At 69.5% G+C, this 230,041-nt stretch carries 212 protein-coding genes, 1 tRNA gene and 4 pseudogenes (2 of these 217 only partly in view); 161 read left to right on the top strand and 56 right to left on the bottom strand.

The window, feature by feature from the left end; translation table 11 throughout:
* Nucleotides 1–40, bottom strand: partial view of an ABC transporter substrate-binding protein gene (locus GV015_RS15635; protein WP_159879239.1) — the start only. 1,469 nt of this gene lie to the left of the window's left edge; the window shows 40 of its 1,509 coding nt (coding positions 1–40); the start codon lies at nt 38–40; its stop codon lies beyond the left edge, outside the window.
* A 272-nt stretch (nt 41–312) separates the two neighbouring features.
* On the opposite strand from GV015_RS15635, the gene GV015_RS15630 reads away from it, so the two are divergent.
* A complete protein-coding gene (locus tag GV015_RS15630) occupies nt 313–768 on the top strand; it encodes an SIP domain-containing protein (RefSeq protein ID WP_159453431.1) in 456 nt (151 codons plus the stop codon).
* Nucleotides 769–814: 46 nt separating this feature from the next.
* Here GV015_RS15630 and GV015_RS15625 read toward each other — a convergent pair whose 3' ends face one another.
* From GV015_RS15625 to GV015_RS15605, 5 genes are all read right to left on the bottom strand, one after another.
* Entirely contained in the window at nt 815–1,225 is a 411-nt protein-coding gene (locus tag GV015_RS15625; RefSeq protein ID WP_159879237.1) for a Fe-S oxidoreductase, read from the bottom strand.
* A complete protein-coding gene (locus tag GV015_RS15620) occupies nt 1,222–2,637 on the bottom strand; it encodes an NAD(P)/FAD-dependent oxidoreductase (protein WP_159879235.1) in 1,416 nt (471 codons plus the stop codon). The genes GV015_RS15625 and GV015_RS15620 overlap by 4 nt, the downstream gene beginning before the upstream one ends.
* Nucleotides 2,634–3,494: an arginase family protein gene (locus GV015_RS15615; RefSeq protein ID WP_159879233.1), complete on the bottom strand. Its 861-nt coding sequence runs from the start codon at nt 3,492–3,494 to the stop codon at nt 2,634–2,636. Before GV015_RS15615 ends, GV015_RS15620 begins: the two co-directional genes overlap by 4 nt.
* Nucleotides 3,495–3,573: 79 nt before the next feature.
* Nucleotides 3,574–4,347, bottom strand: coding sequence for a PspA/IM30 family protein (locus GV015_RS15610; RefSeq protein WP_159879231.1), 774 nt, complete (start codon nt 4,345–4,347; stop codon nt 3,574–3,576).
* A 74-nt stretch (nt 4,348–4,421) separates the two neighbouring features.
* Nucleotides 4,422–6,494 (bottom strand): YgcG family protein, encoded by a 2,073-nt coding sequence (locus tag GV015_RS15605; protein WP_159879229.1) that lies wholly within the window; start codon nt 6,492–6,494, stop codon nt 4,422–4,424.
* A gap of 277 nt (nt 6,495–6,771) precedes the next feature.
* On the opposite strand from GV015_RS15605, the gene GV015_RS15600 reads away from it, so the two are divergent.
* The gene (locus tag GV015_RS15600) at nt 6,772–7,518 is read left to right on the top strand and encodes a gamma-glutamyl-gamma-aminobutyrate hydrolase family protein (RefSeq protein ID WP_064295286.1); all 747 of its coding nucleotides are present in this window, start codon (nt 6,772–6,774) and stop codon (nt 7,516–7,518) included.
* Between the two features lie 185 nt (nt 7,519–7,703).
* On the top strand, nt 7,704–8,534 hold the full coding sequence (locus tag GV015_RS15595; protein ID WP_159879227.1) for a DUF3097 domain-containing protein: 831 nt from the start codon (nt 7,704–7,706) through the stop codon (nt 8,532–8,534).
* 230 nt (nt 8,535–8,764) lie between these two features.
* Here the strand turns inward: GV015_RS15595 and GV015_RS15590 are convergent, their stop codons facing one another.
* Nucleotides 8,765–10,099 (bottom strand): aminotransferase class III-fold pyridoxal phosphate-dependent enzyme, encoded by a 1,335-nt coding sequence (locus tag GV015_RS15590; RefSeq protein WP_371416574.1) that lies wholly within the window; start codon nt 10,097–10,099, stop codon nt 8,765–8,767.
* 159 nt (nt 10,100–10,258) lie between these two features.
* On the opposite strand from GV015_RS15590, the gene GV015_RS15585 reads away from it, so the two are divergent.
* Together GV015_RS15585 and GV015_RS15580 are read left to right on the top strand one after the other, a co-directional pair.
* Complete coding sequence (locus GV015_RS15585; protein WP_159879225.1) at nt 10,259–14,263, top strand: Pls/PosA family non-ribosomal peptide synthetase; 4,005 nt, start codon at nt 10,259–10,261, stop codon at nt 14,261–14,263.
* Nucleotides 14,263–15,597, top strand: a complete 1,335-nt coding sequence (locus GV015_RS15580; protein WP_159879223.1) for a M1 family metallopeptidase — start codon at nt 14,263–14,265, stop codon at nt 15,595–15,597. The genes GV015_RS15585 and GV015_RS15580 overlap by 1 nt, the downstream gene beginning before the upstream one ends.
* Before the next feature lie 6 nt (nt 15,598–15,603).
* On the opposite strand, the gene GV015_RS15575 is transcribed toward GV015_RS15580, so the two are convergent.
* Nucleotides 15,604–16,272 (bottom strand): 4'-phosphopantetheinyl transferase superfamily protein, encoded by a 669-nt coding sequence (locus GV015_RS15575; protein WP_159879221.1) that lies wholly within the window; start codon nt 16,270–16,272, stop codon nt 15,604–15,606.
* A 55-nt stretch (nt 16,273–16,327) separates the two neighbouring features.
* A tRNA-Arg gene (locus tag GV015_RS15570) sits at nt 16,328–16,402 on the bottom strand.
* 90 nt (nt 16,403–16,492) lie between these two features.
* Here GV015_RS15570 and GV015_RS15565 point away from each other — a divergent pair.
* The 11 genes and pseudogenes from GV015_RS15565 to GV015_RS19310 all read left to right on the top strand — a co-directional run.
* A complete protein-coding gene (locus tag GV015_RS15565; protein ID WP_086473968.1) occupies nt 16,493–17,326 on the top strand; it encodes a transglutaminase family protein in 834 nt (277 codons plus the stop codon).
* Nucleotides 17,327–17,386: 60 nt separating this feature from the next.
* Complete coding sequence (locus GV015_RS15560) at nt 17,387–19,057, top strand: arginine--tRNA ligase (RefSeq protein WP_159879219.1); 1,671 nt, start codon at nt 17,387–17,389, stop codon at nt 19,055–19,057.
* Between the two features lie 118 nt (nt 19,058–19,175).
* The gene (locus GV015_RS15555; RefSeq protein WP_159879217.1) at nt 19,176–19,757 is read left to right on the top strand and encodes a hypothetical protein; all 582 of its coding nucleotides are present in this window, start codon (nt 19,176–19,178) and stop codon (nt 19,755–19,757) included.
* A gap of 37 nt (nt 19,758–19,794) precedes the next feature.
* Nucleotides 19,795–20,562 (top strand): DUF2993 domain-containing protein, encoded by a 768-nt coding sequence (locus GV015_RS15550; RefSeq protein WP_159879215.1) that lies wholly within the window; start codon nt 19,795–19,797, stop codon nt 20,560–20,562.
* Between the two features lie 323 nt (nt 20,563–20,885).
* Nucleotides 20,886–22,292, top strand: coding sequence for a diaminopimelate decarboxylase (gene lysA / locus GV015_RS15545; RefSeq protein WP_159879213.1), 1,407 nt, complete (start codon nt 20,886–20,888; stop codon nt 22,290–22,292).
* Nucleotides 22,289–23,608: a homoserine dehydrogenase gene (locus GV015_RS15540; protein ID WP_159879211.1), complete on the top strand. Its 1,320-nt coding sequence runs from the start codon at nt 22,289–22,291 to the stop codon at nt 23,606–23,608. The genes lysA and GV015_RS15540 overlap by 4 nt, the downstream gene beginning before the upstream one ends.
* Nucleotides 23,609–23,673: 65 nt before the next feature.
* The gene (gene thrB, locus GV015_RS15535) at nt 23,674–24,630 is read left to right on the top strand and encodes a homoserine kinase (RefSeq protein WP_071262436.1); all 957 of its coding nucleotides are present in this window, start codon (nt 23,674–23,676) and stop codon (nt 24,628–24,630) included.
* Between the two features lie 232 nt (nt 24,631–24,862).
* On the top strand, nt 24,863–27,082 hold the full coding sequence (rho, locus tag GV015_RS15530) for a transcription termination factor Rho (protein ID WP_159879209.1): 2,220 nt from the start codon (nt 24,863–24,865) through the stop codon (nt 27,080–27,082).
* A 177-nt stretch (nt 27,083–27,259) separates the two neighbouring features.
* Nucleotides 27,260–27,376, top strand: a pseudogene (locus tag GV015_RS19200) (peptide chain release factor 1); the annotation flags it as partial.
* Between the two features lie 187 nt (nt 27,377–27,563).
* Complete coding sequence (gene prfA, locus GV015_RS15520; protein ID WP_071262434.1) at nt 27,564–28,643, top strand: peptide chain release factor 1; 1,080 nt, start codon at nt 27,564–27,566, stop codon at nt 28,641–28,643.
* 19 nt (nt 28,644–28,662) lie between these two features.
* Nucleotides 28,663–28,871 (top strand): annotated as a pseudogene (locus GV015_RS19310) (peptide chain release factor 1); the annotation flags it as partial.
* Nucleotides 28,872–28,936: 65 nt separating this feature from the next.
* On the opposite strand, the gene GV015_RS15510 reads toward GV015_RS19310, so the two are convergent.
* The 4 genes from GV015_RS15510 to GV015_RS19250 all read right to left on the bottom strand — a co-directional run bounded on the left by GV015_RS15510 (nt 28,937) and on the right by GV015_RS19250 (nt 32,265).
* Nucleotides 28,937–30,493 (bottom strand): ABC-F family ATP-binding cassette domain-containing protein, encoded by a 1,557-nt coding sequence (locus GV015_RS15510; RefSeq protein ID WP_159879205.1) that lies wholly within the window; start codon nt 30,491–30,493, stop codon nt 28,937–28,939.
* A 92-nt stretch (nt 30,494–30,585) separates the two neighbouring features.
* Entirely contained in the window at nt 30,586–31,152 is a 567-nt protein-coding gene (gene epsC, locus GV015_RS15505) for a serine O-acetyltransferase EpsC (protein WP_137243300.1), read from the bottom strand.
* A gap of 9 nt (nt 31,153–31,161) precedes the next feature.
* Nucleotides 31,162–32,100 carry a cysteine synthase A gene (gene cysK, locus GV015_RS15500; RefSeq protein WP_064295302.1) on the bottom strand — a complete coding sequence of 313 codons (939 nt, stop codon included), beginning with the start codon at nt 32,098–32,100 and terminating at the stop codon, nt 31,162–31,164.
* 30 nt (nt 32,101–32,130) lie between these two features.
* A complete protein-coding gene (locus tag GV015_RS19250) occupies nt 32,131–32,265 on the bottom strand; it encodes a hypothetical protein (RefSeq protein ID WP_256377217.1) in 135 nt (44 codons plus the stop codon).
* Between GV015_RS19250 and prmC the strand changes: the two genes are divergently transcribed.
* Nucleotides 32,264–33,172 carry a peptide chain release factor N(5)-glutamine methyltransferase gene (gene prmC, locus GV015_RS15495; protein ID WP_236555498.1) on the top strand — a complete coding sequence of 303 codons (909 nt, stop codon included), beginning with the start codon at nt 32,264–32,266 and terminating at the stop codon, nt 33,170–33,172. The genes GV015_RS19250 and prmC overlap by 2 nt on opposite strands.
* A 181-nt stretch (nt 33,173–33,353) precedes the next feature.
* On the opposite strand, the gene GV015_RS15490 is transcribed toward prmC, so the two are convergent.
* Entirely contained in the window at nt 33,354–33,992 is a 639-nt protein-coding gene (locus GV015_RS15490) for an HAD-IA family hydrolase (protein ID WP_236555496.1), read from the bottom strand.
* 125 nt (nt 33,993–34,117) lie between these two features.
* On the opposite strand from GV015_RS15490, the gene GV015_RS15485 reads away from it, so the two are divergent.
* From GV015_RS15485 to GV015_RS15410, 16 genes are all read left to right on the top strand, one after another.
* A complete protein-coding gene (locus tag GV015_RS15485; RefSeq protein ID WP_159879201.1) occupies nt 34,118–34,915 on the top strand; it encodes a glycosyltransferase family 2 protein in 798 nt (265 codons plus the stop codon).
* A complete protein-coding gene (locus GV015_RS15480; protein ID WP_159879199.1) occupies nt 34,912–35,883 on the top strand; it encodes an NAD-dependent epimerase/dehydratase family protein in 972 nt (323 codons plus the stop codon). The genes GV015_RS15485 and GV015_RS15480 overlap by 4 nt, the downstream gene beginning before the upstream one ends.
* Before the next feature lie 12 nt (nt 35,884–35,895).
* Nucleotides 35,896–37,716 (top strand): nucleoside-diphosphate sugar epimerase/dehydratase, encoded by a 1,821-nt coding sequence (locus tag GV015_RS15475; RefSeq protein WP_124769589.1) that lies wholly within the window; start codon nt 35,896–35,898, stop codon nt 37,714–37,716.
* On the top strand, nt 37,713–38,699 hold the full coding sequence (locus GV015_RS15470; RefSeq protein ID WP_159879197.1) for a glycosyltransferase family 4 protein: 987 nt from the start codon (nt 37,713–37,715) through the stop codon (nt 38,697–38,699). Before GV015_RS15475 ends, GV015_RS15470 begins: the two co-directional genes overlap by 4 nt.
* 73 nt (nt 38,700–38,772) lie before the next feature.
* Complete coding sequence (locus tag GV015_RS15465) at nt 38,773–39,441, top strand: L-threonylcarbamoyladenylate synthase (RefSeq protein WP_079707193.1); 669 nt, start codon at nt 38,773–38,775, stop codon at nt 39,439–39,441.
* Nucleotides 39,438–40,703, top strand: coding sequence for an MraY family glycosyltransferase (locus GV015_RS15460; protein WP_079707192.1), 1,266 nt, complete (start codon nt 39,438–39,440; stop codon nt 40,701–40,703). Before GV015_RS15465 ends, GV015_RS15460 begins: the two co-directional genes overlap by 4 nt.
* Nucleotides 40,700–41,185: a hypothetical protein gene (locus tag GV015_RS15455; RefSeq protein WP_085513235.1), complete on the top strand. Its 486-nt coding sequence runs from the start codon at nt 40,700–40,702 to the stop codon at nt 41,183–41,185. The genes GV015_RS15460 and GV015_RS15455 overlap by 4 nt, the downstream gene beginning before the upstream one ends.
* 275 nt (nt 41,186–41,460) lie before the next feature.
* Complete coding sequence (gene atpB, locus GV015_RS15450) at nt 41,461–42,240, top strand: F0F1 ATP synthase subunit A (protein WP_175117868.1); 780 nt, start codon at nt 41,461–41,463, stop codon at nt 42,238–42,240.
* Between the two features lie 46 nt (nt 42,241–42,286).
* Nucleotides 42,287–42,520, top strand: a complete 234-nt coding sequence (gene atpE / locus GV015_RS15445) for an ATP synthase F0 subunit C (protein WP_064295310.1) — start codon at nt 42,287–42,289, stop codon at nt 42,518–42,520.
* Nucleotides 42,521–42,550: 30 nt separating this feature from the next.
* Nucleotides 42,551–43,102 carry a F0F1 ATP synthase subunit B gene (locus GV015_RS15440; RefSeq protein ID WP_064295311.1) on the top strand — a complete coding sequence of 184 codons (552 nt, stop codon included), beginning with the start codon at nt 42,551–42,553 and terminating at the stop codon, nt 43,100–43,102.
* Nucleotides 43,102–43,899, top strand: a complete 798-nt coding sequence (locus GV015_RS15435; protein WP_159879195.1) for a F0F1 ATP synthase subunit delta — start codon at nt 43,102–43,104, stop codon at nt 43,897–43,899. The genes GV015_RS15440 and GV015_RS15435 overlap by 1 nt, the downstream gene beginning before the upstream one ends.
* A 109-nt stretch (nt 43,900–44,008) precedes the next feature.
* Nucleotides 44,009–45,637: a F0F1 ATP synthase subunit alpha gene (atpA, locus tag GV015_RS15430; protein WP_079707189.1), complete on the top strand. Its 1,629-nt coding sequence runs from the start codon at nt 44,009–44,011 to the stop codon at nt 45,635–45,637.
* Nucleotides 45,638–45,640: 3 nt separating this feature from the next.
* Entirely contained in the window at nt 45,641–46,534 is an 894-nt protein-coding gene (locus GV015_RS15425; protein WP_064295314.1) for a F0F1 ATP synthase subunit gamma, read from the top strand.
* Between the two features lie 47 nt (nt 46,535–46,581).
* Entirely contained in the window at nt 46,582–48,048 is a 1,467-nt protein-coding gene (gene atpD, locus GV015_RS15420; protein WP_079707188.1) for a F0F1 ATP synthase subunit beta, read from the top strand.
* A 2-nt stretch (nt 48,049–48,050) separates the two neighbouring features.
* Complete coding sequence (locus tag GV015_RS15415; RefSeq protein ID WP_064295316.1) at nt 48,051–48,326, top strand: F0F1 ATP synthase subunit epsilon; 276 nt, start codon at nt 48,051–48,053, stop codon at nt 48,324–48,326.
* A gap of 4 nt (nt 48,327–48,330) precedes the next feature.
* Nucleotides 48,331–49,092, top strand: coding sequence for a YaaA family protein (locus GV015_RS15410; RefSeq protein WP_159879193.1), 762 nt, complete (start codon nt 48,331–48,333; stop codon nt 49,090–49,092).
* A 10-nt stretch (nt 49,093–49,102) separates the two neighbouring features.
* Here GV015_RS15410 and GV015_RS15405 read toward each other — a convergent pair whose 3' ends face one another.
* Both GV015_RS15405 and GV015_RS15400 read right to left on the bottom strand, forming a co-directional pair.
* Nucleotides 49,103–49,690 (bottom strand): DNA-3-methyladenine glycosylase I, encoded by a 588-nt coding sequence (locus GV015_RS15405; protein ID WP_079707186.1) that lies wholly within the window; start codon nt 49,688–49,690, stop codon nt 49,103–49,105.
* Nucleotides 49,687–50,235, bottom strand: a complete 549-nt coding sequence (locus tag GV015_RS15400) for a methylated-DNA--[protein]-cysteine S-methyltransferase (RefSeq protein WP_236555494.1) — start codon at nt 50,233–50,235, stop codon at nt 49,687–49,689. Before GV015_RS15400 ends, GV015_RS15405 begins: the two co-directional genes overlap by 4 nt.
* 108 nt (nt 50,236–50,343) lie before the next feature.
* Here GV015_RS15400 and GV015_RS15395 point away from each other — a divergent pair, with 108 nt between their 5' ends.
* Nucleotides 50,344–51,312: an aldo/keto reductase gene (locus tag GV015_RS15395; protein WP_159879191.1), complete on the top strand. Its 969-nt coding sequence runs from the start codon at nt 50,344–50,346 to the stop codon at nt 51,310–51,312.
* 9 nt (nt 51,313–51,321) lie between these two features.
* Here GV015_RS15395 and GV015_RS15390 read toward each other — a convergent pair whose 3' ends face one another.
* Nucleotides 51,322–53,088 carry a BCCT family transporter gene (locus tag GV015_RS15390; RefSeq protein WP_371416573.1) on the bottom strand — a complete coding sequence of 589 codons (1,767 nt, stop codon included), beginning with the start codon at nt 53,086–53,088 and terminating at the stop codon, nt 51,322–51,324.
* 264 nt (nt 53,089–53,352) lie between these two features.
* Between GV015_RS15390 and GV015_RS15385 the strand changes: the two genes are divergently transcribed.
* Nucleotides 53,353–54,414: a glycoside hydrolase family 6 protein gene (locus tag GV015_RS15385; protein WP_159879187.1), complete on the top strand. Its 1,062-nt coding sequence runs from the start codon at nt 53,353–53,355 to the stop codon at nt 54,412–54,414.
* A gap of 55 nt (nt 54,415–54,469) precedes the next feature.
* A complete protein-coding gene (locus tag GV015_RS15380; RefSeq protein ID WP_371413649.1) occupies nt 54,470–55,402 on the top strand; it encodes a response regulator transcription factor in 933 nt (310 codons plus the stop codon).
* Nucleotides 55,403–55,466: 64 nt separating this feature from the next.
* On the opposite strand, the gene GV015_RS15375 is transcribed toward GV015_RS15380, so the two are convergent.
* Both GV015_RS15375 and GV015_RS15370 read right to left on the bottom strand, forming a co-directional pair.
* Nucleotides 55,467–55,844 (bottom strand): Hpt domain-containing protein, encoded by a 378-nt coding sequence (locus GV015_RS15375; protein WP_079707183.1) that lies wholly within the window; start codon nt 55,842–55,844, stop codon nt 55,467–55,469.
* On the bottom strand, nt 55,841–57,337 hold the full coding sequence (locus GV015_RS15370; protein WP_079707182.1) for a glycosyltransferase family 2 protein: 1,497 nt from the start codon (nt 57,335–57,337) through the stop codon (nt 55,841–55,843). Before GV015_RS15370 ends, GV015_RS15375 begins: the two co-directional genes overlap by 4 nt.
* A 199-nt stretch (nt 57,338–57,536) precedes the next feature.
* Between GV015_RS15370 and GV015_RS15365 the strand changes: the two genes are divergently transcribed.
* The gene (locus GV015_RS15365; protein ID WP_236555493.1) at nt 57,537–58,175 is read left to right on the top strand and encodes a hypothetical protein; all 639 of its coding nucleotides are present in this window, start codon (nt 57,537–57,539) and stop codon (nt 58,173–58,175) included.
* Between the two features lie 19 nt (nt 58,176–58,194).
* On the opposite strand, the gene GV015_RS15360 is transcribed toward GV015_RS15365, so the two are convergent.
* From GV015_RS15360 to GV015_RS15350, 3 genes are all read right to left on the bottom strand, one after another.
* Nucleotides 58,195–59,367, bottom strand: a complete 1,173-nt coding sequence (locus tag GV015_RS15360; protein ID WP_159879185.1) for a diguanylate cyclase domain-containing protein — start codon at nt 59,365–59,367, stop codon at nt 58,195–58,197.
* Nucleotides 59,364–61,100, bottom strand: coding sequence for a cell wall metabolism sensor histidine kinase WalK (locus GV015_RS15355; RefSeq protein ID WP_159879183.1), 1,737 nt, complete (start codon nt 61,098–61,100; stop codon nt 59,364–59,366). The genes GV015_RS15360 and GV015_RS15355 overlap by 4 nt, the downstream gene beginning before the upstream one ends.
* Before the next feature lie 74 nt (nt 61,101–61,174).
* Nucleotides 61,175–61,657, bottom strand: a complete 483-nt coding sequence (locus GV015_RS15350; RefSeq protein ID WP_064295326.1) for an Lrp/AsnC family transcriptional regulator — start codon at nt 61,655–61,657, stop codon at nt 61,175–61,177.
* Nucleotides 61,658–61,850: 193 nt separating this feature from the next.
* Here GV015_RS15350 and GV015_RS15345 point away from each other — a divergent pair, with 193 nt between their 5' ends.
* Complete coding sequence (locus tag GV015_RS15345) at nt 61,851–62,645, top strand: PP2C family serine/threonine-protein phosphatase (RefSeq protein ID WP_229939081.1); 795 nt, start codon at nt 61,851–61,853, stop codon at nt 62,643–62,645.
* A 91-nt stretch (nt 62,646–62,736) separates the two neighbouring features.
* Complete coding sequence (locus GV015_RS15340; protein WP_159879181.1) at nt 62,737–65,787, top strand: FtsK/SpoIIIE domain-containing protein; 3,051 nt, start codon at nt 62,737–62,739, stop codon at nt 65,785–65,787.
* A gap of 31 nt (nt 65,788–65,818) precedes the next feature.
* Here the strand turns inward: GV015_RS15340 and GV015_RS15335 are convergent, their stop codons facing one another.
* On the bottom strand, nt 65,819–66,823 hold the full coding sequence (locus tag GV015_RS15335) for an asparaginase (protein WP_159879179.1): 1,005 nt from the start codon (nt 66,821–66,823) through the stop codon (nt 65,819–65,821).
* Nucleotides 66,820–68,193 (bottom strand): 4-aminobutyrate--2-oxoglutarate transaminase, encoded by a 1,374-nt coding sequence (gabT, locus tag GV015_RS15330; RefSeq protein WP_121291798.1) that lies wholly within the window; start codon nt 68,191–68,193, stop codon nt 66,820–66,822. Before gabT ends, GV015_RS15335 begins: the two co-directional genes overlap by 4 nt.
* An 82-nt stretch (nt 68,194–68,275) precedes the next feature.
* Between gabT and GV015_RS15325 the strand changes: the two genes are divergently transcribed.
* Nucleotides 68,276–68,758 (top strand): OsmC family protein, encoded by a 483-nt coding sequence (locus GV015_RS15325; protein ID WP_086473942.1) that lies wholly within the window; start codon nt 68,276–68,278, stop codon nt 68,756–68,758.
* 21 nt (nt 68,759–68,779) lie between these two features.
* Here GV015_RS15325 and GV015_RS15320 read toward each other — a convergent pair whose 3' ends face one another.
* Complete coding sequence (locus GV015_RS15320; RefSeq protein WP_159879177.1) at nt 68,780–69,592, bottom strand: 1-acyl-sn-glycerol-3-phosphate acyltransferase; 813 nt, start codon at nt 69,590–69,592, stop codon at nt 68,780–68,782.
* Nucleotides 69,593–69,738: 146 nt separating this feature from the next.
* Here GV015_RS15320 and GV015_RS15315 point away from each other — a divergent pair, with 146 nt between their 5' ends.
* From GV015_RS15315 to ispG, 7 genes are all read left to right on the top strand, one after another.
* Entirely contained in the window at nt 69,739–70,737 is a 999-nt protein-coding gene (locus GV015_RS15315; RefSeq protein ID WP_079707174.1) for an FKBP-type peptidyl-prolyl cis-trans isomerase, read from the top strand.
* Nucleotides 70,738–70,772: 35 nt separating this feature from the next.
* A complete protein-coding gene (locus GV015_RS15310) occupies nt 70,773–71,852 on the top strand; it encodes a 1-deoxy-D-xylulose-5-phosphate reductoisomerase (RefSeq protein WP_159879175.1) in 1,080 nt (359 codons plus the stop codon).
* A gap of 85 nt (nt 71,853–71,937) precedes the next feature.
* Nucleotides 71,938–73,272: an RIP metalloprotease gene (locus GV015_RS15305; protein ID WP_079707172.1), complete on the top strand. Its 1,335-nt coding sequence runs from the start codon at nt 71,938–71,940 to the stop codon at nt 73,270–73,272.
* A 120-nt stretch (nt 73,273–73,392) separates the two neighbouring features.
* Nucleotides 73,393–74,601: a sensor histidine kinase gene (locus tag GV015_RS15300; protein WP_159879173.1), complete on the top strand. Its 1,209-nt coding sequence runs from the start codon at nt 73,393–73,395 to the stop codon at nt 74,599–74,601.
* Nucleotides 74,598–75,257 (top strand): response regulator transcription factor, encoded by a 660-nt coding sequence (locus GV015_RS15295; RefSeq protein WP_159879171.1) that lies wholly within the window; start codon nt 74,598–74,600, stop codon nt 75,255–75,257. Before GV015_RS15300 ends, GV015_RS15295 begins: the two co-directional genes overlap by 4 nt.
* 134 nt (nt 75,258–75,391) lie before the next feature.
* The gene (locus GV015_RS15290; RefSeq protein WP_201299396.1) at nt 75,392–75,730 is read left to right on the top strand and encodes an SHOCT domain-containing protein; all 339 of its coding nucleotides are present in this window, start codon (nt 75,392–75,394) and stop codon (nt 75,728–75,730) included.
* 76 nt (nt 75,731–75,806) lie between these two features.
* Nucleotides 75,807–76,967, top strand: coding sequence for a flavodoxin-dependent (E)-4-hydroxy-3-methylbut-2-enyl-diphosphate synthase (gene ispG, locus GV015_RS15285; RefSeq protein WP_064295337.1), 1,161 nt, complete (start codon nt 75,807–75,809; stop codon nt 76,965–76,967).
* Between the two features lie 45 nt (nt 76,968–77,012).
* On the opposite strand, the gene GV015_RS15280 is transcribed toward ispG, so the two are convergent.
* From GV015_RS15280 to GV015_RS15270, 3 genes are read right to left on the bottom strand one after another with little or no spacing between them, the layout of a single operon-like run.
* Nucleotides 77,013–78,359, bottom strand: coding sequence for a DUF6716 putative glycosyltransferase (locus tag GV015_RS15280; RefSeq protein ID WP_159879169.1), 1,347 nt, complete (start codon nt 78,357–78,359; stop codon nt 77,013–77,015).
* Nucleotides 78,352–79,281, bottom strand: a complete 930-nt coding sequence (locus tag GV015_RS15275) for an N-acetylneuraminate synthase family protein (protein WP_159879167.1) — start codon at nt 79,279–79,281, stop codon at nt 78,352–78,354. Before GV015_RS15275 ends, GV015_RS15280 begins: the two co-directional genes overlap by 8 nt.
* Nucleotides 79,278–80,546, bottom strand: coding sequence for an acylneuraminate cytidylyltransferase (locus GV015_RS15270; RefSeq protein ID WP_159879165.1), 1,269 nt, complete (start codon nt 80,544–80,546; stop codon nt 79,278–79,280). The genes GV015_RS15275 and GV015_RS15270 overlap by 4 nt, the downstream gene beginning before the upstream one ends.
* Nucleotides 80,547–80,744: 198 nt before the next feature.
* Between GV015_RS15270 and GV015_RS15265 the strand changes: the two genes are divergently transcribed.
* Genes GV015_RS15265 through GV015_RS15235 form a run of 7 tightly spaced genes read left to right on the top strand, consistent with a single transcriptional unit; the run spans nt 80,745 to nt 88,047 of the window.
* On the top strand, nt 80,745–81,746 hold the full coding sequence (locus tag GV015_RS15265) for a MoxR family ATPase (protein WP_064295340.1): 1,002 nt from the start codon (nt 80,745–80,747) through the stop codon (nt 81,744–81,746).
* A 4-nt stretch (nt 81,747–81,750) separates the two neighbouring features.
* Nucleotides 81,751–82,641: a DUF58 domain-containing protein gene (locus GV015_RS15260; protein WP_236555491.1), complete on the top strand. Its 891-nt coding sequence runs from the start codon at nt 81,751–81,753 to the stop codon at nt 82,639–82,641.
* Complete coding sequence (locus GV015_RS15255) at nt 82,628–83,095, top strand: hypothetical protein (protein ID WP_079002737.1); 468 nt, start codon at nt 82,628–82,630, stop codon at nt 83,093–83,095. Before GV015_RS15260 ends, GV015_RS15255 begins: the two co-directional genes overlap by 14 nt.
* On the top strand, nt 83,086–84,084 hold the full coding sequence (locus tag GV015_RS15250; protein WP_159879163.1) for a VWA domain-containing protein: 999 nt from the start codon (nt 83,086–83,088) through the stop codon (nt 84,082–84,084). The genes GV015_RS15255 and GV015_RS15250 overlap by 10 nt, the downstream gene beginning before the upstream one ends.
* On the top strand, nt 84,081–85,121 hold the full coding sequence (locus GV015_RS15245) for a VWA domain-containing protein (RefSeq protein WP_159879161.1): 1,041 nt from the start codon (nt 84,081–84,083) through the stop codon (nt 85,119–85,121). The genes GV015_RS15250 and GV015_RS15245 overlap by 4 nt, the downstream gene beginning before the upstream one ends.
* Nucleotides 85,118–86,248: a hypothetical protein gene (locus tag GV015_RS15240; protein WP_159879159.1), complete on the top strand. Its 1,131-nt coding sequence runs from the start codon at nt 85,118–85,120 to the stop codon at nt 86,246–86,248. The genes GV015_RS15245 and GV015_RS15240 overlap by 4 nt, the downstream gene beginning before the upstream one ends.
* A 41-nt stretch (nt 86,249–86,289) precedes the next feature.
* Nucleotides 86,290–88,047 carry a proline--tRNA ligase gene (locus tag GV015_RS15235; RefSeq protein ID WP_079707162.1) on the top strand — a complete coding sequence of 586 codons (1,758 nt, stop codon included), beginning with the start codon at nt 86,290–86,292 and terminating at the stop codon, nt 88,045–88,047.
* A gap of 48 nt (nt 88,048–88,095) precedes the next feature.
* Here the strand turns inward: GV015_RS15235 and GV015_RS15230 are convergent, their stop codons facing one another.
* Nucleotides 88,096–88,776: a response regulator transcription factor gene (locus tag GV015_RS15230; RefSeq protein ID WP_064295346.1), complete on the bottom strand. Its 681-nt coding sequence runs from the start codon at nt 88,774–88,776 to the stop codon at nt 88,096–88,098.
* A complete protein-coding gene (locus tag GV015_RS15225; RefSeq protein WP_236555490.1) occupies nt 88,773–90,440 on the bottom strand; it encodes a HAMP domain-containing sensor histidine kinase in 1,668 nt (555 codons plus the stop codon). Before GV015_RS15225 ends, GV015_RS15230 begins: the two co-directional genes overlap by 4 nt.
* Before the next feature lie 249 nt (nt 90,441–90,689).
* Here GV015_RS15225 and nusA point away from each other — a divergent pair, with 249 nt between their 5' ends.
* The 4 genes from nusA (at nt 90,690) to rbfA (ending at nt 95,578) form a co-directional block, all read left to right on the top strand.
* Nucleotides 90,690–91,691: a transcription termination factor NusA gene (gene nusA / locus GV015_RS15220; RefSeq protein ID WP_079707160.1), complete on the top strand. Its 1,002-nt coding sequence runs from the start codon at nt 90,690–90,692 to the stop codon at nt 91,689–91,691.
* A gap of 5 nt (nt 91,692–91,696) precedes the next feature.
* Nucleotides 91,697–91,966, top strand: a complete 270-nt coding sequence (locus tag GV015_RS15215) for a YlxR family protein (RefSeq protein WP_159879155.1) — start codon at nt 91,697–91,699, stop codon at nt 91,964–91,966.
* Nucleotides 91,967–92,253: 287 nt separating this feature from the next.
* Nucleotides 92,254–95,022: a translation initiation factor IF-2 gene (gene infB, locus GV015_RS15210; protein WP_159879153.1), complete on the top strand. Its 2,769-nt coding sequence runs from the start codon at nt 92,254–92,256 to the stop codon at nt 95,020–95,022.
* Between the two features lie 118 nt (nt 95,023–95,140).
* Entirely contained in the window at nt 95,141–95,578 is a 438-nt protein-coding gene (gene rbfA, locus GV015_RS15205; RefSeq protein WP_079707157.1) for a 30S ribosome-binding factor RbfA, read from the top strand.
* A 153-nt stretch (nt 95,579–95,731) separates the two neighbouring features.
* On the opposite strand, the gene GV015_RS15200 is transcribed toward rbfA, so the two are convergent.
* On the bottom strand, nt 95,732–96,616 hold the full coding sequence (locus GV015_RS15200; protein ID WP_236555487.1) for an A/G-specific adenine glycosylase: 885 nt from the start codon (nt 96,614–96,616) through the stop codon (nt 95,732–95,734).
* Nucleotides 96,617–96,654: 38 nt separating this feature from the next.
* Here GV015_RS15200 and GV015_RS15195 point away from each other — a divergent pair, with 38 nt between their 5' ends.
* From GV015_RS15195 to GV015_RS15145, 11 genes are all read left to right on the top strand, one after another.
* A complete protein-coding gene (locus GV015_RS15195; RefSeq protein WP_159879151.1) occupies nt 96,655–97,329 on the top strand; it encodes a uridine kinase in 675 nt (224 codons plus the stop codon).
* A 64-nt stretch (nt 97,330–97,393) separates the two neighbouring features.
* Nucleotides 97,394–98,329 (top strand): tRNA pseudouridine(55) synthase TruB, encoded by a 936-nt coding sequence (gene truB, locus GV015_RS15190; protein WP_159879149.1) that lies wholly within the window; start codon nt 97,394–97,396, stop codon nt 98,327–98,329.
* Complete coding sequence (locus GV015_RS15185) at nt 98,326–98,694, top strand: hypothetical protein (protein WP_064294504.1); 369 nt, start codon at nt 98,326–98,328, stop codon at nt 98,692–98,694. The genes truB and GV015_RS15185 overlap by 4 nt, the downstream gene beginning before the upstream one ends.
* 102 nt (nt 98,695–98,796) lie before the next feature.
* Nucleotides 98,797–99,216, top strand: a complete 420-nt coding sequence (locus GV015_RS15180; protein WP_124769560.1) for a hypothetical protein — start codon at nt 98,797–98,799, stop codon at nt 99,214–99,216.
* Nucleotides 99,213–100,145: a bifunctional riboflavin kinase/FAD synthetase gene (locus GV015_RS15175; protein ID WP_079707151.1), complete on the top strand. Its 933-nt coding sequence runs from the start codon at nt 99,213–99,215 to the stop codon at nt 100,143–100,145. Before GV015_RS15180 ends, GV015_RS15175 begins: the two co-directional genes overlap by 4 nt.
* The gene (locus tag GV015_RS15170; RefSeq protein ID WP_159879147.1) at nt 100,145–101,374 is read left to right on the top strand and encodes an MFS transporter; all 1,230 of its coding nucleotides are present in this window, start codon (nt 100,145–100,147) and stop codon (nt 101,372–101,374) included. Before GV015_RS15175 ends, GV015_RS15170 begins: the two co-directional genes overlap by 1 nt.
* Nucleotides 101,375–101,519: 145 nt before the next feature.
* On the top strand, nt 101,520–102,521 hold the full coding sequence (locus GV015_RS15165) for a sugar-binding transcriptional regulator (RefSeq protein ID WP_124769558.1): 1,002 nt from the start codon (nt 101,520–101,522) through the stop codon (nt 102,519–102,521).
* Nucleotides 102,518–103,540, top strand: coding sequence for a deoxyribose-phosphate aldolase (gene deoC / locus GV015_RS15160; protein ID WP_071262338.1), 1,023 nt, complete (start codon nt 102,518–102,520; stop codon nt 103,538–103,540). Before GV015_RS15165 ends, deoC begins: the two co-directional genes overlap by 4 nt.
* A gap of 6 nt (nt 103,541–103,546) precedes the next feature.
* Nucleotides 103,547–105,043: an aldehyde dehydrogenase family protein gene (locus tag GV015_RS15155; protein ID WP_159879145.1), complete on the top strand. Its 1,497-nt coding sequence runs from the start codon at nt 103,547–103,549 to the stop codon at nt 105,041–105,043.
* Nucleotides 105,040–105,900 carry an aldehyde dehydrogenase gene (locus GV015_RS15150; protein ID WP_159879143.1) on the top strand — a complete coding sequence of 287 codons (861 nt, stop codon included), beginning with the start codon at nt 105,040–105,042 and terminating at the stop codon, nt 105,898–105,900. Before GV015_RS15155 ends, GV015_RS15150 begins: the two co-directional genes overlap by 4 nt.
* A 90-nt stretch (nt 105,901–105,990) precedes the next feature.
* A complete protein-coding gene (locus GV015_RS15145; RefSeq protein ID WP_159879141.1) occupies nt 105,991–107,589 on the top strand; it encodes an SDR family oxidoreductase in 1,599 nt (532 codons plus the stop codon).
* Nucleotides 107,590–107,894: 305 nt separating this feature from the next.
* Here GV015_RS15145 and GV015_RS15140 read toward each other — a convergent pair whose 3' ends face one another.
* The gene (locus tag GV015_RS15140) at nt 107,895–109,289 is read right to left on the bottom strand and encodes an ATP-dependent endonuclease (RefSeq protein ID WP_236555589.1); all 1,395 of its coding nucleotides are present in this window, start codon (nt 109,287–109,289) and stop codon (nt 107,895–107,897) included.
* Nucleotides 109,286–110,449 (bottom strand): DUF262 domain-containing protein, encoded by a 1,164-nt coding sequence (locus tag GV015_RS15135; RefSeq protein ID WP_159879137.1) that lies wholly within the window; start codon nt 110,447–110,449, stop codon nt 109,286–109,288. The genes GV015_RS15140 and GV015_RS15135 overlap by 4 nt, the downstream gene beginning before the upstream one ends.
* A 260-nt stretch (nt 110,450–110,709) precedes the next feature.
* Between GV015_RS15135 and GV015_RS15130 the strand changes: the two are divergent.
* The 8 genes and pseudogenes from GV015_RS15130 to GV015_RS15095 all read left to right on the top strand — a co-directional run.
* Nucleotides 110,710–110,991 (top strand): annotated as a pseudogene (locus GV015_RS15130) (DUF2867 domain-containing protein); the annotation flags it as partial.
* A 9-nt stretch (nt 110,992–111,000) separates the two neighbouring features.
* Nucleotides 111,001–111,999, top strand: a complete 999-nt coding sequence (locus GV015_RS15125; protein WP_159879133.1) for a malate dehydrogenase — start codon at nt 111,001–111,003, stop codon at nt 111,997–111,999.
* Nucleotides 112,000–112,081: 82 nt separating this feature from the next.
* Nucleotides 112,082–112,306 (top strand): heavy-metal-associated domain-containing protein, encoded by a 225-nt coding sequence (locus tag GV015_RS15120; protein ID WP_159879131.1) that lies wholly within the window; start codon nt 112,082–112,084, stop codon nt 112,304–112,306.
* On the top strand, nt 112,306–114,600 hold the full coding sequence (locus GV015_RS15115) for a cation-translocating P-type ATPase (RefSeq protein WP_159879129.1): 2,295 nt from the start codon (nt 112,306–112,308) through the stop codon (nt 114,598–114,600). The genes GV015_RS15120 and GV015_RS15115 overlap by 1 nt, the downstream gene beginning before the upstream one ends.
* A 75-nt stretch (nt 114,601–114,675) precedes the next feature.
* Entirely contained in the window at nt 114,676–115,956 is a 1,281-nt protein-coding gene (locus GV015_RS15110; protein ID WP_159879127.1) for a GAF domain-containing protein, read from the top strand.
* Between the two features lie 114 nt (nt 115,957–116,070).
* Nucleotides 116,071–117,594, top strand: coding sequence for an aldehyde dehydrogenase family protein (locus GV015_RS15105; RefSeq protein WP_159879125.1), 1,524 nt, complete (start codon nt 116,071–116,073; stop codon nt 117,592–117,594).
* Nucleotides 117,595–117,714: 120 nt separating this feature from the next.
* On the top strand, nt 117,715–118,107 hold the full coding sequence (locus GV015_RS15100) for a DUF779 domain-containing protein (RefSeq protein WP_079707135.1): 393 nt from the start codon (nt 117,715–117,717) through the stop codon (nt 118,105–118,107).
* Nucleotides 118,108–118,272: 165 nt separating this feature from the next.
* Nucleotides 118,273–120,456, top strand: coding sequence for a DEAD/DEAH box helicase (locus GV015_RS15095; protein ID WP_159879123.1), 2,184 nt, complete (start codon nt 118,273–118,275; stop codon nt 120,454–120,456).
* A 57-nt stretch (nt 120,457–120,513) separates the two neighbouring features.
* On the opposite strand, the gene GV015_RS15090 is transcribed toward GV015_RS15095, so the two are convergent.
* The gene (locus GV015_RS15090; protein WP_064294490.1) at nt 120,514–120,780 is read right to left on the bottom strand and encodes a mycoredoxin; all 267 of its coding nucleotides are present in this window, start codon (nt 120,778–120,780) and stop codon (nt 120,514–120,516) included.
* Between the two features lie 146 nt (nt 120,781–120,926).
* Here GV015_RS15090 and GV015_RS15085 point away from each other — a divergent pair, with 146 nt between their 5' ends.
* A complete protein-coding gene (locus GV015_RS15085; protein ID WP_064294489.1) occupies nt 120,927–121,955 on the top strand; it encodes a 6-phosphofructokinase in 1,029 nt (342 codons plus the stop codon).
* Nucleotides 121,956–122,015: 60 nt separating this feature from the next.
* Here the strand turns inward: GV015_RS15085 and GV015_RS15080 are convergent, their stop codons facing one another.
* Nucleotides 122,016–124,118 (bottom strand): S9 family peptidase, encoded by a 2,103-nt coding sequence (locus GV015_RS15080; protein ID WP_159879121.1) that lies wholly within the window; start codon nt 124,116–124,118, stop codon nt 122,016–122,018.
* 76 nt (nt 124,119–124,194) lie between these two features.
* On the opposite strand from GV015_RS15080, the gene GV015_RS15075 reads away from it, so the two are divergent.
* From GV015_RS15075 to GV015_RS15060, 4 genes are all read left to right on the top strand, one after another.
* Entirely contained in the window at nt 124,195–125,034 is an 840-nt protein-coding gene (locus tag GV015_RS15075) for an aldo/keto reductase (protein WP_159879119.1), read from the top strand.
* 51 nt (nt 125,035–125,085) lie between these two features.
* Nucleotides 125,086–126,930 carry a DUF2207 domain-containing protein gene (locus tag GV015_RS15070; protein WP_159879117.1) on the top strand — a complete coding sequence of 615 codons (1,845 nt, stop codon included), beginning with the start codon at nt 125,086–125,088 and terminating at the stop codon, nt 126,928–126,930.
* A 144-nt stretch (nt 126,931–127,074) separates the two neighbouring features.
* Entirely contained in the window at nt 127,075–128,253 is a 1,179-nt protein-coding gene (locus tag GV015_RS15065; RefSeq protein WP_079707130.1) for an inorganic phosphate transporter, read from the top strand.
* On the top strand, nt 128,250–128,585 hold the full coding sequence (locus GV015_RS15060) for a peptidase (RefSeq protein WP_079707129.1): 336 nt from the start codon (nt 128,250–128,252) through the stop codon (nt 128,583–128,585). The genes GV015_RS15065 and GV015_RS15060 overlap by 4 nt, the downstream gene beginning before the upstream one ends.
* Before the next feature lie 219 nt (nt 128,586–128,804).
* Here GV015_RS15060 and GV015_RS15055 read toward each other — a convergent pair whose 3' ends face one another.
* A complete protein-coding gene (locus GV015_RS15055) occupies nt 128,805–130,082 on the bottom strand; it encodes a uracil-xanthine permease family protein (RefSeq protein WP_079707128.1) in 1,278 nt (425 codons plus the stop codon).
* Nucleotides 130,083–130,217: 135 nt separating this feature from the next.
* Here GV015_RS15055 and GV015_RS15050 point away from each other — a divergent pair, with 135 nt between their 5' ends.
* The 3 genes from GV015_RS15050 (at nt 130,218) to GV015_RS15040 (ending at nt 134,295) form a co-directional block, all read left to right on the top strand.
* The gene (locus GV015_RS15050) at nt 130,218–131,669 is read left to right on the top strand and encodes an NCS2 family permease (RefSeq protein ID WP_159879115.1); all 1,452 of its coding nucleotides are present in this window, start codon (nt 130,218–130,220) and stop codon (nt 131,667–131,669) included.
* A gap of 73 nt (nt 131,670–131,742) precedes the next feature.
* Nucleotides 131,743–132,645: a phosphodiesterase gene (locus GV015_RS15045; RefSeq protein ID WP_159879113.1), complete on the top strand. Its 903-nt coding sequence runs from the start codon at nt 131,743–131,745 to the stop codon at nt 132,643–132,645.
* Between the two features lie 171 nt (nt 132,646–132,816).
* On the top strand, nt 132,817–134,295 hold the full coding sequence (locus tag GV015_RS15040; protein ID WP_159880323.1) for an aspartate ammonia-lyase: 1,479 nt from the start codon (nt 132,817–132,819) through the stop codon (nt 134,293–134,295).
* 74 nt (nt 134,296–134,369) lie between these two features.
* Here GV015_RS15040 and GV015_RS15035 read toward each other — a convergent pair whose 3' ends face one another.
* Nucleotides 134,370–135,272: a fumarylacetoacetate hydrolase family protein gene (locus tag GV015_RS15035; protein ID WP_370281973.1), complete on the bottom strand. Its 903-nt coding sequence runs from the start codon at nt 135,270–135,272 to the stop codon at nt 134,370–134,372.
* A gap of 329 nt (nt 135,273–135,601) precedes the next feature.
* On the opposite strand from GV015_RS15035, the gene GV015_RS15030 reads away from it, so the two are divergent.
* Both GV015_RS15030 and GV015_RS15025 read left to right on the top strand, forming a co-directional pair.
* Nucleotides 135,602–135,976 (top strand): FKBP-type peptidyl-prolyl cis-trans isomerase, encoded by a 375-nt coding sequence (locus GV015_RS15030; protein ID WP_064294480.1) that lies wholly within the window; start codon nt 135,602–135,604, stop codon nt 135,974–135,976.
* An 88-nt stretch (nt 135,977–136,064) separates the two neighbouring features.
* A complete protein-coding gene (locus GV015_RS15025; RefSeq protein ID WP_124769542.1) occupies nt 136,065–136,595 on the top strand; it encodes an adenine phosphoribosyltransferase in 531 nt (176 codons plus the stop codon).
* A 3-nt stretch (nt 136,596–136,598) separates the two neighbouring features.
* Here GV015_RS15025 and GV015_RS15020 read toward each other — a convergent pair whose 3' ends face one another.
* A complete protein-coding gene (locus GV015_RS15020) occupies nt 136,599–137,915 on the bottom strand; it encodes an MFS transporter (protein ID WP_201299395.1) in 1,317 nt (438 codons plus the stop codon).
* A 131-nt stretch (nt 137,916–138,046) separates the two neighbouring features.
* On the opposite strand from GV015_RS15020, the gene GV015_RS15015 reads away from it, so the two are divergent.
* Nucleotides 138,047–138,478, top strand: coding sequence for a pyrimidine dimer DNA glycosylase/endonuclease V (locus GV015_RS15015; protein WP_079707123.1), 432 nt, complete (start codon nt 138,047–138,049; stop codon nt 138,476–138,478).
* Nucleotides 138,479–138,562: 84 nt separating this feature from the next.
* The gene (locus tag GV015_RS15010) at nt 138,563–138,844 is read left to right on the top strand and encodes a YdeI/OmpD-associated family protein (protein ID WP_079707121.1); all 282 of its coding nucleotides are present in this window, start codon (nt 138,563–138,565) and stop codon (nt 138,842–138,844) included.
* Between the two features lie 37 nt (nt 138,845–138,881).
* Here the strand turns inward: GV015_RS15010 and GV015_RS15005 are convergent, their stop codons facing one another.
* A complete protein-coding gene (locus GV015_RS15005) occupies nt 138,882–139,532 on the bottom strand; it encodes a hypothetical protein (protein WP_159879109.1) in 651 nt (216 codons plus the stop codon).
* 168 nt (nt 139,533–139,700) lie between these two features.
* Here GV015_RS15005 and GV015_RS15000 point away from each other — a divergent pair, with 168 nt between their 5' ends.
* On the top strand, nt 139,701–140,741 hold the full coding sequence (locus GV015_RS15000; RefSeq protein ID WP_064294475.1) for an LLM class flavin-dependent oxidoreductase: 1,041 nt from the start codon (nt 139,701–139,703) through the stop codon (nt 140,739–140,741).
* A 33-nt stretch (nt 140,742–140,774) separates the two neighbouring features.
* On the opposite strand, the gene GV015_RS14995 is transcribed toward GV015_RS15000, so the two are convergent.
* Entirely contained in the window at nt 140,775–141,047 is a 273-nt protein-coding gene (locus GV015_RS14995) for a protealysin inhibitor emfourin (RefSeq protein WP_064294474.1), read from the bottom strand.
* Nucleotides 141,048–141,088: 41 nt separating this feature from the next.
* Complete coding sequence (locus GV015_RS14990; RefSeq protein WP_236555486.1) at nt 141,089–142,198, bottom strand: M4 family metallopeptidase; 1,110 nt, start codon at nt 142,196–142,198, stop codon at nt 141,089–141,091.
* A 151-nt stretch (nt 142,199–142,349) separates the two neighbouring features.
* Between GV015_RS14990 and GV015_RS14985 the strand changes: the two genes are divergently transcribed.
* From GV015_RS14985 to GV015_RS14965, 5 genes are all read left to right on the top strand, one after another.
* Nucleotides 142,350–143,513 (top strand): LLM class flavin-dependent oxidoreductase, encoded by a 1,164-nt coding sequence (locus tag GV015_RS14985; RefSeq protein ID WP_159879107.1) that lies wholly within the window; start codon nt 142,350–142,352, stop codon nt 143,511–143,513.
* On the top strand, nt 143,510–144,139 hold the full coding sequence (locus tag GV015_RS14980; RefSeq protein ID WP_159879105.1) for an FMN reductase: 630 nt from the start codon (nt 143,510–143,512) through the stop codon (nt 144,137–144,139). Before GV015_RS14985 ends, GV015_RS14980 begins: the two co-directional genes overlap by 4 nt.
* A gap of 148 nt (nt 144,140–144,287) precedes the next feature.
* Nucleotides 144,288–145,076: a hypothetical protein gene (locus GV015_RS14975; RefSeq protein WP_159879103.1), complete on the top strand. Its 789-nt coding sequence runs from the start codon at nt 144,288–144,290 to the stop codon at nt 145,074–145,076.
* Nucleotides 145,077–145,178: 102 nt separating this feature from the next.
* Entirely contained in the window at nt 145,179–145,448 is a 270-nt protein-coding gene (gene rpsO / locus GV015_RS14970) for a 30S ribosomal protein S15 (RefSeq protein ID WP_056012204.1), read from the top strand.
* A gap of 248 nt (nt 145,449–145,696) precedes the next feature.
* Nucleotides 145,697–147,184: an amino acid permease gene (locus GV015_RS14965; RefSeq protein ID WP_071262327.1), complete on the top strand. Its 1,488-nt coding sequence runs from the start codon at nt 145,697–145,699 to the stop codon at nt 147,182–147,184.
* 144 nt (nt 147,185–147,328) lie between these two features.
* Here GV015_RS14965 and GV015_RS14960 read toward each other — a convergent pair.
* Nucleotides 147,329–147,814: pseudogene (locus GV015_RS14960) on the bottom strand (DedA family protein); the annotation flags it as partial.
* A gap of 117 nt (nt 147,815–147,931) precedes the next feature.
* Here GV015_RS14960 and GV015_RS14955 point away from each other — a divergent pair.
* Nucleotides 147,932–148,852, top strand: a complete 921-nt coding sequence (locus GV015_RS14955; RefSeq protein WP_159879101.1) for an NADP-dependent oxidoreductase — start codon at nt 147,932–147,934, stop codon at nt 148,850–148,852.
* Here GV015_RS14955 and GV015_RS14950 read toward each other — a convergent pair.
* Nucleotides 148,842–149,954 (bottom strand): acyltransferase family protein, encoded by a 1,113-nt coding sequence (locus GV015_RS14950; protein WP_236555484.1) that lies wholly within the window; start codon nt 149,952–149,954, stop codon nt 148,842–148,844. The two genes, GV015_RS14955 and GV015_RS14950, sit on opposite strands and share 11 nt — an antisense overlap.
* Before the next feature lie 117 nt (nt 149,955–150,071).
* On the opposite strand from GV015_RS14950, the gene GV015_RS14945 reads away from it, so the two are divergent.
* From GV015_RS14945 to GV015_RS14920, 6 genes are all read left to right on the top strand, one after another.
* The gene (locus GV015_RS14945; RefSeq protein ID WP_159879099.1) at nt 150,072–151,154 is read left to right on the top strand and encodes an FUSC family protein; all 1,083 of its coding nucleotides are present in this window, start codon (nt 150,072–150,074) and stop codon (nt 151,152–151,154) included.
* Nucleotides 151,155–151,455: 301 nt separating this feature from the next.
* Nucleotides 151,456–153,747, top strand: coding sequence for a polyribonucleotide nucleotidyltransferase (locus tag GV015_RS14940; protein WP_079707114.1), 2,292 nt, complete (start codon nt 151,456–151,458; stop codon nt 153,745–153,747).
* 194 nt (nt 153,748–153,941) lie between these two features.
* Nucleotides 153,942–155,090 carry a pyruvate dehydrogenase (acetyl-transferring) E1 component subunit alpha gene (gene pdhA, locus GV015_RS14935; protein WP_159879097.1) on the top strand — a complete coding sequence of 383 codons (1,149 nt, stop codon included), beginning with the start codon at nt 153,942–153,944 and terminating at the stop codon, nt 155,088–155,090.
* Nucleotides 155,087–156,133, top strand: a complete 1,047-nt coding sequence (locus GV015_RS14930; RefSeq protein WP_159879095.1) for an alpha-ketoacid dehydrogenase subunit beta — start codon at nt 155,087–155,089, stop codon at nt 156,131–156,133. The genes pdhA and GV015_RS14930 overlap by 4 nt, the downstream gene beginning before the upstream one ends.
* Nucleotides 156,130–157,473, top strand: a complete 1,344-nt coding sequence (locus GV015_RS14925) for a dihydrolipoamide acetyltransferase family protein (protein WP_159879093.1) — start codon at nt 156,130–156,132, stop codon at nt 157,471–157,473. Before GV015_RS14930 ends, GV015_RS14925 begins: the two co-directional genes overlap by 4 nt.
* Nucleotides 157,474–157,591: 118 nt before the next feature.
* Nucleotides 157,592–157,969: a VOC family protein gene (locus GV015_RS14920; protein ID WP_086473891.1), complete on the top strand. Its 378-nt coding sequence runs from the start codon at nt 157,592–157,594 to the stop codon at nt 157,967–157,969.
* Between the two features lie 15 nt (nt 157,970–157,984).
* Here the strand turns inward: GV015_RS14920 and GV015_RS14915 are convergent, their stop codons facing one another.
* Nucleotides 157,985–158,617, bottom strand: a complete 633-nt coding sequence (locus tag GV015_RS14915; protein WP_124769531.1) for a TetR/AcrR family transcriptional regulator — start codon at nt 158,615–158,617, stop codon at nt 157,985–157,987.
* A 105-nt stretch (nt 158,618–158,722) separates the two neighbouring features.
* On the opposite strand from GV015_RS14915, the gene GV015_RS14910 reads away from it, so the two are divergent.
* The 14 genes from GV015_RS14910 (at nt 158,723) to GV015_RS14840 (ending at nt 173,285) form a co-directional block, all read left to right on the top strand.
* A complete protein-coding gene (locus GV015_RS14910; protein ID WP_236555482.1) occupies nt 158,723–160,330 on the top strand; it encodes a carboxyl transferase domain-containing protein in 1,608 nt (535 codons plus the stop codon).
* 4 nt (nt 160,331–160,334) lie between these two features.
* A complete protein-coding gene (locus GV015_RS14905) occupies nt 160,335–162,446 on the top strand; it encodes a biotin carboxylase N-terminal domain-containing protein (RefSeq protein WP_159879089.1) in 2,112 nt (703 codons plus the stop codon).
* The gene (locus tag GV015_RS14900; RefSeq protein WP_159879087.1) at nt 162,443–163,609 is read left to right on the top strand and encodes an acyl-CoA dehydrogenase family protein; all 1,167 of its coding nucleotides are present in this window, start codon (nt 162,443–162,445) and stop codon (nt 163,607–163,609) included. Before GV015_RS14905 ends, GV015_RS14900 begins: the two co-directional genes overlap by 4 nt.
* 7 nt (nt 163,610–163,616) lie before the next feature.
* A complete protein-coding gene (locus tag GV015_RS14895) occupies nt 163,617–164,114 on the top strand; it encodes a MaoC family dehydratase (protein ID WP_159879085.1) in 498 nt (165 codons plus the stop codon).
* On the top strand, nt 164,111–164,953 hold the full coding sequence (locus GV015_RS14890; RefSeq protein WP_124769528.1) for a CoA ester lyase: 843 nt from the start codon (nt 164,111–164,113) through the stop codon (nt 164,951–164,953). Before GV015_RS14895 ends, GV015_RS14890 begins: the two co-directional genes overlap by 4 nt.
* A 380-nt stretch (nt 164,954–165,333) precedes the next feature.
* A complete protein-coding gene (locus tag GV015_RS14880) occupies nt 165,334–165,924 on the top strand; it encodes a hypothetical protein (RefSeq protein WP_159879083.1) in 591 nt (196 codons plus the stop codon).
* A 40-nt stretch (nt 165,925–165,964) separates the two neighbouring features.
* On the top strand, nt 165,965–166,975 hold the full coding sequence (locus tag GV015_RS14875; protein ID WP_159879081.1) for a peptidoglycan-binding protein: 1,011 nt from the start codon (nt 165,965–165,967) through the stop codon (nt 166,973–166,975).
* A complete protein-coding gene (locus GV015_RS14870) occupies nt 166,966–167,568 on the top strand; it encodes an ATP-binding cassette domain-containing protein (protein WP_159879079.1) in 603 nt (200 codons plus the stop codon). The genes GV015_RS14875 and GV015_RS14870 overlap by 10 nt, the downstream gene beginning before the upstream one ends.
* A 77-nt stretch (nt 167,569–167,645) precedes the next feature.
* Nucleotides 167,646–168,644, top strand: a complete 999-nt coding sequence (locus GV015_RS14865) for a hypothetical protein (protein ID WP_159879077.1) — start codon at nt 167,646–167,648, stop codon at nt 168,642–168,644.
* 194 nt (nt 168,645–168,838) lie between these two features.
* Nucleotides 168,839–169,918 (top strand): aldo/keto reductase, encoded by a 1,080-nt coding sequence (locus tag GV015_RS14860; RefSeq protein ID WP_079002693.1) that lies wholly within the window; start codon nt 168,839–168,841, stop codon nt 169,916–169,918.
* Nucleotides 169,919–169,988: 70 nt separating this feature from the next.
* A complete protein-coding gene (locus tag GV015_RS14855; RefSeq protein WP_159879075.1) occupies nt 169,989–171,356 on the top strand; it encodes a pitrilysin family protein in 1,368 nt (455 codons plus the stop codon).
* The gene (locus tag GV015_RS14850) at nt 171,357–171,959 is read left to right on the top strand and encodes a histidine phosphatase family protein (protein WP_071262315.1); all 603 of its coding nucleotides are present in this window, start codon (nt 171,357–171,359) and stop codon (nt 171,957–171,959) included.
* 73 nt (nt 171,960–172,032) lie between these two features.
* Complete coding sequence (dapB, locus tag GV015_RS14845) at nt 172,033–172,851, top strand: 4-hydroxy-tetrahydrodipicolinate reductase (protein ID WP_159879073.1); 819 nt, start codon at nt 172,033–172,035, stop codon at nt 172,849–172,851.
* Nucleotides 172,852–172,862: 11 nt separating this feature from the next.
* Nucleotides 172,863–173,285 carry a hypothetical protein gene (locus GV015_RS14840; RefSeq protein WP_197977658.1) on the top strand — a complete coding sequence of 141 codons (423 nt, stop codon included), beginning with the start codon at nt 172,863–172,865 and terminating at the stop codon, nt 173,283–173,285.
* A gap of 23 nt (nt 173,286–173,308) precedes the next feature.
* On the opposite strand, the gene GV015_RS14835 is transcribed toward GV015_RS14840, so the two are convergent.
* From GV015_RS14835 to GV015_RS14820, 4 genes are all read right to left on the bottom strand, one after another.
* Nucleotides 173,309–174,199 carry a TIGR01777 family oxidoreductase gene (locus GV015_RS14835; protein ID WP_159879071.1) on the bottom strand — a complete coding sequence of 297 codons (891 nt, stop codon included), beginning with the start codon at nt 174,197–174,199 and terminating at the stop codon, nt 173,309–173,311.
* A 39-nt stretch (nt 174,200–174,238) separates the two neighbouring features.
* Entirely contained in the window at nt 174,239–174,664 is a 426-nt protein-coding gene (locus GV015_RS14830; RefSeq protein WP_079707096.1) for an OsmC family peroxiredoxin, read from the bottom strand.
* Nucleotides 174,665–174,792: 128 nt separating this feature from the next.
* A complete protein-coding gene (locus GV015_RS14825) occupies nt 174,793–175,293 on the bottom strand; it encodes a DUF4395 domain-containing protein (protein WP_124769518.1) in 501 nt (166 codons plus the stop codon).
* Complete coding sequence (locus GV015_RS14820; RefSeq protein ID WP_159879069.1) at nt 175,290–175,724, bottom strand: thioredoxin family protein; 435 nt, start codon at nt 175,722–175,724, stop codon at nt 175,290–175,292. The genes GV015_RS14825 and GV015_RS14820 overlap by 4 nt, the downstream gene beginning before the upstream one ends.
* A gap of 108 nt (nt 175,725–175,832) precedes the next feature.
* Here GV015_RS14820 and dapA point away from each other — a divergent pair, with 108 nt between their 5' ends.
* The 16 genes from dapA (at nt 175,833) to dapF (ending at nt 192,825) form a co-directional block, all read left to right on the top strand.
* Nucleotides 175,833–176,810, top strand: a complete 978-nt coding sequence (gene dapA / locus GV015_RS14815; protein WP_124769516.1) for a 4-hydroxy-tetrahydrodipicolinate synthase — start codon at nt 175,833–175,835, stop codon at nt 176,808–176,810.
* Nucleotides 176,811–176,830: 20 nt separating this feature from the next.
* Nucleotides 176,831–178,507 (top strand): ribonuclease J, encoded by a 1,677-nt coding sequence (locus GV015_RS14810; RefSeq protein ID WP_064294449.1) that lies wholly within the window; start codon nt 176,831–176,833, stop codon nt 178,505–178,507.
* A gap of 147 nt (nt 178,508–178,654) precedes the next feature.
* Nucleotides 178,655–179,647 (top strand): efflux RND transporter periplasmic adaptor subunit, encoded by a 993-nt coding sequence (locus tag GV015_RS14805; RefSeq protein ID WP_124769515.1) that lies wholly within the window; start codon nt 178,655–178,657, stop codon nt 179,645–179,647.
* Nucleotides 179,644–180,348 carry an ABC transporter ATP-binding protein gene (locus tag GV015_RS14800; protein ID WP_079707092.1) on the top strand — a complete coding sequence of 235 codons (705 nt, stop codon included), beginning with the start codon at nt 179,644–179,646 and terminating at the stop codon, nt 180,346–180,348. Before GV015_RS14805 ends, GV015_RS14800 begins: the two co-directional genes overlap by 4 nt.
* Nucleotides 180,341–181,579 (top strand): ABC transporter permease, encoded by a 1,239-nt coding sequence (locus GV015_RS14795; RefSeq protein ID WP_159879067.1) that lies wholly within the window; start codon nt 180,341–180,343, stop codon nt 181,577–181,579. Before GV015_RS14800 ends, GV015_RS14795 begins: the two co-directional genes overlap by 8 nt.
* Nucleotides 181,580–181,637: 58 nt before the next feature.
* Nucleotides 181,638–182,129, top strand: coding sequence for a GNAT family N-acetyltransferase (locus tag GV015_RS14790; RefSeq protein ID WP_159879065.1), 492 nt, complete (start codon nt 181,638–181,640; stop codon nt 182,127–182,129).
* A 77-nt stretch (nt 182,130–182,206) separates the two neighbouring features.
* Nucleotides 182,207–185,101: a DNA translocase FtsK gene (locus GV015_RS14785; RefSeq protein WP_159879063.1), complete on the top strand. Its 2,895-nt coding sequence runs from the start codon at nt 182,207–182,209 to the stop codon at nt 185,099–185,101.
* A gap of 2 nt (nt 185,102–185,103) precedes the next feature.
* Nucleotides 185,104–185,712 carry a CDP-diacylglycerol--glycerol-3-phosphate 3-phosphatidyltransferase gene (pgsA, locus tag GV015_RS14780; RefSeq protein WP_159879061.1) on the top strand — a complete coding sequence of 203 codons (609 nt, stop codon included), beginning with the start codon at nt 185,104–185,106 and terminating at the stop codon, nt 185,710–185,712.
* Nucleotides 185,709–186,224 (top strand): CinA family protein, encoded by a 516-nt coding sequence (locus tag GV015_RS14775; RefSeq protein ID WP_159879059.1) that lies wholly within the window; start codon nt 185,709–185,711, stop codon nt 186,222–186,224. Before pgsA ends, GV015_RS14775 begins: the two co-directional genes overlap by 4 nt.
* Before the next feature lie 219 nt (nt 186,225–186,443).
* Nucleotides 186,444–186,752, top strand: a complete 309-nt coding sequence (locus GV015_RS14770) for a helix-turn-helix domain-containing protein (protein WP_056012120.1) — start codon at nt 186,444–186,446, stop codon at nt 186,750–186,752.
* A 92-nt stretch (nt 186,753–186,844) separates the two neighbouring features.
* Entirely contained in the window at nt 186,845–187,069 is a 225-nt protein-coding gene (locus GV015_RS14765) for a DUF3046 domain-containing protein (RefSeq protein WP_079707086.1), read from the top strand.
* A 281-nt stretch (nt 187,070–187,350) separates the two neighbouring features.
* Nucleotides 187,351–188,493 carry a recombinase RecA gene (gene recA / locus GV015_RS14760; RefSeq protein ID WP_079707085.1) on the top strand — a complete coding sequence of 381 codons (1,143 nt, stop codon included), beginning with the start codon at nt 187,351–187,353 and terminating at the stop codon, nt 188,491–188,493.
* Nucleotides 188,494–188,519: 26 nt separating this feature from the next.
* A complete protein-coding gene (locus GV015_RS14755) occupies nt 188,520–189,386 on the top strand; it encodes a regulatory protein RecX (RefSeq protein WP_159879057.1) in 867 nt (288 codons plus the stop codon).
* Nucleotides 189,387–189,421: 35 nt separating this feature from the next.
* Nucleotides 189,422–191,023: a tRNA (N6-isopentenyl adenosine(37)-C2)-methylthiotransferase MiaB gene (gene miaB / locus GV015_RS14750; RefSeq protein WP_159879055.1), complete on the top strand. Its 1,602-nt coding sequence runs from the start codon at nt 189,422–189,424 to the stop codon at nt 191,021–191,023.
* Nucleotides 191,020–191,934: a tRNA (adenosine(37)-N6)-dimethylallyltransferase MiaA gene (gene miaA / locus GV015_RS14745; RefSeq protein WP_159879053.1), complete on the top strand. Its 915-nt coding sequence runs from the start codon at nt 191,020–191,022 to the stop codon at nt 191,932–191,934. Before miaB ends, miaA begins: the two co-directional genes overlap by 4 nt.
* 9 nt (nt 191,935–191,943) lie before the next feature.
* Nucleotides 191,944–192,825: a diaminopimelate epimerase gene (gene dapF / locus GV015_RS14740; RefSeq protein ID WP_159879051.1), complete on the top strand. Its 882-nt coding sequence runs from the start codon at nt 191,944–191,946 to the stop codon at nt 192,823–192,825.
* Between the two features lie 5 nt (nt 192,826–192,830).
* Here dapF and GV015_RS14735 read toward each other — a convergent pair whose 3' ends face one another.
* Nucleotides 192,831–193,454 carry a class I SAM-dependent methyltransferase gene (locus tag GV015_RS14735; protein ID WP_137243227.1) on the bottom strand — a complete coding sequence of 208 codons (624 nt, stop codon included), beginning with the start codon at nt 193,452–193,454 and terminating at the stop codon, nt 192,831–192,833.
* Between the two features lie 41 nt (nt 193,455–193,495).
* Here GV015_RS14735 and hflX point away from each other — a divergent pair, with 41 nt between their 5' ends.
* The gene (gene hflX, locus GV015_RS14730; RefSeq protein ID WP_228498742.1) at nt 193,496–195,100 is read left to right on the top strand and encodes a GTPase HflX; all 1,605 of its coding nucleotides are present in this window, start codon (nt 193,496–193,498) and stop codon (nt 195,098–195,100) included.
* A 9-nt stretch (nt 195,101–195,109) separates the two neighbouring features.
* On the opposite strand, the gene GV015_RS14725 is transcribed toward hflX, so the two are convergent.
* Nucleotides 195,110–196,024, bottom strand: coding sequence for a hypothetical protein (locus GV015_RS14725; protein ID WP_124769506.1), 915 nt, complete (start codon nt 196,022–196,024; stop codon nt 195,110–195,112).
* Nucleotides 196,025–196,260: 236 nt separating this feature from the next.
* Here GV015_RS14725 and GV015_RS14720 point away from each other — a divergent pair, with 236 nt between their 5' ends.
* A complete protein-coding gene (locus tag GV015_RS14720) occupies nt 196,261–197,259 on the top strand; it encodes a methylenetetrahydrofolate reductase (protein ID WP_159879049.1) in 999 nt (332 codons plus the stop codon).
* Complete coding sequence (gene metE, locus GV015_RS14715) at nt 197,256–199,583, top strand: 5-methyltetrahydropteroyltriglutamate--homocysteine S-methyltransferase (protein ID WP_159879047.1); 2,328 nt, start codon at nt 197,256–197,258, stop codon at nt 199,581–199,583. The genes GV015_RS14720 and metE overlap by 4 nt, the downstream gene beginning before the upstream one ends.
* 84 nt (nt 199,584–199,667) lie before the next feature.
* Here the strand turns inward: metE and lexA are convergent, their stop codons facing one another.
* Entirely contained in the window at nt 199,668–200,366 is a 699-nt protein-coding gene (gene lexA / locus GV015_RS14710; RefSeq protein WP_071262299.1) for a transcriptional repressor LexA, read from the bottom strand.
* A 271-nt stretch (nt 200,367–200,637) separates the two neighbouring features.
* On the opposite strand from lexA, the gene GV015_RS14705 reads away from it, so the two are divergent.
* From GV015_RS14705 to GV015_RS14695, 3 genes are all read left to right on the top strand, one after another.
* Complete coding sequence (locus tag GV015_RS14705; RefSeq protein ID WP_159879045.1) at nt 200,638–201,030, top strand: LysM peptidoglycan-binding domain-containing protein; 393 nt, start codon at nt 200,638–200,640, stop codon at nt 201,028–201,030.
* Between the two features lie 89 nt (nt 201,031–201,119).
* Nucleotides 201,120–202,580 (top strand): amino acid permease, encoded by a 1,461-nt coding sequence (locus GV015_RS14700; protein WP_124769503.1) that lies wholly within the window; start codon nt 201,120–201,122, stop codon nt 202,578–202,580.
* Nucleotides 202,581–202,611: 31 nt separating this feature from the next.
* The gene (locus tag GV015_RS14695; protein ID WP_159879043.1) at nt 202,612–203,691 is read left to right on the top strand and encodes a histidinol-phosphate transaminase; all 1,080 of its coding nucleotides are present in this window, start codon (nt 202,612–202,614) and stop codon (nt 203,689–203,691) included.
* Nucleotides 203,692–203,725: 34 nt separating this feature from the next.
* On the opposite strand, the gene sufU is transcribed toward GV015_RS14695, so the two are convergent.
* Together sufU and GV015_RS14685 are read right to left on the bottom strand one after the other, a co-directional pair.
* Nucleotides 203,726–204,163 (bottom strand): Fe-S cluster assembly sulfur transfer protein SufU, encoded by a 438-nt coding sequence (sufU, locus tag GV015_RS14690; protein ID WP_159879041.1) that lies wholly within the window; start codon nt 204,161–204,163, stop codon nt 203,726–203,728.
* On the bottom strand, nt 204,160–205,467 hold the full coding sequence (locus GV015_RS14685) for a SufS family cysteine desulfurase (protein ID WP_159879039.1): 1,308 nt from the start codon (nt 205,465–205,467) through the stop codon (nt 204,160–204,162). Before GV015_RS14685 ends, sufU begins: the two co-directional genes overlap by 4 nt.
* Nucleotides 205,468–205,577: 110 nt before the next feature.
* On the opposite strand from GV015_RS14685, the gene hisB reads away from it, so the two are divergent.
* From hisB to GV015_RS14665, 4 genes are all read left to right on the top strand, one after another.
* Entirely contained in the window at nt 205,578–206,186 is a 609-nt protein-coding gene (gene hisB, locus GV015_RS14680; protein WP_079707070.1) for an imidazoleglycerol-phosphate dehydratase HisB, read from the top strand.
* On the top strand, nt 206,183–206,818 hold the full coding sequence (gene hisH / locus GV015_RS14675) for an imidazole glycerol phosphate synthase subunit HisH (RefSeq protein WP_159879037.1): 636 nt from the start codon (nt 206,183–206,185) through the stop codon (nt 206,816–206,818). Before hisB ends, hisH begins: the two co-directional genes overlap by 4 nt.
* Nucleotides 206,819–206,903: 85 nt before the next feature.
* Complete coding sequence (priA, locus tag GV015_RS14670; protein ID WP_159879035.1) at nt 206,904–207,650, top strand: bifunctional 1-(5-phosphoribosyl)-5-((5-phosphoribosylamino)methylideneamino)imidazole-4-carboxamide isomerase/phosphoribosylanthranilate isomerase PriA; 747 nt, start codon at nt 206,904–206,906, stop codon at nt 207,648–207,650.
* Complete coding sequence (locus tag GV015_RS14665; RefSeq protein WP_159879033.1) at nt 207,634–208,461, top strand: SseB family protein; 828 nt, start codon at nt 207,634–207,636, stop codon at nt 208,459–208,461. The genes priA and GV015_RS14665 overlap by 17 nt, the downstream gene beginning before the upstream one ends.
* Before the next feature lie 27 nt (nt 208,462–208,488).
* Here the strand turns inward: GV015_RS14665 and GV015_RS14660 are convergent, their stop codons facing one another.
* Nucleotides 208,489–208,860, bottom strand: a complete 372-nt coding sequence (locus tag GV015_RS14660; protein WP_056012072.1) for a DUF1844 domain-containing protein — start codon at nt 208,858–208,860, stop codon at nt 208,489–208,491.
* Nucleotides 208,861–209,090: 230 nt separating this feature from the next.
* Here GV015_RS14660 and infC point away from each other — a divergent pair, with 230 nt between their 5' ends.
* The 10 genes from infC to pheT all read left to right on the top strand — a co-directional run bounded on the left by infC (nt 209,091) and on the right by pheT (nt 218,511).
* Nucleotides 209,091–209,756 carry a translation initiation factor IF-3 gene (gene infC / locus GV015_RS14655; RefSeq protein ID WP_194719021.1) on the top strand — a complete coding sequence of 222 codons (666 nt, stop codon included), beginning with the start codon at nt 209,091–209,093 and terminating at the stop codon, nt 209,754–209,756.
* 15 nt (nt 209,757–209,771) lie between these two features.
* Nucleotides 209,772–209,966 (top strand): 50S ribosomal protein L35, encoded by a 195-nt coding sequence (gene rpmI, locus GV015_RS14650; RefSeq protein WP_056012069.1) that lies wholly within the window; start codon nt 209,772–209,774, stop codon nt 209,964–209,966.
* Nucleotides 209,967–209,993: 27 nt separating this feature from the next.
* Complete coding sequence (rplT, locus tag GV015_RS14645) at nt 209,994–210,380, top strand: 50S ribosomal protein L20 (RefSeq protein ID WP_064294422.1); 387 nt, start codon at nt 209,994–209,996, stop codon at nt 210,378–210,380.
* Nucleotides 210,381–210,482: 102 nt separating this feature from the next.
* Nucleotides 210,483–211,283, top strand: a complete 801-nt coding sequence (locus GV015_RS14640) for an RNA methyltransferase (RefSeq protein ID WP_159879031.1) — start codon at nt 210,483–210,485, stop codon at nt 211,281–211,283.
* Nucleotides 211,284–211,504: 221 nt separating this feature from the next.
* Nucleotides 211,505–212,224, top strand: a complete 720-nt coding sequence (locus tag GV015_RS14635) for an amino acid ABC transporter ATP-binding protein (RefSeq protein ID WP_079707380.1) — start codon at nt 211,505–211,507, stop codon at nt 212,222–212,224.
* A gap of 91 nt (nt 212,225–212,315) precedes the next feature.
* Complete coding sequence (locus tag GV015_RS14630) at nt 212,316–213,212, top strand: glutamate ABC transporter substrate-binding protein (protein WP_079707066.1); 897 nt, start codon at nt 212,316–212,318, stop codon at nt 213,210–213,212.
* A 107-nt stretch (nt 213,213–213,319) separates the two neighbouring features.
* A complete protein-coding gene (locus tag GV015_RS14625; protein WP_079707378.1) occupies nt 213,320–213,967 on the top strand; it encodes an amino acid ABC transporter permease in 648 nt (215 codons plus the stop codon).
* Nucleotides 213,964–214,863, top strand: a complete 900-nt coding sequence (locus GV015_RS14620; RefSeq protein WP_138944586.1) for an amino acid ABC transporter permease — start codon at nt 213,964–213,966, stop codon at nt 214,861–214,863. The genes GV015_RS14625 and GV015_RS14620 overlap by 4 nt, the downstream gene beginning before the upstream one ends.
* A gap of 91 nt (nt 214,864–214,954) precedes the next feature.
* A complete protein-coding gene (gene pheS / locus GV015_RS14615) occupies nt 214,955–215,995 on the top strand; it encodes a phenylalanine--tRNA ligase subunit alpha (protein WP_159879029.1) in 1,041 nt (346 codons plus the stop codon).
* A gap of 2 nt (nt 215,996–215,997) precedes the next feature.
* Nucleotides 215,998–218,511, top strand: a complete 2,514-nt coding sequence (pheT, locus tag GV015_RS14610; protein ID WP_159879027.1) for a phenylalanine--tRNA ligase subunit beta — start codon at nt 215,998–216,000, stop codon at nt 218,509–218,511.
* 73 nt (nt 218,512–218,584) lie between these two features.
* On the opposite strand, the gene GV015_RS14605 is transcribed toward pheT, so the two are convergent.
* Together GV015_RS14605 and GV015_RS14600 are read right to left on the bottom strand one after the other, a co-directional pair.
* Nucleotides 218,585–220,144, bottom strand: a complete 1,560-nt coding sequence (locus GV015_RS14605; RefSeq protein ID WP_124769494.1) for a UDP-N-acetylglucosamine 1-carboxyvinyltransferase — start codon at nt 220,142–220,144, stop codon at nt 218,585–218,587.
* A 36-nt stretch (nt 220,145–220,180) separates the two neighbouring features.
* Nucleotides 220,181–220,828 (bottom strand): hypothetical protein, encoded by a 648-nt coding sequence (locus GV015_RS14600; protein WP_159879025.1) that lies wholly within the window; start codon nt 220,826–220,828, stop codon nt 220,181–220,183.
* A 140-nt stretch (nt 220,829–220,968) separates the two neighbouring features.
* Between GV015_RS14600 and GV015_RS14595 the strand changes: the two genes are divergently transcribed.
* The 9 genes from GV015_RS14595 to GV015_RS14555 all read left to right on the top strand — a co-directional run.
* Nucleotides 220,969–222,252, top strand: coding sequence for a sensor histidine kinase (locus GV015_RS14595; protein ID WP_159879024.1), 1,284 nt, complete (start codon nt 220,969–220,971; stop codon nt 222,250–222,252).
* Nucleotides 222,249–222,938, top strand: coding sequence for a response regulator transcription factor (locus GV015_RS14590; RefSeq protein ID WP_159879023.1), 690 nt, complete (start codon nt 222,249–222,251; stop codon nt 222,936–222,938). The genes GV015_RS14595 and GV015_RS14590 overlap by 4 nt, the downstream gene beginning before the upstream one ends.
* Nucleotides 222,939–223,139: 201 nt before the next feature.
* Nucleotides 223,140–224,183 (top strand): N-acetyl-gamma-glutamyl-phosphate reductase, encoded by a 1,044-nt coding sequence (gene argC, locus GV015_RS14585; RefSeq protein ID WP_064294415.1) that lies wholly within the window; start codon nt 223,140–223,142, stop codon nt 224,181–224,183.
* Entirely contained in the window at nt 224,180–225,349 is a 1,170-nt protein-coding gene (argJ, locus tag GV015_RS14580; protein WP_159879022.1) for a bifunctional glutamate N-acetyltransferase/amino-acid acetyltransferase ArgJ, read from the top strand. Before argC ends, argJ begins: the two co-directional genes overlap by 4 nt.
* A gap of 2 nt (nt 225,350–225,351) precedes the next feature.
* A complete protein-coding gene (gene argB, locus GV015_RS14575; protein ID WP_079707058.1) occupies nt 225,352–226,257 on the top strand; it encodes an acetylglutamate kinase in 906 nt (301 codons plus the stop codon).
* Nucleotides 226,254–227,438 carry an acetylornithine transaminase gene (locus GV015_RS14570; RefSeq protein ID WP_159879021.1) on the top strand — a complete coding sequence of 395 codons (1,185 nt, stop codon included), beginning with the start codon at nt 226,254–226,256 and terminating at the stop codon, nt 227,436–227,438. The genes argB and GV015_RS14570 overlap by 4 nt, the downstream gene beginning before the upstream one ends.
* 35 nt (nt 227,439–227,473) lie before the next feature.
* Nucleotides 227,474–228,415 (top strand): ornithine carbamoyltransferase, encoded by a 942-nt coding sequence (gene argF / locus GV015_RS14565; RefSeq protein WP_079707056.1) that lies wholly within the window; start codon nt 227,474–227,476, stop codon nt 228,413–228,415.
* Between the two features lie 69 nt (nt 228,416–228,484).
* Nucleotides 228,485–229,915 carry an argininosuccinate lyase gene (argH, locus tag GV015_RS14560; RefSeq protein ID WP_137243205.1) on the top strand — a complete coding sequence of 477 codons (1,431 nt, stop codon included), beginning with the start codon at nt 228,485–228,487 and terminating at the stop codon, nt 229,913–229,915.
* Between the two features lie 10 nt (nt 229,916–229,925).
* On the top strand, nt 229,926–230,041 hold the start of the coding sequence (locus GV015_RS14555; protein WP_159879020.1) for a DNA-3-methyladenine glycosylase. The gene runs 502 nt beyond the window's last position; 116 of the gene's 618 nt are visible here — the first part of the coding sequence; it begins with the start codon at nt 229,926–229,928; the stop codon falls past the right edge of the window.

The following is a 230,041-nucleotide window of genomic DNA, read 5'->3' as shown; positions in this document are numbered from 1 at the left end:
CGGCGGTGAGGAGCTGACGACGCAGCTGACGATGACGCATGGAGGTCCTTTCGGGGATGCTGGAGTGGCAGGCATCTGGAGACGCACAACCGGTTCCGGGCAGCGGGCATTCCCGCCTGGGCCGCGTGAATACTGGACCGCGTCCGGAAAGCCGCATCGCTGGGGCTCCAGCGAGCGTACCCAGTCGACGTGTGTGGTGCCAGCCACGGTGTCAGGGGGCGTCACAGAGTGATCGGATCGTGATGTGCTCCGCCGCCTTGGAAGACCCTGCGCGGGGGCCGAGGTGAGCTTAGGCTCGCCTATACTGATCGTGTGAGCTATTTCGAGGATCCGGCGGAGTTCGCCGTCGCGGACGCACGCCACGTGCTGCTCGCGGGCGACGAGTCGTCGGTCGGCGAGCTGGCCGAGGTCCTCGCGCTGCTCCCCATCTGCGCCCGCGGTCAGGTGTTCGTCGAGGTCGACGACGCCGCGTCGATCACCACCCTCGACTCGCCGGGACGCGTCGTCGTGACGTGGCTCGTCCGCGCGGCGCGTTCGGGGGAACCCGGAACGGGCAGCCGGTGCGCACGCGGTCAGGCCGTCGCGCGAGCGACCCGGGCCTGGGCGAGCGAGATGCTCGACGTCGACGGACACGACGCGGCCGACTACCACGTGTGGATCGGCGGCGAGACGGAGCACCTCACCGGTCTCCGGAACGACCTCAGGATGACCCTGGCGAGCATCGGCGCACGTCAGCGCTCGAGCTCGGTCGAGCGCGCATCGCACTGACACGACCTCGCACTGACACGACCTCGCACGGACGCCGCGACGCTCGTCAGCGTCGCTTCGGCAGGTAGCCTCCCGCTTCGAGGCCGGCTTCGATCTCGAACCGGTTCCGGAGCGGATCACGACCGGCGATCGCGTACATCAGTGGGAAGAGCATGCCGTACCGCTGCCACTGCCGCTTGTGCACCGCCTCGTGTTCGAGCACCCGGGTCGACACGTTCCGGTCGGTGAGGTACACCCCGCCGACGCATGAGCCACCTCGGCCGAACGTCCACGACGGCATCCCGCGGAAGACGATCATCCCGCCCCGCCGTTCGACCGGACCGGTGCTCCACAGTCCGCCCCAGACGAGCCCGGTGAGCGTGGCGTACCAGTACCCGATCCGGCTCAGGGGTGAGTCGAGCCACGGGCCGCCGGAACGACGGCTCCGCGGCTCGTCGACGTGGCCGCGACGGGTCACGCACCGCTCCGGTAGGTCTCGAGGAGTCGCAGCCAGATCTCGCTCATCGTCGGGTAGGACGGCACCGCGTGCCAGAGGCGGTGCAGCGGCACCTCACCCACGATGGCGATCGTCGCCGCGTGGACGAGTTCGGCGACGTCCTGACCCACGAAGGTCATCCCGATGATCACGCCGCGCTCCTCGTCGACGACCATCCTCGCCTGCCCGGTGTAGCCGTCGGCGTGGAGGCTCGAGCCCGCGATGCCACCGAGGTCGTAGTCGACCACCCGGTGGTCGATCCCCGCCGCCTCGGCCTGCGCGGCCGTGAGTCCGACGGCGGCGACCTCCGGTTCGGAGAAGACGACCTGCGGCACGGCACGGTGGTCGGCGGTCGCCGCGTGGTCGCTCCACGGGCTGGTGTCGACATCCTCGCCGTTCGCCCGTGCCGCGATGACCGCGCCCGCGGCGCGTGCCTGGTACTTGCCCTGGTGCGTCAGGAGTGCCCGGTGGTTGACGTCGCCGACGGCGTACAGCCAGTCGCTGCCGTGGGCGAGGAGCTGATCGTCGACCTCGATCCAGGCACCCGGTTCCAGGCCGACGGCCTCGAGCCCGAGGTCGTCCGTCCGTGGCGTCCGGCCGGTGGCCACGACGAGTTCCGCCGTCGTCACCGCTTCCCGATCGTCGAACTCGAGCGTGACGGCACCGTCGGCGGCCCGGGAGACGGCGGTGGGCGAGGCGTGCACGATCGTCACGCCGAGCTCACGCAGGGAGGACTCGACGAGTTCGCCGGCGAACGGTTCGGTGTTGCCGAGCAGGCCACTGCGGGCGACGAGCGTGACGTCGACCCCGAGTGAGCGGTAGGCCGTCGCGAGCTCGACGGCGACGACGCCGCCACCGAGGAAGGCGACGGACGCTGGCAGGGTCTGGACGCTCGTGGCCTCGCGGCTCGTCCATGGCTCCACCGCCGCCAGCCCCGCGATGTCGGGCAGGAGCGCGGCGGATCCGGTGCAGACCGCGACGGCGTGCGTCGCCGTGAGCACGGTCGTCGAACCGTCGGCGGCCGTCACGGTGACCTCGCGCTCGCCGGTCAGTCGACCGTGCCCACGCACCAGCTCGATGCCGGCGCCCTGGAGCCATTCGACCTGGCCGTCGTCCGACCAGTCGCTCGTGAACGAGTCCCGTCGCGCGAGGACCTTGAGCGGGTCGAGCGCGGTGTCCTCGGGGATGGCTCCACCCGTGCGCTTGGCGGCACGCAGGGCGGCGCCCGATCGGATGAGGGCCTTGGACGGCATGCAGGCCCAGTAGGAGCACTCACCGCCGACCAGTTCGCTCTCGACGATGACGACGCTCAGACCGCTCTTGTGGGCGTAGTCGGCGACGTTCTCGCCGACGGGTCCGGCTCCGATGACGACGAGATCGACGGTACGGCTCATGGGGTGACTCCTGTCGGGTTGGTGCTGTCGGGCTTCGGTTCGCGACTGATCGCGCCGATGATGCGGAGGATGGTGCCGAGGTCGTCGGCTGCGGCGTCGGGGGAACCGGGGGAGAAGCCCGTGACGCCGGCCCCGGCGAAGCCGAACCGCGCGCGGAGCGCGGTGATGCAGTCCAGCAGGGTGCCGAGTTCGAGACCGAAGGGGACGGCCGAGCTGACGCCGGCGATGACGGCGGGGTCGAGGACGTCGACGTCCACGTGCAGGTAGACGCGGTCGGCGCCCGTCGCCTCGACGGCCGCGACCACCTCGGCGGCGCTCGTCATCACCGAGGAGACCATGGGGATGCCACGCTCCTCGATGTGGGCGAGTTCACCGTCGTCGAGGTCGCGCACCCCCACGAGGACGAGCCGGGCGGGATCGAGTGGGGCCTCGGGCAGGAGCATCGCGGCGCCTTCGCCGGTCAGTGCGCGGGCGACCATTCCGCTGAACGACCCGGACGGCGAGCTGAGCGGGGTGTTGAGGTCGCCGTGGGCGTCGAACCAGACGACGGCGATGCCGGGGTCGCGTCTGAGGGCCTCACCGACCGACGCGAGTTCGACGCCGCAGTCCCCACCGATGGTGATGACGGGCTCGTCGATCCCGACGATCGCCTGACGTTGGAGTTCCGCGGTCGTCACGAGGGAACTGGCGCGCCGGATGTCGGTGTCGAGGGCCTCGCCGGCCTCCGTCGGCACGTGGACGAGTGTCGTGGCCGCCGTGGGCAGGTCGCCACGGATCGCCTCGGCTCCATCGATCAACTGCATGGCCCTGGACGAACCGGAGCCCTGCCACTGGGGGACGACGACGAACTTCGTCATGCGGTGCCTTCCTGGAGGTGGTGCGAGGGGGCGAGGGCGACGGGCCCTCGGGAGGTCCCGAGGGCCCGTCGGATCGGCACTACTGGCTGGCGTTCGGCGTGTACTCGGGGCCGGAGGACTCGATCGCGGGAGACGCGGAACCGCCGCCCTTCAGCGCGGCGAGGCGGGCCTCGACCTCGGTCAGCTCGCCGAGGTCCTCGAGGTCGTTGAACTGCGCGTCGAGACTCGAGGCGGCGAGCTCCTGCTGGCCGAGCACCTTCGCCTCCTCGCGGCGGATCTTGTCCTCGTAGCGGCTCAGGTCGCTCGTCGGGTCCATGATGTCGATGCTGCCGACCGCATCCGCGACCTTGCGCTGGGCCTCCGCGGTCTTGGCCCGGGCGACGAGCTCGCTGCGCTTCGTCTTCAGCTGCTCGAGCTTCGTCTTCATGCCGTTGAGGCCGTTCTTCAGCTGCTCGACGACCTTCGTCTGCGAGGCCAGCTGCGGCTCGGCCTGCTTGGCCTCGTTCTCGGCGCCGATCTGGCGCTGGAGCGCGATCTTCGCGAGGTTGTCGAACTTGTCGGCGTCCGCGGCGTTGCCCGCCTGACGGTATTCGTCGGCCTTGCGACTCGCGGCCAGCGCCTTGGTGCCCCACTCGGAGGCCGCCTCGACGTCCTGCTGGTGGTCCTGCTCGAGGAGCCGGAGGTTGCCGATCGTCTCGGCGATCGCGCTCTCGGCGTCGGCGATCGAGTTCGTGTAGTCCCGGACCATCTGGTCGAGCATCTTCTGCGGGTCCTCGGCGGAGTCGAGCAGCGCGTTGATGTTGGCCTTGGTCAGCTGGGCGATGCGTCCGAAGATGGACTGCTTCTCTGCCATGGTGTGGTTCCTCTCTCGTGTCCTGCTGGGTCGTGTCGGTCGGTGTCCGGTGATGAGGTGGGTGGTGCCGCGGATCAGAAGCGACCGCCGCCGCGTCGGGAACGGGTGCCGCCGCCACCGAAGCTGCCGGCGCTGCGTGAGCGACCGGAGCCACCGCCGAACATGCCGCCGCTCGATCCTCCGCCGCCGAACATGCCGCCGCCGGAACGGGACCCGCCGCCGCCGAGGACGGAGTTGATCAGGATGCCGCCGAGGACGGCACCGAGCATCCCGTTGCCGCCCTGCTGCCCCTGGCCGCCGCCGAACATGCCGTCGAGTCCGCCCGCCGACTGGCTCTGGAACTGCCCGAGGTCGGCCTGGGCGAGCTGCACCGCTTGACTCGCGAGCGAGTTGGAGCGCTGGGCGAGGGAGAGCGCCTGCGTCGGGTCGTTGGCGGCGAGGCCCTGGGCCTGCACGAGGGTGCGGCCGGCTTCGGCGAGGCGCGTCCGGGCCTCCGGGCCGACGGCTCCGCGCCGCGAGACGATGAAGTCCTCAGCAGCCGACACCTGCGCGCCCGCCGTCTGCAGGGTCTGTCCGAGGGCGGCTGCAGCGCGTTGTCGCTGCTCCGCCGCGGTGCGCACCCCTTGGAGAGCACCGTCGATCTGCGTGTTCGCCGCATCCAGGCGGGCGAGGAGGGCGATCGGGTTGTTCGGTGCGCCGAGCGCGCCGCGAACCTGGGAGACCGTCGCGGTGGTGCTCGCGACCGCCGCGGCGAGGGTGCCGGTCGGGTCCGGTTGGCCGCCAGCCGCGGCGACGTCTCCGTCCAATTCGGCCAGTCGGGCGGCGAGGTGCTGCTCGGCGGTCGTCAGGTCGGCCTGCAGCCGCTTCACGGCCCCGGTGAGCTGGGTGGCCTGGTCGAGCGCTTCCTCGGCGGCTCGGATGCCGACGGCGGCCTCGCCCGAGTCTCCGGCGGCGAGCCGTGCAGCTGCGTCCGAGATCGCCGCGGTGGCGAAGGCGAGACGCTCCGTCGCCTGCGCCGGGTTGTCGATCACGGTGATGAGGGCGTCGGGGCTGTAGCGCGTCTGCAGGGCGCGCACCGCGTCTTGCGCGGCCGTCACCGTCGGTCCGGCCGCGGCCGCCCTGGCTCGCAGCTCCTCGACCGCGGCGGGTGCGTTCTTCTCGAGCGCGCGGAGCTCGTCGAAGGAGGCTGCTTGTTCATCGAGCACGTGGTTCGCGTGCTCGCAGAGCCGGATGATCTGGAGGTTCCAGTCGCGCTGTTGCTCCTCGGTGTCCGGCTCGGCGTCGTCGAGCCGCTGCTTGAGCGCGAAGGCATGTGCGAGGTCGTCCTTCGCTCCGGCGAGGGCGGCGGTGAACGCGGCCGTGGCCGGTTCGCCGTAGGAGGCGGTCGCGAAGCCGAGCTCCTCCTCGCTCGTCCGGACGGCGTCGTCGGTCTGGACGAGCGCACTGCCGGCGAGTCGTTCGAGCTCGGGGATCGGGGCGGTGGTCAGCGGGTCGACCGGTGCCCCCTGCCGGCCCGCGATCACGGCGCCGTCGCCGTTCGCAGCGCGGCGTCGGCGGAGGAAGACGACCAGGAGGACGACGGCCACGACGGCGACGACCACCATCAGCAGGATGGTCAGCCACCCGGCCGAGCCGCCTGAACCACCACCGCTGCCTCCGATCGACCCGCCGCCGACGGCGGCACCCAGGCCTTCGGCGGCAGCGACGCCGGCGCCGGCCCAGTCGTCGTCACGCAGCTGCGGCAGGATTCGCTGCTGCTCGATCTCGGTCAGCTGATCGCCGCTCACCGGTCCACTGGAGTCGCCGGAGAGGTAGTAGGCGCGGTCCTCCGTCGCCACGGCCAGCAGGTACTGGTTCGGTCCGAGGTTGTTGTCCTTCGCGGTCTGGTTCGCCCAGGACTCGGCGTCACTCGGGTCGGTGAAGGTCGGCACGTAGACCACCCAGAGGTCGACGCCGTGATCCGCGGCCAGGTCGTCGACGGCCGTCGTGATCTCGGAGACCTCGCCGCTGCTGAGGACGCCCGCACTGTCGGACACGCGCCCGGCTCCGAGCTGCACCGGGCTCTCCGCCCAGGCGGCGGTGGCCCCCGCTCCGAGGAGCACGGCCACGCAGAACGCCCAGATCGATACCGCCCAGCGAACCCGCATCGGTCACCTCGTCACTCGTTCGGACCCTGGAGCCCCACCCCGCGGCTCGGTTCCGAGTCTAGGTCCGGGCCCTCGACATCTCTACAGCGGGCTCCCAGCGAGCGCGCCGAACCAGAGCTGTGCTATGCGGCGGTGACGGGGCTTCGCCGACACCGACCGTGACGCCGACACCGACCGTGACGGACTCTGTTACCGACCGTGACGCGGCCGCTCGCGCGAGGGCGTCTGCCCGGCGAGACTGGTCGAGTCACCTCACGGAACCCCTGGAAGGAGCATCATGCAAGGACACGTCTCACCCATGCTGGCGCTCGTCGAGGTCACCAGGTTCCGTGAGGACGACCAGGCGTACCACGAGTACGTGCAGATCCTCGTCGGACGGACCATCGCCGCCGCCGAACGGGCCGGCTGGCGCGTGACCCGGTTGGCCGCGCACGACCTCGGCACCGATGCGCTCCTCGCCTCGACCGACGGGGCTTCCGCCGTCGTCATCATGGGCGGCGCCGACATCGATCCCGCCCAGTACGGCGGCACCACCGGCTACCGCGCCGAGGGCCAGCACTTCCCCGAGGCCGACCGCGCCCAGCTGGCGGTCGCCCGTCGCGCCGCCGAGCGAGGCACGCCGCTGCTCGGGATCTGCCGCGGTCACCAGATCATCAACGTCGCCCTCGGCGGGACGCTCGTGCAGGACCTCGGTGAGCACAGCGCCCACCGCAACGAGGGCGTCCCGGTCGATGAGAGCATGACCCCGCACGAGGTCGAGCTCGACCCCTCGAGTGCCCTCGCGTTCCGACTCGGTGCCCGTCACCTCCAGGTGCAGAGCGCCCACCACCAGTCGGTCGGCGAACTGGGCGAAGGTCTCCGCGCCGTCGCCTGGGCCTCCGACGGCACCGTCGAGGCGATCGAGCACCGCACCCTGCCGATCACCGGCGTGCAGTGGCACCCGGAGGACCCGGGCACCGTGGACGACCAGCTCGGGCTCCTGCTCGGCGGTCTCGCCCGCGAGGCTGAGCGCGCCGCAGCCTAGTCGGGGTGTGTCTCCGCACCGGGCGGCTTCCCATGCCAGGAGGCCCTCCCACTGCAGGCGACCCACCGCTCGACCTGTCCCCGACTCAGGACGGCGTCGGCGTGTCGAGCCTGGATTGCGGCGTGTCGGCCGCGCCACGCCGAGGCCGTCCTGAGAAAGGTCGGAGGGTTGGTTAGCGTTGACGGGTGTTCGAAGACAGGTACGGTCAGGACGTCCTCGCGGGGGACTGGCGGAAGAAGAACCGCGTGGTGGCCCGTGAGGTCGAGGCGGTGACCGACCTCGTGGTCGAGGAACTCGGCGGCTTCTGCGGCGCGATCACGCGCGTCGAGGCGAAGACGGTCGAGCTCGAGGACTACCGCGGTAAGCGACGCGTGTTCCCCATGGGGGCGGGGTTCCTCCTCGAGGGTGAGCCCGTCGTCCTCGTCGTCCCGAAGCGCGCACCGACCGGGCGGGCGCGCACCGCCTCCGGCTCCTTCGCGGTGGAGACGACCGCTCGGGTGGCTCGCGCCAGTCGGATCTTCGTCGAGGGTCGCCACGATGCGGAACTCGTCGAGCGGGTCTGGGGCGACGACCTCCGTGTGGAGGGCGTCGTCGTCGAGTACCTCGCGGGCGTCGACCACCTCGACGCCGCGCTCGCCGAGTTCCGCCCGGGCCCGGACCGCCGTGTCGGCGTCCTCGTCGACCATCTGGTCCCAGGCTCCAAGGAGCAGCGGATCGCCGACGCCGTCATGGCCGGACCGAACGGCCGGAACGTCCTCATCGTCGGGCACCCGTACGTCGACGTCTGGCAGGCCGTGAAGCCCGCCAGGGTCGGCCTGCGCCAGTGGCCGACCATCCCTCGCTCCATCGAGTGGAAGAAGGGCATCTGCCAGGCGTTCGGCTGGCCGCACGACTCGCAGGCCGACATCGCCCGGGCCTGGAAGCGCATCCTCGGTCAGGTCCGGACCTTCAACGACATCGAGCCGGAACTCCTCGGTCGCGTCGAACAGCTCATCGACTTCGTCACCGTCGACTGACCCGCTTTCGTCGGTTGCGCCAGCGCGGTGCGCTGACGTCACCGCGGGTCACAACCGCGAGCGCACCCCTCCGGAGGCCCGCGCTCACGCGCCCGGACCGCGCCCGAGCCGATTCGGGCGGGTTCGCGTCAGCGCACCGCGCTGGCGGACGGGTTCGGCGGCCACAGACCCGCGCTCGCGTCAGCGCACCGCGCTGGCGACCCCACCGGCCAGCGACGGTGGCGCGTCGGTCAGGAGGAGACCTGCCCCAGGGCGTCCTCGAGGACGGACACCGCGTCGCGGAGGAGCTCGTCGGACATGACCGCGCTCGGGAGGAGTCGCAGCACCGAGTCCCAGGAACCGGCGTCGAGCACGAGCACGCCCTGGGCGATCGCCGCGTCGATGACGGTCTGCAGTGCCGTGGGGTGCGGCTGCTTCGTGCCGGGGACGACCAACTCGACGCCGGCCATCGCACCGATGATCCGGACTTCGCCGACGATGTCGAACCGCTCGGCCCAGTCGCCCATGAGCGATCGCAGGGTCGCCTCCACCCGACGGGCCTCGCCCAGCAGGTCCTCGCGCTCGATGACCTCGAACGTCGCGAGCGCGGCCGCCGTGGACACCGGGTTGCCCCCGAAGGTGCCGCCGATGCCACCGGGCTGGACGGCGTCCATGATCTCGGCGCGCCCGGTCACGGCCGACAGCGGGAAGCCGCCGGCGATGCCCTTGGCGCTCGTGATGAGATCGGGCACGACGCCGTGGTGCTCGATCGAGTACCAGGCGCCGGTGCGGCCGATGCCGGCCTGGATCTCGTCGGCGACGAACACGATCCCGTTCTCGGTGCACCACTCGCTGATGCGCGCGAAGTAGCCGGGCGCGGGGATGACGATGCCGCCGTCGCCGAGGACCGGTTCGGCGAAGAACGCGGCGACCTCGCTCGCACCGATGTGCCGCTCGATGTAGTCGATCGTCACCTCGGCAGCCGCCGGTCCGTCGAGTCCGTCGCGGAAGGGGTAGGAGAGCGGGACGCTGTAGATCTCGCCGGGGAACGGGCCGAACCCGAGGCGCTCGGGCGCCGGCCGGTAGGTCATCGCCATCGTCAGGTTCGTGCGTCCGTGGAAGGCGTGGTCGAGGGCGACGATCGCGCGACGTCCGGTGTACTTCTTCGCGATCTTCACCGCGTTCTCGACGGCTTCGGCACCGGAGTTCAGGAGGATCGAGCGCTTCTCGAAGTCGCCCGGCGTGATCTCGGACAGCTTCTCCGCGACGCGCAGGTAGTTCTCGTACGGCGTCACGGTGAAGAGCGTGTGCGTGAGCTTCGTCGCCTGCTCGGCTGCTGCCGCGGCGACGTCGGGGTTGGCGTGCCCGATGGTCGTCACGCCGATGCCCGTTCCGAGGTCGATGATGTGGTTGCCGTCGACATCCACGAGGATGCCGCCGGAGCCGTGGTCCATCCACACCGGCGCGAGGTTGCCGGCACCGCGCGACACAGCGCGGCGGCGGCGTTCCGTGAGGGCGAGCGATCGGGGGCCGGGGATGGCGGTCACGAGCTGGCGTTCCTGGGGCACGGAGTAGTCGATGGTCATGCAGGCCATGGTAGGCGCGCGTCCTCCGAGGATGCCGGGGGCCGACGGAGCGTCGCCGACGATTCCACGACATCTGGCGGTTGACTGGTGTTCACCAACCGTCCATGCGCGCTGCCTACCGTTGGCGGCGCTGAACAGCCGGACGACAGGGGATCGCGTATGGACGCCGACACCAGCACCGCCCTCCTCATCGAGCGGCAGCCCGCGCTGCTCGGTGGCGTGCGTGCACCGGCCGAACGCACCCTCCTCGACGTCCTCCGTGACGTCGCCGCGTCGCACCCCGAGGCCTCGGCGATCGAGGACGCGGAGGGGGCGCTCAGCTACCGCGAGCTCGTCCTCAGTGCCGAGCGGGTCGCGGCCGGGCTGTTCGCCGCCGGGGTCCGCCGCGGTGACCGGGTCGGTGTCCGGATCGCCTCGGGCACCCGCGACCTCTACCTCGGGATCCTCGGGATCCTGTTCACCGGAGCGGCCTACGTGCCCGTCGACGCCGACGATCCGGAGGAGCGGGCACGACTCGTGTTCGGTGAGGCGGCCGTCGTCGGCGTCCTGGTCGACGGCGGTGTCTTCGAGCGTTCGCGCCGAGGCACGGAGGACCCGGCCGATGACGGCGCCGATCCCGACCGGGTGCAACTCGCGACGGGCGCGGCACCCCACCCGGGCACCCGGGCGATCCCGGTCCTCGAACCACCGCGACCGGGCGACGACTCCTGGATCATCTTCACCTCCGGCTCGACGGGCACGCCGAAGGGCGTCGCCGTCTCGCACCGCTCTGCCGCCGCGTTCGTCGACGCCGAGGCGCGGATCTTCCTCCAGGCGGAACCCCTCGGCCCCGGTGATCGTGTGCTGGCCGGCCTGTCCGTCGCCTTCGACGCGTCCTGCGAGGAGATGTGGCTCGCCTGGGGACACGGCGCGTGCCTGGTCCCGGCGCCGCGCTCGCTCGTCCGCAGCGGCATGGACCTCGGACCCTGGCTCACCGCGAAGGGCATCACCGTGGTGTCGACGGTGCCCACGTTGGCGGCGATGTGGCCCGCCGAATCCCTCGAGAACATCCGCATGCTCATCTTCGGCGGCGAGGCCTGCCCGCCGGAGCTCGCCGCCCGGCTGGCCGTGGACGGTCGCGAAGTCTGGAACACCTACGGACCCACCGAGGCCACCGTCGTCGCCTGCGCCGCGTTGTTGACCGGCGAGCAGCCCGTGCGCATCGGACTGCCACTCGACGGCTGGGACCTCGCCGTGGTCGACGCCGAGGGCATCCCGGTCGAGGAGGGCGGCGTCGGTGAGCTCATCATCGGCGGCGTCGGACTCGCCCGGTACCTCGACCCCGCCAAGGACGCCGAACGGTATGCGCCCATGCCGAGCATCGGGTGGTCGCGGGCGTACCGGAGCGGCGACCTCGTCCGCTACGAGGCCGCAGGACTCGTGTTCCAGGGGCGCGCGGACGACCAGGTGAAGATCGGCGGTCGGCGCGTGGAACTCGGAGAGATCGAGGCCGCCCTGCAGGCGCTGCCGGGCGTCTCGGGTGCGGCAGCAGCCGTCCAGCGCACCGCCGCCGGGAACGCCGTCCTCGTGGGGTACCTCGCGGTGCCCGACCGCGACGGGTTCTCCGTCGAGCGGGCGCTCGACACCCTCCGTGAGCAGCTCCCGGCACCGCTCGTCCCGCTCCTCGCGGTCGTCGGCGAGCTGCCCACCCGCACCTCCGGCAAGGTCGACCGGGCCGCGCTGCCGTGGCCGCTCGACGCCGCCGACGGGGAGGACGCCTCGACCCTGTCGGGCACCGCCGCGTGGCTCGCCGAGCAGTGGACGGCCGTCCTCGGGGTCCGGGTCACGGCCGAGAGCGACAACTTCTTCAGCCTGGGCGGCGGGAGCCTTGCGGCCGCGCAGCTCGTCTCGCTCATCCGCACCCGCGATGCCGAGTTCACGGTCGCCGACATCTACGGCCACCCCCGACTCGGCGCGATGGCAGCCGAACTCGACGGCCGACGCCCCGAGCGTCGCAGTCGGGCGGCCGTCGCGGACCCCGTGCTCCCGACGCCGCTCGCGACCCAGTGGGCGCAGACCCTCCTGGGTGTCCCGCTCCTCATCCTCGTCGGACTCCGGTGGCTCGTGTACCTCCTCGCCGGCAGTCGGGTCCTCGGCCTCGTCGCGGACGTCCCGTACCTCCCCATGGTCTCCTGGTGGTGGATCGCCCTCGGGTTCCTCGTGGTCATCACCCCGATCGGACGCATGGCGATCTCCGTGATCGCGGCGAAGCTCCTCCTCGTCGGCGTCCGCCCGGGCGACTACCCGCGCGGCGGCTCGGTCCATGTGCGACTCTGGCTCGCCGAACGCGTCGCCGACACGGTCGGCGCGGTGAGTCTCGCCGGAGCCCCCTGGATCTCGAGCTACGCCAGGGCGCTCGGCGCGAAGATCGGTGCCGACGCGGACCTCCACAGCGTGCCGCCGGTCACCGGGTTCCTCACCGTCGGGGCGCGCGCGTCGATCGAGCCCGAGGTCGACCTCCGCGGCTACTGGGTCGACGGCGACACGCTCCGACTGGGCCACGTCCACATCGGCGCCGAGAGCACGGTCGGCGCTCGCAGTACCCTGCTCGCCGGCACCCGGATCGGCAAGCGTGCGGAGATCGCTCCAGGATCGTCCGTTTTCGGCCGCGTCCCCTCCGGACACCTGTGGTCAGGGTCGCCCGCCGTCCGCGTCGGCAAGGCGAAGCCGGTGTGGCCGACCGAACGACCCCCGCGTCGCCGACGCTGGCTGTTCGCGTACGGCGCGGGATCGGCGCTGCTGTCGGTGCTGCCGTTCCTCGCCTTCGTGCTGGCGGCGGCGGTCGTGGCGGCCGGGGCGTCGGGCGCGACCAGTCTGCTCGAGTTCTCCTGGCGCGCGCTCCTCTGGGTGCCCGTCGCCACCCTCGTGTGGTTCGTCGTCCTGGCGATCAGCACGATCGGCCTGGTCCGGCTGCTCGGCCTCGGTCTCAGCGAGGGCTACTTCCCGGTGCGCAGTCGGGTCGGTTGGCAGGTGTGGGCCACGGAGCGGCTCCTGGACGCCGCGCGCACCCTCCTCTTCCCCCTGTACGCGAGCCTCTTCACGCCCGTCTGGCTCCGCCTGCTCGGGGCGAAGGTCGGGCGCAACGTGGAGGCGTCGACGGTGCTCCTCCTCCCGCGGATGACGACCGTCGGCGACGGTGCGTTCCTCGCGGACGACACGATGGTGGCCTCCTACGAGCTCGGTGGCGGGTGGATGCGGATCGCCGGTGCGTCCGTCGGCAAGCGCGCCTTCCTCGGCAACTCCGGCATGGCGGGCCCCGGCATGCACGTCCCCAAGAACGGCCTCGTCGCCGTGCTGTCGGCCGCACCGCGGAAGGCCAAGTCCGGCTCGTCCTGGCTCGGGAGCCCACCGATGCGGCTCCGGCGGCAGGTGTCCGACGCCGATCTCGACCGCACCTACGACCCGCCGCACCGGCTCCGGATCGCCCGCGCGCTGTGGGAGCTCTGCCGCATCGTCCCCGTCATGGTGACGACCGGCATCGCGCTCCTGGTGCTCCTCGCGCTCGCCTGGTTCGCCGACACCTGGGGTCTCGGTGTCGCGATCGCCGTCAGCGGTGCCGTGCTCCTGGCCGCCGGCGCGGTCGCGGCCGGGATCACGACCGTCGCCAAGTGGGTCATCGTCGGCCCGATCCGCACGGGGGAGCACCCGCTCTGGTCCTCGTTCATCTGGCGCAACGAGGTGTCCGACACCTTCGTCGAGATGGTCGCGGCACCCTGGTTCGCGGCACCCGCCACCGGCACCCCAGCCCTCACCTGGTGGTTGCGCTCGCTCGGTGCCCGCATCGGTCGTGGGGTCTGGTGCGAGAGCTACTGGCTGCCGGAGGCGGACCTCGTCCGACTCGGCGACGGCGCGACGGTCAACCGGGGCTGCGTTGTGCAAACGCACCTGTTCCATGATCGAATCATGAGTATGGATCAGGTCGAACTCGCATCGGGCGCCACGCTCGGGCCGCACAGCGTCATCCTCCCCGGAGCGCGGATCGACGACGACGCGACGGTCGGACCGGCCTCGCTCGTCATGCGCGGAGAACGCGTCCCGGCGGGCACCCGGTGGAGCGGCAACCCGATCGGCCCGTGGCGCGAGGTGACGACGGCGGAGTACCGGGAGCCCCAGGTCGCGTCCTGATGGGGGAGGCTCTCGCCCGTCTGCGGAGCGCAGGCGACCCCTACACGCCCTCCAGCGGGAATCGTGGCTACCGCGTCGTCCGGTACGAGCTCGAGCTCGACTACGACGTCGACCGCAACGCCCTGTCCGGGACGGCTCGGCTCACCGCCGTCGCGACGGAGGAGCTCACGCGGTTCTCGCTCGACCTCGCCGCGCTGCGCGTCACCCGTGTCCAGGTCGACGGGGTCGAGGCGAAGCGGACGCACAGCTCGGGCAAGCTCACGCTGACGCCCCGGAACACCATCGCGGACGGCGCCGAGTTCTCCGTGGTCGTCCGGTACTCGGGTGCGCCCCGTCCCGTGCGCAGCCCCTGGGGCGAGATCGGCTGGGAGGAACTCGAGGACGGCGTCATCGTGGCGTCCCAGCCGTGCGGCGCATCGAGTTGGTTCCCCTGCAACGACCACCCCTCGGACAAGTCGTCCTATCGGATCAGTGTCACGGCGTCGTCGGCGTACACGGTCGTCGCCCCCGGAGAGCTGGTGTCGCGCGTTGCCCGCGCGAGCCGGACCACGTGGGTCTACGAGCAGCCTGAACCGATGGCCGCCTACCTCGCGACGGTGCAGATCGGCCGGTACCAGCGGCTCGCCGTCAGCGCTCGGGTCGCGACGAGCACGGTGCCGGTCGTCGCGCACCTGCCGCGCGACCTCACCGCGCGGTTCCGACATGACTTCGCCGACCAGGTCGACATGCTGGCGTGCTTCGAGCGCGCCTTCGGGCCCTATCCCTTCGGCAGCTACGGCGTCGTCGTCACGGACGACGTGCTGGAGATCCCCCTCGAGGCGCAGGGGATGAGCGTGTTCGGCCGCAACCACGTCGACGGCGTCAGCGGTTCGGAGCGGTTGATCGCGCACGAGCTCGCCCACCAGTGGTTCGGGAACAGCCTGACGATCGCCACCTGGCGGGACATCTGGTTGCACGAGGGCTTCGCCTGCTACGCCGAGTGGCTGTGGTCGGAGGAGTCGGGCGCTGAGACGGCCGACGCCTGTGCTCGGGCGCACTACGCGGCGCTCCGACGGGCACCGCAGGACCTCGTCGTCGGCGACCCGGGACCCGCGGACATGTTCGACGACCGGGTCTACAAGCGGGGCGCGATCGCCCTGCACGCCGTGCGTCGACTGCTCGGCGACGAGGCGTTCTTCGACCTCCTGCGTGACTGGGTGGCGTCCTTCCGACACTCGAGCGTGTCGACGGACGACTTCGTCCGGACGGCCGATCGACATGCGCCGGCACCGGTCGAGCCGCTCCTCGACGCGTGGCTCTTCCAGGAGACGCTCCCGCCGTTCCCCGTCGGCTGAACCGGGTCAGCGGAGCAGGAGGGCCGTCGCGACGACGAATCCCGGCACGGGCTCCGGGTGGTCGACGACGAAGCGGTGGCCCGCGGTCTCGGTGACGTGTGGTGCGGCATCCGGCCCGAGGTCGATCGTCGCGGGATCGGTCGTGAGGCCCGTACCGAGGGCCTTCGTCACGGCCTCCTTCGCCGTCCAACGCTCGGCGAGCGCCCGGAGCCGTCGTCGGTCCGGCAGTCGCTGCCACTGCTCCCGTTCCGCGGGGGTGAGGGCGACGTCCTCGACCCCGGTGAACCGGGCCGCATCGAGCCGTTCGACGTCGACACCCACGGGGTGCTCGATCGACACCGCAACTGCGGAGGCGTCGGCGGTGTGGGAGACGCTCACGTGGACGGTCCGGTCTCCGAAGCGCACCCGTGGTCGTCCGTGCGCGAGACCGCAGTCCGGGCAGACCGCCGTGACCTCGATCCGCTCGGGGTCGGTGCCGATCGTCTCCGCGACGGTGCGCACGAGCAGTGCGCGACCGAACAGGAACCGACGGGCCGCGGTCGCGGACGAGGTGTCGAGGCGGTCACGGGCGGACGCGTCCAGCCGGGCGGCCGTGCCGGCGAGGTCGAGCTCAGCGGCGCTGGCCCAGCGCAGGAAGCGGGTCGTCGGCTGCGGGAGGGGATCGGCTCGGTGCATGGCCCCCGCGTCCCGGAGTCGGAGCGACGCGAAGCAGGACCTCGCGAGATGGTGGTGGTGCCCTCGACTGGATTCGAACCAGCGACTTCTTCCTCCGGAGGGAAGCGCTCTTCCGCTGAGCTACGAAGGCGGAACGTGTCCAAGCTACCAGAGTCGGGACCCACGCCGGTACCGGAGGCGTGCGGGATCCGCGTCGCCCTTCGCGTGGAACAATGAGGTCATGCAGCGCACCCTGACCGCGTCGCTCGATCTGCGGGTGCACGATCGAGCCGACCTCATCTTCTCCATCGCTGCAGCCGGCGGCACCCCGCTGGCGAGCGAGCGACTGCAGGTGCACTCCTCGGACGGCCCGTGCGCCGTCACCGAGATCGTGGGTCCGGACGACACACGACTCCACCGGGTCATCGCCGAGCCCGGCCGCTTGCAGGTCGACTACGAGGCGGTGGTCGTCGGGCAGGCCGTGCCGCGTCCCGTGGACGCCTTGGAGACCGTGACCTACCTCCGTCCCAGCCGGTACTGCGAGTCGGATGCGCTGTTCTCGCTCGCGCGTTCCGAGCTCGGCTACCTGCTCGAGCACCGTCGCCTGCACGAGGACGGCACGGTTTCCGGCGGTCTGCAGGTGCTGCCGTGGGTGGCGGCCTGGGTCGGACGACACCTCTCCTACGTCTCCGGCTCCACGACCGTGTCGGACAGTGCGGTGTCGACCCTGGCCGCGGGCCGTGGCGTGTGCCGGGACTTCGCGCACCTGACCATCGCGATGCTGCGGGCGCTCGACATCCCGGCCCGGTACGCCGCGGTCTACGCCCCGGGTCTCGTCCCCATGGACTTCCACGCGGTGGCCGAGGGCTTCGTCGACGGCGCCTGGCACGTGGTCGACGCGACGGGCCTGGCACCGCGTCAGTCGCTCGTCCGCATCGCCACCGGACGCGACGCCGCGGACGTGGCCTGGTTGAGCAACCATCACGGCAACGTGACCGTCGAGGACATGCGGATCGACGCCCTGATCGACGTCCTGCCCGCCGACGACCCGGCGCAGGCGGTCGTGCTCGCCTGACGGTCGCCCCCGAGGCCCACCGTGTCGCCGGTGCGACGCGCCCGGGTAGAATCGCTCCTCGTGACTCCTGAAGACCTCGCCTCCGCCCTGCACGCCATCGTCGTTCCGATCGTCGAACGACGACGCGAGGCGGCGGGCATCACCGACGAGGTCGCGGTGTCGGTCGACGACGTGGTGCTGGAGCGCCCGAAGAACCGCGATCACGGCGACTGGGCCTGCAACATCGCGATGAAGCTCGCGAAGCGGGTGGGGGCCAACCCGCGCGAGCTCGCGCAGGAGTTCGCCGACGCGCTCGTGCAGGTCGACGGTGTCGCCTCGGTCGAGGTCGCCGGCCCCGGGTTCATCAACGTACGCCTCGACGCCGCTGCCGCGGGTGCGCTCGCGAAGGTGATCGTCGACGCCGGTGACGCGTTCGGCCGCAACGACAGCCTCGCCGGTCAGACCATCAACATCGAGTTCGTCTCGGCCAACCCGACCGGCCCGCTGCACATCGGCCACACGCGCTGGGCCGCGCTCGGCGACTCCCTGGCTCGCGTGCTGAGCGCGTCCGGTGCGACGCTCGTCAGCGAGTACTACATCAACGACGCCGGCAACCAGATGGACACCTTCGCGGACTCGATCCTCGCCGCGGCCAAGGGTGAGCCGACGCCTGAGGGCGGCTATCCCGGGGCGTACATCGGCGACCTCGCGACGACCGTGCTGGCCGAGATCCCCGACCTCCTCGAGCGTCCGGACGCCCGCGAGGTCGCGCGGGAACGCGCCTACGAACTGCAGCTCGGTGAGATCCGCGCGTCCCTCGAGCGCTTCAACGTCCACTTCGACGTCTGGTTCAGCGAGCGCACCCTGCACGCGACGGGCGAGGACGGCACGAGCCTCATCGACCAGGCCGTGGACCGGTTGCGCGAGCAGGGACACGTGTTCGACGAGGAGGGCGCCGTCTGGGTGCGCACGACGGACTTCGGCGACGACAAGAACCGCGTCATCCGTCGCTCCAACGGTGTCTACACCTACTTCGCCGCCGACGCCGCGTACTACCTGAACAAGGGCGACCGCGGCTTCCAGCACAAGATCTACCTGCTCGGCGCCGACCACCACGGCTACGTCCACCGGTTGAAGGCCCTCGCGGGCGCAGCCGGAGACGACCCGGACCGCGACATCGAGGTGCTCATCGGGCAGCTCGTGAGCGTGAACGGCGCCCGACTCTCCAAGCGAGCCGGCAACATCATCGAGCTGGACGACCTGCAGGCCTGGATCGGGACGGACGCCCTGCGGTACTCGCTCGGTCGCTACCCGGCCGATTCGCCGTTGGCCCTCGACCCGGAGCAGCTCCGCAGCCGGACGAACGACAACCCCGTGTTCTACGTCCAGTACGCGCACGCCCGCACGAACTCGGTGGCGCGCAACGCCGCCTCGGCCGGGGTCGATCGCAGTGCCTTCGCACCGGAGCTGCTCGTCCACGAGACGGAGTCGGCGCTCCTCGGCGTCCTCCAGGAGTTCCCGCGGATCGTCGCGCAGGCCGCACAGCTGCGCGAGCCGCACCGCGTCGCCCGGCACCTGGAGGAGACCGCGAGCCTGTACCACAAGTGGTACGACAGCTGCCGGGTCGTCCCGATGGGGGAGGAGCCGGTCACCGACCTGCACCGCACGCGCCTCTGGCTGAACGACGCGACCGGCACCGTCATCCGCAACGGGCTGGCGCTCCTCGGCGTCTCCGCGCCGGAGCGCATGTAGCTTCCCTACAGCAGGAGATCCGCGCGAGCACAGGACGGTCCCTCGGGAACGGTCCTGCGCTCGCGCCGATCTCCGGTGTGCGCTGTCCGAGCGGTGAGTCCTTCGGTAGCGTGACAGGATGCGCAGCCTCACGTCCCGCCAGTCCCTCGTCGTCGTCGTGATCGCGGCGGCCCTGTCGCTCTCCGGCTGTGTCGGCCAGGGCTCGGGCGTCCCCGGCACCGCGCCGCCGAGCGCGACCTCCGCGTCGGCCGTGGACCTCCGTGCGTTCGCGCCGTTCGGGACGGAAGGGTCCGGTGTCTCGATCCGCCTGCGGTTCCCCGACGGCCTGCACGCCGGCAGCGTCGGCACCATGGACTACCTCCAGAACATCGTCTCGCCTCCGGTGCAGTGCGCGCCGTTCGAGGTCGAGCTCGAGGAGGTGGGTACGAGCACGCTGCAGATCGACGGGGCACTCTCCGTCGTCGTCCGGGGCGAGGGCGGGAAGACGGTCGCGCCGGCGTTCGTCATCCCCGGAGATCCGGTTCGTGCGGCATTCACCTCCCCGGACGTCCTGACGAAGAGTTCCCTGGAGGACTCGAACCTCACCGAGCTGGAGGGGTTCACGCTGGCTGCCTTGTACCCCACCTCGGCCGCCGACTGGGAGCGATTCAGCGGCAGGGTGCTCGACATGCCGGAGGTCGAGCTCGACCAGGCCTGCTGACACGTCCACGGAGACGACGGTTCGCTACCCTCGGAACATGAGTGAGCAGCAACCGTCGGGCAAGCGCAGGCGTCCCTGGCTTCCGATCGTCATCGTCGTCGGGGTGCTCGTCGTCCTCGTCGGCGCGTTCCTGATCGCCGACACGATCGTGCGCGGCGTCGCCGAGGAACGCGTCGCGACGCAGATCGAGCAGAGCCTGCCGGACAACGTCGACGCGGACGTCGCCGTGTCGATCGGCGGTGCCTCGGTCATCGCCCAATACCTCTCCGGAACGTTCGAGCACGTCGACCTGCGTGCACCGGACGCGAGCGTCGACGGCGTCCCGCTGGACCTCCGGGTCAGTGCGGACCGGGTCCCCCTCGACCCGGAGCAGACCATCGGTCGAGTGGTCGCGACCATCAGGATCGATGCTGCCGGAGCGGCGGACCTCGCCAAGACGGCCGGGCTCCCGGGCACGCTCACCCTCGGCGACGACGAGATCGGGTACGCGGGCGAGGCGACCGTCCTCGGGTTCACGATCCCGTACGACTTCTCCGTGGCGCCGACCACCACGGCCGACCGCGTGAACCTCATGCCGACGTCCGTCAACGTCGACACCGGCCTCCTCGGCGTCATCGACCTGCGGGCGCTCGTGACCGGGTTCCTGCAGGGCGACCCGCCGAGCATCTGCCTCGCCCAGTACCTGCCAAAGGGGGTCGACCTCGACGGGCTCGCGGTGACGCCGGAGGCGGCGACCGCCACCCTGACGTCGACGACGCTCCGACTCGACGAGGCATCGCTGCAGACGCTCGGCAGCTGCGACTGAACCTCGCCCCGCCACCCGGCGGCGGAGGGGAGCAGGCCACCCGACGTCACGATGCTGCACGGGCACGCGCGTCTCGCTAGACTTTCCACACACCCACTGCTCCGACCGGGCGGTGAGGTGTGCCGTCGGGCCCTCGGGCCCGTGTTCCACCACAGTCGTTCCAACCGAGCGGCGATGGGTGCGGACGACTGTGATCACCAACCACCGGGTCGTGCGCATCCACCTTCATCGGTGCTCTGCAAATCGGTGCTTCAGGGGCCAAACCGGGTCCGCTCGCCCAACGAGAACCTCCTTTTCCGCTCAACAGGACTCAGGACACCCCCGTGGCCAGAAACCCCCTCGCCCCCGACTGGCTCGCCGAGCCCGTCGATCCGAACGCGCTCGATCCGGCCGTGTGGCCGGCGTCGGCCACCCGCGACACCGACGGCCTCCTGCAGCTCGGTGGCGTCGACGTCCGCACGCTCAAGGAACGCTTCGGAACGCCGCTCTACGTCGTCGACGAGGACGACGCCCGAGCCCGCGCACGCACGCTGCGAGAGGCGTTCGAGCGCGAGGCGGCCGCGCATGGCACGAGCGTCGCCGTCTACTACGCGGGGAAGGCGTTCCTCTCGGCCGAGGTCGCGCGGTGGATGACGGCGGAGGGCCTCCGCATCGACATCTGCAGCGGCGGAGAACTCGCCGTCGCACTCGCCGCCGGAACCGATCCGGCCCAGCTGGGCTTCCACGGCAACAACAAGTCGGTCGCGGAGATCGAGCGAGCCGTGGGCGTCGGGATCGGCGCCATCGTGCTCGACAGCCTCACCGAGATCGACCGCGTCGCCGCAGCGGCCGAGCGCGCCGGCCGGGTCCAGTCGGTGCGTCTGCGCGTGAACAGCGGCGTCCACGCCCACACGCACGAGTACCTCGCGACCGCCCACGAGGACCAGAAGTTCGGTCTGCCGCTCGAGGACGCCGTCGACGCCGTCGCGCGCATCCGGGCCCACGCCTCGCTCGACTTCCTCGGACTCCACTGCCACATCGGCTCGCAGATCTTCGGGTCCGACGGGTTCGCCGAATCCGCCGCACGCCTGCTCGCCGTGCACGCACGCCTGCTCGAGGGCGGCCCCGTGCCCGAGCTCAACCTCGGTGGTGGCTTCGGCATCGCCTACACCAGCGCCGACGACCCGACGCCGATCGAGCAGCTCGCGGCGGACATCCTCGCCGGTGTCCAGGCTGCGGCCGACCTCCACGGCGTCCGGATCCCGAAGCTCGCCTTCGAACCGGGACGCGCGATCATCGGCGGCGCCGGCATCACGCTCTACGAGGTCGGCACGATCAAGGACGTCGTGGTCGCCTGGAACGACGAGGGCGAGACGGCCGTCCGCCGCTACGTCAGCGTCGACGGTGGGATGAGCGACAACGCCCGGCCGTCGTTGTACGGCGCGGACTACACGGTCCGGATCGCCGATCGCGTGAGCGACGCGTCCCCCGCGCTCGTCCGGATCGCCGGCAAGCACTGCGAGTCGGGCGACATCGTCGTGAACGCCGACTACCTGCCGGCGGACGTCCGCGACGGCGACCTCCTGGCCGTCCCCGCGACCGGGGCCTACTGCTGGTCCCTCGCGAGCAACTACAACTACCTCGGTCGCCCGGCCGTCGTCGCCGTGTCGGGTGGCGCGGCCCGCGTCATCGTGCGGGGCGAGACCGAGCACGACCTCCTCAGCCGCGATGCGGGATTGGACACGGAATGATCGAATACCGCGGACTGAAGGTCGCCCTGCTGGGCGCCGGATCGGTGGGCTCGCAGGTGGCGCGTCTGCTGCTCGAGCACGCCGACGAACTGGCGTCCCGCGCCGGAGCGAGCCTCGAGCTCATCGGCATCGCCGTGCGCGACGTCGACGCACCTCGCGACGTCGACCTGCCGAAGGAGTTGTACACGACCGATGCCGAGCAGCTCATCCTGAGCGCCGACATCGTGATCGAGCTCATCGGCGGCATCGAGCCGGCGCGCAGCCACATCCTGCAGGCCATCAACGCCGGTGCCGACATCGTCACCGCCAACAAGGCGCTGCTCGCGACGCACGGCCCTGAACTGTTCGACGCCGCTGAGCAGGTCGGCGCCCAGCTGTACTACGAGGCGGCCGTCGCCGCGGCGATCCCGATCATCCGACCCCTGCGGGAGAGCCTCGCGGGCGACCGCATCAACCGGGTGCTCGGCATCGTCAACGGCAGCACGAACTACATGCTCGACCGGATGGACCGCTTCGGCGACACGATGGAGGACGCGGCAGCCGTCGCGAGCGAGCTCGGGTACCTCGAGGCCGACCCGACCCTCGACGTCGAGGGCTACGACGCGGCGCAGAAGGCGACCATCCTGGCGAGTCTCGCCTTCCACACCACCGTCCCCGTCGAGGCCGTCCACCGTGAGGGCATCACCGGCATCACGAAGGCGCAGGTCGACCTCGCCCGCAGCGAGGGCTACGTCATCAAGCTGCTGGCGATCGCCGAGCGGATCGTCGACGAGACCACCGGCGAGGAGGGCCTGTCCGCCCGCGTCTACCCGGCACTCATCGGTCGGGAGCACCCACTGGCCGCCGTACACGGCGGCAACAACGCGGTCTTCGTGGAGGCCGAGAACGCCGGGAGCCTGATGTTCTACGGCGCCGGCGCCGGTGGCAAGGAGACCGCCTCCGCGGTGCTCGGCGACCTCGTCTCGGCGGCCCGTCGTCACGTCGCCGGCGGCCCCGGTGTCGGCGAGTCCACGCACGCCGACCTGCCGGTCCTCGAGATCGGCCGCGTCACGACGCGATACCAGGTCACCCTCGAGGTGGCGGACGAACCCGGCGTGCTCGCCGCGGTCGCGGGGATCCTCAGCGACGGCGGCGTCTCGGTCGAGACCTTCCAGCAGTCCGTGGCCTCCTCGGACGGGACGCTGTCGACCGCTACCCTGGTCATCGGCACCCACCGGGCGCTCGAATCGGCCCTCGCAGCCACGGTCGAACAGCTCGCCTCGAACCCCCATGTCGAGCGGGTCGTGTCCGTGCTCCGGGTCGAAGGAGCCGAGTAGGTGCCGAATCGCACGACCACCGACCGCGTCGCTCGCCGACCTCTCACCAGATTGCAGGCATCCCTATGAGTCACACCGAACCGCTTGCGATCGGACGCACCGTCACCGTGAAGGTGCCGGCGACCACCGCCAACCTCGGACCCGGCTTCGACACGCTCGGTCTGGCGCTCGCCCTGTACGACGAGCTGACCGTCACGGTCCGCGAGGAGCCGGGCGTGTTCGTGGAGGTCATCGGCGTCGGTGCCGGCGAGGTGCCGACCGACGCGTCGAACCTCGTGATCACCGCGATCGCCCACGCCCTGCGTGCCTACGGCCACGACCTCCCCGGTCTCGACGTCGTCGCGCGGAACGTCATCCCGCACGGCCGCGGCCTCGGTTCCTCGGGCGCCGCGATCGTCTCCGGCATCATGGCGGCGAAGGGGCTCCTCGAGGGTCGGGTCGAGCTCGGACCGGACGACCTCCTCCGGCTCGCGACGGAGATGGAGGGTCACCCCGACAACGTCGCTCCGGCGCTGTTCGGCGGCCTGACGATCGCGTGGACGACGGACGACGGTCCGCAGCACAAGAAGCTCATCGTGCACCGCGGGGTCTCGCCGCTCGTGCTCGTCCCCGAGCACACGATGTCCACGGAACTCGCCCGCAGCCTGCAGCCTGCCAACGTGCCACACGCCGACGCGGCGTTCAACGTCTCGCGTTCGGCGCTCCTCGTCGCCGCGCTCACGCAGAGCCCCGAGCTCCTGCTCGCAGCCACCGAGGACCGGCTCCACCAGAGCTACCGCGCCGCCGCGATGCCCGAGACGAACACCCTCATCACGCTGCTGCGTGAGCACGGCTTCGCCGCCGTCGTGTCCGGCGCCGGCCCGTCGATCCTCGTCCTCGCGGACGATCCCGGACGACGCCTCGAAGCCACCGCGCTGGTCGCCGAGCACGCCACCACCCCGTGGCAGTCGCTCATGCTCGCGGTCGACTTCAAGGGTGCTACAGTGGGAGGGCACCCGGCCCACCCCGCCTCTTCGGCGTAACCGGCTTCCGGGGCAATTCCGCACAATCATCGCTTTCGCACCAATTGATCGCGTCTGTTCGGGTCCCACCGTGTTTCCATCCTGCTGAGCAGCGCTCCGCCGGGTCGTCGCACCGGGCTATCCGCACAGGCTCTGCGTCGTGTGAACATCACCCACCCGCCGCACAGGATTCCGGTGCGATCGCCGCCTGCGCGAGACAGCTCTGTCTCGACGCAAGGGAAGGAAGACACACGTGACAGACGTCAACGAAGGCGCCTCAGGCGTCTCGCTGGATGCCGACCCGAAGACGCTCAAGGTCGCCGACCTGCAGCGTCTCGCCGCCGCTCTCGGAGTGGCCGGAGCCTCGAAGCTCCGCAAGGGCGAGCTGGTCGAAGCCATCCAGACCATCCAGAACAGCACCGACACCGACACCGACGCCGCGGTCACCGAGACCGCCGACGTCATCGAGTCGGTCTCCGCGCTCGAAGTCGCGCCGGAGGCACCGGTGCAGTCCAAGCTGCCCGAGCTCGACCTCGCGCTCGACCAGGCCTTCGGTGCCGAGAAGGCGGCCCCGCCGGCGCGACGCAAGTCCCGCCGGGCCACGACGGCCACCGTCGCCCCGAACGCGACCCCGATCGTCGGCGCCCCCGTCGTCGAGGCACCGGCTGCGCCGGCTGCCGCACCCGCCCCGGTCGAGGCCGAGGCACCGTCCGCTCCGGCCGACGCGGCTCCCGCCGAGCAGTCCGATGACGCCGCCGCGACCGCCGAGTCGCCGAGCGCCGACGAGACGACCCCCGAGCAGACGCCGAGGCGTTCGCGCGGCAACCGCCGTGGTCGCGGACGCGATCGCGACCGCAACGCCGACGACGCCGAGCAGAACACGGCTGAGCAGGGCACCGGCGAGCAGGCCGGCGGCGAGCAGAACCGCGCCGCACAGAACGCCTCCGAGCAGGACTCGAACGACGACGCCGCGAACACGGACGCCGACGACACCCAGGACGGCGAGCAGCAGGACGGCCAGTCGTCCGGCGGGCGCCGCGGTCGTGGCCGAGGCCGCAACCAGAACAACGGCGGCCAGAACAACGGCAACCAGAACACCGGTGGCCAGAACGCCGACGCCGGCCAGAAGGCCGACGCCAAGCAGGAGCAGCAGGGGCAGAACCGCGGCAACCAGGGCGGTCAGGGCAACCAGGGCGCACCGGGCGACGAGTCCGAGGGTCGTGGCGGCCGCAGCCGCTACCGCGACCGCAAGCGTCGCGGATCCGTGCAGAACGACGACGTCGAGCCCGAGATCGCCGAGGACGACGTCCTCATCCCGGTCGCCGGCATCCTCGACGTCCTCGACAACTACGCCTTCGTGCGCACCTCCGGCTACCTCCCGGGCACCAACGACGTCTACGTCTCCCTCGGCCAGGTGAAGAAGTACCACCTGCGCAAGGGCGACGCCGTCGTCGGGGCCATCCGTCAGCCGCGCGACAACGACAGCAGCAGCCGCCAGAAGTACAACGCGATCGTCAAGGTCGACTCCGTCAACGGCCTGTCCGTCGACGAGGCCGGCGCACGCGTCGAGTTCGGCAAACTGACCCCTCTGTACCCGCAGGAGCGCCTCCGTCTCGAGACGGAGCAGACGAAGCTCACGCAGCGCATCATCGACCTCGTCGCACCGATCGGCAAGGGCCAGCGCGGCCTGATCGTCGCCCCGCCGAAGGCCGGGAAGACCATCGTCCTGCAGCAGATCGCCAACGCGATCTCGATCAACAACCCTGAGGTCCACCTCATGGTCGTGCTCGTCGACGAGCGTCCCGAAGAGGTCACCGACATGCAGCGCACGGTGAAGGGTGAGGTCATCGCCTCCACCTTCGACCGGCCGGCCGAGGACCACACGACGGTCGCCGAACTCGCGATCGAGCGCGCCAAGCGTCTCGTCGAGCTCGGCCACGACGTCGTCGTGCTGCTCGACTCGATCACGCGTCTCGGTCGTGCCTACAACCTGGCCGCACCCGCCTCGGGTCGGATCCTCTCCGGTGGTGTCGACGCCGCGGCGCTGTACCCGCCGAAGCGCTTCTTCGGTGCCGCTCGCAACATCGAGAACGGCGGATCCCTCACGATCCTCGCGACCGCGCTCGTCGAGACCGGTTCCAAGATGGACGAGGTCATCTTCGAGGAGTTCAAGGGCACCGGCAACTCGGAGCTCCGGCTCTCGCGCCAGCTCGCCGACAAGCGGATCTTCCCGGCCGTGGACGTCAACGCGTCCTCGACCCGCCGCGAGGAGATGCTGCTCGCCCCCGACGAGGTCAAGGTCACCTGGAAGCTGCGTCGTGCCCTCGCCGGCCTCGACCAGCAGCAGGCCCTCGAGGTCGTCCTCGGCAAGCTGAAGGAGACCACGTCCAACGTGGAGTTCCTCGTCCAGATGCAGAAGTCGATGCCCGCACCGACCTCGCACAGCCACGGACACGAGAACAACCACCGCTAGCGGTCCCGACCGACCCCATCCGTACCCGCGCCGCACTGGCATCGGGAACGGGTGGGGTCGGTCCCGTTTCGCCCCCGGTGCCGCATGATGGTGATGAAGGAAGAGAACGATGTTCGAATCAGTTGAGACGCTCGTCGCCGAGCACAAGGATCTCCAGGATCAGCTCGCCGACCCGGCGGTCCACGGGCGTACAACCTCGACGGTGTCATGAACGGCGCGCTCGGGCCGATCATCGAATCGGCGATCACCGCCGATGAGGAAGCGCGCCTGGCCGACATCGGCGACCAGGACTAGGACTCGAGAGCGCAGTCGCTTCGTCGCGACCTTGTCGGCGAAGAACCGGTCGTGGCTGACCACGACGATGGCGCCGGGGAAGTGCACGAGTGCGCGCTCCATCACCTGCGTGCTCGCGAGGTCCAGGTGGTTCGTCCGGTCCCGTTTCGCCCCCGGTGCCGCATGATGGTGATGAAGGAAGAGAACGATGTTCGAATCAGTTGAGACGCTCGTCGCCGAGCACAAGGATCTCCAGGATCAGCTCGCCGACCCGGCGGTCCACGCCGACCCCGCACGGTCGAAGAAGATCAACCGCCGCTACGCCGAGCTGTCGAAGATCATCGCGGCCTACCACACCTGGCAGGCGACGCAGGAGGACCTCGACGCCGCCCGGGAACTCGCCAAGGAGGACGAGGCGTTCGCCGAGGAGGTGCCGGTGCTCGAAGAGCTGCTGGTGACCAACCAGGAGAAGCTCCGCCGTCTGCTCATCCCGCGCGACCCCGACGACGGCCGCGACGTCATCATGGAGATCAAGGGTGGCGAGGGCGGCGCCGAGAGCGCGCTCTTCGCCGCCGACCTGCTCCGGATGTACCTGCACTACGCGGAGTCCAAGGGGTGGAAGACCGAGCTCCTCGAACGCACCGAGAGCGACCTCGGTGGATACAAGGACGTCCAGGTGGCGATCAAGTCGAACGCGACCGACCCGTCGCAGGGGGTCTGGGCGCACCTCAAGTACGAGGGCGGCGTGCACCGCGTGCAGCGCGTCCCGGCCACCGAGTCCCAAGGCCGCATCCACACCTCCACCACGGGTGTCCTCGTCTTCCCCGAGGTCGATGAGCCGGAGGAGGTCGAGATCAGCCAGAACGACCTGAAGATCGACGTCTACCGGTCGAGCGGCCCCGGCGGTCAGTCGGTCAACACCACGGACTCCGCGGTGCGCATCACCCACCTGCCGACCGGCATCGTGGTGTCGATGCAGAACGAGAAGAGCCAGCTGCAGAACCGTGAGGCCGGTATGCGCGTGCTCCGCGCCCGCATCCTCGCGCGTCAGCAGGAGGAGCAGGCGGCACTCGACAGCGCGGCCCGCAAGACGCAGATCCGCACGATGGACCGCTCCGAGCGCATCCGCACCTACAACTTCCCCGAGAACCGCATCGCCGACCACCGGACCGGGTACAAGGCGTACAACCTCGACGGTGTCATGAACGGCGCGCTCGGGCCGATCATCGAATCGGCGATCACCGCCGATGAGGAAGCGCGCCTGGCCGACATCGGCGACCAGGACTAGGACTCGAGAGCGCAGTCGNCGGCCCGCAAGACGCAGATCCGCACGATGGACCGCTCCGAGCGCATCCGCACCTACAACTTCCCCGAGAACCGCATCGCCGACCACCGGACCGGGTACAAGGCGTACAACCTCGACGGTGTCATGAACGGCGCGCTCGGGCCGATCATCGAATCGGCGATCACCGCCGATGAGGAAGCGCGCCTGGCCGACATCGGCGACCAGGACTAGGACTCGAGAGCGCAGTCGTGGTCGTCATCCCGCTCGGATGACGACCACGACTGCGCTTTCGTCGTTCAGCCGATGCGCAGTCGCTTCGTCGCGACCTTGTCGGCGAAGAACCGGTCGTGGCTGACCACGACGATGGCGCCGGGGAAGTGCACGAGTGCGCGCTCCATCACCTGCGTGCTCGCGAGGTCCAGGTGGTTCGTCGGCTCGTCGAGGAGGAGCACCGAAGCTCCGGAGAGCAGGCACTGGGCCATGGCGACGCGGGCGCGCTGCCCACCCGAGAGCATGCCGATCTTCTGTTTGAGGTCGGCGTCGGAGAACTGGAACATGCCGAGGAAGCGGTTCACCGACTTCTTCGTCGCTGCGAAGGCGAGGCTGTCGGGCATGGCGCCGACGGCGTGCGCGACCGTGTCGGTGAGGTCCAGCTCGTCGACCATCTGGTTGTAGGACGCGTATCTGACCCCGCCGGTCCACGTGACGTGACCGGCGTCGGCGCGTTCGTCGCCCTCGAGGATCCGGAGGAACGTGGACTTGCCCGCACCGTTCGGACCGTGGACGACGATGCGCTCCCGGCGGCCGATCTCGAGGTCGAGTCCGTCGAACAGCGTGTGCTCGCCGTAGGCCTTCGTGAGCCCCTGGATCCGGCAGAGCGTGTCCTTGATGTGAAGGCCGCCGTAGATGTCGGTGATGATGTCGTCGACCGGACGCGGCGGCCTGGCCTTCTTGATCTTCGCCAGCTGCGAGGAGAGGTCTTTCTTCCCGGCGGCCTTGGCCGCCTCGCGACGGTCCGAGATGCCCTCGGCCTCGAAGGCGAGCAGTTCGGACTCGTGGACGAACTGCGCCTCGAGGCTCTTGAGCCGGAACTGCTTCTGAACGACGTACTCGTCGAAGCTGCCGGGGTACTCGTGGAGGTGGAAGTTCTCGACCTCGACGATGCGCGTGACCACGGCGTCGAGGAAGGTCCGGTCGTGCGAGACGACGATCGCCGCACCGCGGAACGAGCCGAACCAGGATTCGAGCCACTCGACCCCCGCGACGTCGAGGAAGTTCGTCGGCTCGTCGAGGAGCAGGACGTCCGGGCGCTCGAGGAGGATCTTCGCGAGCGCCGCGCGGTTGCGCCAACCACCTGAGAGCGAGTCGATGGGGAGCACGCGGCGAGCGGTGTCGAAGCCGAGCGTGGTGAGGGCGGTGTCGATGTGGCGCTGGTAGTCCCAACCGTCCTGGCGCTCCATCTCCTCGAAGAGCTGGGCCTGCCGTTCGATGAGCTTCGTCATCCCGTCGAGGTCGTTCGGGTCGGCGGCGATCGCGGCGTCGATGGATGCGAGTTCCGCCTCGATGGCGTGGATGTGACTGAAGAGTCCCTCGAGGACTTCGGTGATGGTGGCGCTGCCGTCGAGCTCCGAGAACTGCGAGAAGTACCCGATCCGCGTCCCGTCCTCGATGGTGACCGTGCCCGAGTCCGGCTGGAGCTGGTCGAGGGCGAGCTTCAGGAGGGTGGACTTGCCGGAGCCGTTCCGGCCGATGAGCCCGACCCGGTCGCCTGGCTCGAGCCGGAAGAAGACGTCGCGGAGCACCGGGCGCTCCTCGAACCGGACGGTGACGTCGTGCAGGCGGATGAGACTCATGGGGACCTCTCGAGGAACGGGGATGCGGGTGGGATGCGGGAGATCGTCGTCAGGGGGAGGCGTGGACGACGGACCGCCCCACCTCGCGCGGATCAGATGTGGTACTCGGGATCGAGCAACGCGAGACCGTGCGTGCCGCTCCCGCGCGGGCGCTCGACCGCCGGGACGCCGAGCAGCAGGCTGCGGGGTGGGCAGGCCTTGGTGACGACGGCGTTCGCGCCGACGATGGTCCCCGCACCGATCAGGATGGGCCCGAGGATCTTCGCCCCGGCGCCGACGGCGACGCCGTCACCGATCGTCGGGTGGCGCTTGCCGACGCCGCGGCTCTTCCCGCCGAGGGTCACGCCGTGGAAGATCATGACGTCGTCGCCCACCTCGGCCGTCTCGCCGATGACGACGCCCATGCCATGGTCGATGAAGAACCGCCTGCCGATCCGGGCGCCCGGGTGGATCTCGATCCCGGTGAGGAACCGGGTGAACTGGGAGCCGAACCGGGCGAGGGTGCGGAAGCCACGCCGCCACAGGCGATGGTGCAGCCGGTATGCCCAGACGGCATGCAGGCCGGAGTAGCTGAGCGCGATCTCGATGGTGCCGCGGGCCGCCGGATCGTGTGCGCGTGCGGCACCGATGTCCTCGCGGACCCGCGACAGCATTCCCATGCGTCGAGCCTAGTCGCGCAGGTCGTCGTACATCGTCGTCGACAGGTAGCGCTCGCCCGCGTCGGGGATGATGACGACGATGGTCTTGCCGGCCATCTCCGGACGGCGTCCGACCTCGAGGGCCGCCCACACCGCGGCGCCGGAGGACATGCCGCCGATGATGCCGTCGTCGGTCGCGAGGCGTCGTGCGGTCGCGTAGGCCGTGTCGGTCTCGACCGGGATGATCTCGCTGAACAACGAGGTGTCGAGGATGTCGGGCACGAAGTTCGGGCCGATGCCCTGGATCTTGTGTCCACCGGCGCGACCCTCGCTGAGCAGCGGGGAGTCCGCGGGTTCCACGGCGATGATCTGCACGTCGGGGTTGTGCTCGCGGAGCCAGCCGCCGACGCCGGTGATCGTCCCGCCCGTCCCGATGCCCGCGACGAACGCGTCGACCGTGCCGGCGGTGTCCTCCCAGATCTCGGGTGCGGTCGTCCGCCGGTGGATGGCGGGGTTCGCCTCGTTCTCGAACTGCCTGACCCAGACGGCACCGGGGTTCTCGGCGACGATGCGCTGCGCCTCCTGCACGGCGTTCGCCATCCCCTTCGTCGGATCGGTGAGGACGAGCTCGGCACCGTAGGCGCGGAGGAGGGTCCGGCGTTCCTTGCTCATCGAGGCGGGCATCGTGAGGATGACCCGGTAGCCCCGCGCGGCTCCCACGAGGGCGAGCGCGATGCCGGTGTTCCCGCTCGTCGACTCGACGATGGTCCCTCCGGGCTGCAGCTGGCCCGAGGCCTCCGCCGCATCGACGAGCGCGATGCCCAGGCGGTCCTTGACACTCGATCCGGGGTTGTAGAACTCCAGCTTCGCCAGGACGGTCGCACCGACACCCTCGGCGATGCGGTTCAGGCGGACGAGCGGGGTGCGGCCGTAGGCCTGGGTGATGTCGGTGTAGACGGTGCCGGTCACGGTGTTCCTCTTCCTCGAACGGGGCTCGGTTCAGCCTACGACCTGGTCGATCGGCGGTGTCCCGTGCGACGACGAGGGTTGCCGGCCCGCGGCCGCACCGAGGCGGTGGGGTAGGCTCGGTGCGGCCCACCCGACCAGGCCGCCCCAGATGATGACCTCGCTCATGCCCAGCACCCCTTCCGCCGCCGCCGCAGACACCCCGTCCGCCGGCCACCCTGCGACCGTCGAACTCGCGCGCCAACACGCCGTCGAGATCCTCACCCGCGCAGCCGTGCCGTCGCCCGACGTCGACGCCGAGCTGCTCCTCGGACACGTGCTCGGCCTCGGTCGCGGGGCCGTGCAGGCCGCAGCGATCACCGGCCGCGTGCTCGACGCCGAAGAGCGCACCGTGTTCGCCGAGCTGGTCGAGCGTCGGGCCGCGCGCGAACCGCTGCAGCACATCACGGGCCGTGCCGCGTTCCGTTCGATGGAACTCGCGGTCGGACCGGGCGTCTTCGTCCCGCGCCCCGAGACCGAGTCGGTCGTGCAGTTCGCGATCGACGCGCTCCGGGCCGTGCCGATCCCTCGGCCCATCGGCGTCGACCTCGGCACCGGCAGTGGAGCGATCGCGCTGGCGATGGCGACCGAAGTCCCGAACGCGGCGATCTACGCGACCGAGAACTCGGTCGAGGCGTTCATCTGGGCGAGACGGAACTTCGCCGAATCCAGTGCCGACAACGCCACCGTCGTCTTCGAGCACCTCGCCGACGCCTTCCACGAGCTCGACGGCTCGGTGGACGTCGTGATCTCGAACCCCCCGTACGTCCCGGACGACGCGATCCCGCGCGATCCCGAGGTGCGTCTCCACGACCCCTCGGCCGCGCTGTACGGCGGGCCGGACGGTCTCGACGTGGTGCGTCAGGTGTCCACCACCGCGCAGCGCCTGCTCCACCGGGGCGGCACGCTCATCATCGAGCACGGTGAACTCCAGGGGCAGGCCATCCGCGAGCTGCTCACGGCCGACGGCTGGCACGCTGCGGCGACGCACCGCGACCTCACCACCCGCGACCGCACCACCATCGCGATCCGCTGACCCGTCGTTGAGCCCGCGCTTCTCCGCTCCGTAGGCCCCTCTTCCGGTCCCTGAGCCTGTCGAAGGGCGAGTCCGAGCCGTGGATCCGCCGCCCTTCGACAAGCTCAGGGACCGATGGTTCGGTCCAGGGAGTCGTGGTTCGGTTCAGGGACCGGTGGGACGCATCGCCCGGTGGGCCGAGTCAGGGTGTGGCCGCCACGAAGGCGTCGACCGCGGCGTCGAGTCCCGCGACGTCGAAGGCACCTGAGGCGTCCTTCGTCAGTTGGAACGCGTGCATCCCGACGGCCTCGGCGCCCGCGCAGTTCGCCGCGGAGTCGTCGATGAGCATGGTGCGGTCGGGCGCGACGCCGTACCGGCTGAGCGCGCGGGTGTAGACACGGGGCTCGGGTTTCTCCGCTCCGAGGACGGCGGACACGAGGTCGTTCTCGCCGAGGAGGGCTGCGGCCTCGGGAGCCAGCTGCGCGAAGGAGTCCCGGAACGGGATCGGATTGTTCGACAGCAGGGAGACCGTGCCGAGGGTTGATGCACGGGCGAGGGTGGCCAGGACGCCGGGAACCGGGGTCATCGCCGCCGCACGGGCTTCGCGCCACTCCTCGAGGGACAGTGGGTATCCGGTGACCTCGGCGAACACCGCCAGATAGTCTTCGCTCGTCGGGTACTCGCCGATGTTGGCCGCGGCCTCGTGGCCGCCGACCCACCACTGCTTCGCGAGCCGGTACTGGCTCACGCCCGTCAACCGGGAGAGCGCCGGGAGGCGTTTCCGGAAGTCGTAGTCGTACAGGGTCTTGTCGCAGTCGAAGAAGAACACACGCTCTGGCACCACTCCAGTATGCGGCCCCGGGCTCCCAGGACCGGACGCGGGCAGCACGTAGACTGACCAGGCGCGTCGGGCCCACGTCCGTCGTGCCTCGGCGGTGCCGTCCCCGCCGCCGGAGAGGGTGAACCGTGGACCGTCCTGTGACCGCCTGCATCGTCATGTACCGGAACGATCGCGACAAGCTGCGTGCGGCCATCGACTCGACCCTCGGGAGCCCGCTCGTCGAGACGCTGTACCTCGTCGACAACTCGCCGACGGACGAGCTCCGCGACCTCGTGGCCGACCCGCGGGTCGAGTACCTGCACAACCCCTCGAACCCCGGCTTCGGCGCCGCCCACAACCTCGCGATCGCGAAGGTCCTCGGGCGTTCGAAGTTCCACATGGTGGTCAACCCGGACGTGTACTTCGAGCCGGAGGCGATCGAGCAGCTCCACGAGTTCATGCTCGAGCACCCCGAGGTCGGGCACGTCATGCCGAAGGTGCTGTACCCCGACGGATCCCTCCAGTACCTGGTGAAGCGGAACCCCTCCGTCTTCGACCTGTTCGCCCGCCGGTTCCTGCCCGGTCCGCTGAAGCCGCTCGTCGCGAAGCGCATGGCCCGCTACGAGTACCGCGACATCGACGAGGACCCGGCGCACGACTACAGCAAGACGATGTTCGACGTGCCCTACCTCTCGGGGTGCTTCATGTTCCTCCGGACCTCGACCCTGCACCGCGTCGGCTTCTTCGACGAGCGGATCTTCATGTACATCGAGGACGCCGACCTCACCCGACGCTTCCTCCAGGTGTCCCGGACCGCGTACTACCCCGGCGCGACGATCCACCACCACTTCGCGAAGGGCTCGCATCACAACCGGAAGCTGATGTGGTACTCGATCCAGGGGGCCTTCGTGTACTTCCGCACGTGGGGATGGTTCGGACGATGAGCCGGGTGCTCGTGACCGGTGCGACCGGCTTCATCGGGACGAACCTCGTCCCCGTCCTCGAGGCGGCCGGCCACGAGGTCGTGCCGTTCTCGTTGCGCGGGTGGACGGGGGAGCCCTTCCCCGCGGATGTCGATGTCGTGGTGAACCTCGCCGGGAAGGCGCACGACCTCGACGGCACCGCCGCTCCCGAGGTGTACCGCCGGATCAACACCGACCTCGCCGAACGCGCGTACGTCGCCTTCCTGGCGTCGGACGCCACCACCTTCATCCAGCTGAGCAGCGTCGCCGCGGTGAACGAGGCGACGGTCGACGGCGTGCTCGACGAGTCCGCCGAGCCCCACCCGGTGACCCCGTACGGGAAGTCGAAGCTCGCGGCCGAGCGGCTCCTGCTCGCCGTCGAACCGCCCGCCGGTCGCCGGACGGTCGTCCTCCGTCCGACGATGGTGCACGGGCCGGGGGACAAGGGCAACCTGCGCCTCCTGTTCGGTCTGCTGTCCCGCGGCATCCCGTACCCGCTCGACGCCTTCCGCAACGAGCGCAGCTTCGTGTCGATCCAGAACCTCACGTGGGCGATCACGAGCATCATCGACACGCCCGCCGTCACGACGGGTGTCTACCTCGTCGCCGACGACGAGCCCGTGTCGACGGGGCACCTCGTCACGCTCATCGCCGAGGTCACCGGTCGCCGGGTCCGTCGCCTGGCGCTCCCACCGGCCCTCGTGCGGTTGGCGGCCGTCGTCGGCGATCGCGTCCCCGCCGTGCCGCTCAACTCCGGGCGTCTCGCGAAGCTCACCGAGGACTACCGCGTCTCCGGTGCCCGACTGCTCGGCGCACTCGGGCACGAGCGCATGCCGACGGCGACGGACGACGGTCTCCGGTCCTCGATCGCAGCCCTCGCCGCGGAGCGCGGTGCGCCCGGCCCCGACGCGCAGTCCGTGCGCAGCCAACGCGAAGCCGGCGATCGGTAGGATCGACACGTTATGACCTCCACGCTCCCCGACGCCCCCCGTAGATGGACGCAGGCGCCCGGTCCTCGTTTCGCCGCGAAGACCGCCCTCGACGCACTGTGCTGGGTGCTCGCCATCGTGGTCGCCCAGCTCGTCCGGTTCGAGCTCGAGTACGAGCGCGTGGCCCTCGTGGGGACGGTCCTCCTGTGCGTCATCGCCGTGGTCGCCCAGCTCATCGTGGCCTACCTGTGGAGCTACTACCACGGCCTGCACAGCTTCGGCAGCTTCTACGAGGCGAAACAGCTCATCGTCGTCGCGCTGATCGTCACCGCGATCCTCATCGCGGTCAACGCGGTGTTCGGCGTCGCGTGGGGGGTTCCACGGTCCACGACGGTGATCGCGTTCCCGTTCGCGATCGTCTTCATGGGCATCACGCGGTACATCAAGCGCCTCTTCGTCGACAGTCGCAGTCGGCCGATCGAGGCGCAGCGCGTCCTCGTCTACGGAGCCGGTGCGCTGGGGATGTCGATCATCCCTCGGCTCATGCGCGACCCGCAGTCGCCCTACCTCCCGGTGGGCGTCATCGACGACGACCCGTCGAAGCGCAACTTCCGCATCGCCTCGGTCGCCGTGGTCGGCACGGGAGCCGACCTGGTGGCGGCCGTCAAGCGCACCGGGGCGCAGGCGCTCATCATCAGCATCGCGGACGTCGACAACGACTTCATCCGCCAGGTCAGTGAGCGAGCCGACGAGGCGAAGCTCCGGGTGCTCGTCGTGCCGCCCATCGACACGATGCTGGCTCCCGGGACGGGCGAGAGCGCGCCGAGCCTGCGCGACCTCAACGTCGAGGACTTCATCGGCCGCAACACCGTCGACCTGCAGGTCGAGAGCATCGCGGGGTACCTCACCGGTAAGCGCGTGCTCGTCACCGGTGCCGGCGGATCCATCGGCTCCGAGATCGCCCGGCAGGTCAACCAGTTCGGTCCGGCGGAGCTCGTCCTGCTCGACCGCGACGAGACGGGGCTCCACACCACGCAGCTCTCGATCTCCGGACACGGTCTGCTCGACACCAAGGAGGTCGTGCTCGCCGACATCCGCGACCTCCCGTCGCTCATGGAGATCTTCGAGGACCGCCGTCCCGACGTCGTCTTCCACGCGGCAGCACTGAAGCACGCTCCGATGCTCGAGCAGTACCCCGACGAGGCCTGGAAGAACAACGTCCTCGGCACCCTGAACGTCCTCAACGCGGCGCGGGCGGTCGGCGTCGGCACCTTCGTCAACATCTCGACCGACAAGGCGGCGAACCCGACGACCGTCCTCGGGTACAGCAAGCGCATCGCCGAGAAGCTCACCGCATGGATGAGCGCCCAGGAGACCGACGCGCGGTACCTCTCGGTCCGGTTCGGCAACGTCATCGGCAGCCGCGGTTCCGCCATTCCGGCGTTCACCGCCCAGATCGAGGCCGGTGGCCCGGTCACGGTCACGCACCCCGACGTCACCCGCTTCTTCATGACGATCCCCGAAGCGTCGAAGCTCGTCATCCAGGCCGGCGCGATCGGCGACCCGGGCGAGGTCCTCATCCTCGACATGGGCCGTCCGGTCCGCATCCTCGACGTCGCCAAGCGCATGATCGCCGCGTCCGGCAAGGACGTCGAGATCGTGTACACCGGTCTCCGGCACGGCGAGAAGCTGCACGAGGTCCTCATCGACACCGACGAGATCGCCGACCGCTCGAAGCACCCGAAGGTCTCGCACACGCGGATCCAGCCGCTCGACCCGGCACTCCTCGACATCGCCGTCTGGCGGGAGACCATCGCCGACGAGGGCGCCGGCACCCACCACCTGGTGCAATGACGGTTGCCATCCTGGCGGGGGTGCTCGCGCTCGTCGTGAGCCTGCTGTCCCAGCTCGCCATCCGCCCGATCCTCATCCGTCGGGCGGTCGTCGACACCCCGAACCACCGATCCATGCACGTCACGCCGACGATCCGCGGGGGAGGGATCGGCGTCGCGATCGCGGTCGCCGTCGGTCTCGGCACGGCCGCGGTCCTGCTCCACAGTCTGCCGCTCTGGATCGTCGCCGCCGTGTCGATCGTGAACGCGGCCATCGGAGCCGTGGAGGACGTCCGCGGACTCCCCGTCCGGGTGCGCTTCGGCTTGCAGGTCGTACTCGGACTCGTGGCGACCTGGGTGCTCGTCGTCTCGATGGCCGCGAGTTCCTGGTGGATCCCGCTCGGGATCGTGGCGCTCGTCGCCTACACGAACATCGCGAACTTCATGGACGGCGTCAACGGCATCTCCTCGATGCACGGCACGGTCGTCGGCGGGTTCTACGCCGGTCTCGGCGCCGTGGCCGGTCTCCCGGGCGTCACGGCAGCCGGCCTCGTCGTGGCGGCCGCGTTCCTCGGGTTCCTGCCGTGGAACCTCGCTCGGCGCCGGATGTTCCTGGGCGACGTCGGCAGCTACCTGCTCGGCGGCTCCCTCGTCGCGGTCGCCATCTACGCTGCTTTCAGCGGCATCTCCTTCGTTGCGCTGATCGGCCCGGTCCTCGTGTACGTCGCCGACACCGGCACGACGATCATCGCGCGCTGGCGGCGGGGGGAGCCGCTGCACGAGGCGCATCGCAGCCACGTGTACCAGCGTCTCGCCGCCGGCGGACTCGGTCACCTCGGGTCCACCGCCGTCGTCAGCGTCGCGACCCTCGCCACCGGGCTCCTCGGGGTGGTCGTCGCGACGGGCGCCTGGCCCTTCCAGGTCCTCGCCGTCCTCGGCATCCTGCTCGTCCTCGTCGTCTACCTGTGCCTGCCCAGACTGCTCGGAAGACGCCCGAGGCTATGATTGAGCGTCGTCACCCCGATCATCCGGCCGACTGATCACCGATCGGCGGCCCCGTTCAGCCAGGACCCATCACATGCCGCAGACCTTCGATTGCCAGGATCACGCGCAGCTGCTCGCCGGGATGCGCTTGGCACGGACGGCCCTGGCGAGGGGTGAGCTGGTCGTGCTCCCGACCGACACGGTCTACGGGGTGGCCGCCGACGCGTTCTCGCCGGCCGCGGTGCAGCGCCTGCTCGACGCGAAGGGTCGGACCCGGCAGTCACCGCCGCCCGTCCTCGTGTCAGGTGTGAACACGCTCGAGGCCTTGGCGGCGTCCGTCCCGGATGCCGTGCACCGGCTCGTCGAGGCGTTCTGGCCCGGCGGCCTGACCATCGTGCTCGAGGCCCAGCCGTCGCTCGCCTGGGACCTCGGCGAGACCGCGGGCACGGTCGCGCTCCGGATGCCGTCGAACCCGGTGACCCTCGAACTCCTGCAGGACACCGGCCCGCTGGCGGTCTCTTCCGCGAACCTCACCGGCCGACCGGCCGCCACCTCAGCCGCTGCCGCGCTCGAGATGCTGGGCGACTCGGTCTCGGTCTACCTCGACGGCGGCGAAAGCGGCGAGCAGTCGTCGACGATCATCGACGCGACCCGACTCGGCACAGCCGACGAACGGATCGTCGTCCTGCGCGACGGAGCCGTCTCCCGCGAGGCGATCCGCGGCGTGGTGGGCGATCTGCTCCCCGAGCCGCGCGAACCATGAGCCAGTTCTCCGGGTACCTCATCGTGCTCGTCGTGAGCGCGGGCATCACCTTCGGCTTCGCCCACCTCGCGCGGCGGGTCGGCGTGAAGTACGGTCTCCACCCGCCGATCCGCGAACGCGACGTCCACCAGACGCCGACGCCGCGGCTCGGCGGGGTCGCGATGTTCATCGGCATCCTGGTCGCGTTCGGCGTGGCCTGGCAGCTGCCGTTCTTCGACCTCGTGTTCGCCGATCCGGAACCGGTGCTGGCGATCCTCGGTGCCGCCCTGTTCATCGTCGGGATCGGCGTCGCCGACGACCTGTGGGACCTCGACTGGATGATCAAGCTCGCCGCGCAGTTCATGGCGGCAGGGCTCGTCGCCTGGCTCGGTGTGCAGATCTACTCCTTGCCCATCGGTGGCCTGACGGTCGGCTCGTCATGGGTGTCGTTCTCGATGACGGTCTTCGCCATCGTGCTCGTGATGAACGCGATCAACTTCGTCGACGGACTCGACGGGCTCGTCGCCGGTGTCGCCGTCATCGCGAACACCGTGTTCTTCGTCTACACACAGCTGCTCGTGACCTCCACCGGGGCGAGCGACTACTTCAACCTCGCTTCGCTGATCGCCGCGATCCTCGTCGGTGCGTGCCTCGGCTTCCTCCCGCTCAACTGGCACCCCGCCCGACTGTTCATGGGCGATGCCGGTGCGCTGCTCGTGGGGCTGCTCATGGCGACCTCCGCAGCCGCCGTGACCGGCCAGGTCGACCCGGCTGCCCTGGGCCGCACGCAACTCTTGCCCGCGTTCATCCCGATCCTGCTGCCGTTCGCCATCCTGGTCGTGCCGCTCGCCGACTTCGTGCTGGCCGTCCTCCGTCGTCTCCGCGCCGGAAAGTCACCGTTCAGCGCCGACCGGATGCACCTCCACCACCGGCTGCTCGACCTCGGTCACAGCCAGGTGCACGCCGTCCTCATCTTCTACGGCTGGACGGTCGTCATCTCCGTCGGATGCCTGGCGTTCTTCGCTGCCCCGACGTGGCTGGCCGTCCTCTTCGTCTCCGTGGGGGTCGTCACCTGCACGGCGTTCACCCTCCTGCCGATCGGTCGCCGCAGGCGGGCCGACCGGCTCGCGCAGCGCGTTGCCACCGGCACGGAGGGCGCTCCCGGGTCCGCGCTGTACGATCGGCTCGACGAGGCCTCCGGGCAGCGCGACCCCGAGGCGCCCGTGAGCGGCGACACCCTCGACACCCTCGACTCTCTCGCCAAGAAGGACCAGCACCCATGACTCCTCCCGCCCAGGCCGGCTCCCACGCGAGCGCCAACCGGGTCTTCCGCACGGCACTCCGGTACAGCGCGCTCCTCGCGCTCGTGATCGCCGTCGTCGGGGGAGTGGTCGGCTGGAGCGTCGACGGTTCCCGCGGGCTGACGAGTGCGCTCATCGGCACCGCGATGGCGCTCGTGTTCCTCGGCATCACCTCGGTGAGCATCCTCTTCGCCAACCGCTGGTCCGGCCAGGAGTTCTTCGTCGGCATCCTGTTCGGGGTGGTGATGGGCAGCTGGCTCGTGAAGTTCGTCATCTTCCTCGTGCTCGGCTTCATCCTGAAGGACCAGCCGTGGGTCAACGCACCGATCCTGTTCGGGAGCGTCATCGTCGGTGTCGTCGGATCGCTCGTGATCGACGCCGTCGTGGCGGCGAAGGTGCGGGTGCCCTACGTCTCGGACGACATCCTCCCGAAGGCGTCGCCGCAGGACTCCGACCAGGGCTGACGCTGCGGACGCATCCAGGTCGCGCGGGAGCATGCCGGAACCGGTATCCGAGGCACAGCCGAGGTCCCAGCTCGGAATATAGCCGTGGAATACCACCCCTGGGTTCGTCGGGGCCGGGTTTCCTTGCTAGACTCGTCAACGAATCCTCCCACTAGCACCGCTTCGGCGTGCGGCGAGGAGACATCCCCCCTGTTCGTCGCCGCGAGAGCTCTGCTCCACGCCCCCGAAACTGGAGATACGTGCTGTTCGCTAACGCCGTGCACCTGATCGCACCGATGGCCGCCGAAGATGGCGAGTTCCACGGTCCGTCGATCGACGAGTTCTTCCCCGACATCATCCTCTTCGAGGGCACGCCCTTCGCGATCAACCGGGTCATCCTGATCCGGTTCATCGCGGTGATCGCCCTCCTCCTGTTCTTCTGGCTGTCGACGCGCAAGATGCGCCTCGTCCCCGGCCGCGCGCAGAGCCTCGCCGAGATGGGGCTCGGCTTCGTCCGCGTCAACATCGCGGAAGACCTGCTCGGCAAGAAGGACGGCCTCCGGTTCCTGCCGATCCTGACGACCATCTTCTTCATGGTCCTCGCGATGAACCTGACGGGCATCATCCCCGGGCTGAACCTGGCCGGTACCTCGGTCATCGGTGTCCCGTTGGTGCTCGCACTGGTGTCCTACGTCACCTTCATCTACGCCGGTATCAAGAAGAGCCCGGGCAAGTTCTTCAAGAACTCCCTCTTCCCCTCCGGGGTGCCGTGGCCGGTGTACATCATCGTCACGCCGATCGAGCTCATCTCGACCTTCGTCATCCGCCCGCTCACGCTGACGCTCCGACTCCTCATGAACATGATCGTCGGGCACCTGCTCCTCGTCCTGTTCTTCGCGGCGACGCAGTTCTTCATCGTGAACCTCGGCGGATGGTTCGCCCTGATGGGTGTCGGGACGCTGGCCTTCGGCCTCGTCTTCACCCTCTTCGAACTCCTGGTCGCAGTCCTCCAGGCCTACGTCTTCACCCTCCTCACCGCGGTCTACATCCAGCTCGCGGTCGCAGAAGAGCACTAATCGAGCCCGGCACCCGCCAGGTCTCACCCAACGGAAGGAAACAAACGTGGACGCAACTACCGTTCTCGCCGCCCTTGAAGGAAACATCGCGACGGTCGGTTACGGTCTCGCAGCCATCGGCCCCGCCATCGGTGTGGGTATCGTCGTCGGCAAGACGATCGAAGGCACCGCGCGTCAGCCCGAGCTGGGTGGTCGTCTCCAGGTCCTCATGTGGATCGGTATCGCCTTCACCGAGGCGCTCGCCTTCATCGGCATCGCGACCTACTTCATCTTCGTCTAAGCCCCCTTTCACATCTCCGAAGGAGGCAAGATGTTTGATGCAGTGATCATCGCTGCTGAAGAGGGCGCTCCGACGAACCCTCTCATCCCAGCGGTCTACGACATCGTCTGGTCTGCCGTCGTCTTCATCATCATCCTCGGCTTCTTCTGGAAGCTGGTCCTGCCCAAGGTGCAGAAGCTCCTCGACGACCGCGCAGCGGCCATCGAGGGCAACATCGCCAAGGCCGATGAAGCGCAGAAGCAGGCCGAAGCGGCGCTCGAGCAGTACAACGCTCAGCTCGCCGAGGCCCGTCAGGAAGCCGGCCGCATCCGCGAGCAGGCTCGTGTCGAGGGTCAGACGATCCTCGCCGAGCTCAAAGAGCAGGCCACGGTCGAAGCCGCTCGCGTCACCGCGAGCGCTCAGGCACAGATCGAAGCCGAGCGTCAGGCGGCCGTCGTGTCGCTGCGTGCCGAGGTCGGCACGCTCGCGCTCGACCTCGCCAGTGGCGTCATCGGCGAGACGCTGAACGACGACGCGAAGGCCACGGCGGTCGTCGACCGGTTCCTCGCGGACCTCGAAGCGTCGGAGAAGGCAGCCAAGTAATGGGAAGCGCGACCAGAGAAGCACTCGCCTCGTCGAAGGAGGCCCTCGCCGCCCTCGGCGCCGGGGCCGATCTGGCCACCGCGGACGGACTGTTCGCAGCGGGCCGGGCCATCGGCGGCTCGAGCCACCTGAGCGCGGCGCTCAGCGACCCCGCAGCCGAGGCCGGTGCCAAGCGCACCGTCGTCGAGCGGATCTTCGGCACCCAGCTGAGCGCGCAGGCGCTCGGCCTGCTGCAGACCGTCGTCTCCGGCCGCTGGTCCAGCGAGGCCGACCTGCTCGCAGGCATCGAGGAGCTCGGCCTCCGGGCCGCCTCGATCTCCGCCGGTGCGCAGGGCGACATCGAGGCCGAGTTGTTCGAGTTCGGGAAGCTCGTGTCGAGCAACCACGAGCTCGAACTCGCGCTCAGCAGCAAGCTCGGTTCGTCCGCTGCGAAGGGCGCCCTCGCGGCGTCCCTCCTCGCGGGCAAGGCGAGCCCGCAGACCGTCAGCATCGTCGGTCAGCTCGTGCAGCAGCCGCGAGACCGTCGGATCGGAGAACTGCTCCGGTACGCATCAGGCATCGTCGCCGACCAGCAGGGCCTCGCGGTCGCCACGGTCACGGCAGCCGCACCGATCGAGGCGTCGCAGCTCCAGCGCCTCGAGCGCCACCTCGCCACGGCCTACGGCCGTCAGGTGAAGATCAACCAGGTGATCGACCCCGCCGTCGTCGGTGGACTGCGCGTGCAGCTCGGGGACGACGTCATCGACGGCAGCCTCGCTGCCCGACTGAACGACCTCCGTCTGCAACTGGCCGGATAACGGCCCGTGCAGCGCGGGGACCGGCCCGACGGTCTCCACAACTCAAGACGTTGATCCTGACGGATCGCACCTCTCGGAACCCCCGGGTTCCACAACCAAAAGGAACATGATGGCAGAACTCACGATCAGCCCAGACGAGATCCGGGATGCTCTCAAGGACTTCGTCAAGGCCTACGAGCCCGGCACCGCCGCGGCCACCGAGGTCGGACGCGTGATCGATGCCGCTGACGGCATCGCCCACGTCGAGGGCCTCCCGGGCGCCATGGCGAACGAGCTCCTCCGCTTCGCGAACGGCACCCTCGGCCTCGCGCTCAACCTCGACGAGCACGAGATTGGCGTCGTCGTCCTCGGTGAGTTCGACGAGATCGTCGAAGGCATGGACGTCACCCGCACGGGCGAGGTCCTCTCGGTCCCCGTCGGCGACGGCTACCTCGGCCGTGTCGTCGACACGCTCGGCAACCCGATCGACGGCCTCGGCGAGATCGCCAGCACCGGCCGCCGCGCCCTCGAGCTCCAGGCTCCGGGCGTCATGCAGCGCAAGTCGGTGCACGAGCCGCTCCAGACCGGTATCAAGGCGATCGACGCCATGATCCCCGTCGGCCGCGGCCAGCGTCAGCTGATCATCGGTGACCGCCAGACCGGCAAGACCGCGATCGCGATCGACACCATCATCAACCAGAAGGCCAACTGGGACTCGGGCGACGTCAACAAGCAGGTCCGTTGCATCTACGTCGCCATCGGCCAGAAGGGCTCGACCATCGCCTCCGTCAAGGGTGCGCTGGAAGAGGCCGGCGCGCTCGAGTACACGACGATCGTCGCCTCGCCTGCGTCCGACCCGGCCGGCTTCAAGTACCTCGCTCCGTACACCGGTTCGGCCATCGGCCAGCACTGGATGTACGAGGGCAAGCACGTCCTGATCATCTTCGACGACCTGTCGAAGCAGGCCGAGGCCTACCGTGCCGTCTCCCTCCTCCTCCGTCGTCCGCCGGGACGCGAGGCCTACCCGGGTGACGTCTTCTACCTGCACTCCCGTCTGCTGGAGCGTTGCGCGAAGCTGTCCGACGAGCTCGGCGCCGGTTCGATGACGGGTCTGCCCATCATCGAGACCAAGGCGAACGACGTCTCCGCGTACATCCCGACCAACGTGATCTCGATCACCGACGGCCAGATCTTCCTGCAGTCAGACCTCTTCAACTCCAACCAGCGCCCCGCGGTCGACGTCGGTATCTCCGTCTCGCGCGTCGGTGGCGACGCTCAGGTGAAGAGCATCAAGAAGGTCTCCGGAACGCTGAAACTCGAGCTCGCGCAGTACCGCTCGCTCGAGGCGTTCGCGATGTTCGCATCCGACCTCGACGCGGCCAGCCGCCGTCAGCTCGCCCGTGGCGCCCGCCTCACCGAGCTGCTCAAGCAGCCGCAGTACTCGCCGTACCCCGTCGAGGAGCAGGTCGTCTCGATCTGGGCCGGAACCAAGGGCAAGCTGGACGACGTCCCGGTCGAGGACGTCCTCCGCTTCGAGCGCGAACTGCTCGATTACCTGGGTCGGAACACCGAGGTCCTCACCACGCTGCGCGACACGAACGTGCTCGACGACGACACCGTCTCGAAGCTCGATGCCGCTGTCGACCAGTTCAAGCTCGAGTTCCAGACGGGCGAGGGCGCTGCCCTCGGTTCGGAGCAGGTCGAGGAGCTCCCGGTTGAAGACGTCAACCAGGAGAAGATCGTGAAGGGTCGCCGCTAGTCCATGGGCGCTCAACTCCGGGTCTACACGCAGAAGATCAAGTCTGCGCAGACGACCAAGAAGATCACGAAGGCGATGGAGCTCATCGCCGCGTCGCGCATCCAGAAGGCGCAGGCGCGGGTGGCGGCATCCGGACCCTATTCTCGTGCGATCACTCGTGCCGTGTCCGCCGTCGCGACGTACTCCAACGTCGATCACGTGCTCACGACCGAGCCGGAGAAGGTTGAGCGGGCTGCGGTCGTCGTGTTCGCATCCGACCGAGGCCTCGCCGGCGCCTTCAACTCGCAGGTCCTCCGTGAGGCCGCCGAGCTGACCGAGCTCCTGCGCAGCCAGGGCAAGGACGTCACGCACTACCTCGTGGGCCGCAAGGCGGTCGCCTACTTCACGTTCCGACGGATGCAGGCTGCAGGGGAGTGGGTCGGCAACACGGAGAACCCCGACTTCGCCACGGCGCAGGAGATCAGCGAGTCCATCCTCAAGGCGTTCCTCACGGACGCCTCCGAGGGTGGCGTCGACGAGATCCACATCGTCTACAACCGCCTCGTGAGCATGATGACGCAGACCCCCGAGGTCGTCCGTCTCTTGCCGCTCGAGGTCGTCGAAGGCGTCGAGGAGCCCACCGACACCGCTGTGCTGCCGCTGTACGAGTTCGAGCCGGATGCGGAGAGCGTGCTCGATGCACTGCTCCCGAACTACATCGAGAGCCGGATCTTCAACGCGCTGTTGCAGTCCTCCGCCGCGAAGCACGCCGCGACGCAGAAGGCGATGAAGTCGGCCAGCGACAACGCCGACAAGCTCATCACCGACTACACCCGCCTCCGCAACAACGCGAGGCAGGCCGAGATCACCCAGCAGATTTCCGAAATCGTTGGCGGCGCAGACGCGCTCTCGTCCTAGTCATCGCAACACGCACACGTATCTGTAGAGACAGAGAAGAGAAGAACATGACTCCCACCGCAACTGCCGAGCAGGGCGCTGCAGAGGTGAAGGCCGGCGCCGTCGGCCGCATCTCGCGCGTCACCGGCCCGGTCGTCGACATCGAGTTCCCGCACGACGCGATTCCGGGCATCTACAACGCCCTGAAGACCAGCGTCGTGATCGGCGAGCAGACGATGGTCCTCACGCTCGAGGTCGCACAGCACCTCGGTGACGACCTCGTCCGCGCCATCGCCCTGAACCCCACGGACGGCCTCGTCCGCGGCCAGGAGGTCACCGACACGGGTTCGCCCATCTCGGTGCCCGTCGGCGACGTCACCAAGGGCAAGGTCTTCAACGTCATCGGCGAGGTGCTCAACGCCGAGCCCGGCGAGCAGATCGAGATCACCGAGCGCTGGCCGATCCACCGTCAGCCGCCGCCCTTCGACCAGCTCGAATCGAAGACGCAGCTGTTCGAGACCGGCATCAAGGTCATCGACCTCCTGACGCCGTACGTCCTCGGCGGCAAGATCGGTCTCTTCGGTGGTGCCGGTGTCGGCAAGACCGTCCTCATCCAGGAGATGATCCAGCGCGTCGCGCAGGACCACGGTGGTGTGTCGGTGTTCGCCGGTGTCGGTGAGCGCACCCGTGAGGGCAACGACCTCATCCACGAGATGGAAGAGGCGGGTGTCTTCGAGAAGACGGCCCTCGTGTTCGGCCAGATGGACGAGCCGCCGGGAACGCGTCTGCGCGTCGCTCTCTCCGCACTGACGATGGCGGAGTACTTCCGCGACGTCCAGAAGCAGGACGTGCTGCTCTTCATCGACAACATCTTCCGCTTCACCCAGGCCGGTTCCGAGGTGTCGACCCTGCTCGGTCGCATGCCGTCCGCCGTGGGCTACCAGCCGAACCTCGCCGACGAGATGGGTCTCCTCCAGGAGCGCATCACCTCGACGCGTGGTCACTCGATCACCTCGCTGCAGGCGATCTACGTCCCCGCCGACGACTACACCGACCCGGCTCCGGCGACGACCTTCGCGCACCTCGACGCGACGACCGAGCTCTCCCGTGAGATCGCGTCGAAGGGTCTGTACCCGGCCGTCGACCCGCTGACCTCGACGAGCCGTATCCTCGACCCCCGCTACCTGGGTGCCGACCACTACCGCGTCGCCACCACGGTCAAGCAGATCCTCCAGAAGAACAAGGAACTGCAGGAGATCATCGCCATCCTCGGTGTCGACGAGCTCTCCGAGGAAGACAAGATCACGGTGTCGCGTGCGCGCCGGATCCAGCAGTTCCTCTCGCAGAACACCTACATGGCGAAGAAGTTCACCGGTGTCGAGGGCTCGACCGTCCCGCTGAAGGACACCATCGAGTCGTTCGACGCCATCGCCAAGGGTGAGTTCGACCACGTCGCCGAGCAGGCCTTCTTCAACGTCGGTTCCATCACCGACGTCGAAGAGAAGTGGGCTCAGATCCAGAAGGACAACGGCTAAGCATGGCTTCCGCTCCTCTGACCGTGAGCGTCGTCGCGGCCGACCACGAAGTGTGGTCCGGCCCGGCACGCCAGCTGATCGCGAAGACCGTCGACGGCGAGATCGGTATCCTGCCCGGCCACGAGCCGATGCTGGCCATCCTCGCCGCCGGTGAGGTCCGTGTCACGCTCGAAGACGGCTCGAAGATCGTCGCGAACGCTGAAGACGGCTTCCTGTCGGTCGAGAACAACACCGTCACCGTCGTGGCCGGCAACGCCACGCTCGTGACCAGCTCCTGATTCAGTGCTGATCCTCCTTCCCCCTTCGGAGACGAAGCGGGACGGCGGCGACGGACGAGCCCTGGACACCGCCCTGCTGCGGTTTCCAGGGCTCTCCTCGTCCCGGAACGATTGCCTCGGCGCCCTGGTGTCGCTCGCTGCCGATGAGACCGCGACGGTGAAGGCCCTGAAGCTCGGCCCCAAGCAGCTCGGCGAGGTCCAGCGCAACCGCGTGGCGGCGACGTCCGCGACGATGCCGGCGATCGACCGGTACACGGGGGTGCTGTACGACGCGCTCGATGCAGCCACGCTCCCAGCGGACGCGCGACGCTTCGCCGCTGAGCACCTGGTCGTGCACTCGGCGTTGCTCGGCCCGGTCGGCGCGCTCGATCCCATCCCGGCGTATCGGCTCTCCCACGACTCCAGGCTGCCCGGGTTCGTCCTGAAACGTCACTGGGCGGTGCCGGTCGCGCGCGAGCTGGACGCCGTCCAGGGTGTCTTGTTGGACCTGCGCTCGGAGGGCTACGCGGCGCTCGGGCCGTTGCCGGACCGCGCCGGTGCCGTCTACCTGCGTGTGCTCACGGTCGGCGACGACGGCAGACGCCGGGCGCTCAACCACTTCAACAAGCAGGGCAAGGGCCGGTTCACCCGCGCGCTGTTGGAGGCCGGTGTCGACCACCCTGATCTCGACTCGTTGCTCGACTGGGCGCGATCGACCGGATGGGTACTCGACGTCCATGCCCGTGCCGACGACGGTCGGGTGACCGAGCTCGCCCTCGTCGTCTGACCGTTGCGGATCAGCGAGCGCTCTCGGAGCGCCAGCAGCCGACGAGGTGGTCGTCGACGAGGCCTCCGGACTGCATGAGGGCGTACATCGTCGTCGGGCCGACGAACCGGTAGCCGCGCTTCCGCAGGTGGGCGCTGAGCGCGGTGGACTCGGGGGTCACCGCGGGGACCTCGGTCCACTGGGCGAACCGTGCGGGCCGTGGCGGGGGAGCGAAGCTCCAGAGGATCTCGTCCAGGTCGTCCCCCAGCTCGAGGGCGGTGCGGGCATTGCCGATGACCGCGTTGATCTTCCCGCGGTGCCGGATGATCCGGGCGTCGTCGAGCAGGCTCCCGACATCAGCCTCTGTCATGGCTGCGACGGCGTCGAGGTCGAAGCCGTGGAACCGTTCCCGGAAAGCCGGTCGCTTCCGAAGGATCGTGATCCAGGAGAGCCCGGCCTGGAACCCTTCGAGACTGATCTTCTCGAAGACCTGCCGCTGTCCGTGGAGCGGTACGCCCCACTCCTCGTCGTGATAGCGCTGGTACTCCGCGTCCGTCCCCGCCCAGGCGCAGCGGGTCAGGCCGTCGGTGCCGACGATGGTCGGGGAGGCTGGGCTCATCGGCGGAACGGGATCCCTTCGTGGTCGAGGAGCCAGCGTTTGGTGGCCGGTCCGTCTCCGCCAGAATAGCCCGTCACGATCCGCCCGGTTCCAAGGACGCGATGACAGGGGATGAGGAGCGCGATGGTGTTCGCCCGAACCGCCTGGCCGGCCGCCCGGCCGCCCTGCGGGGCGCCGGCCGCGGCCGCAAGGGCGCCGTACCCGATGGAGTCGCCGAACGGCACCTCGCCGAGCGCCGACCACACCGCCTGCTGGAACGGCGTGCCGGTCGTGACGAGCGGGAGCTCGAACACCGTGCGTCGTCCGCGGAAGTACTCGTCGATCTGCTCCGCGGCGTCGAGGAGGACCGCGGTGGGGCGTTCGTCCACCCCGTCGAGGGGGAGTCGCCCGTGGTGCTCGAAGCGCACGGCTGAGACCGCGTCGTCGACGGAGCGGAGCTCGATCCGCCCCACCGGTGTCGGCATCCTGAGGAAGCCCTCGGCGGTCGGGTCGGCGATGGCGGAGTAGGGGAGTACGGGATCGGTGACGGTGAGGTGTGTGGTCATGCACCGAGCGTAGGAAGCCCGTGATCGACGCGATGCGTCACGTGGGCCTGGCCGCGACGTCAGGGGCCGACGGGTGCCTGTGGAGGACGGTCGGGCTAGCCTGGATGCATGTCTGATCTCAGCTATCGCCCACTCGGCCGAAGCGGCCTCCTCGTCTCAGCGGTCGGCATCGGCTGCAACAACTTCGGACGCGAGGGCACGGTCACCGAGAGCCTGGACGGCACGCGAGCCGTCGTCGACGCGGCGATCGACGCCGGGGTCACCCTCTTCGACACCGCCGACATCTACGGCCGGGAGTACGGGCTGAGCGAACAACTCCTCGGGCAGGCGATCGCCGGACGGCGGGATGAGATCGTGCTCGCGACCAAGTTCGGCCATGTGGACTACGAGAGCCCGATTCCGAACTGGGGGGCCAAGGGCTCCCGTCGCTACATCCGGCTCGCGGTCGAGGGCTCGCTCCGCCGCCTGGGCACCGACTGGATCGACCTGTACCAGCTGCACACCCCCGACCCGTTCACGCCGATCGAGGAGACGATCGCGGCCCTGGACGAGCTCGTCCACGAGGGGAAGATCCGCTACGCCGGCCACTCGAACTTCGCCGGTTGGCAGCTGACCGAGGCGGACTGGGCGGCTCGTACCGCCGGGCACCCCGCATTCATCTCGGCCCAGAACGAGTACAGCCTGCTCGTCCGGGGCGCGGAGCGCGAGCTGTTCCCGGCCATGCGCGCCGCCGGTGTCGGCTTCCTCCCGTACTTCCCGCTCTACAACGGACTGTTCACGGGGAAGTTCTCCCGTGACGGCGGGCCGGCGGACAGCCGCATCATGCGCCAGCGCAAGCACCTGCTCGACACGGCGCCCTGGGACGCGATCGAGGCCTACCAGGCCTTCTGCGACGAGCGCGGCATCTCCATGCTCGAGGCGACCTTCGGCTGGTTGCTCGCCCAGGACGGGCTCACGAGTGTCATCGCCGGCGCGACCACTCCGGAACAGATCCGCGCGAACGCCGCGGCCGGTTCGGCGTGGTCGCCGACCGCCGAGGAAGCGGCCTGGATCTCGGACCGCTTCCCCGTCGGTTGAGCCGCCCGGTCAGTCCTTCGAGCGGGGCTGCTTCGGGTCCTGCTTCCGCGGGTCCGAGGACACGGCCGATGATCCCGGGGCGTCCGGAGACGCGAGCTGCCGGAGGTCGAGCTGGGCGGTCATCGTGCCGAAGTGCTCCGTGACCTGCTCCGAGACCTGATCCGACAGCTGTTCGCTCACGTCGGCTGAGACGCTTTCGGTGAGCTCTGCGGCGAACAGACGGCGCTTCGCCCGCTGCTCCCGCCGCACCTCGATGCCGAAGGCCTTGAACGAGGAGACGCACATGAGGATGATCACGACGCTGAAGGGCAGCGCGGTGATGATGGCCGCCGTCTGCATCGACGCGAGACCGCCCGCGATGAGCAGCGAGATGGCCAGGAGGCTCGTCACGAGTGCCCAGGCGATCCGGACCCGGTTCCTCGGCTCCGTCCCGCCGGTCGTGAGCATGCCCATCACGAGCGATCCCGAGTCGGCCGAGGTCACGAAGAACAGGAGGATGAGCAGGAGGGCGCCGACGGTCGCGATCGATCCACCGGGCAGGCCGGCGAGCATGTTGAACAGGGCGGTGTTGAGGTCCACGGGACCGTCCGCACCGCTGAAGTCACGCCCCTCCAGCGACTGCATGATGGCAGTGCCGCCGAGCACGGCGAACCAGAGGAAGGTCACGAGGGTCGGGACGAGGAGGACGCCGAGCACGAACTGCCGCACGGTGCGCCCCTTCGAGATGCGGGCGATGAAGACGCCGACGAAGGGTGCCCACGACATCCACCAGCCCCAGTAGAAGGTCGTCCACGAGGACTGCCAGGCCTCGCCGGCAGCACCCTGGTACGCGGAGACGTTGAAGGTGAGTCCGACCACGTTCTGGAGGTACGCGCCCATCGACTGCACCCACTCGCGCAACAGGAACAGCGTCGGGCCGGCGAACAGGACGAAGAACAGGAGGAGCCCGGCGAGGATCAGGTTGGTGTTCGAGAGCCACTTCATGCCCTTGTGCACGCCGGAGACGAGGGAGAAGATCGTGACACCGGTGATCACGAGGATGAGGACGACCTGGGTGAGGATGTTCGGCTCGGCGATGCCCGTGTAGCCGAGTCCTGCGGAGATCTGCAGCACACCGAGCCCGAGTGAGGTCGCGACGCCGAAGACGGTGCCGATGACGGCGATGGTGTCGATCGCGTTGCCCCAGCCGCCCTGCACGCGCTTGCCGAGGAGCGGTTCGATCGCCCAGCGGATCGACATCGGCCGTCCCTTCCGGTGCACGGCGTAGGCCAGGGCCACACCGACGACCGCATAGATCGACCAGGCGTGGAGTCCCCAGTGCAGGTACGTCTGACTCATCGCCTGTTGGGCGAGGGACTGCTCGGACCCCGTCACGCCGGGGCGCGGCTCGAGGAAGTGCGTCAGCGGTTCACCGACGCCGTAGAAGACGAGCCCGATGCCCATGCCGGCGGCGAAGAGCATGGAGAACCAGGACAGGAGCGAGAACTCCGGTTCGTCGTCGTCCTTGCCGAGCTTGATGTCGCCGAACTTCGACACGGCGAAGACGATGGCGACGATGACGAAGGCCGCGACGAGGAGGACGTAGTACCACCCGAGGCTCCCGATGATGCCGGACTGGATCGAGCCGAAGACGGCCTCGGCCTGCTTCGGGAGCAGGATCGAGAACAGCGCGACGCCGAGGATGACGACGAGGGACGGCCCGAGCACCCACGGGATGACCTTCGCCGGCGCACCACCGGCGGCCGCATCGGAGGTGGGGATGGTCTTCGTGCTCACGTGTGTGCTCCTCGGGCCCTGGGGCGACCCTGCGTCGCTCCGATCATCAAGGGTAGGGAGCCGCGGCGATCCGGACAACGTTGCGGAGCGGCCCCTGGTGTGCAGTCCCAGTGGGCGGGCCGCTGGCGGAGCTCGGCGCGTCGTCGGGCCGTCCGTGCGGCCACTGAGCGAATCCGTCCCCCACTCGGGGCACGGATTCGGGCGAATCGGCACCGTGGCGAAGCTTTGTCGGGCACAATTGCGGATGACCATGCAGGAGGATCCGTGCCGAGAACGCCCCGCGACCGACGACGTACCCGGACGGCCGTCGCCCTCGGCGTCGTCGCCGTCCTCCTCGCCGGCGGTGCGCTCGCGGTGTCGCTCGTGAGCCGCGTGCCGAACGCCGCCGCCGGCCCGTTCGACGGAGCGCAGTTGTACGTCGATCCGTCCTCGTTGGCCGCCCGCGCCGCCGCGGCCGATCCGGCGGCCGCGACCGAGGAACCGACGAGTTCCGCCACGGCCGGGACGAGCGGTGGGTCCGACGGCGACCCGACCGATGTCGCCGACCAACTCGCGGCAGCGTCACGGCTCGCAGCTGAGCCGACGGCGATCTGGCTCGTCCCGGAGCGTTACCCCATGAACACGGTGCAGGACACCGTCTCCGAGGTCGTCCGGTCCGCCGAGCGCTCCGGGTCCATGCCGGTCTTCACGGTCTACGGCGTGCCGGAGCGGGACTGCGGCAACCAGTCCGCCGGTGGGTTGTCGAGCGACGAGTACCAGGACTGGGTCGCCGAGATCGTCGCCGCCGTCGCGGACCACCGCGTCGCCGTCATCCTCGAACCGGATGCCGTCGCGCTCGCGCCGGACTGCGGTGACCGCACCGCGCGGATGCGGCAACTTGCAGCCGCGACCGAGCAGTTCGCGGACGCATCGGTCCCCGTGTACCTCGACGGCGGCCACTCCGACTGGCGACCGCCCGCCGAGATGGCCGAGCTCCTCCGGGAGGCCGGTGTCGCCGACGCAACGGGCTTCGCCACCAACGTCTCCAACTACAACACGACCGAGGACGAGATCGCCTATGCGGAGGAACTGAGCGGCCTCCTCGACGGCGCCCATTACGTGATCGACACCTCTCGGAACGGCAGCGGCTCGAACGGCGAATGGTGCAACCCGTCCGGCCGGACGGTGGGGCAGCAGCCCCTCACCGCGCAGGCCGAACATCTCGACGCGAACCTCTGGGTGAAAGCCCCCGGCGAGAGCGACGGAGCGTGCAACGGTGGCCCCCTTGCTGGGGTATGGTGGCCGGAGCAGGCCGTGCAACTGGCCAAGGGATTCAGCGCGTGGTGAGTCGGCAACGGCCACATCCGGCACGTCGCTGACGGGTGGAACGGGTAGGGGCATCGTGACCGAAGAGCTGAGCGAACGTCGGACCGCGGTCGTCATCGAAGACGACGCGGACATCCGCCAACTGCTCGAGACCGTCCTCGAGCAGGCCGGCTTCGAGACCGTGTCCGCCGCGAATGGTCTCGACGGCGTCGAGGCGGTGCGGAGGCACAACCCCCTCGTCACGACCCTCGACGTCAGCATGCCGGGTATCGACGGCTTCGAGGCTGCCAAGCGCATCCGCGCCATCAGCTCCACCTACATCGTCATGCTGACCGCCCGAGGTGACGAGATCGACACCCTGCAGGGCCTCGACTCCGGCGCCGACGACTACATGACCAAGCCCTTCCGTCCGCGCGAGCTCCGTGCCCGCATCGAGGCGATGCTTCGTCGGCCTCGCGCGAACGGTGATGCTCCGGCCGTCGCCGCGGCGGCACCAGTGCAACCGACCGCGGTCGCGCCGGCTCCCGTCGCTCAGGTCGCGACTCCGCCGCTGCAGCAGCAGGTGTCGTCGCCCGACCCCACGATCGTCCACGAGACCGTCGCGCGTCATGCCGCTCCCGTCGGTCAGTCGGTCGTCCCGATCATCATGCAACCGGCTGCCGCAGCGCCCGACGACGGCGAGGGGTGGCTCGTCCACCGCGGTCTGAAGCTCAGCTCGGCCACCCGCATCGTCGAGGTCGACGGCACCGAGGTCGACCTCACGCGGAGCGAGTTCGACCTGTTGCAGGCACTGATGGAGTCCCGCCGTCGAGTGCGCAGCAAGGCGGACCTCGCGCTCATGCTCCGTGGCGAGAGCTACATCACGGCCTACTACGTCAGCGAAGCCGACAAGCGTGCGATCGAGGTGCATCTCGCCAACCTGCGACGGAAGCTCGCGGACAGCACCGTGGCCCCGCGGTTCATCGAGACGGTGCGCGGCGTCGGCTACCGCATGACCTCCGACGACTGAGACCACCGCGGTCCCGACCGCGACGGAGCCTCGCCGGCGACCAACGACGCCTGGTGGACGGAGCTCAGGATTCCGCTGCGTCTGCCGCGTCGAGTTCGAGCAGCCGTTCGCAGCTGCGACGGCCGACCTCCTGGAGGGCGGTGTGGATCTCGCGCGCGCGTTCGAGTCGCCCCAGCTCGATCGCCTGGAGACCGGCACTCGCGAGTCCGGCCACCCCGATCACGCCCAGCATGACGCTGGAGGAGCGGATGCTGAGGAGGACGACCTTGGACTCGTCGGTGTCGTCGGCGTCGAGTGCCGCTCCCAGGCGTGCCAGACGGGTGGGCCACATCTCGACGTAGGTCTGGACGAACCGACGACGACTGCGCAGGTCGCCCGAGAGTTCTCGGAGCAACCTGCGCAGTTCGTCGGCGTCGACCGTGCCCGGGTCGGGGGACGTCACACGCGGTAGCCGCGCTGACGACGGATGAGCTTGCCGAACATGCTGAGCGTCTGCAGCACGGTGATGACGCCGAGGACCGGCCAGCCCGCCCAGAGGATCGTGGACTGGACGACGGGGGAGAGCTGGGTCCAGGCGGCGACGATCGCGATGATGGCGGCGAGGACGAACAGGAGCGGCGCGAGGTGCGCGTTGCCCGAGCCGCGTTCTGCCTTCGCCTGCTCGGCCCAGTTGTCGACCTTCTTGTTCGACGCGAACTTCGACCAGGCACGGATGAAGTGGCCCATTCGGATCCACATGTAGAACTCGGCCGGGAAGATGAGGACCGCGAAGAGGATGTCGCGGGCGTTCCGCTTCTTCATCGACAGCGCGATGCGCAGGTTGAGGAAGATGGCGACCAGCGGCGGGATGAGCCACACAGGGCTGAACACGAACGCGTGAATCGACAGCGAACCGGCGAGCAGCACGACGAAGAGGATGCGCGTGACGATGTTGAGGAGCATCTCCGCGTTCTCGAGCCACCGCAGTCGCAAGTTCGGGTGGAACGGCTGCCCCTTCGTGTCGCCGCGCTGGCCGGGCCACATGAGCTCGATCGCGCCGTAGTTCCACTTCACCTGCTGGGCGTCGAGGGAGCGGACCGTGGTCATCCCACCGACGTCGGCACGGGCGCGGGCGCTGATCTTCGTGAGGTAGCCGGCGCTCTTGATCTGCAGCGACAGGAGCGAGTCCTCCACCTCGGAGTCCTTGACCCACGGGGTGGACTGGTGGTTCTGCTCCATGGCGTCGCGCAGGGCCTGGACGGAGAAGATCGAGTACTGCCCGCCGAGCACGGCCATGTTGCGGCCTCGGAGCATGTTCTGCATGTTGAACGCGGCGAACTGCGTGCGCTGGCCGGCGATGAGGAACGCCGGGACGAGCTGCTTCTTGAACGGCTCGTCGTCGATCGAGAAGATCGCGGAGATGCCGCCGATGCGACTGTCCGAGACGATCTCGGCTTCGAGCGACTCGATCGCGGTCGGGTCGGCGACCGTGTCACCGTCGACACCGAGCAGGTAGTCGTAGCCTTCGACGAGCGTGAAGCCGTAGTTGAGCGCGCCCACCTTCTTGTCGGGGTTCTTCCCGATGTCGTGGATGAACACCTCGGTGAACTGCTCGTAGCCGTCCTCGTCGACCCGGGAGTGCGGGCCGGCGTAGGGCGCGGCGACGTCGACCGACCGGTCCGTGGTGTTGTTGATGACCACGTGGATCACGTCGGGCATCCGCGTCTGCTCGAGGAGGGACGCGAGCACTGCCGGCAGCGACTCCTCCTCGTTGTAGGCGGGGATGATGCACCCGATGGTCGCGCGGTACTCGGGGAGCGAGTTGACCGAGTCGATGAATTCGTTGGCGTACGCTTCAAGTTCGGGCGCAAGAAGCGGCTGCGTCTGAATGTACCGAGGGTCAGGCTGCTGGGCGTTGGGCCGAGAGCTGTCCGGTCGCGCTTCGAGTTCTGACATCAGGGGTCCTGTTCCGAGTGGGTCGAGTGCAACGGTTCGCGCTGCAGTTGCAACTCTGCCGCGTTGGGCGCGGCTTTCGCGCGTGAATGCGATAGCGTCGGCTCAGGATTTCCTCAAGATTCGCGCTGGCCCCAGTTCGTGGGTCATACGGACCCTCGAGGGTCACTCGATCATCCCTCCGACACCCGCCAGGAGCCTCATGTCGAACCACCCAAGCCCGGTCCGGAACCGGCACGTCAGGCACGCCCTCCAGGCCGCGACCGCCGCCGCGCTCGTCCTCGGGCTGAGCGCCTGCGGGACGCCTCCGTGGGAGGAGCCGGGCGCGCAGCCGACCAGCTCGCCGCGCGTGTCGAAGACGCCGAGGCCGACGGTGAGTGCGATCACCAACGAACTCGCGAGCGGGAGTGCCAAGCACACGCTCACGGCGGGCTCCGCCACCCTCACGGTCGACTACTGGTCCACACTGTCGATGGACGCGTGGACCGCGGACGTCAACAAACCGGTGAGCTTCTCGCTCAGCGGCGTGCTCAACCCCGACGACCTCCAGGCGCTCTATCTCTCGCGGGTGACGCTCACCACGACCGTCCACGGACCGAAGGGGCAGCTGGAGTCGCCTGCCCCGTTCACCGACCAGTCGACGGTGGCACCGGGGTACCTCATCAAGGCACCGTACAGCTACAGCCAGACGTTCGTCCTCCCCGAGGTGGACAGTGCCGCGACCGGCGTCACCTTGACGATCACCTACGAGCTGCTGGTGCAGGCGACGCCGACGTCCGCCGAATATGCGAAGCAGACTGCGGTGGACACCCTCACCATCGCGATCGCCCCGCCCGCCTGACCGAGCTCGAACCGATCCGTCAGCGGCCCGTCGGCGACGACGAGGCGAGGACCGTGCGGTTCCCGCCGGACGCTGCAGCACGCAGGCTGGCGTCGCTGGCGGCACGCGTGAGGACGGCGACGTCGTACCCGAGGTAGTCGGTCAGAGCGATCCCGATGCTGGCCGTCGGGCGCAGGCGCGGCGTGGTCTCGACGGGGTGGTCGAGCAGGCCGTCCTGGATGCCCTTGGCCGCCTGGAGCGCGTCGTCGGCGTCCGTTGCGGGGGTCGCGATCAGGAGACACCCCGCGCCGTCCTCGCCGATGTCGGAGAGCGTCGGGCCGTACCGACGGACCGAGGAGATGAACCCCTCGGCGACCTCACTGCTGAACGCTGCTCCGAACGCCGTCTTCATCTCATCGAGGTCGTCGAGCCGGACGTGGAGGATCGCGAGCTGCTCGTCATGGAAGTTCGCCCGTTCCAGCCAGTCGTCGACGATCCGGACGAAGGACTCCTGGAGGAGGACGTCGTCGCCCGTGTACGCGACGATGCTCCCGTGCCGTCGGCTGGCGGGTGCGGCGCGCTCGGCCCGCAGGACCGAGAGCACCACGGTCGCGACGATGAGGAGCGCGATGAGTAGCAGCGAGGCGGCCACGGTCCCGAAGAGCGTCGTGAACAACGAACCGTCCGGCCCCTCCACGAGGAGTGCGACCAGCCGAGCCGCGAAGAACGCCGACGCGATGCCGAGCACGATGGTGAAACCACGGGTGGTCGGGTTGTCCCGCATCGCGCCGACGAGCGTCTCAGCCGCGCCGAGGCCCGCGAAGAGGGCGATGCAGAGGAACGTCGCAGGCGCGCCCGCCCAGGGGCCTCCCGAGGGGCCGGCGGCGAGCGCGGCGACGATCGTGACCGCCGTCCCGATGAGTGAGACCCAGAGCAGACTCGATTTGCCGTTGAAGAGCCGCGCGCCGGACCACAGGGCGGCGATGCTCAGCACGTATCCACCGTTCCCGGCGGCGATCGCCCACCAGGCCTCCTGGCTCAGGGCGCTGACGACGTAGGAGAAGCTGGTGAACATCCCGGCCATGTAGGACACGGACCACACCCTCCCGCTCGCGTCGTCCTTCCGCATGAAGGTGTTGACGATGAACGTCGCGCCGCAGACGAAGATGACGAGCGCGTTGATCACCGCGACGGTCTGGCTGTCGAAGGTCATTCGGTGCCGCCTCTCGGAATACGGACGACCGCGGTCGTGCCCTCACCGAGCACGCTGTGGACGGTGAGGTCGCCGCCGTGCAGACGGACGATGTCCCGACTGATCGCGAGGCCGAGACCGCTGCCGTGCACCGTGGAGTTGCGGACGAGGTCGGAGCGGAAGAACCGCTCGAAGAGCTTCGGTTGGTCCTCCTCGGAGATGCCGATGCCGGTGTCCCGCACGATGACCCAGGCGGTGTCGCCCTCCGCGGTGACACCGACGCTCAGCTCGCCGCCGTCCCGGTTGTACTTGATGCCGTTCGAGAGCAGGTTGTCGACGACCTGCCGGAGGCGGAACGGGTCGGCGAACAACGGCACGGCCTCCTCGTCGTGGCGCACGATGGTGATGCTCCGTTCGGCGGCCACGTGCGCCAACGACTCGACCGAGCGGTCGACGATCTCCCGGAGCTCGCACTCGGAGCGTTCGAGCACCATGGTCCGGTTCACGTCGCGGGAGGCTGCGAGGATGTCCGCGATGAGTTCGAGGAGTCGATCGCCGTTCGTCTGGGCGATCGTGAGCTGCTTCGCGACCCGCGGTGGGAGCCCCGGGTCGTCGAGCGCGAGGTCGAGGTACCCGAGGATCGACGTCAGCGGCGTCCGGAGCTCGTGCGACACGGAGGCCACGAGGTCGTCCCTGGCGCGGATCGCGTTGATCTCGCTCGTGACGTTGCGTGAGACGAGCACCGTGCCGTCGTAGCCGCCCTCGTGGTCGTAGAGGCGGCGGGAGGTGAGGGCGAGGGCGATCCGCTCGGTACCGGGGGCGCCGAGCCACACCGTGAGGTTCTCGAACTCCTCACCACGGCGTGCACGGATGTACGGCTTGTCCTGCGGCTGGAGGAGGGTCAGTCCGTCCTCGGCCCACACCGGGAGTGCGGGATTGACGTCGGACAGCTCGCCGACCTCGTCCTGCAGCCGCGTCTGGAACCGGTTGACCATCGCCCGGGCTCCGATGCGGTCGAAGCGGACGACGCCGAAGTTCACGGCGTTCAGGATCTCCGCGAGGCGGCTCTCCTGGTCCTGTGCACGCCCCAGGGCGGTCTCGAGCTGTCCGGCCTGCTTGTTCAGCAGCACGCGCTGCGCCTCCGTCCGCTTCGCGGTCATCGCGGTGGAGACGGCGACGAACGCGAGGACCGTGGGCAGGATGACGAGCGCCGGCAGGTTGGCGATGGTGATGTCCCCCGGGGTCATCGCGAGGGATGACCAGCTCGACGTGCAGACGAGCACGATGGCGGTCACGGCACCTGCGAGGCCGAAGGCCGTCGCCATCCAGATGGTCGGGAAGACCCAGAGGAGTCCCGCGCCGATCAGGGGTTCGCCTTGCCGGATGAGCGCGATGGCGATGATGTCGAGGATCGGGAGCGCGATGAGGAGCCGCGGCACCTGGTGCCACGGCACGATCGGCGCGAGCGCCGTCGCGATGAACGCCAGGATCACCCCGATGTAGAAGAGGACGGAGTTGTCGTCGACGCCCTGGAACAGGAGCGTGGCGAAGAGGATGGCGACGACCGCCAGGCCGAAGAGCAGCTGTGGGAAGGCGCTGTAGCCGGTCATCCGACCGACGCGTCGTGGGACCTCGACCGCGTGCGGGCCCGTTCTCGTGGGCCCGGTGTCCGCGAGACCGGGTGCCGAGGCGGTGTCACCCGACGCCGACGGGCCGGACGGGGGAGTCCGTTCTCCGATCGGCTTCGCGGGCATGGGTTGAGCGTACCTCTGTCGGGGGTGGCGGAACGTGATACTGGGGACGGCTTGCGCCGGTGCGGGGATCCCCTCTAGCGGGTGCCCCAGTCGTAGAGCTGCTTGTGCAGGCGCAGGTAGACGAAGGTCTCCGTTCCGGAGACACCGTCGACGGTGCGGATCTCGTCGTTCAGCAGCGCGATCAGTTCCTCGTCGTCCTCGCAGACCACTTCGACCAGCAGGTCGAAGGAGCCTGCGGTCAGGACGACGTAGTCGACGGCCGACAACGCGGACAGGCGGTCCGCGACCACGCGGGTGTCACCGGTCACCCGGACGCCGATCATCGCCTGTCGGGTGAAACCGAGCTGCATCGGGTCGGTCACCGCGACGATCTGGATGACGCCGGACTCCGTGAGTTTCTGCACCCGTTGCCGCACCGCGGCCTCGCTGAGTCCGACGGCCTTCCCGATCTCGGCGTAGGAGCGGCGTCCGTCGGTCTGGAGCTGCTCGATGATCGCCTTCGAGGTGTCGTCGGGCGGCGCCGCCTTCGCCGGTGCATCGGAGCTCGCTCGTGTCATGCGTCGATCATGACAGCGTGGACGGGTCGCGGCAAGCGGATCCGCAGGACCGACCGACCCCGGCGTCCGGATCCGTCGTCGCCGATCCCCGTACGGAATCCGCCGAGCCGGGTGGGGCGGTCCTGCGGTCGGCCGGTACCGTACTATCGTCGAGGGTGCATCAGCCACCGCCAGCCGTATTAGAGGAGCAGACGTGACCGAGCACGGGCAACGGATCGTCACGCTGCCCGGCGGGCGTCGAGTCTCACTCGCGTGGGCCGGCATGACCGATGTCGGCAAGCGACGCGAGTTGAACGAGGACGCCTTCGTGGCGCTCCCTCCCGTGTTCGCCGTGGCCGACGGCATGGGTGGGCACTCCGCCGGCGAGGTCGCGAGTGCCGCGGTCGCGCACCGCCTGACCAAGGCCACCGAGGGAGCCGAGATCCTCACCGTCGACGGCCTCGTCGACGCGCTGCGCATGGCCGTCGCGGACATGATCGACACCGCGGAGGAGGGCGAACTCGGCATGGGCACCACCGTCACCGGTGTCGTGCTGACGGCCGACGAGGGCGAGGGTCGCGTCGCGGTCTTCAACATCGGCGACTCCAGGGTGTACCGGCTGCAGGACGGCGAGCTGGTCCAGGTCACCGAAGACCACTCGATCGTCCAGGAGCTGATCCGCGCGGGAGCGATCAGCCCTGAGGAGGCGGAGTTCCACCCGAACAGCAACATGATCACCCGGGCCGTCGGACCGTCGGACGACCCCGTACCTGACGTCGAGCTCTTCCCGATCGAGACCGGTGCCCGATGGCTCGTCTGCTCGGACGGGCTCACGAAGGAACTCACCGACCACGGGATCTGGTACTTCCTGACCGAGGGGGCCACGCCGGTCGACGCGGCCGAACTCCTCCTGCGTGCCGCCCTCGACAACGGCGGACGCGACAACGTCTCGGTCATCGTGCTCGACATCGCGGCGGTCGACGAGAGCGTCGAGCAGCCCGCCTCCTGAGCCCGCTCCACAGCCGCTGCTCGCGCGGGCTTCGCGCCCGGTCGGACCGTCCCGTCAGCCGGTCAGGGCCGCAGAGTGCTCCACTGGAGCCATGAGCCCTTCGGACGTGACGCCCTCCGCGACCACCTCGCACCGGCCCGCGACGACGCCGGCCCGCCTCCGTGCCCCCAGCCCGCCGGCAGAGCCGCCCACCGGGTCGCTCCCAATCCTCGCAAGTCTCGCCCCGGTCGTCGGGTCGGTCGCCCTGTTCGCGATCACCGGCTCACCCGTGACCCTCGTCTTCGCCGCGCTCGGGCCCCTCATCGCCGTCGCCGGCTACATCGACGCACGCTGGACCAGACGTCGGCGCGGACGGCGGGCGCGCGCGGCGTATGACGCTGCGGCGCAGGAGCTGGAGCAGGACATCGCGCGAGCACACGTCGAGGAACGCGAGGAACTGCGAGCACTCCACCCTGCCGGTCGGCTCCTCGGGGTCATCGACGGACCCGATCGTGCCAGGTGGCGGGTACCGGAGGCCCGCCGCACGCTCGTCTGCGTCGGGCGAGGGGAGACGAGGAGTGCCGTCCGAGTGGACGCGGGGGCGGACGACGACCGATGGGAGTGGGCGGCACGGCTGTCCGAGGCGCCGGTCGTGGTCGAGGCGGTCGAGGGGATCGGCATCGTCGGTGGGAAGGTGTTCGCGCGCGCGGTGGCCCGCAGCATCCTCCTGCAGCTCGCCCGACAGCTCCCGCCGCAGGCAGCGCAGTTCTCCGGTGAGCCCGCGGCTTCCGACGACCGCACCTGGGCGTTCCTCGAGGACCTCCCGCACCGTGCGGTCTCGGACCCCGCCGACCCGATGCCCGGTGGGCGACCGGCGGAGCCGACCCTCGTCTCGGTCGTCGAACGCTGGGAAGCGGTCGGGTCCGCCGCGGGGCGATCGGGAGGACGCCCGCCGACCGGCGGTGTACTCGTCGCCCTGTCCGACACTGTCGAGCTCATCCCCACCCGCTGCCGACACCTGCTCGTCCTCGATACCGACGGCCAGACCGTCCTCGCCGACGGTACCGGCGCCTCCACGTCCGTGCCGGTGTCGCCAACCCTGCTCGCGGAGGCCGAAGCGGAACACGTCGTCGAGGCGCTCACCGCCGCCGCACTCACGACGGGGGAGTCGCCGACCCTCTCGAGTCTGCCGACCGACGTCGCCTTCGCGCAGGTGCATCCGGTGCGGGGCCGTCGCCCGTCGGTGGGATCCGACTGGCGGCCCGATGCGCTCCGGGTCGCCGTCGGCACCGGCGTCGAGGGCGTGCAGCTGCTGGACCTCGGAGCGGACGGACCCCATGCACTGGTCGGCGGCACGACCGGGAGCGGCAAGAGCGAGCTGCTCATCACCTGGATCACGGCTCTCGCCGCGCAGTGCTCACCGCAGGAGCTCTCCCTGCTCCTCGTCGACTGCAAGGGCGGCGCCTCCTTCCAAGCGGTGGAGACTCTGCCGCACGTGGTCGGGATGGTGACCGACCTCGAACCGGGAGCGGCGGACCGCGTCGTGTCGAGTCTGCGTGCCGAGCTGCGCCACCGCGAGCGTGTGCTCGCCGGACACGGGGCGCGGCACCTGCTCGACCCCGTGCTCCTGCCGGAGCATCGCCCGGCACGGCTCGTCGTCGTCGTCGACGAGTTCCAGGCACTGCTCGACGCGAGCCCGCACCTCCATCAGGTGTTCGCCGACCTCGCGGCCCGCGGGCGATCACTCGGCCTGCATCTGATCCTCTGCAGTCAGCGTCCTGCGGCGGTCGCCGCCGACGCCATCCTCGCGAACTGCACGCTCCGCCTCTCGCTCCGGGTCACCTCGCGCCCCGACAGCGCCGCGATCCTCGGTGTGCCCGATGCGGCCGCGATCCCGGCCGGAACACCGGGCCGCTGCATCGTCTGGAACGGCGACCGACGACTCGTGTTCCAGTCCGCGGTCACCACGTCCGACGACATCCTCGCGGTCCGTGAGCGCTGGCGCGACGCGCCTGCACCTCGGCGACCATGGCTCGACCCCCTGCCGGCACGCCTGGCCTTGAGCGCTGTCTCGGCGATCGAGGCGGGACGTGCCGGAGGCTCGGAGAGCACCGGTGTCGACTGTCCTCCCGGGGAGGGCATCGTGTTCGGCCTCGCGGACCTCCCCGAGGAGCAGGCACAACGCCCCGCGGTGTGGTGTCCGGAGCACGACGGCTCGCTGCTGGTGCTCGGCACCGGACGTTCCGGTCGAACGACCCTGCTGGACACGCTCGAGGTCGGCGCGCGCGATCGCTTCCGCGTGGAGCGCGTCGGCCAGGATGCCGAGCAGGCCTGGGACACCGTCATGGCGCTGTCGGATCCGCTCCGCCCGACCGAGCGCACCCTGCTGCTGGTCGACGACGTGGAGTCGCTCCTCGCGACCGCCGGGGACGAGCACGGCGCCGCCCTCCGCGATGCACTGCTCGGCCTGCTTCGAGACGGGGGACGCCGCGGGATCAGCGTCGTCCTCGTCGCCTCCCGGCTCGGTGGTGTGGTCCACCGGTTCTCGGCTCAGCTGAGCAGCACGCTCGTCCTCCGCCTCGCCGATCGGCAGGATCATCTCGTCGCCGGCGCACCCGCCTCCTGCTTCGATCCACGCCGACCCGCCGGCCGCGCGCACTGGCAGGACTCGGAAGTGCAGATCGCGCTCGCTCCACCGTCGCCGGCGTCACCGTCCTCTGCGCCCGGGGTCCACCGCTGGCGACCGAGCCCGCAACGCGCGACCGTCATCGTCACGCGCGCGACCGGAGCGGCCCGGGCGATGCTGCAGCGCTCGACCGGGACGGAGCGACGCGTGCGGCTCATCGAACCGGCAGCGCAGCTGTTCCCGTCCGCACCGCTCGCGGGCGTCGCGGGCGTCGAGAGCGACGTCCTGGAGGACGACGCCGCGATCGTCGTCCTCGTCGACCCCGAGACGTGGCTGTCGGGCCGGTTGGTCGTCGGGCGAGACCTTCCGCCGAGCACAGCCGGTGCCGACCTGGTGGTCCACGGCTGCTCCGCCGCCGACTTCCGGCAGGTGACCAGGAGCCGTGAACTCCCCCCGCTCCTCGGCTATGCGAGCGGCCGTGCTTGGTGGTGGCGGGCCGGACAGGAGGCGATGCGTGTGGACCTGCTCGGCTCCTGACCCGAAGCCGCCGAGGCTGTCGGCCGGGCGGTCAGACCGCGGTGACGGCGATCCGGCCGACGACGGCGGCTCCGCCGTGGATGGCCAGGTCGAGTTCCGGTTCGAGGGCGTCGACGGCGGCCGCATCGAGTGCTCCGACCGAGACGAGTAGACGGAGGGCGATGATCGTCGAGGCCCGGAGCGAGCCGTCGAGGACCTTGAGCGCGACGGTCGCGCCGCCGGGTGCCGACATGACCATCACGCCTTCCGCACCGAGCTTCGCGAACAGGCCGAGGCGTTCGATGACGAGCGTGTTCGCCCGACCGGGTCCATCGAGTGCCCAGCCGTTGGCGAGCACCGCCGCAGTGAGCAGCCCGGCGTTCCGGTACAGGGCGAACGGCGAGGTGGGGGAGGAGTTGACGACGCGTCCGATGCCACGTGCGAGTCCGGTCAGGGAGATCGCGTACACCGGCGCCCCGCAGCCGTCGACCCCGCTGGCGGCGGGCTTCTCGCCGGTGAAGCGCTCGACGGTGTCGCGGACGGCGAGCTGCAACGGATGGTCGGGTTCGAGGTACGTCGCCTGGTCCCACTCGTTCTGCGCGCAAGCGAGCAGCATGGCCGCGTGCTTCCCGGAGCAGTTCATGTACAGGGGGCTCGTGCCGAGGCCGTCCCGGACCAGCTCGTCGCGGGACGCGCGATCACCGGGCCAATCGGCCGGGCACTGCAACGCCGAGTCCTCGATCCGAGCCCGGCCGAGCATGCTGCGCACGACCTGGACGTGCTTGCGGGTGCCCGCATGGCTCGCGGTCGCGAGCACGGCCTGAGCGCCCTCGAGGGACACTCCGGCGTTCATGATCGTGATCGCCTGGAAGGGCTTGAGGCACGAGCGGGGGAAGACCGGTGCGTCCGGTGCTCCGAGGCTCGCGAGGACCTCGCCCTCCGGACCGAGGACGATCGCCGATCCGGCGTGTCGTGACTCGATGAAGCCGCTGCGCTCGACGACAGCCAGCTCCACCGCGTCCGCGACGCCGAAGGTCTGGGGGACCGCCGTGCTCACAGTGCTGCGAGCGCCTGATCGATGACCGTCATCGCGTCCGCGATGAGCTCGTCGGAGACGGCGAGGCTCGGGAGGAAACGGAGGACGTTGCCGTAGGTGCCGGCGGTGAGGACGAGCACGCCCTGCTGCGCGGCGGCTGCGGCGATGGCGCTGACGGCGGCCGGGTTGGGCTCCTTCGTCGTCGAGGCGGTACCCGGCTGGACGAGTTCCATCGCGATCATCGCGCCGATGCCGCGGACGTCGCCGATGATGTCGTACTTGCCCTGGAGCTCGAGCAGCGCCGCCGTCAGGGTGGCACCGATGCGATCCGCTTCGGCCAGCAGACCGCGCGACTCGATCGACTCGAAGACCGCGACCGACGCGGCACACGCGACGGGGTTACCGCCGAAGGTGCCACCGAGCCCGCCGGGCTGGCTGGCGTCCATGATCTCGGCGCGCCCCGTGACCGCCGCGAGCGGCAGACCGCCGGCGATGCCCTTCGCGCTCAGCACGAGGTCGGGGACGAGGCCGAAGTGCGAGCTCGCGAAGTACTCGCCGGTGCGCGCCATGCCGCTCTGGATCTCGTCGGCGATGAACACGACGCCGTTGGCCGTGCACCACTCCTGGAGCGCGGGGAGGTAGCCCTCCGCGGGGACGACGAAGCCGCCCTCGCCCTGGATCGGCTCGACGACGAGGCATGCGAGGTCGGTGGCACCGATGCGCTTCTCGAGGTAGGCGATGGTGCGGGCCGCAGCCGCAGCTCCGGACAGGCCGTCGTGGTAGGGGTAGGAGTTGGGGGCGTGGTAGACGTCGCCGGCGAACGGACCGTAGCCGGTCGCGTAGGGGGCGGCCTTGTAGTTCATCGCCATGGTCAGGTTGGTGCGACCGTGGTAGCCGTGGTCGAGCACCGCGACAGCCCGCCGACCGGTGTACTTGCGAGCGATCTTCACGCCGTTCTCGACCGCCTCGGCGCCCGAGTTCACGAGCACCGACTTCTTCGCGAAGTCGCCCGGGGTGTGCTCGGCGAGCAGCTCCGCGACGCGCACGTACTCCTCGTAGGGGGTGATCGTGAACAGGGTGTGCAGGACGTCGGCCGCCTGGTCCTGGACGGCGCCGACCACGGAGGACTCCGTGTGGCCGATGGTGGTGACACCGATACCGGCACCGAGGTCGATGAACTGGTTGCCGTCGACGTCGACGACGATCGCGCCGTGCGCGCGCTCGATGTACACCGGGAGGACACTCGACACGCCATCGGACACGACCGCGGTTCGGCGGGCGTGCAGCGCCTGCGAGCGCGGGCCCGGGACGGCCGTCACGATGCGACGCTCCTGCGTCACGCTGGGGGCGGAGGCGGTCGTCTGGTCCGTGGTGTCGAGCGTGTCAGTCATAGTCCTCCAGCGTAGCGCGACCTCCCGACAGCGGGGCCGCGAACGCGGGCCGCGGTGGGGAGGCCAGTGGGATACTGGTGGCATGATCACGGGCCACCACGACTACACCATCGGCGTCCGCTGGGACGGAGACCTCGGGACGGGCACGAGCGGGTACCGGGACTACTCCCGGGAGCTCACGGTGACGGCCGCCGGGAAGCACGACCTCGAGGGCTCGGCCGACAAACCGTTCCGCGGCGACCCGGGTCGATGGAACCCCGAGGAGCTGCTCCTCGCGGCCCTCGCCCAGTGCCATCTCCTGTCCTACCTGCACGTCGCCGTGACCCTCGGTGTCGTGGTGACGGCCTACACGGACGACGCCGTCGGGACCATGGTGGAGGACGGCGCGGGCAGCGGTGCGTTCACGGAGGTGGTCCTGCGTCCGCAGGTCACGGTCGCCGATGCGTCGATGGTCGAGGCGGCGCGCGCAGGACACGCCCGCGCGAACGAGCTGTGCTTCATCGCCAACTCGGTGAACTTCCCGGTCCGTCATGAACCGACGATCGTCGTCGCGACGACCACCTGAGGAGTGGACGGACGCCGCGGCTCAGAGCCGTTCCGGGCGGAAGGCGCGCTTGATGCGCTCGACGGTGTCGGCGGGCGGCGACTCGTTGTAGGCGTTCGCGAGCTCCTGGCCAGTGAGGGCGTGGATCGCCGCCATGATCTCGTCCGTCGCCTTGCGTCTGGCGCGTCCTGAGGTCGCCGGGCCATGGTGGCTCACGTCGATGGGTTCACCGAAGATCACCGTGACCGGTTTGAACTTCGGGATCGTGGTGCCCACCGGCATGAGGTCGTCGGTGCCGATGAGGCCCACCGGGACGACCGTCGCGCCCGTGGTGAGTGCCAGCCAGGCGACACCGGTCCTGCCGCGGTACAACCGTCCGTCGAGCGACCGGGTGCCCTCGGGGTAGATGGCGAAGGCCTCGCCGCTCTCGAGGATCCGGCGTCCCTGGTCGAGCGCCTCCTGCGCCGCCTGCCCGACGCCACGTTCGACCCCGACCGCGCCGATCGAGGTGAAGAAGGTGCGCGAGACCCAGCCCTTCAGACCGCGTCCGGTGAAGTAATCGGACTTCGCCAGGAACTGCACCCGTCGTGGCGCGCTGATCGGGATCGCGATGCTGTCGATGAACGAGAGGTGGTTGCTCGCCAGGATGACCGGCCCACGCTTCGGGACGTTCTTCCGACCGATGATCTTGGGGCGGTAGAGCAGCTTCGCCGTCGTGTTCAGGACGGCTCGTCCGAAGTAGTAGACGACACCCGGTTTCGAGGGCGTGGACACCGTGTCGTCCGTCGACGGTTCGACCGTGGTCTGGTCGGAGGGTTCCTGGGCGCGTCGCTGCGTCTGCTCCTCGTCGGCCATGCGCACGACTGTACCCGGCGACGCATGCGCGACCCGGCATACTCACGTGTGACCACCCACCGCGGATGTTCGGCGCGCTGTCAGCCAGCATGGAGCCTGGTGGGTGAAACTGGACCGACCCCTCAGCAACGACCGAAAGTTCCCCTGTGCGCAAGAGCCTCTGCCTTCTGGCCGTCATCGCGTCCCTCGTGTCGCTGACCGCGTGCAGTTCGGCGACGTCGCAGTCGCAAGCGCTTCCCAGTCCGGGGGAGTGCGCCGACACGAGCGCAGGCAAGGCGTCCAAGGCGATCAGCGTCAGTGGCGACTTCGGCTCGATCCCCGAGGTCACCTTCGCGAAGGGCACCCTCGCCGCAGACACGACCGAACGCACGATCGTGGCCAAGGGCGACGGAGAGCGGGTCGATCCCGGCGACACGACGTTCGTCGAGATGTCGATCTACAACGCCGTGACCGGGTCGATCGTCGCGCAGACCGCCTACGGTGCGAGCCCGGCGACGGCGATCGTGGTCAACGACCAGAAGTACCTGAAGGGCCTCGTCCGCGCCGTCGAGTGCACGAACGTCGGATCCCGCGTCGCGGCGTTCGTCACGGCGGGCGACGGGTTCGGTTCCGCAGGGTCGAGCGACGGCACGGTCCAGGCCGACCAGCCGCTGGTCGTCGTGGCCGACGTCCTCAGCACGGTGCACAGCGACGCCAAGGCGGACGGCGTCCCGCAGGAGCCCGTCGCCGGGATGCCCGCGGTCGAGCTCGACACCGCCGGACGACCCACGGTCACCATCCCCGAGGAGCCCGCTCCGGCCGATCTCCAGGTCGCGGTCCTCAAGCAGGGCGACGGGGCGGTGGTGCAGCCCGACGCCGAGGTCATCATCAACTACCAGGGTGTGAACTGGCGGACCGGCGAGGTCTTCGACGAGAGCTGGGGCAACGGACCGACCAACTTCCAGCTGTCCGCCGTGGTGAAGGGCTTCTCGAGCGCCATCGCCGGCCAGCACATCGGATCGCAGGTCATCGCCGTCATCCCACCCGACCTCGGGTACGGACCGAGCGGCGGCAACAGCCAGGCGGGCATCGAGGCCGACGACACCATCGTGTTCGTCATCGACATCCTCGACGCGAGCAGCACCACGGCTCCCGCCGCGGGCTGAGCGGCCCGCACCGCCGCCGACGTAGACTGACCGCCGTGAGACGCGTCATCATCCTCGGATCAACCGGCTCGATCGGCACGCAGGCACTCGACGTCATCCGGGGTGACCGCGACCGCTTCGAGGTCGTCGGCCTGACGGCCGGCTCGAACGCCGAGCTCCTCGCCGAGCAGGCCGCCGCCTTCCACGTCGACGACACGGCCCTGGGCGCGGCCGACGCCGAGCGGCTCATCCGCAGCGTCGACGCCGACGTGGTGCTGAACGGCATCACGGGCTCCATCGGGCTCGGCCCGACCCTCGCGGCCCTCGAGACGGGCAGGACGCTCGCGCTCGCGAACAAGGAGTCGCTCATCGTCGGTGGCGACCTCGTCCGGCGGATCGCGACACCCGGCCAGATCGTGCCCGTGGACTCCGAGCATTCCGCGATCGCCCAGGCCCTCCGATCCGGCACCGCCACGGAGGTGCGACGGCTCGTCCTGACCGCCTCGGGAGGACCGTTCCGCGGACGGGACCGCGCGTCGCTCGCCGGCGTCACGCCGGCCGAGGCACTCGCCCACCCCACCTGGGACATGGGTCTCGTCGTCACGACGAACTCGGCGACCCTCGTCAACAAGGGTCTCGAGGTGATCGAGGCGCACCTGCTGTTCGACGTCCCATACGACCGCATCGAGGTGACGGTCCACCCGCAGTCGATCGTCCACTCGATGGTCGAGTTCATCGACGGTTCCACCATCGCCCAGGCCTCCCCGCCCGACATGCGGCTCCCCATCTCCCTCGGGCTCGACTGGCCCAACCGGGTCCCAGGCGTCGGCGTCCCGCTGGATTGGACCTCGCGCCAGCAGTGGACGTTCGAGCCCCTCGACCACGAGGCCTTCCCGGCGGTGCGGCTGGCCAAGCTCGTGGGCGGGCAGGGTCGCACCTATCCGGCCGTGTTCAACGCGGCGAACGAGGAGGCCGTTGCGGCCTTCCACGCGGGTCGGCTGGGCTACCTCGGCATCCTCGACACCGTCCGCGCGGTCGTCGACGACCACGAGGCGCCCGAGGGCGAGCTCACCCTGGAGGCGCTCGCGGAGGCGGAGCGCTGGGCGAGGGCTCGCGCGCAGCAGCGCATCGGCTGACCTGCCCGTCCATCGTCGGAAGCTTCCGAGCGGCCGCACAGCCGGCGTGCAGCCGGTGACCCGACCGCGCGAGTAGGGTTACGCCGTGGAATCCGTCCTCCTCTACCTCCTCGGCATCGTGATCGTGCTCGTGGGCCTCATCGTGTCCATCGGGCTGCACGAGGTCGGTCACCTCGTGCCCGCGAAGCTGTTCGGCGTGCGGGTCACCCAGTACATGATCGGCTTCGGTCGCACCATCTGGTCGCGCCGCAAGGGCGAGACCGAGTACGGCGTCAAGATGATCCCGCTCGGCGGCTACATCTCGATGATCGGCATGTTCCCGCCCAAGCAGCCCGGCGGTGCCGCCCGGAACGCCAGCACCGGCTTCTTCGACACGCTGGTCCAGGACGCGCGGGAGGCGAGTGCCGACACGATCGGCGCCGGCGACGAGGAGCGCACCTTCTACCGGTTGCCCGTCTGGAAGCGGATCGTCGTCATGCTCGGCGGGCCGTTCATGAACCTCGTCCTCGCCGTCCTGTTCATCGGTATCGCCGTGTCGGGGTTCGGCGTCCCGCAGCAGAGCAGCACGCTGACCTCGGTGTACGAGTGCGTGTTGCCGTCCACCAGCGACCGCCAGAGCTGTGCAGCTGGGGATCCGCAGGGTCCGGCGGCCGCCGCGGGTTTGAAGCCGGGCGACACGATCCTCTCGATCGACGGCACCCCGATCTCCACCTTCGCCGAGATCTCCGCGGCCGTGCAGGATTCGCCGGGCAAGCCGTTGGCCCTCGAGGTCGCCCGCGGAGAGCAGCGACTCGACCTCACCCTGACGCCGCTGCTGCTCGAGCGGGACGTCGTCGACGCCGAGACCGGCAAGATCGTCACGAACGCCGACGGCTCGGCGAAGACCCATGAGGTCGGCTTCGTCGGCATCACCCCGCAGCAGCAGATGGTGGCGCAGCCCGTCACCACGATCCTGCCGACCGTCGGCGACACGATCGCCCGGACCGCCAACATCATCCTGAACCTGCCCCAGCGACTCATCGACGTCGGGCAGGCAGCGTTCGGATCCGGCGAGCGCGACCCCAACGGGCCGATGAGCGTCGTGGGCGTCGGACGGGTCGTGGGCGAGGTGGTCAGCCTCGACGAGATCCCTGTCGCGTCGAAGGCGGCGACCGTGTTCGGCATCCTCGGGTCGCTCAACGTCGCGCTCTTCGTCTTCAACCTCATCCCCTTGCTGCCCCTCGACGGCGGGCACGTCGCAGCAGCGCTCTGGGAGGCGATCCGTCGCCGCTTCGCGAAGGTCTTCCGACGTCGCGACCCGGGACCGGTGGACGCGGCGAAGCTCATCCCGCTCACCTTCGGCGTGGTGATCGTCCTCGGCGGCATGAGCGCGCTCCTCGTGTACGCCGACATCGTCAAGCCGGTCAACCTCTTCGGCTAGGCCGACGCGACCGGAGCCCGCGGGACCGTCCCATCCCGGTACGGCCGTACTCCCCGGGGAGTACGGTGCAGGCTCCGTGCGGGCGACGCAGCGGCTCCGACCCGCGAGTAGCATGCAGGGATGGCATCGGTCGAGACGGGTTCGGCACCCTGGACGACGCCGGGCGATCGCCGACCCGGACGCCCCGTCTGGCGCCTCTGGGCGCCGGTGGTGGTGTCCTTCCTCGTCCAGGTGCCCGCGACAGCGGTGCTCGCCCTCCACGGTTCCTTCGGCCCGGGTGCCGGTGCCTCGGGGTGGTCCCGTTCCTCGGCCGTCCTCCTGGCACTCGCCGGCGTGCTCTGCCTGCTCGCTGCCAGGCGGTCGCCCGGGCCGACGGTCGCGGCGGTCGCCGTGCTGTCGAGCGCCTCGGTGCTGACGGGTCCCACCTGGGGTCCTCCCGCCGTGGCGCTGGCGTTGGCCGCGGGTTCCGGCATCGTCCGTGGAGCGCGCGGCTGGACCTATCCGTCGCTGGGGCTCGGGTGGGCACTCGCCCTGACCGTCACGCTCGCCGTCGGTTGGAAGGTGTCGGGCTTCCGTGTCGGGGCCACGACCGCCCTCGTCATCGTCGCCGTCCTCCTCGCCGAGGGACTCCGCACCCGGCGCGAACAGCTCGACGCGGATCGCCGGCGTCAGGGTGAACGTCGGGCTTCCGCCGCCCAGGAGGAGCGCGTGCGCATCGCCCGTGAGCTGCACGACGTGGTCGCCCACTCGCTCGCGCAGATCACCGTCCAGGCCGGCATGGGCCTGCACCTCATGGACACCCAGCCCGAACGTGCCAGGGAGGCGCTGACGAACATCAAGGGGTCGAGTAAGGCGTCGCTCGACGAGGTCCGTGGCCTCCTCGACGTCCTCCGTGGTGCCGATGCGGCCCAGGATCCCTCGACCGGCGCGCCGAGGCGACCGGGGCCGGATCTCGAGGCACTACCAGTCCTCGTCCAGTCCCTCCGGGACCAGGGCGTCGACGCGGTACTCGAGCTGCGCCTCGTCTCCACGCCCGGCGCGGCCGTGCAGCAGGCGCTGTACCGGATCGCGCAGGAGAGCGTCACGAACGTCCTCCGGCATGCGCGGGCCGGACGGGTGTCCGTCGAGCTCGTCGAGGTCGACGGGTCCTACCGGTTGCTCGTGGAGGACGACGGGGTCGGTGCCCCACCCGGCCCCGCGGAGCACGGCAACGGCCTCCTCGGCATGACCGAGCGCGCCGAGCTCCTCGGCGGCACCCTCGAGACCGGGCGGAGTCCGCTCGGCGGCTTCCGTGTCACGGCCCGGGTGCCGGTCCGAGGCGTCGCATGATCCGCGTGGTCGTCGCCGACGATCAGGCCCTCATCCGCGGCGGATTCCGCGCCCTCCTCGACGCGGAGCCCGACATCGCGGTCGTCGGTGAGGCGGCCGGTGGGGACGAGGCGCTCATCGTCGTGCGTCGGGAACGACCGGACGTGGTGCTCATGGACATCAGGATGCCCGGAGGCGACGGCCTGGCCGCCACCGAGGCCATCGTCGCGGATCCGGCGCTCGGGGCCACCCGCATCATCGTCGTCACCACCTTCGAGCTCGACGAGTACGTCGCGCAGGCGATCCGGGCAGGCGCGAGTGGCTTCCTCGTGAAGGACACCGAGCCGGCCGAGCTCATCCGGGCCGTCCGAGTGGTCGCGTCGGGTGACGCCCTGCTGTCGCCCGGGGTCACGAGGCGGCTGCTCACCCAGGTCGCCGGAGCGATCGCCGCGCCGCTCGACGACGCCGTGATCGCTGGGCTCACGGAGCGCGAACGCGAGGTGCTGGGTCTCGTCGGACGCGGACTCACCAACGAGGAGATCGGAGGGGCGCTGTTCCTCAGCCCGCTCACAGCGAAGACCCACGTGTCGCGCATCATGTCGAAGCTCGCCGCGCGCGACCGGGTCCGTCTCGTCGTCATCGCCTACGAGACCGGGCTCGTCAGTCCCGGCGTCTGAGCGACCGGTGGTCGTACTCCCAGGGGAGTCAAGTGATCCGTCCCGTCGTCGGATGCCCTCGGCCACCATCCGGAGGAGGCTCGGGGTCGTGATGCGGACGACGGTCGTCGTCCGCCCGACGAACGGAGTCCTCCATGTCCACCTCCCTGATCGTGCTCGCCACGACCGCCATGCATCCCGGCGGTCCCGGGCCGGGCTTCCACCTCCTCTGGCTGCTGCTCATCCCCGCGTTCTGGATCGCCGTGATCGTCCTCATCGTCGCGCTCGTCGGTCGGCGGTGGCGTCGCCGAGCCTGGTCCGGGGCGTCCCCGGACGGCCACCAGGGCCCGCCGTGGGCCTGGCGTCAGGACGGGTCCCGGAGCGCCGAGCAGACGCTCGCCGAGCGCTTCGCCCAGGGCGACATCGACGAGGTCGAGTACCGGGAACGGCTCGGCGTCCTGCGTGCGAATCGCGAGGCACCGCCCGCCCGTTGACCGTGGATCGCGACGTCCCAGCAGGCATTCAGCTCACGGGGAGCCTGCGGGGCGTCGCGCGCGTAAGCTGAGGCTCGTGGTAGCTATCAATCTGGGTCTTCCGTCGGTTCCCGAGACGCTCAGCCCGCGGCGCAAGTCGCGACAGATCAAGGTCGGCAAGGTGCTCGTCGGCGGCGACGCCCCGGTGAGCGTCCAGTCGATGACGACGACCCAGACGACCAACATCAACGCGACCCTCCAGCAGATCGCCGAGCTCACGGCCTCGGGCTGCGACATCGTCCGCGTGGCCGTCCCGACCCGCGACGACGCCGAGGTGCTGCCGATCATCGCGAAGAAGAGTCAGATCCCGGTGATCGCCGACATCCACTTCCAGCCCGCCTACGTCTACGCCGCAATCGACGCGGGGTGCGCGGCCGTCCGGGTCAATCCCGGCAACATCCGGAAGTTCGACGACCAGGTCGGCGAGATCGCCCGGCGCGCGAAGGCCGCCGGCGTCTCCCTCCGCATCGGTGTCAACGCCGGTTCCCTCGACCCGCGGCTGCTGCAGAAGTACGGCAAGGCGACCCCAGAAGCGCTCGTCGAGAGTGCCGTCTGGGAGGCGAGCCTGTTCGAGGAGCACGACTTCCACGACTTCAAGATCTCCGTCAAGCACAATGACCCGGTCGTCATGGTGAAGGCCTACCGGCTGCTCGCCGAGCGCGGTGACTGGCCGCTGCACCTCGGCGTGACGGAGGCCGGTCCCTCGTTCCAGGGCACCATCAAGAGCGCGACCGCGTTCGGCATCCTGCTCTCCGAGGGCATCGGCGACACCATCCGTGTCTCGCTCTCCGCGCCGCCGGCGGAGGAGATCAAGGTCGGGCTGCAGATCCTGCAGTCGCTGAACCTCCGCGAGCGCAAGCTCGAGATCGTCTCCTGCCCGAGCTGCGGGCGCGCCCAGGTCGACGTCTACAAGCTCGCGAACGACGTGACCGACGGCCTCGAGGGGATGAGCGTCCCCCTGCGCGTCGCTGTCATGGGCTGCGTCGTGAACGGCCCCGGAGAGGCTCGTGAGGCCGACCTCGGCGTCGCGAGCGGCAACGGCAAGGGCCAGATCTTCGTCAAGGGCGAGGTCATCAAGACGGTGCCGGAGTCCGAGATCGTCGCGACGCTCATCCAGGAGGCCAACCGCCTGGCCGCCGAGATGCCCGCCGACGACACCTCCACGGGCGCACCGGTGGTGACGGTCGGCTCCAATTGAGCCTGGAGCGCCGCCCGACCGGTCTCCGGTCGAGCGGCGCTCCCGTCAGCGGGCCGTGCGGTGACGAGCCCCGTGCGGAGCGCGCACCGGCGTCTCCGTCTCGATCGGCGCGAGCCGGCGGGAGGCGATCGGTTGCCGCTCGGCCGGCTGGACGCCCCGAGCGCGACGGACCAGACGGCGAGCGATCTGCAGCGGCCGCCCGATGACGAAGGCGACCGTGCCCAGCGCGCTCGTGTCGGCCCGCCCGAACGCCCGACGACGCTCCCAACCGGTGCGGAGCATGCCGCCGCGACTCTGTCGTGCCCGAGGACGGATCGGCAGGGTCCCGAGGTCGCGCGCGGCGAACGCCGCCTCCGACCGCTGGATCCAGTCGTCCTCTTCGGCGGGGTGGAAGTAGTTCTGCTGCAGCCAGTCCGGGTTCGGGTGCCGGAACCGGGCGGCCATGAGGTCGTCCTTGGAGGCCAACAGCCCGCTGCCCTCGAAGACGGTGTTGATGAGCGCCGGGTCCACACCGAAGTCGTCGAGCAGGATGACCGGGACCCCGGCCGCGATGGCCTCGATCGCGGCGGTGGAACTCACGGTGACGAGCCCGGCCGCGTGGCCGAGGTGGACCGCCATCGACCCGGTGGCGACCCGCAGGTTGTCGGGTGTCGGACCGGTCAGGAGGGTGTCGAAGGGGTAGTGCTCGTGATGGGTCTGCGGGTCGCCGGCGAGGCCGCGCACCTTGAGCACGACGTCGAGGTCGCGGTGCCGGTTCGCGAGGGTCCGCAGCCAGGACAGGATCCGGAGCCGGTCGCCGCGATCGGCCGGGACGGTGGCCTGGGCGGCGAAGACGACCCGGGTACGCGGGGCGGGCTCGGCCGGTGACTCGGTCGCCGTGTCCGTCAGGAACGGCAGGGTCGCGAGCGCGAACGCTGGCTCGACCCCGTGCGTCAGCGCGAGTTCACGGTAGGCGGCGACCTCGCGGTGGCTGTGCAGGACGAAGACGTCCGCCTGCGCGCGGAGGAAGATCCCCTTCCACTTCGCCGGGATGGAGATGCCGGGGAGACCGGTGAGCAGCACCGGGCGGGTGGCGCGCCCGAGCGCGAGGAGTTCCGAGATGACGACCTCGGCGACCGGCCCACGCGTGGAGACGAACACGCCGTCCGGCTGCTCGGTCCGGATGAGGTCGACGAGTCCTCGGAGCGACAGGCGACGGACGGTCCTCCCCTCGAACGCCGTGTGGAGCAGGGCGATGTCCACCTGCCGGTCGGTGGCGGACACGTCGCTCTCGATGAGGACGAGGTCGACGTCCCAGCCGGTCGCGCGGGAGAGGGTGGCGGCGCCCCACTTCACGAAGGAGTCGGAGTCCACCACCCCGATCACCCGACGGCGGGGCCCATGATCAGGCATCGACCCTGCGCAGCTTCGCGAGTGGGGCGAGTTCGCCGGGGAAGATGCGCTTGACGCCGTCACCCATGGCGGTCTCGATGACCCGGATGTCGCGGACGAGGTTCGAGAAGCCGTGCGGTTCGAGCGACGCGGCGTGGTCCGAGCCCCACATGGCACGGTCGAGCGTGATGTGGCGTTCCACCATCGTGGCCCCGAGGGCGACCGCGGCGAGGGAGATCTGCAGACCGGTCTCGTGGCCGGAGTACCCGATCGGCACACCGGGGTACCGGGCGGCGAGGCTGTCGATCATCCGGAGGTTCGCCTCTTCGGCGGGCAAGGGGTACGTGGAGGTCGCGTGCAGGATGACCAGCGGCGAGCCCCGGAGGATCTCGACTGCGCGGTCGATCTGCTCGAGCGTCGACATGCCGGTCGAGAGGATGATCGGCTTCCCGGTCGCGGCGAGACGGGTCAGGAGGCCCGAGTCGGTCACGGAGGCGGACGCGACCTTGTGCGCGCTGACGCCCAGCTCCTCGAGGAAGTCGACCGACGGTTCGTCCCACGGGGAGGCGAACCAGCTGAGGCCTCGCAGGGTGGCGTGGTCGCCGATCTCGATGTACTGCTCACGGTCGAACTCGACCCGGTAGCGGTAGTCGAGGTAGCTCATCTCACCCCACGGCGTCTGCCGCGGGACGTCGCGCATGTGCGCCGGCGTCGAGATCTCCGGTGTGCGCTTCTGGAACTTGACGGCCTGTGCGCCGGCGTCGGCGGCCACGTCGATGAGTCGCTTCGCGAGCTCCACGTCGCCGTTGTGGTTGAGACCGATCTCCCCGATGACGTACGCGGGGGCGCCGCCGCCGACGGGGATGCCGTCGATGCGCACGGGAGACGGCTGCGTCCGGCCGTCGAGGTCGGTGGTGTCGTTCGCGTCCTGGTGGATGCTCATGGTCGTGCTCCGTTCGATTGCAGCGTGGACAGCTTCAGGGGGTCGAGGGTCGCGCGTGGGGCGAGGACGAGGTCGGCGAGTTCGCGGACGGCCCCGTCGCCGCCTCGGCGTTCCAGGACGAGCCGGGAGACGGCACGGGCCTCCGGGTGCGCATCGGCGACGACGACCGGCCAGCCGACGATCTCGAGGGCCGGGATGTCGTTGACGTCGTTGCCGAGGTACGCGATGCGGTCGAGTGGGACACCCTTCGCCGTCGCCCAGTCGCGGAGCGCGGTCGCCTTGTCGGCTGAGCCGTACACGACGTCGACGCCGAGTTTGGCCGCGCGTGCGGCGACGATCGGGACCCGCTCGGTCGACAGGATCAGGAACGGCAGCCCGGCCTCGCGCAGCTGACGGACGCCGAGGCCGTCACCGCGATGGACGCTCACCCGTTCGACCCCGTCGGCGTCGATGCTGGCGCGGTCGTCGGTGTGGACCCCGTCGAAGTCGGTGACGACGGCGTCGACGTCGAGGTGGTGCTCCGAACGCTCCGAGCCCGACGGGATGCCCAATTGACGCTCCGCGAGTCCGGCGATCGCCTCGGCGACGAGCAGATCCTCCGGCTCGTCGATGTCGAGTGCGGCGAAGGACCTGGTGACGGCCGGCGCGATCCGGCCGAAGAAGCGGTGCCCGGCCTCGAGGAAGCCGTCCGTGTCGAAGACGTAGAACGAGCCGGTCTCGCGGTACTGCGGCGCGCGGTCCTGCCGTCGGGGACGCTCGCGGTGGTCGTGACCGATCCCTCGGGCGCCCTTCGCCTTCTCCGTCCAGAGGAATCCGTGGTCGAGCACCGCGGCGAAGACGGAGTCCGCCCGCCCGGAGGAGACCAGGGCGACGGCGTCGTCGAGCGCTTCCACGTCGAGGAAGGGCGACGTCGCCTGCGCGAACACCGTCACGGGGGTCAGCTCGCCGCGCTCCGCGAGGACGCCGAGCGCGTGGAGGAGCGCGGCCTCGGAGGAGGTGCTGTCCTCGGCGAGTTCCGCTGGCCGGTCGATGACCTCGGCACCGGCGGCGACGGCGGCGGCGGCGAGGTCCGGGTGATCGGTCGTGACGACCACGCGCGATACGCCACCCGACCGCAGCAGTCCTTCGACCGATCGCGCGATGAGGGTGCTCCCGCGGACCGTCCTGAGGTTCTTGCGGTGGATCCCCTTCGAACCGCCCCTGACCGGGACGATCGCCGTCGCACCGTCGGTCTCCGGGTGCCTCCCGTGCGCTGCAGATGTCATCGATCTACGGTATGAAGCGGCGGTGGACGCGAGGGGGACGGTGGGCGAACGGCGGCCGACGCCCTGGTGGCCATCCGGTGGCCGAGGCGCCCGAGCTCCGGATCTTCACACGTAGACTGTTCGGACCGCCGGGTTCCACCAGGCGGATCCGCGTTCGACGGTCATCCGTCCGGACCGCCAGCCTCGCCAGGGAGACCAGTGACCGTGACGCCGAGCACCCCCATCGCGCCAGCCGAGCTGCAGCGGGCCCGCAGCATCCTCTCCGAGATCGTCGGTGCCTACGATGCGAAGGTGGTCGGCCAGCAGGGGCTGCGCACCACCCTGCTCGCGGCACTCGTCTCGGGCGGGCACGTCCTGCTCGAGAGTGTCCCGGGACTCGCGAAGACGACCGCGGCGGAATCGATCGCCCAAGCGGTGAACGCCTCGTTCAAACGCATCCAGTGCACCCCCGACCTGTTGCCGAGCGACATCATCGGCACCCAGATCTACGACGCCCGCACCGGTGCGTTCCAGACCCAGCTCGGGCCCGTACACGCGAACTTCGTGCTCCTCGACGAGGTCAACCGGTCGAGCGCGAAGACCCAGAGCGCGATGCTCGAGGCGATGCAGGAACGCCAGACCTCCATCGGCGGCACGCACTATCCGCTGCCGAAGCCGTTCTTCGTCCTCGCCACGCAGAACCCCATCGAGCAGGAGGGCACGTACCACCTGCCCGAGGCGCAGCTCGACCGCTTCCTCCTCAAGGAGGTGCTCGACTACCCGACGATCGGCGAGGAGGCCGAGATCGTCCGTCGGGTGAACTCCGGGCTCTACGAGACCGACCAGGATCGCCCGGGGGTGAGCCTCGAGGACGTCCTGTTCCTGCAGTCCCTCGCCAAGCGGGTCTACCTCGACGCATCGATCCTCAACTACATCGTCCAGACGGTCTACGTCACCCGCCATGCGAGCGACTACCTCCCGCCGAAGCTCGCGAGCTACATCGAGTACGGGGCGAGCCCGCGTGCCAGCATCGCGTTCAGCACCGTCGCGCGGGCGCTCGCGATCCTCGCCGGGCGTGACCACGTCATCCCGGAGGACGTCAAGGGCTACCGCCACCAGGTGCTGCGGCACCGCATCATCCTGAACTTCGAAGCCGCGGCCGACGACGTCTCGCCCGAGACGATCATCGACGCCGTCTTCGGAGCGGTCCAGGCACCGTAGGCCCGTGTCAGCCCCGCTGCTCCACCGGGTGAAGTCCAAACTCTTCATCCACGCCCACCGCCGCGTGCGGGGGATGCTCGACGGCGAGTACCGTTCGGTGTTCCAGGGCAGGAGCCTCGACTTCGACGACCTCCGCGAGTACACCCCGGGCGACGAGATCAAGGACATCGACTGGAAGGCGACGGCCAGACACGGCGCTCCACTCGTGAAGCGCTACATCGCCACGCGGAAACACCAGGTGCTGTTCGTCGTCGACACAGGTCGTGATCTCGCGGCGCTCGCCGAGGGTGGGAGCACCAAACGCGAGGTCGCCATCCTCGCGGTCGGCATCCTGGGATACCTCGCGATCCGGCACGGCGACCTCGTCGGTCTCGTCGCCGGCGACGCCGCCGCACCGGAACTCGTCCGACCCGCCGGCACCGAATCGGCACTCGAGCGCCTGCTGCAGCACATCGACCGGCGTGCGTCGCTCGCGGCACCCCAGAGCGATCTCGACGAGTTGCTCGGCTACGCGGCACGGTCGGTCAAGCAGCGCTGTCTGCTCGTGATCGTCTCGGACGACGAGGAGATCACGCCGAAGCGGTCGGAGATCCTCCGCCGCCTGCACGTCCAGCACGAGGTGCTCTGGATCTCGGTCGGCGACGCCGACCTCATGCGGGCGGAGTACACCGGTCGGGCGATGGTCGACGTCGCCGACGAGCGGTCCCTGCCGGCCTTCATCCGGTCGGACGACGCGCTGCGTCGTGAGTTCACCGAGGCCGTCACCAGCGCCACCGCCCGACACCTCGACCAGCTCGAGGAACTCGGCATCAGCGGTCAGCGCGTGACCGGAGCCGACGACGTCGTCCCCGTCCTCTTCCACCTCCTCGAGGCCCACCGACATGCCCGGCGATAACGGCTACTACGCACCGGTCCAGTACACGCTGCTCTGGCCGGTGCTCGGACTCGTGCTCATCGCGCTCGTGATCGGGTGGTACGTCTGGATGCTCGCCCACGTGCGCCGTCGCGCGCGCGGGAGCGCGCCGCGCCCGGCGCCGCAGCCGTCGCCGACCGTCCTGCGCGACCGCTACCTCGCACTCATCGGCGAGATCGAGCGCGAGCACGGGGACGGCGCCCTGAGTACGCGGCGCGCCCACCAACGGCTCGGCGCGATCCTCCGGATGTACGCGCACGAGTCCAGCGGCGTCCGCGCCCAGGTCATGACCCTCGCAGACCTCGATCGCGCCGGACTCGCGCCACTCAGTCGTGCCGTGTCGGCCTACTACCCGGTCGAATTCCGCGAGGCCGAGACGGGCAGCGTCGCCGAGGCCGCCACGCTCGCCCGCCAGGTGGTGACGACGTGGAGCTGATCTACTGGTGGATGCCGCTCGTCTGGCTCCTCGCCGTGGCCGCGGTGGTCGCCGCCGTCGTCCTCGTGGCCCGCACCGGGCGGCGCCGGAAGGCGAACGCCGAGCCCCTGTGGGTCGCGCACTCCGAACGGCTCACCGCGCTCCCCGGATACCGTCGCGCGCTGTCGCGGTACCGGCGCCTCATCATCGCGACGATCGCCGCGCTCGGGGTGCTGCTGCTCGCCGGCACGGCCCTCGGGTCCCGCGTGGTGAGCACGACGGTGTTCCAGCCCGAACTGCGCAACCGCGACATCGTGCTCTGCCTCGACGTGTCCGGGTCGATGACGGAGTACGACGCCGCGCTCGTCGGGGTGTTCGAGAAGCTCGTGCAGCGGTTCGACGGTGAGCGGATCGCGCTCGTCCTGTTCAACGCGTCCGCGACCACGTACTTCCCGCTGACGAGCGACTACGACTACGTGGCAGCGCAGCTCGACCACCTCGTCGAGGACCTCACCTCGCCGGAGAGTGACTACGAGTACTGGAACGGCACCGATCTCGGGAACGGGTCGTCCCTCATCGGCGACGGTCTCGGGTCCTGCGTCATGCGGTTCGACCAGGTCGGTGAGGAACGGTCGCGCTCGATCGTGCTCGCGACCGACAACTACGTCGCCGGCGAGCCGATCCTCACGCTCAAGGAGGCCGGCGCGTACGCGAAGGCGCAGGACGTGACGGTGTACGGGATCAACCCCGGCGACGTCTCCAGCAAGGACTACCTCGACGACCTCGCCGCGGAGATGGACGAGGTCGTGACGTCCACCGGCGGGGACTACTACGCGCTCGCCGACCCCGGCGCGGTCGGCGGCATCGTCCAGCAGATCACGGCGGAGCAGACGAAGACGCTGAAGGGCGCCAAACAGCTCGTGCAGGTCGACGAGCCGTTCGTGTTCGTGCTGGCGGCGTTCGGCGGCCTCGCGGCGCTCATGCTGCTCGCCTGGAGGTTGCGCCGATGACCATCAACCCCGTTCTGCCGATCTGGGCCGTCGCCGTGCTGGGCACCGTCCTCGCGGCCTTCGCCGTCTGGCAGTTCCTCGCCGGGGTGCGGCGGCCAGGAGCCTGGCACTGGATCGCCCGACTGGCCATGGTCGTCGTGCTCGTGATCATCGCCCTCCGACCGACCATCCCCGGCAACCATCGCCCGCCGTCCGCGATGGGCGACCTCGACGTCTACTTCGTCGTGGACACGACGAGCTCGATGGCCGCCGAGGACTGGCCGGACGAGACCGCGTCGGGGACGGACGAGAACGGCGCCCCGAAGCCGCCGACCCGACTCGACGGTGCAAAAGCCGACATCACCGGTATCGCCGACCGGCTTGCCGGTGCCCGCTACGCGCTCGTGACGTTCGACGCCGTGGCCGTCCAGCGCATGCCCCTCACGACGGACGCGACGGCGCTCCGGTCGGCTGCGGAGGCGATGACGCAGGAGATCACCACCTACTCCCGCGGCAGCAGCATCGACGCTCCGGTGGAGTTCATGACCACGCTGCTGACCCAGGCCGAGGAGCAGGAGCCGGGTCGGAACCGGATCATGTTCTACCTCGGAGACGGCGAGCAGACGAGTGGCGCGGCCCCCGGGTCGTTCGAGAGCATCGCACCGCTCATCGGCGGCGGTGGCGTGCTCGGCTACGGGACCGAGGCCGGTGGGACCATGCGCGAGTTCTCCGGCTACCAGGACGGCAGCGTCCGCTACATCCAGGACTACTCGACCGGTGAGCCCGCCGTGTCCCGGCTGGATCCGGGCGCACTCGAGACGATCGCGTCGCAGCTCGGCGTCGAGTCGGAGATCAGGACACCGGGTGCGTCGCTCGACGACGCACTCGACGGCCTCGCCGTCGGCGGCGTCACCGTCGAGGATGAGGTGGACATCCGGCGCACCGATGAGCTGTACTGGGTGTTCGCGCTCGGGTTCGGTGTGCTGCTCCTCACCGAGCTCCCCGGCCTGGTCGGCGCGCTGGGCGAGCTCCGACGGACGAAGGGTGGGCAGGCATGACCCTCTTCGATGATCGGACCCGCACCGACCGGCCCGACGATGCGCCGCGCAGCCCTGAGCCACGGCCACGACTCGAGGAACCGCGGCGTCCGCCGCTGGCCCCGGCCGAGGTCGCCCGGTTGCGCCGTCGGCTGTTCTGGTGGTCCCTTCCGCTGGTCCTCGTCGCCCTCGTCGTCGGGGTCAAGTTCGTGAGTCTGCCGGTCGTCGCGCAGTCGGCGATCGCCGAGTACCGCGCCGAGGACTACTCCGGGGCGCAGTTGAGCGCGGGCCACCTCTTCACGGCGAACGTCGTCGAGCCGTGGATCGCCTGGTTCGACCGGGGCACCGCGGCCGCGGCCGGACAGGACTGGGTGCAGGGGACCGACGACCTCGGCAAGGCGCTCGAGCTCGCGCCGACGGAGGAGACCGCCTGCATCGTCCGGGTCAACCTGGCGCGCGCGTACGAGACCCAGGCAGACGAGTACGTGAAGGGCCAGTTCTTCCAGGGCGCCATCAACCTCTACGACACCGCGAAGCGCATCGTCGACGAGGGCGAGGGCTGCTTCGAGGGGGAGTCCCAGGATCAGAACGAGGACCCGCAAGACTCTCAGGACCCGCAGGACCCGCAGGACCCGCAGGACCCCCAGGACCCGCAGGACCCCCAGGACCCGCAGGACCCGCAGGACCCCCAGGACCCGCAGGACCCCCAGGACCCGCAGGACCAGGGTGATCAAGGTGGTCAAGGAGGTCAGGACGACCAGGGCGGTCAGGGTGACCAGGGTGACCAGGGCGACCAGGGTGACCAGGGGGACCAGGGCGGAACCGGGCAGCAGCCCGACGTGATCGATCCGAAGGGTACGCCCGGTGAGAACCTGCAGGACACCGGCGATCGCATCGACCGCAAACGTCAGGATGCGACCGACCAGCGCGACCGGTCCGGCGGGCAGGGCCAGCAGGATCCGTCGAACGGGGGACAGGGCGACGGCGACTCGAGCGGCTCGAGCGGTACCGGTGACAGCGAGGTCGACGGGAAGGTCGACAAGTTGAAGGACGCCGGCCAGGACGCCCAGCAGGACAAGTCGACCGAGGACGCCAAGAACCGCGGTCGGAACAACGACAACGGGAACTTCGCCGATCGCCCCTGGTAGCGGTTCCGGGCTGCCTGCGTGTGACGGACTAGCATGGACAGGTGGTTACGCGCCTTTCGAATTACTTCCTCCGTACGCTCCGTGAAGACCCTTCCGACGCGGAGGTGACGAGTCACCGCCTGCTGGTGCGGGCGGGGTACATCCGACGCCAGGCGCCGGGTGTCTTCGCCTGGTTGCCGCTCGGGTTGCGGGTGAAGAACAAGATCGAGGCCATCGTCCGCGAGGAGATGGCGAACGCCGGCGCGTTCGAGGTGCACTTCCCCGCGCTCCTGCCGCGCGAGCCCTACGAGGTCACCGGCCGGTGGGAGGAGTACGGCGACGCCCTCTTCCGCCTGCACGACCGCAAGGGTGCCGACTACCTGCTGGCGCCGACGCACGAGGAGGTCTTCACCCTGCTCGTGAAAGACCTGTACTCCTCCTACAAGGACCTGCCCCTGTCGATCTACCAGATCCAGGACAAGTACCGCGACGAGGCCCGTCCCCGGGCAGGCCTCCTGCGCGGTCGTGAGTTCACGATGAAGGACGCCTACTCGTTCGACGTGTCCGACGCCGGGCTCGACGCGAGTTACCAGGCGCAGCGCGACGCCTACGAGCGCATCTTCACGCGGCTCGGCTTGGAGTACGAGATCGTGCAGGCCGACGCCGGAGCCATGGGCGGTTCGCGGAGCGAGGAGTTCCTGCACCCCACCGCGGTCGGTGAGGACACCTTCGTGCGTTCGGCCGGCGGATACGCCGCCAACGTCGAGGCCTACACGACCGAGGTCCCGGAGGCCCGCCCCATCGAGGGTCTGGCACCCGCGACGGTCTTCGATTCGCCGAACACCCCGACGATCTCGACGCTCGTCGACCTCGCCAACGAGCGACACCCGCGCGACGACGGACGGGCCTGGACGGCCGCCGACACGCTCAAGAACGTCGTGCTGGCACTGCGGCACCTCGACGGCACGCGCGAGCTGGTCGTCATCGGCCTGCCGGGCGACCGCGACGTCGACCTCAAGCGTGTCGAGGTGGCCTTCAGCCCCGCGGAGGTGGAGGCCGCGACCGAAGCGGACTTCGCCGCGAACGCCGGGCTCGTCAAGGGCTACATCGGACCGTGGTCCCCGCAGGGGCCCGTCCTCGGTGAGGAGTCGGCAACGGAGATCCGGTACTTCCTCGACCCCCGGGTCGTCGACGGCACCGAGTGGATCACCGGCGCGAACGTCGATCAGCAGCACGTCTTCGGCCTCGTCGCCGGGCGCGACTTCACCGCCGACGGCTTCGTCGAGGCGGCGGAGGTCCGCGCCGGCGACCCCGCGCCCGACGGCTCCGGACCGGTCGAGCTCGCTCGAGGCATGGAGATCGGACACGTCTTCCAGCTCGGGCGCAAGTACGCCGAGGCGCTCGGACTGAAGGTGCTCGACGAGAACGGCAAGCTCGTCACGGTGACCATGGGCTCCTACGGCATCGGGATCACGCGCATCCTCGCGATCATCGCCGAGGGCAACAACGACGAGCGCGGTCTCATCTGGCCGAAGGCCGTCGCCCCGTTCGACGTGCACGTCGTCGCAGCAGGACGCGACGCGGCGATCTTCGAGGTGGCCGAGGAACTCGTGGCCTCGCTCGAGGCCAGCGGCAAGGACGTCCTCTACGACGACCGCACCGGCAAGGTGTCCCCGGGTGTCAAGTTCGGCGACGCCGAGCTGATCGGCGTGCCCGTCGTGGTGGTCGTCGGTCGCGAGGCCACCGAGGGCTTCGTCGAGCTCTGGGACCGGGCCGCCGGCACGAAGGACCGGGTCGCGATCGCCGACCTCGCCCTCTGAGCCGCGAGAGCGCAGGAGCGATCGTCATCCCCGTCTGGATGACGGCCGCTACTGCGCTCTCGTGCTGAGGCGGTAGCCGGCTCCGCGGACCGTCGCGATGGCGTCCTTGCCGATCTTGTTCCGGAGATACCGCACGTAGACGTCGACGACGTTCGAACCGGGATCGAAGTCGTAGCCCCAGACCCGGCTGAGGAGTTCCTCCCGGCTGAGGATCTGGTCCGGGTGGCGGAAGAACTCCTCGGCCAGGGCGAACTCGCGGGTGGACAGCTCGACCGGTACACCGTCGACGAGGACGCGCCGTTCGCGCAGCTCGAGCTCCAGATGACCGACCGACAGTCGTTCCTGGACAGCGGTGGTCGACGCCGGTGCCCGCTCGGCCAGGCGTCGGCGGATCCTGGCCAGGAGCTCCTCGAACCGGAAGGGCTTCGACATGTAGTCGTTCGCTCCGCCGTCGAGGCCCGCCACGAGGTCTCGTGCGGAATCGCGGGCGGTCAGGATGATGACGGGGAGCTCGCTGCCGTCGTCGCGGAGCCGTCTGAGCACCTCGAAGCCGTCGACGCCCGGGAGTCCGATGTCGAGGACGAGCAGGTCGAAGTCGCCGCTCTCCGCCAGCTCGACGACCTGCGAGCCGTCGACCGTCACGTCCGCCGTGTGTCCGGCGGCACGCAGGCCCTTGCTCACGAACGCGGAGATCCGCGTCTCGTCCTCGGCGACCAGGATCCGGCTCATGCGTGGTCCTCCGGCGCACTCCGCCGAGCCGAGGTGTCGACGAGGTCCGGGAAGTCGTCCTCAGGGGACGGCGCTTGCGAGCGTGGTGGTGCGTCGTTCGCGGGGCGTGCATCGCCGGGTGTCGGTCCGGCCTGCATCGCCGCGGCCGTCTGCGCCGCAGCGGCGTCCTGAGTCGCCTGCGCCTCTCGCAGCGCGATCGCCTGGGCCATCGCGCTGCGGGGGATCGCCGCGGTCTCGTCCGGGTCGAGGTCGAGGTCAGCCTCGGACCCCTCGTCGTCGTCCGCCACCGCGAGCGGCAGTCGGATGCTGAACAGGGAGCCGGCCTGCTGCGTGTCCTCGACCTCGGCCCACCCGCCGTGTGCCGCGGCGATCGCCTGCACGATCGACAGGCCGAGGCCGGAGCCTGCGACACCCCGTCCACCGCTCACCCGGGTGAACCGGTCGAAGATGCGTTCGCGGAGCGCCTCCGGCACCCCGGGCCCGTCGTCGGAGACGGAGAGCACGAGCGCCGGGTCGTCCGACTCGTCGAACCGGCTCGAGATCACGATCGTCGACCCGGCCGGGGAGTACTTCGCGGCGTTGTCCGCGAGCTGCAGCCAGGCCTGGGCCAAGCGCCCGGCGTCGACGTCCGCGGTGAGTTCGGCCTGCTCGCCCAGGGTCCACTCGTGTTCGGGCGAGATCGCCGTGGCCTTCTCGTGGACCGAGGCGGTGAACGCCTCGATGTCGACCGGCTCCCGGTCGAGGGTCGACGCGAGTCCGGCCGTCGAGAGCTCCGTGATGTCGGCGACGAGGGAGCTCATCCGGTCGAGTTCGTCGAGGGCGAGGTCCCGGGTGGCGGCCACCTCCGCGGGGTCGGACGGATCGAGGAGCTCGAGGTGTCCGCGCACGATCGTCAGCGGCGTCTTCAGCTCGTGGCCGACGTCGTCGAGCAGCTGGCGTTGACTGGTGAAGGCCTCGTCGAGCCGGTCCAGCATGCTGTTCACGGTCGTGGTGAGCTCCGAGACGTCGTCGCGACCGACGACCGGGATCCGCTCGTCGAGGTCCGACTCGGTGATGCGGGCGGCGGCGTCCCGCAGCAGTCGGATGGGGTGGAGCAGTCCACCCGCGAGCTGCCAGCCGACGAGGCCGAGCAGGAGCAGGCACACCACGGCGACGACGATCTCGACGGCGAGGATGCCTCGGGAGTCAGCGAGTGCCGCGTGCACGTCGGTGGCGATGACGACGTGGGCCACACTCGGGTCGCCGACGACCTGCACCGGGATGATCGCGTACCGCACGGTGCGGTCACCGGTGGCCTCGCCCGTGACGACGCCGCGGGACGACCGGGCCGTGATGGTGTCGAGCAGCTGCGGGTCGTCGTCCAGGCGGAAGGCGGACGGGGCGCTGGGCGCGACCGTCGAGCCGTCGGCGCGCACACCGATGGCGGTCTCGTCCTCGGCGAAGATCCATCGTCGCATCACCGCGTCGACGGCCGCGTCGCTCGTCGCCGGGGCGTCGGCGGAGTCCCCTGAACCGACCACCATGAAGGCGATGAGCTCGGCGCTGTGCTCCAGGCGGGCGTCGATGGTCGCGAGTGTCTGCTGCCGGCCGAGCGTGTAGGTGGAGACGCCCACGAGCGTCATCGCGAGCGTCGTCGCGAGCAGGATCGCGACGAGGATCCTCACCCTCGTGCTCCGCATGACGTTCCGCAGCTCGCCCAAGACCATTGGCCAATCATGTCACCCGCCCCGAGACGCGGTCGAGCCGGGAGCGGGACCCTCGAGGACGCGCGGGGGCTTCCCAGCTGGGTGGATGACGTACCCCTCGGCATCCGGTACCGTAGACAGACGGGTTCGGCAGCACGGCAGCAGCATGCCCGTCGTGCCGCTGCACGTCTTGCCGCGGCACCACCAGTTGAATAGAGGAGGCCATCGATGGACATCGATCTCGGTTTGTTGAAGTCGATCGAACGCGAGAAGGAGATCCCGTTCGAGGAGCTCGTCGTGATCATCGAGCAGGCCATCCTGAGTGCGTACCTGAAGAGCACCGAGGGTACCGACACCACCGCGCGCGGCGACGTCCCGGCAGCGCGGGTCCAGCTCGACCGCAAGACCGGCCACGTCGGGGTGTTCGTGCCCGAGTTCGACGACGAGGGTGTCCTGATCGGTGAGGCCGAGAGCACGCCGGACGACTTCGGCCGCATCGCCGCCTTCGCCGCGAAGCAGGTCATCTTCCAGCGGCTCCGCGACATCCAGGACGACGCCGTCCTCGGTGAGTTCAAGGGTCGCGAGGGCGACATCATCGCGGGCGTCATCCAGCAGGGCCCGAACCCGCGCATGATCCACGTCGACCTCGGCACCATCGAGGCGATCCTTCCGCCCGAGGAGCAGGTGGCCGGTGAGGAGTATCCGCACGGTGCGCGCATCCGCGTGTACGTGACGAGCGTGACGAAGGGCCTCAAGGGTCCGCAGATCACCGTGTCGCGCACCCACCCCGGACTCGTGCGCAAGCTGTTCGCGTTGGAGGTCCCGGAGATCGCATCCGGCATCGTCGAGATCGTCTCACTCGCGCGCGAGGCCGGACACCGGACCAAGATCGCGGTGAAGGCGAACGACCCGAGCATCAACGCCAAGGGCGCCTGCATCGGTGAGCTCGGGCGTCGCGTCCGCGCGGTCACCGACGAGCTGGGGGCCGAGAAGATCGACATCGTCGACTACTCGCCCGACCTGCCGACGTTCGTCGCGAACGCGCTCTCGCCGGCCAAGGTCACGAGCTCGTACGTCATCGACCAGTCACTGAAGGCCGTCCGGGCGCTCGTGCCGGACTACCAGCTGTCGCTCGCGATCGGCAAGGAGGGGCAGAACGCCCGTCTCGCCGCCAAGCTCACGGGCGCCAAGATCGACATCCAGCCGGACTCGATCCTCGAATCGGACTGAGCCGGATGGAACCGGTGCGGACTTGCGTCGGCTGTCGCCGTCGCGAGCCGCGCTCGGCACTGCTGCGCGTCGTCGCGGTCGAGGGGGCGCTCGTCCCCGACGCCGCGGCGCGCCTGCCGGGTCGCGGATCCTGGGTGCACCCGACGTCGGCGTGCGTCGACCAGGCGGTGCAGCGTCGGGCGTTCACGAGGGCGCTCAGATTGAGTGCGGGACCCGACGCGTCGGCGGTCCGGGCCTTCGTGTCGACGGAACCGGCCGCGCCGACGGCTGAATGACGTCGTCGGGCTGGAACGACCCGCTCACGATCCGGTGGTGAGCCCGCACCCAGGGTCGGGGTGTACGATGGTGAGTGCACGCGAGAGCGCTCCGGCGCACACCGTGCTTCCCACCGCAGGTATCAGGCCCGGATCCCGGGCCTCCATCCTGCTGCCGCCCCACCCGGGTGCGGCATTCCGAGAGAACAGGCTGAACGGCTAATGGACAACTCATGAGCGGCTCGAAATGAGCACCGTCCACCACTAACGCTTGCCCCTGCCTGGGTGCAAGCTCAGACAGGAGAATTGTGGCTGCAAAACCACGTGTACACGAGATCGCATCCGAACTCGGAGTAGACAGCAAGATCGCCATGGCGAAGCTCAAGGAATTGGGCGAGTTCGTCAAGGGACCGTCTTCCAGTATCGAACCACCGGTGGCCCGCAAGCTGCGCGCCGCCCTCGAGGCCGAGGGCGCGAAGGCGTCAGCCGCCCCCGCCGCCCCGGCGAAGCGTCCGGCCACGCCCGGCGCTCCGACCCCGGGTCCCGCCGCACCCAAGGCTCCGGCCCCCGCGGCACCCGCCCCCAAGGCCGAGGCGCCCGCTGCGCCTGCGCCGAAGCAGGCCGCCCCAGGCCCGAAGGCTCCGGCCGCCCCCGCCCCTGCGGCGGAGGCACCCGCAGCTGCTGCTCCGGCGGCACCGTCCGCACCCGCTGCTCCGGCCTCAGGCGACTCGCCCTCCGGCGACGCCGCGAAGCCGGGCGGCCCCCGTCCCGGTGCTCCGCGTCCGGGGAACAACCCGTTCGCGTCCTCGCAGGGCATGGGCCAGCGCCCGACCGGCACGCCGCGTCCGGGGAACAACCCGTTCGCAGCGGCTCAGGGCATGGGTCAGCGTCCGAACCCCAGCAACATCCCGCGTCCGCAGGCTCCGCGCCCCGGCTCGCCCCGTCCGGGCGTCGGTCAGGGTCAGCGTCCCGGCGGCCCCGGTCGTCCGGGTGGCGCAGGTCGTCCCGCCGGTGGCGGCGGCTTCCGTCCCGGTGGCGCCGGTGGCGGTTTCCGTCCCGGTGGTGCCCCCGGTGGTGCACCCGCCGGTGGATTCGCGGGTCGCCCCGGTGGCGGCGGCGGTCGTGGTCGCGGACCCGGCGGTGGTACCGCAGGTGCCTTCGGTCGCGGTGGCGGCAAGAGCAAGGCACGGAAGTCGAAGCGGACGAAGAGGGCCGAGTTCGAGCTGCGGGAAGCCCCGTCGCTCGGCGGCGTGAGCGTCCCCCGCGGCGACGGCAACACCATCATCCGTCTGCGTCGTGGCGCGTCCATCTCGGACTTCGCCGACAAGATCGACGCCAGCCCCGGCAACCTCGTCACCGTGCTGTTCCACCTCGGTGAGATGGCGACGGCGACGGAGTCGCTCGACGAGGCGACCTTCGACGTGCTCGGTTCCGAGCTCGGCTACAAGATCCAGATGGTCTCGCCCGAGGACGAGGACCGGGAGCTCCTCGAGGGCTTCGACATCGACCTCGACCAGGAGCTGGAGGACGAGTCCGACGAGGACCTCGCCATCCGTCCTCCCGTCGTCACCGTCATGGGTCACGTCGACCACGGTAAGACCCGCCTCCTCGACGCCATCCGCAACGCGAACGTCGTCGCCGGTGAGGCCGGTGGCATCACGCAGCACATCGGTGCGTACCAGGTCGTCGCGGAGCACGAGGGCATCGAGCGTCCGATCACCTTCATCGACACCCCTGGTCACGAGGCGTTCACCGCCATGCGTGCTCGTGGTGCTCAGGTCACCGACATCGCGATCCTCGTGGTCGCGGCCGACGACGGCATCATGCCGCAGACGGTGGAGGCCTTGAACCACGCGCAGGCGGCCAACGTGCCGATCGTCGTCGCGGTCAACAAGGTGGACAAGCCCGACGCCAACCCGGCCAAGGTGCGCCAGCAGCTGACCGAATACGGCCTCGTCGCCGAGGAGTACGGCGGAGACGTCATGTTCGTCGACGTCTCGGCTCGTGCCGGCACCGGCATCAAGGACCTCCTCGACGCCGTGCTGCTCACCGCGGACGCCGGTCTCGACCTGCGCGCCAACCCGAACAAGGATGCACGCGGTGTGGCCATCGAGGCCAAGCTCGACAAGGGCCGCGGTTCCGTCGCGACCGTCCTCATCCAGTCGGGTACGCTCCGCGTCGGTGACGCGATCGTCGCCGGTACGGCCTACGGCCGCGTCCGTGCGATGGTCGACGAGAACGGCGACACCGTCGCCGAGGCGGGTCCCTCGCGTCCCGTCCAGGTGCAGGGCCTCTCGAGTGTTCCTCGGGCCGGCGACACCTTCCTCGTCACCGAGGAGGACCGCACCGCGCGTCAGATCGCCGAGAAGCGTGAAGCCGCGGAGCGCAACGCCGCTCTGGCCAAGGCTCGCAAGCGCATCTCGCTCGAGGACTTCACCCGTGCACTCGAAGAGGGCAAGGTCGAGTCGCTCAACCTCATCATCAAGGGTGACGTCTCCGGTGCCGTCGAGGCACTCGAGGAGTCGCTGCTCAAGATCGACGTCGACGACAGCGTCCAGCTGCGGATCATCCACCGCGGTGTCGGTGCGGTCACCGAGTCCGACGTCAACCTCGCCACGATCGACAACGCGATCATCATCGGGTTCAACGTGCGCCCCGACCCGAAGGCCCGCGAGCGTGCGGCCCGTGAGGGTGTGGACGTACGGTTCTACTCGGTCATCTACAACGCACTCGAGGACGTCGAGCAGAGCCTCACCGGCATGCTCAAGCCCGAGTACGAAGAGGTCCAGTCCGGTGTCGCCGAGATCCGCGAGGTGTTCCGTTCCTCCAAGTTCGGCAACATCGCGGGTGTCATCGTCCGCTCGGGCACGATCACGAGGAACGCCAAGGCGCGGGTCATCCGCGACGGCGTCGTGGTCGGCGACAGCCTGGCGATCGAATCGCTGCGTCGGTTCAAGGACGACGTCACCGAGGTGCGTACGGACTTCGAGGCCGGTATCGGTCTCGGCAAGTTCAACGACATCCAGATCGGTGACGAGATCGAGACGATCGAAATGAAGGAGAAGCCGCGCGGCTAGTCCGCTCGGCCGGTCCCCGTCGTCCTCCTCCGGGAGGGCGGCGGGGATTCCTGCTTGTATTGTGTGTGCAGCATCCGTCGGGCGGCCCTCCGCCCGACGGTCATCAGAGGAGGACGAGATGGCAGAGAACCCCAGGGCCCGCAAGTTGGCGGACCGCATCAAGGAAGTCATCGCCAAACGGCTCGACAAGGGCATCCGCGACCCGCGGCTCGGCTTCGTGACGATCACCGACGTACAGGTGACCGGCGACCTCCAGCACGCGAACGTGTTCTACACGGTGTACGGCTCCGACGAGGAACGCGCCGACACCTCGGCCGCGCTCGAGTCCGCCAAGGGCCTGCTGCGTGCCGAGATCGGCCGCAACATCAACACCCGGCTGACCCCGAGCCTCGACTTCTTCCTGGACGCGATCCCGGAGAACGCGCAGCACATCGAAGACCTGCTGCGCGAGGCGAAGAACCGCGACACCGAGGTGGCCGGGCTTGCCGCCGGTGCCGCCTACGCCGGCGACGAGGACCCCTACGTCAAGCCGCGCGACGTGGACGCCGAGGACTAGACACCTCGCACCAGCCCTTCGACAGGCTCAGGGACCGGGATTCCTTCATCCGGTCTCTGAGCCTGTCGACGTGCGCCCTCCGACAAGCTCAGGGACCAGGTGGGGCTCAGGGACCGGGTGGGGCTGAGGGACCGGGTGGGGCTGAGGGACCGGTCAGTCGTGGGGGAGCGCGTACCCGCCGTCGACGCGCACCGCGAGGCGGTCGGCGACCAGTCCGGCGAGTGCGCGGTCGAACTGCTCGCCGTCGGGCCAGAGCGCCCGGAGCTCCTCGTCCGTCAGCGAGCGGTGAGTCGAGCGGAGCTCGGCCATGATGATGCCCCGGACCTGTCGGTCGCTGCCCGCGAACTGCTTCTGCTTCGTCTTGACCGGTCCGTCGTAGGCCGGGTATCCCGCCGCGCGCCACGCGCACACCTCGCGGAGCGGACACTCCTCGCACCGCGGTGCTCGAGCCGTGCAGACCACCGCGCCGATCTCCATCAGCCCTGCGTTGAAGACGGCTGCCTCCGAGCGGGACTCCGGCAGGAGCGACTCCATGGCGGGGAGGTCCGCCTTGGCGTTCGGTGGGCCGGGCTCGCCTTGGCCGCGGACGGCTCGGGCGATGACCCGTCGGGTGTTCGTGTCCACTACCGGGTGCCGGTCCCCGTAGGCGAAGACGGCGACGGCGCGAGCGGTGTAGTCGCCGATGCCGGTGAGTGCCAGGAGCTGATCCACGTCCGACGGGACGATGCCGTCGTGCCGTTCGGCGATCTGGGTGGCCGCCGCATGGAGCCAGAGCGCTCGGCGCGGATAGCCGAGTCGGCCCCAGGCACGGACGGCCTCTGCCGGTGGTTCGGCCGCCAGGTCGACGGGCGTCGGCCAGCGCCCGAGCCACTCCTCGAGCCGCGGGATCACCCGGCTGACCTGCGTCTGCTGGAGCATGAACTCCGACACGAGCGTGCCCCAGGCGGGGAACCCCGGGCGTCGCCACGGGAGGTCGCGCGCGTTGGTGCGGAACCATGCCGTCACGAGCGGGGCGAGGACGGAGGGTTCGGGCGGCACCGCACCAGCCTACGATCCGCGCGGGTAGGCTCGGCGCCATGAAGCTCGTCACGACACCACGGATCGAGTTGCTCCGGCAGCTGCGAGACCAGTTCCAGCGGGACTACCCACGAGGCCGCACCCTCATCGCGGTGGACGGCGTCAGCGGCTCCGGCACGGCGGCGTTCGCCGACGGACTGGCCGAGGTGTTCGACGAGGCCGGACGCGCGGTGTTCCGCGCCTCGATCGACGACTTCCACCGTCCTCGCGAGGAACGGTACGCGCGGGGGCGGGACTCGGCCGAGGGCTACTGGCTCGACTCGTTCGACTATTCGCTGTTCCGCCGGGTGCTCGTCGAACCCTTCCGCCTGGCGGGCAGCGCCGGCTTCCAACTCGTCGGGTTCGACGAGCAGCGCGACGTCGGCGCTCCCTTGCGTTGGACGACCGGCCCGCAGGACGCCGTCCTCATCGTCGACGGCGTCTTCCTGAACCGTCCCGAGCTCCGCGGCCTCTGGCATGCGTCGGTCTGGCTCGACGTCCCGATGGCGACGGCCTACGAGCGGCTGCACGAGCGCCTCGGCGTCGACGGCGACCCGACGGTGCCGTCCAACGCGCGCTACGTGGGCGGGCAGGCGCTCTACCGCAAGGACGACGACCCGACCGCGCGGGCGACCGCCCTCGTGGACAACACGGACGAGCGGCACCCACGGCGGATCTTCGCCGACTTCTGCTGAGCGCCGCCGCCCAGGGGTGCTCCGGCCGCCCGGCGGTGCCGACCGCCGCTGGTACCGTTGCAAGGTGGTCGAGAACAGCACAGCAGCACCCGGGTCGGCGTCCGCCCGTCCCGGTATCCTCCTCATCGACAAACCGCAGGGGCACACCTCCCACGACGTGGTCGCCCGGGTGCGACGGCTCGCCGGCACGCGCAAGGTGGGGCATGCGGGAACGCTCGATCCCATGGCCACCGGGCTGCTCGTGTTGGGCACGCGCTCGTCGACCCGACTGCTGACGTTCATCGTCGGTCTCGACAAGGAGTACACGGCGACCATCCGCCTCGGCGAGGCGACCTCCACCGACGACGCCGAAGGTGAGGTCACCGAGCGCGCCGACCGGGCCGCGGTGGCAGCGGTGGACGACGATGCGATCATCGCCGCGATCCGTCCGCTGACGGGCGACATCGAGCAGGTGCCGAGCACGGTGAGCGCCATCAAGGTGGGCGGGAAGCGCGCCTACGCCCTGGCCCGCGAGGGGATCGAGGTGGAGCTGAAGTCCCGTGCGGTCACCGTCAGTGCGTTCGACGTGCTGGCCGTCCGTCGGGATGGTGCGGCCGTCGACGTCGACGTCCGGGTCGTCTGCTCCTCCGGCACCTACATCCGTGCCCTCGCCCGCGACCTGGGGGCTTCCCTCGGCGTCGGCGGCCATCTCACCGCGCTTCGCCGGACCCGGATCGGACCCTTCGACGTCACAGACGCGTCGACGATCGACGACCTCGACGTGGAGACGGCGCTGTTGCACCCGGCCGACGTCGCGAAGCGCCTGTTCGGTGCCCTCGAGCTCACGGAGCAGGAGGCGGTCGACCTCGGCCACGGGAAGCGGCTCGAACGCGAGCTGCCGGCCGGCCACACCGGTCCGATCGCCGCCGTCGCACCGGAGGGCCGACTGGTGGGGCTCGTCGAGCGCCGTGGCGGTTCGCTCAAGTCGGTCGTGAACTTCCCGGCGGAGGAATCGGCATGATCGAGTGGTTCACCCTCGCCCAGATCGCGGTCGCGGTCGTGGCCGGGCTCCTCTGCATCGTGCTCGGGTTCGCCGGGCGCGCGCCGAACGACCTGACGATGGGGGCGACGGCACTGGTCGAGGTCCTCCTCATCGCGCAGTTGGTGGTGGCGATCGCCGCGCCCGCGTTCGGGAACACCGCCACGGGGAGTGTGCCCGAGTTCTACACCTACCTCGTCTCCGCGATGATCCTGCCGATCGCCGGCGGGTTCTGGGCGCTCGTCGAGCGCACCCGATGGTCGACGGTCGTCCTCGGCGTCGTCTGTCTCGCGATCGCGGTGATGCTCTACCGCATGGAGCAGATCTGGACCGTCCAGCTCGGCTGACCGTCGGCGCACCGACGGCGGTTGAGGACGACGGCACCGCAGCTCGCGTGACCGTCGCGAAGTGTCTGGGCGAGGGCCTGCGTCGCATAGAATCGTCGGGTCATGCCTCTCCCCACCACCGCTCCAGCCCGCCCACGCGTCCGTGGTGTCGGGGTCGTGCTCGTCGCCGTCTACGGCATCCTGGCGCTCGCCGCCACCGGCCGGTCCGTGGTGCAGATCACGACCAAGTTCGACGAGGCGCCACTGGCCTATCTGCTCTCGGCCGTCGCCGCGGTGGTGTACATCCTGGCGACCGTCTCGCTCGTCGCTCCAGGCGCCGTCTGGCGGCGGATCGCCTGGGCCACGATCTCCTTCGAGCTCGCCGGGGTCCTGATCGTCGGCCTGCTGAGCCTGCTCGATCCCGAGCTGTTCCCCCACGACACGGTCTGGTCCGGCTTCGGCCGCGGTTATGTCTACATCCCGCTCGTCCTCCCGGTCCTCGGACTGTGGTGGTTGGCCGGACATCGGCGTACCGACAAATGATCACGTTCACCGAGCTCGACCAGGTCCCCGACGCGTTCGGACCGTCGGCCGTCACCATCGGCAAGTTCGACGGCGTCCACACGGGTCACCGCGCGGTCGTCGCCGCGCTCCTCGAGGAGGCCGCGGCAGCCGGTCTCAGCTCCGTCGCCGTCACCTTCGACCGCAACCCGCTGAGTCTCATCAACCCCGACCGCTGCCCGGCGTCGCTCGTGAGCAACGAGCAGAAGCTCGGTCTCCTGGCGGACGCCGGGGTCGACGCGGCCCTGCTGCTGCGCTTCGACCAGACACTGGCCCAGCTCACGCCGGAGGAGTTCGTCACCTCGATCCTCGTCGGAGCATTGCACGCCAGGACGGTGCTCGTCGGCGAAGACTTCCGTTTCGGCCATCGCGGCCTCGGAACAGTCGCCACGCTCGAGTCGTTCGGTGAGGTCTACGGCTTCTCCGTGCGCGTCGTCGACGACGTCCGTCCCGGCGGCGGGCGTCGGGTGTCGTCCACCTGGATCCGCGAACTCCTCGAGGAGGGTGACGTCCGCGAGGCGTCGCGACTCCTCGGTCGTCCGCCCGGTGTGCGGGGCGTCGTCGTCCACGGTGCCAAGCGTGGCCGGGAACTCGGCTTCCCGACCGCCAACCTGTCTCCCGATTCGCAGGGTCTCATCCCCGCGGACGGCGTGTACGCGGGTTGGCTGTTCTGGCGAGGACGTCGGTATCCGGCGGCGATCTCGGTCGGGAACAACCCGACCTTCGACGGCGTCCCGCAGAAGCAGGTCGAGGCCTACGTCCTCGACGAGACCGATCTCGACCTCTACGACGACGAGGTCGAGGTGCAGTTCGTCGAGCGCATCCGCGGCATGGTCGCGTTCACCGGGATCGAGCCGCTCATCGTGCAGATGACCGACGACGTCGAGCGCGCGCGCCGGATGCTGTCCTAGTGGGTCCGCGTCCCCTGTTGCGGGGGAGGGCCCTCGCGCTCGTCGGTATCGTGCTGGTCGCGGCGAACCTCCGCACGGCCGTCACCTCGCTGTCGCCGATCTTCGCCGAGATCGACGGCGACATCGGCGTGGGGTCGGTCGGGCTGGGGCTCCTCGGGATGCTGCCGCCACTGTGCTTCGCCCTCTTCGGCGTCTTCACCCCGCGACTCGTGCGTCGGCTGCACCTCGAGCCGGTGCTGCTCATCGCACTCGGGTCGATCGTGGCCGGGCACCTCATGCGCTCGCTCGCCCCCGACTTCGCCGTCCTCGCGATCGGGAGTGCGCTCTGCTTCGCCGGGATCGGCATCGGCAACGTCGTGCTCCCGCCGCTGGTCAAGAAGTACTTCCCCGACCGCGTCGGCCTCGTCACCTCCCTCTATGCGACGGTCCTGTCGGTCAGCACGTTCATCCCGCCGCTGATCGCCGTACCGGTCGCCGATGCCGCGGGTTGGCAGGTGTCGCTCGGGGTGTGGTCCATCGTCGCCATGCTCGCCGTGCTGCCCTGGATCACGCTCATCGTCCGGGAGCGTCGGGATGCCCGGGCTGCCGCCGCGACGGACCCCGAGATCGAGGAGGTGCCCCGCGCCGGGCGCGTCCACGTCCACCGCTCGCCGATCGCGTGGGCCATCGCGGCGGTGTTCGCCACCTCCTCGCTGAACGCCTACGCGATGTTCACCTGGCTCCCCACCATCGTCGGTGACATCGCCGGCGTCACCCCGGCCCAGGGCGGCCTGCTGCTCTCGCTCTTCTCCGCGATGGGTGTCCCGGCGAGCCTGATCGTCCCGATGCTCGTCGCGAGGCTGCGGAACGTCGCCGTCCTCGTCTACGTCGCGAGCGCGTGCTTCGTGCTCGGCTATCTCGGGCTGCTCCTGTGGCCGGCGACGCTCACATGGCTGTGGGTGCTGCTTGCCGGACTCGGCCCGCTGCTGTTCCCGCTCGCCCTCGTGCTCATCAACCTGCGGACGGCGACTCACGAGGGCGCGGTCGCGCTGAGCGGCTTCGTGCAGAGCGTCGGCTACACCCTCGGTGCACTCGGCCCCCTGGTCGTGAGCCTGTTGCACGCCGTGACCGGATCGTGGACCGTCCCGTTGCTGCTCCTGCTGGCCACGGGCGCGCTGTGCGCCATCGCCGGCCGTATCACCGGCCGACCGACGACGATCGAGGCAGACCTCGCAGCACGCGGTCGCTGACCGGTCTGTTTCGACCTCCGGACGGATCCCCGGCGACGATGCGCATCCGCGCACCGGCCTCTGCTCATCTGAGCATGGGTACCAACAGGCGTTGTCCGGGTGGTGACGGCGTCCTAGGCTGGAGACGATCCGGAGGAGGCCCGAGGTGATCGAAAGCGACGAGCTGCTCGCGGTGCGCGCCGCGGAGCTGTACTACGACGAGACGAAGACCCAGGACGAGATCGGCGCGCTGCTCGGCATCACGCGGTGGAAGGTCGGTCGGCTCCTCGCCCAAGCCCGCGAACTCGGCTACATCCGCATCGAGATCGTGCACCCGCGCGCGCGTCGCCTCCCACTCGAACGGGCGCTCCGCGAGCGCTTCGGACTCGTGGACGCGGTCGTCGTGCCGAGCCCGAGCGACAGTGCCGACCTCCACGAACGCGTCGCTCGCGCGGCGGCCGACTACCTCGGCGCCATGCGACCGGTACCGCGGACGCTGGGCGTGAGCTGGGGGAGGACGCTGCGCGACATCGCCGACCACCTGTCCGACGGCTGGGCGACGGGGCTCTCCGTCGTGCAGATCAACGGCGGTGTGAGCCTCAACCAGCGCGTCGGCACCGCGGCCGCCACGGCTGCACGGATCGCCGAGAAGGGCCGTGGCGACGTCACCCTGCTCCCGAGCCCGGCGATCTTCGAGCGCCTGGAGACGAAGCTGAGCATCGAGTCGGACCGCACCGTCGCGGAGGTGCTCCGCACGGCCGCAGCGGCCGACACCTACCTGTACGGTGCCGGCGTGGCCGGGCCCGACTCCGCCCTCGTCCACAGCGGATACCTCACGGCCGCGGACGTCGACGTCCTGGTCGCACGCGGTGCCGTCGGGGACGTCGTCGGGCGCTACATCGACGCCGAGGGCATGATCGTCGACCCCACACTCGACGAGCGCACGGTCGGGCTCGGACTCGAAGCGCTCCGGCGTGCCGGTCGCAGCATCGCGGTCATCGCCGGAGCCCAGAAGCACGCCGTCGCGAGAGCCGTCGTCAGCAGCGGCCTCTGCACCGTGCTCGTCACCGACGAGGCGACCGCGACGGCACTGCTCGCCGACCACGAACCATCATCCGCCAAGCAGCACACCCCGGAGCAGGATCTGCTCGGAAGGAACGCACCATGACCACTCCACCAGGCGACCTCGTGGCGAAGCCGACGGCGCTCGAACTCGTCGACGGCCCCGTCACCGACGCCAGCCTCAGACGCTACCTCGACGGCCTCGCGGGCGTCGACGCCGTCGGGCTCGAACAGCGCGCAGCGGACCTCGGCACTCGCTCGATCAAGACGACGTCGAAGGCCTGGGCCCTCGACCGCATCATCGAACTCATCGACCTCACCACCCTGGAGGGCGCCGACACCCCCGGCAAGGTGCGCTCCCTCGTGGCCAAGGCGATCACCCCGGACGCCGGGGATCCGTCCACCCCGCGCGTCGCCGCGGTCTGCGTCTACGGCGACATGGTGCCGTACGCCGTCGAGGCGCTCGGCGCGGCGCACACGCAGCCGGGTGCGGCACACGACGCCGGCGGGATCAACGTCGCGGCGGTCGCGACGGCCTTCCCGAGCGGACGCGCCTCCCTCGCGGTCAAGCTGGCCGACACGGCCGATGCCGTCGACGCCGGAGCGGACGAGATCGACATGGTCATCGACCGGGGTGCGTTCCTCTCCGGCCGGTACGGCCAGGTCTTCGACGAGATCGTCGCGGTCAAGGAGGCCTGCCGTCGGAGCGACGGCACCTCGGCGCACCTCAAGGTCATCCTCGAGACCGGCGAGCTGAACACCTACGACAACGTGAAGCGCGCCTCCTGGCTCGCCATCCTCGCGGGCGGCGACTTCATCAAGACGTCCACCGGCAAGGTCGCGCCCGCCGCGACCCTCCCGGTGACCCTCCTCATGCTCGAGGTCGTCCGGGACTGGCACCGCCTCACCGGTGAGCAGATCGGTGTGAAGCCCGCCGGCGGCATCCGTTCCTCGAAAGACGCGATCAAGTACCTCGTGACCGTCGCGGAGACCGTCGGCGAGGAGTGGCTCCAGCCGCACCTGTTCCGCTTCGGTGCCTCGAGCCTCCTCAACGACGTGCTCCTGCAGCGTCAGAAACTCACCACCGGCCACTACTCCGGCCCCGACTACGTCACCATCGACTAGGACATCATGAGCTTCCTCGAATACGCACCAGCCCCGGAGTCCACCTCCGTCCTCCACCTCCGTTCCGAGTACGGCCTCTTCATCGACGGCGAGTTCACCGAGGGCACGGGTGGGACCTTCCAGACGATCTCCCCGAGCACCGAGCAGTCGATCGCGACGATCTCCGCGGCGAGTGACGCCGACGTCGATCGCGCCGTCGTCGCCGCGCGGCGTGCCTACGACCGCGTGTGGTCGAAGCTGTCGGGCGCCGACCGCGGCAAGTACCTCTTCCGGATCGCGCGCCTCGTCCAGGAGCGCGCCCGCGAGCTCGCCGTGGCGGAGAGCCTCGACAACGGCAAGCCGATCAAGGAGTCCCGCGACGTCGACGTCCCGCTCGTCGCCGCCTGGTTCTTCTACTACGCCGGTTGGGCCGACAAGCTCGACTACGCGGGCCTCGGCGCGAACCCCCGTGCCCTCGGCGTGGCCGGGCAGGTCATCCCGTGGAACTTCCCGCTCCTCATGCTCGCGTGGAAGGTCGCACCGGCGCTCGCCGCAGGCAACACGGTCGTCATCAAGCCGGCCGAGACCACGCCGCTCACGGCGCTCATCTTCGCCGAGATCCTCCAGCAGGCCGAGCTGCCGGCCGGTGTCGTGAACATCGTCACGGGTGCCGGAGCGACCGGGGCGGCGATCGTGCGCCACCCCGACGTCAACAAGGTCGCCTTCACCGGGTCGACCGCCGTCGGGCGCGAGATCGCGAAGACCATCGCCGGCAGCGACAAGCGCCTGACGCTCGAGCTCGGTGGCAAGGCCGCGAACATCGTGTTCGACGACGCCCCCATCGACCAGGCGATCGAAGGCATCGTCAACGGCATCTTCTTCAACCAGGGTCACGTCTGCTGCGCCGGATCCCGGCTCCTCGTCCAGGAGAGCATCCACGACGAGGTCGTCGACCGCTTGAAGAGCCGTCTGCAGACGCTGCGCGTCGGCGACCCGCTCGACAAGAACACGGACGTCGGCGCGATCAACTCCGCCGAGCAGTTGGCCCGCATCCGCGAGCTCTCGGACATCGGCGAGCTCGAAGGCGCCGAACGGTGGAGCCCGGACTGCGAGCTGCCCGAGAACGGGTTCTGGTTCGCGCCGACGATCTTCACGAACGTGTCCACCAGTCACCGGATCGCCCGCGAGGAGATCTTCGGGCCGGTGCTCTCGGTCATGTCCTTCCGGACGCCCGCGGAGGCCATCGCGAAGGCGAACAACACCCCGTACGGACTGTCGGCCGGGATCTGGAGCGACAAGGGCAGCCGGATCCTCGCGGTCGCGGACAAGCTCCGCGCCGGCGTCATCTGGGCGAACACCTTCAACCGGTTCGATCCAGCCAGCCCGTTCGGCGGGTACCAGGAGTCGGGGTACGGCCGCGAGGGTGGTCGCCACGGGCTCGGTGCCTACCTCGCGCCGGCCGGTTCCGCACTGTCCGCCCCCACCGCGGCTCCCAAGGCTGCCAAGAAGGGAGCCCAGCGATGAGCCGGCTCACCATCCCGAAGACCTACAAGCTCGCCATCGGCGGCAAGTTCCCACGCAGCGAATCCGGAAGGACGTACGAGGTGACGAACGCCAAGGGGGAGTTCCTCGCGAACGCATCGCTCGCCTCGCGGAAGGACGCCCGCGACGCGGTCGTCGCCGCACGATCGGCACTCGCCGGTTGGTCGGGTGCCACCGCCTACAACCGGGGCCAGGTGCTGTACCGCATCGCCGAGCTGCTCGAGGGTCGGCGGGCGCAGTTCATCGAGGAGATCCTCCAAGCCGAAGGCGTCTCGCAGGCGAAGGCCGCAGCACAGGTCGACGAGGCCATCGACCTCTGGGTCTGGTACGCGGGCTGGGCGGACAAGTACGTCCAGGTGGTCGGGGGAGCGAACCCCGTCTCGGGTCCGTACTTCAACCTCTCGGTTCCGGAGCCGACGGGCGTCGTCGCGCTCATCGCGCCGCAGGACTCGTCGCTCCTCGGATTCGTGAGCGTCGTCGCTCCAGCGCTGGTCGCGGGGAACACGGTCGTCGTGATCGCGAGCGAGCGCCTGCCGCTCTCGTCGATCAGCCTCGCCGAGGTGCTCGCCACGAGTGACGTCCCCGGCGGCGTCGTGAACGTGCTGACCGGATCGCCGGCTGAGATGGCTCCGTGGCTCGCATCGCACGCCGACGTCAACGCGATCGACCTCGCCGGCGCCGGTGAGCTCGACTGGATCGAGCTCGAGGTCCTCGCGGCCGAGACGCTCAAGCGCGTGGTCCGCCCGAACGGTTCCCGGGGCTCAGTCCCCGCGAGTCTCGACCGGATCACCGCGTTCACCGAGGTGAAGACCGTCTGGCACACGAAGGCGCTCCTGTAGCGACTCGTGGCACCCGCGTGGTGCTTGCACAGCGGCGCCCGGCTGTACAGCCGGGCGCCGCTGTCGTCGACGGGTCGTAACGTTGCACCCATGACCGAATCATCGACTCCGAAGCGCGTGCTCGTCACGGGTGCCACCGGCTACATCGGCGGGCGGCTCGTGCCGCGGCTGCTGGAGGCCGGATACACGGTCCGGGTGCTCGTGCGCTCGCCGCAGAAGCTCACCGACGTGCCCTGGCGCGATCAGGTGGAGGTCGTCGAGGGTGATCTCGGTGACGCGGCTCAGGTCGCATCGGCCTGCGTGGACGTCGACGTCGTCTACTACCTCGTGCACTCCATGGGTGGCAAGGGCGACTTCGAGCAGACGGAGCTCGACGCCGCGGAGCACGTGGCCGCCGGCGCTGCCGCGGCAGGGGTGTCGCGCATCGTCTACCTCGGTGGCCTGCACCCCGAGGGCGTCGAGCTGTCGAAGCACCTGCGGTCCCGCACCGAGGTCGGGCGGATCCTGCTCGCCTCGGGCGTTCCGACGATCGTCCTGCAGGCCGGCGTGGTCATCGGTTCGGGATCGACCTCCTTCGAGATGATCCGCCATCTGACGGACATCCTGCCGTACATGCCGGCGCCGCGCTGGGTCCGGAACTTCATCCAGCCGATCGCGGTCCGTGACGTCCTGCACTACCTGCTGGCGAGCGCCGAGGTCGACCGCGACGTGAACCGGGCCTTCGACATCGGCGGCCCCGACGTCCTCCGGTACGGACAGATGATGAACGGCTACGCGGTCGAGGCCGGCCTCCCGCAGCGCCCGATCGCGCCGCTCCCGGTCCTCACCCCTTGGTTGGCCTCGCAGTGGGTGAACCTCGTGACCCCGATCCCGCGCCGGCTCGCGTCGCCGATCATCGAGTCGCTGCTCGTCGACTGCGTCATGGGCGACCACGACATCGACGCGGTCATCCCGCCGCCGGAGGGCGGTCTGACGGGGTACCGACGCGCGGTGCGCCTCGCGCTGCAGCGCATGCGCGACGGTGAGGTCGAGACCTCCTGGCGGAACGCGACCGTGGACGGCGCGCCGAGCGACCCGCTGCCGAGCGACCCCGACTGGGCCGGACACACCGTCTACATCGATCTCAAGGAACGGAAGACCTCCGCGGGCGCCGACCGCCTCTTCTCGGTCATCGAGTCCATCGGCGGCGAGAACGGGTGGTACTCCTTCCCGCTGGCGTGGGCGATCCGTGGGTGGATGGACAAGCTCGTCGGTGGTGTCGGGTTGCGACGTGGTCGCGACGATCCGCAGCACCTCAGCGTGGGGGACGCGCTCGACTTCTGGCGCGTGGAGTACCTGGAACGCGGTCGGATGCTGCGCCTGCGCGCCGAGATGCGCGTGCCCGGTCTGGCGTGGCTGGAGATGAGCGCGACCCCGGTCGGCGACGGCTCGGTCTACCGGCAGCGCGCCGTCTTCTTCCCGAAGGGGCTCGGCGGACGCCTCTACTGGTTCGCGATCCTGCCGTTCCATGGGGTCATCTTCAACGGGATGGCGAACCGCATCACGGAGGCGGCGGTCGCGCTGCCGTCCGAGACCTCGGCCCAGCGGAAGAGCCGGGTGGGGCCGGTGTCTCCGGAGGAGCACGAGGCGGTCGACTCCGCCGAGGCGGACATGCAGGCCTCACGACCCACCCCGGAGGCCGCGGAGTAGCGTGGGCTTATCCTTCGTCTGAAACGCGAAAAAGCATCCAGGGAGGACAGTCTCGGCAATAGACCCGGCACGAATATCGACATCAAATCTTGTTTCTTCCGTGCACGACGAGGGCGAGTTACGTGGATCGATACATTTGATTACAGACTGGCAAGCCAGCCCTGGTAGGACGTGGGACCTAAGCCCGGCACGACTGCCGAAGGTAGGCGAACTCAAACAACTCCCAAAGCGCAATATTCGCTTTTGAACGAGCCTGTTATCACTCAAATCCGGACCGGTCAATTGTCCAGTGATCCTGTGAACCTCTAATGGGTAGTCTTAACCTGCTTGAGGTCCTGTTCGAAGCGCTGGAGTTCGGCTTGGCCGTCGATCGTGTCATGAAGCCATATTCGCCAGACACGTTCACGAAGAGTTGTTAGAGCGAAGCCGAGCGCCAATGCAATCTCGGAAACTTGCCGATGAGGATCCTCCCCGCGATGTCGTGTGAGTTCGCTTGACACGCGGTCTCGGTCGATATCCTCTCCAAGATCAACATCGCTTCTCCCGAGGACATCCAATACAATCTCCTCGGGAGACTGCTCTCCAGGTAGTGCGATCATATTGCCGGAGATGCCATGCTTCCGCTCGTCGCCATCAATGACCCCCCAGATAGATACGTCAGCATCACTACTAACGGGGAACTTTGCAACTTGCCTCACCTTTGCGGAGTCGCCGACCTTCCAAATTGCCGACACGTCAGCATGTTCAAAGTCAACCAGATAGAGCATCATGCCAAGCCATTGTCGAGCGGCTTCATCTTCGACCCCGAATATAATCTCCCGCTGTGGACTCAAACGGAGAACACGCCAGAGCTGGTGTCGAGTTGCCTTCGCGATATGGCTAACCCTGTTCTGATCGCTCTCCAAGACTATGATTCGTTCCATGGGGATTGAAACCAAGCTCAGATAGGAGTGGGATGTGACGAAGCACTGAGTAGATCGCGCGTGTGACTGAGTCGCGATCATGTCAAATGCCCTCATGCTAGTACTTGGTGCAAGAAAGGCGTCAGGCTCGTCCATGAGTAGGACTCCGTCTTTCTCGGCGGTCGACAAGGCCCAATATAGGGAGAGGACGCTCAGTTCCCCTTGGCTCATGGACAATGAATTTCGCACTCGTCCTTGCGAATCCTCGATCTCAAAGTAAGGAGTCACGTCCTCACGAAACTCCTGAGCGAGATCGATTGAAGGGTGCGCTGATCTGAGGGTTTCCTCCGCGCTCGTGTCATCTGTCGAGTCGAGCTCGAATATTCTTATTGAGCTGATATTTTCACTTAAAACGTAAGAGAGAAGGCGTACGTCTTTCTCTGTCACTGTCCTTGCGCCGGACTGTGCAAGTCGTTCGTCAAGTGCGTCATCCTTGGACAGCGATCGGACTTGTCGCTGAATGTTCCATGTCGCGTCAAAATAGGCAACAGCTTTAGGCGGTAGATCTTGAACTAATACCGTCTCACAATCCCCGCGCAATGACCTGGTCAGAGATGATAGAAGCCTGGTCTTGCCGCTACTGTTGGGCCCACAAAAAACCGTGATCCCACCAGTCACTTCGACCTCTGAGTCCGTGAATCCGGATATGGACTGAGTGCAGATCCGAGTCACGGAGTGCGTGGGGTCCCAGTCGGGACCTACACGACGCCAGGCGTCAGCCCGCGCAGCCGCCTTCATCGCAGGGTCCCCCACGACTTCGGAGCCTCTAGGAAGTCGAGGACTAATGCATCTGAGAAGTCTGCGTGCTCCTCAATTTCTAAGAGCGGGCTTATCTCGGATGCTAGCGGGAAGGCTTCGCTATTGCTCCACTGTGCCTTACACACTCGCCATATACATACATCTCTTGCGACAACGGACAGAACATCCGCAACGCGAAGACTGGCGCGATCCGCAAACAACTGAGCGTAGACTTCGATGACATTCGAACGCGGTTCTGAACTTTCTCGAATGGTCCGGAGATTGGCTCTGTACATCTCGAGTGCGTAGAGAGCATCATCTACGTCGACGTGTGAGAGGCCTGGCGTCATGAATTTGCGAGCCAGCGCGAGGGACCAGCTGATCAGCGATGCTTTGTTAAGACGATTCACTCGACCGGTTAGGCGAGGCGAGGCTTGGCCGATATGAGCGATGACAGCTCTGGTGATCTCGAGGGTAGATTGCGAGAATCCGGCTTCAGACCGATAGCGCTTTTCGATCGTGGAGGAAGTTAGAGTGTGACGCAAGTTCTGAATTTCTGTATATTCGCATAGGCGGGCGATAACGTCATCGTAGGCTAAGCGTGTATTTTCGAAACCCAGTGATTCCTTAGACCAGCCCGACGAGGTTGCCGCTGCCACGAGCTCCTTTACTTGCTCGCGTGCTCCACCGACTAGGGCATTTCGCTTCTCGGCCTGAGTGAGGCCAGTTGGCAAGTTAAGTCGAAAGAAGAGTTCGTACGGCTCTGCGGGATCGTACTCATACAAGCGGTATGAAGATACTTTGAAGCTCAGGATCCTGCGCTGTGTTGATTCATCCAGCTCGGTGAATTTAAGTCCCGTATATTGTTCCAGCTTGGGATCTAGTGGTTCGAAGCGAGCTACACGGAAGCGGTCATCTAGGAAGTCGATCATCGCATTTAAACGCTGCTGCCCGTCGAGGACGGCGAGCCTGTGATCCTCAAGTACGAGAAGGTGGATCGCGGGCACTGCCCATCCTCGCAGGATTGTGTCAACTAGCTTCTGTTGCTTTGCAATCGGCCATACGCTTCCGCGCTGGAAATCAGGCTGGAGGTCGAGATCTCGCTCGCGTACGCGATCGCGCAGGGTCCTCAGGTCTGGCTCCCAGGGTTCGAGTTTCATTTGCGCCCAATCCGTTTCATGTGGTCACACGCTAACCTAGCGTCAAGCTCAGGGGGAACGCATACTTGCCGGGTCCGCGTGTGCGTTGCATGGTGAATCCCGCGATCGGTTGCGCCCGAGCCATTTTGGACTGTTCCGACACGGGTATGGCTGATCGATTAGGCCGTAACGCCGCGCTTCCGTGTGGGTGTCCTTGCTGATTGTCGGCATCCTGGGGTGTTCTACCTCTCAAACGTCGGCAGAATCATCCCGCTTATTCAGCGACCCCGGTCGGCGACGGCTCGGTCTACCGGCAGCGCGCCGTCTTCTTCCCGAAGGGGCTCGGCGGACGCCTCTACTGGTTCGCAATCCTGCCCTTCCACGGGATCATCTTCAACGGGATGGCGAACCGCATCACGGAGGCGGCCGTCGCGCTGCCGTCCGAGACCCCTGCCCAACGGAAGAGCCGCGTCGGTCCGGTGTCGCCGGAGGAGCACGAGGCCGCGGACGCAGCCGAGGCCGACATGCAGGCTTCACGACCCACGCCGGAGGTCGCGGAGTAGCGTGGGCGCATGAGCGAACCCACCGTCGTCACCGTCACCGGAGCCGGAGGCCAGATCGGCTACTCCCTGCTCTTCCGCATCGCGTCAGGTCAGCTGCTGGGGTCTGACCGGCCCGTCGTCCTGCGCCTGCTCGAGATCCCGCAGGGTCTCGGAGCGGCCGAGGGGACGGCATTGGAACTGCAGGACTGCGCGTTCCCGCTCCTGGCCGGGGTGGAGGCGACGACCGAGATGTCGCGCGCCTTCGACGGGGTGGACGTCGCCCTGCTCGTCGGTGCCCGTCCACGTGGTCCGGGCATGGAGCGAGCCGACCTCCTCGCGGCCAACGGCGGGATCTTCGCACCGCAGGGCGCGGCGATCGGAGCCGGTGCGGCCGACGACGTGCGCGTCCTGGTGGTCGGCAACCCGGCCAACACGAACGCACTCATCGCGCAGTCGGCCGCCGCCGGGGTGCCGGCCGAACGGTTCACCGCCCTGACCCGACTCGACCACAACCGCGCCGTCGCGCAGTTGGCCGCCAGGACCGGCGCACCCGTGTCCGAGATCGACGGCGTCGTGGTCTGGGGCAATCACTCGGCGACCCAGGTGCCGGACCTCTCCCACGCGACGGTCGGTGGTCGTCCTGCCCTCGAACTCGTCGACGAGGAGTGGATCGCCGACGAGTTCATCCCGCGGGTGGCGAAGCGCGGTGCGGAGATCATCGCGGTCCGGGGCTCGTCGTCCGCCGCCTCGGCCGCTGCCGCCGCCATCGATCACGTGCATGACTGGGTGAACGGCACGGCGACCCCGGGCCGGCCGGAGCGCTGGACGTCCGTGGCGCTCCCCTCGGAGGGCTGGTACGGCGTGCCGGAGGGGCTCGTGAGTTCGTTCCCGGCCCGCTCGGTCGACGGACGCTGGGAGGTGGTCGAGGGACTCGACATCGCGCCCGTCTGGCAGCGGCGCATCGACGCTTCGGTGGCGGAACTGGAGGAGGAGCGGGCGGCGGTGCGGGCGCTCGGCCTGCTCGGCTGACCCGGCGACCCCGTCCCCTGGACGGTTGCAAGGGGTACCCCCTGGGGGTATAGTGAAGGCTTCGATCCACTGAGGAGCACGCATGTCCGAGACCACCGCAACAACCACCTATCGCGTCGACGGCATGACCTGCGCGCACTGTGTGTCCGCTGTCACGACCGAGCTATCCGCGCTCTCCGGCGTCGACGGGGTCGCCGTGGATCTCGACGCGGGGACGGTCACGGTCTCGGGTGCCTCGTCGACCGACGACGCGGCCGTCGCGGCCGGCGTCCAGGAAGCCGGCTACACCCTCGTGGGTCGTCGCTGATGAGCGCTCCACTCATCCAGCTCGACCTCGACATCGAGGGCATGACCTGCGCGAGTTGCGTGGCACGCGTCGAGAAGCGGCTGACCGCGCTCGACGGTGTCGAGGCGCAGGTCAACCTCGCGACCGAACGGGCGACGGTGACCGCGCCCTCCACCGTCACCGCGGACGAGCTGGTCGCGGCCGTCGCGAAGGCCGGCTACACGGCGACGGTGCGTCCGCCCGCTGACGAACGCGCCGCGGCGAACCGGGAGCAGACTCCGACGTCGGGAACGACGTCCGACCCCTCGGCGACCGTGACGACGCTCCGTACCCGCCTCGTCGTCAGTGCGGTGCTGGCGTTGCCCGTCGTGCTGCTCGCGATGATCCCCGCCTGGCAGTTCGACCACTGGCAGTGGCTCTCGCTGACCCTCGCGACGCCGGTCGTCTTCTGGGGTGGGTACCCGTTCCACCGGGCGACGTTCGTGACGCTGCGGCATGGCTCGGTGACGATGGACACCCTCATCACGCTCGGGACGGGGGCCGCGTACCTGTGGTCCGTCTGGGCGCTCTTCTTCGGCATGGCCGGGATGACGGGCATGCGGCACGAGTTCACCTTCTTCGCACCCGACGCCGACCCGTCGAGCGCGCTGTACCTCGAGGTGGCCGCCGGCGTGACCGTCTTCCTGCTCGCCGGCCGCCTCATCGAGCAGCGGTCGAAGCGTGCCGCCGGCGAGGCACTCCGCGACCTCATGACGCTGGGCGCCTCCGAGGTCTCCGTGCTCCGGCACCGTGCGCCGGACCCCACCGACCTCATGGCGCCCACCCGCACCGAGGAACGGATCCCGATCGAGCAGCTGCTCGTCGGAGACCACTTCCTCGTGCGTCCCGGCGAGTCCGTCGCCACCGACGGAATCGTCGTCGAGGGGGCGGCGAATGTCGACGAGAGTCTCGTGACGGGGGAGTCCGTCCCGGTCGAGCTCACGGCAGGCTCGCGGGTCATCGGTGGCACGATCGCACGCGGCGGCAGTCTCGTCGTGCGGGCGACGGCCGTCGGCGCCGAGACGCAGCTGGCGCGCATGGCTCAGGCGGTCGAGGCGGCGCAGCTCGGGAAGAGCCGGGTCCAACGGCTCGCCGACCGCGTCTCGAGCGTGTTCGTCCCGGTCGTCCTGGTGATCGCCCTCGGCACCGCCATCGTGTGGGCGCTCACCGGCTCGACCATGGAGGCGGCGTTCACCGCCGCGGTCGCCGTCCTCATCATCGCCTGCCCGTGTGCGCTGGGGCTCGCGACACCGGTGGCCCTCCTCGTCGGGACGGGGCGTGGCGCGCAGCTCGGCATCCTCATCGCCGGTCCGGAGGCGCTCGAGCGGGCGAGCGGCATCGACCGCATCGTGCTCGACAAGACGGGGACCGTCACGTCCGGGCGGATGAGTGTCACGGAGGTCTGGGCGTCCGGTGCGACGGATGAGGTGCTCGCCCTCGGCGCGGCGCTCGAAGCGGCCTCCGAGCACCCCATCGCCGAGGCGATCGTCGCCGAAGCGACCCGCCGCGATGCAGCTCGTCCGGTGGTCTCGGACTTCGCGAGCCTCGAGGGGCTCGGCGTCACCGGCACGATCAACGGAGGAACCGTGTTGGCCGGACGTCCCGCCTTCGCGGAGGACCAGGGCTTCCGCATCGGACCGGACGCGGCGAGCGCCCTGGCTGCAGCCGCGGAGCGTGCGAGCACCGTGGTGGTCGTCGCCTGGGACGTCGAGGTCCGCGGCGTCGTCGAGGTCGCCGACACCGTGAAGCCGGAGGCCCGCGCCGCCATCGGACACGCCGTGTCCCTGGGGATGACACCGGTGCTCCTCACCGGCGACAACGCGGCCGTCGCAGCGCGGGTCGCGGGGGAGATCGGGATCACCGAGGTGATCGCGGACGCGAGCCCCTCCGACAAGGTCGCCGCCGTCGAACGGCTCCAGGCGGCCGGTCACCGCGTCGCGATGATCGGCGACGGGGTGAACGACGCCGCGGCGATCGCCACGGCCGATCTCGGCATCGCCATGGGGACGGGTACGGATGCGGCCAAGGGCGCAGCCGACCTCAGCATCGTCTCCGGTTCCCTCGCCACGGCGATCGACGCCGTCCGGCTCTCCCGGCGGACGCTCGGGATCATCCGCGGCAACCTGTTCTGGGCGTTCGCCTACAACGTGGCGGCGATCCCGCTCGCTGCGCTCGGCCTCCTCAACCCGATGATCGCGGGTGCGGCGATGGCGTTCTCCAGCGTGTTCGTCGTGCTCAACAGCCTGCGCCTCCGCCGGTTCCGTCCGGCCGCCTGAGGTTACCCGTCGACCGGTGGGCTGCGGCGGATACACTGTCCGCAGAACCGGTCGACGTGGATGGGTGGTGGTGAGGTGTCCAGTCCGTGGCTGGCGGCCCCGGCGCATGCCGAAGCGCAGCGCGGACTCGTCCGACGGCTCGTCCGCGAGTCGTGGGAACGGTCGATGGGCCGTCACCTCGACCCGGACAACCTCATGCCGGAGCTCGCCTTCGACGAGGACGAGTTGCGCGACCACCGGCTCGGGCACCCGCTCGCCGGCGTCCTCCCGGTGATCACCAAGCTGCTGGTCAACGACGCGGACGACGACTCCGGCATGCTCGTCGCGGTGGGCGACGCCATGGGCAGACTGCTCTGGGTGGACGGCGACCGTCATCTGCGGCGACGGGCGGAGGGCATGCTCTTCGTCGAGGGTGCCGGGTGGTCGGAGCGGGAGGTGGGGACGAGCGCCCCGGGCACCGCGCTCGAACTCGACCACGGCATCCAGATCCACGCGGCCGAGCACTTCAACCGCCTCGTGCACCCGTGGAGCTGCACGGCGGTCCCGGTGCACGATCCCGAGACCCGGCAGATCATCGGCGTGATCGACATCACCGGTGGCCCGCAGGCGGTCGCCTCGCATGCGCTGCCGCTCATGGAGGCGACCGCCGCCGCCGTCGAGTCCGAGATCATGGTGCAGCGGCTGCGCGCGGTCGCCGACCGCCGGTTCGCCGGTCGCCCACGCACGGACACAGCCCGCCGGACGACCACGGTGCGGCCCGGCCTGCAGGTGCTCGGCCGTGACACCGGCCTGCTGGTCGGACACGGGGCGAGTCGACCGACCGAGCTCAGCCGACGGCACGCCGAGATCCTGACCCTGCTGGCCTGGCACCACCAGGGCCTGAGCGCCGACGCGCTCGCCGGGCTGCTCTACGACGCGGACGAGGCGGCGGTCACCCTCCGGGCGGAGCTGGTCCGGCTGCGGAAGGTGCTCGGCGGGACCGCGCCGACACTCGTGCCGGCCTCGCGGCCGTACCGGCTCACCACCCCGCTCCAGCTCGACGCCCACCAGGTGCTGTCCCTCCTCGACCGCGGCGCCCACCGCGCAGCGCTCGCCGCGTACCCGGGCCCGCTCCTGCCGGACTCCACCGCCCCCGGTGTCGTCGACCTCCGCGACCGGGTCGCGACGCGCCTCCGCGAGGCGATGCTGACCGACGCCTCGGCGGACCTGCTGCACGACTACATCCGGACCGCGGCCGCGCCCGACGACGTCGAGGTCCTGCACGCCTGCCTCCGACTGCTGCCGCCGCGGTCACCGAAGCGCGCTGGCCTCGTCGCCCGCATCGAGGCGATCGACGCCGAGCTCTCGGCGCCCTGACGGCCGATCCGGTCCGCGGTCCTCGGCGCAACCTCCTGCAACCTCGGGCCGACTAGCGTCGACGGCACGCACCTGAGCGGTGCGCCACCGACAACGTCGTCGACAAGGAGTGACATGACCGTCTACGCCAACCCGGGTACCGAAGGTGCCGTGTTCAGCTACGCCCCCCGCTACGACCACTTCATCGGGGGCGAGTACGTCCCGCCCGCGAACGGGCAGTACTTCGAGAACCAGACCCCGGTCACCGGAGCCGTGTTCACCGAGATCGCCCGAGGCACCGCGGCCGACGTGGACCGAGCGGTCGAGGCGGGATGGAAGGCGTTCCCCGCCTGGTCGAAGACGAGCGTCGCCGAGCGCGCGGTGATCCTCAACCGCATCGCCGACCGCATGGAGGAGCACCTCGAGGAGATCGCCGTCGCCGAGAGCTGGGAGAACGGCAAGCCGGTCCGCGAGACCCTGGCCGCCGACATTCCCTTGGCGATCGACCACTTCCGCTATTTCGCGGGGGCGATCCGCGCTCAGGAAGGCGGCATCTCGGAACTCGACCACGACACGGTCGCCTACCACTTCCACGAACCGCTCGGCGTCGTCGGGCAGATCATCCCCTGGAACTTCCCGATCCTCATGGCGGTGTGGAAACTCGCACCGGCGCTCGCCGCAGGCAACTGCGTCGTGCTGAAGCCGGCCGAGCAGACCCCGGCGTCGATCCACCTCATCGTCGACCTCGTGAAGGACCTGCTGCCGGCCGGCGTGCTCAACGTCGTCAACGGTTTCGGCATCGAGGCCGGCGCCCCGCTGGCGTCCCACCCGCGGATCCGGAAGATCGCGTTCACCGGTGAGACCACGACCGGTCGCCTGATCATGCAGTACGCGAGCGAGAACCTCATCCCGGTGACGCTGGAGCTCGGCGGCAAGAGCCCGAACGTGTTCTTCGAGGACGTGGCGCGCGAGCACGACCAGTACTACGAGAAGGCGCAGGAGGGCTTCAGCATGTTCGCCCTGAACCAGGGCGAGGTCTGCACCTGCCCGAGTCGGGCGCTCGTCCAGCGCTCCATCTACGACGGCTTCGTCGGCGACGCGCTGACCCGCATCGGCACGATCAAGCAGGGCAACCCGCTCGACACGGACACGATGATCGGTGCCCAGGCGTCGAACGACCAGCTCGAGAAGATCCTCTCCTACATGGACATCGGCAAGCAGGGCGGCGCGAAGCTGCTCATCGGCGGCGAGCGAGCCGACCTCGGCGGTGAGTTGAGCGGCGGGTTCTACGTCCAGCCGACCGTCTTCGAGGGGACGAACGACATGCGGATCTTCCAGGAGGAGATCTTCGGGCCCGTGCTCGCACTCACGAGCTTCGCTGACTACGACGAGGCGATCTCCATCGCGAACGACACCCTCTACGGCCTCGGCGCCGGTGTGTGGAGCCGTGAGGCGACGACGCTGTACCGGGCCGGGCGGGCGATCGAGGCGGGACGCGTCTGGTCGAACACCTACCACCAGTACCCGGCGCACGCGGCGTTCGGCGGGTACAAGCAGTCGGGGATCGGCCGGGAGAACCACAAGATGATGCTCGACCACTACCAGCAGACGAAGAACCTGCTCGTGAGCTACGCGGAGGGGCCGATGGGCTTCTTCTGATCACATCCCGGTCCCTGAGCCCCCACCCGGTCCCTGAGCTTGTCGAAGGGCGCCCTTCGACAGGCTCAGGGACCGGCGGAGGGGCAGGGCCGGATGCACGACACGACGAAGGAGGACACCATGACCGGACGGGTCGACGTCACCGACGCTGCGGCCGCACTGGTGCGGGAGATGACCGCGCTGCACGGACCGCTCATGTTCCATCAGTCCGGCGGATGCTGCGACGGGAGTTCGCCCATGTGCTACCCCGTCGGGATGTTCCGCACGGGCGCGGTCGACGTCCTGCTCGACACGCTCGACGTGCCCGGGCTCGACGCGCCCGTCGAGGTCTACATGTCGCGTTCCCAGTTCGAGTACTGGAAGTACACGCACCTGACGATCGACGTGGTGCAGGGGCGCGGCAGCGGGTTCAGCGTCGAGGCCCCGACGGGGCAGCGGTTCCTCATCCGTTCCCGCATGCTCGACGACGCCGAACTGGAGCGGTTCGGACTCGTCGACAGCGCGCCGGACTGAGCGCTCGCGACCGATGCGGCCGATGGCGTAGACTGGGCACACGCCCGTCGGGCGCCCGTGTCGGTCTCGTGCAACGCTCTGTTGCTCCACGACGACCAGTCGGGCCCGACGCCCGTCTCTTCCGGCCCCTCGGCCGATGAGGCTCTTCGACTGCTCAGGAGGAGCATGCCGCACACCGGCCAGCAACGCCGTTCCCAGGGGCGTTCCAGCACCCGTTCATCTGGCCGCTCGAACCCCAGAGGATCCTCGTCGCGTCACGACGACGACGCGCCGATCATCCCCATCCTCGCCCGCAAGGTGCGCGAGGTCGAGGCGAAGGCGCAGAAGGGCAAGGTCGGGCCAACCAACCGGACCAAGTACCAGGTCATCGCCTTCCTCGTCCGCGAGGAACGCGCCAGGGTCAAGGCCGACACGAGTTACAGCGACGCCACGCGGGCCGAGCTCCTGAAGCGCCTCGACGGTGTGGCGACCATCCTCGCCAAGACGGCGGCGCGCGACACCTCGCTCATCCAGCTCCTCGAGGCCGACGCCGCGACGAGCCCCGTCGCGCAGCGGCTCCGGCGCGACTGGCTCCTCGAGTCGGGCGCCGAACTCAGCGCCGACGAACTCATCATCACCGTCGAGAAGCCCGTCGTGGAATCAGTCGTCCCGGCCGAGCTCGCCGAGAAGCAGGTCATCCCGCAGTCGGTCAAGGCACGTCAGTTGGCCAATCCGTTCCTCGCCCCGGACTTCAGCCAGGCGGCACCGCAGCCGACCGTGCGTCGACGACTCGACAGCTGGGAGCTCATGGGCCCCCTGTATAAGGCGTTCGAGCTCGGTTCCGGCGGGGGAGCGGCCTCGATGGACCTGCCCGAGGCCCCGAAGCTCGACCGGCTCTCGCCGCGCGGCCTCGAGGTCATGAAGCACCAGGCGCGCTTCGTCGAGAGCGTCCGTGAAGGACACCGTTCCTTCCTGCTCGCCGACGAGCCGGGCCTCGGCAAGACCGCGCAGTCGGTCCTCGCCGCCTCGGTCGCTGAGGCGTATCCACTCCTCGTCATCGTCCCGAACGTCGTCAAGATGAACTGGGCGCGCGAGGTCGAGCGCTGGACGCCGCACCGACGCGCCACGGTCATCCACGGCGACGGCCAGGCGCTCGACGCCTTCGCCGACGTCATCATCGTGAACTACGAGGTCCTCGACCGCCACCTCGCCTGGCTCGGGACGCTCGGCTTCCGCGGCATGGTGGTCGACGAGGCGCACTTCATCAAGAACCTCCACTCCCAGCGCTCGCAGCACGTGCTGTCACTCGCGAACCGGATCCGGAAGGCGACGCCCGGCCAGGACCCGCTGCTGCTCGCGCTGACGGGTACGCCGCTGATCAACGACGTCGAGGATTTCAATGCCATCTGGCAGTTCCTCGGCTGGATCAAGGACGGCAAGCCGACCGCCGAACTCATGGAGCGGCTCGAGGACACCGGCCTGACCCCGGCCGAGCACGCCTTCTACGCCGCCGCGCGGTCCGCCGTCATCGACATGGGCATCGTGCGCCGCAAGAAGCTCGACGTCGCCAAGGACCTGCCCGCCAAGCGCGTCGCCGACCTCCCGGTCGAGCTCGACGACGAGGCGATCCGGTCCATCCGCGACGCGGAGGCCGAGCTCGGGCAACGGCTCAAGTCCCGCTACGTGCGGGTCCTGGAGTCGCGTGGTGAGCGCGTCGACGCGCTGCACGAGCCGAACACCGACCTCATGCGCATGGTCGCCCAGGCCGAGCTCGACGAGTCCAAGGCCGCCGGTGGCACGGAGAACGTGTTCACCATGATCCGCAAGATCGGTCAGGCCAAGGCCGTCCTCGCCGCCGATTACACGGCGCAGCTCGCGAGGTCCGTGGGCAAGGTCGTGTTCTTCGCGAAGCACATCGACGTCATGAACGCGGCCGAGCAGTTGTTCGCGGGTCGCGGCTTGAAGACGGTGTCGCTCCGCGGCGACCAGACCGCGCAGGCGCGTCAGGCCGCGATCGACGCGTTCAACACCGATCCGGAGGTCGCGGTCGCGGTCTGTTCGCTCACCGCCGCCGGCGTCGGCGTCAACCTGCAGGCCGCGTCCAACGTCGTGCTCGCCGAGTTGTCCTGGACAGCCGCCGAGCAGACCCAGGCGATCGACCGCGTGCACCGCATCGGTCAGGAGGAGCCGGTCACCGCCTGGCGCATCATCGCCGCGCACACGATCGACGCGAAGGTCGCGGAACTCATCGACAGCAAGCAGGGCCTGGCCGCTCGCGCGCTCGACGGAAGCGACCAGGACGTCGCGTCGGTCGACTCGGTGCAGCTGAACGCCCTCGTCCACCTGCTCCGCGAGGCACTGGGCGCCTGACGTCCGGTTCGTCCGACCGGGTGACCACAGGTCGCCCGGCCGGACGTCGTCGGCTGGTCAGACGCCGAGTGCCGCCTTCACCTGAGCGAGCGACGGGTTCGTCGCGGTCGAGCGGTCGGGGAAGATCACCGTCGGGACCGTCTGGTTGCCGCCGTTCAGCGAGGCGACGAGGTCGGCGGTCCCCGGGACCTGCTCGATGTCGACCTCGGTGAACGGGATGCCGGCTGCGGACAGCTGATGCTTCAGTCGGGCGCAGTACCCGCACCAGGTCGTGGAGAACATCGTGATGCCGCCATCGGCGGGCAGGTAGTCGTCGGCACTCATCCCAGCAGCCTAACCCCGGTGGACGAGGCACCGACCCTCTGGGCCGGAGGACCGTCCGCGCCGGATGAAGCACCGTCGGCGAGACGGTATTGTCGGGGATGACTCCCGGCACCTGAGGTGCCCCGATCCCCATGAGGACTGTTGATATGAGAATTGGTGTGCTCACGAGCGGCGGCGACTGCCCCGGCCTGAACGCGGTCATCCGAGGAGCGGTCCTCAAGGGGACGAAGATCCACAACCAGGAGTTCATCGGCATCCGCGACGGCTGGCGAGGAGTCGTCGAGGGCCTGACGATGCCGCTCGACCGCCACAGCGTGCGTGGTCTCGCCAAGCAGGGTGGCACCATCCTCGGCACGAGCCGCACCAACCCGTTCGAAGGACCGCACGGCGGCCCGGAGAACGTCCAGCACACCATGGACCGGCTCGGCATCGACGCGCTCATCGCCATCGGCGGAGAGGGCACGCTCGCCGCGGCGAAGCGGCTGACCGACGCCGGCCTCAAGATCGTCGGCGTCCCGAAGACGATCGACAACGATCTCGACGCCACCGACTACTCCTTCGGCTTCGACACCGCCGTCGAGATCGCGACCGAGGCCATCGACCGTCTCCGGACGACGGGCGAGTCCCACAAGCGGTGCATGGTCATCGAGGTCATGGGCCGGCACGTCGGCTGGATCGCCCTGCACGCCGGTATGGCGGCGGGTGCCCACGCCATCCTCATCCCGGAACAGCCGCAGTCGATCGAGCAGATCTGCGAGTGGGCGGACAGCGTCTACCAGCGCGGTCGCGCCCCGATCATCGTCGTGTCCGAGGGCTTCACGCTCGACACCATGGAGACCGCGCACTCCGAGAAGGGACTCGACGCATTCAACCGTCCCCGTCTCGGCGGCATCGCCGACGTGCTCGCACCCGAGATCGAGCGCCGCACGGGCATCGAGTCCCGCGCGACCGTGCTCGGCCACCTGCAGCGCGGCGGCGTCCCGAGCGCCTACGACCGCGTGCTCGCCACCCGCCTCGGTATGGCCGCCATCGACTCCGTCATGGCCGGCGACTGGGGCACGATGATCGCACTCCGCGGCACCGAACTCGTCAACTGCCGCTTCGAAGAGGCGCTCGGCAAGCTGAAGACCGTGCCGCAGGAGCGCTACGACGAAGCGGCGATCCTCTTCGGCTAGACACCCGCCGCACCGACGACGCCCCTGCTCCGGACGGAGCAGGGGCGTCGTCGCTTCCGATCAGGCCGGATCGGTGTCCGTGAGTTCGAGCACATCGAGCAGCCAGGCGAGCTCCTCGGCGCGCTCACGCCACGCGTTGTAGCGGCCGCTCACTCCGCCGTGCCCGGCGCTCATCTCGATCTTCATCAGCGCCGGTGCACCGGCGTCCCGCAGACGGGCCACCCACTTCGCGGGTTCCACGTACAGCACGCGGGTGTCGTTGAGGCTCGTCGTCGCGAGGATGCGCGGGTAGCGCTTCGCCGGGTCGACGTTCTCGTAGGGGCTGTACGCCTTCATGTACGCGTAGACCTCGGGGTCGTGGAGCGGATCGCCCCACTCGTCCCATTCGATGACCGTCAGGGGGAGCGACGGGTCGAGGATGCTCGTCAGCGCGTCGACGAACGGGACGCCGGCGAGGATGCCCGCGAAGCGGTCGGGAGCACGGTTCGCCACGGCGCCCATGAGGAGGCCACCGGCGCTGCCGCCCTCGGCGACGAGCCGGGCAGGCGTCGTCCAGCCCTCGCGGATGAGGTGGTCGGCCACGTCGACGAAGTCGCTGAAGCTGTTCTGCTTGTGGAGCTTCTTGCCGTCCTCGTACCAGTGACGCCCGAGTTCGCCGCCGCCGCGCACATGGGCGATCGCGAAGGTCACGCCGCGGTCGAGCATCGACAGCCTCGCGATCGAGAAGGACGGGTCCATGCTGGCCTCGTACGAGCCGTACCCGTAGAGGTGGAGCGGCCCGGGCCCCTGGACACCGACCCGGCGCACGATGGAGATCGGCACGCGGGTCCCGTCCACGGCCGTCGCCCACTCCCGGAACTGCTCGTAGTCCGCCGGGTCGTAGTCGCCGAGGACCGGCTGCTGCTTGCGCACGAAGCGTTCGCCGGACCGGACGTCGAGTTCGAGCACCGTTGACGGCGTCACGAGGGACCCGTATCCGAACCGGAGCATCGGTTGAGCCCACTCGTTGTTGCCGTGCCAGCCCACGGTGGACAGCGGTTCGTCGAAGGCGATCTCGTCGATGTCGCCACTCGTCGAGTCGAGCAGGCCGATACGCGTGAGGCCGTCGCGCCGATAGGAGACGGTGGTCACGGCCTCGAACGCCTCGACGTCCTCGAGCCGGCGCTCGCTGCTGTGCGCGACGACGACCCGCGCCGTGCCGAGCGGATCCGAGAGTGGCACCTCGACGAGCTCGAAGTCCGGCGCGTCCCGGTTGTGCAGGATGAGCAACCGGTCTGCACCGTCGGCCACCCGGTGTTCGACGCTGTACTCGACGCCGTCGGTCCGCGGCCAGACGATCCGCGCCTCCTCGGACAGCGCGTCGGCGGGGACGAGTCGGGTCTCGCTCGTGACCGAGGAGCCGGCCTCGATCAGGAGCAGCGCGCGGCTGCGGGTGAATCCGGCACCGACCCAGAACCGCTCGTCGGGCTCGTGGAAGAGGACCGTGTCGTCGTCCTGGGACGTCCCCACCCGGTGCAGGTGCACGGTGTCGGGGCGCCAACTCTCGTCGACCGTCGTGTAGACGATGGCGGTGCCGTCGGGGGAGAACTCCGCACCGCCCGCGGTCCCGAGGAGCTCGTCGTCGAGGTCGACGCCACTCGCGAGGTCCCGGACACGGACGGTGTACCGCTCGTCGCCTTCGACGTCGACGCCGTAGAGCAGTCGCGTGCCGTCGTCCGACACGTCGAAGCTGCCGAGGGAGAAGAACTCGTGGCCCTCCGCCTCGACGTTGGCGTCGAGGATGATCTGCTCGCCGGGGGCCGCGCCGCCCTCGGGCAGGGTCGGCGGCGTCCAGTCCTCCGGGTCGGCGACCGGGATGCGACACTGGATGCCGTACTGGCGGCCTTCGACACTGCGGCCGTAGTACCACCACGCACCGGAACGGGTCGGGACCGAGAGGTCGGTCTCGAGCGTGCGACTCTTGATCTCCTGGAAGATGCGCTCGCGTAGTCCGGCCAGATGGGCCGTCTCCTGCTCGGTGTAGGCGTTCTCCGCCTCCAGGTGCGCGATCACCTCCGGTGACTCCTTCTCGCGGAGCCATTCGTACGGGTCCACCACGGTGTCGCCGTGGTGGGTGCGTTCGGTCGGTCGGGTCTGGGCACGGGGGGCAGAGAGCTTCGCCATGGTCCAACGCTAGTCGAGGCGCGCCCTCCCAGCCCGCTCGGAGCCATCCGAGGGCCGCCGGGTCTAGCGTGGGGTGATGACGACCATCCCAACATTCGCGCTCAACGACGGTTCGAGCGTCCCCGCGATCGGTTTCGGCACGTACCCCCTGCGAGGCCGCGAGGGTACCGACGCCACGCTGTCCGCCATCGACGCGGGCTACCGACTGATCGACACCGCCGTGAACTACCGCAACGAGGACGCCGTCGGCGCCGCGGTCCGCGAGACCGACGTCCCCCGCGACGAACTCGTCGTCGCGACGAAGCTGCCCGGCCGCGACCACGGCTTCGAGGAGACCATCACCTCGTGCCGCGGATCCCTGGCCTCGCTCGGCCTCGACCACATCGACCTGTACCTCATCCACTGGCCGAACCCCTCCGTCGGCCGCTTCGTCGAGTCGTGGAAGGCCATGATCCAGCTGCAGCGCGAGGGCCTCGTCCGCAGCATCGGCGTCTCGAACTTCACCGAGGAGTTCCTGACCCGCCTCGCCGACGAGACGGGTGTGCTGCCGGCCGTCAACCAGGTCGAGCTGCACCCGTACTTCCCGCAGGAGGAGCTCCTCGCCTTCCACCGCGAGCACGGCATCGTCACCGAGGCGTGGAGCCCGCTCGGCAAGGCACAGGCGCCGTTCGCCGAGGAACCCGTCGCAGCGGCCGCCGCGGCGCACGAGGTCTCACCGGCGCAGGCCGTCCTCCGCTGGCACCACCAGCGCGGCGTGCTCCCGATCCCGAAGTCCGCGTCCCCGGAACGCCAGCGCACGAACATCGACGTCTTCGGCTTCGAACTCACCGACACCGAGGTGCAGGCGATCACCGCACTCGGGCGGACGGACGGCAGGCTCTTCGACGGAGACCCCAACACCCACGAGGAGATGTGAGTCCCGGCGGGCGTCCGCGCGCCCGCCGGCACCCCTCCTAGACTTGGCCGGGTGAAGCCCAGACGTCGTCGCCTGTCCCCGGTCCGTGCCCGCTCGTCCCGGGTGCTCCTCGTCGCCCTGGCACTGGCGGTCGGAGCGCCGCTCGTCGCGACCCTGGCGAGCACCCAGCCCGCCACCGCCGCCGCTCGGACCGACGTGTCCGACTTCACCTTCGCGTCCTTCGACGGCGACTACACCCTGAGCCGTGGCGGCGACGGTCAGGCCGAGCTGCGCGCGGTCGAGACCTTCGTCGCGGAGTTCCCCGACTCCGACCAGAACAAGGGCATCATCCGAGCGATCCCGGACGAGTTCGACCGGGCACCACTGCACACGGAGATCGTCTCGGTGACCGACGCCGACGGTGCGCCCGTGGAGTGGGAGACCGACCGCGATGGTGACTTCCTCGAGCTGTCGCTCGGGACGGACGACTACGTGCGCGGCACGCAGAGCTACGTCATCACCTACACGCAGCGCGGCGTCGTCGGCGCCTATCGCGACACACGCTCCGACGAGTTTTACTGGGACGCGCCCGGGACCGGCTGGGACCAGCCGTTCGCCGACGCCAGCATGACGGTGCGGGTCGCGCCCGACATCGCCGACGCGCTCACCGGTGACGGCGCCTGCTACCGCGGGGATCCGGACGACAGCTCGCCGTGCGACCTCGCCCAAGCGGAGGACGCCGACGGAGACGTCTTCACGACCTCCTCCGTCCCGCTGCAGGCCCGCCAGACGCTGACGGTCGCGATCGGGTTCGAACCGGGCACGTTCGTCCAACCGGCCCGCCCCGGCGAGGCACCGGTCTTCTCCATCGTCCCGATCGTCCTCGGCGCGCTGTCGGCCGCGGGGCTCGGAGCACTCCTGTGGATCCGACTGCGCTTCTGGCGGGACCACCCCGGTCGTGGCGTCATCGTGCCGCAGTACTCCGCCCCGAAGCAGATGAACCTCCTGCTGGCGGGCGACCTCGCCGGACGCGCCGCCTCGTCGATGGCCGCCGAGATCGTCAGCCTCGCCGTCCGCGGCAAGCTCCGGATCGTGGACGGACCGGGCAAGAAGGACTACTCCCTGCAGTACCTCGACGACAGCGCGACGGATGAGCAGGAACGGCGCGTGCTCGCCGCGCTCTTCCCCGACCGGAACCGACCGCGGGAGATGAAGGAGGTCGACCCGGCGCTCGGCAAGGCGGTCACCGCGGAACTCGCGGCCGCCAAGCGGAACGCCCTCGCCCTCGGCCTCCGACGCTCGGTCTCCTCCGGGCGGGCGTGGATCATCGTGGGGGCGCTCGCCGTCCTGGGCGTCGCCGGGATCGTCTTCTTCGCGGTCGCCTACTCCCAGCGAGCGGACAACGGCTGGTCGGTCGCCGCGCTCTTCGTGACCGGGATCGCGCTACTCGCGGGGATCGTGTTGGCCATCGCGCCGAAACCGCTCACCGCCACCGGTGCCGATGCGCGGGACGAGTTGCTCGGCCTCCGCGACTACCTCGCGCTGGCGGAGCAGGACCGCTTCCGCATGTTGCAGAGCCCCGACGGTGCCGAACGGGTGGACCTCGGCGACCCCGGCCAGCTCGTCCGGGTCACCGAACGGCTCCTGCCCTTCGCCGTACTCTGGGGCGTGGAGCGCGAGTGGGCCAAGGAACTCGGTATCCGCTACGAGCAGGCCGGGAGTGCGCCGTCGTGGTACGCCTCGAACACCCCGTTCCAGGCGGCGATGTTCGCGAACGCGTTCTCCGGCTTCTCCGGATCGGCGTCGAGTACGTCGGCGTCCTGGTCGACCAGTGGGGGAGCGAGCTCGTCCGGCGGCTCGACGGGTGGCGGCTTCGCGGGCGGCGGCGGAGGCGGCGGAGGCGGCGGCGGGCGCTGATCGGCGTCGAGTTGACCTCGACCGGGCAGGGTGTAAGGATCGTGTACGGCGGGTGAACCGCCCGTATCCAGCACGTGAATTCCCCCCAAACATCTCGTCGGGGAGCACTGTGTCCGTATTCGCTCCGCCTCGAGAAAGACACCAGTGGAACTCGTTACCCTGACTGTCGTGCTGGTCATCGCACTGGCACTGTTCTTCGACTTCACGAACGGGTTCCACGACACGGCGAACGCCATGGCGACCCCGATCGCCACGGGCGCCCTCAAACCGAAGACCGCCGTCCTGCTCGCCGCGATCCTCAACCTCGTCGGTGCGTTCCTGTCCACGGAGGTCGCGAAGACCATCTCGGGCGGGCTCATCCGAGAGGGCGAGGGCGGCATCCGGATCGGACCGGAGCTGATCTTCGCCGGACTCATCGGCGCGATCGTCTGGAACATGCTGACCTGGCTCCTCGGTCTGCCGTCGTCCTCCAGCCACGCGCTGTTCGGCGGGCTCATCGGCGCGGCGATCGTCGGCGCCGGCTTCGGCTCGATCGACTTCGGTGTCGTCCTCTCCAAGGTCATCCTCCCGGCGTTGATCGCCCCCGTCACGGCGGGTCTGGTCGCCTACTCGGCGACGAAGCTCGCCTACCGGATCACGCGCCGCTACGACGGCAAGCCCGACGGTCGCGACGGGTTCCGGTACGCGCAGATCTTCTCCTCGTCCCTCGTCGCCCTCGCGCACGGTACGAACGACGCACAGAAGACCATGGGTGTCATCACGCTCACCTTCATCGCGGTCGGGGTGCAGGCGGTCGGGACCGGCCCCGAGCTCTGGGTCATCGTCGTCTGCGCCCTCGCCATCGCGCTCGGCACCTACATGGGCGGCTGGCGGATCATCAAGACCATCGGCACAGGGCTCACCGACGTCAAGCCGGCGCAGGGCTTCGCGGCCGAGACGAGCACCGCCGCCACGATCCTCGCGTCGAGCCACCTCGGCTTCGCCCTCTCCACCACGCAGGTCGCCTCCGGCTCCGTCATCGGCTCCGGCCTCGGGCGACGCGGATCGAAGGTGCGCTGGGGGACCGCCGGGCGCATCGCCCTCGGCTGGTTGATGACCCTGCCCGCGGCCGGCATCGTCGGGGCACTCGCCGCCGCCGTCGCCCACCTCGGCCTCGTCGGCATCATCATCGACGCCGTGGTGGGGGTCGGTGTCATCCTCACCATCTTCCTCATCTCGCGCCGGAACCAGGTCGACCACAGCAACGTCGTCAGTGAGGTCGCCGACTCCGGTCGTGCGGTCAAGATCAAGCGCAACCCCAAGCCCAAGAAGGTGAAGAAGTGATCGACTGGGCAGCATTCCTGATCGTCTTCGCGACGTCGCTCATCGGTGCGACCGCGATCGTCAGTCTGTACTCCCTCGGGCTCCGGCTCCTGACCACCGCCGGGCGCGTGCCCGTGGTGGCGCCGGCCGAGTTCACCGATGCGATCACGGTCATCACGCCGGAGGAGGCCGCGAAGGCGGCGAAGCGGGCCGCGAAGGCCGCTCGGAAGAACCCGTTGACTCCGGCGCAGCAGAACCTGGCCCGCGCCGGTGCCTACGCCTGCTTCGCCCTGTGTGCGGCGGCGGTCCTCTTCGGCATCTACCTGATCGTGCCGTTCTTCCACCAGGGCTGACCCCTAGGGTTCGCCAGCGCACCGCGCTGACGCGAGCGCGGGCCTCCGGTACGGGACCGATCCGTGTGGGGGCGCCAGCGCGGTGCGCTGACGCGAACCGCACCTACCCGGCATGGCCGCGGGTTACACACGTGAGCGCGGGGCTCCAGAGACCCGCGCTCACGCGTACGACCCGCGCTGACGCCAGCGCACCGCGCTGACGCACCCGCACCGGACGGGTCAGGCGGTCTTCCGCCAGCGGCCGATGGTCGTCATCACGTGGTAGATGACGATCGCGGCGATCGTGCCGAGCGCGATCCCGTTGAAGCTGACGTCGCCACCCGCCACCCAGGTGAAGTCCGCGATGCCGATGATGAGCGCCGTCGCGGCGGTGAACTGGTTGACGGGCTTCGAGAAGTCGACCTTGTTGTCGAGCCAGATCTTCACCCCGATGATCCCGATGAGTCCGTACAGGGCCGTCGTGACGCCGCCGAGGACGCCCGCCGGGATGGTGTTGATGACCGCACCGACCTTGGGGGAGAGGCCGAGGAGGACCGCGAACAGACCGGCGACCCAGTAGGCCGCCGTGGAGTAGACCCGAGTCGCCGCCATGACGCCGATGTTCTCGCCGTAGGTCGTCGTGCCCGAACCGCCGCCGAAGCCGGCCAGCATCGTCGCCAGACCGTCGGACAGGAGCGCGCGACCGGTCTGCTTGTTCACCGAGGCGTCGGTCATCTGCGCGACGCCCCGGATGTGCCCGACGTTCTCGGCGATGAGGACGAGCACGACGGGGAGGAACGCCGGGAGGACCGCCCAGACCGCCGGGTTCGAGATCGGGTTGTCCGCGAGGTGGAACTCGGGGAGGCCGACCCACGCGGCGTCCGCGATCTTCGAGAAGTCGATCTCCTGACGGATCGCCGCGACGATGTACCCGACCACGACACCGATGACGATCGACAGTCGGCCGAGGATCCCGCGGAAGACGACGGTCGACAGGATGACGGCCGCGAGCGTCACGAGGGCGGTGATCGGAGCCGCCACGAAGTTGTTCTTCGCGGCGGGGGCGAGGTTGAACCCGATGAGCGCGACGATGGCACCGGCGACGACCGGCGGCATGAGCGCATCGATCCACCCGGTGCCCGTGACCTGCACGATGACGCCGACGAGCGCCAGGAGGAGCCCCACCGCGAGGATGCCGAAGAGGGCGCTGCCCATGCCCTGGCTCGCGACCGCGGCGGAGATGGGGGCGATGAAGGCGAATGACGAGCCGAGGTAGCTCGGCACGCGGTTCTTGGTGATGACGAGGAACAGGATGGTGCCCACACCCGAGAAGAACAGCGTCGTGGTGGGCGGGAACCCGGTCAGCACGGGGACGAGGAACGTGGCGCCGAACATCGCGACGACGTGCTGCATGCCGAGGCCGATGGTCCGCGGCCAGGTGAGCCGTTCTCCGGGGCCGACGATCGCGTGGGTCGGGACGTGCTTGCCGTCGCCGTGCAGAGTCCAGGGCAGCGCCATGTGAGCTCGATTCCGTGAGGAGGGTGCTGGGTAAGGGGTCCAGCCGATCGTAGCGGCACCCTCGCATCCCGGTCGTCGCGGGGCGGTCCGCCGTGCCGGTACGCTGGTTGCTTCGATGCAGACCCAGGAGGTCCAGTGACCACGACGCCCACCGCTCCGCGCTCGTTCCGAGAGCGTCTCGACGGTTTCTTCGAGATCAGCAAGCGCGGTTCGACCGTCGGAGGCGAGGTGCGCGGCGGCCTCGTGACCTTCGTCGCGATGGCCTACATCGTCATCCTCAACCCGATCATCCTGAGCGGCTCGGCCGACGTCACCGGTGGCCAGCTCGGCTTCGCCCAGGTCGCCGCCGTGACCGCCCTGACCGCCGGCGTCATGACGATCCTCTTCGGTCTCGTGGCGCGGCTGCCGTTCGCCTTCGCGGCCGGACTCGGCATCAACTCGTTCCTCGCGGTCAGCGTCGTCGGTCAGGTCACCTGGGCCGAGGCGATGGGCCTCGTCGTCATCAACGGGCTCATCATCGTCCTGCTCGCGGCGACCGGACTCCGCGCCATGATCTTCAATGCGGTGCCCATCCAGTTGAAGATCGCGATCACGGTCGGCATCGGCCTCTTCATCGCCTTCATCGGCTTCGTCGACGCCGGCTTTGTCCGCTCGACGGGCGCCGGTTCGCCGCCCGTCGGCCTCGGGATCGAGGGCTCGGTCGCCACCGTGCCGACCGCCGTGTTCGTCATCTCCCTGCTGCTCACGGGCGTGCTCGTCGCGCGCAAGATCAAGGGCGCCCTGCTCATCGGCATCGTCGCCTCCACGATCATCGCCATCATCGCCGAGGCCGTCTTCAAGGTCGGCGCCTCCAACGGCGGCGAGAACCCCGGTGGCTGGAACCTCAGCGTCCCGACCCTGCCCACCCAGGTCGTCGGGATCCCCGACCTCAGCCTGCTCGGCCAGGTGAGCTTCGGCGGCTTCGAGCGCATCGGCGTCCTCGCCGCGCTCATGCTCGTCTTCACCCTCGTGTTCACGAACTTCTTCGACGCCATGGGCACGATGACCGGGCTCTCGAAGGAGGCCGGTGTGGCGGACGCCAAGGGCGACTTCCCGCGACTCCGCTCGGCGCTCATCGTCGAGGGTGTCGGTGCGGTCGCCGGTGGCGCGACCTCGTCCTCCTCCTCGACCGTCTTCATCGAATCCGGTGCGGGCATCGGCGAAGGGGCACGGACCGGCCTTGCGAACCTCGTGACCGGCGCGCTGTTCCTGCTCGCCATGTTCTTCACGCCGCTCACGCAGATCGTGCCCTCCGAGGTCGCCGCCGCCGCGCTCGTCATCGTCGGGACGCTCATGATGTCGCAGATCAAGGACATCGTCTGGACCGAGTTCTCGGTCGCGCTCCCGGTGTTCCTGACGGTCGTCGTCATGCCGCTGACGTACTCGATCGCCAACGGCATCGGCGCCGGCTTCATCGCCTGGGTCGTGCTCCGCTCCCTGTCCGGGAAGGCGCGCGAGATCAGCCCGCTGCTGTGGGTCGTCGCAGCCGGGTTCCTCGTCTTCTTCGCCCGCGGACCCATCGAGCAGCTCCTCGGCGTCGCGTCCTGACCGTCCGCGGTCGGCCGCCCTCGGGTGGTCGACCGCGGCGGAGCACGTCGGCGGTGGCTCCTAGACTCGGACCATGACTTCCGACGTCCGTTTCGGTCAGTACCCGGCTCCCGCCAGGGTCATCGTCCATCTGAGCGACCCGCACCTCCTGGCCGACGGCCGACGCCTCTACGACGCGGTCGACGTGCAGGCCAACCTGGAACAGGCCCTCCGTCAGATCGAGCGGATGCAGCTCCGGCCCGACGCGATGGTGTTCACGGGTGACCTCGCGGATCTCGGAGAGGCCGACGCCTACCGTCGACTCCGGGAGCGGGTCGAGCCCGTCGCCGAGCGACTCGGCACCACCATCGTCTGGCTCATGGGCAACCACGACGAACGGTCGGTCATGCGGACGGAGCTCCTCGACCTCCCGGCAGGGGAGCAGCCGCTCGACGCCGTCTGGGACTTCGGCGGCTTGCGCGTCATCGGCCTCGACTCGACTGTCCCGGGGTGGCACCACGGTGAGCTCGAGGACAGCCAGCTGGAGTGGCTGGAGTCGGTGCTGGCCACGCCGGCGCCGCTCGGCAGCATCCTCGCCATGCACCACCCGCCGGTGCCGTCGAGCATCCCGTTCTTCGACATCCTCGAGCTCCGCGACCAGCACCGGCTCGAGGCCGTGCTGCGCGGGAGCGACGTCCGGGCCATCCTGGGCGGCCATCTGCACTACTCCACCTCGAGCACCTTCGCCGGCATCCCCGTCCAGGTCGCCAGCGCGAGTTGTTACTCGATGAACCTCTCGCTCCCGTCCGTGGAGGTGAACGGGATGTTCGGTGGTCAGTCCTTCAACCTCGTGCACGTCTACGACGACCGCATCACCCACTCCACGGTCCCGCTCGGTGACTACACCACCGCCGACACCTTCAGTGCGGCGTTCATCGACCGCATGGCCGCGCTGAGCCCTGCCGAGCGGCTGGAGGCGTTCTCGCGCAAGCGCTGAACCGCAGGCACGGAACCGCAGGCACGGAACCGTCTCGGGTCCAAGACACTGCAGAGGCATCGCGGATCGCACCCGGCTACGCTGGAAGGGACATCCACCCACCAGGCAACGGAGCCACGAGTGACGATCAGCACCACCAGCATCCCCACCACCCTTGGAGCAGACGACGACATGGCGGACAGGACGAACAGCGACGAGACTCGGACGGAGTCGGATTCACTCGGTTCGATGGAGATCCCGGCCGACGCGTACTGGGGCATCCACACGGCACGCGCGCTCGAGAACTTCCCCATCACGAAGCGTCCGATCTCCGTCTACCCCGACCTCGTCGTCGCCATCGCGAGCGTCAAGCAGGCCGCCGCCCGCGCGAACGCCGAGATCGGGGTCCTCGACCCGGCGAAGGCGAACCTCATCGACCGCGCGTGCCAGATCATCATCGACGGTGACTTCCACGAGGAGTTCATCGTGGGCGTGATCCAGGGCGGTGCGGGTACGTCGACGAACATGAACGCGAACGAGGTGATCACGAACATCGCGCTCGAGCTCGCCGGTCATGCCAAGGGTGAGTACCAGTTCCTGCACCCGCTCGACGACACCAACCGGTCGCAGTCCACCAACGACGTCTACCCGACCTCGATCAAGATCGCGCTCGCGTTCTCGCTGCAGTTCCTCCTGACGGAGCTCGGCCTGCTGCGCGACTCGTGCAGCGCGAAGTCCGTCGAGTTCTCCCACGTCCTCAAGGTCGGGCGCACGCAGCTCCAGGACGCCGTCCCGATGACCCTCGGGCAGGAGTTCCACGGGTTCGCCACGACGCTGAACGAGGACTACGACCGCCTCCACGAGACCCTCTGGCTGCTCGCCGAGGTCAACCTCGGTGCCACCGCGATCGGGACGGGGATCACCGCCGACCCGCGCTACGCGGAGGCCGTCGTCCGTCACCTCAACCAGATCACGGGCCTCGCGCTCACCACGGCACCCGACCTCATCGAGTCGACGAGCGACGCCGGCGGGTTCATGTCGTTCAGCGGCACCCTGAAGCGGAGTGCCATCAAGCTCTCCAAGATCTGCAACGACCTGCGTCTGCTGTCGAGCGGTCCGCAGGCCGGCCTCGGCGAGATCAACCTGCCGCCCCGACAGGCCGGATCGAGCATCATGCCGGGCAAGGTCAACCCGGTCATCCCGGAGGTCGTGAACCAGGTGGCGTTCAGCGTCGTCGGCGCCGACATGACGGTCACGATGGCGGCCGAGGCCGGGCAGTTGCAGCTCAACGCCTTCGAACCGGTCATCGCCCACTCGCTGCTGCAGAGCATCGTCTGGATGGCACAGGCGTGCAGGACGCTGCGGGTGAACTGCATCGACGGCATCACGGCGAACGAGGAACGGCTCGAGGTGATGGTCGGTGCGTCCGTCGGCGTCATCACCGCCCTGACCCCGTTCATCGGCTACCAGTCGGCTGCGGCGCTCGCGAAGACCGCGCTGCTCACGGGCCGCAACGTCGCGGACCTCGTGGTCGAGGCCAACCTCATGACGCGCGACGAGGTGACGAAGCAGCTCTCGCCCGCGCGGCTCTCGGGGATCGAGGCCATCACCTCGGCCATCCCGATCATCGACCTGCCGATCCCGGGAGCGGACTCCGACCCGAGCCGCTGACCGACGCGGCTGTACACGACGAAGCCGTCCGGACCAGGGTCCGGACGGCTTCGTCGTGTGCTGTGGGGGAGTCGCTACCCGGCGGTGACCGTGCAGTGCGTCGTGAGCGATCCGACGCCTTCGACGGACACAGTGACGGTCGCGCCGTCGGTCAGGAAGACCTGCGGGTCGCGCGAGTATCCCGCGCCGCCCGGGCTGCCCGTCGAGATGAGCGTTCCGGGCAGGAGGGTCGCGGAGCCCGACAGGTGTTCGATGAGCGTCGCGACGCTGCGGACCATGTGACTGGTCGAGGAGTCCTGGAGCGTCACGCCGTCGAGGACGGTCGAGATGTGGAGGTCCTGCGGGTCGGGGATCTCGTCCGCGGTCACGACGACCGGGCCGGTCGGGGTGAACCCGTCGAAGGACTTGCAGCGTGACCACTGTGCCTCGGAGTACTGGATGTTGCGGGCGGTGATGTCGTTGACGACGGTGTACCCGAACACGTACCCGAGCGCATCGGCCGCATCGACGTCGCGAGCGGCCCGGCCGATGACGACACCGAGCTCCGCCTCGTAGTCCACCTGCTCGCTGATCGCCGCGGGCCAGCTCGTGGTGCCCTCGTGACCGGTGAGCGAGTTCGCCCACAGGCCGAAGATGGTGGGGGCGTTGTCGGTCTTGAGATTGAGCTCCTGCGAGTGCGCCGAGTAGTTGAGCCCGACCGCGAGGATCGTCGGCGGACGGAGGACCGCGGACGCGTGGACGAGCCCGTCGAGGGGTTCTCCGCTGACACCGTGGGCGAGCGACGTCTCGACGAAACTCCGCACGCGGTCCAGCTCGGCGGGGCCGCGCTCGATGAGCTCCTGGAGGTCGCGCGGGGCGTCCTCGAGGATCTCGTCGAGGAACACCGCCCCGGTGTCGCTGATGACGGCGAGTCGGACCCGCGGCTCTGCGGGGGTACTCGGCTGGTGGTCTGTGGCGACGAAATGGGCGAACTTCACCCGTCTACGGTATCGCAGGCGCGTCGGGCGCGGGCGTTGTGGACATACCGGTCCGAGCTGCGGATGCCCGGACACGACGGAACGGGATGCGAGGCGGATCCCCGGGGGACGGCCCCGGACAGACTCATCGCCCGGTGCTGCGGCAATGCCTGCGAGTCGCCCGGGCGATGAGTTGGTCTGTGCCTCCAGCATGCACCCGGGTGCCACGGCCCGCAACCCCCAAGTACCGGGCGCAGCGCCACGACCACCCCACCCGGCGTCGGCCCGGGGCGTCACGCGCTCAGCGAAATCCGCGTGAACCGATCAGGCGGAACTGCTTGGATGGAGTCATGACCGATTCAGCACGCACCAAGCCCGAGGTCGACGCCCCCACGGGCCCGGCCCCCACCGAACTCGTCATCGAGGACATCTTCCTCGGCGAGGGCGACGAGGCCCAGGCCTCCTCGACCGTCGACGTCCACTACCTCGGCGTCGGCTACGACTCCGGCGAGGAGTTCGACTCCTCCTGGAGCCGCGGGCAGTCCATCAACTTCCCGCTGCGCAACCTCATCCAGGGCTGGCAGCACGGCATCCCCGGCATGAAGGTCGGCGGCCGTCGCAAGCTCACGGTCCCGCCGGAGCTCGCCTACGGCCCGGCCGGCAGCGGCCACCAGCTCTCCGGCCAGACGCTCGTCTTCGTGATCGACCTCCTGGGCGTCAAGTAACCATCCGCAGGTCACCCCTCGTCTCTCTCGACCGACGCGTCGCTGAGGCGAGGGGTGTCGCATGTCTCCCAGACCGAACGAGGACCACATGACCACCGCAACCCAGTACGTCGACCGCCTGACGGCGACCATTCCGGACTTCCCGACGCCCGGCATCCTGTTCCGCGACCTGACCCCGGTCTTCGCCGACGCCGACGCCTTCCGCGCGATCATCGACGAGCTGGCGGCGCGCTTCGAGGGTCGCTTCGACGCGGTCGCCGGTGTCGAGGCCCGCGGGTTCCTGCTCGCCGCGGCGGTCGCGTACGCGACGCACACGCGGCTGGTCCCCATCCGCAAGGCGGGCAAGCTGCCGGGTGAGGTGCTCCGCGAGGACTACGGACTCGAATACGGCGCCGCCGCCCTGGAACTGCGCACTGAGCAGCTACCGGCCGGGACGCGCGTGCTCATCCTCGACGACGTGCTCGCGACGGGCGGCAGCTGCGGTGCGGCGGTCAACCTCATCGAGCGCGCCGGATACGAGGTGGCAGGGCTCGGGCTGGTGCTCGAGCTCGAGGGACTGCCCGGCCGGGCCTCGCTCAGCGGTCGCGACGTCTTCTCGATCGCCACGGCCCCCGCCTAGGCGCTACGGGGTCGGCGTCCTGGCGTCGTAGCGCCGGAAGGCCCCCTGGACGCGGACGAGCGTCCAGACGAGCACGACGACCAGGAGTCCGCCGGCGAGCGCCGGTACCCAGAGCGCGAAGGCCGAAGCCGCGAGGCCGATGTAGAGGTCGCCGACGCGGGGTCCGCCGGTCACGACGACGGTGAAGAGGCCCTGCAGCCGGCCTCGGACGGCATCGGGCACGGCCGCCTGGAGGATCGTCATCCGGAAGATCGAGCTGATGTTGTCGGCCGCTCCGGCGACGGCGAGAGCGATCGCCGCGATCACGATGGCGGGGAGGTTCACGTCGGCCGCATCGTGCGTCGCCGTTCCGGAGAACGTGACCCAAGCGAGGACCGCGCCGAAGCAGGCGATGGCGAGCCCGTAGGCGATGATGGCCCGCTCGATGGCGCGGCCCTGGCGGTCGATCCGGCCGAGTCGTCCGGAGACGAGGCTCGACAGCAGGGTGCCGACCGCGCCGGCCGCGGTCAGGACCCCGACGGTGATCGCGCCGCCGCCGAGCAGCAGGGTGCCGACGGCGGGGTAGAGCACCCGTGGGTTGCCGAACGTCATCGCGACGATGTCGACGACGAACGTCATCCGGACGTTGGGGGCCGTCCGGAGGAAGGTCCAGCCGTCGACCAGGCTCGCGAGGCCCGGAAGTCGACTGACGCCGCCTTCGGGCAGGATCTTCGGCAGCGACGCGATCCCGAGGAAGGCGGCGACGAACAGCACGACGTCGATCGTGTAGGTCCAGCGGAATCCGACACTGGCCACGAGGACGCCGGCGAGTGCGGGACCGACCGTCACCATGACCCCTGCGGCGATGCCGGACAACGCCGCGGCGGACGGCAGCAGGCGGGCTGGCAGCAGCCGGGGGAGGATCGCCTGCCGCGTCGTCCCGACGATGGTCGTCGACACGGCGTTGATCGTCGTGAGGAGGTACAGCGGCCAGACCACCTCCGAACCGCTCCAGGCGAGCACCGCGATGATCGCCGTGGACACCCACGTGACCACGGCGGCCGTCAGGGCGACCGTGCGTCGGTCGAACGCGTCCGCGAGCATGCCGCCGTAGAGCCCGAAGCAGATCATCGGGATGAGCGCGATGACGCCCACGAGCGAGACGGCGAACGTCGACGCGGTGAGGTCGTAGACCTGGAGGCCGACGGCGACGATGGTCATCTGGCCGCCGATCCCGGTGATCGCCCCGCCGATCCACAGCCGGGCGAAGGCCGGACTCTCCCGGAGTGGACTCAGATCGACGAGGAGCCCGCGCCGCCCGGATCCGGGTGCAGCGCTCACCGGGGCATCGGGTGACGGGATGGAGCGCGCTCAGACATGCACCTCAGCCTACGCGCGTCGCGGCAGGGCTCCGCGGTGAGGGCAGGGGCTGCCCGGAGTCGGTTGTCAGCGCCCTCGGGCAGGATGGAGACATGCGTCTCTGGTCGATCCATCCCCGGTACTTCGACGCCCAGGCGCTGACATCGTCCTGGCGTGAAGGGCTGATCGCCCAGCGGGTCCTGCAGGAGCCCGGATCGAGCCTCCGTGCACACCCGCAGCTCCAGCGCTTCCTCGAGGCCGACGAACCGTTGGAGGCGATCGCGGCCTACCTCAACGGTGTCGCCGACGAGGCGCAGGAGCGCGACATCGTCTTCGACCGTGCGCGTGTCGTCGCCTCCGGCGTCCTCCCGGAGCCCCTCGTCGTGACCGACGGCCAGCTCGACTACGAATGGGGCAACCTGCGGCGACACCTGCTCGGACGCAGCCCGGACGTCGCGTCCCGATGGGCGAAGGTCTGGCGACCGCAGCCGCACCCGGTGTTCGTCGTCGTCGGTGGTGGCGTCGCCTCATGGGAACTCGCCTGAGGTCCTGACGGCCCGAGGACCCTGCCGAGGTCGGTCAGGACCGAGCTGCTCGACGGCTGCCGTCCGACCCACTACCGTTGCCGCATGGGCAGACACGCTGATGTGGGAGCCGCGCCGCTCTCGGCGACCGGCACGGTGGTGCGGCTGCGGCCGGACCTCGAGGAGGCGATCGACGACGCCGGTCGATTGTCGTTCTTCCGCGGCCTGCCGAACAGTGCACAGCGGGAACTCGCGATGTGGGTGGAGCGGTCCGACGACGCGCACCGGGATGCACGGATCGAAGCGGTCATCGAGTTGCTCGCCCAGCGGGCCGTGGAACTCCGGACGGCCGCTCCTGCGCGTACCGCGGGTGGTCAGCGGCGCTGACGGACACGCGTCGGCGCTCCAAGGGTGCCGGTAGGGCTCAGAACCCGAAGTCGCCGCCGCCACCGAAGTCGCCGCCGCCACCGAAGTCGCCGCCGCCACCGAAGTCGCCGAATCCACCGTCACCCCAGCCACCGCCGTCGGCGGAGCTGTCGGCTGCGGAGGCGTCTGTCGCCGCGCCGTCTCCCGCCCCTGCCTCGGCACCGCTCTGATCGGTGCCACCGGCATCGGTCCCGACGGTGTCCGGGATGAACGCCTGCGCGATGGCCGAACCGACCACGACACCGGCGATGGTGCCGAGCATGGAGCTGGCCAGCATGCCACCGAAGCCCATCCCGCCGCCCTGCGGACCGAGGTTGCGCTCGAGGGTCCCAGGCTGCCGCACCTCGGCCCGGGTGGCCGAACGCGCGAGGGCCTTGGGGGAGTCGTCGGCCGGTGCCTCACCGGTCGGGGCGTCCTCCGACAACTGTCGGTACAGGATGCCCCGCTGCTCGGGGGTGAGCTTCGTGAAGGCCTCTTCGTGGACCTGTTCGATGGTCTCCGGCGGCGCGGTCCGCAGGAGGTAGCGGTAGCGTTCCACGGCGATCTCGTCCTCCGTCCGCGCGCGGGCCGGAGCCGGGCTCCCGCCGGCCGTCGCCTGGACAGGTCCATCGGACTCGGGGCGTCCGAGCAGTCGATCGAGGAATCCCATGCTGTGCTCCTTCACGGTCGCGGGCGTCCAGCGTACGCGTCAGGTGTGGCATCTGGCTTGGATCGCCCTGGGAATCCACTGCGGTCGCCGAGGCGGAATATGTCAGGCCGTCCGAGCGCTGCACCCTGATGCGTCTGTCGCCGTTCGGCAGCGCGACGAAAGGTGACCATGCGACTCTCGATACTGGATCTCATCCCCGTCCGCACCGACCAGGACACCGCGGCTGCCCTCGCAGCGACGATCGCCCTGGCGAAGCGCGCCGACGAGCTGGGGTACCACCGGTATTGGGTGGCCGAGCACCACAACATGCCGTCCGTCGCATCGACGAACCCCGCGGTCGTCATCGGCATCCTGGCCGCCGCCACGCAGCGGATCCGGGTCGGCTCCGGCGGCGTGATGCTCCCGAACCACGCGCCGCTCGTCGTCGCCGAGCAGTTCGCGCTCCTCGAGGCCTCCGCGCCCGGTCGCATCGACCTCGGCCTCGGCCGGGCGCCGGGCAGCGACCCCGTCATCTCCGCGGTGCTCCGCCAGTCCGGCAACACGAGCGACGTCGACCGGTTCCCGAACAACGTCCAGGACATCGTCGCCCTCCTCGGCGTCGACGGTGCGAGCGTGCGGATGACCTCCGGCGAGGAGTACGCCCTGCGGGGAACGCCGAAGGCCGGCAGCGTGCCGGACGTGTGGTTGCTCGGTTCGAGCGACTACTCGGCGGCGCTCGCCGCAGCACTCGGACTGCCCTACGTCTTCGCGCACCACTTCTCCGGCCAGGGGACGGCTCGGGCCCTTGAGCTCTACCGGTCCAGTTTCCAGCCGTCCGCACATCTCGACGCGCCTCGCACCTTCCTGACCGCGAACGCCGTGGTCGCCGACACGGCCGCCGAGGCGGAAGCGTTGGCGCTCCCCAACCTGCAGCAGATGGCGAGACTGCGTTCCGGCAAGCCGCTGGGACCCATCGCGACCGTCGAAGAGGCCGCCGCGACCGAGCAGAGCGATCTCGAGCTCGGTTTCGTCGAGCAGATGCGCGCTGCCTGGATCATCGGCGACGCCGACCAGGCTGCGGCGGAGCTGCAGGGTCTCGCCGACCGCTTCGGTGTCGACGAGGTCATGGTGTCGCCCGTCGGGTCTGCACGGGAGGGCACGCCGTCGAACTCGGCGCCCGCACGTGAGCGGACGATCGAACTGCTGGCGGAGCGCTTCCCGCAGCACTGACGCCGTCGGCGTCACGCGACTGGCGAGGAATCGTCAGTCGCGTGGCGGCTGGACGGCGCGCACTCGTTCGACGAGTTCCTGCCAGGGACCGGTGAGCTGCTGCTCGCCGAGGGTGGCCTCCTTAGGCGCACATCTGATGCGGTAGACGTACCGATCCGGGACCGGTGGTCCTTGTGGGGTGTCGTCCCACGGGAGGCGGTCGAGCAGGACGATCCACCGGTCGACGTCGGGCTGCTCGTCGACGACGACCTCCCAGCGTCGGGTGAGACCGGCTACACCGCCGCTCCTCGTCACCGTGACCTTCATGCCGCGATGCTACTCCGCGAGCCCGGGCGCTGCCACGACGCTCACGCGGACGGCTCGATGCCGACGAGCGCCCACGCCTGCCCGACCGCGGTGTGCTCCTCCGAGTCCACACCGAACCTGGCGGCGGCCGCAGCGATCGTCGCCGCGGCGAAGGTCGCGAAGTCGGCGCGCTCCGACAGGCCACCGACGAGGGTGTCGTACCAGATGAGCCCCGCACGCTCCCAGGCGTTGCCGCCGAGGGCGACGGCGAGCGTCGCGAACGCCCGGTTTGGGATGCCGGAGTTGAGGTGGACGCCTCCGTTGTCGTCGGTCGTCTCGATGTAGTCGTCGAAGTGCGCCGGCTGCGGGTCCTTGCCGAGGACGTCGTCGTCGTAGGCCGTGCCCGGGGCGAGCATGGAACGCAGTGCGTTGCCCTCGACCTCGTCCGTGAAGAGCCCTTCGCCGATGAGCCAGGACGCCGATGCCGCGTCCTCGCCGCGCGCGTGCTGTTCGACGAGGGCGCCGAAGACGTCGGACACGTGTTCGTTGAGCGCTCCGGGCTGCCCCTCGTAGACGAGGTTCGCCGTGTACTGCGTCACGCCGTGGGCCAGCTCGTGGCCGATGACGCTCAAGGAGCTCGTGAAGCTGCGGAAGACCTCGCCGTCGCCGTCGCCGAAGACCATCTGCTCGCCGTTCCAGAACGCGTTGTCGTAGTCGTCGCCGTAGTGCACCGTGGCGAGCAAGGGCAGCCCGCGGCCGTCGATGGAGTCGCGCGCGAACGCCTCGGCGAAGAGGGCGTGGGTGTCTCCGAGGCCGTCGTAGGCGGCGGAGACCGCGGCGTCGGTGGTGGCGGGCTCACCCTCCGAGCGGACGAGCGTGCCCGGGAGGGTCTCGGTCCGCCGGGCGTCGTGGATGCTGCGCTGCGGGGCGCTGACCGGACGCTTGCCAGCCGTGGCGCTGCGCACAGGGCCGGTGGCCCGCTCCGAGCCGGGCTCGGGGAAGCGGTATGGTCGCGTGGCGAGCAGCGAGTACCGCGCGGCACTGGCGGCACGCGCCAGCTGCGGAGCGTCGAGTTCGGCGATGCGCTCGAGCAACCAGGGTGGGACGATGCCGCACACGTGCCGAGGGGCCGGTGTCGGCATGCTGGACGAAGGGTTCGGTGAGCCGTTCATGCGGTGATCCTGCCATAGCCCGCCGACACGGCGTACGGCTCGCGCGGCGCGCTGTGGACAGAATGCCGAACGGGCCGGGAATAGCGCGGGCGTGAACGCCGTTGTCCTGAATATCCATGCAAACGCATGAAAGAACGAGTGGGAGCGCATGATGCAATTCGGAATCTTCACGGTGGGGGATGTCACCACCGACCCGACCACCGGGATCACGCCCACCGAGCACGAGCGCATCGAGGCGATGGTCGCGATCGCTGTGAAGGCTGAGGAGGTCGGTCTCGACGTCTTCGCGACCGGCGAGCACCACAACCCGCCCTTCGTCCCGTCGAGTCCCACGACCATGCTCGGCTACATCGCGGCGAAGACCACGGACCTCATCCTCTCGACGAGCACGACGCTCATCACCACGAACGACCCGGTGAAGATCGCCGAGGACTACGCCATGCTGCAGCACCTGGCCGGCGGCCGGGTCGACCTCATCATGGGCCGCGGCAACACGGGGCCCGTCTACCCCTGGTTCGGCAAGGACATCCGCGAGGGCATCAACCTCGCGATCGAGAACTACGCGTTGCTCCACCGCCTCTGGCGAGAGGACTACGTCGACTGGCAGGGCCAGTTCCGCACCCCGCTGCAGGGCTTCCAGTCCACGCCGCGACCGCTCGACGGCGTGCCGCCCTTCGTGTGGCACGGCTCCATCCGGAGCCCCGAGATCGCCGAGCAGGCGGCCTACTACGGCGACGGCTTCTTCGCGAACAACATCTTCTGGCCGAAGGAGCACTACATGCGCCTCATCCAGCTGTACCGTCAGCGGTTCGAGCACTACGGACACGGTACGGCCGCGCAGGCGATCGTCGGACTCGGCGGCCAGGCGTTCATGGCGAAGAACTCGCAGGACGCCGTCGCCCAGTTCCGGCCGTACTTCGACAACGCCCCCGTGTACGGTCACGGGCCGACGCTCGAGGACTTCACCGAGCAGACGCCGCTCACCGTCGGCAGCCCGCAGCAGGTCATCGACCGGTACGCCGGGATGCGCGAGACCTTCGGCGACTACCAGCGTCAGCTGTTCCTCATGGATCACGCCGGGCTCCCGCTCGCGACGGTGCTCGACCAGCTCGAGATCCTCGGCGGCGAGGTCGTGCCGGTGCTACGCAAGGAGTTCGCGAAGGATCGTCCGGCCGACGTGCCGGAGGCGCCGACGCACACGTCGATGGTCGCGGCCGCTGAGGCGGAACTCGCTTCGCGCTCCGGTGCGGTCGAGACGAGCCGGGTCGCATCCGGTTCGGCGTTCGGCGCGGCGGCGGTCGGGGCGACCCGATGACCGCGAAGCGCACGCTCGCCGTCGTGTCGGCCGGCCTCAGTCAACCGTCGTCCACACGCCTCCTCGCCGACCGCCTCCGCGACGCCACCGTGGCGCGCCTCGAGCAGGACGGGTACGAGGCCCGGACGACGTCGATCGAGCTGCGCGACCTCGCGCAGGACATCACGAACAACCTGCTGACCGGGTTCCCCAGTCCACGGTTGTCCGAGGCGATCGAAGCCATGACCGCCGCCGACGGCGTGATCGCGGTGACGCCGATCTTCTCCTCCAGCTACTCCGGTTTGTTCAAGTCGTTCTTCGACGTGGTGGAGCCGACCGCCTTGACCGGGGTGCCCGTCGTCCTCGGTGCGACGGGTGGGTCGGCCAGACACTCCCTCGCCCTCGAATACGCCGTGCGTCCCTTGTTCGCCTACTTGCGGGCGGTGACCGTGCCGACCGCCGTGTTCGCGGCCTCCGAGGACTGGGGGTCGGGCGACGCGCAGGTCGGTGCCCTGCCGGCGCGGATCGACCGTGCGGCCGGCGAGTTCAGCGCACTCGTGGCGGCCTCGGACCGTTCCGGGCGCCTGGACGACCCGTTCGCGCTCGATCGCCCGTTCTCCGAGCTGCTCGGCGGTCTCGGGGCCTGATCGGACGACTCCGTCCGACCGCCCCGATGCGGGCGGGGACCGCCCGGTGCGGTCCCCGCCTCCGTCGTTCCCAGGCTCGGCGCCCCGGTCTTTGGGATACTGGTGGCGTGCGTCGCCGTCCGGCGTCGCCGGAGGGAGTGGTGGCCAGGTGATCCCCGGAGCGCGTCGACTCGGTCCGCTGCTGCAGCGTGCCGCTCGTGCCGCGGCGCTCGCCGTGGTGGCGGTGTCGCTCGGCGCCGGATCCGTCGTCCTGCCGCTCGCCGCGTCAGCTCCGGCTTCAGCCGCCGGCACCGGCACGATCGAGAGCCCGACCGACGGCGACACCGTCTACCGCGTCGACTACACCCTGGACGGTGAGCAGGTCAGCGGATTCGACGTCACCGGCACCGCCGACCCGGGTGCCGACGTCGTGCTGTCCTACTGGCGCTCGATCGACCTCTACGACTCGGCGAAGGCCTGCTTCAGCAGCTCCACGGCCGACGACGCGTCCTGCGACCTGCAGTCCACCGGCGGGACGGGGGCGACCGAGTTCCGCTTCGACGGTCAGCCGATCGAGATCGGGAGCGACGGCGGATGGTCCACCAGGATCAACATGACCCAGTGGCTGCGCGGTGCGGACGCGGGGGAGTACGACATCACCCTCGCCCTCGTGTCGACGAACGCCGACGGCGGGGCCACGCTCGGCGACCCCGTCCGGCTCGTCTACGACTCCACGACGACCGCCGAGGCGGCCGAGGCAGCGGCTGAACCCGCGCCGAACGCCGGTGCCGGACCGCCGCTCTGGGTCTGGTTGCTCCTCGCCTTCCTGGTCCTGGACCTCATCGCGCTCGCCCTCATCCTCGTGCTGCGTCGCCGACGCCGGGTCGCAGCCAGCGAAGCGGAGGAACGGGCGAACGCGAAGCGGCGCTCGACGCATCGCGAACCTCCCACGCTCTGAACCTGCTAGAATCACAAGGTTGCCGTCGAACGGCCGCGGATCAAGAGAGCCCACGCATCAGGCGACGGGCACCGCGCAACGAACAGAGAGGGGATCACCACTATGGCGCTTGAAGGAGACCGTAAGAAGGCGATCATCGAAGAGTACGCAACCCACCCAGGTGACACCGGATCCCCCGAGGTCCAGGTGGCGGTCATGACCCGCCGCATCAAGGACCTCACCGAGCACCTCAAGGAGCACAAGCACGACCACCACTCGCGTCGTGGCCTGCTGCTCCTGGTCGGACAGCGTCGCCGCCTCCTCGGCTACCTCCAGGCCGTCGACATCGAGCGCTACCGCTCGCTGATCGAGCGCCTCGGACTCCGCCGCTAGGCAGCACTCTGAAGCCTCCGCCAGCTCACGAGACCCACGGTCCCTGAGCCTGTCGAAGGGCGCTGACACCGCGAGCTTCTTCGTGACGGGCCGTCATCCTCCGGGATGGCGGCCCGTTCGTGTTCGATCAGGAACGCTGCAGCTGGAGAACATCCCGTCTGCGACTCGACCTCGGCCTGCTCATCTGGCAAGGTCGAGAGTCGGCTTCGAGCGAGGCCACGAGGTACCGCACCACGGCAAGGAGCACCATGAGCATCTGGCGGACGAAGAGCATCGAGGACTCCCTCGCGGATTCCAGCGTCGAAGGGCGCAGTCTGAAGCGCACCCTCGGCACCTGGGACCTCATGATCATGGGTGTCGCGGTCGCGGTCGGCGCCGGCATCTTCTCCGTCGGAGCCAAAGCCGCGGGCAACTACGCGGGTCCGTCCGTGTCGCTCGCGTTCATCCTCGCGGCCGTCACCTGTGCCCTCGCCATCATGTGCTACGCGGAGTTCGCCTCCACGGTGCCCGTCGCCGGCTCCGCCTACACCTTCACCTACGCCACCCTCGGTGAGCTCCTCGCGTGGATCATCGGATGGGACCTCATCCTGGAGATGCTCACGGCGGCCGCCGTCATCGCCAAGTACTGGGGCATCTACCTCAGCAACGTCTTCCTGCTCTGGGGCTGGGACGTGCCGAGCGAGCTCGACGTCTTCGGGCTCAAGGTCAGCTGGGGCGCGTTCGTCATCGTCGCGATCTTCACCACCCTGCTCGTCCTCGGGACGAAGCTGTCCTCGCGTGTCGCGAGCGTCTTCACGATCATCAAGGTCGCGATCGTCATCTTCGTCATCGTCGTCGGCGCCTTCTTCGTCAAGGCCGCGAACTACACGCCGTTCATCCCCGACGAGGTCCCGACGAAGGGCGGGGCGTCCGACGCCTGGTCGCAGTCGCTGTTCTCCTTCATGACGGGGGCCGCGCCCGCGCAGTACGGCGTCTTCGGTCTGCTCGCCGGTGCCTCACTCGTCTTCTTCGCCTTCATCGGGTTCGACGTCGTCGCCACGAGCGCGGAAGAGGTCAAGAACCCGCAGCGCAACCTGCCGCGCGGCATCTTCGGCGGCCTCGCCATCGTGACCGTCCTCTACGTCGGCGTGAGCCTCGTCCTCACCGGCATGGTGCCGTACACGACCCTCGCCGAGGCTGAGGACCCCTCGCTCGCGACGGCGTTCATCGCGGTCGGCGCGGACTGGGCGGCTCAGGTGATCTCGATCGGCATCCTCGCCGGCCTGACGACCGTCATCATGGTGCTCCTGCTCGGCCTCGCCCGCGTGGTCTTCGCCATGAGCCGCGACGGCCTGCTCCCGCGCTCGCTCAGCGTCACCTCCGAGAAGCGCAAGACACCCGTGCGGGTGCAGCTCATCGTCGGCGCGCTCGTCGCGCTGATCGCCGGCCTGACCGACGTCGGCATCCTCGAGGAGATGATCAACATCGGGACGCTCTCCGCGTTCGTGCTCGTCAGCATCGCCGTGATCGTACTGCGGAAGAAGTATCCAAAGCTGCCGCGCGCATTCCGTGTCCCGTGGTCGCCGTTCCTCCCGATCCTCTCAGCGGTGCTCTGCGTCTGGCTCATGCTCAACCTGACGACGCTCACCTGGGTGCGGTTCCTCGTCTGGCTGGCGCTCGGCTTCATCATCTACTTCGCCTACAGCCGCCGGCACTCCATCGTCGGCAAAAAGGCGCGGGGCGAGCTCGTCGAGTGAGGCCAGTGGTCGTCGCCGTCGTGCGGCCAGGGCTGCGCTGATCCGGTCGACGGCCACGCCCAGGCCGACGGCGACGACGATCGAGACCGCGGTCGCGAGTACCGGCTGATCCGGGAGGAACCGGCCGACGACGGCTCCGACGCCCACGTTCCACAGTGCCCAGGCGAGCCCTGCGAGGACGGTGATCGGAAGGTACCGACGGGGGCGGAGCCCACTCGCCCCGGCGACGAGGTTGACCGCGATGCGCGCGAACGGGATGTAGCGCGCGGTGAGGATGGCTGCAGCGGCACGGCGCTCGAGGGCGACGCCCGCACGTCCGATCGCGCCCGCGACCCGCGGACGCCGCATCCAGGCGAACCGTGTGGTCCCGATCCGTCGTCCGAGGAGGTAGCAGGACACGTCGCCGGTCACGGCGCCCGCCCAGGCCACGCCGATGAGGAGGGCGAGGCCCGGCGAGCCGCTCGACGCCGAGATCGCTCCGAGCGCCGTCACCGCGGTCTCGCTCGGAAGGACGACCAGGAAGGCGTCGGCGACCGTCAGCAGGTACAGCGCCGGGAACACCCAGCCGGACGCGGCGATCTCGAGCAACCACGCCGTGATCGCCGTCTGCAGCTCATCGACCCATGCCATGCCCGTGATTCTCGCTCGGCCGGGTGAACGGCGCGTGACGTCCCCTGCGGCCGGGGTGGTCCTCGCCTGGGAAGCGTGTGAGCATGGAGGTCGGCGGAAGCCGGCGGAGGAGGCATCATGGCGAGGTTCGTGCGGTTCGACCGGTTCGGTGGCCCCGAGGTGTTCCACCTCGTCGAGGGCGACATCCCGGTGCCCGGCCACGACGAGGTCCGCGTCCGTGTCCTCGTCGCAGGCCTCAACCCCGTCGACCACAAGCTCGCGGCATCACCCGAAGCGCTCGCCTCCTTCGGCCGGGACGTCCCGAGCGGGAACGGCAACGACTTCGCCGGGGTGGTGGACGGCGTGGGGAGCGGTGTCCAGGGATTCGCGACGGGCGACCACGTGTACGGCGGACACCGGTTCCACGCGCAGGCGGACTTCCTCATCGCTCCGGCCGGCATCCTCCATCATGTGCCGGACGGGCTCACCATCGAGCAGGCCGGCGCCCTCGACATCGCGGGACGCGCGGCGATCGCATCGGTCGCCGCCGTCGGCGTCCAGCAGCCGGACACGGTGCTCGTGAGTGCTGCGGCCGGCGGGGTCGGCGTGCTCGCGGCGCAGCTCGCCAGGCGGACGGGCGCGGTCGTGCTCGGCACCGCCGGCGAGGCCAATCAGGAGTTCCTCCGCGGTCTCGGCATCATCCCCGTCCAGTACGGCGACGGGCTGCGCGAGCGTGTCCTCGAGGCGGCCCCTGGCGGGATCACCGCCGTCATCGACACCCACGGCCGGCCCACCCTCGAGCTGGCGCGCGACCTCGGCGTCGCGCCGGAGCGGGTCAACACGATCGCGGACCGGCCCTTCGCCGCCGAGCACGGATTCCGCGGCGTCGGTGGACAGGACGCGACGCTCGACGAGCTGGCAGCGCTCGGCGAGTCGATCGCGCGGGGTGAGATCGTCCTCCCCATCGACAGCGTGTGGCCCATCGAGCGGGTCGTCGACGCCTACCGCCACCTCATCGACGGTCACGTCCGCGGGAAGGTCGTCCTCGTCACCTCGTGACGTCGCGGCGGGACCCGGTCGGGTCGCTCCGAGGGGGCTCCGGGTCGAAGGCCCGCTTGCGACTGAAGATGAACGCCGCGCGGGGTTCGATGAGCGGTCTCGTGATGCGGCGCACGGGTCCGCTGGAGAGTACGACGACGATCAGGACCGACAGCACCAGCAGGCCGATGAGGACGAGCTCGGGGCTGCCCGTGTCGGTGAGGACGCCCGACTCGCGCAGGGGGTAGAGCACGAAGGAGTGCAGCAGGTAGACGTACATCGTCGACTGTCCGTACCGGGTGATCCACGACTGGCCGCGGGGGACGAGCACGAAGAACGCCGCGGTGAGGACGACGGCCAGCAGGATCGCCGCGAGTCGCACCAGGCCGCCCGTCCCGTCCTCGTTGCCGAGCGCGGTGTACCCCCGGTCGTAGAAGAACCAGTAGCGCAGGTCGATGCGCCGCCACAGGTCGATCCCGACGACGAGGACGACCGCCCAAGCGATGAGGACGGCGGTGGCGGCGATCCGGATCCACCAGGCCCTCGTACGGACGAGACGCCAGCGGTCCACGAGCCGCCACCGGTTGATCTGCCACCCGAGCACGAAGAACGGGAGGATCCCGAGTGCGCGCGAGAGCGAGAACGTGCTGTCGACGTTGTCGAGGTAGCCGACGCCGATCGAGATCACCACGCTCCAAAGCAGTGGCCAGCGCAGGAGCGCGAGATAGGGCAGGACGAGGCGGAAGATGCCGAGCGCGAGGAGGAACCAGAGCGTCCACGACGGTTGGGTCGGGTTGAACGCGCGTTTGCCCTCGACGAGGAACTGCACGAGGGACCAGATCCCCTCCATGATCAGGTAGGGCAGGAGGATGTCTGTGATCACCCGACGCATCTGTCGTCGTCCGGGAGGGGCCGACTTCGAGAAGTACCCGCTGATGATCGCGAACGCCGGCATGTGGAAGGCGTAGAGGAACAGGTACACGACGAGCGCGGTGTCGGACTCGGAGGTCAGGCGTTGGATCGCGTGGCCCATGACCACGAGCGTGATGCACGCGAAACGGGCGTTGTCCCAGAACGGGACCCGCTGCTTCGGGCGAGCGGCTGCCGGCGCGGGATGCGTCAACGTCACCTCCTGGGGTTCGCACCAGCGTAGCCCGGGGCGGCCCGCGCGATGACGGGGCCCGGGCGCCGGGCTCAGGATGGCGTAGCGTTGGATGGTTGCACGAGAGCGGAGGACCGGATGGCTGAACGCGGTCTGAAGACCTCGCTGATCAGCTTCGCGCCGTCGCCGAAACGTTGGCCAGCCGCGCTGACCGCGGCCATCGCGATGGCCGTGCCGGTCGCGGTCGCGACGTTCTTCGGACTCACGCCGCTCGGCCTGCTCACCGGCCTCGGGGCGTTCACCGCGCTCTACTGCGCGCCGCTCAGCCGCCGGGACCGTCTGCGGGTGCTGCCGCTCATCGGAGCAGGACTCGTCACGGCCGCGGCGCTGGGTGTCGCGATGTCGGGTTCTCGGCCGCTGACCGCGATCGGCCTCATCGTCGTCGGGTCGGTGGTGATCTGGCTGGTGCAGGGCATCGTCCTCGGCCCTCCGGGCGCGCTGTTCTTCATCCTCGTGTTCGGCATCGCCGGCCACCTGACCGCGCCCGTCCCGATCGGCGGCGCCGGGCTCGACGGCAGACTGGTGATCCTGCTCGTGGCGGCCGGTTCCGCCTTCGCCTCGCTGGTGGTCGTCGCGCCGTTGCTCGTGCCGGCCGTCCGCCGCGGCGCGGGGAAGCCGACGCCGATGCGGGTGCTGTTCCCCGAGTACCGGCTGAGCGCGACCGACCGCCGGATCGCGGCACGCCTCACGGTCGCGCTCGCGATCAGTGCGGTCCTCGGAGCGGTCCTCGGCCTCGGTCACGGGTACTGGATCGCCGGGTCCGCCGTCGCGATCCTCAGCGTGGGGCACTCGCGCACCCTGAGCGCGACACGCGGCGTGCACCGCGTGCTCGGGACGGTCGTCGGCGCCGGGATCTTCCTCGCCGTGGCCTCGCTCCAGCCGCACGGCTACGTCCTCGCGCTCGTGCTGGCCGCCCTGCAGTTCACGATCGAGCTCGTCGTCATCCGGCACTACGCGTTGGCGCTCGTCTTCATCACGCCGCTCGTGCTCATCATCAGCACGTCCTCGTCGACGCAACCGGTGCTCGCGATCGTGGGGGAGCGCGTGCTCGACACCCTCCTCGGAGCGGCCGTCGCGATGCTCCTCCTGCTCGTGTCGTGGGGACGCGACCGTCGGCGCGCGGCGTCTCCGGACGCTCCTGGCACCCCGCCCATCACCTGAGGATCCGTGTCGTTCCGGGGATCGCCGAACCCCCCTCTGCTAGGCTGACCGACGGCGGACCGTGATGGTCCGCTCCGCGCACAGCCAGCCGACAGGAAGCTGGTCCTCGGTGGTGTATCCCTCGCGATCCGCGGGTGGTGTTCTACTGGTGGCCAGCCAAGTCCCGGAAGACCGGGCGGCTTGAGCAAGTACTGCGGCTGTGTTGCGCGCTGCATCATGCACGACCGCGCTCGACGGCGCGTCCATTCGGGACGCGCGGCCCGTCACTCGACGGGAGCGCACACGTACGAAGGAGAGACCTGTGGAAGGTCCAGAAATCAAGTTCGCCGAGGCCGTTCTCGACAACGGCAAGTTCGGCAAGCGCACGGTCCGGTTCGAAGCCGGCCGCCTCGCGCAGCAGGCACAGGGCGCGATCGCCGCGTACCTCGACGAGGAGACCATGCTCCTCTCGGCCACCTCGGCCGGAAAGCACCCCAAGGACAACTTCGACTTCTTCCCCCTCACGGTGGACGTCGAGGAGCGCTCCTACGCCGCCGGCAAGATCCCCGGTTCGTTCTTCCGTCGTGAGGGCCGCCCCTCGACCGAGGCGATCCTCGTCTGCCGCCTCATCGACCGGCCGCTGCGCCCGTCGTTCGTCACCGGCCTCCGCAACGAGGTCCAGATCGTCATCACCGTCCTCTCGATCGCTCCGGGTGAGTTCTACGACGCCCTCGCGATCAACGCGGCGTCGATGTCCACCCAGATCTCGGGTCTGCCGTTCTCCGGTCCGATCGGCGCCGTCCGTCTCGCGCTGATCCCCGGCCAGGCCGGCGAGGCCGACCAGTGGGTCGCCTTCCCGAAGGTCGACCAGCTCGAGGAGGCCGTCTTCGACATCATCGTCGCCGGTCGCATCGTGACCGACGCCAACGGCAACGAAGACGTCGCGATCATGATGGTCGAGGCGGAAGCCACCGAGAACAGCTGGAACCTCATCAAGGGCGGCGCCACGAAGCCCGACGAGGCGGTCGTGGCTGCCGGTCTCGAGGCCTCCAAGCCGTTCCTCAAGCAGCTCGTCAAGGCACAGAGCGAACTCGCCGCTCAGGCGGCCAAGGAGATTGCGGCCTACCCCGTGTTCCTCCCGTACACGCAGGAGAGCTACGACGCCGTCGCCGGTCTCGCACACGACGAACTGGTGAACGTCTACCAGATCGCCGACAAGATCGAGCGCCAGAACGCCGACGACGCCCTCAAGGACCGCGTCAAGGCGGAGATCACCGAGCGCGTCGAGGCCGGTTCGCTCGACGCCGAGGTACTCACCCAGTTCTCGGCGGCCTACAAGTCCGTCTCGAAGGTCGTCATGCGCGGCCGTGTCCTCCGCGAGGGCATCCGCATCGACGGCCGTGGCCTGACCGACATCCGTCCGCTCGACGCCGAGGTGCAGGTCATCCCGCGCGTCCACGGTTCCGCGATCTTCCAGCGCGGCGAGACCCAGATCCTGGGTGTCACCACGCTGAACATGCTCAAGATGGAGCAGCAGATCGACTCGCTGTCGCCCGTCACGAAGAAGCGCTACCTGCACCACTACAACTTCCCGCCCTACTCGACCGGTGAGACCGGCCGGGTCGGTTCGCCGAAGCGTCGCGAGATCGGGCACGGCTTCCTCGCCGAGCGCGCCCTCGTGCCGGTGCTGCCGAGCCGCGAGGAGTTCCCCTACGCGATTCGCCAGGTCTCCGAGGCCCTCGGGTCCAACGGTTCGACCTCGATGGGTTCCGTCTGCGCCTCGACCCTGTCGCTGCTGAACGCCGGTGTGCCGCTCCGCGCACCCGTCGCCGGTATCGCCATGGGCCTCATCTCCGACGTCGTCGACGGTGAGACCCGCTACGCGGCGCTCACCGACATCCTCGGCGCCGAAGACGCCCTGGGCGACATGGACTTCAAGGTCGCCGGTACCTCCGAGTTCGTCACGGCCATCCAGCTCGACACGAAGCTCGACGGCATCCCGACCTCGGTCCTGACCGGTGCGCTCCAGCAGGCCAAGGACGCCCGCACGACGATCCTCTCCGTGCTGAACGCGGCGATCGACGCTCCCGACGAGATGGCGCCGACCGCGCCTCGCGTCATCAGCGTCCAGATCCCCGTCGACAAGATCGGCGAGCTGATCGGCCCGAAGGGCAAGACGATCAACTCGATCCAGGACGAGACCGGCGCCGACATCTCCATCGAGGAGGACGGCACCGTCTACATCGGCGCCGTCGACGGTCCGTCGGCCGAGGCCGCTCGTGCCCAGGTCAACGCGATCGCGAACCCCACCAACCCGGAGGTCGGCGAGCAGTTCCTCGGAACCGTCGTCAAGATCGCCGCGTTCGGCGCGTTCGTCTCGCTGCTCCCGGGCAAGGACGGCCTGCTGCACATCTCCGAGGTCCGCAAGCTCGCCGGTGGCAAGCGTGTGGAGAACGTCGAAGACGTGCTCGGCGTCGGCCAGAAGATCCTCGTCGAGATCACGAAGATCGACGACCGCGGCAAGCTCTCGCTCGCTCCGGTCGTCGCCGATGAGGCCGACACGCACGGCAGCGACGCTGCCAGCGAGGGCCCTGAGGCCCCGGCCGAAGGCTAGGTCTCACCAGCTGTATCCGAACGCCCGTCCCGCTTCCGCGGGGCGGGCGTTCGCCGTTGTGCGGAGTGTCGACGGTTGAGCGCCAGGGTGATCCGGCGTAGCCTCGGACCACCTCGCGATGACGCGAGGGCACGGCATCGCTCACGAGGCACCGCCGTGAGGTCACCGAACTCAAGGCGGCGTGCATCGTGTCGATGGAGACTCACACCCAATTCCCGCAGGATTCCGACGAGCGGGGCGGTGATGCACGCGAACCGGTCCCGGTCGACCACGGGTGCGTCCAGCTCCTCGATCCGGACGGCGTCCGTCAGGAGGACGCCCTCTACGACCTCTTCGTCGCCGACCTCGGTCACGCGGAGCTGCTCGCGCTCTACGAGGACATGGTCGTCACGCGCCGCATCGACACGGAGGCGACCGCTCTGCAACGGCAGGGCGAGATCGGTCTGTGGCCACCGTCGCTCGGGCAGGAGGCCGCCCAGGTGGGGTCGGCGCGGGTCCTGCGGCGCGGGGACTTCGTCTTCACGAGCTACCGCGAACAGGCCGTCGCCTACTGCCGGGGCGTCGAACTCGACCAACTGATGGCGATGTGGCGGGGGACCGCGCTGTCGGGCTGGGACCCGTTCGCGGTCGGCATGGCGACGCCGGCGGTCATCATCGGGGCCCAGACGCTCCATGCGACGGGCTACGCGATGGGCTGTCAGCGCGACGGGTCCGACGCGGTGGCCGTGGCCTACTTCGGCGACGGGGCGACGAGCCAGGGCGACGTGAACGAGGCGCTGGTGCTGGCCGCGAGCTTCCAGGCACCCGTGGTCTTCTTCTGCCAGAACAACCAGTACGCGATCTCCGAGCCCGTCGGGCTGCAGGCCCAGCGCCCCATCGCGGACCGGGCACCGGGCTTCGGGGTGCCGAGCATGCGGGTCGACGGCAACGACGTGCTCGCCGTGACGGCGGCGATGCGGATCGCCGTCGACCGCGCACGTTCCGGTGGTGGGCCGACCTTCATCGAGGCCGTCACCTACCGCATGGGGCCGCACACCACCTCGGACGATCCGACGCGGTACCGGGACGAGAGCGAGGTCGCGTCATGGCGTGCGAAGGATCCGATCACCCGTCTCGAGCGTCTGCTGGAGTCCGAAGGGGTCCTCGACGAGACGGCCCGAGCCCACGTCGCGTCCGTCGCCGACGCCGCGGCCGCCCGGGTCCGTGCGGGCTGCCTCGCCTTGCCTGCCCCTCACCCGCTCTCGCTCTTCGACGAGGTCTACGCCACCGCCCACCCCGGGCTCGAACGGCAACGCGAGGAGTACCGCTCCTACCTCGCGATGTTCGACGGTGGTGCCCGATGACCACGCTCACCCTCAGCAAGGCGATCAACACCGGACTGCACCACGCCCTCGCCGATGACGACCGGGTCCTGTTGCTCGGCGAGGACATCGGCCGACTCGGCGGGGTGTTCCGGGTGACCGACGGCCTCCAGGCTGAGTTCGGCGCCGATCGCGTCGTCGACATGCCGCTGGCGGAGTCCGCGATCATCGGAGCGGCGATCGGTCTGGCGTTCCGAGGCTTCCGCCCGGTGTGCGAGATCCAGTTCGACGGGTTCATCTATCCGGGCTTCGACCAGATCGTCGCGCAGTTGGCGAAGCTGCACTACCGGACGAAGGGCGCCGTGCGCATGCCGGTCACCATCCGCGTGCCGTACGGCGGAGGCATCGGCGCCGTCGAGCACCATTCCGAGTCCCCGGAGGCGTACTTCGCGCACACGGCGGGACTGCGCGTGGTGACGTGCTCGGACCCCCAGGACGCGCACACCATGATCCGTCAGGCGATCGCGTGCGACGACCCGGTGCTGTTCTTCGAACCGAAGCGGCGGTACTGGACGAAAGGTGAGGTCCTCGACGACCTCCCCGCCGATCCGCTCGCGTTCACCCGTGCGCGGACCGTTCGCGCCGGCACGGACGCGACGTTGGTCGCCTACGGTCCGCTCGTCCATACGGCGCTCGAGGCTGCGGAGGCCGCGGCCGACGAGGGTGTCGACCTGGAGGTGATCGACCTCCGATCCCTCGCACCCCTGGACGTCGACGCGGTCGCCGCCTCGGTCGAGAAGACCGGGCGACTCGTCATCACGCACGAGGCGCAACGCTCGGGAGGGGTCGGAGCCGAACTGGCGGCCTCGATCACCGAACGCTGCTTCGACCTCCTCGAAGAGGCCCCGGTGCGGGTGACGGGGTTCGACACGCCCTATCCCGCGTCGGCGCTCGAGGACCACTTCCTCCCGGACCTCGACCGGATCCTGGACGGGGTGGATCGCGCACTGGGGCGTCGGTCCTCCGCCTCTGCCGTCGACAGGGCCGATGCCGGTTCGACGACCGGTGGGGAGGGACGGCGATGAAGCGGTTCTCCCTACCCGATCTCGGTGAAGGTCTGACCGAGAGCGAACTCGTGTCCTGGCGCGTCGCCGTCGGCGACCACGTCGAGCTCAACCAGGTGATCGCCGAGGTCGAGACCGCGAAGGCGCTCGTCGAACTGCCCGCGCCGACCGCCGGCGTGGTCACGAGGCTCCACGTCGAACCGGGGACCACGGTCCTCGTCGGCGAGGCGCTCGTCGACTTCGCGCCCGATGGCGAGACCGCTCCGTCCCCGTCGGTCCCCGAGGCCGACACGGTGGAGGTCGACCGCCCGAGTGGAGCGGTGGACCGCGAGCCGGTCCTCGTCGGCTACGGCCCTCGCACGGCGAGCGGGGAACGGCCACGGCGTCGTGCCCGGTCCGTCGGCGATGACGCACCCGCCCCCGCGCAGACCGCTCCGATCGCGGAGCGTGCACGGCCCCGCGCGACACCGCCGGTCCGGCGACTCGCGCGCGATCTGGGCGTCGACCTCGGAACGCTCGTCGGCACCGGCATCGGTGGCCGGATCGCGCGTGAGGAGGTCGAGCGCGCTGCGACCGGCCTGAGCGGGCAGCTGCCGGAGCGTGCTCGCGGAGCGGGAGCGGCACCGGCCGTGACCCGAGAGGCGCCGGCCACGGCGGCCGACGGGTCGGTCCGTCGGCCGATCACGGGGGTCAGGCGCCGGACCGCCGAGGCGATGGTGAGCAGCGCGTTCACGGCTCCCCACGTCACGGAGTTCCTGACGGTCGATGTGACGCCGACGATGTCGCTGCTGGACGCGCTCGCCCGCTCGCCTCGGACCGGGGACCACCGGGTCAACATCCTGACCGTCCTCGCCAAAGCGGTGTGCATCGCCGTGAGACGCACTCCCGCGGTCAACGCGAGTTGGGACGAGGGTGCCGGGGAGATCGTCGAGTACGGACACGTCGGACTCGGGATCGCGGCAGCGACGCCGCGGGGACTCCTCGTCCCGAACATCGCTCGGGCCGAGGAGCTCAGCCTGTTCGAACTCGCGGACGCCCTGGCGGACCTCGTGCGCACGGCCCGCGAGGGACGCACCGCTCCGGCGGAACTGCGAGGGGGGACGATCACGATCTCCAACGTCGGCGTCTTCGGCGTCGATGCGGGGACGCCCATCCTGAACCCCGGTGAGGCGGCGATCATCGCGCTCGGTGCCGTCCGTCGCCAGCCGTGGGAGTTCGAGGGGCAGGTCGCGCTGCGACACGTCGTGACGCTGTCGCTGTCGTTCGACCATCGGCTCATCGACGGAGCGCAGGGGTCCCGTTTCCTCGTCGACCTCGGGACGATGCTCTCCGATCCGGCGATGGTCCTGACGATGGTGTGATCGTCGAGTCCAGGCCCTCGCGCTCGCCGGCCCTGGCGGCCGTTCGGGCCTGGACGCGACGGCCGCGACGTGGCATCGTGCATCGTGTACGCATCGGGAATCAGCGAAGGAGCGGCTCATGGTCACCTACACGGATGTCTTCAGCGGGTTCTCGGTCGACGACATCGACGCGGCGAGGGCGTTCTACCGGGACGTCCTCGGTCTCACGGTCACCGACAACGCCATGGGATTCCTGGACGTGGCGCTGCCCGCCGGCGGGTCGGTGCTCGTCTACGGGAAGCCTGACCACACACCAGCCTCGTTCACCGTGCTGAACCTCGTGGTCGACGACATCGACACGGCGGTCGACGAGCTGCAGGCCCGCGGTGTGGTGACGAAGCTCTACCCCGACGACGTCCTGCCGACGGATGCGAAGGGGATCATGCGCGGGAACGGCCCGGACATCGCCTGGTTCACCGATCCAGCGGGGAACGTCCTGTCCGTGCTCGTCGACTGAACCTGTCCCGCGTCCTCACGCGGCGAGCAGGGCGGCCAGTGCCATCCGCTCGAGCGTCGAGCGCACCGCCTCGCGGTCGGGTGTCCCGGCCTCGTTCCTGCCGAGGGAGGTGCTGTGGGACGTGGAGTTGATCAGTCCGAATCCGGCGAGCGCGCGGACCCGCAGTTCCGCCGCGGGGATCGTGGGATGCAGGGTCGTGAGGACGTCCACCCACCGCTCGACGTAGCGCCGCTGGAGGGTGCGGACCGCGCGGCGGTCGTCCGGTGCCAGGCTGTCGAGGTCGTGGTCCTGGATGCGGATCACGTCGGGGTCGTCGAGGGCGAAGGCCACGTGGAAGGTGACCAGTGAACGCAGTGCCCGATCGCTGTCGGGAGCCTGCTCGACCTCGCGGGTCCCGCCGTCCAGCAGATCCTGACTGACGCCGACGAGGAGTGCCGCGAGGACGGCCTGTTTGCTCGGGAAGTGGCGGTAGACGGCGGGTCCGCTCATGCCGACGGCCGTTCCGAGGTCCTCCATCGACACCCCGGCGAAGCCGCGCTCGGCGAACAGTCCGGCTGCTGACCGCAGGAGAGCCGAGCGACGTGCCGCTTTCGCCTCCGAGCGCCCGAGGTGCGGCGGGTTCGGGGACGGTGTGTCACGACCGGTCATCGGATCTCCTCGGGGTGGACTTTTTCAGTTAATGAACTGTAACCTCACTTTCAGTGAGTGGTGAGTAACTGAATGCACTCACGGTCGACGACGACAGGAGCCCGAGTGCCCACCCTCACGAGCGGTGCCGATCCCACCTCAGCCCGATTCCGCGAGCAGGAGGCGGCGCAGCGGGAGCTCGTGACGGTGCTCGAGCAGACGATGGCGACCGCGGCCCTGGGCGGACCGGAGGCGTCGCGGGCGCGGCATGTCGCCCGGGGGAAGCTGCTGCCGCGCGATCGGGTCGACCGTCTGCTCGACGAGGGGAGCCCCTTTCTCGAGATCGCGCCCTTGGCCGCGCACGGCATGTACGACGACGCGACTCCCGGCGCCGGGGTCATCGCTGGGATCGGCCTCGTCCACGGACGACACGTGCTCGTCGTGTCGAACGACGCGACCGCGAAGGGTGGCTCGTACTTCCCGATGACGGTGAAGAAGCACCTCCGGGCCCAGGAGATCGCGGCCGCGAACCGGCTGCCCTGCCTGTACCTCGTCGACTCCGGGGGAGCGAACCTCCCGACGCAGGCCGAGGTCTTCCCGGATCGGGACCACTTCGGCCGGATCTTCTTCAACCAGGCCAGGATGTCGGCGGCCGGCATCCCGCAACTCGCCGCCGTACTCGGGTCCTGCACCGCCGGAGGCGCGTACGTCCCCGCCATGAGCGACGAGAACGTGATCGTCCGCGGTCAGGGCACGATCTTCCTAGGCGGTCCACCGCTCGTGAAGGCCGCGATCGGCGAGGTCGTGACGCCGGAGCAACTCGGCGGCGGCGACCTCCACGCCCGGGTGTCGGGGGTCACGGACCACCTCGCCGACGACGACGCGCACGCGCTCGACATCCTCCGGGATGCGGTCGCGACGCTGCCGGCGACCCACCCGCGCGCGTGGGAGGTGCGTCCCAGTGTGCCGCCGGTCGTCCCGGAGGCAGAGCTGTACGGCGTCGTGCCGGCGGAGCTGCAGACGGCCTACGACGTCCGTGAGGTGATCGCGCGGCTCGTCGACGGCAGCGACTTCTCGGAGTTCAAGCGTGAGTACGGCGACACCCTCGTGACCGGGTTCGCGAGGCTGCACGGGCACCCCGTCGGCATCATCGCGAACAACGGCGTCCTCTTCAGCGAGTCGGCCCTGAAGGGCGCCCATTTCATCGAGCTCGCCGACCAGCGCGGCATCCCGTTGCTGTTCCTCCAGAACATCTCGGGCTTTATGGTCGGCAGTGACGCCGAGGCCGGAGGCATCGCCAAGCACGGCGCGAAGATGGTCACCGCGGTCGCGACCACCCGGGTGCCGAAGCTGACGGTCGTGATCGGTGGTTCGTTCGGCGCCGGCAACTACTCCATGTGCGGCCGGGCCTACGACCCCCGGTTCCTCTGGATGTGGCCGGGCGCGCGCATCTCCGTCATGGGGGGACAGCAGGCGGCGAGCGTCCTCGCGACCGTCAAGCGCGATCAACTCGAGGCCCGCGGTGAGGCGTGGACCGCCCAGGCGGAGGAGGACTTCCGGGCGCCGATCCTCGCCGACTTCGAGGAGCAGGGCAACCCGTACTACTCGACCGCGCGGCTCTGGGACGACGGCATCATCGACCCCGCCCAGACCCGCACGGTCCTCGGACTCGCGCTCGAGGTGTGCTCCCGCGCGCCCCTGCCAGAACCCGGCTTCGGCCTCTTCAGGATGTGACGGCATGACGATCCAGACACCGAACCGGCCGGGCCACGCATCCGCGCGTCCCTTCCGCTCCGTCCTCGTCGCGAACCGCGGCGAGATCGCCTGTCGCGTGATCCGCGCGCTCACAGCGATGGACATCGAGAGCATCGCGGTCTTCAGCGACGCTGACCGCGACGCCCCGCATGTCCGGCTCGCGGACCGCGCCGTCCGCCTGGGACCCGCGCCCGCCGCGGACAGCTACCTCGACGTCGACGCCGTCGTCCGGGCCGCCGTCACGACCGGGGCCGAGGCGGTGCACCCGGGCTACGGCTTCCTGTCCGAACAACCCGCGCTCGCGAGGGCGCTCGCCGCTGCCGGGATCGTCTTCATCGGACCGGACGAGCGCGCCCTGGTCCTCATGGGCGACAAGATCCGGGCGAAGGACCACGTCGCGGCTCGAGGCGTCCCGATCATCGAGGGCATCGCCGACGCCTCGCTCGACGACGACGCGCTCGTCCGTGCCGGTGTCGCCATCGGCTTCCCGCTCATCGTCAAGCCGGCGGGCGGTGGTGGCGGCAAGGGGATGCAGGTGGTGGAGCGCGCCGAGGAGCTCCCATCGGCCATCGCCTCCGCGCACCGGGTGGCCGAGGCGGCCTTCGGCGACGCCACGCTCCTCCTCGAGCGGTTCGTCACGAGACCCCGGCACATCGAGGTGCAGGTGCTCGCGGACGCCCACGGTGCGGTCGTGCACCTCGGGGAGCGCGAGTGCTCGCTCCAGCGTCGGCACCAGAAGGTGGTGGAGGAGTCCCCGTCGCCGCTCGTCGACGACCGGCAGCGGGCGCGACTCGGCGAGGCGGCCTGCACGGTCGCACGGAGCGTCGGCTACCGAGGGGTGGGGACCGTCGAGTTCCTCGTCGCCGACGACCGACCCGACGAGTTCGCCTTCCTCGAGATGAACACGCGGTTGCAGGTGGAGCATCCGGTCACCGAGCTCGTCACGGGGCTCGACCTCGTGGAGTGGCAGGTGCGCGTCGCCGCCGGTGAACCGCTGGCGATGACGCAGGACGACGTCGTCCTGCGTGGTCACGCGGTGGAGGCGCGGCTGTACGCGGAGGACCCGTCGAGCGGCTTCCTGCCCCAGACCGGGGTGCTCGAGCGGGTGCGTCTGCCGCACGGGCCGGGCGTCCGCGTCGACGGCGGCATCGCCGCCGGGCAGTTCGTCGGCCCCTGGTACGACCCCATGCTCGCGAAGATCGTGTGCTGGGCGGAGGATCGCGGGACCGCGCTCCGGCGACTCGACGCCGCGCTCGCGGCGACGGTGGTCTTCGGTGTCCGCACGAACCTCGGCTTCCTCCGGCGGCTCCTCGCCGACGAGGACGTCGTCGCGGGACGACTGCACACCGGTCTCATCGCCGACCTGCTCGACGACAGCCCGTCCGCCGCGACGTCCGAGCGGGTCCTGACCGCAGGGGCGCTCGCCGAAACGGACGACCGACGATTCGAGGCCGCAGCGCGGACCGCCGGACTCGGGACGCCGTGGTCGGATCCCGGTGGGTGGCGCCTCGGCGCGGCAGCACCGACGCGACAGCACCTGCGTCGTGAGGACGGACGCATCGTCCGCATCGAGGTGCGTGGGTCGAGCGACGACGCGAGCGTCTCCGTCGATGACGCGGCACCGACCCGGGCCGCGGTCCTCAGCCGGTCGGACGGCACCCTGCGGTTCGAGCACGACGGTGTCAGCACCCCGTTGGAGACCGTCCGCCTGGGGGACGAACGATGGATCGCGCTCGACGGTGCCATCAGTGTGGTCGAGGTGGTCCCGCGTGAGGCGCTCCCAGCCGGCGGGGATCCGACTGCGGCCGGGACGGTCGATCCGGAGGTGCGGACGCCGATGCCCGGCACCGTCACGGCCGTGCACGTCACGAGCGGCGACGCCGTCACCGCCGGTCAGCCGCTGGTCACCGTCGAAGCGATGAAGATGGAGCACCTCCTCACCGCCACGACCGACGGCACGGTCACCCTCCACGTCGCCACGGGTGGCACGGTTGCCACCCGTCAGTCGGTTGCGACGATCGCCGCAGACCCCGTCGCAGCACACCTCAACGCAGCCCCAACCGATGCAGCACCCACGAACGGAGCATCAGCATGAACACCGAGCTCAGCCCCGAGCACCAGCGGATCGTCGACACGGTCAAGGCGTTCGCCGACGAGGTCGTCGCGCCCGCCGCCTATCAGTACGACACGGAACGGCGTCTGCCGTACGACATCATCGCGCAGATGGGGGAGCTGGGACTCTTCGGGCTGCCGTTCCCGAAGGAACTCGGCGGCGGGGGGATGGACTACTTCGCGCTCTGCCTCGCCGTCGAGCAGCTCGGACGCGTCGACCAGAGCATCGGCGTCACCCTCGAGGCCGGCGTCGGCCTCGGAGCCATGCCGATATACCTGTACGGCACCGACGCCCAGCGCGAGGAATGGATCCCGCAGCTCGCGAGCGGGCAGGCGCTCGCCGCGTTCGGCCTCACCGAGGCGCGTGCCGGCAGTGATGCAGGCGCGACGGAGACCACCGCCGAGCTCGTCGACGGTGAGTGGGTGATCAACGGCACGAAGCAGTTCATCACCAACTCCGGGAGCGAGATCACCAGTCTCGTGACGGTCACGGCCGTCACGGGGGAGCGGGTCCGATCCGACGGCCGGGTGACGAAGGAGTTGTCGTCGATCCTCGTGCCGGTCCCGACGCCGGGCTTCACCGCGCTACCGCCCTACGACAAGGTCGGGTGGCACACCTCCGACACCCACCCGCTGCGGTTCGAGGACGTCCGCGTGCCGGAGGGCAACCTGCTCGGCGAACGCGGGCGCGGGTACGCCAACTTCCTCACGGCGCTCGACGGTGGACGGATCGCCGTGGCCGCGCTCGCCGTCGGAGCGGCCCAGGGGTGCCTCGAGGAGGCGATCCGCTACGCCAAGGAGCGGGTCGTGTTCGGTCGGGCGATCGGTGACAACCAGTGGATCGCCTTCCGGATCGCGAAGATGCAGGCGCGGGTCCACACCGCCAGGCAGGCCTACTACGACGCCGCGTCGCGCATGCTCCGGGGAGCGCCCTACAAGATGGAGGCCTCCATCGCGAAGATGGTCGCCGGGGAGGCCGCGATGGACAACGCACGCGACGCGACCCAGATCTTCGGCGGCTACGGGTTCCTCAACGAGAACCCGGTGGCGCGGCACTACCGGGACTCGAAGATCCTCGAGATCGGAGAGGGCACCACCGAGGTGCAGCTCATGATCATCGCCCGCGAACTCGGCTTCGCGTCCTGAGGACATGATGAGCGAACCGTCCGAGACGCAGCCCGGCCCCGTGATCGAGCAGCGGGGCCTGTACTTCGAGGAGTTCGTGGCGGGTGCGACCTACCGCCATCGCCCAGGGCGCACCCTCACGGAAGCCGACAACGTCCTGTTCTCGACCCTCACGATGAACGGGCAATCACTGCACGTGGATGCCGCGTGGTCTGCGACCGGGCCCTTCGGGGAACGGCTCGTGAACTCGATGCTGACCCTCTCGACGCTCGTGGGGCTGTCGGTCGCGCAGCTCACCGAGCAGACGATCGTCGCGAACCTGGGCTTCACCGACATCGCCTTCCCGAACCCGATGCGCCACGGTGACACGCTGTACGCCGAGACGCTCGTGACGGCAAAACGGTTGTCGTCGTCGAGGCCGGGCGAGGGTGTCGTCACCCTGCTCCACACGGGTCGGAACCAGGACGGCGTCGTCGTCGCGACCGCGACCAGGAGCACGCTCGTCCAGTGCTCGGGTGCATCGTGACCGGCGCCGCGGCGTTCGACCTGGGGCCGGCGATCCTCTTCGTCCCGGCGGACCGTCCGGACCGCTTCGCGAAAGCGGCCGAGCGCGCGGATGCCGTCATCCTCGATCTCGAGGACGCCGTCGATGCGGCGCGCAAGGCGATCGGTCGCGGAGCGATGGTGGAGCATCCGTTGGACCCGCTCCTGACGATCGTGCGGGTGAATCCAGCGGATGGCCCGGACTTCGCGGCCGACGTCGCCGCCGTGGCGACAACGGCTTATCGAACGGTGATGCTCGCGAAGACGGAGAGCGTCGCGCAGCTCGACGACCTGGCCCGCGCCCTGCCGGGGGTTGCGATCGTCGCGCTATGCGAGACGGCCGCCGGAGTCGTGCGCGCCGAATCGATCGTCGCGCACGACTCGGTCGTCGCCGTGATGTGGGGCGCTGAGGACCTGGTGGCGTCACTCGGCGGCACGAGCAGCAGGCGCTCTGACGGACGCTACCGCGACGTCGTGGGCGCCGCTCGATCGCACGTCCTGCTCGCAGCGGGGGCCGCCGGTGTCGCCGCGATCGATGCCGTCCATCTCGACCTCAATGACCAAGCGTCGCTTGCGGTAGAGGCGGAGGATGCGAGTGCGGTCGGCTTCGTCGCGACGGCGTGCATCCATCCCGCGCAGGTCCCGATCATCCAGGCCGCTTACCGTCCGGACCCCGAGGCAGTGCGCGCGGCGAGGGAGCTACTGGCGGCTGCCGCCGACCGCATCGGCGCCTTCCGGCATGCCGGGCGCATGGTCGACGAGCCGCTCCTCAGGCACGCACGCGCACTTCTCGCGCGTGCCGGGGAGGTTTCTGGGAGCTGAGCCTCACCCCGTCCTCTGAAATGCGGACTGCTCATATCTTATATTTTGGATATGTTGGACCTGGCTCGAAACCGGGCTGCGGCGGCCTATCTCAGCAGGCTGCCGTTTCAGGAACAACGGGGTTGAGATGAAAAAGAAGCTGTTCGGTCTTGTCGCGATGGCGGCTCTGGTCACGGGCGTATCGCTGACTGCTGCGGCTCCAGCGCAGGCTGCCTGCAGGGTCGACAATCTGAGCATGTGGCAGGGGAAGAACGCCACGTGCCTGAATATCGTGCACGTTTCGTTCGGGTCGAGTACACATCTCGGGAATCCCGCTCGCGCCGGGCAGTGGTCCAAACAGCAGCTGTGTTGGGATGGTGCGACGGGTTACTCCTACCGCAATGCGTAGGCTCTGGACCGTCCCCGTAATCGCAGCGCTCATGTTGTTTGCGTCGAACGGGTGCGCCGCAGACTTCGGACCGTCAGACATCGTTGCCGGGAGTGCCGGAGACGTGCCGGAGTTCACGGGACCGTGGGCGTCGGAGTTCGCGGACACATATCGAGCTGGCAGTGACGTTGTCCGAGCGATCCTCGAGGATGGTGCGATCTCCGACGCCGAATGGGCGGAGACCAGCGACGCGTTTATCGGCTGCATGCAGGACAGGGGAGTGAGGGTGACGCTCGACGATGCGTACGGCGCGATCGCACTCCCAGACATGTCGAAGCCGGACGCCGCTTCGGACGCAGCGCTGGACGCGTGCACGCCGGACTTCTACGCGGTCAGCAGTCTGCGCCGCGATCTTGCCCGCAACCCGGATGCGCGCGATGAAGACGCCATTATCGCGGCATGTCTGGTCGATGCGGGGCTCGTCGAACCCGGGTACTCCGGCGAGGACCTCGCCTCAGATGCTAAGCAGGAATCACTCCCATTCGACAACGATGACCCAGTGTTCGGGTCCTGCATCCGCGACCCATTGGGTCTCCTTGAATGACGACCGCGCTCGTCGTCGGCTTCCGCCGTCCGTGTGGCTCATGATCCCCTCGCTGCTCGTGCTGGGAGCTCTCCTCGGGGTGACGGTCGTCGGGGTCGCTCGTCCCGAGGCTGCGCCGCCGGCGATCGGCGGGGCGGTCCCGGTAGGCGAGGTACCCGTGACCAGTACGAAGTACCTCGACGTACGCAGCGTCACGCTCGCTTTTGAGACCCAGTCGCAGGGTGAGATCGTCACGCCGGTGGGCGGATTCATCACGCGGACGAGCTGCGTAGTCGGCGGCGAGGCGCAGTCCGGTGAATCGGGCATAGCGATCAACGGGCGGTCCCTGGTCTACCTCGCGTCGGGCGCGCCGCTGTGGCGGGACCTCGGACCGGACTCCGTCGGAAGCGATGTCAGAGGCCTCCAAACCGAGCTGAATCGACTGGGCTACTCGCTGGATGCCGACGGCGAGTTCGGCCCTCTGACCCTGCGCGCGGCTCGCGACCTCGCGGAGCGCAATGGCGTGGACAGCAGCGACTGGAGCGTCATACCTCGGGAGGCTTTCGTCTGGATCCCCGCACCTGTGACGGGGATCACGAGCTGTCCGACAGTTCTCGGTGCATCCGTCGCGCCGGATGACGCGCTGTTCGTTGCGCCGCCGGTCATCGCCAGTGCACGTGTCGCCGCGCTACCTGACACGCTCGCTCCTGGCCCACGGGTCATCGTCGCGGGCGAAGTCCGGGTTGCGGTGGACGATCAGGGGGCCATCGCGGATCCCGCAGCCCTTCACGAGCTCGGCCGGTCGTCTGAATTCGCAGCCTGGGTTGCAGCGGACGATGGCACGGACTTCATCGTCGACCTTGAGCTCGCATCGCCGGTGACGGTGACCACCGTGCCACCCGCTGCGGTCTTCGGACTAGACGGTTCGACGGGGTGTATCTCCAGTGCCGGTCACACCGTCGTCGTCGAGGTCGTCGGATCAGGTCTCGGTCAGAGCTACGTCGTTGTGCCAGCAGACGCCGAGGTCGTGGTAGTCGACGTTCGGCTCCCTCCCGGTCGACCATGCGGTTGACGGCCGAGGGCCTGTCCCTGCGCTTCCCACAGGGCGACTGGCTGTTTGAAGACCTCTCGTTCCGCTTGGTACCGGGGTGCGTGTACGCGGTGACCGGGCCATCCGGTTCGGGCAAGAGCACGTTGCTCAGTCTGCTCGCCGGCTGGCTGCGCCCGACGAAGGGTGTGATCGTGCGCGAGGACGTCGCGGTGACCAGTTGGGTGTTCCAGAATCCGCACGGAGTTGCGAGACGGACTGCTCTCGACCACGTCGCGCTCCCTTACCTCGCGCGCGGCGCGGATCACGACCATGCTTGGCAGAGCGCGTTCGCCGACCTCGAGACGGTGGGTCTCGCCGCAGTCAGCCTGCGTCAGTTTCGACACCTCTCGGGCGGGGAAGCGCAGCGCCTGATGCTCGCCCGCGCACTTGCGACGCATCCCCACCTGTTGCTAGTGGACGAGCCGACCGCTCAGCTGGACCAGCGCACGGCCGTCTCAGTGAACGAGGCGATCGGGTCGATCGCATCTGACGGGACCATCGTCGTCATCGCGACGCACGATGAGCGCACGCGCGATGCATGCACGGACGAGATCGCACTCGGTGCAGCGCGATGAGGTGGGCATCGACCCTCCGAGAAGCAGCGCTCGACGTGCAGTCCGGCACGACGAAGGCGACGATGCTCGGTTGTGTGTTGTTCGCCGTCGTCCTTGTGCTGGGCTTGGCTGAGATCAGCACGATGTCCCAACTCCTGACTGCTGCCGACGTCTTCCGACGTGCGGGTGGGGCGACCCTGGTCTACATCGCCCCCCAACGGATCGACGGGCCAGCCTGCGACCGGCTCACGACGATCCCCGGCATCGACGCTGCGGGAGCCATGAGGCCGTCGACTGAGAACGAACGCCTGCTGGCGCTTCCGAGTTCGTCCGTACCGACGTTCGAGGTCAGTCCGGGTTTCTCCGGTTTCGTTGCGCTCGATGCGCCGCGCCCCCACCGTGGCGTGCTCGTCTCGGCCGCGCTCGCAGATGCCCTCGAACTCGATGCCAGTGACAAGCTCCCGTTGATGAGCGGCACGGTCGAGGTCGGAGCCGTTTTTACCTCCGCGGAGGACGGCCGCCGGCCTGGCCTCGGATACGCGCTCATTGCTCCGACAGCGGCGATCGGTCCGTTCGACGAATGTTGGATCGACACCTGGCCGCAGTCGCAATCGTCGACCGATGCGCTGCGCACCGTCCTCCTCCCAGGGGCTGGGGCAACGGATGCATCGCCGCCCCGGCTCGCGCAGCTCAACAGCACGCTCGGCGCTCACTTCGACGGCGCCGCGCGGTACGCCGAGCGTCTCTCTCGATTCGCGCCGCTCGCCGGAATCGTCATCGCCGCCGCAATCGGGTTCGTCGCGACCCGAACCCGCCGCATCGAATTGGCATCCGCGCGTCATGCAGGGGTGCCGGTCGGGTCGCAGGTGCTGCAACTCGTCTGCGAAACACTCTGCTGGGCCGTCGGCGCTGCAGTGATGGCGGTGTCCGCCATCCTGCTGCTCCTGGAGATCGCGCCCCAGGAAGGCCTTGGAGTGGTCGCTGGGATCGCGATCCGACCAGCCGTAGTCGCCGTGCCCGCCGTCCTTTGTGGAGTGATCGGCGGGGTGGCGCTCACGAAGGAGGAGCAGCTCTTCCGGTACTTCAAGGAACGGTGATGTCGCCCCGTTGAAAGGCCACCCCGGGTGAAACGCGCAATCGTTACGAATCAGTTGCCACCCGGTCGTGATGTCGTCCAGCCGAAGTCGCCGGTCTCCTCTAGCCTGGTGAGCAAGCACCGGCCCGTCGCTCCACGCACGGATCCCGACGGTGCAGCGCGTCACCGGTCGGCGGACCGAGAGAGGGGCAGGGGATGCCACACCTCTGGCGCTCGTCGAGCACCCGTGGCAGTTCTCTCGTCGGCGGAGCAGCGGACGGCGTCGACGACGACGCGAGTCGGCGTCCCGAGCAGCTCGTCCCGCACCCGTCCTTCCCGACGCCCGTCCAGGACCCCGAGCCTTCTGAGGCACCGAGGCGCACGATCGGCGACTCCGAGTTGTCGGTCTTCCCGGTCGTGCTCGGCGGCAGCGTGTTCGGGTGGACCGTCGACCCCGACACGACATCGGACATCCTCGACCGGTTCCACGACTCCGGCGGCAACATGGTGGACACCGCCGACAGCTACGCGGGCGGACGCAGCGAGATCCTCATCGGCAACTGGATGCGGAAGCGCCGCAACCGGGACGACATGGTCGTCGCGACGAAGATCGGCCGGCACCCCGACTACCCGGGTCTCGGCTCGGTGAGCATCATCCGCGCGGTCGAGGCGGCGCTCGAACGGTTGCAGACCGACCACATCGACCTGCTGTCCTTCCACGACGACGACCCGAGCATCCCGTTGGCCGACAGCCTCGGGACGGTCGACTGGTTGATCGAGACCGGCAAGGTCCGCTACCTCGGCACCTCGAACACGACCCCTGAACGGCTGATGGAGGCGCGGATCCTCTCGGCGAGCGGCTTCACCCAGTTCGTCGCGCTCGAGACGCACTACAGCCTCATGCACCGGGAGCCGTACGAGAGCACCCTCGCGCTCGTCGCGACGGCCCAGCACCTCGGTGTCCTGCCCTACTTCGCCCTCGCGAACGGCTTCCTGACGGGCCGCTACCGCACTCGCTCCGACCTCGACCCGAGCACCCGCGGCAGTCGCGCCGCTACCCATCTCCACCGCCGTGGACTGCGGGTCCTGCACGTCCTCGACGAGATCGCGGAGGAGAACCGCTGCACGGTCGCCTCGGCGGCGCTCGCCTGGGCCATGTCACGTCCCGGCGTCGTCGCGCCCATCGCGAGCGCGTCCCAGCCGGCTCACGTCGACTCGCTCATCGCGGCGGCCGACGTGCGGCTGAGCCGCGGGCAGATCCTCGAGCTCGACCGCGTCTCCGGTCGCTTGCGCTGAGTCGACCGGCGGTCGCCTGCGCACGGTCGCTCGCGCGCGACGCCCGGGAACCTGACGTATGGTTGGGGTGATGAACGCCGCCGTCGACTTTCCGCTCACTCGTCCCGAGCTCGCGTTCACCGCATCCGGGGACGCGCTCGTCCGCCGGACGGTCCTGCCCAACGGGCTGCGCATCCTGAGCGAACACATGCCGGGCAGCCGCAGCGCGACGATCGGCTACTGGGTGGCCGTCGGCTCCCGCGACGAACAACCGGCGACCGCCGATCGACCGGCGACCTTCGGCTCGACGCACTTCCTGGAGCACCTCCTGTTCAAGGGCACGCCGTCGCGTTCCGCCCTCGACATCGCGGTCGCCTTCGACGCCGTCGGCGGCGAGCACAACGCGCTCACGGCCAAGGAGCACACCTGCTACTACGCCAAGGTGCGCGATCGCGACCTGCCGATGGCGGTGGACGTCATCACCGACATGCTCACCTCCTCGCTACTCGACCCGGAGGAGTTCGAGAACGAACGCGGCGTCATCCTCGAAGAGCTCGCGATGATGGACGACGATCCAGGGGACGTCGCCAACGAACGGTTCTTCGAGCGCGTGCTCGGCGAGCACCCGCTCGGGCGTCCCATCGGCGGTCACCCGCAGTCGATCATCGAGGTCGGCCGGGACGCCGTCGTGGCGCACTACCGAGCCAATTACCGCGCGAACGACGTCATCGTGACGGCGGCCGGCGCCGTCGACCACGACGCGCTCGTCGCCCAGGTGTCCGAGGCGCTCGTTCATGCGGGATGGCCGGCGGACGCGGTGGCCGCGCCGGTCGCGCGTCGGACACTCGCTCCTGCTGCCGTCATCGGCGGATCGCCGCTCTCGGTCGTGCACCGACCCACCGAGCAGGTCCACCTGCAGATCGGCGGAGCGGGCCTCATCGCGGGCGACGAGCGACGATTCGCCATGAGCATGCTCAACTCCATCCTCGGCGGCGGCATGTCCAGCCGCCTGTTCCAGGAAATCCGAGAACGGCGCGGGCTCGCCTACTCCGTGTACTCGTTCGCCGGCAGCTACTCGGACGCCGGCGTCTTCGGCCTCGCTGCCGCCTGCTCCACGGCGAAGGCGGCGACCGTGGCCGAGCTCATGCTCGCCGAGCTCCACCGGCTTGCCGAGCAGGGTGTGACGGACGAGGAGTTGTCGCGCGCGCTCGGTCAGCTGAGCGGCGCCTCGGCGCTGGCGCTGGAGGATTCGGACTCGCGGATGAGCCGCCTCGGTCGAGCGGAGCTGACCCTCGGCGAGTTCATCGACCTCGACGAGAGCATCCGTCGCCTGCAGTCCGTCGGTCAGGACGACGTCCAGCAGCTCGCGCAGCACCTCGCCGCGCAGCCCATCACGGTGTCGGCGGTCGGAGCCGTCGACGAGGACACCTTCGCTCCGATCATCGCGGGGGTGCGTTGAATGTCCCATTACCTGTATCTCGTCAGACACGGCGAGCAGCAACACGCTGAGCACGGCTTGCCCGACGGGCCACTGTCGGCACGCGGTCGGCGTCAGGCACAGCTGCTCGCGGAGCGCCTCGGTGGTGTCCCGATGACCGCGGCGTGGCACTCGCCGTTGCAGCGTGCCGCGGAGACCGCCCAGATCATCGCCGAGCGGATGCCGGCCGTCACACCGGAGCCGTCGTCACTGCTCTTCGACTGCGTCCCGAGCGGTCGCACACCGGAGACGCCGTCGGCGTTCGACCCCTTCTTCGGCTCGATCACCGAGGCGGAGATCGAGGCGGGCGAGGCGCAGATGGCCGACGCCGCTGCCGAGTTCCTCTCGCCGAAGCGCGGTGACCATCACGAGCTGCTCATCACGCACAACTTCGTCATCGGGTGGCTCGTCCGCGAGGCGCTCCAGGCGCCCGCATGGCGCTGGGTGAGCATCAACCAGGCCAACGGCGGACTGACGGTGCTGCACCAGCGCGCCGGGCGTCCGTGGAGCCTCATCACCCACAACGACCTCGCGCACCTCCCCATGGAGCTCCGCACGGGTCTTCCCGAGCCGCACATCGTCTAGTCGGCGGCGGGGGAGCAGATCGGCAGGCCTCCGCCCGAGGACGGCGCGCGCGGGCAACACGTAAGCTGAGGGCATGACGACACGAGTGGCGCTGGCCGGCGCGAGCGGCAAGATGGGCCGACTGTTCACCAGCATCATCGGTTCACTCGACGACTTCGAGCTGGTCGCGTCGCTCGGTTCGTCGAGCGAGCTGAGCGAGATGGACGGGGCGGACCTCGTCGTCGACGTCACGGTCCCGGGTGTCAGCCAGCGGATCGTCGACCACGCCGTCGCTCAGGGCATCAACGTGCTCGTCGGGACGAGCGGTTGGTCGGCCGAGCGTATCCAGCGACTCGACCGCCGGCTCGCCGAGCTGCCCGAGCAGGGCGTCGTCATCATCCCCAACTTCTCGCTGGGGTCCGTCCTGTCGACGAGTCTGGCGACCGTCGCGGCCCGCTTCTTCGACTCGATCGAGATCATCGAGTCCCACCGCGACACGAAGGTGGACTCGCCCTCCGGGACCGCCGTGCGCACCGCCGAGCTGATGATGGCCGCTCGTGGCGACCGTGGGCCCGTCGCCGCTCCGCACACCGACCAGCGGGCGAGGGGACAGCAGGTCTCGAGCATCCCGATCCACAGCCTGCGGCTCCAGGGTGTCGTCGCCCGCCAGGAGGTCGTGTTCGGTGGCGTCGACGAACTCGTCACGATCACGCACGACACGATCTCGCCCGCGTCCTACGAGCGGGGCATCCGGCTCGCCCTCGTGGCCGCCCGCGACGCCCAGGGGGTCACCGTCGGTCTCGACAGTCTGCTCGACCTCGGACTCGATCGCCCAGGGCCGGCGGGTCGGCGGCCCGCCCAGGGGGCGCCCGAGCACGTCTCCGGCCAAGCCGCGGCGGCCAGCGCCCTGTGAAGACCCGCGTCATGGTCGCGATCATCGCGGCCCTGCTCGTCCTCTACATCGTCCTCGTCGGGTACCGTGCCGTCGTCCTCCTCGGCACGGGCGAACCTGTCGGCATCGCCATGGGTGCGGCGCTCGTCGTCCTGCCGATCCTCGGCGTCTGGGCGCTCTGGCGCGAGATCGCCTTCGGCTTGGGCGCCGAGCGCCTCGGCGTCCGCCTCGAGGCCGAGGGCGGCCTTCCGCCCGAGCAGGTCGAGACCCGCGAGAGCGGCCGGCCGATGCGTGATGCCGCAGACGAGCTGTTCCCGAAGTACCGTGACGCGGCCGAGGCCGCTCCCGACGACTGGCGATCCTGGTACCGCCTCGGGCTCGTCTACGACGGTGCCGGAGACCGCCGCCGAGCACGGCAGGCCATCCGGCAGGCGATCCGGCTCTCGCGGAGCTGACCGGAGCGGCGGCGTCCCGTCGTTCAGTCCCGGGCGAGTGCTTCGGCCAACGCCTGCTCGACGGTCGGCGTGCTGAACGTGAAGCCGTCGTCCAGGAGCCGACGAGGTTCGACGCGCTGATCGCTCAGCAGCAGTCCGTCGGCGGCGTCGCCGAGGAGCGCCTTGAGGGCGAACTTCGGGACGCGGAGCAGATAGGGCCGGTTCATCCGTCTGGCGAGCTCGAACATGAGGTCGTCGGCACGGGCGGCCTGCGGACCGCACAGGTTCACCGGTCCGGAGAGCGTCGAGGTCAGGAGGTGGGTGATCGCCCGGACCTCGTCCTGCAGCCCGATCCACGGCCAGAACTGGCGGCCCGAACCGAGCGGACCGGCGACCCCGAACCTGGTGAGCGGTGCCAGCGGCTTGAGCACGCCTGCCAGGTCGACGACGATACCGTTGCGGAGCAGCACGGTGCGGACGGCGTCGGGCGCTGCGAGCGCCGAGTCCTCCCAGGCGACGACGACGTCGGCGAGGTATCCGGCCCCTCTGGAGGAGTCCTCCGTGAGGGTCTCTCCGGGACGGTCGCCGTAGTACCCGACCGCCGAACCACTGAGGAAGGCGGCCGGTGGCTGCTCCGCCCGGTTCATGGCGTCGACGAGTGTCCGGGTGGCGCTGAGTCGTGACCAGAGGATCGTGGACCGGTAGGCCGCCGTCCACGGCAGCTTGCCGAGGGAGGCACCGGAGAGGTTGACGACCGCGTCGGCGCCGCTCAGGACCGCTGGATCCAGCACGCCTGCCAGCGGATCCCACTCCGCTTCTCCGGCACCATGCGCCGGACGTCGTACGAGCCGGACGACGTCATGGCCGTCGGTCTCGAGGGAGCGCCCGAGCGCCGTTCCGATGAGCCCGGAGGCTCCGCCGATCACGATGCGCATGCGCGTCGCCTTCCTGCTCGTGCTGCTGGACGGTGGTGGTTACGCGAGGCTGGCTTCGAGGGTGATCGGGATGCCGGCGAGCGCCTGCGAGACCGGGCAACCCTCCTTCGCCGCCGTGGCGATGCGCTCGAAGTCGGCCTCGGAGATGCCGGGTACGACCGCGCTGACGAGCAGGTGGCTGCCGGTGATGCCGGTGCCGGGGGTGAAGGAGACCGCCGCGGTCGCCTGGATGCGCTCCGGCGGGAATCCGGCGCTCGTGAGTTCGTTGGCGAACGCCATCGAGTAGCAGGAGGCGTGAGCAGCCCCGAGCAGTTCCTCGGGGGTCGTCGTCGTGTTGGATCCCTCCGAGCGTGCCTTCCAGTCGACGGCGAACTCGGCCGCCTCGGAGGTGTCGAGGCTCGTGTGCCCGGATCCCTCGAAGAGCGTGCCGTTCCAGACCGTCGTGGCTTCGCTTGTTACCGCCATGGTGCAACCTCCATCGTCGGGCCGTGCAGGAGCGCATCGGCGCTGGTGTTCGTGGGGTCAGCCTAACCGGATCGACCTGGACGGTCACCCCGTCGACAAACGCTGTCGACAGGTGCTTCAGGCCACCGTCACGCTGGTCGTCCGATGAGGCGGGCGCGGAGGAGGAGCACATACAGGCGGCAGCCGAGGCAGAACCCGAATGCCGCGTTGAGGAAGGCGGCGACGAACGCGGCACCGGCGGAGACGGCGAGGGATCCCGGCAACCCGACGAGGTGCAGCACGAGTCCGATCGCGACCACCACGAGCCCGACGCCCTGCGCGAAGGTCGGTGGTTCGGGTGCCTCGAGTTCGACGGGCGGGCCGAACCTCGGGCGGATGAGGCGTCGGAACACGATGCCGTACGGGTGGCGTCGGATCCCGGCGAACGCGCCCCACGCGAACAGGGCTGCGACGACGACGAGGAGGACGAAGGCCGGTTGGCCGGCCCGCGCGGGCAGCGTGTCGGCGAGCGGCGCCGTCAGTGCGAGGAAGACGGCGACGAGGAGGAGCACGGCGGTCACGGTCGCGCCGAACCGCGGGCTGCGCGGGTCGATGCCGGTCGGCTGTGCTGCTGGAGGATTCGAGGTCATGCTGGTCTCCCGAGGACGGATCGGAGCTCGCCGGCGAGCACCGCACGGCGTGCGACCCCGGAGAACCGACCGCGCACGATCCCGGCGCGGTCGAGGAGGAGGACGGTGGGCGTCTGCAGGACGGAGAAGCGGTCCGCGAGGTCGGGACGGTGGGTCAGATCGACGTCGAGGACGCCCACGCCCGCCTCCCCGTCGGCCAGCTCGTGCAGCAGTCGTCTGGTCCCGGGGCACTGGGCACAGAACTCGGTGCTGAACTGCACCAGGGTGGCCGATCGGCCGAGCGGAGTGGTCGTCCCGAGTGCCGCCGACGAGAGTCGGTCCCCGTCGGTGCGGTGCGACGCACGCCCGCTCCGTGCAAGCACGACCAGACCCACCGCCGTCGCGGACAGAACGAGGACGAGGATCAGCGAGAGGGCGGGCAGCGGGGACATGGTGTCCGTCAGCATAGGTTCCGGGTGCCGGTCCCTGAGCCCGTGTGACGCGAGGTGACGGCCGTGCGGGTGGTGACCCGCAAGAGGGAAACCCGATAGCCTGAGAGGGTGTCGCGTGCAGAGAACCCCTTCGGTCAAGTCCTCGTCGCCCTGGTGACGCCGTTCACCGCCGACGGCGAGGTCGACTGGAAGGCCGTCGAGCGACACATCGACGACGTCGTGACCGCGGGGGCCGACGGCATCGTCGTCACCGGCACCACGGGTGAGACGTCCACGCTGACGGACCCGGAGAAGGTCAAGCTCGTCGAGGTCGGCAAAGCCGTCGCTGGCGGGCGCGCGAAGATCATCACCGGTGGTGGATCCAACGAGACGGCCCACGCGATCGAGCTCGCGAAGAAGAGCGAGCAGGCGGGTGCCGACGGCAACATGATCGTCACCCCGTACTACAACAAGCCCACCCAGGCCGGCGTGCTCACCCACTTCCGCATGATCGCCGACTCCACGGATCTGCCGGTCATCCTCTACGACATCCCGGGGCGAACCGGCATCCCCATCACCTACGAGACGATCCTGCGTGCGGCAAAGCACCCGAACATCCTCGCGGTGAAGGACGCCAAGGGCGACCTCAGCGAGGTGAGCCGGGTCATGAACCAGACGGACCTCATGTACTTCGCGGGCGACGACGCCAACGCACTGCCCACGCTCGCCATCGGTGGCACCGGCCTCATCGGCGTCACGGCCAACATCGCACCGACGCCCTACCGACACATGGTCGACGCGGTGAACTCCGGCGACCTCGCCGCGGCCACCGCGGCGCACCGGCAGCTCGAGCCCCTCGTGCGCGCGGTCATGACCCACGTCCCCGGCACCGTCGCCGCCAAATACATCTTGCACGGCCTCGGCCGGATCCAGAGCCCGCGGGTACGTCTTCCGCTGGTCGGTCCGGAGGAGTGGGAGGCTGCGCAGATCGAGGATGAGATCGACCTGGTGAAGGACATCCCAGGCGTCGACTTCCGCAACTTCCGGCCAGACCGCAACGCCGCCGCCGGTGGCGCGCTGCCCAAGGTCGCCGGTACGACTCGCTAGACAAACCAGAGGGGGGCTACATGCCCAATACCATCATCGATCCGCCAGTCCTCGAGCCGGGGACGCTCCGCGTCATCCCCATCGGAGGACTCGGCGAGATCGGCAGGAACATGACCTGCTTCGAGATCGACGGCAAGATCCTGATCGTCGACTGCGGCGTGCTCTTCCCCGAAGAGCACCAGCCGGGCGTCGACCTGATCCTGCCCGACTTCACCTCCATCAAGGACCGGCTCGACGACATCGTCGGCGTCGTGCTCACGCACGGTCACGAGGACCACATCGGCGCCGTGCCGTACCTCCTGAAGCTCCGCAAGGACATCCCGCTGATCGGTTCCGGCCTGACGCTCGCGCTCATCGAGGCGAAGCTCAAGGAGCACCGCATCGTCCCCTACACCCTGCCGGTGAAGGAGGGCCAGATCGAGGCGCTGGGGCCGTTCGACCTCGAGTTCGTCGCGGTCAACCACTCGATCCCGGACGCGCTCGCGGTGTTCATCGACACCGACGCCGGCACCGTCCTCGTGACCGGTGACTTCAAGATGGACCAGCTGCCGCTCGACGGCCGCCTGACGGACCTCCGCGCCTTCGCCCGCCTCGGTGAAGAAGGCGTCGACCTCTTCCTCGTCGACTCGACGAACGCCGACGTGCCGGGATTCACACCGCTCGAGCGGTCCATCGGGCCGGTCCTCGACCAGGTCATCGCGAAGTCCGAGCGCCGCGTCATCGTCGCGAGCTTCTCGAGTCACGTGCACCGCGTCCAGCAGGTCCTCGACGCGGCTCACGCCCACGGCCGCCGGGTCGCGTTCCTCGGTCGTTCCATGGTGCGCAACATGGGGATCGCAGCCGACCTCGGGTACCTGAACGTCCCCGAGGGCCTGCTCATCGACTACAAGAAGGCGAAGGACCTCCCCGAGGACAAGATCGTCTACATGTCGACCGGGTCACAGGGCGAGCCGATGGCCGTCCTCAGTCGGATGGCGAACCTCGACCACGCGATCGAGCCGGGCCCGGGCGACACCGTCATCCTCGCCTCGAGCCTCATCCCGGGCAACGAGAACGCGGTCTACCGGGTCATCGACGGCCTGACGAAGCTCGGCGCCACCGTCGTCCACAAGGGCAACGCGAAGGTCCACGTCTCCGGTCACGCGGCCGCCGGTGAGCTGCTCTACTGCTACAACATCCTCCAGCCGAAGAACGTGCTCCCAGTGCACGGTGAGTACCGTCACCTCGTCGCGAACCAGAAGCTCGCGATCGACAGCGGTGTCCCGGCGCAGAACACCTTCATCGGCGAGGACGGCATCGTCATCGACCTGAAGGACGGCGTCGCGAAGGTCGTCGGCCAGCTCGACGTCGGGCTCGTCTACGTCGACGGCTCGACCGTCGGCGAGATCACCGACGCCGACCTCAAGGACCGTCGCATCCTGGCGGAGGAGGGCTTCATCTCGGTCATCGTCGTCGTCGACTCGAAGACCGGGCACATCATCTCCGGCCCCGAGGTGCACGCGAAGGGCTTCGCCGAGGACGACAAGGTCTTCGCCGACATCAAGCCGAAGGTCGCCAAGGCACTCGCCGAGGCGGCGGAGAACGGCGTCCGCGACACGCACGCGCTGTCTCAGGTGATCCGTCGGACCGTCGGCCGCTGGGTCAACACGTCCTTCCGTCGCCGCCCGATGATCGTCCCGCTCGTCATCGAGGCCTGATCACGGGTCGGGTCCGCTCGGTCCCACCCGCCAGGAGGCGGTCGAACATCATTCGCGAGGGTGATGTCCGGCCGCCTTCCGCGTTGCTACCTTGGAATCCCCTATGGCCGCTCGTCACTCCGACTGCGGTGGATTCCGGAGGTCGGCGTGGGCATTGTCCGCACCTGGGTGTTCCCCATTCTGAAACTGCTCGTCTTCGCCGCGATCGCGGTGGCGCTCGTGAAGGTCGCGTTCTTCCCGGACGCACCGCAGGAGGAAGGGCCGACGCAGCCGACCGGGAGCCTCGTGGAACCACAGGTCCAGGCGGCGCTCGGCACCGTGGTCAACACCGTCTCGGTGGAGGGCCAGGTCGTCGCCGACCCGGCCAGCACGGCGAAGTCGACCGTCGCCGGCACCGTTGACGAGGTGTTCGCGGCCAAGGGGGCCGTCCTTGCGGAGGGCGATCCCATCCTCGACGTCAAGACGATCGACGAGGAAGGCAAGGAGCGGTACGTGCAGGTGACCGCGCCGGTCGCGGGCACCCTCGGCAACGTCAAGCTCATCCACGGGCAGTCGGTGCAAATCGGCGACGCGGTGGCGCAGGTGTCACCGGCCACGTTCTCGATCACCGGGGCGTTGAGCGCCGACAAACAGTACCGTCTGCTCACCATCCCCGGCGAGGCGACGGTCACCATCAACGGCGGCCCGGCCCCGTTCGTCTGTCCGGCGGTGCGCGTCACGACGCCGTCGAGCGGTGGCGACGAGGAGGAGCCGACGACGGGTGGTGGATCCGGGCAGACACCCGGTGCCGGCGGAACCGCCGTCACCTGCGCGGTGCCCGGTGACGTCCGGGTCTTCGCCGGACTCGCCGCGACGATCGAACTCGCGGGCGGCGTCGCCGAGAACGTCCTCGTGCTCCCGACGACCGCGGTCAAGGGTTCGGCCGGGACCGGGACCGTCTGGGTCGTCGGCGCCGACGGTGCGCAGGAGGAACGGCCGGTCACGCTGGGACTGAACGACGGACAGCAGGTGCAGATCGTCGACGGTGTCGCCGAAGGCGACTCGGTGCTCCAGTTCGTCCCTGGAGCCGTCGCACCCGCGCCCGAAGGGTGCACCACGCTTCCGGACGGCAGCATGGCCTGCGACGGGTCGGTCGGGTGACGCTCCTCGAACTCCGCGGGGTCACCAGGGTCGTCCAGATCCCCGATGCGCCGCCGCTGACGATCCTCGACGGCGTCGACCTCGAGGTGCACGAGGGCGATCGCGTCTCCATCGTCGGTCGGTCGGGTTCGGGCAAGTCGACGCTCCTGAACCTGCTCGGCCTGCTCGACAAGCCGACCTCCGGATCGCTCGTCTTCGACGGCCGGCCGGCGGAGCGTCTCGGGTCCGGTGCGCGCGACCGCCTGCGCGGAGCCCAGATCGGTTTCGTCTTCCAACAGTTCAACCTCCTGCCGGGCCGGACCGCGCTCGAGAACGTCACGACGCCGCTCCTCTACGCGAGTGGACGCTCGTTCTGGCGTCGCCGCGAGATCGCCGCCGCGATGCTCGAACGCGTCGGACTCGGTGACCGCCTCGATGCGATGCCGACGAAACTGTCCGGCGGCGAGCAGCAGCGCGTCGCGATCGCGCGCTCACTCGTCCGCGGGCCACGGCTCATCCTCGCGGACGAGCCGACCGGCGCTCTCGACGTCGAGACCGGCACCTCCGTCATGTCCCTGCTCGACGAGGTGGCGACCTCCACGGGCGCCGCCCTCGTGACGATCACCCACGACCGGGCGATCGCCCGACTCGCGACGACCCACCACCGTCTCGACCACGGCGTGCTCACCCCCGATCACGAACTGGAGGCAGCGGATGTCTAGGATCCTGACCTCGATCGTCGGAGCGGTCGTCGAGGCCGCCCAGGAGCTGCGGATCCATCGTGGCCGGGTCATCCTCTCGCTCATCGGCGTCGGCGTCGCGGTGTGCGCCCTCACGAGCATGGTCGGCATGTCGTCGCTCGCGGCGCAGGCCCAGACCGAGTCGCAGGAACGCTACGGCGGCCGACCCGCCACGCTCATGGCATCGGCCTACGGCACCGGAACGGAGCAACCCGACCCGGAGACCTACATCACGGCGGTGCACGACCTCGCCGAGCGGTACGGCATCGGGTACGTCTCGCAATCCGGCAGCACCCAGCTCAACGTGCAGTTCGCCGATGGGACGGTGGCGGTGCCGGCGACCGTCGTCGACGTCCCATACGGCGAGATGCACCGCATCAGACTCGACGAGGGCGCCTGGTTCCAGGAGGACGACGGCGACCGCCTCGCACCCGCGATCGTCGTGAACCCGGCGTTCTGGCAGCGCCTCGGGTCGCCGCCCATCGAGGCGCACCCGACGGTCACGGTCCACGGTGAACACCCGGTCACGGCTGTGATCGTCGGCGTGTACGCGAGCAACGAGTGGGACACCGAACCGCAGCTGTCGATCCTGCCCGCGGGGACGGCGCTCATCGGTCCGGTGGCCGGCGCGGAGGAGGGCATGGGGCAGCCCGGTCAGTTGCCGCAGTTCGAGTTCTGGGTCCCGAACGCGGACGCCGAGGCCTTCACCCAGCGGATCCAGTCCGACCTGCGTGCCGAACTCGGTGACGCGTACAGCGTCGACGTGTTCCGCAACGATTTCGGCCAGACGGGGGAGGACCCGCTCCTGTCGTTGAAGCTCGTGGTCGGTGCCGTCGCCGGACTCATCCTCCTGCTCGGGGCCCTCGGGCTGATCAACCTCTCGCTCGTCACCGTCCGCCAGCGGATCCGCGAGATCGGGATCCGACGGAGTTTCGGGGCGACCGCGCCGCGGGTGTTCTTCGCCGTGATGATGGAGAGTGTCGTCGCCACCTTCGTTGCCGGGGTCATCGGTGTCATGCTCGCCGTGGCCGTCGTGAAGAGTCCGATCGTCGAGCAGTTCATCGGTCAAGGGCTCGTGACGGACTTCCCGCCGTTCCCCATCGAGGCGGCGGTCCTCGGGCTGGTGAGTGCCACGGCCGTCGGGGCGATCGCCGGGCTCCTCCCGGCGCTCGTCGCCGTCCGCGTGAAGGTGATCGACGCCATCCGGTACTGACCGACGGCGACCCCTCGCGCGTCATCTGCTCGAAACACCGGTGGCGTACCATCCGTCCATGGCGGTCTACTCGATCCGCGACGCCGCGGTGGCTGATGTGCGCGTCCTCACCGACATGATGGTCGAGGCGGCGAACTGGAACGCCGTCGCGCCCCGTCCCCGGTCCGCCGTCCTCGCCGATGCGCAGCACACCCGGTATGTGCACGGCTGGCGTCGCCCCGGCGACGCCGGGGTCGTCGCCGTCGGGCAGGACGGTGCGCCCGTCGGGGCGTGCTGGTATCGACTCTTCCCGTCCGATGCACCCGGGTTCGGGTACGTGGCGGGCGGCGTCCCCGAACTCATCCTGGGGGTCAGTCCGATCCACCGCGCCCAGGGTGTCGGCCGGCAGTTGCTCCGCGCGACCGTGCAGCTCGCCAGAGTGGCCGGGTACCAGCGCATCAGCCTGAGCGTGGAGCGGGCGAACCACGCCGTCTCGCTGTACCGCACCGAGGGGTTCGCGACCGTGGACCGGCGGGGGACCCGTGACACGATGGTCCTGAATCTGCGCTGACCGCCCGGCGGATCGCGGATCGTGGACACCCCGCCAGCTTGCCGGGCTGCGTCGGTGGCGACGAGTACCGTGAACGCATGGCCGCACGTTCCAACTCGACCAGCCGTTCGCGCAGCGCTTCCTCGCCGAGCGGCGCTTCGTCGCGCACCACGAGCACGAAGACGAACACCAAGCCCGGCACCAAGGCGGGCGCGTCGACGACGAAGCAGCAGAAGACCGTCGCCTATCCGTCCGCCGAGGAGCAGCGCAGTGTGCTGACCTCGATGTGGCTCGGTCTCGCGCACGGCGTCGGTGGAGCGGTCAGAGCCCTCGGCCCCGAGCGAATCGCCAAGGAGGACCGTCGCGACGGCTTCCCCTTCCTGCTCTTCCTGCTGGCCGTCGTCGGTGCCGTCGTCGAGTGGTTCGGCGCGGCCGACCCGGTCGCCCAGACTTTCGACGCCTGGTCGTTCGGCGGCCTCTTCGGCCGACTCGCCTTCGTGCTCCCGGTCATCATGATCGTCTTCGCGGTCTGGCTGTTCCGGCACCCGGCCTCGGTCGACGACAACGGTCGCATCAGCATCGGCCTCGGTCTGCTCCTGATCAGCATCTCGGCGCTCTGTCACATCCACGGTGGCCAGCCGAACCCGAGTCAGGGCCTGCCCGCGTTGGCGCAGGCCGGCGGTCTCCTCGGATGGATCCTCGGCGCTCCGCTCGCCGCGATCATCACCCCGATCGGCGCGACCGTCCTCATCTCGCTCCTGATCCTCCTCAGTCTCTTCATCGTGACCAAGACGCCGCCGAACCGCGTCGGTGCCCGCGTGCGGCAGTTCTCCACCTGGATGTTCGGCGAGCAGCCGGAGGCACCAGAGGGAGAGCCCGCAGAGCCGAAGAGCGCGCGGACGAAGCGACTCGACGACCTCGACGAGGAACCCGACGAGCCGGCGGCCCTGCCGTGGTGGCGTCGCAACACGAGCCGTCGCGAGGACGACCCGACGTTCGAGGACCCGCTCATGGGCGACAACATGACCGAGCTCCTCGGCCTCGAGAAGCCGTCCGGCGGATTCGACTCGCCGCTCGAACCGGTGGCCGCGCCTGCCGCGTCGCCGAAAGCCGCGCCGGTGCACGACGCCTTCGGCTCCGAGCTCCTCGGCGACCTCGAAGCGGCGGAGAGCGCCGTCAAGCGGTTCAACACGGGCGAGATCAAGCCGCAGACGGGTCTGCACGACGACAGCATCCCCGGCGCGACCGAGGTCATCGAAGACCTCGACCCGGCGCTCCTCGGCGCACCCGACCAGATCGACTTCTCGGCGCGCCCGATGGCGCAGCAGGGCCAGGACGACACGCCGTACCGTCTCCCGTCCGCAGGGACCCTGGCGGCGGGTGAGCCAGCGAAGACGCACAGCGCGGCCAACGACGAAGCGGTCGCTGCGATCACGAGCGTCCTCGACCAGTTCGGCGTCGACGCGAAGGTCACGGGCTTCTCCCGCGGCCCGACCGTGACGCAGTACGAGATCGAGCTCGGCCCGGGCGTCAAGGTCGAGCGGGTGACGGCACTCAGCAAGAACCTCTCCTACGCCGTGGCGTCCAACGAGGTCCGCATCCTCTCGCCCATCCCGGGGAAGAGCGCCATCGGCATCGAGATCCCGAACACCGACCGCGAGATCGTCACCCTCGGCGACATCCTGCGCTCGACGGCGGCCACGAACAGCAACCACCCGATGACGATCGGCGTCGGCAAGGACGTCGGCGGCGGCTACGTCGTCGCGAACCTCGCGAAGATGCCGCACCTCCTGGTCGCCGGGTCGACCGGCTCCGGCAAGTCGGTCTTCGTGAACTCGATGATCACCTCGCTCCTCATGCGCGCCAAGCCGAGCGAGGTGCGCATGGTCCTCATCGACCCCAAACGCGTCGAGCTCGCGCCGTACGCGGGCGTCCCGCACCTCATCACGCCCATCATCACGAACCCGAAGAAGGCGGCGGAAGCGCTGCAGTGGGTCGTGAAGGAGATGGACATGCGGTACGACGACCTCGCGAGCTTCGGCTACCGGCACATCGACGACTTCAACAAAGCCGTCGTGGCCAACGAGATCGTCCTCCCCTCGGGCAGCGAACGCGTCCTGAAGCCCTACCCCTACCTGTTGGTCGTCGTCGACGAGCTCGCCGACTTGATGATGGTCGCCCCCCGCGACGTCGAGGACTCCATCGTCCGCATCACGCAGCTGGCCCGTGCGTCCGGTATCCACCTCGTCCTCGCGACGCAGCGTCCGTCGGTCGACGTCGTCACCGGCCTCATCAAGGCGAACGTCCCCTCGCGCCTCGCCTTCGCCGTCACGAGCGTCACCGATTCCCGGGTCATCCTCGACCAGCCGGGCGCCGACAAGCTCATCGGTCAGGGCGACGCCCTGTTCCTGCCGATGGGTGCGAACAAGTCCATCCGTGTGCAGGGCGCATGGGTCGGCGAGAACGAGATCCAGCGGGTCGTCGAACACGTCACGAACCAGGCGCGGCCGGAGTACCGGAAGGACGTCCAGGCCGTCGCCGAGCGCAAGGAGATCGACGCGGACATCGGCGACGATCTCGAACTCCTGCTCGCCGCAGCGGAGCTCGTGGTGTCGACGCAGTTCGGATCGACCTCGATGCTGCAGCGGAAGCTGCGGGTCGGTTTCGCGAAGGCCGGCCGGCTCATGGACCTCATGGAGTCGCGCGAGATCGTCGGCCCGTCCGAGGGCTCGAAGGCGCGCGACGTCCTCGTCACCGCGGAGCAGCTGCCGGGTGTCCTGGCCCGTCTGCGCGGCGAGGACGACGGTTCGGCCGCTCCGGCCCCCGCAGCGGCGGCCTCGACAGCCGCCGCGGCAGCCCCGGTCGTCGGCGCTGCCGGCGGCGTCGAGCCCGACCGCTACGGTGCGGACCCGGTCGAGGCCCAGTTCCAGGACTATCCTGAGGTCGAGGGCGGTTCTGACGAAGACGCCTGGAGTCTCACCGGTCGGGAGTAGACATGACGGCATCGAACGCGTCGGCTGCTGAGCCACGCATCTCGAACTGGAACCTCCCGAACGCGATCACCGTCGCGAGGATCGTGCTCGCACCGGTGTTCATGTGGATGCTGTTGGCGGACGACGGTTCCGACGGCGCACTGCGGTGGTGGGCCGCCCTGCTCTTCGTCGTGGCGATCGCGAGCGACGGCATCGACGGACACATCGCCCGCAGTCGCAACCTCGTGACGGACCTCGGCAAGATCCTCGACCCGATCGCCGACAAGGTGCTGACGGGCGGAGCGCTCGTCGCGTTGTCGATCCTCGGCGAACTGCCGTGGTGGGTCACGGCCGTCGTGCTCGTGCGCGAGATCGGCATCACCGTCCACCGCTTCATCGTGATCTCCGACCATGTCGTCGCCGCCGCGTGGATGGGGAAGCTCAAGACCCTGGCACAGGCCGTCGCGATCTCACTCGCCCTCGCGCCGTTCTGGGTGCTCCTCGGTGACTGGGTGCTCTGGGTGAACGGGGTCTTCATGACCATCGCCGTGCTCCTGACCATCGCCAGCGGCATCGACTACGTCGTCACCGCCGTCCGGGGGTCTCGCGCCGACCGGCAGGTCAAGCGATGACGTCCGACGCCGTCGAGTCGGCCGACGCCGGTGCCGCCTCGGCGGTCCACGCGCTCATCGACGCCCGGTTGACGATCGGTGTCGCGGAGTCCCTGACCGGCGGGCTGCTGGCCGCGGCGCTCATCAGCGTGCCCGGCGCGTCCGCGACGGTCCGAGGCGGTGTGGTCGCGTACGACACCCGCCTGAAGCACTCGCTGCTCGGAGTCGACGCCGGCCTCCTCGCGCTCCATGGCGCCGTGCACCCGGAGGTGGCCCTCCAGATGGCGGACGGCGTGCGCCGTGCCCTGGCGATCGACGGGCTTCCGGCAGACGTCGGTATCGCCACGACCGGCGTCGCAGGACCGGACCCGCAGGACGGCCAGGTCGTCGGGACGGTCTTCGTGGGCATCGTGACGCGAGCGGGTGGACGGGTGGTGCCGCTCACCCTGGACGGAGGCCGCCAGGAGATCCGACACCGGACCGTGGAGCTGGCGTTGGAAGCCCTCGTGCGCGAACTCGGCGCACTCCAGTGAACGCCGGCTCCGTTCGGCGGAATACCGTCCGTTTCCATCGCGTTACAGATGACGTATTCACAAGAAAAGCCCAGTGATCCTGGTTACTGTTCGGCATACGGTGGTTGTAATGTTGGCCATCCACGAACGAGACGGCGATCAGCTGGGACGACGTGAATCCGCGTTGGAGAAGCAGAGCGCTGTACGACACGAGGTCGTAGAGCACAGAGGGAGGGTCACGTGGTTCTAGTCCGTCAAGAGATCGGCGACGTGCTGAGGGACTTCCGGTTGCAGAAGGGTCGCACCTTGCGCCAGGTGGCGAGCAAGGCGAGCGTCGCACTCGGATACCTGAGCGAGGTCGAACGAGGCCAGAAGGAGGCGTCGAGCGAGATCCTCGCTTCGGTGGCCGACGCCCTCGACACCCCCATCTCCGTCATCATGCGAGAGGTCGGAGACCGCCTCGCGGTCATCGAGGGTCTCTCCCCGAACATCCCGGACACCGTTCCGGACGAACTGGTCAACGAGCTGGACGAACTCGTCTCCCGCTGATCGAGCGAGCACGGCAGCAGAACGCCCCGGGATCCCTCTCCCGGGGCGTTTCCGCGTCCGGACGGACGACGGAGGAAGGGACAGGAGCAGGAATGAAGCTGAGTGAGTTCAGGACGGCCGTCGCCGACGAGTTCGGCGCGGCGTACGGAGCGGTACTCACCGGTGACCTCGGACTCACCGAGTTCGGCTCGAAGACCGCCGAGGAGGCGTTGCGCGCCGGTGTCCCGCCCCGCGACGTCTGGATCGCGCTCTGTACCGCGACCGACGTGCCGGACGAGCGACGCCACGGCGTCGGACGGCTGCAGCCGGGCGCGTAGCGCGTCCAGCGACACGGGCGAAGCGGTCTTCGACACGCCGCCCGATCGGTATCGAACATCCGTTCTAGTGGTGCTAGTGTCCTCCACAGGATCATTCGTGAGTGCGTTCTGCACGGATCGAGCCGTCCACCGGTGCATGTCGGTGGTGGCGCGTACCGTCGGAGACATCAGGAACGACCGACGCCTTGTCGCCCTCGGGCCCCGACCTTCAGCAGAAGCGGGTCCCGGAACACGCGGCGACAGCCTATAGGCACCCGACACCGAGCAGAGAGAAGCACACCATGCCAAGTCCAGCTGAACGCGAGAAGTCCCTCGAAACCGCACTCGCCCAGATCGACCGTCAGTTCGGCAAGGGCTCGGTGATGCGCCTCGGCAGCGACGAGCGCGCACCGGTCGAGGTCGTCTCCACCGGCTCGATCGCCCTCGACGTCGCGCTCGGCATCGGAGGGCTCCCGCGAGGCCGCATCGTCGAGATCTACGGGCCTGAGTCGTCAGGTAAGACGACGCTCACGCTGCACGCCATCGCGAACGCCCAGCGTGCCGGCGGCATCGCCGCCTTCATCGACGCGGAGCACGCACTCGACCCCGAGTACGCAAAGAAGCTCGGCGTCGACATCGACTCGCTGCTCGTCTCCCAGCCCGACACGGGTGAGCAGGCGCTCGAGATCGCCGACATGCTCGTGCGCTCGGGTTCCATCGACCTCATCGTGATCGACTCCGTCGCCGCGCTCGTGCCCCGTGCCGAGATCGAGGGCGACATGGGTGACTCGCACGTCGGTCTGCAGGCCCGCCTCATGTCGCAGGCCCTGCGCAAGCTGACCGGTGGCCTGAACCAGACGAACACGACGATGATCTTCATCAACCAGCTGCGCGAGAAGATCGGTGTGATGTTCGGCAGCCCCGAGACGACCGCCGGTGGTAAGGCCCTGAAGTTCTACGCCTCGGTCCGCCTCGACATCCGTCGCATCGAGACGCTGAAGGACGGCACGGAGGCCGTGGGCAACCGCACGCGCGTGAAGGTCGTCAAGAACAAGATGGCTCCGCCTTTCCGGCAGGCCGAGTTCGACATCCTGTACGGCGTGGGCATCTCCCGCGAAGGGTCGTTGATCGACTTCGGTGTCGAGCACGCCATCGTCAAGAAGGCCGGCGCCTGGTACACCTACGAGGGCGATCAGCTCGGTCAGGGCAAGGAGAACGCGCGGAACTTCCTGCTGAAGAACCCGGACATCGCCGCTGAGATCGAGCGCCGTATCCTCGGCAAGCTCGGTGTCGGTGCCGAGGGTGCCGCCACCAAGAAGGCCGCGGATGCCGCCGCAGCCGAGGTCGCTGCTGCCGAGGCCGCCGCGCTCGAGGCGGCGACCGGTGGAGCCCCGCAGCTCGCAGCCGCCGGCGCACCGAAGTCCGCCGCGAAGCGCAGCGCGTAACGCGCGCCCCGAACAGCGAGGTCACCATGGTCGTCTCCTTCCCTCCCGCCGGTCCGGCCGACGAGTCGTCGGAGCACGTGGCCCCCGTGACCTCGCTGTTCGGGCGCCGTCCGGCGCCCGAGCCCGACGGCTGGTTCGTCGGGCAGACCGACGACGCACCGGTCGTGGCCGCGCCCGTCGTGCGTCCCGTCGCTCCGTTGCGGCGGACGTCCACCGAGCGCACCGAGACGGAGACCACCCCGCCGCGCGACGTGTCGAGCGATACCCCCGCGGCGACGAACCCGACGACACCACCCGAGCCCGCACCGCGGACGCTCGCCTGGACCTCGGCCGTCGAGGCGCCGGAAGACGACGACGCAGACGACCGCGCCGAAGCCGATGAGGTCGAGGCTCCGGTCGATCCGGAGGTCCGGCTGGCCGAACTCGACCTGCTCGCGGTGCGGCGACTCGCCCGCCGCGGGTGTTCCGAGTGGGAGATCGCGGAACTCCTCCGCGGCCACGACGCCGCACCCGACGAAGTCGAACACGTCCTCGCCGAGCTCCGCCGACGCGGCTATCTCGACGACGCCGAACTCGCCCGGCAGCTCGTCGAGAGCCTGCACACCCGCAAGGGGCAGTCCCGTGCGGTGATCGGCCGCGAGCTCTCCTCGCGACGCATCGACGCCTCGATCGTCTCCGAGGCACTGGAGGCCATCGACGACGACGACGAGCTCCGACGAGCGCTGGTCGTCGCCGAGAAGCGTGCTGGTCAACTGCGCTCCCTCGATCAGGCGACGGCCGAGCGACGTCTGTCGGCCTATCTCGCGAGACGCGGATATGGCTCGGCGATCATCCGTGAGGCGTGCTCGCGTGCCCTGTCGGGGTCGAAGCGTTCCGGCGTGAGTTTCCGCTGACCGGAGGCATCTCAGGCCGCGCGTAGACTGCCGGTATGAGCAGCATCGTCGAGACGCCCACGGTCATCAGCGCCTCACCCGCCGCGATCGACGAGTCAGGTCGGCAGCGGAGCTATGAGGTCCGCACCTACGGGTGCCAGATGAACGTGCACGACTCCGAGCGGCTCAGCGGGTCGCTCGAGGCAGCCGGTTACGTCAAGGCGGACGGCGAGCAGGCCGACATCGTGGTCATCAACACCTGCGCGGTCCGCGAGAACGCCGACAACAAGCTGTACGGCAACCTCGGCCACCTGGCATCGATCAAGAAGCAGCGCAGCGGCATGCAGATCGCAGTCGGCGGTTGTCTGGCGCAGAAGGACAAAGAGGTCATCCTCCGGAAGGCCCCGTGGGTGGACGTCGTCTTCGGGACGCACAACATGGGTTCACTGCCGTCGCTGCTGGAGCGGGCTCGGCACAACGACGAGGCCCAGCTGGAGATCCTGGAGTCGCTCGACACCTTCCCCTCCACCCTCCCGACCAAACGCGATTCCAGCTACAGCGGCTGGGTCTCGATCTCCGTCGGGTGCAACAACACGTGCACCTTCTGCATCGTGCCGTCGCTCCGTGGCAAGGAGAAGGACCGTCGCCCGGGCGAGATCCTCGGTGAGCTGCGCGCGCTCGTCGAGGACGGCGCCATCGAGGTGACGCTGCTCGGGCAGAACGTGAACTCCTACGGTGTCGAGTTCGGGGATCGTCAGGCGTTCGGCAAGCTCCTGCGGGCGGCCGGCACGATCGAGGGCTTGGAGCGCGTCCGGTTCACGAGCCCGCACCCGGCCGCCTTCACCGACGACGTGATCGATGCGATGGCCGAGACGCCGAACGTGATGCCGCAACTGCACATGCCGCTGCAATCGGGTTCCGACCGCATCCTCAAGGCGATGCGTCGCTCCTACCGGTCCGAGCGCTTCCTCGGGATCCTCGACCGGGTCCGTGCCAGGATCCCGCATGCGGCCATCTCCACCGACATCATCGTGGGGTTCCCCGGTGAAACGGAGGAGGACTTCCAGGAGACGCTCCGCGTGGTGGAGGCCGCACGGTTCGCCAGCGCTTTCACCTTCCAGTACTCGATCCGTGCCGGCACACCGGCGGCCACCATGCCCGATCAGGTCCCGAAGGCCGTCGTGCAGGAGCGGTACGAGCGCCTCATCGCGTTGCAGGACCGCATCAGTCTCGAGGAGAACCAGCGCCAGGTGGGCCGGCAGGTCGAGTTGCTCGTCGCGGTCGGCGAGGGTCGCAAGAACGACGCCACGCATCGACTGAGCGGGCGGGCCGAGGACTCCCGGCTCGTCCACTTCGAGGTGCCGGCGGGCTCCGAGGTGCCGCGACCGGGTGACGTCGTGACGGTGACCATCACCGAGGCGGCGTCGTTCCACCTCATCGCCGATGCACCCGGCGGTGAACCCCTGCGGGTTCGTCGGACGCGTGCCGGAGACGCCTGGGATCGAGCTCAGGCTGACTCCTGCGGTGTTCCGACGACGGCCGCCGCGGCGGAGCCGGGCCGCGTCTCGCTCGGCTTGCCGGGCCTGCGCATCGGGGCACCGACCGTCGGCGTGACCACGTCTCCCATCTACGACCCGAGCGACGGCGAACGTCGGTGACCGGCTTCCTCGCGGTCGTCGGAGCGACCGGGACGGGGAAGTCCGCACTGTCGCTCGACCTGGCTACCGCTCTCCGTGAGGCGGGGCGTCCTGCCGAGATCGTCAACGCCGATGCCATGCAGTTCTATCGCGGCATGGACATCGGGACCGCGAAGCTGCCCATGGAGGAGCGGCGCGGGATCCCGCACCACCTCTTCGACGTACTGGACGTCACGGAGGAGGCGTCCGTCGCCTGGTACCAGCCGACGGCTCGCGCGGTGATCGACGAGCTCACCGCGCGTGGGGTGATGCCGATCCTCGTCGGCGGTTCCGGGCTGTACGTCTCGAGCGTCATCCATGACTTCCGGTTCCCCCCGAGAGACCGCGCCCTGCGCGAGCGCCTGGAACGGGAACTCGAGGAGGAGGGGCTCCCGGCGCTCATCGAGCGGCTCCGCCTGGCCGATCCCGCGACTGCCGACCGCATCGATGCGGCGAACGCCCGCCGGGTCGTGCGCGCACTCGAAGTCCACGAGTTGGCCGAGCGCGGCCACGGTGCAGCGCTTCCGGAACGCCCCGTCCCATGGCGGCCGGTCGAGGTCATCGGGGTCTCGACGCCGCGAGAGGTCCTCGTCGAGCGCCTCGACCGGCGCGTCGAGATGATGTGGGACGCGGGACTCGTCGCGGAGACGGCCGAGCTGCTCGACCACGGCCTCGAGCAGGGTGTGACCGCCGTCCGTGCGATCGGGTACGCGCAGGCGGTGGCGCAACTGCGGTCGGAGCTCACCGAAGCGGAGGCGATCGCCGAGACCCAGCGTCTGACGAGGCGGTACGCGCGCCGTCAGGTCAGCTGGTTCAAGCGCTATCCGGCGATCACCTGGGTGGAGGGCGGCAGCGCCGAGGCGAGTGAGCTGGCCCGCCGAGTGCGCCCGTAGACTGGTCGGATGGCGTCGACACTCTCCTTCACGAAGGGCCACGGCACGGGCAACGACTTCGTGCTCTTCTCCGATCCCGACGGCCAGGAGGCCCTCGATCCGGGCCAGATCGCGGCGCTCTGCGACCGGCACTTCGGGATCGGTGCTGACGGCGTCATCCGCGCCGTCCGGTCCGCGCACCTCGATGCCGGCGCGGCTGTGCTCGCTGAAGACCCTGCCGCGGAGTGGTTCATGGATTACCACAACGCCGACGGATCGGTCGCGGAGATGTGCGGCAACGGCATCCGGGTGTTCCTGCACTACCTGCTCGAGAGCGGGCTCGTGGAGCTGGCCCCCGGCGAACAGCTCGCCATCGGCACCCGCGCCGGCGTCCGGATGGTCGGCTACGACCCGCTCGGCTACGCCGTCGACCTCGGCCGCTGGAGCCTCGACGAGCGGGAGACGCTCGTCCGGGTGAAGGGGCTGCCCGTGGCCCGCCCGGGGATCGGGATCGACGTCGGCAACCCGCACATCGTCGTCGCGGTCGCCGACGCCGCCGAACTCGACGGAGCGGAACTGGAGTACGTCCCACAGCTCGACCCCGTACCGCCGCACGGTGCCAACGTCGAGCTGGTCGTCCCGGGTGAGCCGCTCATCGCCGACGGCGTGGCACGGATCCGCATGCGCGTCCACGAGCGCGGGAGCGGCGAGACCCTGAGCTGTGGCACCGGGACGGCTGCCGCGGCGCTCGCGTTCCGCCACTGGGCCGGCGCGGCGGCTCCGAACGACTGGCGCGTCGAGGTGCCGGGCGGAGTGCTCGGGGTGCGCATGGTTCCCGGCGCAGACGGCGAGCACGTGGTGCTGGCCGGTCCGGCCACGCTCGTCTACTCCGGGACGATCACCCTGGCCTGAGCCGGTCAGGCTGAACGGAGCTCCCGGCGCCGGGCGTGCAGGACGCGGAAGCCCTTGGCCATGGCCGCACGTCCGACGTGGAACGACGTCGGCAGCTGCTCCTGCAACCACTTCTGCAGTGAGTCCGAGCCGAGGTTCTTCTGCACGACGAGCCAGGCGTCACCCTCGTCCTCGAGCCGTGGCAACCAGTGCATGAGCATGCGGTGCAGCTCGTCCTTGCCGACGCGGATCGGCGGGTTCGACCAGATGGTCGCGAAGCGGACCGTGTCGGGGACGTCGTCGGGGAGGACGGCACGGATGTTGACGAGTCCGAGGCGTTCCGCGTTGATCCGGGTCAGGTCGAGCGCGCGTTCGTTCACGTCGACCGCCCAGACGGTCGCGTCCGGCGACGCGAGCCCGAGCGACAGGGCGATCGGGCCCCAGCCGCAGCCGATGTCGAGGAGGTCGCCCGTCGGCGGGGGAGGAGGGGTGTTCGCGAGCAGCACCTGGGTGCCCTGATCGAGGTGGCCCGGGCTGAAGACGCCACCCGCCGAGACGAGCGAACGGTCGACGCCGCCGAGCCGTGCGGTGATCGGTTTGAGCTGCAACTCGCTCGCGGGTTCGGCGGTGAAGTAGTGCTCGTTCGACATACAGGAACGGTACCGGACCAGGAGGAAGTAGGGTTAACGCGATGCCTAGACCACCGATGGACGCACCCCAGGACCACGCAGACGACACCGATGTCGATGTCGAGGCGGTGGTGGACGACGCCTCGGTCACCGATCCCGACGATGTCGTCGCACGCGTGCTCACGAGCGCCGCGTCCCGATCGAGCGGGTACACCCTGTTCGGCAGCGGTGCCGCGGCGTTGCAGACCGGCGATGCATCGGGCGGCAGCTCCGACGACGGCGAGCAGTACGACCGCGAGGACCGACAGGCCCTCCGTCGCGTCGCCGGGCTCTCGACCGAGCTCGAGGACGTCACCGAGGTCGAGTACCGGCAGCTCCGGCTGGAGAACGTCGTCATCATCGGCGTCTACCCGCAGGGTGCGCTCCACGACGCGGAGAACTCGCTGCGCGAACTCGCAGCGCTCGCGGAGACCGCCGGCGCCGTCGTGCTCGACGGGCTCCTGCAGCGCAAACCGCACCCCGACCCGAGCACGTATCTCGGTCGAGGCAAGGCCCAGGAACTGAAGTCCATCGTCCAGGCGCTCGGCGCCGACACGGTGATCGCCGACACGGAACTCGCACCCAGCCAGCGTCGCGCCCTCGAGGACGCGGTCGGCGTGAAGGTGATCGACCGCACGGCGGTCATCCTCGACATCTTCAGCCAGCACGCGAAGAGCCGAGAGGGCAAGGCACAGGTCGAGCTCGCCCAACTCGAGTACCTCCTGCCCCGCCTCCGCGGCTGGGGCGAGTCCATGAGCCGTCAGGCCGGTGGTCAGGTCGGTGGTGCCGGGGCCGGCATGGGGTCGAGGGGCCCTGGTGAGACGAAGATCGAACTCGACCGACGCCGCATCCACACCCGGATGGCGAAACTGCGCAAGTCGATCACGGCGATGAAGCCGGCGCGCGAGGCCAAGCGGGCGAATCGTCGCCGCAACACGGTGCCGTCGGTCGCGATCGCGGGGTACACGAACGCCGGCAAGTCGAGCCTGCTGAACCGCATCACGAAGGCCGGCGTCCTGGTCGAGAACTCGCTCTTCGCGACGCTCGACGCGACGGTCCGCCGCAACGTGACCTCCGACGGACGCGAGTACACCCTGGCCGACACGGTCGGTTTCGTGCGCAACCTGCCGCACCAGCTGGTCGAGGCCTTCCGCTCGACGCTCGAGGAGGTCGCCGACAGCGACGTCATCGTGCACGTCGTCGACGCCGCGCACCCCGACCCGGCCGGCCAGATCGCCACCGTGCGAGATGTCATCGGTGAGGTCGGAGCTCGGCACATCCCCGAGCTGGTCGTGTTCAACAAGGCCGACCTCGTGGACGACGGCCAGCTGCTCGTGCTCCGCGGTCTCGTCCCGGACGCCGTCTTCGTATCGGCCCGCACCGGTCTCGGGATCGACGAGCTCATGGAGCGCATCGAGACGCTGATCCCGTCGCCGAGCAACGAGGTCCACGTCATCGTGCCCTTCGACCGCGGAGACCTGGTCACGCTGCTGCACGAACGCGGCAAGGTGCTGTCGACGGACTACGACGAGCGTGGCACGATCGTGCACGCCCTGGTCGGTGCCGAGCTCGCCGCCGCCCTCGCGCCGTTCGCCGAGGTCGTCCCGGCACCCGCCGTGGCCGGCTGACCCGACTCCTCACGCGCAGCGCGCGCGGACGGCATCCTTGAGCGCCTCCGCCGTGTCGGCGTCGAGCGGCAGGGTCATGACGGCCTCCGGGCCGTCGTCGATCCGCACGACGAGTGGGAACAGGGTCCCCACCTTGTCCTCCGCCAGGGCATGCGGGTCGCACCGCGTCGGCACGATCCGCAGTTCGAAGGACTGCGGGCCGTCGGCGGCGTCGACGGTCAGGCTGAGCGGCCAGTCCTGGGGTGGATCACCGCCGCCGTCCGTCGGCGCCGGTCGCAGCAGGACGGTCGAGCGCAGCGCGACGAGCTCCAGCCGACCCGGGGCGCCGGTCGGCACGGCAGTGATCGTCAGGACGGCGACCGTCGTGGCTCCGGCACCCTCGAGGCGGATCCCGGGAGCTGCTGCCACCTCGGCGATGCGCTGCACGGCCGCCACGGTGCACGTCGAGGCACGGATCCGCTGCAGCGCGTTCGTCGGATCGGGGAGGTCGGCGGCGGACAGGATCGAGTCGTCGTCGAGTCGGAGCAGGAGATCGACCTGCACGTCCCCGTCGCGTGCGTCGCAGTCGATCGGTGGCAGCTCGACGGCGAGGTCCGTGGTCTGTCCAGCGCGGACCGTCGAGGATCGGTCCCGGACGGTCGGCGCGGTGAACGCCGACCCCGCCAGCTCGAGTCCGACGATCGTGATGTCGTGGTCGCCGCCGTTACCGACCCGGACGATCGCGCCGTCGCTCGCGTACTGGTCCCGGTTCTGACGGAACTCGACCACGATGTCCTCGGCTGAGGCTGCGCGTGTCGCCCGCGGCACGGGCGAACCGGCGGTCGTGCACCCGGACAGGGCGATCACCACCGCCACGCAGGACGCGATGACGCGCGAACCGGGTACTCGGCGCTCGGCGCCCCGGTGCCTGGTGCCCATGGTCATGGCATCAGCGTAGGACCGGAGCGCCGCCGGGGGAATGTGTCGCAGGATGACGCTGTCGGGCGGATATCCGTCGCGCGGATCGTCGGGCGTTGCTATCGTCGTGCGCATCGTACCCGCCCTCACCGGCGGATTCGGAGCGACAGCCGAGCCCGGCACCCGCCCACGACACACCAGCGGAACCGCTGCGTGCTGCGTGGTCGCCGGCTCTCGATCCGCTGCCACCGAGACGAGACCTCATGACCACGACGGAGCCGGCCTGTCCCAGGCGCACCCCCTTCTCGTTCGAGCTGTACCCGCCGAAGACGCTCGACGGCGGCGTCGCGCTCGCACGGACGGTCGAGCACCTGGCCGCCGCCGGTCCGGAGTTCATCTCGGTCACCTTCGGCGCCGGTGGTTCCTCGCGAACGGCGAGCCTGGACGTGCTGCGGAGCATCCGGACGTCGACCTCGGTGGACCCGATGGCCCATCTCACCTGCGTCGGTTCGACGCACGCGCAGGCCAGCCGACTCATCAAGGACTTCCTCGATGCCGGGGTGCACAGTTTCCTCGCGCTCCGCGGCGACCCGCCCGCCGGAGCCGTCGAGGGGGACGCCTTCCTCGGTGATCTGGGGAGTGCCGCAGAACTCGTGCAGCTCATCGGCCGGGTCAGTGCCGAGCACGAGCCGTACGCCGAGGGGTCGCTGGCCGGGCTCCCGGGCGCGGTGCAGCTCGGTCGACGCCGTCGGCCTCGGATTGCGGTCGCCGCGTTCCCCAACGGTCACCCGCGCTCCCGGTCGACGACGCAGGACCTCGACACCCTGTTGGCCAAGCAGGCGGCGGGGGCGACGCTCGCCATCACCCAGCTCTTCTTCCATGCCGACGACTACCTCGCCTTCGCCGAACGTGCGAGACGTCACGGCGTCACCATGCCCATCCTGCCGGGCGTGATGCCCATCACGAGTCCGGCGCGGCTGCATCGGGTGCTCGAGCTCAGCGGCGAGGCGCTCCCGAGCGACCTGGCCATCGCACTCGAGGTCGAGCCGGACGAAGCGGGACGGATCGACATCGGCACGGAGTATTCCGCCCGACTCATCCGCGACGTCGTCGCGGGCGGTGCGCCGGGCGTCCACCTCTACGCCTTCAACCAGCATCGGACGGTGCTCGACGTGTTGCACCGTGCCGGCATCCCCATGCAAGGCGACCGACCGGTCCGCCATCCCATCCCCGATCCACTCACCAGCAAGGACGCACGATGAACCCCACCTCCGCATTCCCCGTCGGCACCATCCTCGGCTACCCGCGCATCGGGCCGAACCGGGAGTTGAAGCGCGCCGTCGAGTCCTTCTGGGCCGGCCGGATCGACGCCGAGGCGCTCGAGCGGACGGCATCCGAGCTGCGCGCCGCCACGCGTGCCCGCCTCGCGGGGCTCGGCCTCGACCCGACGAACGCCGCGATCCCCGAGAGCTTCTCGTTCTACGACCAGGTCCTGGACGCCGCGCTCACCGTCGGCGCCGTCCCGGACCGCTTCTCGTCGCTCCTCGGGGCCGACGGTCGGGTCGACCTCGCCGGGGCGTTCACGATCGCCCGTGGCGCCGGCGACCTGGCCCCGCTCGAGATGACGAAGTGGTTCGACTCGAACTACCACTACCTCGTCCCGGAGATCGGCGAGTCGACGCCGTTCGCGCTCTCCGACGACCGAGTGGTCGAGCAGTTCCGCGAGGGCCTCGCCGAGGGGTACGTGACGCGGCCGGTCATCGTGGGCCCCGTGACGTTCCTGCTGCTGTCCAAGGCGGCCGAGGGGGCCTCAGCGGGATTCGCCCCGATCGATCGACTGGAGGCGTTGCTGCCGGTCTACGCGGAACTCCTCCAGCGCCTCGCCGCTGCCGGCGCGCCCTGGGTGCAGCTCGACGAACCCGCACTCGTTTCGGAGACGTTCGACGTGCCGAGGTCGACGGTCCTCGCGGCGCTCGAACGATCGACGGCCGTCCTGTCCGCCGTGTCGGACCGCCCGGCGATCTTCGTCGCGGCTCCTTACGGCGCCTTGGGCGACGCCCTCCCGGTGCTGGCCGCCTCGGGCGTCGAGGCTGTCGGTGTCGACCTCGTCCGAGGCGGCCTGCCGGAGTCGTCGGCCGGACTCGCGTCGAAGACCGTCGTCGCGGGGGTGATCGACGGCCACAACGTGTGGCGCGGCGACCTGGCGGCCGCGGCCGACCTGCTCGCGAGCGCGGCGGAGCGCTTCCCGCAGCTCGCGGTGTCCACCTCGACGTCCCTCCTGCACGTCCCGCACGACGTGTCGGTGGAGACGAAGCTCGACCCCCGTCTCCGGAGCTGGCTCGCCTTCGCCGACCAGAAGGTGGATCAGATCGCGGTCCTTGCACGCGGTCTCACCCAAGGGCGCGCCGCGATCGCGGCCGAGCTCACCGCAGCGTCGGCCGCGCTCGACGATCGGCTGGCCGCGCCCGGGGTCATCGATGCCACCATCCGCGCACGGACGGCAGTGCTCGCACCAGCGGACTTCGCCCGAGACGACTACCAGGAGCGCGCCACGGCGCAGGAGCAGGCGCTCGGCCTGCCGTTCCTCCCGACGACGACGATCGGCTCCTTCCCGCAGACCGGCGACATCCGTCGCGCCCGCGCGCAGCGGGTCGCCGGGACGCTCGACGAGGAGGCCTACGTCGCGACGATGCGCGCGGAGATCGGGCGCGTCGTGGCGCTGCAGGAGGACCTCGGCATCGACGTCGTCGTCCACGGTGAGCCCGAGCGCAACGACATGGTCCAGTACTTCGCCGAGCACCTCGACGGGTTCGCCGTGACGGAGCACGGGTGGGTGCAGTCCTACGGTTCGCGATGCACCCGTCCGTCGATCCTGTGGGGTGACGTCTCGCGGCCGGCGCCGATCACGGTCGAGTGGTCGGCCTACACGCAGTCGTTGACCACCAAGCCGGTGAAGGGCATGCTCACGGGCCCGGTGACGATCCTCGCCTGGTCGTTCGTGCGCGACGACCAACCGCTCGCCGAGACGGCGAACCAGGTCGCCCTCGCCCTGCGCGACGAGATCGCCGACCTGGAGCGGGCCGGCATCCGCATCATCCAGGTCGACGAACCCGCACTCCGCGAGCTGCTCCCGCTCCGGCGGGCCGACCAGGGGCGGTACCTCGACTGGTCGGTGGGCTCCTTCCGGCTGGCGACCGCGGGCGTGCGCGTCGAGACCCAGATCCACACCCACCTCTGCTACTCGGAGTTCGGGGTGGTGATCGACGCGATCCGACGACTGGACGCCGACGTGACGAGCATCGAGGCGGCACGGTCTCGGATGGAGGTCGTGTCCGACATCCGGGCGAGTGGTTTCGACCACGGCATCGGCCCGGGCGTCTACGACATCCACTCGCCTCGGGTGCCGAGCGTCGCGGAGGTGACCGCATTGCTCGAGATCGCGCTGGAGGGGATCCCACAGCGCCAGGTCTGGGTGAACCCGGACTGCGGGCTCAAGACGCGAGGCTACGAGGAGACGGTCGCCTCCCTCGCCAACATCGTCGAGGCGACGCGTGTGGTCCGCGCACGGGTCGGTGCGACCGGCTGACGTCGAGGGGCCTGCACGGACGAGGGCCGGGACGATCCACGGATCGTCCCGGCCCTCGTCGGTGTCGCGGAGTGGTCCGGTCGGTCAGACCGTCCGGAGCACGGCGACGACCTTGCCGAGGACCTCGGCGTGGTCGCCGAGGATCGGTTCGAAGGCCGAGTTCCGGGGGAGCAGCCAGGTGTGGCCGTCGCGCTGGCGGAACACCTTCACGGTCGCCTCCTCGTCGAGCATGGCCGCGACGATCTCGCCGTTCTCGGCGGTCTTCTGCTCGCGGATGACGACCCAGTCGCCGTCGCAGATCGCGGCGTCGACCATCGAGTCGCCGACGACCTTCAGCATGAACAGACTGCCCTTGCCGACCAGCTGGCGGGGCAGGGGGAAGATCTCCTCGACCTGCTGCTCGGCCGTGATCGGGATGCCGGCGGCGATGCGACCGACGAGCGGGACCATGGCGGCGTCGCCGACCGGGGGAGCGGAGTCGGGATCGCTGCCCTCGACGGCGCTCGGCAGGTCGATGAGCACCTCGATGGCGCGGGGACGGTTGGGATCGCGTCGGAGGTATCCGCTGAGTTCGAGCTGTCCGAGTTGGTGCGTGACACTCGACAGGGAGGCGAGCCCGACGGCGTCGCCGATCTCGCGCATGCTCGGCGGATATCCGCGCTGCGAGACCGAGCGCTGAATGACGTCGAGGATCGCCAGCTGCTTGTCGCTCAGGCTCTTCCGTCGCCGGGTGCCGCCGATCTGGCGCTCCCGGGCTCCGTCGCCCGCCGTGTTCGCTGCCATCTTTGCTCCTGCCCTGATCGGCTGTCGGTGACCGATGTCGGTGGGTGGTGGTGTACTGCTTCCAACACTCGAAACTGTATCCGCACCAGCTCGTCCAGACAAACATCTGTTCGAGCGTGTCGCCGATCCCGCGCGTCTCAGGTACGAAGACAGGGTTGAGTATTCGAACAATCGAAGATATATTCGGAACACAGGTTCGTATCCGGCACTCCTGGTCGAGTGTCGGGTACGAGTCCTCATCACACGATGAGCACACTCTTGGAGGGTTGACATGAGCGCAGCACTGATCGGGTCCCACCGGGCGCTTCCCGCACGGACGGTGCAGGCACCGACGCCGGACGCACGGTCCACACGCCGACTCCGCCTGACGAAGCGCGGTCGTGTCGTCTTCACCACGCTCGCCGCCATCCCGCTGGTCATCGGCGTCGCGGTCGTCGGTCTCTCCGCAGGCGGTGCCGCGGCCAACACTGCGGCGGCGGGAGCCACGTTCACGTACATCACGGTCGACCCGGGCGAGTCGCTCTGGCAGCTGGCCGAGTCCATCGCGCCCGACGCCGACCCGCGCGACGTCATCGCCGAGATCATGAACCTCAACCAGCTCAGCACCGCCGGTGTCGAGCCCGGGCAGCGCCTGGCGATCCCGCAGCGGTACGCGGCCGAGTAGGCCGACAATCGGCGGGTCACTCCGCACTGGTTCTCAGCTATCGTCGATGGCGCGGTGCAACGACGCCCGCAGCATCGTCGGAGGCAATCATGAGTACAGACGATCGGAGCCGCTCGCTGCTCCGGAAGAAGCCGATCGCGGAGATCGAGGATGAGACCTCCGGTTCGAAGCTGTTCAAGAGCCTTGGGCTCTGGCAACTCACGGCCATCGGGGTCGGCGGCATCATCGGGGTGGGGATCTTCTCACTTGCCGGACTCGTCGCTCATGGGAGCGAGACCTCGCCCGCTGTGGGGCCGGCCGTCCTCTTCTCGTTCCTGATCGCGGGTCTCGCCTCCGCGGCCGCAGCCTTGTCGTACGCGGAGTTCGCCGGCATGATCCCGAGAGCCGGGTCCGCCTACACCTACGGGTATGTGGCGCTCGGCGAGATCATCGGCTGGTTCATCGGCTGGGACCTGTTGCTCGAGTACATCGCGATCGTCGCGGTGGTCGCGATCGGGATCTCCGGCTACTTCGACGCCTTCCTGTCCGGCATCGGGATCCACATGCCGGCCTGGATGACCTCGACCGCCGACGAGGGGAAGGGCGGCCTCGTCAATCTCCCCGCCATCTTCGTCTGTCTCCTCGTGACCTTCATCCTGAGCCGCGGGACGAAGGCCTTCGGTCGATTCGAGCTCGTCGCGGTCGGGATCAAGGTCCTGCTCATCCTGTTCATCATCGGCCTCGGTGTCTTCTATATCGACGGTGAGAACTACGACCCGTTCCTCCCCAGCGGGTTCGGGCCGGTGTTCGCCGGTGCCGCGACGGTCTTCTTCGCGGTCTTCGGATATGACGCGATGAGTACGGCGGCCGAGGAGGCGAAGGACGGCAAGAAGCACATGCCGAAGGCGATCATCCTCTCCCTCATCATCGCCATGCTCCTGTACGTCGCGGCCACCCTCGTGCTGACCGGCATGCAGAACTACACCGACATCGACCCCACCGCCGGGTTCGCATCGGCGTTCCAGAGCGTCGGCCTGCCCGTGGTGGCGACGATCATCTCCGTGTTCGCCGTCCTATCGATCCTCACCGTGATGCTGACGTTCCTGTTGGGCGTCACCCGCGTCTGGTTCTCGATGAGTCGCGACGGTCTCCTTCCGCGGTGGTTCTCGCGCACGGATCGGCGAGGTGTGCCGCAGCGGGTGACCTGGATCGCCGGCGGCGCGGCAGCCGTCTTCGCCGGGGTGTTCCCGATCAAGCAGGTCGCCGACCTCACGAACATCGGCATCCTGGCCGCCTTCATCGTGGTCTGCGTGTCGGTGATCGTGTTCCGGTACACGAAGCCGGACGAGCCCCGCTCCTTCCGGTTGCCGTTGATGCCGTTCGTCCCGGCGTTCGGCGTCCTGGCGTCCGGCTTCCTGATCCTGCAGTTGCACTGGGAGACCTGGCTTCGGTTCGGGGTCTGGCTCGTGGTCGGTCTCATCGTGTACTTCGCCTACGGGCGACGCCACTCGCTGTTGAACCCGGCGAGCCCCCGGCACGAGGTCCTTCGTCGGGAGCATCAGGCGGAGTGAGTGCGCCGGTCGGAGTGGCTAGCATTGTGGAGTGACCGCTCTCGACGACCTCCCCATCCGCGACGACCTCCGAGGACAGCGCCCGTACGGCGCTCCCCAGGCCCTGGTGCCGGTGGCGCTCAACGTGAACGAGAACACGCACCCGATCCCCGAGGCGGTCGCGCACGACATCGTCGCCTCGCTCGCCTCCGCGGTCCTCACGGTGAACCGGTACCCCGATCGCGAGTTCACGGAACTCCGGGAGGCGCTGGCGGGATACCTGGGTCACGGGGTGGTCCCGGAGCAGATCTGGGCGGGGAACGGGTCGAACGAGGTGCTCCAGCACATCCTGCAGGCCTTCGGTGGTCCCGGGCGATCGCTCCTCGGGTTCACACCGACGTACTCGATGTATCCGCTCCTGGCCGCCGGTGTCGGCACCAGGTGGATCCCTGCGACGCGTGACGCCGAGTTCGAGCTCTCGCCCGAGACCGCCGCGCGTCAGGTGGCCGAGGCGGATCCCGACCTCGTGTTCCTCTGCTCGCCCAACAACCCCACCGGAACACCGTTGTCGCTCGAGACCGTCACCGCGGTGTACGAGGCGTCGCGGGGCATGGTGATCGTCGACGAAGCGTATGCGGAGTTCGCTCCCGACGACGAGGCGAGCGCGCTCACGCTGTTGGAGGGGCGTCCGCGCTTGATCGTCTCCAGGACGATGAGCAAGGCCTTCGCCTTCGCCGGGGTCCGGCTCGGGTATCTTGCGGCCGACCCCGCGGTCGTCGACGCGCTGAGACTCGTCCGGCTCCCGTACCACCTGAGCGCCCTGACGCAGGCGGCCGCGACCGCCGCGCTCCGGCACGCCGACGAGATGCTGGCGATGGTCGACGACATCCGGACGCAGCGCGATCGCCTCGTCGTCGAGCTCGGGCGTCTCGGCTACGACCCGAAGCGGAGCGGATCCAACTTCGTCCTGTTCGGCGGCGTCGCCGATCCGCACGCGGCGTTCGAGTCGCTCTTGGCGCGGGGGATCCTGATCCGTGACGTGGGTATCCCGAACCACCTGCGCGTGACCGCGGGCACCGAAGCGGAGACGACCGCGTTCCTCGAGGCTCTGGCGGCGATCAGCCCCGCCTGACCAGCCCTCGGCCGGGCGGAGGTGGGGCGCCTGCTCACGGCAGGCGGGAGATGGCCTCCTCGGCGGCGACCCAGGGGAGCATGGCGCACTTCACGCGGGCGATGTAGCGCGAGACGCCACCGAACGCCGCGGCGTCTCCGAACCGTTCTTCGTCGAACTCGAGCGTGCCCCGCGAGCGGATGACCGTGCGGAACTCATCGACCAGGGCCTGGAGCTCGGACGGTGTGAGGCCTGCTGCGAGGTCGCTCAGGCAGGAGCTCGACGCCTGCGAGATCGAGCAGCCGTGCCCTTCCCAGGCGATCGGTGCGAGACGACCGTCGGGCCCGGGATGGAGCTGCAGGGTGACCTCGTCGCCGCAGGTGGGGTTGAGCTGGTGCGACTCGGCGGCGGGCGTGTCCCGCAACCCGAAGCCGTGGCGCTGGCGGGCGTGGTCGAGGATGAGCTCCTGGTAGAGGCTCTCCAGGCCGCTCATCGGGACACCCCGAAGAACGGACCGACGAGGGTGGCCACGTGGAGGAAGGCGTCGATCTCGGCCTCCGTCGTGTAGAGGTAGCTGCTGGCGCGGGTGGACGCGGTGAGTCCCAACCGGCGGTGGAGTGGTTGCGCGCAATGGTGACCGACGCGGACCGCGATGCCCCGGTCGTCGAAGAACTGACCCACGTCGTGGGCGTGCACACCGGCGAGGTCGAAGCTCGCCAGCCCGGCGCGAGGCGTCCCGGGTGGCGGCCCGACGAGCGTGACGCCGGGGATGGCAGCGAGTCCGGCCGCGAGACGCTGTCCGTAGGCCGCCTCGGTGGCGTGGACACGGTCCATGCCGACCGCTTGCAGGAACCGGACGGCGCTCGCGAGGGCGATCGCCTGCGACACCGGCTGGGTCCCGGCCTCGAACCGTTGCGGAGCGGGCAGGAAGTCGGCGCCGTTGAGTGTGACGGTCGTGATCATCGACCCGCCGGTGAGGAAGGGGGGAAGGGCGTCGAGCAGCCGGCGGCGACCCCACAGGGCCCCGATGCCGTTCGGACCGAGCATCTTGTGGCCGGAGAACACGAGGAAGTCGACGCCGAGGGACGCGACGTCGACGGGCAGGTGCGGCACGGACTGGCAGGCGTCGAGCACCGTCAGCGCGCCGACGCGTTCGGCGAGGGCGACGAGCTCGGAGACCGGCGCGATCGCTCCGGTGACGTTGGACACGTGCGCGAAGGCGATGATGCGCGTGCGTTCGCCGATGATGTCGTCCACGGCGTCCAAGCGCAGCACGCCGTGGTCGTCGACCGGGAGGTGACGGAGGGTCGCACCGGTACGTGCGGCGAGTTGCTGCCAGGGGATGAGGTTCGCGTGGTGTTCGAGTTCCGTCACGACGATCTCGTCGCCTGGACCGAGTCGGAACCGCTCGGCGGCAGCGCCGCCGAGACCGGCGCTCGCGTTCCCGATGGCCCCGGCGATGAGGTTGAGGGCTGCTGTCGCGCCGGAGGTCCAGACGAGTTCCCGCTCGTCGGCACCGATGAACGCGGCGACCGTGGCGCGAGCGTCCTCGAAGAGCTCCGTCGCCTCGGCGGCCAGGAGGTGGGCGCCACGGTGGACGGCGGCGTTCTGGTGCGTCGCGTAGTCACGCTCCGCGTCGATGACCTCGATCGGGCGTTGCGAAGTGGCTCCGGAGTCCAGATAGACGAGCGGGTGTCCGTTCATCTCCCGGGCGAGGATCGGGAACCGTTCACGGAGAGCGGCGATCTCCGTCGCGTCGAGTGGGACGGCCGGGGCGATGCTGGGTGTGGAAGTCATGACCTCTCAACGATAGGCGTCGGCACGGCCTGGTGCAGCCGCATGACGCGACGATGCCCACCCGTCGACACACGGCGTGCAGCGGCGGTGCGCTCGATACACTGGATCCCATGACCACCCAGCAGCGCACGGCCCGGATCCAGCGCGCGACGAGCGAGTCCAGCATCGAGCTGGAGTTGAACCTCGACGGCACCGGCACGAGCAGCATCGAGACCTCCGTCCCGTTCTACAACCACCTGCTCACGGCCTTCGCGAAGCACTCGCTGACCGACCTGACCGTCCGTGCGACGGGCGATGTCGACATCGACGTCCACCACACGGTCGAGGACGTCGGTATCGTCCTGGGCCAGGCGATCCGTCAGGCGCTCGGCGACAAGGCCGGCATCTCGCGGTACGGCGACGCACTGGTCCCGCTCGACGAGGCCCTCGTGCAGGCCGTGGTCGACATCTCCGGTCGTCCGTACCTCGTGCACGGCGGGGAACCGGCCGGATTCGAGTTCCACCTCATCGGCGGGCACTTCACGGGTTCGATGGTGCGTCACGTCTTCGAGGCGATCACCTTCAACGCGGGCCTCACCGTGCACGTGAACGTCCTCGGCGGGCGCGATCCGCACCACATCGCCGAAGCGGAGTTCAAGGCGTTCGCGCGGGCCTTCCGGCAGGCGAAAGCGTTCGACCCCCTGGTCCAGGGCATCCCGTCGACGAAGGGCGCGCTGTGAGCGCACGCCCGTCGGTGGTCGTCCTCGACTACGGCTCCGGCAACGTGCACTCCGCCGTCAAGGCCCTCGAGCTCGCCGGCGCCGACGTCGTGCTGACGGGCGACCGCCAGGCCGCCCAGGCCGCCGACGGTCTCGTCGTGCCAGGGGTCGGCGCCTTCGACGCGGTGATCGGCGCCCTCCGTTCCTCGCACGGCGACGAGGTCATCGACCGCCGTCTCGCAGGAGGCCGTCCGGTCCTCGGCATCTGCGTCGGGATGCAGGTGATGTTCGAGCGCGGCTTGGAGCGCGGTTCCGAGGCCGACGGCCTGGGGGAGTGGCCGGGAGCGGTCACAGAACTCGAGGCGCCCGTCCTGCCGCACATGGGCTGGAACACGGTGTCGCCGGACGCAGGGTCCGTGCTCTTCGACGGCCTCGCCGACGAACGCTTCTACTTCGTCCACTCCTATGCCGCACAGCAGTGGACCCTCGAGGTCATGCCGCCGTTCCCAGAGCCGCGCCTCACCTGGGCGACCCACGGGGTGCCGTTCCTCGCGGCCGTCGAGAACGGTCCGCTGTCGGCGACGCAGTTCCACCCGGAGAAGTCGGGCGACGCCGGTATCCGTCTGCTGTCCAACTGGCTCGGCACCCTGTAGCCGACTAGGATCAGGTGCTTGTGCCACGAGGCATGCTGTGCGCCGGGAACCGAGGGGCTCGCAGCTCCCGAAGAGACGGTGGATCATGAACGAGTTCAACACGACGGCCGGACTGACGCTGCTCCCCGCGATCGACATCGTGGACGGGAAGGCCGTCCGGTTGACGCGCGGCGAGGCCGGTTCGGAGACGAACTACGGTGAGCCCGTGGACGCGGCCCTGGACTGGGCCCGTCAGGGGGCGGAGTGGATCCACCTCGTCGACCTCGACGCCGCGTTCGGCCGTGGCGACAACCGGTCGATCATCCGCAAGGTCATCTCGAAGGCGCGCGGCGTCAACATCGAGCTGTCGGGCGGCATCCGCGACGACGCCTCCCTCGAGCAGGCGCTCGAGACGGGCGTCGCACGCGTCAACCTCGGGACCGCGGCGCTCGAGAACCCCGAGTGGGCCGCGAGCGTCATCGCCCAGTACGGCGAGGCGATCGCGGTCGGCCTCGACGTCCGTGGCACGACGCTCGCCGCTCGCGGCTGGACGCAGGACGCCGGCGACCTGTGGACGGTCCTCGACCGTCTCGAGGAGGCGGGCTGCACACGCTACGTCGTGACGGACGTCACGAAGGACGGCACGATGCAGGGGCCGAACATCGAACTGCTCCGACAGGTGCTCGAGCGCACGGAGCGGCCGGTGGTGGCCTCCGGCGGCATCTCGAGCCTCGACGACCTGGTCGCGCTGCGCGAGCTGGTCCCCCTGGGGCTCGAGGGCGCCATCATCGGGAAGGCGCTCTACAACGGCGCGTTCACCCTGGCCGAGGCGCTGGATGTCTCGGGCCGCTGACGAATCCTCCGAGCCCGACCGGCACGGTCCGTCGGGCGGGCATGCCCAGCGTGCGATGGGTGGTGCCGATTCGGCCGGCCAGCCCTGGGCCGGTCGGAGCTTCCAGCCGAACGCGAGTTCCGGTGACGACGGCAGCGCGCCCGAGCGGCTGATCGAGTCCCTCCGACGCTTCCGGGCCGGCGAGGTCGGCGAGGCCGAGGTCGTCGACGCGTTCCGGGACTCCCGCCTGCTCATCCCGCTCGTGGCCCACCTCGGTGAGGCCGGCGAGAACGAGCACGGCCAGTTGGTCGACAAGTCGCAGGAGCTGTCCATCGTGACGGTGACCGGTCCGGACGGCCGCACCGTGCTCCCGGTGTTCAGCTCGGTGCAGGCGATGTCCGCCTGGAACCGGACGGCGAGGCCGATCCCGGCCGACGGCGTCCGGGTCGCACTGGCGGCCGCGAGCGAGCAGACGGACGTCGTGGTCCTCGATCCGACGTCGAGCACCGAGTTCGCCGTACGCCGCCCCGCGCTGTGGGCGATCGCGCAGTCGCAGCCGTGGACGCCCAGCTTCGCGGACCCGCTGGTGCGCGACGCGTTCGAGCGGTCGATCGAGCAGGAGCTCGCGGTCGTGAGTGTGCGCCTGCGAGCCGGAGATCCTGAGGCGAAGCTCGCCGGATCCGAGCTCGTGGTCGAGCTCGGCCTGCTGCAGGGACTGACCCAGCAGGAGCTCGACGCAGTGCTCGCGCGGCTGGCTCAGCGCTGGGCCGCGGACGAGGTCATCGCGACGCGCGTCGACTCGCTCGCGGTGTCGCTCCGCCCCGCCGACTGATCGGCGAGGCGGAGCGCCGCGCTGCGATCAGGTGACCGGGCCGGTCCACTTCTCGCCGGGACCCTTGCCGATGGGATCCTGGATGGTGGACGCCTCCCGGAAAGCGAGCTGCAGGGATCGCAGGCCGTCGCGCAGCGACCGGGCGTGCATGTCGCTGATCTCCGGGGCGCCCGCGGTGATGAGACCGGCGAGGGCGTTGATGAGCTTGCGGGCTTCGTCGAGGTCCGTCTGGGCGTCGGGGGCGTCCGCGAGGCCGCACTTGACCGCTGCGGCGCTCATGAGGTGCACGGCGGCGGTGGTGATGACCTCGACGGCGGGGACGTCGGCGATGTCCCGGGTGGCCTGATCGGCCCCTCCCGACTCGTCGTCGTGGTCGTACGGGCTGGTGGTGTTGTTCACGTGGATCCTCTGTTAGACTCGTGCGGTGCTCCGAGACATGTCTCGGTACGAAAGAGGAGATTCTCCCACCCGCGCTTGACCGCTTCACAAGGTTACCGGGTTGTCACGCTCCGCCTGTCGCTTCACCGCTTCGGGTCGTCGGGCGTGGTGCCTTCCGACAGGTGTTCTGAACACCGGCGGAGGGTACGGGTGTGTGGTGAACCGATTTCGTCGCGTCGCAGGTATCGGACCTGGTCGCGTGGCATCCCACCCAGTCAGAGGAGCTCCGCATCAGCGATCCCCGTACCAATGACCGTATCCGCGTCCCGGAGGTCCGACTCGTCGGTCCCGGCGGAGAACAGGTCGGCGTCGTCAAAATCGAGGTCGCCCTTCGCCTCGCGCAGGAAGCGGATCTCGACCTCGTCGAGGTCGCACCAAACTCCAAGCCGCCCGTCGCGAAGATCATGGACTACGGCAAGTTCAAGTACGAGGCTGCGCAGAAGGCCAAAGAGGCCCGGCGCAACCAGGCGAACACGATCCTCAAAGAGGTCCGGTTCCGCCTCAAGATCGATCAGCACGACTACGAGACCAAGCGCAAGCGCGCCGAGGGCTTCCTCAAGGCCGGTGACAAGGTGAAAGCCATGATCCAGTTCCGCGGCCGCGAGCAGTCCCGCCCAGAGCAGGGCGTCCGCCTGCTCCAGAAGTTCGCCGAGGACGTGTCCGAGTGGGGCACCGTCGAGTCCACCCCCATGGTCGACGGTCGCAACATGGTGATGGTCGTCGGTCCACTCAAGAACAAGTCCGAGGCGAAAGCCGAAGCCAACGCACAACGTGCGGCATCCAAGGCACGTCCGGCTGAAGCCGACGAAGCCGACGAGGCTGCTCCGGTGGAGTCATCCACCGACGAGAACCGATAAGAAACGAGGAATCCCATGCCGAAGCAGAAGACCCACTCCGGGGCCAAGAAGCGATTCAAGGTCACCGGCAGCGGCAAGCTGATGAAGCAGCAGGCCGGTATGCGACACAACCTGGAGAGCAAGTCCAGCCGTCGCACCCGTCGCCTGAACCAGGACCAGGTGCTGGCGCCCGCCGACGCCAAGGTCATGAAGAAGCTGCTCGGTCGCTAGACCGTTTACCCGTAAGGAACTAGGAACATGGCAAGAGTCAAAAGGGCGGTCAACGCTCACAAGAAGCGTCGCGTCATCCTCGAGCGCGCCGCCGGTTACCGCGGTCAGCGTTCGCGTCTGTACCGCAAGGCCAAGGAGCAGGTCACTCACTCCCTCGTCTACTCGTACCGCGACCGTCGTGCGCGCAAGGGTGACTTCCGTCGCCTCTGGATCCAGCGCATCAACGCGGCATCGCGTGCCAACGGCATGACGTACAACCGCTTCATCCAGGGTCTCGGCCTCGCCGGGATCGAGGTCGACCGCCGTATCCTCGCGGACCTCGCGGTGCACGAGCCCGCCACCTTCGCGGCCCTCGTCGCGTCGGCCAAGGCCGCGCTGCCCGCCGACACCTCGGCGCCCAAGGTCTCCGCGTAGTCGGAAGCCCTGCGTCCGCCCGGACGACGTGTTCGAACGGCCCGATCCCACCAGGGATCGGGCCGTTTCGTCTGTCCGGAGCGCGACCCATAGGATGGGTGCGTGCTTGACAATCCGCGGTCACCGCGTGTCCGATCCGTCGCCAAACTCGCCAAGCGTCCGGCGAGACAGGAGACCGGCCTGTTCCTCCTCGAAGGACCACAGGCGGTCTCGGAGGCCCTGCAGTTCCGGCCCGACCTGATCCTCGAGCTGTACGCGACGCCGACGGCCCTCGAGCGCTACACCGAGATCGGGGCCGCGGCCACCGATGCGGGACTCGAGGTCGAGTTCGTCACCGAGCAGGTCCTCGAGTCGATGGCCGACACCGTCACCCCGCAGGGGTTCATCGCGGTCGCGCAGCAGTTCCCGACCTCGATCAAGGACATCTTCGCCGGAGAGCCGCAGCTCGTCGTCATCCTGGAGGAGGTCCGCGATCCGGGCAACCTCGGGACGATCATCCGAGCCGCCGACGCCGCCGGCGCGGACGCCGTCGTCCTGAGCGGACGGACCGTCGACCTCTACAATCCGAAGGTCGTGCGCTCCACGACCGGCTCGCTCTTCCACCTGCCCGTCGCGGTCGGTGTCGAGCTGCCCGCCGTGCTGGAACGGGCCCGTGCAGCGGGACTGCAGACGCTCGCGGCCGACATCAAGGGCGAGGACCTCCTCGTGGCCCGGTCGGAAGGTGTGCTCGCGCGGCCGACGGCATGGGTGTTCGGCAACGAGGCCAGGGGACTCACCGACGAGTACCTCGAGCTCGTCGACCGTGCGGTTACGGTACCGATCTACGGCCGTGCCGAGAGCATGAACCTGGCCACGGCGGCATCGGTGTGCGTCTTCGAGAGCGCGTTCGCGCAGCACGCGTGAGCGCCTGAGGCGTCGACCGTCGAGGTTACGAAACGGTAACCGTAGCGCTTCCGTCATGCGCACGAAACACACGGTCACCTAGTTTGGGTTACATGGAGCCAACAGTGTCCCCGAACTCCGGCCCGACGGAACCCGATGCAGCAGCCTCGCATGGTGCCGCCGGCGCATACGAGACCACGAGCAACCCGATCCAGGCAGGGCGCGGCGAGCCCCTCGTCGTCATGGAGAACGTCGAGAAGCACTACGGCGAGTTCCACGCCCTGAAGGACATCAACCTCACCGTCAACAAGGGTGAGGTCGTCGTCGTGATCGGACCGTCCGGGTCCGGCAAGTCGACCCTCTGCCGGACGATCAACCGGCTCGAGACGATCAGCTCGGGGGAGATCCGGATCGACGGCAAGAAGCTGCCGGAGGAGGGCAAGCAGCTCGCTGAGCTGCGCGCCGACGTCGGCATGGTGTTCCAGTCGTTCAACCTGTTCGCGCACAAGACGATCCGCGAGAACGTCACCCTCGGCCCGATCAAGGTGCGCAAGCAGAAGAAGCGCGACGCCGACGATGCGGCGAAGGTGCTGCTCGAACGCGTCGGCATCGGCGTGCAGGCCGACAAGCTGCCGGCACAGTTGTCCGGCGGGCAGCAGCAGCGCGTGGCGATCGCCCGCGCCCTCGCGATGAAGCCGAAGGTCATGCTGTTCGACGAGCCGACCTCGGCCCTCGACCCCGAGATGATCAACGAGGTCCTCGACGTCATGGTGCAGCTCGCCAGCGAGGGCATGACGATGATCGTCGTCACCCACGAGATGGGCTTCGCCAGGAAGGCCGCCGACCGCGTCGTCTTCATGGCCGACGGCGAGATCCTCGAGGACACCGACCCCGAGTCGTTCTTCACGAACCCGCAATCCGAGCGGGCGAAGGACTTCCTGTCGAAGCTCCTCACCCACTGACCCATCCGACTCCGGATCGCGCGACCCGCGCGGCGACCCGGAACTGACCAACCGATCGGCCCGTCCCGGGCACCAAGGAAGGAAGGAAAACATGCGCAAGAGGCTCATGTTCATCACCGCGGGAGTCGCTGCAGCAGCGCTCGCGCTCAGCGGGTGCAGCGGCGGCGACGCCGGCACCGGATCGACCGACGGCGCGTCCGACGGCGGCGCACTCTTCGAGGTCGCCTCCGACGTCCAGCTCGAGGGCAGCCCCACGTACGACGCGATGGTGAAGGCCGACAAGGTCCGCATCGGCGTCAAGGAGGACCAGCCCGGTCTCGGATACCTCGACGCCGCCACCGGCGAGCGTTCCGGCTTCGACGTCGAGATGGCCACCTGGATCGCCGCGTCGCTCGGCTTCGACGCCGACAAGATCGAGTTCAAGGCGATCCCGAGCGCCAACCGCGAATCGGCCATCGTCAACGGTGACATCGACTACTACGTCGGCACCTACTCGATCACCGACAAGCGCAAGGAGCAGATCGACTTCGCCGGACCGTACTTCGAGACCGGCCAAGGCCTGCTCGTCGCCGCGGACAACGACGACATCAAGGGCGAGGACGACCTCGCCGGCAAGACCGTGTGTTCGGCGACGGGCTCCACGCCCATCCAGAACATCAAGGACAACTTCCCCGACACCAAGACGGAGGAGTTCGACACCTACTCGCAGTGTGTCGAGGCCCTGAACGACGGCAAGGTCGACGCGGTCACGACCGACCAGGCGATCCTGATCGGGTACGCGGCGCAGTTCCCGGACGACCTCAAGGTCGTGGGCGAGCCGTTCAGCACCGAGCTGTACGGCATCGGTCTGCCGAAGGGTGACGACGCCCTCCGCCACTTCATCAACACGATGTTCACCGATGGCGGCGACACCTGGACCAAGATCTACGACGCCACCCTCGGCGCCTCCGGCACCAAGGTGACCCAGCCGGCGGTCGACGACTACTAAGCAGCGCCCCGGGCGGCCGCCGACCAGCGGCCGTCCGGGGGAGCTGTCCCGTCGACTCCGCCCAGGCGCCCGCCAGGGGCGTCCCCCTCCCGAAAGGCGTGCGCGACATGAACGTCCTGCTCGACAACCTCGACCTCTTCGTCACGGGCTTCCGCAACACCCTGCTGCTCTTCGTGGTGTCGGGGTTCTTCGCGCTCATCCTCGGCACCATCGTCGGTGCCATGCGGGTCTCGCCGGTCCCGGCGATGCGCCTCTTCGGCACCGTGTACGTCAACACGGTGCGCAACACCCCGCTGACCCTCATCCTCTTCTTCTTCGCCTTCGGCTACCCGAAGCTCGGGCTCCCCGAAGTGAGCTACACGACGCTCGCGATCATCGGGCTGAGCCTCTACACCGCGACCTACGTCGCAGAGGTCCTGCGGTCCGGCGTCAACACGGTGCCGATCGGTCAGGCCGAGGCCGCACGCGCGATCGGTCTGCCGTTCGGACAGACCATGACGCTCGTCATCCTGCCGCAGGCGTTCCGTGCCGTCCTGCCACCGCTGTTCAGCGTGCTCATCGCCCTGCTCAAGAACACGACGGTCGCAGCCGGCTTCTCCGTCGCCGAGGCGGGCGCGATCCGCGCGAACCTGTCCGAGCGCGGTGAGCCGCTCCTCATCGGACTGCTGTGGGTGGCCCTCATCTTCGTGGCCCTCGTGTCGCTCCTGTCCCTCGCCCAACGGGCCTTCGAGAAGAAGTGGAGGATCGCGCGATGAGCTCCGTCCTGTTCGACACCCCCGGTCCGAAGGCCATCGTCCGCTATCGCTGGATCGGTGCGGCGACGGTGCTCGTCGTCGCCGGCATCCTCGCCTTCGTCGTCTTCCGCTTCATCGAGACCGGACAGTTCACCGCCTCGAAGTGGAAGCTCTTCACCTTCCCGCGCGTCTGGGAGCAGATCCTCCAGGCGACGGGCGCGACCCTGTCCGCGTTCGCGGTCGCCGCCGTCTGCAGCGTCGTCCTCGGACTGGTGCTGGCGATCGGCCGGCTCTCCGACCACAAGATCATCAGCGTCCCGTTCACGATCTTCATCGAGTTCTTCCGGGCGGTCCCGGTCCTCATCCTGATGATGCTCATGTACTACGGGCTGCCGCCCCTCGGCTTCACCTTCGTGACGCCGTTCGTCGCCGTCGCCATCGCGCTGACGCTGTACAACGGCGCGGTGTTCTCCGAGATCTTCCGAGCGGGCATCGAGTCGCTGCCGAAGGGGCAGGGCGAGGCCGCCTACGCCATCGGCCTGCGGAAGTCCGCGGTCCTGCGCCTCATCCTGTTCCCGCAGGCGATCCGCGCGATGCTGCCGGTCATCATCGCCCAGCTCGTCGTCGCTCTCAAGGACACGGCGCTCGGCTTCCTGATCACCTATCAGGAGCTCCTCTACCTCGCGAAGCAGTTCGGTTCGCAGGCGCTCTACGGCAGCCCGATCATCCCCTCGATCATCGTGATGGGCTCGATCTACATCGTGCTCTGCCTGATCCTCTCGGGCGTCGCGAAGATCGTCGAGGTGCGTACCCGACGGTCGCCGCGGACGCCGAAGGAACAGGCTGTGACGGAAGACACGACGACCAAGATCCTCGGCATCCAGGCGGGGAACCAGTCGTCCGGCGCGAGCATCTGACGTCGTCCCGACGGAGCCCGGGCGATCGGGCCCCCGTCGGGGCGAGGACGGTCGCCCATGCGGGCCGACCGCCTGGGTAGACTTGGCTCTCGTGTCCGACGCATCCCCAATCTCCGAACCAGCGGTGAACGCCGCGGTCGACGCCGCTCTCGAAGCGATCGCCGCAGCCACCGACTCGGCCGCCCTGAAAGCGGTCCGATCAGCCCACGCCGGCGAAGCGTCACCGCTCGCCGCCCTCAACGGATCGCTCCGCAGCGTGCCGAACGACCAGAAGGCCGCGCTCGGCAAGCTGGTCGGTCAGGCCCGCGGGCGCGTCTCGAAGGCGTTGAGCGAGCGCGAGGGCGAGATCGTCGCCGCGGAGACGGAGGCACGACTCGCAGCCGAGGCGATCGACGTCACCGCCGTGCCGCTGCGTCGGTCGGTCGGGGCCAGGCACCCGCTCACTCTCCTCCAGGACCGCGTGTCCGACATCTTCGTCGGCATGGGGTGGGAGATCGCCGAGGGGCCCGAGGTCGAGAGCGAGTGGTTCAACTTCGACGCCCTGAACTTCGACGCCGACCACCCGGCCCGCGCGATGCAGGACACCTTCTTCGTGGAGCCGCTGGAGTCGCACCTCGTCCTGCGGACGCACACGTCGCCGGTCCAGGTGCGCTCGCTGCTCGAGCGCGAGCTCCCCGTGTACGTGCTCGCCCCCGGGCGCGTCTACCGCACGGACGAGCTCGACGCGACGCACACGCCCGTCTTCATGCAGTTCGAGGGTCTCGCCGTCGACAAGGGCCTGACGATGGCGCACCTGCGCGGAACGCTCGACCACTTCGTGAAGAGCGTCTTCGGTGACGACGCGAAGGTCCGCCTGCGTCCCAGCTACTTCCCCTTCACCGAGCCGAGCGCCGAGCTCGACTTCTGGCACCCGACCTTCAAGGACGGACCGCGTTGGATCGAGTGGGGTGGGTGCGGCATGATCAACCCGAACGTGCTCCGGTCCGCCGGTATCGACCCCGAGGTCTACTCGGGCTTCGCCTTCGGGATGGGTGTCGAGCGCGGCCTGATGCTGCGCGACGGCGTGCAGGACATGCGAGAGATGGTGGAGGGCGACGTCCGCTTCTCCCAGCAGTTCGGGATGGTGGTGTAGTCGTGCGTGTTCCATTGAGCTGGCTCGGGGAGTTCGTCGAACTCGCCCCGGGGACCACCCCTGAAGACGTCCACGCCGCGCTCGTGCGCGTCGGGCTCGAGGAGGAGGACGTCCACCGCTTCGAGCTGACCGGTCCCATCGTGGTCGGCGAGGTCCTCGAGTTCGTCGAGGAGCCGCAGTCCAACGGCAAGACCATCCGCTGGTGCCAGGTCCGCGTCGCCGAGGGTGACGCCGAGGGCGCCGTGCGGGGCATCGTCTGCGGCGCCGGCAACTTCTTCGTCGGCGACCAGGTGGTCGTCACCCTGCCCGGTGCCGTCCTGCCCGGTCCGTTCCCGATCGCCGCTCGCAAGACCTACGGCCACGTGTCGGACGGCATGATCGCCTCGGCTCGCGAGCTCGGTCTCGGTGAGGACCACGACGGGATCCTGCGCCTCTCGACGATCGGGGTCGAGGCACCCGTCGGCACCGACGCGATCAGCCTGCTCGGTCTCGACGACGCTGCGGTCGAGCTCAACGTGACGCCCGATCGCGGGTACGCGTTCTCGATCCGAGGGGTCGCACGCGAGTACTCGCACGCGACCGGGGCGGCTTTCCGCGACCCGGCGGCGAGCGTTCCCGAAGCCTTCACCGGACCACTCGACGGCTTCCCCGTCACGATCGAGGATGCGGCGCCGATCCGCGATCGCGTCGGGTCGAGCGTCTTCGTCACCCGCGTCGTGCGCGACGTCGACCCGACGAAGCCGACCCCACCGTGGATGGTGGCGCGGTTGAAGCTCGCCGGCATCCGCTCGCTGTCGCTCGTCGTCGACATCACGAACTACGTCATGCTCGAGCTCGGGCAGCCGATCCACGGGTACGACCTCGACAAGCTCACGGGCGGCATCGTCGTCCGGCGCGCGCGGTCCGGCGAGACCTTCGTCACGCTCGACGGCCAGGAGCGGAAGCTCCACGACGAGGACCTGCTGATCACCGACGACTCGGGCCCGATCGGGCTCGCAGGGGTGATGGGCGGCCTCGACACCGAGATCACCGATGCCACGCGCAACGTCCTCATCGAGGCCGCGAACTTCGACCAGGTGTCCATCGCGCGGAGCGCGCGTCGCCACAAGCTGCCGAGCGAGGCCTCGAAGCGGTTCGAGCGCGGTGTCGATCCGCAGATCGCCGTCGCGGCCGCCGGTCGCGTCGCGCAGTTGCTCGTCGACCTGGCCGGTGGCCGGACGGACGACCTCGGCTCCACCGTCACCACGGCGCCGGATCGCGAGCCGATCCTGCTCCCCGACGACTACATCAACGGCCTCATCGGCGTCACGTTCGGAGCGGACGAGACACGATCCGCGCTCGCCGAGATCGGCGCGGCCGTCGAGGCGACCGATGGCGGCCTGCTCGTGACGCCGCCGAGCTGGCGCCACGACATCACCGGCAAGGAGGACCTCGCCGAGGAGGTGGCGCGGATCCTCGGATACGACCGCATCCCGTCGGTGCTCCCCGTCGCGCCTCCGGGACGCGGGCTCTCGCGTTCGCAGCGGCTGCGCCGTGGGGTCGCCGACGCGCTCGCCTACGGCGGCGCCACCGAGGTGTTGGCCTACCCGTTCGTCTCCGCCGAGGAGAACGCCCGGTTCGGCGCTCCGCAGCCGGGTGCGTTCCCGGCCGTGAAGCTCGCGAACCCGCTCGACGCGAAGGCCCCCTTCCTCCGCGCGTCGATCCTGCCCGGTCTCCTCGCGGTGGCCCACCGGAACGTCTCGCGCGGTCTGACCGACCTCTCGATCTTCGAGGTCGGCGCGGTGTTCCGTCCGTCCCGTCACGGCGCGTTCGGCCAGGCCGAACTCCCGCAGGCGGCGGTCCGTCCGAGCGAGGCCCAGCTCGAGGAGCTCGAGGCGGGCGTCCCGGCCCAACCGCGTCATCTGGGATTCCTCGCGGTCGGCAACGCCGTCGCGAAGCAGCCGGGCCAGCCCGCCGTCGCGGCCGGTATCGCGGACGCGCTCGAGGCCGTCCAGGCCGTCGCAGTGGCGACCGGTGTCGACATCACCGTCTCGCAGGGCAGCCACCAGGCACTGCACCCCGGACGGACCGCGGCCTTGCACGTGGGCGACGTCCTGGTGGGATACGCGGGGGAGGTCCACCCGGCCGTCGCCGAGGAGGCGAACTTGCCGCGCGTCGTAGCGGTCGCGGAACTCGACCTGGATCGCATCATCGCGCTCGGCGACGCACTGCCCGAGGCCGTCGGCATCGGCACCCTGCCCGCTGCGACGCAGGACCTCTCGCTGCTCGTCCCCGCGACGGTCTCCGCCGGCGAGGTCCTCGACGCCGTCCGGGTCGGAGCCGGTTCGCTGCTCGAGCACATCCGCCTCGTCGACGACTACCGCGGCTCGGGCGTCCCCGAGGGCGGCAAGAGCCTGACCTTCGCGCTGCGGTTCCGCGCGCCGGACCGCACGCTCACCGCGGCGGAGGCGAGCGACGCGAAGCTCGCCGGCGCGGCAGTGGCGGCCGAGCGTTTCGGCGCGAGCATCCGGGACTGAGCCGGTCGTACCGGACGACAGCGGCCCCGCGGATCGACGATCTGCGGGGCCGCGTCCGTCGGACGGGACGGACTCAGTCGCGGAAGGTCTCGATCGACGCACCCAGGGTGATGAGCCGCTCCTGCAGCTGCTCGTACCCGCGAGCGATGATGTCGACGTTCCGGAGCACGCTCGTACCTTTCGCGGCGAGCATGGCGAGCAGGATGACGACGGCCGGTCGCAGCGCGGGAGGGCAGCTCACCTCGGCGCCGGACCAGTGCGTCGGCCCGGAGACGTCGATGCGGTGCGGGTCGCGCAGGCGGACGTTCGCGCCGAGTCGGGTCAGGTCGGTGAGGTGGATCGCCCTGCCCTCGTACACCCAGTCGTGGATGAGCGTGTCGCCCTCGGCGCAGGCCGCGATGACCGCGAAGAACGGGAGGTTGTCGATGTTGAGCCCCGGGAACGGCATGGGGTGGATCTTGTCGATCGGGGCGTGCAGTTTCGAGGGGTGCACGGTGACGTCGACGAGACGGGTCCGACCGTTCGCGGCTGCGTACTCGGGGGAGCGGGTGTAGCGCAGTCCCATCTCGCCGAGCGTCGCGAGCTCGATCTCCATGAACTCGATCGGCACGCGCGTGACGGTGATCTCCGAGTCGGTGACGATCCCGGCGGTGAGCAGACTCATCGCCTCCACCGGGTCCTCACTCGGCCAGTAGTCCACGTCCTCGTTGATGACGCTGCGGCCGGTGATCCGGAGCGTCGTGCTCCCGATGCCCTCGATGGTGATGCCGAGGAGCTCCAGGTAGAAGCACAGGTCCTGCACCATGTAGTTCGGGCTGGCGTTGCGGATGGTCGTGACGCCGTCGCGTACCGCGGCGGCCATGATGGCGTTCTCGGTCACGGTGTCGCCGCGCTCGGTGAGCACGACGCTCAGCTCCTCGGGCACGTCGGGGGCGACGGTGGCCTGGTACCAGCCGGCGGTCGCCTCGATGGACAGGCCGAACGGCCGGAGCGCGATGAGGTGCGGTTCGACGGTGCGGGTCCCGAGGTCGCAACCACCGGCGTAGGGGAGGGCGAAGGTGTCGTAGCGGCCGAGCAGCGGACCGAGGAACATGAGCACACTGCGGGTCCGGCGACCGGCGTCCTCGTCGATGCTCTCGAGTGAGAGGTCGTCCGGGACGTGGATCTCGACGTCCTGGCCGTCGGGCGACCAGACCACGGAGACGCCCAGGCTGCGCAGGACGTCGATGATGCGGTCGACCTCGACGATCCGGGCGATGCCGTGCAGCGTGGTGCGGCCGCGGTTCATGAGCGCGGCGCACAGGAGCGCGACCGAGGCGTTCTTGCTCGAACGCACCGCGATGGTCCCGTGCAGCTGTCGGCCACCCTGGACGCGGAGGTGCGAGTTCTTCTTCTGTTCGCCGAAACTGACGATCTCACTCTCGAGCGCGGTGCTGATCCGGCTCAGGAGGTCGATGCTGATGTTCTGACTGCCTTGCTCGATCCGGTTGATCGCGCTCTGGCTCGTACCGACGCGTTCCGCCAGCTGGGCCTGGGTGAGTTTGCGTCCCTGACGGGCGCCGCGGATGAGTGCTCCGACCTGCCGGAGCGGTGCCGCAGGGTCCGTTCGTTCAAACGTTGCCGTGTCTTCCATGTCGTCACTCTATCTCAGATATGAGATAGAGCGCCGTTAGGGACGCCCCTGAGATGACGGAACGGAATCCGAAACCCGCTCCGTGGTGTCAGACGCGGGCGCGGAGCTCCGGAAGAGGACGGCGTACACCGGGCCTGCGGCGAACCAGATGGCGGTGACCGCGACGAGCTTGATGATCATGCCCCAGATGACGTCCTCGTTCGCGAGGGCGAAGGAGGCGGGGACGGTCCAGCCGACCATGGCCTGCATCGCGAGGAGCCCGGCGACCGCGATCGCGACGGCGAGGACCACCCGACGCCACTCCGACCAGGCGGCCCGGACGTACGCGGGCCCGGACTTCGGCTTCGGCCGCGGTGCTGGACCGCCCGCGAACCGGTGTGCGAACCAGACGTCCGCCTTCGTGATGAGCGCGTGGCCGAACGCCACCGTGAAGCCCAGGTAGATGGTCGCGAGGAGGTGCGTGACGTTCGGCTCCTCGCCGGACGCGAGGTCGGTCGCGGTCAGGACCAGGAGGACGAGGTCCACGACCGGTACACCGATCAACATGATCGCGCTGAGCCGGCGCCGCCGGAGGAGGTAGCGGACCGCGAGCCCGCCGAAGAGGAGGATCCAGAACGCGGCCTCCGCGCCGAGGATGGCCCAGATGAGTGGGCTCGTGCCGAAGAGTTCAGTGAAGCTGTCCATGTTCCGATGGTGTCGCGGGGTGATGCCGTGCCACATCGACCGTGCTGCTGATCCTCCGGCGACGGGGTCAGCGGAACTGCGTACGCCGGCTCGTCCCTCCGACGCTCGCGCCGCGCGGCTCGAGCTGGTGTGATGGAAGTATGGCTGCTCTCGAAGGACCGCGCGCATGGGTGGATCGACACCGTGAGCCGGTCATCACCACGGTGTGCGCGGCCATGGGACTCCTGTTCGCCCTCCTCGGGATCCATGTCCCCTGGGGGACGACCGTGTCGGAACCGCCGCTCCTCCTCACGCTCGCGTTCCTCGTCGCCATCCTGACGGTGCACCTGCTCCGCCGCCGACGCCCGTTGACCACGCTGGCCGTCGGCGTCCTGATCGCCCTCGCCGAGGCGCTCACCACCGGAGGCAGCGGCCTCGGGATGCTCATCGTCGTGTCCGACCTCGCCTACGCGGCGGCGCTCTACTCGCGGTCCCGGGTCATGGACGTCGCCGCGTTCGCCTGCACCGCGCTCGCCGTCGTGTCGGTCGGTGTCTTCGCGGTGATCTGGTTCACCGACGACGTCGAGGCCGTCACCCGGCTCGGTCGGGGCGTGGTCCTCGGCTCGCTCATCATCGTCCCGGTCATCCTGGCGAGTTCGATCTGGTACGGCAGGATGGTCCGGTACCCCCGTCTCGAGGCCGAACGCCAGCGCGAGCGCGCGGACACGATCGCCCAGGCGGCGGCTGCGCTCCGGCAGGACGCCGTGACCCGTGAACGGCTCGAGCTCAGCCGGGAGCTGCACGACGTCATCGCCGGTCACCTCTCGGCGATCGCGATGCAGTCGGCGGCGGCCCTGGAACGACGCGACGGCACGGACCCGGTGGCGCTGCGGCGCAGCCTCGCACTCGTCCGGACCAGCAGTCTCGACGCGCTCGCCGACATGCGCACGATGATCGACGTGCTCCGCGGTGACCAGTCGGCCGACGACCTGGCCCAGGCACCAGATCGACTCACGGCCGAGTCGGTCCGCCGCGCGGTCGAGGTCGCCCGTGCCAACGGACTGGAGGTGGAGGTACGGGCACCGGACGACGCGGCGCTCGCCGAGGTCCCCGCGCAGACCTCGATCGTCGGGCTCCGGACGCTCGTCGAAGGCCTGACGAACACCGCGAAGCACGCACCGGGTGCCTCCGTGCGGGTCGAGGTCTCGCTCCCGCCCGGTGCCCTGTCCGTCACGCTCAGCAACCCGCTGCCGACGGCGACCGCGTCTTCGGTGCTCGCCGGGTCCGGTGGGGTCGGCCTCGTCGGCCTGGCCGAGCGGGCACGTCTGGTCGGAGGCGACCTCATCGCGGGGCCGGACGGTCCCGACTGGCGGACGGCGCTCACCGTGCCGACCCGCGTGCCGCCCTCGACCGCCGCGGTCGCCCTTGCAGGAGGGGCGTCATGACCATCACGGTCCTCATCGCGGACGACCATGCGGCCGTCCGAGCGGGTCTCGGAGCGCTGCTCGACGAGCCGGACGACATCCTGGTCATCGCCGAGGCGGCGGACGGGGAGGCCGTCGTCGCGCAAGCCGTGCGACACCGACCGGACGTCGTGTTGCTCGACGTCCAGATGCCGCGTGCCTCCGGGATCGACGCGATCCCGGCCATCCTCGCGGCGGCCACCCCACCGCCGAGCATCATCATGCTCACCACCTTCGCGCTCGACCGGTACGTCGACGAGGCACTGGCGGCCGGGGCGAACGCCTTTCTGGTGAAGACGGTCTCCGCTGCCGGCCTCGTCGATGCGATCCGACGAGTGCACGCGGGCGAGGCGGTGCTCGCCCCTGAGGTGACCCGCCGAGTCCTCGAACGTCTCGCCGCGGCCAGACCCCCGGTCGTGCCGGAGCCGGCGCCGGCGCACCCCGGTCTGGCCACGCTGACACCGCGGGAGCGTGAGGTCCTCGAGCAGTTGCGCGAGGGGCTGAGCAACGCGGGGATCGCGACCGCGCTCGGGCTGTCCGAGGCGACGGCCCGCACGCACGTGTCCCGGATCCTCGTGAAGCTCGACGCACGGTCGCGGGTGCAGGCCGCGCTCATCGCGGAGCGGGCTGCACCGGGCGCGGATTCGTCGGCATCCTCGTCGTCGTAGTACGCTCTCGACATGGCACGTTTCCAGGCACAGGGTTCTTCGCGGGCGATCACGCTCCGCGCCCTCCGCCGTCCCGTGTCCGCACGCGCTACCGCAGAGCGACGATAGGCGACCCCGGTGCTCGCACGGTCCAGGTGACCGTGCAGTCGTCCAGGAGTCGCCGCCTCCGCCCCTCGAGCGTCCACTCAATAAGGTAGAGCCATGTCCTTCTCTGTAGCGGTGGCCGGAGCATCCGGCTACGCAGGAGGCGAGCTGCTTCGGCTGCTCGCCGACCACCCCGACTTCGACGTCCGGACGGTGACCGCGCACGCGAACGCCGGTCAACCGCTCGTCGACCACCAGCCACACCTCCGATCACTCCGGCATCTCGTCCTCGAGGCGACGACGCCGGAGGTGCTCGCCGGACACGACGTCGTCTTCCTCGCCCTGCCGCACGGCAAGTCGGGTGAGGTCACGGCATCGCTTCCACCGGAGACCCTCGTCGTCGACTGCGGAGCCGACCACCGGCTCGTCGACGAAGCCGACTGGGATGCCTTCTACGGCGGCGACTACTTCGGCGCCTGGGCCTACGGCGTGCCGGAGCTCCAGACGTCCACCGGTCGGGGGCGCGACGCTCTCGTGGGCGCCAAGCGGATCGCCGCTCCTGGATGCAACGCGAGCACCGTCGCCCTGTCCCTCGCGCCCGGCATCGCCGCGGGGGTGATCGAGCCGCTCGACCTCGTCTCCGTGCTCGCCGTCGGGCCGTCCGGCGCGGGGAAGAGCCTGAAGGTCAACCTGCTCGCGAGCGAGGTGCTCGGCACGGCCAACCCGTACGCCGTCGGCGGTACTCACCGGCACATCCCCGAGATCACGCAGAGCCTCCGGGCGGCCGGTGCCGATCGCGCGTCCATCTCGTTCACCCCGGTCATCGTCCCGATGTCGCGCGGCATCCTGGCCACCTCGACGGCACGCATCGTCCCGGGCACCACGGCGGCAGCGGTCCGCGAGGCCTGGGAGACGGCCTACGCCGACGAGCCGTTCGTCCAGGTGCTGCCCGAGGGCTCGTTCCCCCGGACGGCCGACGTCCTCGGCGCCAACACCGCGCTGATCGGACTCGCCGTCGACGAGACGGTGGGACGGGTCGTCGTCGTGACCGCCGTCGACAACCTCGTGAAGGGGACCGCCGGCGCGGCGATCCAATCGGCGAACATCGCGCTCGGGCTCCCCGAGACGACCGGCTTGAGTGTGAATGGAGTGGCACCGTGAGTGTGACAGCAGCAGCAGGGTTCCTCGCGGCGGGCGTCGCCTGTGGCCTCAAGACCTCCGGGGGCCTCGACCTCGCGGTCGTCCAGAACGTCGGTCCGTTGCAGCATGCGGCGACGGTGTTCACCAGCAACCGGTGCAAGGCCAACCCGATCCTCTGGAGCGAGCAGGTCATGCAGGACGGCATCGTCTCGGCGATCGTCCTGAACTCCGGCGGCGCGAACTGCTACACGGGGACGCGCGGTTTCCAGACGACGCACGCGACCGCGGAGGCCGTCGCCGAGCGGCTCGCGATCTCGGCCGGCGACGTCCTCGTCTGCTCCACGGGGCTCATCGGCGAACAGCTCGACCTCGACAAGCTGACCGCGGGCGTCTGGGACGCCACCCGCGCGGTCGCCCATGAGGACGGTGCGAGCGAAGCGGCCGGGCTCGCCGCGGCGACCGCGATCATGACGACCGACACGAAGCCGAAACAGGCCGTTCGGAGCGCGGACGGATGGACCGTCGGCGGCATGGCGAAGGGTGCGGGCATGCTCGCCCCCGGACTCGCGACGATGCTCGTCGTCATCACGACCGACGCCGTGCTCGAGCCGGCGCAGCTCGATCAGGCGCTCCGCAGCGCGACCCGCGTCACCTTCGACCGCCTCGACTCCGACGGCTGCATGTCCACCAACGACACGGTGTCGCTCCTCGCGTCAGGGTCGAGCGGCGTCACCCCGGAGCTGTCCGCCTTCACCGAGGCGCTGACGGAGGTGTGCCGCGACCTCACCCTGCAATTGCAAGCCGATGCCGAGGGCGCGGCCCACGACGTCGCGATCGAGGTCGTCGGCGCGGTGTCCGAGGACGACGCGGTCGAGGTCGCCCGCGCGGTCTCCCGCAGCAACCTCTTCAAGGCGGCCATCTTCGGCAACGACCCGAACTGGGGCCGGGTGCTCGCGGCCGTCGGGACCACGGGCGCCGAGTTCGACCCGTACGGGATCGACGTGGCCATGAACGGCGTCCAGGTGTGCACCGCCGGCGAGCCGGATCAGTCGCGCGACCTCGTCGACCTCTCACCGCGCGCCGTGCACGTGCTCATCGACCTCCACGCCGGTGACACGGGAGCCACCATCTGGACGAACGACCTCACGCACGACTACGTGCACGAGAACAGCGCGTACGCGAGCTGATGATGACCCAGTATCGAGACAACTCTCCCGAGGAGGCGGCGATCAAGGCCGCCACCCTCATCGAGTCGCTTCCCTGGCTGAAGACCTTCCGCGACCAGACGATCGTCGTCAAGTTCGGCGGCAACGCGATGGTGAGCGACGAGCTCGCGCAGGCGTTCGCGGAGGACATGGTCTACCTGCGCTACGCGGGGCTCAAGCCCGTCGTCGTGCACGGTGGCGGCCCGCAGATCTCCGCGATGCTCGAGCGGCTCGACATCCACAGCGAGTTCCGCGGCGGGTACCGGGTCACGACGCCCGAGGCCATGGAGGTCGTCCGCATGGTCCTCACCGGTCAGGTCAACCCCGAGCTCGTGGGGCGGATCAACGAACACGGCCCGCTCGCCGCAGGACTGTCCGGCGAGGACGCGGGCCTGTTCGGCGGGCGTCGTCGCTCGATCGTCGTCGACGGCGAGACCGTGGACATCGGGCTCGTCGGCGACGTCGTCAGCGTCGACCCGACCTCGGTGCAGGCCTACCTCGACGCCGGCAACATCCCGGTGGTCTCCTCGATCGCCCCCGACCTCGACCAGCCCGGCCAGACGCTCAACGTGAACGCCGATGCGGCCGCCGCGGCACTCGCCGTCGCACTCGGTGCCGCGAAGCTCGTCATCCTGACCGATGTCGCCGGGCTGTACAGCGACTGGCCCAACCGCGACTCGCTCGTCTCGCAGATCACGACGAGTGAGCTCCGAGCCATGCTGCCCACGCTCGAATCGGGCATGATCCCGAAGATGACCGCCTGCCTCGACGCCGTCGACGGCGGGGTCGCCAAGGCCGCCATCATCGACGGCCGCGTACCCCACTCCATCCTGCTCGAGGTGTTCACCCAGAACGGCTCAGGCACCGAGGTCGTCCCGGAGGACTCATGAGCGACTGGAAGAGCCGCGTCGACCGCGACATGATGCGCACGTTCAACACACCGATCGCGATGCTGACGCGCGGTGAGGGATGCCATGTCTGGGACGCCGAGGGCAACCGCTACCTCGACTTCCTCGCGGGCATCGCGGTGAACGCACTGGGACATGCGCATCCGGCGTTCGTCGGTGCGATCACGCGACAGGCGAGCACGCTCGCGCACGTCTCCAACTACTTCTCGAGTCCGCCGCAGCTCGAGCTCGCGGCCCGACTGAAGCGTCTCGCCGGAGCGGACGAGGGCGGTCGGGTGTACTTCGCGAACTCCGGTGCCGAGGCGAACGAGGCGGCGTTCAAGCTCGCCCGACTCAACCACGGCGACGGATCGCGGACCCGGGTCCTCACCCTGGAGAACTCCTTCCACGGGCGGACCTTCGGCGCGCTCGCCCTGACCGGCAAGCCCGCCCTGCAGGAGGGGTTCCACCCGCTCCCGGGCGGCGTCGAGCACATCCCGACCACGATCGAGGCACTCGAGGCGGCGATCGACGACCGGGTCGCCGCGCTGATCCTCGAACCGATCAAGGGCGAAGCCGGCGTCATCGACCTGCCGGAGGGCTACCTCGCCCGTGCCAGGGCACTCACCGAGGCACACGGCGTGCTGCTCATCATCGACGAGATCCAGACCGGGGCCGGTCGGACGGGGGAGTGGTTCGCGTTCCAGCGGGACGGCATCGTCCCGGACGCGATCACCGTCGCCAAGGGGATCGGCGGTGGCATGCCGATCGGCGCCCTCATCACCTTCGGCGCCGCCTCCGAGCTGTTCGGACCCGGCCAGCACGGCAGCACCTTCGGAGGCAACCCGCTCGCGACCGCGACGGCGAACGCGGTGCTCGAGGAGATCGAGCGCGCCGGTCTCGTGCAGAACGCCGCCGCGCGCGGTGAGCAGTTGCGGGCCGTCATCACCGCCATCGGTTCCCCGCTCGTCGAGGAGGTCCGCGGACACGGGCTGCTCATCGGCATCGGCTTGAGCGCCCCGGTGGCGGCCGAGCTGTCGGCCGCGGCGTTCGACCGAGGGCTCATCATCAACGCCCCGAACGCGACGAGCATCCGGATCGCGCCGCCGCTCATCATCGGCGACGCCGAGATCGACGAGTTCACCTCCCTCTTCCGCGCGGCGCTCGACGCCGTCCGGGCCTGACCGGCCATCGACCCACACGAACAGGACCACCAGCCATGACCCGTCACTTCCTCCGCGACGACGACCTCAGCCCGGCCGAGCAGGCCGAGATCCTCGATCTCGCCACCGAGCTGAAGCGCGATCGCTGGTCGCGCAAGCCGCTCGAAGGCCCGCAGACCGTCGCGGTCATCTTCGACAAGTCCTCGACTCGGACACGCGTCTCCTTCGCCGTGGGGATCGCCGACCTCGGCGGATCACCGCTCATCATCTCGACGGCCAACAGTCAGCTCGGCGGCAAGGAGACGGCCGCCGACACCGCTCGTGTCCTCGAACGTCAGGTCGCGGCGATCGTCTGGCGGACCTACGCCCAGTCCGGTCTCGAGGAGATCTCGGCCGGGACGACGGTGCCCGTCGTCAACGCGCTGTCCGACGACTTCCACCCGTGCCAGCTGCTCGCCGACCTCCTCACGATCCGCGAGCACAAGGGCGAACTGGCCGGTCTGACGATGTCGTTCTTCGGCGACGGTGCGAGCAACATGGCCCACTCCTACCTGTTGGCCGGTGCGACGGCGGGGATGCACGTCCGCATCGCCGCCCCGGCCGAGTTCGCCCCGGCTGCGGACGTCGTCGCCGACGCGGAGCGCATCGCCGCGACGACGGGCGGCTCCGTGCTCGTGACCACCGACCCCGACACTGCGGCGGCGGATGCCGACGTGATGATCACCGACACCTGGGTGTCGATGGGCAAGGAGGACGAGAAGGCGCAACGCGTCGCCATCTTCGGCGGCTACCGCGTCGACCGCAGGCTCATGGGGCTCGCAGCGTCCGACGCCGTCTTCATGCACTGCCTGCCAGCCGATCGCGGCTTCGAGGTCGAGGCCGAGGTCATCGACGGGGCGCAGAGCATCATCTGGGACGAGGCGGAGAACCGCCTCCACGCGCAGAAGGCCCTGCTCGTGTGGCTGCTCGAGCAGCAGCACGCTGGCCCCGCGGCCTGACCCTTCCCCGGCTGCGGCCGACCGACCAGTCCGGAGCACTCCGGACGCCAGCAGTACAGGAGGCCCATCGTGGCAGATCAGCAGAACCGAGCAGGCGAATCCGGGGCCCTCTGGGGTGGACGCTTCGCGAGCGGACCGTCGCCGGAACTCGCCCGTCTGAGCAAGTCCACACAGTTCGACTGGGTCCTCGCCGCATACGACATCGCGGGCTCCCGTGCCCATGCGAAGGCGCTCGCGTCGGCGGGGTACCTCGACGAGGACGAGCTTCGCGGGATGCTCGCCGCCCTCGACGTCCTGGACGCCGACGTGGCCGACGGGACGTTCGTCGCGGCGGAGAGCGATGAGGACGTCCACTCGGCGCTGGAACGCGGGCTCGTCGAACGGGCCGGCAAGGAACTCGGTGGGAAGCTGCGTGCAGGCAGGAGCCGGAACGACCAGATCGCGACGCTCGTGCGCCTCTACCTCATCGATCACGGACGGGTGATCGCCCGCGACGTCATCCACCTGATCGACGCGATCGTCTCCCAGGCCGAAGCGCACCCCGACGCCGTGATGCCCGGCCGCACGCACCTGCAGCACGCCCAGCCGGTGTTGCTCGCCCACCAGCTGCTCGCGCACGCCTGGCCGCTCACCCGCGACCTGGAACGGCTCCGCGACTGGCTCGCCCGGGCGAGCGCCTCGCCGTACGGTTCCGGAGCGCTCGCCGGCAGTTCCCTCGGTCTCGACCCGGTGCTCGTCGCGCATGAGCTCGGGCTCGACCGGCCGACCGAGAACTCGATCGACGCCACCGCCAGCCGCGACGTGGTCGCCGAGTTCGCGTTCATCACCTCGCTGATCGGGATCAACCTGTCCCGGTTCGCCGAGGAGATCATCGTCTGGAACACCCGTGAGTTCGGGTTCGTGACCCTCGACGACGCCTACTCGACCGGCTCGAGCATCATGCCGCAGAAGAAGAACCCCGACATCGCCGAACTCGCCCGCGGGAAGTCCGGGCGACTCATCGGGAACCTGACCGGGTTGCTGGCGACGCTGAAGGCGCTGCCGCTCGCGTACAACCGCGACCTGCAGGAGGACAAGGAGCCGGTGTTCGACTCCGTGAACCAGCTGGAGGTGTTGCTGCCGGCGTTCACCGGGATGGTGGCGACGCTCCGCTTCGACACGGCACGGCTGCGCGAGCTGGCACCGGAGGGGTTCTCCCTCGCGACGGACGTCGCCGAGTGGCTCGTCAAGCAGGGCGTCGCCTTCCGCGACGCCCACGAGATCAGCGGCGAGCTCGTGCGGTACTGCGAGGAGCGCGGGCTGGCCCTCGACGAACCGGACGACGCCGCCCTGGCGGGTGTCTCGGAGCACCTCACGCCGGCTGTGCGAAGCGTCCTGACCGTCGACGGCTCGATCGGCAGCCGACTCGGCGCCGGCGGGACGGCGCCGGAGCGGGTCCAGGACCAGCTCGTGACGCTCGTCGGGCGGGTGGGCGCGCTGTCGCAGGCCCTCTCGCTCTAGACGGGGTCCGATGACGACGGCCGGTCCGCTGCGGGCGCTGACCTCGGGATCGGCCCTCGAGGTCGCGCCCGCGCTGCTCGGAGCGGTGCTGTCCCACACGACGCCCGAGGGCACCGTGTCGGTCCG

Origin of the sequence: Plantibacter sp. T3, from assembly GCF_902506515.1 — a bacterium.
GTDB classification, from domain to species: Bacteria; Actinomycetota; Actinomycetes; order Actinomycetales; family Microbacteriaceae; genus Plantibacter; species Plantibacter auratus.
Note: the sequence above shows the minus strand (reverse complement) of the source record. Positions and strands in the feature narration are given on the sequence as shown.

Excerpts from the sequence above, each read along its gene's own strand:
- GV015_RS15550 (WP_159879215.1), top strand. The coding sequence starts at position 19,795 with ATGAGTGAGCAGCAACCGTCGGGCAAGCGCAGGCGTCCCTGGCTTCCG.
- GV015_RS15185 (WP_064294504.1), top strand. The coding sequence starts at position 98,326 with ATGATCGAGTGGTTCACCCTCGCCCAGATCGCGGTCGCGGTCGTGGCC.
- GV015_RS14920 (WP_086473891.1), top strand. The coding sequence starts at position 157,592 with ATGGTCACCTACACGGATGTCTTCAGCGGGTTCTCGGTCGACGACATC.
- argB (WP_079707058.1), top strand. The coding sequence starts at position 225,352 with ATGACCCAGTATCGAGACAACTCTCCCGAGGAGGCGGCGATCAAGGCC.
- GV015_RS14915 (WP_124769531.1), bottom strand. The coding sequence starts at position 158,617 with ATGACCGGTCGTGACACACCGTCCCCGAACCCGCCGCACCTCGGGCGC.
- GV015_RS15510 (WP_159879205.1), bottom strand. The coding sequence starts at position 30,493 with ATGAGTCTCATCCGCCTGCACGACGTCACCGTCCGGTTCGAGGAGCGC.
- GV015_RS15435 (WP_159879195.1), top strand. The coding sequence starts at position 43,102 with ATGGGAAGCGCGACCAGAGAAGCACTCGCCTCGTCGAAGGAGGCCCTC.
- GV015_RS15475 (WP_124769589.1), top strand. The coding sequence starts at position 35,896 with ATGACCTCCACGCTCCCCGACGCCCCCCGTAGATGGACGCAGGCGCCC.
- GV015_RS15555 (WP_159879217.1), top strand. The coding sequence starts at position 19,176 with ATGCGCAGCCTCACGTCCCGCCAGTCCCTCGTCGTCGTCGTGATCGCG.
- hflX (WP_228498742.1), top strand. The coding sequence starts at position 193,496 with ATGCCTAGACCACCGATGGACGCACCCCAGGACCACGCAGACGACACC.
- GV015_RS14755 (WP_159879057.1), top strand. The coding sequence starts at position 188,520 with ATGGTCGTCTCCTTCCCTCCCGCCGGTCCGGCCGACGAGTCGTCGGAG.
- gabT (WP_121291798.1), bottom strand. The coding sequence starts at position 68,193 with ATGACTGACACGCTCGACACCACGGACCAGACGACCGCCTCCGCCCCC.
- GV015_RS15100 (WP_079707135.1), top strand. The coding sequence starts at position 117,715 with ATGACCGGACGGGTCGACGTCACCGACGCTGCGGCCGCACTGGTGCGG.
- argF (WP_079707056.1), top strand. The coding sequence starts at position 227,474 with ATGACCCGTCACTTCCTCCGCGACGACGACCTCAGCCCGGCCGAGCAG.
- miaB (WP_159879055.1), top strand. The coding sequence starts at position 189,422 with ATGAGCAGCATCGTCGAGACGCCCACGGTCATCAGCGCCTCACCCGCC.
- GV015_RS15000 (WP_064294475.1), top strand. The coding sequence starts at position 139,701 with ATGCGACTCTCGATACTGGATCTCATCCCCGTCCGCACCGACCAGGAC.
- GV015_RS14810 (WP_064294449.1), top strand. The coding sequence starts at position 176,831 with ATGCCCAATACCATCATCGATCCGCCAGTCCTCGAGCCGGGGACGCTC.
- rplT (WP_064294422.1), top strand. The coding sequence starts at position 209,994 with ATGGCAAGAGTCAAAAGGGCGGTCAACGCTCACAAGAAGCGTCGCGTC.
- GV015_RS15255 (WP_079002737.1), top strand. The coding sequence starts at position 82,628 with ATGCCCGGCGATAACGGCTACTACGCACCGGTCCAGTACACGCTGCTC.
- GV015_RS14905 (WP_159879089.1), top strand. The coding sequence starts at position 160,335 with ATGACGATCCAGACACCGAACCGGCCGGGCCACGCATCCGCGCGTCCC.
- GV015_RS15320 (WP_159879177.1), bottom strand. The coding sequence starts at position 69,592 with ATGGCCGACGAGGAGCAGACGCAGCGACGCGCCCAGGAACCCTCCGAC.
- GV015_RS15015 (WP_079707123.1), top strand. The coding sequence starts at position 138,047 with ATGCGTCTCTGGTCGATCCATCCCCGGTACTTCGACGCCCAGGCGCTG.
- GV015_RS15605 (WP_159879229.1), bottom strand. The coding sequence starts at position 6,494 with ATGCGGGTTCGCTGGGCGGTATCGATCTGGGCGTTCTGCGTGGCCGTG.
- GV015_RS14785 (WP_159879063.1), top strand. The coding sequence starts at position 182,207 with ATGGCCGCACGTTCCAACTCGACCAGCCGTTCGCGCAGCGCTTCCTCG.
- GV015_RS19250 (WP_256377217.1), bottom strand. The coding sequence starts at position 32,265 with ATGAGCGAGGTCATCATCTGGGGCGGCCTGGTCGGGTGGGCCGCACCG.
- GV015_RS14705 (WP_159879045.1), top strand. The coding sequence starts at position 200,638 with ATGAGCGCAGCACTGATCGGGTCCCACCGGGCGCTTCCCGCACGGACG.
- GV015_RS15455 (WP_085513235.1), top strand. The coding sequence starts at position 40,700 with ATGACTCCTCCCGCCCAGGCCGGCTCCCACGCGAGCGCCAACCGGGTC.
- GV015_RS15080 (WP_159879121.1), bottom strand. The coding sequence starts at position 124,118 with ATGGCGAAGCTCTCTGCCCCCCGTGCCCAGACCCGACCGACCGAACGC.
- GV015_RS14830 (WP_079707096.1), bottom strand. The coding sequence starts at position 174,664 with ATGGCGGTAACAAGCGAAGCCACGACGGTCTGGAACGGCACGCTCTTC.
- GV015_RS15365 (WP_236555493.1), top strand. The coding sequence starts at position 57,537 with ATGTCGAACCACCCAAGCCCGGTCCGGAACCGGCACGTCAGGCACGCC.
- GV015_RS15350 (WP_064295326.1), bottom strand. The coding sequence starts at position 61,657 with ATGACACGAGCGAGCTCCGATGCACCGGCGAAGGCGGCGCCGCCCGAC.
- GV015_RS15585 (WP_159879225.1), top strand. The coding sequence starts at position 10,259 with ATGGACGCCGACACCAGCACCGCCCTCCTCATCGAGCGGCAGCCCGCG.
- priA (WP_159879035.1), top strand. The coding sequence starts at position 206,904 with ATGAACGAGTTCAACACGACGGCCGGACTGACGCTGCTCCCCGCGATC.
- GV015_RS15230 (WP_064295346.1), bottom strand. The coding sequence starts at position 88,776 with ATGAGCCGGATCCTGGTCGCCGAGGACGAGACGCGGATCTCCGCGTTC.
- GV015_RS15095 (WP_159879123.1), top strand. The coding sequence starts at position 118,273 with ATGCCGCACACCGGCCAGCAACGCCGTTCCCAGGGGCGTTCCAGCACC.
- GV015_RS15055 (WP_079707128.1), bottom strand. The coding sequence starts at position 130,082 with ATGGCGCTGCCCTGGACTCTGCACGGCGACGGCAAGCACGTCCCGACC.
- GV015_RS15105 (WP_159879125.1), top strand. The coding sequence starts at position 116,071 with ATGACCGTCTACGCCAACCCGGGTACCGAAGGTGCCGTGTTCAGCTAC.
- GV015_RS14985 (WP_159879107.1), top strand. The coding sequence starts at position 142,350 with ATGCAATTCGGAATCTTCACGGTGGGGGATGTCACCACCGACCCGACC.
- GV015_RS14835 (WP_159879071.1), bottom strand. The coding sequence starts at position 174,199 with ATGCGCATCGTGATCGGCGGAGCCTCCGGGCTCATCGGAACGGCGCTC.
- GV015_RS15460 (WP_079707192.1), top strand. The coding sequence starts at position 39,438 with ATGAGCCAGTTCTCCGGGTACCTCATCGTGCTCGTCGTGAGCGCGGGC.
- GV015_RS14665 (WP_159879033.1), top strand. The coding sequence starts at position 207,634 with ATGTCTCGGGCCGCTGACGAATCCTCCGAGCCCGACCGGCACGGTCCG.
- GV015_RS15005 (WP_159879109.1), bottom strand. The coding sequence starts at position 139,532 with ATGGGATTCCTCGATCGACTGCTCGGACGCCCCGAGTCCGATGGACCT.
- GV015_RS15280 (WP_159879169.1), bottom strand. The coding sequence starts at position 78,359 with ATGCCTGATCATGGGCCCCGCCGTCGGGTGATCGGGGTGGTGGACTCC.
- GV015_RS14895 (WP_159879085.1), top strand. The coding sequence starts at position 163,617 with ATGAGCGAACCGTCCGAGACGCAGCCCGGCCCCGTGATCGAGCAGCGG.
- GV015_RS14990 (WP_236555486.1), bottom strand. The coding sequence starts at position 142,198 with ATGAACGGCTCACCGAACCCTTCGTCCAGCATGCCGACACCGGCCCCT.
- GV015_RS14685 (WP_159879039.1), bottom strand. The coding sequence starts at position 205,467 with ATGACTTCCACACCCAGCATCGCCCCGGCCGTCCCACTCGACGCGACG.
- GV015_RS15425 (WP_064295314.1), top strand. The coding sequence starts at position 45,641 with ATGGGCGCTCAACTCCGGGTCTACACGCAGAAGATCAAGTCTGCGCAG.
- GV015_RS15325 (WP_086473942.1), top strand. The coding sequence starts at position 68,276 with ATGATCACGGGCCACCACGACTACACCATCGGCGTCCGCTGGGACGGA.
- nusA (WP_079707160.1), top strand. The coding sequence starts at position 90,690 with ATGGACATCGATCTCGGTTTGTTGAAGTCGATCGAACGCGAGAAGGAG.
- GV015_RS14625 (WP_079707378.1), top strand. The coding sequence starts at position 213,320 with ATGAACGTCCTGCTCGACAACCTCGACCTCTTCGTCACGGGCTTCCGC.
- deoC (WP_071262338.1), top strand. The coding sequence starts at position 102,518 with ATGACCACTCCACCAGGCGACCTCGTGGCGAAGCCGACGGCGCTCGAA.
- pdhA (WP_159879097.1), top strand. The coding sequence starts at position 153,942 with ATGGAGACTCACACCCAATTCCCGCAGGATTCCGACGAGCGGGGCGGT.
- GV015_RS14620 (WP_138944586.1), top strand. The coding sequence starts at position 213,964 with ATGAGCTCCGTCCTGTTCGACACCCCCGGTCCGAAGGCCATCGTCCGC.
- lexA (WP_071262299.1), bottom strand. The coding sequence starts at position 200,366 with ATGGCAGCGAACACGGCGGGCGACGGAGCCCGGGAGCGCCAGATCGGC.
- GV015_RS15355 (WP_159879183.1), bottom strand. The coding sequence starts at position 61,100 with ATGCCCGCGAAGCCGATCGGAGAACGGACTCCCCCGTCCGGCCCGTCG.
- GV015_RS14630 (WP_079707066.1), top strand. The coding sequence starts at position 212,316 with ATGCGCAAGAGGCTCATGTTCATCACCGCGGGAGTCGCTGCAGCAGCG.
- GV015_RS15215 (WP_159879155.1), top strand. The coding sequence starts at position 91,697 with ATGGAACCGGTGCGGACTTGCGTCGGCTGTCGCCGTCGCGAGCCGCGC.
- GV015_RS14965 (WP_071262327.1), top strand. The coding sequence starts at position 145,697 with ATGAGCATCTGGCGGACGAAGAGCATCGAGGACTCCCTCGCGGATTCC.
- GV015_RS14840 (WP_197977658.1), top strand. The coding sequence starts at position 172,863 with ATGGTCGCGATCATCGCGGCCCTGCTCGTCCTCTACATCGTCCTCGTC.
- GV015_RS15025 (WP_124769542.1), top strand. The coding sequence starts at position 136,065 with ATGACCACCGCAACCCAGTACGTCGACCGCCTGACGGCGACCATTCCG.
- GV015_RS15300 (WP_159879173.1), top strand. The coding sequence starts at position 73,393 with ATGGCATCGGTCGAGACGGGTTCGGCACCCTGGACGACGCCGGGCGAT.
- GV015_RS14700 (WP_124769503.1), top strand. The coding sequence starts at position 201,120 with ATGAGTACAGACGATCGGAGCCGCTCGCTGCTCCGGAAGAAGCCGATC.
- GV015_RS14795 (WP_159879067.1), top strand. The coding sequence starts at position 180,341 with ATGTCTAGGATCCTGACCTCGATCGTCGGAGCGGTCGTCGAGGCCGCC.
- GV015_RS15295 (WP_159879171.1), top strand. The coding sequence starts at position 74,598 with ATGATCCGCGTGGTCGTCGCCGACGATCAGGCCCTCATCCGCGGCGGA.
- GV015_RS15360 (WP_159879185.1), bottom strand. The coding sequence starts at position 59,367 with ATGACCTTCGACAGCCAGACCGTCGCGGTGATCAACGCGCTCGTCATC.
- GV015_RS15240 (WP_159879159.1), top strand. The coding sequence starts at position 85,118 with ATGACCCTCTTCGATGATCGGACCCGCACCGACCGGCCCGACGATGCG.
- hisB (WP_079707070.1), top strand. The coding sequence starts at position 205,578 with ATGACCACCCAGCAGCGCACGGCCCGGATCCAGCGCGCGACGAGCGAG.
- GV015_RS15120 (WP_159879131.1), top strand. The coding sequence starts at position 112,082 with ATGTCCGAGACCACCGCAACAACCACCTATCGCGTCGACGGCATGACC.
- GV015_RS15275 (WP_159879167.1), bottom strand. The coding sequence starts at position 79,281 with ATGAGCATCCACCAGGACGCGAACGACACCACCGACCTCGACGGCCGG.
- GV015_RS14945 (WP_159879099.1), top strand. The coding sequence starts at position 150,072 with ATGGCTGAACGCGGTCTGAAGACCTCGCTGATCAGCTTCGCGCCGTCG.
- GV015_RS15395 (WP_159879191.1), top strand. The coding sequence starts at position 50,344 with ATGTCTGATCTCAGCTATCGCCCACTCGGCCGAAGCGGCCTCCTCGTC.
- GV015_RS15045 (WP_159879113.1), top strand. The coding sequence starts at position 131,743 with ATGACTTCCGACGTCCGTTTCGGTCAGTACCCGGCTCCCGCCAGGGTC.
- GV015_RS14980 (WP_159879105.1), top strand. The coding sequence starts at position 143,510 with ATGACCGCGAAGCGCACGCTCGCCGTCGTGTCGGCCGGCCTCAGTCAA.
- GV015_RS15155 (WP_159879145.1), top strand. The coding sequence starts at position 103,547 with ATGAGCTTCCTCGAATACGCACCAGCCCCGGAGTCCACCTCCGTCCTC.
- GV015_RS14925 (WP_159879093.1), top strand. The coding sequence starts at position 156,130 with ATGAAGCGGTTCTCCCTACCCGATCTCGGTGAAGGTCTGACCGAGAGC.
- GV015_RS15465 (WP_079707193.1), top strand. The coding sequence starts at position 38,773 with ATGCCGCAGACCTTCGATTGCCAGGATCACGCGCAGCTGCTCGCCGGG.
- GV015_RS15415 (WP_064295316.1), top strand. The coding sequence starts at position 48,051 with ATGGCTTCCGCTCCTCTGACCGTGAGCGTCGTCGCGGCCGACCACGAA.
- GV015_RS14860 (WP_079002693.1), top strand. The coding sequence starts at position 168,839 with ATGCCACACCTCTGGCGCTCGTCGAGCACCCGTGGCAGTTCTCTCGTC.
- GV015_RS14570 (WP_159879021.1), top strand. The coding sequence starts at position 226,254 with ATGAGCGACTGGAAGAGCCGCGTCGACCGCGACATGATGCGCACGTTC.
- GV015_RS14735 (WP_137243227.1), bottom strand. The coding sequence starts at position 193,454 with ATGTCGAACGAGCACTACTTCACCGCCGAACCCGCGAGCGAGTTGCAG.
- GV015_RS15590 (WP_371416574.1), bottom strand. The coding sequence starts at position 10,099 with ATGACCATCGACTACTCCGTGCCCCAGGAACGCCAGCTCGTGACCGCC.
- GV015_RS14955 (WP_159879101.1), top strand. The coding sequence starts at position 147,932 with ATGGCGAGGTTCGTGCGGTTCGACCGGTTCGGTGGCCCCGAGGTGTTC.
- GV015_RS14995 (WP_064294474.1), bottom strand. The coding sequence starts at position 141,047 with ATGAAGGTCACGGTGACGAGGAGCGGCGGTGTAGCCGGTCTCACCCGA.
- GV015_RS14825 (WP_124769518.1), bottom strand. The coding sequence starts at position 175,293 with ATGACCTCGAATCCTCCAGCAGCACAGCCGACCGGCATCGACCCGCGC.
- GV015_RS15400 (WP_236555494.1), bottom strand. The coding sequence starts at position 50,235 with ATGACCACACACCTCACCGTCACCGATCCCGTACTCCCCTACTCCGCC.
- GV015_RS14880 (WP_159879083.1), top strand. The coding sequence starts at position 165,334 with ATGCGTAGGCTCTGGACCGTCCCCGTAATCGCAGCGCTCATGTTGTTT.
- GV015_RS15580 (WP_159879223.1), top strand. The coding sequence starts at position 14,263 with ATGGGGGAGGCTCTCGCCCGTCTGCGGAGCGCAGGCGACCCCTACACG.
- prfA (WP_071262434.1), top strand. The coding sequence starts at position 27,564 with ATGTTCGAATCAGTTGAGACGCTCGTCGCCGAGCACAAGGATCTCCAG.
- GV015_RS15340 (WP_159879181.1), top strand. The coding sequence starts at position 62,737 with ATGAGCCCTTCGGACGTGACGCCCTCCGCGACCACCTCGCACCGGCCC.
- GV015_RS15150 (WP_159879143.1), top strand. The coding sequence starts at position 105,040 with ATGAGCCGGCTCACCATCCCGAAGACCTACAAGCTCGCCATCGGCGGC.
- rpsO (WP_056012204.1), top strand. The coding sequence starts at position 145,179 with ATGGCGCTTGAAGGAGACCGTAAGAAGGCGATCATCGAAGAGTACGCA.
- thrB (WP_071262436.1), top strand. The coding sequence starts at position 23,674 with ATGAGTCACACCGAACCGCTTGCGATCGGACGCACCGTCACCGTGAAG.
- GV015_RS14850 (WP_071262315.1), top strand. The coding sequence starts at position 171,357 with ATGTCCCATTACCTGTATCTCGTCAGACACGGCGAGCAGCAACACGCT.
- prmC (WP_236555498.1), top strand. The coding sequence starts at position 32,264 with ATGCCCAGCACCCCTTCCGCCGCCGCCGCAGACACCCCGTCCGCCGGC.
- GV015_RS15575 (WP_159879221.1), bottom strand. The coding sequence starts at position 16,272 with ATGCACCGAGCCGATCCCCTCCCGCAGCCGACGACCCGCTTCCTGCGC.
- GV015_RS15290 (WP_201299396.1), top strand. The coding sequence starts at position 75,392 with ATGTCCACCTCCCTGATCGTGCTCGCCACGACCGCCATGCATCCCGGC.
- atpA (WP_079707189.1), top strand. The coding sequence starts at position 44,009 with ATGGCAGAACTCACGATCAGCCCAGACGAGATCCGGGATGCTCTCAAG.
- GV015_RS15620 (WP_159879235.1), bottom strand. The coding sequence starts at position 2,637 with ATGAGCCGTACCGTCGATCTCGTCGTCATCGGAGCCGGACCCGTCGGC.
- atpD (WP_079707188.1), top strand. The coding sequence starts at position 46,582 with ATGACTCCCACCGCAACTGCCGAGCAGGGCGCTGCAGAGGTGAAGGCC.
- metE (WP_159879047.1), top strand. The coding sequence starts at position 197,256 with ATGAACCCCACCTCCGCATTCCCCGTCGGCACCATCCTCGGCTACCCG.
- GV015_RS15115 (WP_159879129.1), top strand. The coding sequence starts at position 112,306 with ATGAGCGCTCCACTCATCCAGCTCGACCTCGACATCGAGGGCATGACC.
- GV015_RS15370 (WP_079707182.1), bottom strand. The coding sequence starts at position 57,337 with ATGTCAGAACTCGAAGCGCGACCGGACAGCTCTCGGCCCAACGCCCAG.
- GV015_RS15090 (WP_064294490.1), bottom strand. The coding sequence starts at position 120,780 with ATGAGTGCCGACGACTACCTGCCCGCCGATGGCGGCATCACGATGTTC.
- GV015_RS14635 (WP_079707380.1), top strand. The coding sequence starts at position 211,505 with ATGGAGAACGTCGAGAAGCACTACGGCGAGTTCCACGCCCTGAAGGAC.
- GV015_RS14875 (WP_159879081.1), top strand. The coding sequence starts at position 165,965 with ATGATCCCCTCGCTGCTCGTGCTGGGAGCTCTCCTCGGGGTGACGGTC.
- rpmI (WP_056012069.1), top strand. The coding sequence starts at position 209,772 with ATGCCGAAGCAGAAGACCCACTCCGGGGCCAAGAAGCGATTCAAGGTC.
- atpB (WP_175117868.1), top strand. The coding sequence starts at position 41,461 with ATGGCCGCCGAAGATGGCGAGTTCCACGGTCCGTCGATCGACGAGTTC.
- GV015_RS15615 (WP_159879233.1), bottom strand. The coding sequence starts at position 3,494 with ATGACGAAGTTCGTCGTCGTCCCCCAGTGGCAGGGCTCCGGTTCGTCC.
- GV015_RS14820 (WP_159879069.1), bottom strand. The coding sequence starts at position 175,724 with ATGTCCCCGCTGCCCGCCCTCTCGCTGATCCTCGTCCTCGTTCTGTCC.
- rbfA (WP_079707157.1), top strand. The coding sequence starts at position 95,141 with ATGGCAGAGAACCCCAGGGCCCGCAAGTTGGCGGACCGCATCAAGGAA.
- GV015_RS15145 (WP_159879141.1), top strand. The coding sequence starts at position 105,991 with ATGACCGAATCATCGACTCCGAAGCGCGTGCTCGTCACGGGTGCCACC.
- sufU (WP_159879041.1), bottom strand. The coding sequence starts at position 204,163 with ATGAGCGGCCTGGAGAGCCTCTACCAGGAGCTCATCCTCGACCACGCC.
- GV015_RS15175 (WP_079707151.1), top strand. The coding sequence starts at position 99,213 with ATGATCACGTTCACCGAGCTCGACCAGGTCCCCGACGCGTTCGGACCG.
- GV015_RS15270 (WP_159879165.1), bottom strand. The coding sequence starts at position 80,546 with ATGACATCTGCAGCGCACGGGAGGCACCCGGAGACCGACGGTGCGACG.
- GV015_RS14595 (WP_159879024.1), top strand. The coding sequence starts at position 220,969 with ATGGCTGCTCTCGAAGGACCGCGCGCATGGGTGGATCGACACCGTGAG.
- GV015_RS14900 (WP_159879087.1), top strand. The coding sequence starts at position 162,443 with ATGAACACCGAGCTCAGCCCCGAGCACCAGCGGATCGTCGACACGGTC.
- GV015_RS15245 (WP_159879161.1), top strand. The coding sequence starts at position 84,081 with ATGACCATCAACCCCGTTCTGCCGATCTGGGCCGTCGCCGTGCTGGGC.
- GV015_RS15075 (WP_159879119.1), top strand. The coding sequence starts at position 124,195 with ATGACGACCATCCCAACATTCGCGCTCAACGACGGTTCGAGCGTCCCC.
- GV015_RS15010 (WP_079707121.1), top strand. The coding sequence starts at position 138,563 with ATGGGCAGACACGCTGATGTGGGAGCCGCGCCGCTCTCGGCGACCGGC.
- GV015_RS15610 (WP_159879231.1), bottom strand. The coding sequence starts at position 4,347 with ATGGCAGAGAAGCAGTCCATCTTCGGACGCATCGCCCAGCTGACCAAG.
- GV015_RS15180 (WP_124769560.1), top strand. The coding sequence starts at position 98,797 with ATGCCTCTCCCCACCACCGCTCCAGCCCGCCCACGCGTCCGTGGTGTC.
- GV015_RS14790 (WP_159879065.1), top strand. The coding sequence starts at position 181,638 with ATGGCGGTCTACTCGATCCGCGACGCCGCGGTGGCTGATGTGCGCGTC.
- GV015_RS14930 (WP_159879095.1), top strand. The coding sequence starts at position 155,087 with ATGACCACGCTCACCCTCAGCAAGGCGATCAACACCGGACTGCACCAC.
- GV015_RS15030 (WP_064294480.1), top strand. The coding sequence starts at position 135,602 with ATGACCGATTCAGCACGCACCAAGCCCGAGGTCGACGCCCCCACGGGC.
- GV015_RS15565 (WP_086473968.1), top strand. The coding sequence starts at position 16,493 with ATGCAGCGCACCCTGACCGCGTCGCTCGATCTGCGGGTGCACGATCGA.
- GV015_RS14765 (WP_079707086.1), top strand. The coding sequence starts at position 186,845 with ATGAAGCTGAGTGAGTTCAGGACGGCCGTCGCCGACGAGTTCGGCGCG.
- GV015_RS14855 (WP_159879075.1), top strand. The coding sequence starts at position 169,989 with ATGAACGCCGCCGTCGACTTTCCGCTCACTCGTCCCGAGCTCGCGTTC.
- argC (WP_064294415.1), top strand. The coding sequence starts at position 223,140 with ATGTCCTTCTCTGTAGCGGTGGCCGGAGCATCCGGCTACGCAGGAGGC.
- GV015_RS15140 (WP_236555589.1), bottom strand. The coding sequence starts at position 109,289 with ATGAAGGCGGCTGCGCGGGCTGACGCCTGGCGTCGTGTAGGTCCCGAC.
- GV015_RS15125 (WP_159879133.1), top strand. The coding sequence starts at position 111,001 with ATGAGCGAACCCACCGTCGTCACCGTCACCGGAGCCGGAGGCCAGATC.
- GV015_RS14720 (WP_159879049.1), top strand. The coding sequence starts at position 196,261 with ATGACCACGACGGAGCCGGCCTGTCCCAGGCGCACCCCCTTCTCGTTC.
- dapB (WP_159879073.1), top strand. The coding sequence starts at position 172,033 with ATGACGACACGAGTGGCGCTGGCCGGCGCGAGCGGCAAGATGGGCCGA.
- GV015_RS14725 (WP_124769506.1), bottom strand. The coding sequence starts at position 196,024 with ATGACCATGGGCACCAGGCACCGGGGCGCCGAGCGCCGAGTACCCGGT.
- GV015_RS15480 (WP_159879199.1), top strand. The coding sequence starts at position 34,912 with ATGAGCCGGGTGCTCGTGACCGGTGCGACCGGCTTCATCGGGACGAAC.
- GV015_RS14600 (WP_159879025.1), bottom strand. The coding sequence starts at position 220,828 with ATGGACAGCTTCACTGAACTCTTCGGCACGAGCCCACTCATCTGGGCC.
- GV015_RS15540 (WP_159879211.1), top strand. The coding sequence starts at position 22,289 with ATGATCGAATACCGCGGACTGAAGGTCGCCCTGCTGGGCGCCGGATCG.
- recA (WP_079707085.1), top strand. The coding sequence starts at position 187,351 with ATGCCAAGTCCAGCTGAACGCGAGAAGTCCCTCGAAACCGCACTCGCC.
- GV015_RS15195 (WP_159879151.1), top strand. The coding sequence starts at position 96,655 with ATGAAGCTCGTCACGACACCACGGATCGAGTTGCTCCGGCAGCTGCGA.
- GV015_RS15470 (WP_159879197.1), top strand. The coding sequence starts at position 37,713 with ATGACGGTTGCCATCCTGGCGGGGGTGCTCGCGCTCGTCGTGAGCCTG.
- GV015_RS14590 (WP_159879023.1), top strand. The coding sequence starts at position 222,249 with ATGACCATCACGGTCCTCATCGCGGACGACCATGCGGCCGTCCGAGCG.
- GV015_RS15600 (WP_064295286.1), top strand. The coding sequence starts at position 6,772 with ATGCAAGGACACGTCTCACCCATGCTGGCGCTCGTCGAGGTCACCAGG.
- GV015_RS14870 (WP_159879079.1), top strand. The coding sequence starts at position 166,966 with ATGCGGTTGACGGCCGAGGGCCTGTCCCTGCGCTTCCCACAGGGCGAC.
- GV015_RS15040 (WP_159880323.1), top strand. The coding sequence starts at position 132,817 with ATGGCGGACAGGACGAACAGCGACGAGACTCGGACGGAGTCGGATTCA.
- GV015_RS14775 (WP_159879059.1), top strand. The coding sequence starts at position 185,709 with ATGACGTCCGACGCCGTCGAGTCGGCCGACGCCGGTGCCGCCTCGGCG.
- epsC (WP_137243300.1), bottom strand. The coding sequence starts at position 31,152 with ATGGGAATGCTGTCGCGGGTCCGCGAGGACATCGGTGCCGCACGCGCA.
- GV015_RS15085 (WP_064294489.1), top strand. The coding sequence starts at position 120,927 with ATGAGAATTGGTGTGCTCACGAGCGGCGGCGACTGCCCCGGCCTGAAC.
- GV015_RS14605 (WP_124769494.1), bottom strand. The coding sequence starts at position 220,144 with ATGGAAGACACGGCAACGTTTGAACGAACGGACCCTGCGGCACCGCTC.
- GV015_RS15135 (WP_159879137.1), bottom strand. The coding sequence starts at position 110,449 with ATGAAACTCGAACCCTGGGAGCCAGACCTGAGGACCCTGCGCGATCGC.
- dapF (WP_159879051.1), top strand. The coding sequence starts at position 191,944 with ATGGCGTCGACACTCTCCTTCACGAAGGGCCACGGCACGGGCAACGAC.
- GV015_RS15405 (WP_079707186.1), bottom strand. The coding sequence starts at position 49,690 with ATGAGCCCAGCCTCCCCGACCATCGTCGGCACCGACGGCCTGACCCGC.
- pgsA (WP_159879061.1), top strand. The coding sequence starts at position 185,104 with ATGACGGCATCGAACGCGTCGGCTGCTGAGCCACGCATCTCGAACTGG.
- GV015_RS15440 (WP_064295311.1), top strand. The coding sequence starts at position 42,551 with ATGTTTGATGCAGTGATCATCGCTGCTGAAGAGGGCGCTCCGACGAAC.